General features: G+C 39.9%; 213 protein-coding genes, 2 tRNA genes and 1 pseudogene (1 of these 216 cut by a window edge). 106 read left to right on the top strand and 110 right to left on the bottom strand.

Features of this window, described 5'->3' with window-relative positions:
• The first annotated feature begins 200 nt into the window (after positions 1-200).
• The 16 genes from BST97_RS05540 to BST97_RS05630 all read left to right on the top strand — a co-directional run bounded on the left by BST97_RS05540 (position 201) and on the right by BST97_RS05630 (position 15,912).
• Complete coding sequence (locus tag BST97_RS05540; RefSeq protein WP_157111478.1) at positions 201-587, top strand: hypothetical protein; 387 nt, start codon at positions 201-203, stop codon at positions 585-587.
• A 47-nt stretch (positions 588-634) separates the two neighbouring features.
• Positions 635-823, top strand: a complete 189-nt coding sequence (locus BST97_RS05545) for a hypothetical protein (RefSeq protein WP_085766295.1) — start codon at positions 635-637, stop codon at positions 821-823.
• A gap of 542 nt (positions 824-1,365) precedes the next feature.
• Positions 1,366-3,288, top strand: a complete 1,923-nt coding sequence (locus BST97_RS05550) for an ATP-binding protein (protein WP_085766296.1) — start codon at positions 1,366-1,368, stop codon at positions 3,286-3,288.
• Between the two features lie 169 nt (positions 3,289-3,457).
• A complete protein-coding gene (locus BST97_RS05555) occupies positions 3,458-3,646 on the top strand; it encodes a hypothetical protein (RefSeq protein WP_085768172.1) in 189 nt (62 codons plus the stop codon).
• Between the two features lie 10 nt (positions 3,647-3,656).
• Positions 3,657-4,244, top strand: a complete 588-nt coding sequence (locus tag BST97_RS05560; RefSeq protein ID WP_085766297.1) for a hypothetical protein — start codon at positions 3,657-3,659, stop codon at positions 4,242-4,244.
• Positions 4,245-4,956: 712 nt separating this feature from the next.
• Complete coding sequence (locus BST97_RS05570; protein ID WP_085766299.1) at positions 4,957-5,280, top strand: helix-turn-helix domain-containing protein; 324 nt, start codon at positions 4,957-4,959, stop codon at positions 5,278-5,280.
• 5 nt (positions 5,281-5,285) lie between these two features.
• Positions 5,286-5,579: a hypothetical protein gene (locus BST97_RS05575; protein WP_085766300.1), complete on the top strand. Its 294-nt coding sequence runs from the start codon at positions 5,286-5,288 to the stop codon at positions 5,577-5,579.
• A gap of 55 nt (positions 5,580-5,634) precedes the next feature.
• Complete coding sequence (locus BST97_RS05580) at positions 5,635-8,997, top strand: restriction endonuclease subunit S (protein ID WP_085766301.1); 3,363 nt, start codon at positions 5,635-5,637, stop codon at positions 8,995-8,997.
• 655 nt (positions 8,998-9,652) lie between these two features.
• Positions 9,653-9,931, top strand: coding sequence for a hypothetical protein (locus BST97_RS05585; protein ID WP_085766302.1), 279 nt, complete (start codon positions 9,653-9,655; stop codon positions 9,929-9,931).
• Between the two features lie 459 nt (positions 9,932-10,390).
• The gene (locus tag BST97_RS05595; RefSeq protein ID WP_009780324.1) at positions 10,391-11,116 is read left to right on the top strand and encodes a superoxide dismutase; all 726 of its coding nucleotides are present in this window, start codon (positions 10,391-10,393) and stop codon (positions 11,114-11,116) included.
• Positions 11,117-11,291: 175 nt separating this feature from the next.
• Entirely contained in the window at positions 11,292-11,858 is a 567-nt protein-coding gene (locus tag BST97_RS05600; RefSeq protein WP_085766304.1) for a DUF305 domain-containing protein, read from the top strand.
• Between the two features lie 163 nt (positions 11,859-12,021).
• Positions 12,022-13,467 (top strand): DUF3883 domain-containing protein, encoded by a 1,446-nt coding sequence (locus BST97_RS05605; protein WP_085766305.1) that lies wholly within the window; start codon positions 12,022-12,024, stop codon positions 13,465-13,467.
• Between the two features lie 294 nt (positions 13,468-13,761).
• Entirely contained in the window at positions 13,762-14,136 is a 375-nt protein-coding gene (locus tag BST97_RS05610; RefSeq protein WP_085766306.1) for an ArsR/SmtB family transcription factor, read from the top strand.
• The gene (merTP, locus tag BST97_RS05615) at positions 14,133-14,732 is read left to right on the top strand and encodes a mercuric transport protein MerTP (RefSeq protein ID WP_085766307.1); all 600 of its coding nucleotides are present in this window, start codon (positions 14,133-14,135) and stop codon (positions 14,730-14,732) included. The genes BST97_RS05610 and merTP overlap by 4 nt, the downstream gene beginning before the upstream one ends.
• Positions 14,732-14,938 carry a GDCCVxC domain-containing (seleno)protein gene (locus BST97_RS05620; protein WP_085766308.1) on the top strand — a complete coding sequence of 69 codons (207 nt, stop codon included), beginning with the start codon at positions 14,732-14,734 and terminating at the stop codon, positions 14,936-14,938. The genes merTP and BST97_RS05620 overlap by 1 nt, the downstream gene beginning before the upstream one ends.
• A 464-nt stretch (positions 14,939-15,402) precedes the next feature.
• Positions 15,403-15,912 carry a hypothetical protein gene (locus BST97_RS05630; RefSeq protein WP_157111480.1) on the top strand — a complete coding sequence of 170 codons (510 nt, stop codon included), beginning with the start codon at positions 15,403-15,405 and terminating at the stop codon, positions 15,910-15,912.
• A gap of 545 nt (positions 15,913-16,457) precedes the next feature.
• Here the strand turns inward: BST97_RS05630 and BST97_RS16080 are convergent.
• Positions 16,458-16,650, bottom strand: a pseudogene (locus BST97_RS16080) (hypothetical protein); the annotation flags it as partial.
• A gap of 27 nt (positions 16,651-16,677) precedes the next feature.
• Entirely contained in the window at positions 16,678-17,694 is a 1,017-nt protein-coding gene (locus BST97_RS05635; protein ID WP_085766311.1) for a hypothetical protein, read from the bottom strand.
• Between the two features lie 286 nt (positions 17,695-17,980).
• Here BST97_RS05635 and udk point away from each other — a divergent pair, with 286 nt between their 5' ends.
• The 5 genes from udk (at position 17,981) to scpA (ending at position 23,358) form a co-directional block, all read left to right on the top strand.
• Positions 17,981-18,589: a uridine kinase gene (gene udk / locus BST97_RS05645; protein ID WP_085766313.1), complete on the top strand. Its 609-nt coding sequence runs from the start codon at positions 17,981-17,983 to the stop codon at positions 18,587-18,589.
• A 19-nt stretch (positions 18,590-18,608) separates the two neighbouring features.
• Entirely contained in the window at positions 18,609-18,944 is a 336-nt protein-coding gene (locus tag BST97_RS05650) for a septum formation initiator (RefSeq protein WP_085766314.1), read from the top strand.
• A complete protein-coding gene (locus tag BST97_RS05655) occupies positions 18,937-20,364 on the top strand; it encodes a methylmalonyl-CoA mutase subunit beta (RefSeq protein WP_085766315.1) in 1,428 nt (475 codons plus the stop codon). The genes BST97_RS05650 and BST97_RS05655 overlap by 8 nt, the downstream gene beginning before the upstream one ends.
• A gap of 225 nt (positions 20,365-20,589) precedes the next feature.
• Complete coding sequence (locus BST97_RS05660) at positions 20,590-20,910, top strand: GIY-YIG nuclease family protein (RefSeq protein WP_245833669.1); 321 nt, start codon at positions 20,590-20,592, stop codon at positions 20,908-20,910.
• Positions 20,911-21,231: 321 nt separating this feature from the next.
• Entirely contained in the window at positions 21,232-23,358 is a 2,127-nt protein-coding gene (gene scpA / locus BST97_RS05665; RefSeq protein WP_085766317.1) for a methylmalonyl-CoA mutase, read from the top strand.
• Positions 23,359-23,498: 140 nt separating this feature from the next.
• On the opposite strand, the gene BST97_RS05670 is transcribed toward scpA, so the two are convergent.
• Positions 23,499-24,683: a BamA/TamA family outer membrane protein gene (locus tag BST97_RS05670; protein WP_317043464.1), complete on the bottom strand. Its 1,185-nt coding sequence runs from the start codon at positions 24,681-24,683 to the stop codon at positions 23,499-23,501.
• A gap of 212 nt (positions 24,684-24,895) precedes the next feature.
• Between BST97_RS05670 and BST97_RS05675 the strand changes: the two genes are divergently transcribed.
• Together BST97_RS05675 and BST97_RS05680 are read left to right on the top strand one after the other, a co-directional pair.
• Positions 24,896-25,879 (top strand): DUF4198 domain-containing protein, encoded by a 984-nt coding sequence (locus tag BST97_RS05675; protein WP_085766318.1) that lies wholly within the window; start codon positions 24,896-24,898, stop codon positions 25,877-25,879.
• Position 25,880: 1 nt separating this feature from the next.
• Positions 25,881-26,558, top strand: coding sequence for a HupE/UreJ family protein (locus BST97_RS05680; protein WP_085766319.1), 678 nt, complete (start codon positions 25,881-25,883; stop codon positions 26,556-26,558).
• Positions 26,559-26,729: 171 nt separating this feature from the next.
• Here the strand turns inward: BST97_RS05680 and BST97_RS05685 are convergent, their stop codons facing one another.
• The 4 genes from BST97_RS05685 to BST97_RS05700 form a co-directional block, all read right to left on the bottom strand.
• Positions 26,730-26,996, bottom strand: coding sequence for a transposase (locus BST97_RS05685; RefSeq protein ID WP_169711533.1), 267 nt, complete (start codon positions 26,994-26,996; stop codon positions 26,730-26,732).
• A gap of 493 nt (positions 26,997-27,489) precedes the next feature.
• A complete protein-coding gene (locus BST97_RS05690) occupies positions 27,490-27,741 on the bottom strand; it encodes a glutaredoxin family protein (protein ID WP_169711534.1) in 252 nt (83 codons plus the stop codon).
• Positions 27,728-28,921 carry a cation:proton antiporter gene (locus BST97_RS05695; protein WP_085766322.1) on the bottom strand — a complete coding sequence of 398 codons (1,194 nt, stop codon included), beginning with the start codon at positions 28,919-28,921 and terminating at the stop codon, positions 27,728-27,730. Before BST97_RS05695 ends, BST97_RS05690 begins: the two co-directional genes overlap by 14 nt.
• Before the next feature lie 3 nt (positions 28,922-28,924).
• Positions 28,925-29,218, bottom strand: coding sequence for an N-acetyltransferase (locus tag BST97_RS05700; RefSeq protein ID WP_085766323.1), 294 nt, complete (start codon positions 29,216-29,218; stop codon positions 28,925-28,927).
• A 740-nt stretch (positions 29,219-29,958) separates the two neighbouring features.
• Between BST97_RS05700 and BST97_RS05705 the strand changes: the two genes are divergently transcribed.
• The gene (locus tag BST97_RS05705; protein WP_085766324.1) at positions 29,959-30,273 is read left to right on the top strand and encodes a hypothetical protein; all 315 of its coding nucleotides are present in this window, start codon (positions 29,959-29,961) and stop codon (positions 30,271-30,273) included.
• Between the two features lie 72 nt (positions 30,274-30,345).
• Here the strand turns inward: BST97_RS05705 and BST97_RS05710 are convergent, their stop codons facing one another.
• Both BST97_RS05710 and BST97_RS05715 read right to left on the bottom strand, forming a co-directional pair.
• On the bottom strand, positions 30,346-32,748 hold the full coding sequence (locus BST97_RS05710; RefSeq protein WP_085766325.1) for a glycoside hydrolase family 31 protein: 2,403 nt from the start codon (positions 32,746-32,748) through the stop codon (positions 30,346-30,348).
• A gap of 330 nt (positions 32,749-33,078) precedes the next feature.
• Positions 33,079-33,534, bottom strand: a complete 456-nt coding sequence (locus BST97_RS05715) for a DUF4136 domain-containing protein (RefSeq protein ID WP_085766326.1) — start codon at positions 33,532-33,534, stop codon at positions 33,079-33,081.
• Positions 33,535-33,787: 253 nt separating this feature from the next.
• Here BST97_RS05715 and BST97_RS05720 point away from each other — a divergent pair, with 253 nt between their 5' ends.
• Positions 33,788-35,131, top strand: a complete 1,344-nt coding sequence (locus BST97_RS05720; RefSeq protein ID WP_085766327.1) for a vanadium-dependent haloperoxidase — start codon at positions 33,788-33,790, stop codon at positions 35,129-35,131.
• Positions 35,132-35,222: 91 nt separating this feature from the next.
• Here the strand turns inward: BST97_RS05720 and glgB are convergent, their stop codons facing one another.
• From glgB to BST97_RS05735, 3 genes are all read right to left on the bottom strand, one after another.
• A complete protein-coding gene (glgB, locus tag BST97_RS05725) occupies positions 35,223-37,118 on the bottom strand; it encodes a 1,4-alpha-glucan branching protein GlgB (RefSeq protein ID WP_085766328.1) in 1,896 nt (631 codons plus the stop codon).
• A gap of 276 nt (positions 37,119-37,394) precedes the next feature.
• Positions 37,395-39,017 carry a maltokinase N-terminal cap-like domain-containing protein gene (locus BST97_RS05730; protein ID WP_085766329.1) on the bottom strand — a complete coding sequence of 541 codons (1,623 nt, stop codon included), beginning with the start codon at positions 39,015-39,017 and terminating at the stop codon, positions 37,395-37,397.
• A 281-nt stretch (positions 39,018-39,298) separates the two neighbouring features.
• Positions 39,299-41,230, bottom strand: coding sequence for an alpha-1,4-glucan--maltose-1-phosphate maltosyltransferase (locus BST97_RS05735; protein WP_085766330.1), 1,932 nt, complete (start codon positions 41,228-41,230; stop codon positions 39,299-39,301).
• A 393-nt stretch (positions 41,231-41,623) separates the two neighbouring features.
• On the opposite strand from BST97_RS05735, the gene BST97_RS05740 reads away from it, so the two are divergent.
• The 4 genes from BST97_RS05740 to BST97_RS05755 all read left to right on the top strand — a co-directional run bounded on the left by BST97_RS05740 (position 41,624) and on the right by BST97_RS05755 (position 52,939).
• A complete protein-coding gene (locus tag BST97_RS05740) occupies positions 41,624-43,618 on the top strand; it encodes a tetratricopeptide repeat-containing sensor histidine kinase (RefSeq protein WP_169711536.1) in 1,995 nt (664 codons plus the stop codon).
• Positions 43,611-44,240: a response regulator gene (locus BST97_RS05745; RefSeq protein WP_085766332.1), complete on the top strand. Its 630-nt coding sequence runs from the start codon at positions 43,611-43,613 to the stop codon at positions 44,238-44,240. Before BST97_RS05740 ends, BST97_RS05745 begins: the two co-directional genes overlap by 8 nt.
• A gap of 68 nt (positions 44,241-44,308) precedes the next feature.
• Positions 44,309-45,073, top strand: coding sequence for a hypothetical protein (locus BST97_RS05750; RefSeq protein ID WP_085766333.1), 765 nt, complete (start codon positions 44,309-44,311; stop codon positions 45,071-45,073).
• 180 nt (positions 45,074-45,253) lie between these two features.
• Entirely contained in the window at positions 45,254-52,939 is a 7,686-nt protein-coding gene (locus BST97_RS05755) for a LamG-like jellyroll fold domain-containing protein (RefSeq protein ID WP_085766334.1), read from the top strand.
• A gap of 87 nt (positions 52,940-53,026) precedes the next feature.
• Here the strand turns inward: BST97_RS05755 and BST97_RS05760 are convergent, their stop codons facing one another.
• Both BST97_RS05760 and BST97_RS05765 read right to left on the bottom strand, forming a co-directional pair.
• Positions 53,027-53,788: a LytR/AlgR family response regulator transcription factor gene (locus BST97_RS05760; protein WP_085766335.1), complete on the bottom strand. Its 762-nt coding sequence runs from the start codon at positions 53,786-53,788 to the stop codon at positions 53,027-53,029.
• Position 53,789: 1 nt separating this feature from the next.
• The gene (locus BST97_RS05765; protein WP_157111484.1) at positions 53,790-55,703 is read right to left on the bottom strand and encodes a histidine kinase dimerization/phosphoacceptor domain -containing protein; all 1,914 of its coding nucleotides are present in this window, start codon (positions 55,701-55,703) and stop codon (positions 53,790-53,792) included.
• Positions 55,704-55,918: 215 nt separating this feature from the next.
• Here BST97_RS05765 and BST97_RS05770 point away from each other — a divergent pair, with 215 nt between their 5' ends.
• Positions 55,919-59,617, top strand: coding sequence for a T9SS type A sorting domain-containing protein (locus BST97_RS05770; RefSeq protein WP_085766337.1), 3,699 nt, complete (start codon positions 55,919-55,921; stop codon positions 59,615-59,617).
• 94 nt (positions 59,618-59,711) lie between these two features.
• Here BST97_RS05770 and BST97_RS05775 read toward each other — a convergent pair whose 3' ends face one another.
• The 16 genes from BST97_RS05775 to BST97_RS05845 all read right to left on the bottom strand — a co-directional run bounded on the left by BST97_RS05775 (position 59,712) and on the right by BST97_RS05845 (position 77,041).
• Entirely contained in the window at positions 59,712-60,326 is a 615-nt protein-coding gene (locus BST97_RS05775; RefSeq protein ID WP_085766338.1) for a fumarylacetoacetate hydrolase family protein, read from the bottom strand.
• 174 nt (positions 60,327-60,500) lie between these two features.
• Positions 60,501-61,973 (bottom strand): IMP dehydrogenase, encoded by a 1,473-nt coding sequence (gene guaB / locus BST97_RS05780; RefSeq protein WP_085766339.1) that lies wholly within the window; start codon positions 61,971-61,973, stop codon positions 60,501-60,503.
• 255 nt (positions 61,974-62,228) lie between these two features.
• Positions 62,229-62,390, bottom strand: coding sequence for a hypothetical protein (locus BST97_RS15750; protein WP_157111486.1), 162 nt, complete (start codon positions 62,388-62,390; stop codon positions 62,229-62,231).
• Between the two features lie 269 nt (positions 62,391-62,659).
• Entirely contained in the window at positions 62,660-63,115 is a 456-nt protein-coding gene (locus BST97_RS05785; RefSeq protein ID WP_085766340.1) for a class I SAM-dependent methyltransferase, read from the bottom strand.
• A 19-nt stretch (positions 63,116-63,134) separates the two neighbouring features.
• Complete coding sequence (locus BST97_RS05790) at positions 63,135-64,559, bottom strand: hypothetical protein (protein ID WP_085766341.1); 1,425 nt, start codon at positions 64,557-64,559, stop codon at positions 63,135-63,137.
• A gap of 85 nt (positions 64,560-64,644) precedes the next feature.
• Positions 64,645-65,643, bottom strand: coding sequence for a hypothetical protein (locus BST97_RS05795; protein WP_085766342.1), 999 nt, complete (start codon positions 65,641-65,643; stop codon positions 64,645-64,647).
• A gap of 102 nt (positions 65,644-65,745) precedes the next feature.
• Positions 65,746-67,137: a hypothetical protein gene (locus tag BST97_RS05800; RefSeq protein ID WP_085766343.1), complete on the bottom strand. Its 1,392-nt coding sequence runs from the start codon at positions 67,135-67,137 to the stop codon at positions 65,746-65,748.
• Between the two features lie 89 nt (positions 67,138-67,226).
• Positions 67,227-69,602 carry a hypothetical protein gene (locus BST97_RS05805; RefSeq protein ID WP_085766344.1) on the bottom strand — a complete coding sequence of 792 codons (2,376 nt, stop codon included), beginning with the start codon at positions 69,600-69,602 and terminating at the stop codon, positions 67,227-67,229.
• A 9-nt stretch (positions 69,603-69,611) separates the two neighbouring features.
• On the bottom strand, positions 69,612-71,372 hold the full coding sequence (locus BST97_RS05810; RefSeq protein ID WP_157111488.1) for a C1 family peptidase: 1,761 nt from the start codon (positions 71,370-71,372) through the stop codon (positions 69,612-69,614).
• Between the two features lie 12 nt (positions 71,373-71,384).
• On the bottom strand, positions 71,385-72,305 hold the full coding sequence (locus BST97_RS05815; protein ID WP_085766345.1) for a hypothetical protein: 921 nt from the start codon (positions 72,303-72,305) through the stop codon (positions 71,385-71,387).
• A 3-nt stretch (positions 72,306-72,308) separates the two neighbouring features.
• Complete coding sequence (locus tag BST97_RS05820) at positions 72,309-73,046, bottom strand: hypothetical protein (RefSeq protein WP_157111490.1); 738 nt, start codon at positions 73,044-73,046, stop codon at positions 72,309-72,311.
• Between the two features lie 30 nt (positions 73,047-73,076).
• Positions 73,077-74,075, bottom strand: coding sequence for a hypothetical protein (locus BST97_RS05825; RefSeq protein WP_085766347.1), 999 nt, complete (start codon positions 74,073-74,075; stop codon positions 73,077-73,079).
• A 22-nt stretch (positions 74,076-74,097) separates the two neighbouring features.
• Positions 74,098-74,739 carry a hypothetical protein gene (locus tag BST97_RS05830; RefSeq protein WP_157111492.1) on the bottom strand — a complete coding sequence of 214 codons (642 nt, stop codon included), beginning with the start codon at positions 74,737-74,739 and terminating at the stop codon, positions 74,098-74,100.
• A 102-nt stretch (positions 74,740-74,841) separates the two neighbouring features.
• Positions 74,842-75,177 carry a hypothetical protein gene (locus BST97_RS05835; protein ID WP_085766349.1) on the bottom strand — a complete coding sequence of 112 codons (336 nt, stop codon included), beginning with the start codon at positions 75,175-75,177 and terminating at the stop codon, positions 74,842-74,844.
• Positions 75,178-75,183: 6 nt separating this feature from the next.
• On the bottom strand, positions 75,184-76,128 hold the full coding sequence (locus BST97_RS05840) for a hypothetical protein (protein ID WP_085766350.1): 945 nt from the start codon (positions 76,126-76,128) through the stop codon (positions 75,184-75,186).
• Between the two features lie 4 nt (positions 76,129-76,132).
• Positions 76,133-77,041, bottom strand: a complete 909-nt coding sequence (locus BST97_RS05845) for a hypothetical protein (RefSeq protein ID WP_157111494.1) — start codon at positions 77,039-77,041, stop codon at positions 76,133-76,135.
• A gap of 461 nt (positions 77,042-77,502) precedes the next feature.
• Here BST97_RS05845 and BST97_RS05850 point away from each other — a divergent pair, with 461 nt between their 5' ends.
• The 8 genes from BST97_RS05850 to BST97_RS05885 all read left to right on the top strand — a co-directional run bounded on the left by BST97_RS05850 (position 77,503) and on the right by BST97_RS05885 (position 86,870).
• Positions 77,503-78,156 (top strand): flavin reductase family protein, encoded by a 654-nt coding sequence (locus BST97_RS05850; RefSeq protein WP_085766352.1) that lies wholly within the window; start codon positions 77,503-77,505, stop codon positions 78,154-78,156.
• Positions 78,153-78,308 carry a DUF2256 domain-containing protein gene (locus tag BST97_RS05855; protein WP_085766353.1) on the top strand — a complete coding sequence of 52 codons (156 nt, stop codon included), beginning with the start codon at positions 78,153-78,155 and terminating at the stop codon, positions 78,306-78,308. Before BST97_RS05850 ends, BST97_RS05855 begins: the two co-directional genes overlap by 4 nt.
• 55 nt (positions 78,309-78,363) lie before the next feature.
• The gene (locus BST97_RS05860) at positions 78,364-79,680 is read left to right on the top strand and encodes a DASH family cryptochrome (RefSeq protein ID WP_169711537.1); all 1,317 of its coding nucleotides are present in this window, start codon (positions 78,364-78,366) and stop codon (positions 79,678-79,680) included.
• Positions 79,681-79,858: 178 nt separating this feature from the next.
• Positions 79,859-82,756 (top strand): T9SS type B sorting domain-containing protein, encoded by a 2,898-nt coding sequence (locus BST97_RS05865; RefSeq protein WP_157111496.1) that lies wholly within the window; start codon positions 79,859-79,861, stop codon positions 82,754-82,756.
• A gap of 101 nt (positions 82,757-82,857) precedes the next feature.
• Entirely contained in the window at positions 82,858-84,858 is a 2,001-nt protein-coding gene (gene uvrB, locus BST97_RS05870) for an excinuclease ABC subunit UvrB (RefSeq protein WP_085766355.1), read from the top strand.
• Between the two features lie 191 nt (positions 84,859-85,049).
• A complete protein-coding gene (locus BST97_RS05875; protein ID WP_085766356.1) occupies positions 85,050-85,976 on the top strand; it encodes a septum formation inhibitor Maf in 927 nt (308 codons plus the stop codon).
• A gap of 2 nt (positions 85,977-85,978) precedes the next feature.
• Positions 85,979-86,560 (top strand): mechanosensitive ion channel family protein, encoded by a 582-nt coding sequence (locus tag BST97_RS05880; protein ID WP_085766357.1) that lies wholly within the window; start codon positions 85,979-85,981, stop codon positions 86,558-86,560.
• Complete coding sequence (locus tag BST97_RS05885; RefSeq protein ID WP_085766358.1) at positions 86,538-86,870, top strand: translation initiation factor; 333 nt, start codon at positions 86,538-86,540, stop codon at positions 86,868-86,870. The genes BST97_RS05880 and BST97_RS05885 overlap by 23 nt, the downstream gene beginning before the upstream one ends.
• Here BST97_RS05885 and BST97_RS15755 read toward each other — a convergent pair.
• The 3 genes from BST97_RS15755 to BST97_RS05895 are packed head-to-tail and all read right to left on the bottom strand — an operon-like array spanning position 86,829 to position 87,654.
• Positions 86,829-87,140: a hypothetical protein gene (locus BST97_RS15755; RefSeq protein WP_157111498.1), complete on the bottom strand. Its 312-nt coding sequence runs from the start codon at positions 87,138-87,140 to the stop codon at positions 86,829-86,831. The two genes, BST97_RS05885 and BST97_RS15755, sit on opposite strands and share 42 nt — an antisense overlap.
• A 36-nt stretch (positions 87,141-87,176) precedes the next feature.
• Positions 87,177-87,464 (bottom strand): 4a-hydroxytetrahydrobiopterin dehydratase, encoded by a 288-nt coding sequence (locus BST97_RS05890; protein ID WP_085766359.1) that lies wholly within the window; start codon positions 87,462-87,464, stop codon positions 87,177-87,179.
• Between the two features lies 1 nt (position 87,465).
• The gene (locus tag BST97_RS05895) at positions 87,466-87,654 is read right to left on the bottom strand and encodes a CsbD family protein (RefSeq protein WP_085766360.1); all 189 of its coding nucleotides are present in this window, start codon (positions 87,652-87,654) and stop codon (positions 87,466-87,468) included.
• Between the two features lie 115 nt (positions 87,655-87,769).
• Between BST97_RS05895 and BST97_RS05900 the strand changes: the two genes are divergently transcribed.
• The 6 genes from BST97_RS05900 (at position 87,770) to BST97_RS05925 (ending at position 91,791) form a co-directional block, all read left to right on the top strand.
• On the top strand, positions 87,770-88,510 hold the full coding sequence (locus BST97_RS05900) for an outer membrane beta-barrel protein (RefSeq protein WP_085766361.1): 741 nt from the start codon (positions 87,770-87,772) through the stop codon (positions 88,508-88,510).
• 94 nt (positions 88,511-88,604) lie between these two features.
• A complete protein-coding gene (locus BST97_RS05905; protein WP_085766362.1) occupies positions 88,605-89,195 on the top strand; it encodes a DUF6642 family protein in 591 nt (196 codons plus the stop codon).
• A 219-nt stretch (positions 89,196-89,414) separates the two neighbouring features.
• Entirely contained in the window at positions 89,415-89,918 is a 504-nt protein-coding gene (locus BST97_RS05910; RefSeq protein ID WP_085766363.1) for an RNA polymerase sigma factor, read from the top strand.
• A 1-nt stretch (position 89,919) separates the two neighbouring features.
• Entirely contained in the window at positions 89,920-90,564 is a 645-nt protein-coding gene (locus BST97_RS05915) for a hypothetical protein (protein WP_085766364.1), read from the top strand.
• Between the two features lie 191 nt (positions 90,565-90,755).
• Positions 90,756-91,004: a hypothetical protein gene (locus BST97_RS05920; RefSeq protein ID WP_085766365.1), complete on the top strand. Its 249-nt coding sequence runs from the start codon at positions 90,756-90,758 to the stop codon at positions 91,002-91,004.
• A gap of 253 nt (positions 91,005-91,257) precedes the next feature.
• On the top strand, positions 91,258-91,791 hold the full coding sequence (locus tag BST97_RS05925) for a WG repeat-containing protein (RefSeq protein WP_085766366.1): 534 nt from the start codon (positions 91,258-91,260) through the stop codon (positions 91,789-91,791).
• 122 nt (positions 91,792-91,913) lie between these two features.
• Here the strand turns inward: BST97_RS05925 and BST97_RS05930 are convergent, their stop codons facing one another.
• Positions 91,914-93,110, bottom strand: a complete 1,197-nt coding sequence (locus BST97_RS05930; protein ID WP_085766367.1) for an IS256 family transposase — start codon at positions 93,108-93,110, stop codon at positions 91,914-91,916.
• Between the two features lie 276 nt (positions 93,111-93,386).
• On the opposite strand from BST97_RS05930, the gene BST97_RS05935 reads away from it, so the two are divergent.
• Positions 93,387-93,935, top strand: a complete 549-nt coding sequence (locus BST97_RS05935; protein ID WP_085766368.1) for a hypothetical protein — start codon at positions 93,387-93,389, stop codon at positions 93,933-93,935.
• A gap of 127 nt (positions 93,936-94,062) precedes the next feature.
• Positions 94,063-94,650 (top strand): pseudouridine synthase, encoded by a 588-nt coding sequence (locus tag BST97_RS05940; RefSeq protein WP_262497064.1) that lies wholly within the window; start codon positions 94,063-94,065, stop codon positions 94,648-94,650.
• Here the strand turns inward: BST97_RS05940 and BST97_RS05945 are convergent.
• The 3 genes from BST97_RS05945 to panB form a co-directional block, all read right to left on the bottom strand.
• The gene (locus BST97_RS05945) at positions 94,641-95,252 is read right to left on the bottom strand and encodes a hypothetical protein (RefSeq protein ID WP_085766370.1); all 612 of its coding nucleotides are present in this window, start codon (positions 95,250-95,252) and stop codon (positions 94,641-94,643) included. The genes BST97_RS05940 and BST97_RS05945 overlap by 10 nt on opposite strands.
• Before the next feature lie 227 nt (positions 95,253-95,479).
• Positions 95,480-96,802, bottom strand: a complete 1,323-nt coding sequence (gene murA, locus BST97_RS05950) for a UDP-N-acetylglucosamine 1-carboxyvinyltransferase (protein ID WP_085766371.1) — start codon at positions 96,800-96,802, stop codon at positions 95,480-95,482.
• A gap of 155 nt (positions 96,803-96,957) precedes the next feature.
• Complete coding sequence (panB, locus tag BST97_RS05955) at positions 96,958-97,776, bottom strand: 3-methyl-2-oxobutanoate hydroxymethyltransferase (RefSeq protein WP_085766372.1); 819 nt, start codon at positions 97,774-97,776, stop codon at positions 96,958-96,960.
• A 54-nt stretch (positions 97,777-97,830) separates the two neighbouring features.
• Here panB and BST97_RS05960 point away from each other — a divergent pair, with 54 nt between their 5' ends.
• Entirely contained in the window at positions 97,831-98,295 is a 465-nt protein-coding gene (locus BST97_RS05960; RefSeq protein ID WP_085766373.1) for a hypothetical protein, read from the top strand.
• Between the two features lie 3 nt (positions 98,296-98,298).
• Here the strand turns inward: BST97_RS05960 and BST97_RS05965 are convergent, their stop codons facing one another.
• The 13 genes from BST97_RS05965 to BST97_RS06025 form a co-directional block, all read right to left on the bottom strand.
• Positions 98,299-99,114, bottom strand: coding sequence for a prohibitin family protein (locus BST97_RS05965; protein ID WP_085766374.1), 816 nt, complete (start codon positions 99,112-99,114; stop codon positions 98,299-98,301).
• 5 nt (positions 99,115-99,119) lie between these two features.
• Positions 99,120-101,135: a hypothetical protein gene (locus tag BST97_RS05970; RefSeq protein WP_085766375.1), complete on the bottom strand. Its 2,016-nt coding sequence runs from the start codon at positions 101,133-101,135 to the stop codon at positions 99,120-99,122.
• 10 nt (positions 101,136-101,145) lie between these two features.
• The gene (gene fabG, locus BST97_RS05975) at positions 101,146-101,892 is read right to left on the bottom strand and encodes a 3-oxoacyl-[acyl-carrier-protein] reductase (RefSeq protein ID WP_085766376.1); all 747 of its coding nucleotides are present in this window, start codon (positions 101,890-101,892) and stop codon (positions 101,146-101,148) included.
• Positions 101,892-102,428 (bottom strand): hypothetical protein, encoded by a 537-nt coding sequence (locus tag BST97_RS05980; RefSeq protein ID WP_085766377.1) that lies wholly within the window; start codon positions 102,426-102,428, stop codon positions 101,892-101,894. Before BST97_RS05980 ends, fabG begins: the two co-directional genes overlap by 1 nt.
• A gap of 33 nt (positions 102,429-102,461) precedes the next feature.
• On the bottom strand, positions 102,462-103,334 hold the full coding sequence (gene sucD / locus BST97_RS05985) for a succinate--CoA ligase subunit alpha (protein WP_085766378.1): 873 nt from the start codon (positions 103,332-103,334) through the stop codon (positions 102,462-102,464).
• A 25-nt stretch (positions 103,335-103,359) separates the two neighbouring features.
• Positions 103,360-103,734 (bottom strand): nuclear transport factor 2 family protein, encoded by a 375-nt coding sequence (locus BST97_RS05990; protein WP_085766379.1) that lies wholly within the window; start codon positions 103,732-103,734, stop codon positions 103,360-103,362.
• Between the two features lie 77 nt (positions 103,735-103,811).
• Complete coding sequence (locus tag BST97_RS05995; RefSeq protein ID WP_085766380.1) at positions 103,812-104,756, bottom strand: UDP-3-O-(3-hydroxymyristoyl)glucosamine N-acyltransferase; 945 nt, start codon at positions 104,754-104,756, stop codon at positions 103,812-103,814.
• Between the two features lie 2 nt (positions 104,757-104,758).
• The gene (locus BST97_RS06000; protein WP_085766381.1) at positions 104,759-105,538 is read right to left on the bottom strand and encodes a class I SAM-dependent methyltransferase; all 780 of its coding nucleotides are present in this window, start codon (positions 105,536-105,538) and stop codon (positions 104,759-104,761) included.
• Complete coding sequence (gene efp / locus BST97_RS06005) at positions 105,538-106,104, bottom strand: elongation factor P (RefSeq protein ID WP_085766382.1); 567 nt, start codon at positions 106,102-106,104, stop codon at positions 105,538-105,540. Before efp ends, BST97_RS06000 begins: the two co-directional genes overlap by 1 nt.
• A 12-nt stretch (positions 106,105-106,116) precedes the next feature.
• Positions 106,117-106,902 (bottom strand): acyl-ACP--UDP-N-acetylglucosamine O-acyltransferase, encoded by a 786-nt coding sequence (gene lpxA / locus BST97_RS06010; protein ID WP_085766383.1) that lies wholly within the window; start codon positions 106,900-106,902, stop codon positions 106,117-106,119.
• Positions 106,899-108,302, bottom strand: a complete 1,404-nt coding sequence (locus BST97_RS06015) for a bifunctional UDP-3-O-[3-hydroxymyristoyl] N-acetylglucosamine deacetylase/3-hydroxyacyl-ACP dehydratase (protein WP_085766384.1) — start codon at positions 108,300-108,302, stop codon at positions 106,899-106,901. Before BST97_RS06015 ends, lpxA begins: the two co-directional genes overlap by 4 nt.
• A complete protein-coding gene (gene lpxD / locus BST97_RS06020) occupies positions 108,299-109,318 on the bottom strand; it encodes a UDP-3-O-(3-hydroxymyristoyl)glucosamine N-acyltransferase (protein ID WP_085766385.1) in 1,020 nt (339 codons plus the stop codon). The genes BST97_RS06015 and lpxD overlap by 4 nt, the downstream gene beginning before the upstream one ends.
• Positions 109,319-109,341: 23 nt before the next feature.
• Positions 109,342-110,565, bottom strand: a complete 1,224-nt coding sequence (locus BST97_RS06025) for an HD domain-containing protein (protein WP_085766386.1) — start codon at positions 110,563-110,565, stop codon at positions 109,342-109,344.
• A gap of 30 nt (positions 110,566-110,595) precedes the next feature.
• Here BST97_RS06025 and porX point away from each other — a divergent pair, with 30 nt between their 5' ends.
• The 4 genes from porX to BST97_RS06045 all read left to right on the top strand — a co-directional run bounded on the left by porX (position 110,596) and on the right by BST97_RS06045 (position 114,220).
• A complete protein-coding gene (porX, locus tag BST97_RS06030; RefSeq protein WP_085766387.1) occupies positions 110,596-112,146 on the top strand; it encodes a T9SS response regulator signal transducer PorX in 1,551 nt (516 codons plus the stop codon).
• A gap of 1 nt (position 112,147) precedes the next feature.
• Entirely contained in the window at positions 112,148-112,549 is a 402-nt protein-coding gene (tsaE, locus tag BST97_RS06035) for a tRNA (adenosine(37)-N6)-threonylcarbamoyltransferase complex ATPase subunit type 1 TsaE (protein ID WP_085766388.1), read from the top strand.
• A gap of 81 nt (positions 112,550-112,630) precedes the next feature.
• A complete protein-coding gene (locus BST97_RS06040; RefSeq protein WP_085766389.1) occupies positions 112,631-113,830 on the top strand; it encodes an alanine dehydrogenase in 1,200 nt (399 codons plus the stop codon).
• An 18-nt stretch (positions 113,831-113,848) separates the two neighbouring features.
• Complete coding sequence (locus BST97_RS06045) at positions 113,849-114,220, top strand: hypothetical protein (protein ID WP_085766390.1); 372 nt, start codon at positions 113,849-113,851, stop codon at positions 114,218-114,220.
• 137 nt (positions 114,221-114,357) lie between these two features.
• Here the strand turns inward: BST97_RS06045 and BST97_RS06050 are convergent, their stop codons facing one another.
• A complete protein-coding gene (locus BST97_RS06050) occupies positions 114,358-115,527 on the bottom strand; it encodes a proline dehydrogenase family protein (RefSeq protein WP_085766391.1) in 1,170 nt (389 codons plus the stop codon).
• Positions 115,528-115,651: 124 nt separating this feature from the next.
• Here BST97_RS06050 and aroB point away from each other — a divergent pair, with 124 nt between their 5' ends.
• From aroB to BST97_RS16385, 10 genes are all read left to right on the top strand, one after another.
• A complete protein-coding gene (gene aroB, locus BST97_RS06055; protein WP_085766392.1) occupies positions 115,652-116,716 on the top strand; it encodes a 3-dehydroquinate synthase in 1,065 nt (354 codons plus the stop codon).
• Between the two features lie 95 nt (positions 116,717-116,811).
• The gene (locus tag BST97_RS06060) at positions 116,812-117,138 is read left to right on the top strand and encodes a hypothetical protein (RefSeq protein WP_085766393.1); all 327 of its coding nucleotides are present in this window, start codon (positions 116,812-116,814) and stop codon (positions 117,136-117,138) included.
• 105 nt (positions 117,139-117,243) lie between these two features.
• Entirely contained in the window at positions 117,244-117,531 is a 288-nt protein-coding gene (locus BST97_RS15760; RefSeq protein ID WP_157111500.1) for a hypothetical protein, read from the top strand.
• Between the two features lie 11 nt (positions 117,532-117,542).
• Complete coding sequence (locus BST97_RS06065; RefSeq protein WP_211277472.1) at positions 117,543-117,791, top strand: DUF1801 domain-containing protein; 249 nt, start codon at positions 117,543-117,545, stop codon at positions 117,789-117,791.
• Between the two features lie 248 nt (positions 117,792-118,039).
• Positions 118,040-118,390: a helix-turn-helix domain-containing protein gene (locus BST97_RS06070; protein ID WP_085766395.1), complete on the top strand. Its 351-nt coding sequence runs from the start codon at positions 118,040-118,042 to the stop codon at positions 118,388-118,390.
• A complete protein-coding gene (locus BST97_RS06075) occupies positions 118,390-119,691 on the top strand; it encodes a type II toxin-antitoxin system HipA family toxin (RefSeq protein WP_085766396.1) in 1,302 nt (433 codons plus the stop codon). The genes BST97_RS06070 and BST97_RS06075 overlap by 1 nt, the downstream gene beginning before the upstream one ends.
• Before the next feature lie 90 nt (positions 119,692-119,781).
• A complete protein-coding gene (locus BST97_RS06080) occupies positions 119,782-120,576 on the top strand; it encodes a TlpA family protein disulfide reductase (protein WP_085766397.1) in 795 nt (264 codons plus the stop codon).
• 9 nt (positions 120,577-120,585) lie between these two features.
• Complete coding sequence (locus BST97_RS06085; protein WP_085766398.1) at positions 120,586-121,365, top strand: Fpg/Nei family DNA glycosylase; 780 nt, start codon at positions 120,586-120,588, stop codon at positions 121,363-121,365.
• A 43-nt stretch (positions 121,366-121,408) separates the two neighbouring features.
• Positions 121,409-121,576, top strand: a complete 168-nt coding sequence (locus BST97_RS15765) for a hypothetical protein (RefSeq protein WP_157111502.1) — start codon at positions 121,409-121,411, stop codon at positions 121,574-121,576.
• A gap of 17 nt (positions 121,577-121,593) precedes the next feature.
• The gene (locus tag BST97_RS16385) at positions 121,594-121,704 is read left to right on the top strand and encodes a DUF3140 domain-containing protein (protein ID WP_407668584.1); all 111 of its coding nucleotides are present in this window, start codon (positions 121,594-121,596) and stop codon (positions 121,702-121,704) included.
• Between the two features lie 153 nt (positions 121,705-121,857).
• On the opposite strand, the gene BST97_RS06095 is transcribed toward BST97_RS16385, so the two are convergent.
• The 3 genes from BST97_RS06095 to BST97_RS06105 form a co-directional block, all read right to left on the bottom strand.
• Entirely contained in the window at positions 121,858-122,694 is an 837-nt protein-coding gene (locus tag BST97_RS06095) for a DMT family transporter (protein ID WP_085766400.1), read from the bottom strand.
• A 76-nt stretch (positions 122,695-122,770) separates the two neighbouring features.
• Complete coding sequence (ftsY, locus tag BST97_RS06100; protein WP_085766401.1) at positions 122,771-123,730, bottom strand: signal recognition particle-docking protein FtsY; 960 nt, start codon at positions 123,728-123,730, stop codon at positions 122,771-122,773.
• Positions 123,731-123,787: 57 nt separating this feature from the next.
• Entirely contained in the window at positions 123,788-124,420 is a 633-nt protein-coding gene (locus tag BST97_RS06105; protein ID WP_085766402.1) for an NAD(P)H-dependent oxidoreductase, read from the bottom strand.
• Positions 124,421-124,566: 146 nt separating this feature from the next.
• On the opposite strand from BST97_RS06105, the gene BST97_RS06110 reads away from it, so the two are divergent.
• From BST97_RS06110 to BST97_RS06120, 3 genes are all read left to right on the top strand, one after another.
• Entirely contained in the window at positions 124,567-125,223 is a 657-nt protein-coding gene (locus tag BST97_RS06110) for a SanA/YdcF family protein (RefSeq protein ID WP_085766403.1), read from the top strand.
• Between the two features lie 161 nt (positions 125,224-125,384).
• Positions 125,385-126,230 (top strand): transketolase, encoded by an 846-nt coding sequence (locus BST97_RS06115; RefSeq protein ID WP_085766404.1) that lies wholly within the window; start codon positions 125,385-125,387, stop codon positions 126,228-126,230.
• Between the two features lie 19 nt (positions 126,231-126,249).
• The gene (locus BST97_RS06120; protein WP_085768176.1) at positions 126,250-127,203 is read left to right on the top strand and encodes a transketolase family protein; all 954 of its coding nucleotides are present in this window, start codon (positions 126,250-126,252) and stop codon (positions 127,201-127,203) included.
• A gap of 78 nt (positions 127,204-127,281) precedes the next feature.
• Here BST97_RS06120 and BST97_RS06125 read toward each other — a convergent pair whose 3' ends face one another.
• A complete protein-coding gene (locus BST97_RS06125) occupies positions 127,282-132,141 on the bottom strand; it encodes a T9SS type B sorting domain-containing protein (protein WP_085766405.1) in 4,860 nt (1,619 codons plus the stop codon).
• A gap of 140 nt (positions 132,142-132,281) precedes the next feature.
• Between BST97_RS06125 and folE the strand changes: the two genes are divergently transcribed.
• The 5 genes from folE to BST97_RS06155 all read left to right on the top strand — a co-directional run bounded on the left by folE (position 132,282) and on the right by BST97_RS06155 (position 137,288).
• Entirely contained in the window at positions 132,282-132,953 is a 672-nt protein-coding gene (gene folE / locus BST97_RS06130; RefSeq protein WP_085766406.1) for a GTP cyclohydrolase I FolE, read from the top strand.
• Positions 132,954-133,045: 92 nt separating this feature from the next.
• Positions 133,046-134,533: a cysteine--tRNA ligase gene (cysS, locus tag BST97_RS06135; protein WP_085766407.1), complete on the top strand. Its 1,488-nt coding sequence runs from the start codon at positions 133,046-133,048 to the stop codon at positions 134,531-134,533.
• 255 nt (positions 134,534-134,788) lie between these two features.
• Positions 134,789-135,010: a membrane protein insertion efficiency factor YidD gene (gene yidD / locus BST97_RS06145; RefSeq protein WP_085766409.1), complete on the top strand. Its 222-nt coding sequence runs from the start codon at positions 134,789-134,791 to the stop codon at positions 135,008-135,010.
• A 281-nt stretch (positions 135,011-135,291) separates the two neighbouring features.
• The gene (locus BST97_RS06150; RefSeq protein ID WP_085766410.1) at positions 135,292-136,761 is read left to right on the top strand and encodes a sodium:solute symporter; all 1,470 of its coding nucleotides are present in this window, start codon (positions 135,292-135,294) and stop codon (positions 136,759-136,761) included.
• 38 nt (positions 136,762-136,799) lie between these two features.
• Entirely contained in the window at positions 136,800-137,288 is a 489-nt protein-coding gene (locus BST97_RS06155; RefSeq protein WP_085766411.1) for a hypothetical protein, read from the top strand.
• An 11-nt stretch (positions 137,289-137,299) separates the two neighbouring features.
• Here the strand turns inward: BST97_RS06155 and BST97_RS06160 are convergent, their stop codons facing one another.
• The 5 genes from BST97_RS06160 to pheT form a co-directional block, all read right to left on the bottom strand.
• The gene (locus BST97_RS06160) at positions 137,300-137,740 is read right to left on the bottom strand and encodes a M23 family metallopeptidase (RefSeq protein ID WP_211277473.1); all 441 of its coding nucleotides are present in this window, start codon (positions 137,738-137,740) and stop codon (positions 137,300-137,302) included.
• Positions 137,741-137,820: 80 nt separating this feature from the next.
• Positions 137,821-138,015, bottom strand: a complete 195-nt coding sequence (locus BST97_RS06165; RefSeq protein ID WP_085766413.1) for a hypothetical protein — start codon at positions 138,013-138,015, stop codon at positions 137,821-137,823.
• The gene (locus tag BST97_RS06170) at positions 138,005-138,208 is read right to left on the bottom strand and encodes a hypothetical protein (protein WP_085766414.1); all 204 of its coding nucleotides are present in this window, start codon (positions 138,206-138,208) and stop codon (positions 138,005-138,007) included. Before BST97_RS06170 ends, BST97_RS06165 begins: the two co-directional genes overlap by 11 nt.
• Before the next feature lie 92 nt (positions 138,209-138,300).
• Positions 138,301-139,020: a hypothetical protein gene (locus tag BST97_RS06175; RefSeq protein ID WP_085766415.1), complete on the bottom strand. Its 720-nt coding sequence runs from the start codon at positions 139,018-139,020 to the stop codon at positions 138,301-138,303.
• Positions 139,021-139,126: 106 nt separating this feature from the next.
• Complete coding sequence (gene pheT / locus BST97_RS06180; RefSeq protein ID WP_085766416.1) at positions 139,127-141,547, bottom strand: phenylalanine--tRNA ligase subunit beta; 2,421 nt, start codon at positions 141,545-141,547, stop codon at positions 139,127-139,129.
• A gap of 368 nt (positions 141,548-141,915) precedes the next feature.
• Here pheT and BST97_RS06185 point away from each other — a divergent pair, with 368 nt between their 5' ends.
• From BST97_RS06185 to BST97_RS06205, 5 genes are all read left to right on the top strand, one after another.
• Positions 141,916-142,596 carry an SIR2 family NAD-dependent protein deacylase gene (locus BST97_RS06185; protein ID WP_085766417.1) on the top strand — a complete coding sequence of 227 codons (681 nt, stop codon included), beginning with the start codon at positions 141,916-141,918 and terminating at the stop codon, positions 142,594-142,596.
• Positions 142,596-143,171, top strand: coding sequence for an adenylosuccinate lyase (locus BST97_RS06190; RefSeq protein ID WP_085766418.1), 576 nt, complete (start codon positions 142,596-142,598; stop codon positions 143,169-143,171). The genes BST97_RS06185 and BST97_RS06190 overlap by 1 nt, the downstream gene beginning before the upstream one ends.
• Before the next feature lie 64 nt (positions 143,172-143,235).
• Positions 143,236-144,576, top strand: a complete 1,341-nt coding sequence (purB, locus tag BST97_RS06195; RefSeq protein ID WP_085766419.1) for an adenylosuccinate lyase — start codon at positions 143,236-143,238, stop codon at positions 144,574-144,576.
• Between the two features lie 79 nt (positions 144,577-144,655).
• On the top strand, positions 144,656-144,811 hold the full coding sequence (locus BST97_RS06200; RefSeq protein ID WP_085766420.1) for a YqaE/Pmp3 family membrane protein: 156 nt from the start codon (positions 144,656-144,658) through the stop codon (positions 144,809-144,811).
• A 94-nt stretch (positions 144,812-144,905) separates the two neighbouring features.
• Positions 144,906-145,073 (top strand): YqaE/Pmp3 family membrane protein, encoded by a 168-nt coding sequence (locus BST97_RS06205; protein WP_085766421.1) that lies wholly within the window; start codon positions 144,906-144,908, stop codon positions 145,071-145,073.
• Here the strand turns inward: BST97_RS06205 and mazG are convergent.
• The 8 genes from mazG to BST97_RS06245 all read right to left on the bottom strand — a co-directional run bounded on the left by mazG (position 145,070) and on the right by BST97_RS06245 (position 155,404).
• On the bottom strand, positions 145,070-145,849 hold the full coding sequence (mazG, locus tag BST97_RS06210; protein ID WP_085766422.1) for a nucleoside triphosphate pyrophosphohydrolase: 780 nt from the start codon (positions 145,847-145,849) through the stop codon (positions 145,070-145,072). The genes BST97_RS06205 and mazG overlap by 4 nt on opposite strands.
• A 58-nt stretch (positions 145,850-145,907) precedes the next feature.
• Entirely contained in the window at positions 145,908-147,131 is a 1,224-nt protein-coding gene (manA, locus tag BST97_RS06215) for a mannose-6-phosphate isomerase, class I (protein ID WP_085766423.1), read from the bottom strand.
• 235 nt (positions 147,132-147,366) lie between these two features.
• Positions 147,367-147,441: transfer RNA gene (locus tag BST97_RS06220), tRNA-Pro, on the bottom strand.
• Between the two features lie 40 nt (positions 147,442-147,481).
• Positions 147,482-147,565 (bottom strand) — tRNA-Ser (locus tag BST97_RS06225).
• 175 nt (positions 147,566-147,740) lie between these two features.
• Positions 147,741-149,279 (bottom strand): replicative DNA helicase, encoded by a 1,539-nt coding sequence (dnaB, locus tag BST97_RS06230; RefSeq protein WP_085766424.1) that lies wholly within the window; start codon positions 149,277-149,279, stop codon positions 147,741-147,743.
• Between the two features lie 246 nt (positions 149,280-149,525).
• The gene (locus BST97_RS06235; RefSeq protein ID WP_085766425.1) at positions 149,526-150,479 is read right to left on the bottom strand and encodes an acetyl-CoA carboxylase carboxyltransferase subunit alpha; all 954 of its coding nucleotides are present in this window, start codon (positions 150,477-150,479) and stop codon (positions 149,526-149,528) included.
• A gap of 155 nt (positions 150,480-150,634) precedes the next feature.
• Positions 150,635-152,374 carry a TonB-dependent receptor gene (locus BST97_RS06240; protein WP_085766426.1) on the bottom strand — a complete coding sequence of 580 codons (1,740 nt, stop codon included), beginning with the start codon at positions 152,372-152,374 and terminating at the stop codon, positions 150,635-150,637.
• A 12-nt stretch (positions 152,375-152,386) separates the two neighbouring features.
• Positions 152,387-155,404, bottom strand: coding sequence for a tetratricopeptide repeat protein (locus BST97_RS06245; protein ID WP_085766427.1), 3,018 nt, complete (start codon positions 155,402-155,404; stop codon positions 152,387-152,389).
• A gap of 382 nt (positions 155,405-155,786) precedes the next feature.
• Between BST97_RS06245 and BST97_RS06250 the strand changes: the two genes are divergently transcribed.
• The 3 genes from BST97_RS06250 to BST97_RS06260 all read left to right on the top strand — a co-directional run bounded on the left by BST97_RS06250 (position 155,787) and on the right by BST97_RS06260 (position 158,516).
• Positions 155,787-156,731, top strand: a complete 945-nt coding sequence (locus BST97_RS06250) for a glycosyltransferase family 2 protein (RefSeq protein WP_085766428.1) — start codon at positions 155,787-155,789, stop codon at positions 156,729-156,731.
• Positions 156,732-156,926: 195 nt separating this feature from the next.
• On the top strand, positions 156,927-157,610 hold the full coding sequence (locus tag BST97_RS06255) for a cell division ATP-binding protein FtsE (protein ID WP_085766429.1): 684 nt from the start codon (positions 156,927-156,929) through the stop codon (positions 157,608-157,610).
• A 9-nt stretch (positions 157,611-157,619) separates the two neighbouring features.
• On the top strand, positions 157,620-158,516 hold the full coding sequence (locus BST97_RS06260; protein WP_085766430.1) for a glycosyltransferase family 2 protein: 897 nt from the start codon (positions 157,620-157,622) through the stop codon (positions 158,514-158,516).
• Between the two features lie 3 nt (positions 158,517-158,519).
• Here BST97_RS06260 and BST97_RS06265 read toward each other — a convergent pair whose 3' ends face one another.
• Both BST97_RS06265 and BST97_RS06270 read right to left on the bottom strand, forming a co-directional pair.
• Positions 158,520-158,918 (bottom strand): sugar 3,4-ketoisomerase, encoded by a 399-nt coding sequence (locus BST97_RS06265; protein ID WP_085766431.1) that lies wholly within the window; start codon positions 158,916-158,918, stop codon positions 158,520-158,522.
• Positions 158,919-158,934: 16 nt separating this feature from the next.
• Entirely contained in the window at positions 158,935-159,780 is an 846-nt protein-coding gene (locus tag BST97_RS06270; protein WP_085766432.1) for a glycosyltransferase family 2 protein, read from the bottom strand.
• Positions 159,781-159,826: 46 nt separating this feature from the next.
• On the opposite strand from BST97_RS06270, the gene BST97_RS06275 reads away from it, so the two are divergent.
• A complete protein-coding gene (locus tag BST97_RS06275) occupies positions 159,827-160,966 on the top strand; it encodes a glycosyltransferase (RefSeq protein ID WP_085766433.1) in 1,140 nt (379 codons plus the stop codon).
• Positions 160,967-160,994: 28 nt separating this feature from the next.
• Here BST97_RS06275 and BST97_RS06280 read toward each other — a convergent pair whose 3' ends face one another.
• The 6 genes from BST97_RS06280 to BST97_RS06305 form a co-directional block, all read right to left on the bottom strand.
• Positions 160,995-161,783, bottom strand: coding sequence for an FkbM family methyltransferase (locus tag BST97_RS06280; protein ID WP_085766434.1), 789 nt, complete (start codon positions 161,781-161,783; stop codon positions 160,995-160,997).
• Between the two features lie 11 nt (positions 161,784-161,794).
• Complete coding sequence (locus BST97_RS06285; RefSeq protein ID WP_085766435.1) at positions 161,795-162,079, bottom strand: hypothetical protein; 285 nt, start codon at positions 162,077-162,079, stop codon at positions 161,795-161,797.
• 11 nt (positions 162,080-162,090) lie between these two features.
• Positions 162,091-162,912 carry an ABC transporter substrate-binding protein gene (locus BST97_RS06290; RefSeq protein WP_085766436.1) on the bottom strand — a complete coding sequence of 274 codons (822 nt, stop codon included), beginning with the start codon at positions 162,910-162,912 and terminating at the stop codon, positions 162,091-162,093.
• Positions 162,912-163,064, bottom strand: a complete 153-nt coding sequence (locus BST97_RS06295; protein ID WP_085766437.1) for an SsrA-binding protein — start codon at positions 163,062-163,064, stop codon at positions 162,912-162,914. Before BST97_RS06295 ends, BST97_RS06290 begins: the two co-directional genes overlap by 1 nt.
• Positions 163,065-163,329: 265 nt before the next feature.
• Positions 163,330-165,627: a M56 family metallopeptidase gene (locus BST97_RS06300; RefSeq protein ID WP_085766438.1), complete on the bottom strand. Its 2,298-nt coding sequence runs from the start codon at positions 165,625-165,627 to the stop codon at positions 163,330-163,332.
• A 2-nt stretch (positions 165,628-165,629) separates the two neighbouring features.
• Entirely contained in the window at positions 165,630-165,989 is a 360-nt protein-coding gene (locus tag BST97_RS06305; protein WP_085766439.1) for a BlaI/MecI/CopY family transcriptional regulator, read from the bottom strand.
• A gap of 165 nt (positions 165,990-166,154) precedes the next feature.
• On the opposite strand from BST97_RS06305, the gene BST97_RS06310 reads away from it, so the two are divergent.
• The 5 genes from BST97_RS06310 (at position 166,155) to BST97_RS06330 (ending at position 169,019) form a co-directional block, all read left to right on the top strand.
• Positions 166,155-166,631, top strand: coding sequence for a hypothetical protein (locus BST97_RS06310; protein ID WP_085766440.1), 477 nt, complete (start codon positions 166,155-166,157; stop codon positions 166,629-166,631).
• Positions 166,621-166,830, top strand: coding sequence for a helix-turn-helix transcriptional regulator (locus BST97_RS06315; protein WP_085766441.1), 210 nt, complete (start codon positions 166,621-166,623; stop codon positions 166,828-166,830). Before BST97_RS06310 ends, BST97_RS06315 begins: the two co-directional genes overlap by 11 nt.
• A 389-nt stretch (positions 166,831-167,219) precedes the next feature.
• Entirely contained in the window at positions 167,220-167,897 is a 678-nt protein-coding gene (gene trmD, locus BST97_RS06320) for a tRNA (guanosine(37)-N1)-methyltransferase TrmD (RefSeq protein WP_085766442.1), read from the top strand.
• Between the two features lie 67 nt (positions 167,898-167,964).
• Positions 167,965-168,780, top strand: a complete 816-nt coding sequence (locus tag BST97_RS06325) for a 2,3,4,5-tetrahydropyridine-2,6-dicarboxylate N-succinyltransferase (protein WP_085766443.1) — start codon at positions 167,965-167,967, stop codon at positions 168,778-168,780.
• Positions 168,780-169,019 (top strand): glycosyltransferase family 9 protein, encoded by a 240-nt coding sequence (locus BST97_RS06330; protein ID WP_157111504.1) that lies wholly within the window; start codon positions 168,780-168,782, stop codon positions 169,017-169,019. Before BST97_RS06325 ends, BST97_RS06330 begins: the two co-directional genes overlap by 1 nt.
• Positions 169,020-169,118: 99 nt before the next feature.
• Here the strand turns inward: BST97_RS06330 and BST97_RS06335 are convergent, their stop codons facing one another.
• Positions 169,119-169,952, bottom strand: a complete 834-nt coding sequence (locus BST97_RS06335; protein ID WP_085766445.1) for a glycosyltransferase family 2 protein — start codon at positions 169,950-169,952, stop codon at positions 169,119-169,121.
• A gap of 99 nt (positions 169,953-170,051) precedes the next feature.
• On the opposite strand from BST97_RS06335, the gene BST97_RS06340 reads away from it, so the two are divergent.
• The 3 genes from BST97_RS06340 to BST97_RS06350 all read left to right on the top strand — a co-directional run bounded on the left by BST97_RS06340 (position 170,052) and on the right by BST97_RS06350 (position 172,974).
• On the top strand, positions 170,052-170,816 hold the full coding sequence (locus BST97_RS06340) for a glycosyltransferase family 2 protein (protein WP_085766446.1): 765 nt from the start codon (positions 170,052-170,054) through the stop codon (positions 170,814-170,816).
• Between the two features lie 87 nt (positions 170,817-170,903).
• Complete coding sequence (locus BST97_RS06345) at positions 170,904-171,965, top strand: glycosyltransferase family 9 protein (RefSeq protein ID WP_169711539.1); 1,062 nt, start codon at positions 170,904-170,906, stop codon at positions 171,963-171,965.
• A 4-nt stretch (positions 171,966-171,969) separates the two neighbouring features.
• Complete coding sequence (locus BST97_RS06350) at positions 171,970-172,974, top strand: glycosyltransferase family 2 protein (protein ID WP_085766448.1); 1,005 nt, start codon at positions 171,970-171,972, stop codon at positions 172,972-172,974.
• Between the two features lie 7 nt (positions 172,975-172,981).
• On the opposite strand, the gene BST97_RS06355 is transcribed toward BST97_RS06350, so the two are convergent.
• Positions 172,982-173,764 carry a lipopolysaccharide kinase InaA family protein gene (locus tag BST97_RS06355; protein ID WP_085766449.1) on the bottom strand — a complete coding sequence of 261 codons (783 nt, stop codon included), beginning with the start codon at positions 173,762-173,764 and terminating at the stop codon, positions 172,982-172,984.
• A 226-nt stretch (positions 173,765-173,990) separates the two neighbouring features.
• Positions 173,991-174,776: a glycosyltransferase family 2 protein gene (locus BST97_RS06360; protein WP_085766450.1), complete on the bottom strand. Its 786-nt coding sequence runs from the start codon at positions 174,774-174,776 to the stop codon at positions 173,991-173,993.
• A gap of 64 nt (positions 174,777-174,840) precedes the next feature.
• On the opposite strand from BST97_RS06360, the gene BST97_RS06365 reads away from it, so the two are divergent.
• The 5 genes from BST97_RS06365 (at position 174,841) to pepT (ending at position 180,003) form a co-directional block, all read left to right on the top strand.
• Entirely contained in the window at positions 174,841-175,980 is a 1,140-nt protein-coding gene (locus tag BST97_RS06365) for a hypothetical protein (RefSeq protein WP_085766451.1), read from the top strand.
• Between the two features lie 56 nt (positions 175,981-176,036).
• Positions 176,037-176,681, top strand: a complete 645-nt coding sequence (locus BST97_RS06370) for an L-threonylcarbamoyladenylate synthase (RefSeq protein ID WP_085766452.1) — start codon at positions 176,037-176,039, stop codon at positions 176,679-176,681.
• Positions 176,681-178,111, top strand: coding sequence for a CCA tRNA nucleotidyltransferase (locus tag BST97_RS06375; protein ID WP_085766453.1), 1,431 nt, complete (start codon positions 176,681-176,683; stop codon positions 178,109-178,111). The genes BST97_RS06370 and BST97_RS06375 overlap by 1 nt, the downstream gene beginning before the upstream one ends.
• A 75-nt stretch (positions 178,112-178,186) precedes the next feature.
• A complete protein-coding gene (locus BST97_RS06380) occupies positions 178,187-178,624 on the top strand; it encodes a hypothetical protein (RefSeq protein WP_085766454.1) in 438 nt (145 codons plus the stop codon).
• A gap of 146 nt (positions 178,625-178,770) precedes the next feature.
• A complete protein-coding gene (gene pepT / locus BST97_RS06385; RefSeq protein ID WP_085766455.1) occupies positions 178,771-180,003 on the top strand; it encodes a peptidase T in 1,233 nt (410 codons plus the stop codon).
• Between the two features lie 25 nt (positions 180,004-180,028).
• Here the strand turns inward: pepT and BST97_RS06390 are convergent, their stop codons facing one another.
• Genes BST97_RS06390 through BST97_RS06400 form a run of 3 tightly spaced genes read right to left on the bottom strand, consistent with a single transcriptional unit; the run spans position 180,029 to position 182,898 of the window.
• Positions 180,029-180,925: a hypothetical protein gene (locus tag BST97_RS06390; protein WP_085766456.1), complete on the bottom strand. Its 897-nt coding sequence runs from the start codon at positions 180,923-180,925 to the stop codon at positions 180,029-180,031.
• On the bottom strand, positions 180,925-182,358 hold the full coding sequence (locus BST97_RS06395) for an MBOAT family O-acyltransferase (protein ID WP_085766457.1): 1,434 nt from the start codon (positions 182,356-182,358) through the stop codon (positions 180,925-180,927). The genes BST97_RS06390 and BST97_RS06395 overlap by 1 nt, the downstream gene beginning before the upstream one ends.
• A gap of 39 nt (positions 182,359-182,397) precedes the next feature.
• Positions 182,398-182,898, bottom strand: coding sequence for a DUF4442 domain-containing protein (locus BST97_RS06400; protein WP_085766458.1), 501 nt, complete (start codon positions 182,896-182,898; stop codon positions 182,398-182,400).
• Positions 182,899-183,059: 161 nt separating this feature from the next.
• Here BST97_RS06400 and BST97_RS06405 point away from each other — a divergent pair, with 161 nt between their 5' ends.
• The 4 genes from BST97_RS06405 to BST97_RS06420 all read left to right on the top strand — a co-directional run bounded on the left by BST97_RS06405 (position 183,060) and on the right by BST97_RS06420 (position 186,669).
• Complete coding sequence (locus BST97_RS06405) at positions 183,060-183,599, top strand: DUF4870 domain-containing protein (RefSeq protein ID WP_085766459.1); 540 nt, start codon at positions 183,060-183,062, stop codon at positions 183,597-183,599.
• Positions 183,596-183,937 carry a PadR family transcriptional regulator gene (locus tag BST97_RS06410; RefSeq protein WP_085766460.1) on the top strand — a complete coding sequence of 114 codons (342 nt, stop codon included), beginning with the start codon at positions 183,596-183,598 and terminating at the stop codon, positions 183,935-183,937. The genes BST97_RS06405 and BST97_RS06410 overlap by 4 nt, the downstream gene beginning before the upstream one ends.
• Positions 183,934-185,616: a PspC domain-containing protein gene (locus tag BST97_RS06415; protein ID WP_085766461.1), complete on the top strand. Its 1,683-nt coding sequence runs from the start codon at positions 183,934-183,936 to the stop codon at positions 185,614-185,616. Before BST97_RS06410 ends, BST97_RS06415 begins: the two co-directional genes overlap by 4 nt.
• A 222-nt stretch (positions 185,617-185,838) precedes the next feature.
• Positions 185,839-186,669: a GIN domain-containing protein gene (locus BST97_RS06420; protein ID WP_085766462.1), complete on the top strand. Its 831-nt coding sequence runs from the start codon at positions 185,839-185,841 to the stop codon at positions 186,667-186,669.
• Positions 186,670-186,797: 128 nt separating this feature from the next.
• Here the strand turns inward: BST97_RS06420 and tnpA are convergent, their stop codons facing one another.
• On the bottom strand, positions 186,798-187,235 hold the full coding sequence (gene tnpA / locus BST97_RS06425; protein ID WP_085765753.1) for an IS200/IS605 family transposase: 438 nt from the start codon (positions 187,233-187,235) through the stop codon (positions 186,798-186,800).
• A gap of 92 nt (positions 187,236-187,327) precedes the next feature.
• Complete coding sequence (gene trxB, locus BST97_RS06430; protein WP_085766463.1) at positions 187,328-188,314, bottom strand: thioredoxin-disulfide reductase; 987 nt, start codon at positions 188,312-188,314, stop codon at positions 187,328-187,330.
• Positions 188,315-188,482: 168 nt separating this feature from the next.
• Here trxB and BST97_RS06435 point away from each other — a divergent pair, with 168 nt between their 5' ends.
• From BST97_RS06435 to BST97_RS06455, 5 genes are all read left to right on the top strand, one after another.
• Positions 188,483-189,031 (top strand): cupin domain-containing protein, encoded by a 549-nt coding sequence (locus BST97_RS06435; protein ID WP_085766464.1) that lies wholly within the window; start codon positions 188,483-188,485, stop codon positions 189,029-189,031.
• Positions 189,032-189,312: 281 nt separating this feature from the next.
• Positions 189,313-190,833 carry a Na+/H+ antiporter NhaC gene (nhaC, locus tag BST97_RS06440; RefSeq protein ID WP_085766465.1) on the top strand — a complete coding sequence of 507 codons (1,521 nt, stop codon included), beginning with the start codon at positions 189,313-189,315 and terminating at the stop codon, positions 190,831-190,833.
• Positions 190,834-191,023: 190 nt separating this feature from the next.
• Complete coding sequence (locus tag BST97_RS06445; protein WP_085766466.1) at positions 191,024-191,659, top strand: peroxiredoxin; 636 nt, start codon at positions 191,024-191,026, stop codon at positions 191,657-191,659.
• An 87-nt stretch (positions 191,660-191,746) separates the two neighbouring features.
• The gene (locus tag BST97_RS06450) at positions 191,747-192,058 is read left to right on the top strand and encodes a thioredoxin family protein (RefSeq protein WP_085766467.1); all 312 of its coding nucleotides are present in this window, start codon (positions 191,747-191,749) and stop codon (positions 192,056-192,058) included.
• On the top strand, positions 192,039-192,287 hold the full coding sequence (locus tag BST97_RS06455) for a DUF6952 family protein (protein WP_085766468.1): 249 nt from the start codon (positions 192,039-192,041) through the stop codon (positions 192,285-192,287). The genes BST97_RS06450 and BST97_RS06455 overlap by 20 nt, the downstream gene beginning before the upstream one ends.
• A gap of 489 nt (positions 192,288-192,776) precedes the next feature.
• On the opposite strand, the gene yidC is transcribed toward BST97_RS06455, so the two are convergent.
• The 9 genes from yidC to fahA form a co-directional block, all read right to left on the bottom strand.
• Positions 192,777-194,609 carry a membrane protein insertase YidC gene (gene yidC, locus BST97_RS06460; RefSeq protein ID WP_085766469.1) on the bottom strand — a complete coding sequence of 611 codons (1,833 nt, stop codon included), beginning with the start codon at positions 194,607-194,609 and terminating at the stop codon, positions 192,777-192,779.
• An 86-nt stretch (positions 194,610-194,695) separates the two neighbouring features.
• Positions 194,696-196,318 carry a CTP synthase gene (locus tag BST97_RS06465; RefSeq protein WP_085766470.1) on the bottom strand — a complete coding sequence of 541 codons (1,623 nt, stop codon included), beginning with the start codon at positions 196,316-196,318 and terminating at the stop codon, positions 194,696-194,698.
• Positions 196,319-196,414: 96 nt separating this feature from the next.
• A complete protein-coding gene (locus BST97_RS06470; RefSeq protein ID WP_085766471.1) occupies positions 196,415-196,945 on the bottom strand; it encodes a DUF922 domain-containing protein in 531 nt (176 codons plus the stop codon).
• On the bottom strand, positions 196,945-197,346 hold the full coding sequence (locus BST97_RS06475) for an OsmC family protein (protein ID WP_085766472.1): 402 nt from the start codon (positions 197,344-197,346) through the stop codon (positions 196,945-196,947). Before BST97_RS06475 ends, BST97_RS06470 begins: the two co-directional genes overlap by 1 nt.
• Positions 197,347-199,338 carry an amino acid ABC transporter substrate-binding protein gene (locus tag BST97_RS06480; protein WP_085766473.1) on the bottom strand — a complete coding sequence of 664 codons (1,992 nt, stop codon included), beginning with the start codon at positions 199,336-199,338 and terminating at the stop codon, positions 197,347-197,349. It abuts the gene before it with no gap.
• Position 199,339: 1 nt separating this feature from the next.
• Entirely contained in the window at positions 199,340-200,875 is a 1,536-nt protein-coding gene (gene guaA, locus BST97_RS06485) for a glutamine-hydrolyzing GMP synthase (RefSeq protein ID WP_085766474.1), read from the bottom strand.
• A 101-nt stretch (positions 200,876-200,976) separates the two neighbouring features.
• A complete protein-coding gene (locus BST97_RS06490; RefSeq protein WP_085766475.1) occupies positions 200,977-201,414 on the bottom strand; it encodes a PH domain-containing protein in 438 nt (145 codons plus the stop codon).
• Between the two features lie 6 nt (positions 201,415-201,420).
• Positions 201,421-203,022, bottom strand: a complete 1,602-nt coding sequence (bshC, locus tag BST97_RS06495; RefSeq protein ID WP_085766476.1) for a bacillithiol biosynthesis cysteine-adding enzyme BshC — start codon at positions 203,020-203,022, stop codon at positions 201,421-201,423.
• A gap of 146 nt (positions 203,023-203,168) precedes the next feature.
• Complete coding sequence (gene fahA, locus BST97_RS06500; protein WP_085766477.1) at positions 203,169-204,458, bottom strand: fumarylacetoacetase; 1,290 nt, start codon at positions 204,456-204,458, stop codon at positions 203,169-203,171.
• 105 nt (positions 204,459-204,563) lie between these two features.
• Here fahA and glyA point away from each other — a divergent pair, with 105 nt between their 5' ends.
• The 3 genes from glyA (at position 204,564) to BST97_RS06515 (ending at position 207,350) form a co-directional block, all read left to right on the top strand.
• Positions 204,564-205,832: a serine hydroxymethyltransferase gene (gene glyA / locus BST97_RS06505; RefSeq protein WP_085766478.1), complete on the top strand. Its 1,269-nt coding sequence runs from the start codon at positions 204,564-204,566 to the stop codon at positions 205,830-205,832.
• Between the two features lie 3 nt (positions 205,833-205,835).
• On the top strand, positions 205,836-206,288 hold the full coding sequence (locus BST97_RS06510) for a hypothetical protein (protein WP_085766479.1): 453 nt from the start codon (positions 205,836-205,838) through the stop codon (positions 206,286-206,288).
• A 105-nt stretch (positions 206,289-206,393) separates the two neighbouring features.
• On the top strand, positions 206,394-207,350 hold the full coding sequence (locus BST97_RS06515; RefSeq protein WP_157111506.1) for a Fic family protein: 957 nt from the start codon (positions 206,394-206,396) through the stop codon (positions 207,348-207,350).
• A 77-nt stretch (positions 207,351-207,427) separates the two neighbouring features.
• On the opposite strand, the gene BST97_RS06520 is transcribed toward BST97_RS06515, so the two are convergent.
• The 4 genes from BST97_RS06520 to BST97_RS06535 form a co-directional block, all read right to left on the bottom strand.
• The gene (locus BST97_RS06520) at positions 207,428-208,765 is read right to left on the bottom strand and encodes a dihydrolipoamide acetyltransferase family protein (RefSeq protein ID WP_085766480.1); all 1,338 of its coding nucleotides are present in this window, start codon (positions 208,763-208,765) and stop codon (positions 207,428-207,430) included.
• A 129-nt stretch (positions 208,766-208,894) separates the two neighbouring features.
• Positions 208,895-210,028, bottom strand: coding sequence for a glycosyltransferase family 2 protein (locus BST97_RS06525; protein WP_085766481.1), 1,134 nt, complete (start codon positions 210,026-210,028; stop codon positions 208,895-208,897).
• A gap of 3 nt (positions 210,029-210,031) precedes the next feature.
• On the bottom strand, positions 210,032-210,649 hold the full coding sequence (recR, locus tag BST97_RS06530; protein ID WP_085766482.1) for a recombination mediator RecR: 618 nt from the start codon (positions 210,647-210,649) through the stop codon (positions 210,032-210,034).
• A gap of 141 nt (positions 210,650-210,790) precedes the next feature.
• Complete coding sequence (locus BST97_RS06535; protein ID WP_085766483.1) at positions 210,791-211,759, bottom strand: NAD(P)H-dependent flavin oxidoreductase; 969 nt, start codon at positions 211,757-211,759, stop codon at positions 210,791-210,793.
• Positions 211,760-211,941: 182 nt separating this feature from the next.
• On the opposite strand from BST97_RS06535, the gene BST97_RS06540 reads away from it, so the two are divergent.
• Both BST97_RS06540 and BST97_RS06545 read left to right on the top strand, forming a co-directional pair.
• Positions 211,942-214,305, top strand: a complete 2,364-nt coding sequence (locus BST97_RS06540) for a TonB-dependent receptor (protein WP_085766484.1) — start codon at positions 211,942-211,944, stop codon at positions 214,303-214,305.
• Between the two features lie 4 nt (positions 214,306-214,309).
• Positions 214,310-215,125 carry a DUF4249 domain-containing protein gene (locus BST97_RS06545; protein WP_085766485.1) on the top strand — a complete coding sequence of 272 codons (816 nt, stop codon included), beginning with the start codon at positions 214,310-214,312 and terminating at the stop codon, positions 215,123-215,125.
• Between the two features lie 33 nt (positions 215,126-215,158).
• Here BST97_RS06545 and BST97_RS06550 read toward each other — a convergent pair whose 3' ends face one another.
• The 13 genes from BST97_RS06550 to BST97_RS06615 all read right to left on the bottom strand — a co-directional run bounded on the left by BST97_RS06550 (position 215,159) and on the right by BST97_RS06615 (position 230,324).
• Positions 215,159-216,742, bottom strand: coding sequence for an amidase family protein (locus BST97_RS06550; RefSeq protein WP_085766486.1), 1,584 nt, complete (start codon positions 216,740-216,742; stop codon positions 215,159-215,161).
• A gap of 234 nt (positions 216,743-216,976) precedes the next feature.
• Positions 216,977-217,552: an XAC2610-related protein gene (locus BST97_RS06555; RefSeq protein ID WP_157111508.1), complete on the bottom strand. Its 576-nt coding sequence runs from the start codon at positions 217,550-217,552 to the stop codon at positions 216,977-216,979.
• A 279-nt stretch (positions 217,553-217,831) separates the two neighbouring features.
• Positions 217,832-219,139, bottom strand: coding sequence for a 30S ribosomal protein S12 methylthiotransferase RimO (gene rimO / locus BST97_RS06560; protein WP_085766488.1), 1,308 nt, complete (start codon positions 219,137-219,139; stop codon positions 217,832-217,834).
• Between the two features lie 113 nt (positions 219,140-219,252).
• Entirely contained in the window at positions 219,253-220,116 is an 864-nt protein-coding gene (locus BST97_RS06565) for a hydroxymethylglutaryl-CoA lyase (protein ID WP_085766489.1), read from the bottom strand.
• An 80-nt stretch (positions 220,117-220,196) separates the two neighbouring features.
• Entirely contained in the window at positions 220,197-221,021 is an 825-nt protein-coding gene (locus BST97_RS06570; RefSeq protein WP_085766490.1) for an MORN repeat-containing protein, read from the bottom strand.
• A gap of 2 nt (positions 221,022-221,023) precedes the next feature.
• The gene (locus tag BST97_RS06575) at positions 221,024-221,836 is read right to left on the bottom strand and encodes a DUF2490 domain-containing protein (protein ID WP_085766491.1); all 813 of its coding nucleotides are present in this window, start codon (positions 221,834-221,836) and stop codon (positions 221,024-221,026) included.
• Between the two features lie 6 nt (positions 221,837-221,842).
• Positions 221,843-223,729: a hypothetical protein gene (locus BST97_RS06580; RefSeq protein ID WP_085766492.1), complete on the bottom strand. Its 1,887-nt coding sequence runs from the start codon at positions 223,727-223,729 to the stop codon at positions 221,843-221,845.
• 491 nt (positions 223,730-224,220) lie between these two features.
• Positions 224,221-224,406, bottom strand: a complete 186-nt coding sequence (locus tag BST97_RS06590) for a hypothetical protein (protein ID WP_085766493.1) — start codon at positions 224,404-224,406, stop codon at positions 224,221-224,223.
• Between the two features lie 318 nt (positions 224,407-224,724).
• Entirely contained in the window at positions 224,725-226,023 is a 1,299-nt protein-coding gene (locus tag BST97_RS06595) for an acetyl-CoA hydrolase/transferase family protein (RefSeq protein WP_085766494.1), read from the bottom strand.
• 173 nt (positions 226,024-226,196) lie between these two features.
• The gene (locus tag BST97_RS06600) at positions 226,197-227,270 is read right to left on the bottom strand and encodes a hypothetical protein (RefSeq protein WP_085766495.1); all 1,074 of its coding nucleotides are present in this window, start codon (positions 227,268-227,270) and stop codon (positions 226,197-226,199) included.
• A 10-nt stretch (positions 227,271-227,280) separates the two neighbouring features.
• Positions 227,281-228,666, bottom strand: coding sequence for a hypothetical protein (locus BST97_RS06605; RefSeq protein WP_085766496.1), 1,386 nt, complete (start codon positions 228,664-228,666; stop codon positions 227,281-227,283).
• Positions 228,656-229,213 carry an RNA polymerase sigma factor gene (locus tag BST97_RS06610; RefSeq protein ID WP_085766497.1) on the bottom strand — a complete coding sequence of 186 codons (558 nt, stop codon included), beginning with the start codon at positions 229,211-229,213 and terminating at the stop codon, positions 228,656-228,658. Before BST97_RS06610 ends, BST97_RS06605 begins: the two co-directional genes overlap by 11 nt.
• Before the next feature lie 214 nt (positions 229,214-229,427).
• Positions 229,428-230,324, bottom strand: a complete 897-nt coding sequence (locus BST97_RS06615; protein WP_085766498.1) for an AraC family transcriptional regulator — start codon at positions 230,322-230,324, stop codon at positions 229,428-229,430.
• 219 nt (positions 230,325-230,543) lie between these two features.
• On the opposite strand from BST97_RS06615, the gene BST97_RS06620 reads away from it, so the two are divergent.
• A protein-coding gene (locus BST97_RS06620; RefSeq protein WP_085766499.1) for an aldehyde dehydrogenase family protein crosses the window boundary here: on the top strand, positions 230,544-230,686 show its start. The gene runs 1,381 nt beyond the window's last position; only the first 143 of its 1,524 coding nucleotides appear in the window; its start codon is at positions 230,544-230,546; the stop codon falls past the right edge of the window.

Here is a 230,686-nt window from a genome sequence, read left to right on the forward strand (position 1 = left end):
TAAGTAATTGCTTGTTCTCGCCTACTTCTGAAAATCCTCGCGGATTTTCAGTTTGGTGTGTACTTGCAAAATTAAGTGCTAAACCACGCAACTACTCATAGCCAAGGCCGTTGTACAACATACCCGAAATGAACAAACTGCTGACAATTTCACTACTGATTTTCTTATTTCTGTCCTGTAAAAACGACAAGAAATCTGAATTGGAATTTTATGCAGAAAATCAAACTTCATTTTTCGATTTGAGAAATGGAGACTGGACAAAAAACTCGTGGATTAGAAAACCTGAAAATCTAAAAATGGTTCACGAATCGTTTAAAAATTTTGGGTATGGAAAACTTGAGAATCTGATTTCAAAAAGCAAAAGTCATTTCCTAATCGAAGGAATTTATATAAAACGGAATTTCGAGAATTTAATAGACAGTTTGGAATTGACCTATAACAAACCTGAAATACAAACAAAATATTACGCTGAATTTTGGAATCGCAGAAAAGCGGAGAAAAATGATTCAATAATTTATGAAATCATTCGAGAATTCAACTCAATGAAAATGAACAAAAACAACAGAATAATGAAAACCAATTTGTAAATGACACATTATTTGACCTTTTAAAAATTGAGTTTGATATCGACAATTTGAATTCTGAAAAAGCAAAATCAAACTTTTATAAATTAAAAAAATACGGACTTCATCAATCTGCTCACAACTTGCTTTATGAACGAGCAGAATATTCCCAATTGGATCTAAACCGAAAAAAATTAAACCAAGAATTAACAGAAACAACGGAATTTGAACAACCCTGGCTTATTGATAATGAAAAATAAAGTACGTTGTACAACACCGTATAACAACAATTGCGGCTTTGTGTCCTGCGGACACAACCGCGCAGGCATAAAAGTCGGGAATTTTAGCTATCTTAGTTCTCAAACAATCCGCAACTGATTGTTATACAAGACCGTTGTCGGTGATTGCCCAAGGGACATGTTGCTCCGCCATGAAATCATCCATCCGAGACAAAAGTCCCCACAATCCACCGAGCGGTGGCACAACCAAGAACCAGATGACCATCAACCAATTTCAAGGCTCCCACAACATTCAATCACCGACAACGCCCACCGCGTGAAAATGCCCAATAAACAAACCAGCCACCTGGGGAAAACCATACCGGTGAGCGCACCACCGACAACAAGGCATAAAGCGAATGTGGCATTTTCAAAAGCTCTCTGTGTGGCGGCCAGAATCCAAAACTATTGCCTACTTTTAGAGGCAACAAACCGATTCCACCGATAACGCGAACCAGCCGAAAACGCCACACTCGCTTTATGCGGTGGGCGTTGTAAACAAGCGCTAACCAAATCCATCTAAAATGAAATTGAATAAAGTAAAACTCAAAAACTTTAGAGGTTATTCAAAAGAAACGGAAATTCTGATTGAAGATTTAAACGTTCTAATTGGTCGAAATGACGTAGGAAAATCTTCAATTCTAGAGGCCTTAGATATATTCTTTAATGGTAAACCAGATAAAAATGATTTATCAATTGATCACGATAATTCCCAAGTTGAGATTACTTGTATTTTTAATGATATTCCAGAATCACTAATTTTAGATGACACCGTAAAGACTTCCCTAAAGGATGAGTTCCTCCTAAACAAAGAAGGAAATCTTGAAATTAAAAAGAAATTTCCCATATCTCGAACAGGAAGTGTGTCAGAAGAAAGTGTCATTATCTGTGAACATCCAGATAATCCAAAACTTGAAGATTTACTTTCGAAAAAAAGAACAACTTTAAAGTTATTTTTTGAAGAACTAAAAATTGATGATAAAGGTGTCAATCGAACGAAAAGTAAGGAAATTAGGAAAGCAATAAGACAACATTTTTATGAAGATGAAATTCAAACTGAGACCAAGGAAATAAAAATTGACGGAAAACTGGATAACGAAGATAACAAAAAGAAAATATGGACTAACTTAAAAAAATACCTACCATTATTCTCGTTGTTCTTCGTTGATAAACCTCTAAATGATCAGGATTCTGACATACAAGATCCAATGAAAGAAATTATAAAAGAGGTTTTAAAACGTGACGAAATTCAACCTCTATTGGATACATTAAAAAATGCTGTTCAGGATGCTTCTACAGCAATGGCAGATGAAACAATTGAAAAATTAAACGAATTAGATTCCGAATTAGCTGAGACTTTAAAGTCTAACTTTCCAAAAGAACCTACCTGGAACTCAATATTTAAATTAACATTAGAAGATAATCGCGGCGTCCCCCTAAATAAAAGAGGAAGCGGGATGAGAAGACTAGTCTTATTAAGTTTTTTTAGAGCACAGATTGAGAAAAGAAGAACAGCTAATGCTCCAAATATAATCTATGCTCTAGAGGAACCCGAAACATCTCAACATCCAGATTTTCAAATTATGATAGTTAATGCATTGAAGGAATTATCAGAAACCGAAAATGCTCAAGTACTTTTCACTACTCATAATTCAAATCTTGCTAAGGAAATTTCAAAATCATCATTACGATATATTTATAAAGACGAGCAAGGTGAAAATCAGGTTGAAAATGGTACAAATGATGATGGAACTGATAATGAAAATATAATTGATAGAATTATAGAAACACTTGGAGCACTACCAGACCCAAAAAATAAAGTCCAGTGTTTAATTTTCGTAGAAGGTGAAAATGATATTAATGGTTTAATAAATTATAGTAAACTACTTAACGCTCACGATAGTGAAATTCTAAATTTAGAAAACAATGAAAAAATAGCATTTATTCCTACTGGAGGTTCACAATTGAAATACTACATTGAAAAAAAGTATCTAGATGGTTTAATTCAAGCTCAAGTTCATATTTACGATTCGGATGTTGCGTATTATATTCAAAGTATAAAAGACTTAAATGCAGAAGGAAATCCTAATAAAGTCGGATATAACACAAGTAAATTGGAATTAGAAAATTTTCTACATCCAGATGCGATTAATGAATGCTACAAAGAATTAAATATTCCAATAGAAATAACGGAAGTATTAGATAGAGAAGATGTTCCGAAAAAAGTTGCAAAGGCTGTACACAATACAAATGGTGATACTGAATGGGAGAAAATGCATCCTGACAAAGCAAAATTAGCTGAAAAGCAAAAGAAAAAATTATCTAAAGCCAAACGCCAGCTTAATAATTTAGCAATAGAAAAAATGACAATTGAAAGATTAAAAGAAAGAGACGGTTTCGACGAAATAAAAGATTGGCTAAATAAAATCAAAACATTTTTAAATTAAATTCAATAAACGCCAGTTTACAACACCGTATAACAACAATTGCGGCTTTGTGTTCTACGGACACAACCGCACAAGCATAAAAGTCGGTAATTTTAGCTATCTTAGTTTTTAAACAATCCGCAACTGATTGTTATACAAGACCGTTGTAAAACATTTAAAACCAAATAAAATGCAAAAAGTAATCACAGTAACGACACATACAAATATCATCGATAAAGATGATAAATTCACCGAAAAAGAATATACTAAACTAAATGAATATTTAGAAGACGGATATGAGGTTAAGCAAGTAGTACCTGTAGTCACTAATTCAGATTCAAGTTATATGTATTCAATTACATTCGTATTAGAAAAGTAAAATTGGAATAATGGAAGTAGTAAATATAATTCTGACAGTTATTTTAGTCGTAGTAACTTCGATATACACCTTCATTACATATAAAACTCTTCTTTCTTATAAGAATCCAATTTTGTTCCTACGAACTTCATTGATAGATACTAAACACGAATGGGATAAATATTTAATGAGAGATTTAGACCCAGTACAGGAGCAAATTCGTGGACTTTCCAAAATTACAATTGACAAAAAAATTAAATTTAAACTTGTAAATAACGGAACAAGTCCAGCATATGATATAGTGATGAAATATGAAATTCAGACTTTTAAAAATGATATAACTTTCGGAATTGACGAAGCCGACGTGAAAGACTACAAAGCTGTTCAATATAAGAAATCAATAAGAGAGGTAAATTTCAACTATTTAGCACCTAAAGAAGAAATTGATATAGATATTGTTTTTACATCTAACTTTCCTAAAATCGAAATAATTGTAACCGAGTTAAAATCTAAAGAAGTTTCAAGTATAAAAAAACCGACAACAATTTTTGTGTATAACAATAATGAACATTGTGAAATTGGAGATTCAATTGACTACAGAAATATGGTTGGAGTATAAAAACGTTTTACAACAATATATAACAACAATTGCGGCTTTTTGTCCTGCGGACACAACCGCGCAATCATTAAAGTCGGGAATTTTAGCTATTTTATTTTCTAAATAACTCGCAACTGATTGTTATACAAGACCGTTGTCGGTGATTGCCCAAGGGACATGTTGCTCCGCCATGAAATCATCCATCCGAGACAAAAGTCCCCACAATCCACCGAGCGGTGGCACAACCAAGAACCAGATGACCATCAACCAATTTCAAGGCTCCCACAACATTCAATCACCGACAACGCCCACCGCGTGAAAATGCCCAATAAACAAACCAGCCACCTGGGGAAAACCATACCGGTGAGCGCACCACCGACAACAAGGCATAAAGCGAATGTGGCATTTTCAAAAGCTCTCTGTGTGGCGGCCAGAATCCAAAACTATTGCCTACTTTTAGAGGCAACAAACCGATTCCACCGATAACGCGAACCAGCCGAAAACGCCACACTCGCTTTATGCGGTGGGCGTTGTACACAAGCTGAATCCAGCCGCACAGTCAAGCACATTTCATTTTTTTCGTGCCTCAAAAAATAAAAAGAGCTTGCCTTTTCCCAACGCTGATAATAAGTTTTATGAAGATGATTTTTATATGTCAAAAAAATTGTTTATAGACGTAGAAATATATAACTTTGCCAAAATTGGGTAAAACAATAAAAAGTATAATAAACTAATGGCAAGTTTCGGAAACTACATAAAAACTCACCGAGAAGAAAAAGGCTGGAGTCAGACTGAATTCGGAGCGAAAGTCAAAATTAATACACCTGCTGTTAGTAAAATTGAGAATGACCATAAAAAATTTCCAGTTGGCAAATTAAAATTACTCGCCCAATTATTTGAACTAGATTACAACCAAGTTAAAGACTTGTATTTTGCAGACAAATTTGCAAAAGAAGCTTTTGAATATAAATGTTCTGATAAAATTTTTAAAGTTGCAGAAGACCAATCAACTTATATCAAAGCAATAAACGCAAAACAAGGAAAATTAAAATTCTAATCGAGATGGATACAAAAAAACTCATACAAGTATTAGGATTTATACCTAAAGAAAATACTTCTGGAATTTTTCATAAAAACTATAACGGATATTCTATTGAAATTGATTTTGAAAAACAACAATTTGATTTCGGAAGTAAAATAATTGGAGGAAGAACAACAACTCAAAATTTTTCACAAACTGAAAATTGGGTTGTTTTAGAATGTATAGACAGATTACTAGAAAAAGGTTATAAACCAGAAAATATAATCTTAGAAAAAAATACACAGTCGGACACGGAGCAAGCGGTGGTTGGCTAGATATTCTTGTTACTCGTAAAGATGGCTCTGCCTATTTAATGATAGAATGTAAGACTTGGGGAAAGAATTTGAAAAAGAGTTTAAAAAAACCGAAACAAATGGCGGTCAGTTAATGACCTATTTTCAACAAGACAAGTCTGCTGATATTTTGATGCTATATGCTTCTAAACTGGACAAAAATAAAATTCAATTTAAAAATGAAATCATAAAAATTGAGGAACATTACAGACAAGCTGGAAATGTAGAAGATGTTTATGATAGATGGAATAAAGTAACGAATACTAACGGAATATTTGACGATTGGGTAAAACCTTATTTGTTTGAAAGTAAGAAACTAACCAAAAAGGATTTAAAACCGTTAAACGAAGAAGATAGCAAAAAAATATTTCACGAATTTTTATCTATTCTTAGAAAACATTCTGTTTCAGACAAACCAAACGCATTTAATAAGATTTTTAATCTTTTTCTCGCTAAAATATTTGATGAAAAAAAGAGGGATGACAAGGAACTTGATTTTCAATGGAAAGAACATAAAGACAATGCAGTTGATTTTCAAATCAGACTTATAAACCTATACAAATCTGGGATGTATGACTTTTTGAAAAAAGAAGTTAGAGGAATTTCGGATGATATGTTTAGTTATAAAACTCAAAAAGAATTAGAAGAAAAAAAGAAACATATTTTACTATTCAATAAGGTTTACGACATAAAAGATGTTTTTGATGAAGAAACTTTTGAGGATAATCAAAAAGTATTAAAAGAAGTAGTTCAATTACTTCAAAAGTTTCAAATTCGTTATCCTAGAAAACAACAACATTTAAGTGATTTCTTTGAACGTCTTTTAACAACTGGTTTAAAACAAGAAGCTGGTCAGTTTTTTACGCCACCACCAATTACACGTTTCATAGTTCGCTCATTACCTATTTCTCAATACATAAAGAAACAGTTAAACCAATCAATTCCGGAACTTCCTGCTGTAATTGATTATAGTGTTGGTAGTGGTCACTTCTTAACCGAAGTAATGGAAGAATACCAACGTGTTATTGAAAATGACATTGATACCTCAAAGTTAGAAACTGATGATGCCGAAACAAACGTAAATGCTTGGAGAATTAACAAATACGACTGGGCAAGTAAATATGTGTATGGTATAGAAAAAGATTATCGTTTAGTAAAAGTTGCAAAAGTTGGTTGTTATTTTTACGGAGATGGTTTAGCACAAGTTATTCACGGAGATGGTTTGGATAGTTTTAAACATTCCAAAAGTTACAGAGGACTTTTAAAGAAAAATGCAGAAAAACCTCAATTTTCGTTTATTGTTTCTAATCCGCCATATTCTGTAAGTTCTTTTAAAGGTGATTTGAAAAACGCTTCTGCTAATCAGGATTTTAAATTGTTTGACAGCCTAAGCGATAGAAGTTCTGAAATAGAATGTTTGTTTATTGAACGAACTAAACAATTACTAAAAACAGACGGAATTGCAGCCATAATATTACCAAGTTCTATTTTAAGTAATTCGGGTTTGTATTCACAAGCAAGAGAGATTATTTTAAAAGCTTTTGATATTATAGCCATTACAGAACTAGGCTCTGGTACTTTTATGGCAACTGGCACAAATACGGTTACTTTATTTTTAAAACGTAGAGAAGATACAATTGCTGAACAAGTAGAAAAATCTTTAGCTACATTCTTTACTAATCTTAAAGACATTACCATAAACGGTATTGAAAAACCAATAGAGAAATATGTATCTCACGTTTGGGAAAACATTTCTTTTCAAGACTATAAAACTTTATTGAACAAAAAACCGAATGAAGCTATAAAGCAACACGAAATATTTAATGAGTACAACAAAAAGATAAAAGCCAAGAGCGAAGAAGGTAGATGGAGTAAAATACTAGAAATAGAAAAAGACAAATTACTTTATTTTATTCTAACATATAATCAAAAAGTTGTTTTAGTTAAAACAGGACAAAAAGCAAAAGAAAAACAGTTTCTAGGTTATGATTTTAGTAATCGCAGAGGAAATGAAGGTATGCACCCAATAAAGCGTAGCAAAACCATTGATGAATGCACACGGCTTTATGATATGAAAAGTTTCACTAACGAAAATAAAGCTAGCACCTATATTTATAGAGCATTTACAGAAAGTAAGTTCGATTTAGAAATTCCCGAAACGCTTCAAAAAAATGTAAGCTATCAAAACTTAATTGATATGCTAACATTTGACCGAGCAGATTTTGAACAAAATATTTCGCTTTCGGTTAAAAAAAAAGTAAAAATTCAGACTAAGTGGAATGTGTTCCCACTCAAAGAATTTGTTAATCTTCAAAATGGTTTTGCTTTCAAAAGTGCTGATTATGTTGAAAGTTCAACCGTTTTGAATTTTAGACAAGCAAATATTAGACTAAAAGGAGTATTAGATTTAGATTATAAAAAAACTTTTTTACCTGATAACTTTTCAGAAAAGTACAAAGATTTCATTTTAAAAGACGGAGATATTGTTATTGCAATGACTGATATGAATAGTGATTTAAATCTACTTGCAATTCCCACTATTTTTAAAAACACAAGCAAAACTACTTTTCTTTTGAACCAAAGGGTTGGTAAGTTTATTAATTTCAAACTTGATAAAATTATCCCTAGCTATCTAAATAGTATTTTAAAATCTGAAATTAGCAGAACTCAACTTAGAAACTTAGGTTTTGGAAGTGTTCAATTTAATTTATCTAAAACAGATTTACTTAATTTTAAAATACCACTTCCACCGTTAAATATTCAACAAAAAATAGTTGATGAAATTGAGGTTTTAGAAAAGCAAGAGCAAGATTTGCAAAATAAAATACTAAGGCATAAAGAACACATTAATACTTCTTTAGAAACTTTGTTTAATAAATCGACTAAATCTGTACGATTAAGCGACACAGATATTTTTGAAACTAAAATTGGAAAAAGAGTTTTAAAAAGTGAAATAAGTAATCAAGGTAAATATCCAGTTTATAGTGCTAATGTTTTTCAACCTTTTGGATTTATAGATAAAGAATTTTTAACCGATTTTTCAACTTCTTCGGTAGTTTGGGGAATAGATGGTGATTGGATGGTAAATGTAATTCCTGCGAATAAACCATTTTACCCAACCGACCATTGTGGTTATTTAAGAATTAATCAACCAATAGCAAAAGCTAGATATATTGCATATTGTTTAGACAAAGAAGGACAGCAAATTGGATTTTCGAGAACAAAAAGAGCTTCAATAGATAGAATCGAAGGAATTAAAATTCCACTTCCTACAATGGCAGAACAGGAAAAAGTTGATATTGAAATTGAAAAGTTAGAGAAAGAAATTACGGAATTTGAAAAACAAATAGCTGAAATTCCAAAACAGAAAGAAACGATATTGAAAAAGTATTTGGAATAAAGCCAACGCAAGTTCAAGCACATTTAAAGTTTGCTCGTGCCTCACAAATTTAAAAGAGCTTTCACGCCAACGCTGATTGACAAACTTAATGGAAAAAAGCCAGTGTACAACAATGTATAAAAATAATAGCGGTTTAATCGCTAAAACGAAAGTAAGTAAATATAAAAAAGGTCAGTGTTTAATCGAAAAGTTAGTGCGTGAAAATCCGCTACTATTCTTATACTAGACCGTTGTCGGTGATTGCCCAAGGGACATGTTGCTCCGCCATGAAATCATCCATCCGAGACAAAGGTCCCCACAATCCAACGAGCGGTGGCACAACCAATAACCAGATGTGCATCAACCAATTTCAAGGCTCCCACAACATTCAATCACCGACAACGCCCACCGCGTGAAAATGCCCAATAAACAAACCAGCCACCTGGGGAAAACCATACCGGTGAGCGCACCACCGACAACAGGGCATAAAGCGAATGTGGCATTTTCAAAAGCTCTCTGTGTGGCGGCCAGAATCCAAAACTATTGCCTACTTTTAGAGGCAACAAACCAATACCACCGATAACGCGAACCAGCCGAAAACGCCACACTCGCTTTATGCGGTGGGCGTTGTGCTTAATGCTGAAAAAAGAACTTTAAGGAACAATTTTGGAAAAAAATGAAAAAATGGATTTTTAAAATATTAGGTTTAGTAATCGGAATTGTTTTGCTTTTAGGATTCTACAGCAATTCTTCGTCTTTTATTGAAAAACAAGACTGGAAATATGCTGAAGGAACTAATATTGGAGATTGGTTATCAAAAAACTCTTTTAAAATCAAGGACGGAATAATTGAGACAAGTCAAGGAAAAGCGAAAATTGTCTTCTGCTATGGACAAGAATTGATTATAGAGAATTTAAAAACTAAAGAAAGAGGATTTTATATAAACAAAAGCTGAATTAAATGATTTTACTTTTTATTCTCGGAATTTCTTTAATTCAATTTGGATTGTATTACTTGAATACAAAATACAAAACCAAACTACCGAATTTAATAATTCTATTGACTTTGCTAATCTGCTATTTTTTTGTTTTTCCTAAATTCTTTTACCCAGAACCAAGAACAGACGGAATTAACTGCGGAATGCCAATTCTCGGAATAACACTCGGATTTTGGATTTTTGGAACAATAGCTGGAATTGCGACACATATAATTTGGACAATAAAAAATAAAAAAGCACATAAGCACAACAATGTATAACCGCAATTACGGCGGATTCGACTACGTCCGAATCCACTCGGAATTGCTAACGCCAGTTCTTAACCGAAAATTATTAACTTTAAAACCGTAACTGACGGTTATACGAGACCGTTGGCAGTAATGTGGAAAAACGAGATAAATTGAAAAAAGTATAAATATGGACAGAAAAGAATTTTTAAGAAACACGGCAATTTTAGGTGGAGCGACAATCCTACCAATGAACAACGTTTTTTCACAAAATGTAACGGAAAACGGAATTGACAGATTAGTGGACAGTAATGGAAATTTCATTCAAAAATCACTTCCATACAATAAAACTTTTTTGGAGCCACATATGGATGAAGAAACCTTACATCTGCACTTTGAATTTCATCACGGTGGAGCAGTAAAAGGGGCAAACACAGATTTGATTAAAATTAAGGAACATCTAAAATCGGGCGATTTAGACCAAGTGGATTTGTGGACCCGAAAGTTAGCTTACCACTTTTCAAGCCACGTGCTTCATTCCATCTTTTGGACGAACTTAACGAATAAAAAAACTGAACCCAAAACTGAACTCTTAAAACAGATAGAAAAGGATTTCGGTTCATTTGACAAACTGAAAAGCTATATCGGGAAAATATCAAAAACTGTAGAAGGAAGCGGTTGGGGTATTTTGGGTTACCAACCTTATTCGGATAGCTTGACATTGTTACAATGCGAAAATCATCAAAAATTAACACAATGGGGAGTTGTTCCGATTTTGGTGATTGATGTTTGGGAACACGCCTATTATTTGAAATACAAAAATAAAAGAGCCGATTTTGTTGATACAGTTCTTGAAATTATCAATTGGGACAATGTAGCTGACCGATTTATGACAGCAAAACGACTGACAAAATAAACACTACTGCCAACAATGGCTATAAGTAATTGCTTGTTCTCGCCTACTTCTGAAAATCCTCACGGATTTTCAGTTTGGTGTGTACTTGCAAAGTTAAGTGCTAAACCACGCAACTACTCATAGCCGAAACAGTTAGCTGCAAGCTGAATAAAAAATAACTCAAAACTTAAACAAAATGGAAAACGAACATAACAGTAAAAAGAAATACGGGAAATTTTTTGCAATGATTGCGACTTCAATGATTGCAATGTTTTTTTTAATGTACACTCATTCTTATCAAATAATCGACCACTTTTGGTTTAGTGAAACTCGATTATTTATGACCATTATTATGGGTGGCTCAATGATAATCATTATGCTTCTCTATATGCTTAATATGTATAAGAGTAAAAAAGCTAACACTGCAATATTTGGATTGGGAGCTTTGATGATAATTGGAGCAATTTGGTTGGTAAGGAGTCAGGTAACTGTAACTGATACCGATTATATGGAAGGAATGATTCCACATCATTCAATTGCGATATTGACGAGCGAAAGAGCAAAAATAAAAGACGTTAGAGTTCGAAAACTTGCAGACGACATTATTAAAGCTCAACGCAAAGAAATTATGGAAATGGAATGGTTGATTAAAGACATTAAAGAGAACGGAATTGTCGAAACTGAGTTAGAGAAAGAAGAGAGACCAGTTCCAAATTTTAAAGGAAAGTTAGACCAAGAAACAAAAGATATTGAAATTGAATAAAAAAGCCAGCAGCTAACAATGTATATAAAAAATAGGCGAGATAGTAATAAACTCAAGGGCTTTGGCTCGTATCAAAGTTTGTGCGTAACTGAAAGGTTGGAGCTTCAAAAACGCCTACTTTTCATATACTAACCGTTAGGCACAAGCTGAACAAAAATCACGAATGAACCAAGAAATTAGAAAATACCTAATAGACCAATGTGTTTTAGGACAACCAATCTACTATGAAGACGTAGCCAAAAAACTGAATTTGAATTTAGCACTTGACAAGGACAGAAGTGTTCTCAGCAAAACATTGGGCGAAATTTCAGCTTACGAATACGAAAATGGAAGACCTCTAATTAGTTCGATAGCGATTTACAAAACTGCAAATGACCACGGCAACGGCTTTTACAATTTGTGTGAAGAACTTGGAATAGGAAAAGCAACCAAATTAAAGAGAGACTATTTTGGTTTTACCGCTCTTGAAAACTCAAAAAAGTTTTGGAATAATGAGTTTAACTACCAGCAATTTTATGACTTAAAAACACCAGTTTATAACTCACAAGACAACCCTTTTATCAATATTGACGAAATAGAATTTTTCAGAAAATGGGTCAATAAAGTTTATGATAAATCCAACAATGACCATTATTTTGCAAAAGAATATCTTTTAGAAACTGTTTGGTCTAAAACCAAATTTTGGTCTGAAGAGATAATTAAAAGACTTGATAATTACGAGACTTCAAATAAAAGAATGTGGAGTAAACGTGATTGGGAAGATGGAAAAAGAGTTTCAACGTTCAAGCCATACACTTGGGCAAGAATTTTCAAAAAAGGACATAAATCAAAGGACATTTTTTTTACTGTTGGTATTGACCCATTGCAACACGCTTTAGTTTATAAATTAGATTATTATCACGAAGGAGATTCAAAATTATCAGTAGAACAAAAAGAATTATGCAAAAAATACATTCCTGAAAGTTTAAAATGGAACGAGATAAACGAAACGGAACTTAACGAGTGGAATTGGGAAACTCTTATTAAAGAAATGGTAGAATTTATTTCTTCCAATTCTCACCACTATGACCAAGTCGTTAAAATGGTTTGGGGTAGTGAAGATTTAAACTCTGTTTTTACCAACAACTTGACCTTACGCGATTTTCCCAATGGCGGATTTTCAGAACTACCAAAATTAAATCCTTCTTTCAAAGGAGCAGATATTGACTTCGATAAAAAAAGGAAAGATGATAAAGAGCTTGGAGATTTTGGCGAAGAATTGGTTTTAGATTATGAAAAAAACAAACTCAAAGAAAAAGGACTAAATGACTTCATTGACAAAGTGAAAATCGCTAAAGATGGAGAAGGATATGATATTCTCTCATTTGATGAAAACGGTAACGAGATTTGCATTGAAGTAAAAACAACAAAAGGTAATGAGAAAACACCGTTTTATTTAAGCCAAAATGAAAAGTTATTCTTCGAAAAAAACTTTAATAAGTATATGATATATCGACTATACAATTATGATTTGGATAATAATTATGCGGACTTTTTCATAATCAAGGATTTCGATAAAGAACTTCTTTTTCAACCAACTGAATTTAAGGTTTACTTGAAAAAACAATAAAGCCAGTGCCTAACATTGTATAAAAATAATAGCGGTTTAATCGCTTAAACGAAAATGAAATATATAAATCAAGCGACAGTAACAAACCGAAAAGTAAGTGCATAAAAAACCGCTACTATTCTTATACGTTACCGTTACCCACAAGCTGAAAACCAACCGCATATTTTAGCACTTTCGGTTTTTTCCGACACACAAATCCAACGCTTAAAACCAAAAGAGCTAAAATTTTCCCAACGCCTGAAAATTATGTATTTTAGTATTTGCTTAAATAAGAAATAACCGTAACTTTGTTTTATGGAAAATAATTCTTGCATAAGACAACAAGCCGATATTGAACAAATAAATCGTTGCAAAGACACAGTTTCGGAATTAATCGAATCGTTCGACTATTTGGCGAACGGACTTTCATTAGTCGGAAATAACGTTCGACTGAAAATACTTTACCTACTCTTTCAGGAAAAAAGACTTTGTGTTTGTGATTTAAGCGACATTCTCGGAATGAACATTTCTGCTATTTCTCAACATTTGAGAAAAATGAAAGACCGAAACCTATTACAAACAGAAAGAGATGCTCAAACGATTTTTTATTCACTTACGGCTGAATACGAAAAAATGCTAAACCCATTTTTTGAGATACTTGATAAAAACAAAATTTTAGAAACGATATGAAAAGTGAAAACAAATTAATCGGTGCAGGTTTGTTAATGGCAATTACAGCTTCTTTATGTTGTATTACACCAGTTTTGGCTCTTATCGCAGGAACAAGTGGAATTGTTTCAACATTTTCTTGGATAGAACCTTTTAGACCATATTTAATTGGACTGACAATTTTAGTTCTTGGCTTTGCTTGGTATCAAAAACTTAAACCTCAAAAAGAAATAGACTGTGATTGTGAGACGGACGAAAAACCAAAATTTATTCAATCAAAAAAGTTTTTAGGTATTGTAACAGTATTTGCAATTGTAATGTTGGCTTTCCCATATTATTCTGGAATTTTTTACCCAAACACAGAAAAACAAATAATTGTAGTTGACAAATCGGACATTAAAACAACGGAATTTAAAATCAGCGGAATGACTTGTGCCAGTTGCGAAGAACACGTCAATCACGAAGTAAACAAACTCAACGGAATTGTAAACTCAAAAGCGTCTTATGAAAATGGAAATGCAATCGTTGAATTTGACAAAACCAAAACCAATGAAACGGAAATTGAGAAAGCAATTAACTCAACAGGTTATAAAGTAACCGACAAAAAAGAAAATTAATGGAAACTATATTAAAATCTGAAATAACTTGTCCAAACTGCGGACATAAAAAAGTGGAAGATATGCCAACAAACGCTTGTCAATTTTTCTACGAATGCGAAAATTGTAAAAAGGTTTTAAAACCAAAAGAGGGAGATTGTTGTGTTTATTGTTCTTATGGAACAGTAGCTTGTCCACCAATTCAAGAAAATAAAAGTTGTTGTTAAAAAGCCAACGCTAAAAGCCATACACATTTGCAATTCGCTTCAGCCGAAACACAAGCCAAAAATTGCAAAAGAGTATGTCTTTGCCAACGCTGAAAACCAAGCTGAACGGAATAAAGCCAGTGGGTAACAACGTATATAAAAAATAGCGGTTTAGGTGCTAAATCGAAATGAATTTTATAAATTTAAGGTCTGTGTTTAACCGAAAAGTTCGTGCAAAAAATCCGCTACTTTTCATATACAAACCCGTTATGTGCAAGCAAGAAACCAACTATGTCAAGAACGAGAAGAAACGAATTTAGAGGAAGCAAATATTGGGTTCTAGCGAATTCGAGAATTATGTATGACTTTAAATTTGACCCAATTAAAGCATACTTGGAAAGCACCCAAGGAATGATTTTCAACAAGAAAAGGAACTTAACGAAAAATATCACGCTTGGAATAAAGAACACTCGAATAATCCTGAAATGCCAGACGCATTTGATATTTACGAAATGGAAATTATGAATAGTTCGGAATTTCCGAACATTCTTAACCAATCAATTTATCTGACAATTTACTCAACCTTTGAAAATGAATTTTTTAAACTTTGTGAATGGTGCCAAAAAGCGGAAAGTTTAAAAATTGGACCTAAAGATATTAATGGACAAGGTTATATTGGTCAATGCAGAAAATATATAACAAATGTTTTGGACGTGAGCCTAGACAGTTTAAATGACGAATGGACTGAAATTAAAAAATATCAATTGATTAGAAATTCCATAGCGCATAACAACGGAATAATAAAATCACCAAAAAATGATATACTTAAATTTATTGAAAGTTCGAACGGGATATCATTTGATACAGAAAAATCACAGGTAAAAATGGAATCAATTGACTTTTTAAAAACTTTGATAGACAAACTAACTAATTTTCTATCTGAAACAGCTGAAAGAATAATAGAAGAAAAAATGCCAGCACATAACAATGTATAACAACAATTACGGCTTTGTGTCCTGCGGACACAACCGCGCAAGCATAAAAGTCGGTAATTTTAGCTATCTTAGTTTTTAATTAATCCGTAACTGATTGTTATACAAGACCGTTAGCTAAAATACGAAACAAAATCAGAGAGTTTAATTGCAAATTCTGTTTTTGCTCGAGTTTTATTTCAAATCTGAAACTAAACGTTTAATGGAAAACTCACTCAATTCGCAAAGCAGAAACGGATTAAATTGACTAAAAATCTTTGCGCGGAGAAATTAAAAATTAAAGAAAAAAATTAGAACTCGATGGACTTAAACTTACTCGGTTCGATAAATTGGAATGGATAAATCTTTGCGGATAAAATTTTCTTAGCACTACTCTATTTTTAAAATCTTTGCGGAGAAAAAGTAAAATTAAAATTCGTTTTCAAAAAAATATTAAAGTTCGGCTGATTAAAACGCTCAGAAACGATAAAGTGGAATCGACAATCCTTACGCAAAAGTACTTTAGCTAACAAAGAACTGAGGTAAAAACAACTCTTTTTAGCACTTTTTTATTTGATCACACTACAATGATTCGGGTCATAAGGCAATCCTGATTTGACTATTGAAAAAGCCTGTTTCAGCAGCTTGTTGCATACGGCGATCAACGCCAGTTTCTTGCTAGTTGTCTTCCTCTCGCTTTGCTCGTCGGAGACAGAGGTCCACCAAACGTTCATACAAAGCCCTGCAGGCAGTATTGAACCTACATGACCCGCTATGAAGTATTCAAACTCACCCCACCCTAGTCCCCAAAACCAAATTCAGGACTGGCGTTTTCTCGATTACAATCCGGTCGCCAGATTTGACCTCATCGTAAGCTGATTTATCAATGGAAAAAGCGCCTGCTTGGGTACTGACCAAGTAAGAAGTTGCCGTTCTATTGCCTGAAGTCGTTGTTTTATCGGTTACGGTGGTGGTGATTTCTTCCTTAACGTGATCTCTTTTGATACTTTGGTATTTGAGATACCATCGCAACAACGAGATCGCATTCCAAACTATGATAATAGGCACGGGAAAAAACAACAGCAACAATCCCCACCAGCCTTGAACGATAAATGAAAACGCTATTAGCAGTGGCACGGCAATAAATAAAAGTTTGGTACGTAGCTTTTTCAACCAAATCTTCCTTAGCACCTCCTCGTCTTGAGGCGTCAGGTTTGTTTTGATGACCTTATCAGGAATCGAAGATCTCAAAGAATCAACATCCACATCAGGTTGTGCTTCAGTAGCTTTTTGCACCGTCTGTAAATTGAGAATAAGCTTACTTTTAGGTGCAATTTCTAACTTTACGAGATCGCCAGTAGCTACTTGCGCATATTTTGAGTGACTCACTGCGAACTCCTTTCCAGCTATCTTGAGGTAGTAAGTAATCGTGGCTTTAGTTCTCGTGCCTCCACCAGATCTTCTTCCTGCACCTCCACTTGACGTGGTGGTTTTTTGTATGTCTTTACGCTTATCTTCTAGAATCCCTTCATAGACATGCTTCACACCGGTGCGCAAATCGGCGGCTTTTCTGATCAGGAGGTACGTACACACACTTATGATCAACCCCATAAAGAAGAGGATCATGTAATCAAACATCTCCCACTCGCCGGTAAGCACCGTCCTGCCTACCACCCAGCTAAAAATAAAATAGATAAATATCCCAAACATAACGGGCACAGCCACAATCCCTATCATGCCCCTGGTAATCTTCTTGCGATCATCAGCGCTTATGGTGATCTCACTATAAATCGGTTCTGTTTTCATGGTATAAAATTCGATAAAAGCAGGGCAATCTGAAATGGGGCAAATGGCTTATTTTAGGCTGTAGGCGGTAGGCAAGTTATTCAATTTACAATGGCTGTATCTTGTAACTTAGGTTTTGATTTTGGCTTTGGTTTTGGTTTTGATTTTGATTTTGATTTCGGTTTTGATTTTAATTTTGATTTTGATTTTAAACCATCTCGCTTTCGCGAAAGCGTAACAAAAAAAAGCTGCTATCTAGGCTTTGAACCTCTTTTAAAATCCTGCTACCTTTGCCAAAAATCTAGACATGCTCATCATAGGAATCGCTGGAGGAACGGGAAGTGGTAAAACTACAGTGGTAGATCAAGTGGCTCACGAGTTTCCAGATCACGAGGTAACCGTTATTTCACAAGATTCTTACTACAAGGATACCAGTGAACTCACTTATGAGGAACGTGTAAAAATCAACTTTGATCATCCAGAATCCATAGATTTTGACTTGCTCGAGCAGCATCTACTAGACCTTAAAAATGGTAAAAGCATCGATCAACCGGTCTATTCTTTTGTGGAGCACAACCGTACTGGGGAAACCATAAAAACGGCTCCGAGTAAAGTGATTATCGTGGAGGGAATTTTGATCCTGACCATGCCTCGCATCAGGAGATTATTTGATATTAAGGTTTATATAGATTGTGACAGCGATGAGCGCCTCATCAGGAGGCTCAAAAGAGACATCGCAGACCGTGGGCGAGACCTTGATGAAGTTCTAGATCGCTACCAGACTACCTTAAAACCTATGCACCAGCAATTTATAGAGCCCACTAAAGCTTATGCCGATGTCATAATACCTACCAATAGATTCAATACGGTGGGTGTTAAAATCTTGCGCTCCATCATCGATCAGAAGCTAGCTTAAATCCGTATTTTTAGGGATCATGAAATGGTCAGAACTTAAAAGGAAAAAGGGATTTAGAATACTGACTAACAAGTATCTAGTTATTCTTGTAGTTTTTGCTATATGGATATTTTTCCTGGACGGCAGTGCCTGGCTTACCTCCCATCGAGAGATTGATAAACAAATCGCTGAACAAGAGGAAGCCATACGCTATTATCGTGAAGGGATCGCCAGAGACAGTGCAAAACTCAAACAACTGCGCAGCGCAGAGGGACTGGAGACTTTTGCCCGTGAGCGTTACTTTATGAAACGTACAGAAGAAGAGGTCTTCATCATAGAATTTGAAGACAGCCTAAAACAAAAAGAGAATGAGTAAGAGATTATTTGAAGATTTTGAAGGAGTCAGTGAGGCGCAATGGAAACAAAAAATCCAGTACGACCTCAAAGGCGCCGACTATAACGACACCCTCATCTCCACCACGCCAGACGGCATCCACATCAAGCCGTTCTATCACAGTGAGTCGTCAGAGGCGCACGAGATTCCTTTCACTGCTACTCAAACTGGCGACTGGTACGTATCTCAAAAAATCTACGCCTACAGTGCAGAAACCGCTAATCTCAAAGCTAAAAATGCCCTTAAAAGAGGTGCTGAAGGTGTTGTACTGGTTATCCCAAACCCTGAAATTGACGCCGAAGTTTTACTTAAGAGTTTGCCAGAAGTTGGCATTCAGATTCATCTGGAATTTTTTGATCTGGAGTACATCGAGAACCTGAACAAGCTCGCTCTCAAAGCATACATTCACATAGATCCCATTCATCGGCTGGCGAGCACGGGAAATTGGTTTGCTTCAAGAGAAAAAGATCTCAAATCACTTATTGACTACCTAAAAATCTCTGACGGATATTTTTCAAACATTACCGTGAATACCAATGTGTATCAGCAAGCTGGTGCCACGACCGTTCAGGAACTTGGATATTTTCTTGCGCATCTCAACGAGTATTTAAATGTACTGGAGCAGGCTGAAGAAATTACAGATTTCACTACCACTCGCTTCGACTTCGCTCAGCGACCGAATCACAGCGACCACGGGAAAGCAAAAAGAATCAATCTAGACACAACGACTGGCAGCGATTACTTTATGGAAATCGCAAAATACCGCGCCTACCGCGTGCTTACCAAATCACTGGGTAATGAATACGGCATTGAAAATCTCGAGTGCTACATATCCGCCAGTCCTAGCATGAGAAATAAAACCCTTCTTGATTATAATGTCAATATGTTGCGCACTACTACGGAATGTATGAGTGCAGTTTTGGGAGGCGCAGACACCGTTTACAACTTACCGTATGATGCCTTTTTCAATAAGCCTAATGAATTTGGGGAGCGTATTTCCAGAAATCAATTGCTGGTTTTAAAGGAAGAAGCCTATTTCAATAATGTAGGAAACGCAGCAGAAGGATCTTATTACATCGAGACCCTCACGCAGCAACTGGTAGAAAAGGCACTGGAACTCTTTAAACAATTAGAGTCAGCCGGTGGATTGATTTCCTCTTTACATGAAGGCAGCATACAGCGCAAGATCAAAGAAAGCGCAGATCGTGAGCAGCAAGCTTTGAAGCACGGCGATAAAGTGCTCGTGGGAGCCACAAAATATCCCAATGCTGATCAGCCGCTACTAAAAGAGTATGAAATATTGCCTTTCGTAAAGATTGAGCCTAGAAAGACCTTAATCGAACCTATTGTACAGAAAAGGTTGATGGAGGAAAAGGAGAAGGAAGAAATGAGAAAATTATAGCACGCCCTTCGAGTGCCTCAGGGCTCGAATCTGAAATGTAACCGAGGGCTGAGGTCCTCGAAGCCCGATCTAGAGAACTGAAATCACGCCCTTCGAGTGCCTCAGGGCTCGAGTCAGAAACGCAACTGAGGGCTGAGGTACTCGAAGCCCGATGTAATATACTAGAATCATGCCCTTCGAGTGCCTCAGGGCTCGTAATGAAAAAACAATGAGAGTCTGGCTTACATGAAGCCTAAGAGTAAAATTAAATTGCAAATGCCGATAGGCTATATGTACATACTAGAGTGCGGAAATGGCACCTACTACACCGGTAGCACTATTGATTTGGAAAAAAGAATAGAAGAGCATAAAATTGGTCAAGGAGCGAATCATACTAAAAAACATGGAGTTGATAAATTGGTTTACTATGAAGAGTATCCTAGAATAGATCTTGCATTCAACCGAGAAAAGCAAGTTCAAAAATGGCGCAGAGAAAAGAAGGAAGCCTTAATTTTGGGCAAGCATCAAAATTTGCCTGAACTGGCGAAGGCTTATAGAGACTTGTAAATCGCCCTTCGAGTGCCTCAGGGCTCGAATCGGAAATGTAACCGAGGGCTGAGGCTCTCGAAGCCTGGCGTAGAGTGCTGAAATTACGCCCTTCGAGTGCCTCAGGGCTCGGGTCAGAAACGCAACCGAGGGCTGAGGCTCCCGAAGCCCTGCGTAGAGTGCTGAAATCACACCCTTCGAGTACATCAGGGCTCGAGTCAGGAACGCAACTGAGGGCTGAGGGCGCAGCGGCTCGAAGCCTGACTTTGAAAACTGAGGGCTTGGGTGAATCTTGAGCAATATTAAAAGCTCAAGAAGCCTGACATTAAAATTGAGTATTGAATGAAAAGAAAAAATATATCCAACATAAAAGCTGATTACGCATTCTCAAAACAAGAGGTCAAGTCAAGTAAGTTTGAGACTTCAGAGGGAATTCATATCAAGAAGAAGTACACTCAAGAAGATGTACAAGATTTGGAACACCTTGATTTTGCAGCAGGAATAGCACCTAATTTGCGTGGCCCTTATTCGACCATGTATGTTCGTCGCCCTTGGACGGTACGTCAATACGCTGGTTTTTCAAGTGCAACGGAATCCAATGCATTTTATAAACGTAATCTAGCGGCAGGTCAAAAAGGCCTTTCGGTTGCATTTGATTTAGCCACACACAGAGGTTATGACAGTGATCACGAGCGCGTAGTGGGTGATGTAGGTAAAGCTGGTGTGGCAATAGACAGTGTGGAGGACATGAAGATTTTATTTGACTCCATCCCGCTGGATAAGATGTCGGTTTCCATGACCATGAATGGGGCGGTTTTACCAATTATGGCTTTTTACATCGTCGCGGCACAAGAGCAAGGAGTGGATACTCAGGCGTTAAGCGGTACCATTCAAAATGACATCCTCAAGGAATTTATGGTGCGCAATACGTATATCTATCCGCCGCAGCCTAGCATGAGGATCATCTCTGATATTTTTGAATACACGAGCAAGAATATGCCGCGATTCAACTCCATCTCCATATCGGGTTACCACATGTATGAAGCTGGTGCTACCAGTGATATCGAGCTCGCCTACACGCTTGCAGACGGTCTGGAGTATGTACGAAAAGGGCTCGCAGCAGGCATGGATATCGATACCTTTGCTCCTCGCCTCTCCTTTTTCTGGGCGATCGGTATGAACCATTTTATGGAGATTGCTAAGATGCGTGCAGCGCGCATGCTTTGGGCAAAAATGATCAAACAGTTTAATCCAAAAAATCCAAAATCACTCGCTCTAAGAACTCATTGTCAGACTTCTGGATGGTCACTAACCGAGCAAGACCCGTTCAATAATGTGGCCCGCACGGCAATTGAGGCATCGGCGGCGGCGTTTGGTGGGACGCAAAGTCTGCACACAAATGCCTTGGATGAAGCCATCGCGTTGCCGACTGACTTTTCGGCGCGTATTGCGAGAAACACACAATTGTTTCTGCAAGAAGAAACGGGCATTACAAAAACTGTTGATCCCTGGGCTGGAAGTTATTACGTCGAGAGTCTGACCGATCAAATCGCTTACAAAGCATGGGGATTAATTGAAGAGGTAGAAGAACTCGGCGGTATGACCAAAGCCATTGAAGCAGGAATTCCTAAAATGCGTATTGAGGAGGCCGCTGCCAAAAAGCAGGCCCGCATCGATTCTGGCGTGGACACGATTATAGGCGTGAATAAATACCCGAGTCCCGATGAGGATCTGATCGATACTCTAGAAGTTGACAACGCTGCGGTGCGTGAAGAACAGATTCAGCGTCTTAAGGAAATCAAGAATACCCGAGATAATGATAAGGTGAAAACCGCTTTAGAAAATCTCACCCGAGCTGCTCAAAATAAAGATCAAAATTTGCTTGAGCTAGCCGTGATTGCTGCTAAAGAACGTGCTACATTAGGCGAGATTTCAGATGCGTTGGAAAAAGAATTCGGGCGTTATCGAGCCGAGATCAAGAGCGTTCAAGGCGTTTATAAAAAGGAGATTATGGATGATTCCGCTTTCGCGAAAGCGCAACAACTAGCCGACAATTTTGCTAAAGGAGAAGGCCGCAGACCACGCATCATGATCGCAAAAATGGGTCAGGACGGGCATGACCGAGGCGCCAAAGTCGTCGCCACAGGCTATGCCGATGTGGGATTTGATGTAGACATAGGCCCTTTATTCCAGACGCCGAAAGAAGCCGCAAAACAAGCCGTGGAAAATGACGTGCACGTGCTGGGAATATCCTCACTGGCGGCGGGACACAAGACGCTGGTGCCACAAGTAATGGCAGAATTGAAAAATTACGGTCGCGAGGACATAATGATCATCGTAGGCGGTGTCATACCTAGAAAAGACTATGAATTCTTGTTCAACGAGGGCGTTGCTGCCGTTTTTGGACCTGGTACGAAGATCAGTGAGGCTGCGATTGATATTTTGACTTTATTGGGTGCTGAGAATTAATTTGTTTTAAAAAAGTGGTTTAGATTAATTTTTTGTCATGATGCTACCATGCCTTGTCGTGGGCAAGTCTAGTCAATTTCGTCGGAATGTTCTCAAAAGCTGCAAAGCGGCCGTTGGAAAGCGAGAACAGTACACTCTTTTTAAAACGCCTCTGCGATACTCAAATAAAGGTTATTAGTACCCTGACCGAATCCCCAGTCCAACCTTAAGTTTAGGTTTTCTGACTTATCGAGCATCCATCTCAGTCCCACGCCGTAGTTAGGCTTGATGGTTTCAAATTGCGCCTGGTCAATATTGCGATACACGTCACCAGCTCCAAGAAAAGCCACGGCGCCCCAGCGACTGTCACCAAAACGTTTTCTGTATTCAACCTGAGCGGCAAGAAGGTCTCTGTCTATGAATCGCCCCTCTTGATAACCCCTCATGATCTCACTACTTCCGAAAAAGGAGTATTCAGAAAGCGGCTGGTCACCTCTCACTGCGCGACCTACAAATTGAAAAGCAAGAACATCATGATTTCTGGGTGATAGATCTAGATAGTGGCGCAGATCTACACGGGTTAGATTGAATTTATTTGTTCCTCCCAAAGCTTCAAAATACTCTCCATGGGTAAATTCAAGATACCAACCCTCAGATGCGTTTAGAATGATATCGCGACTATCATAAAGTGCAGCAACCTCTGCTCCTGCTGATGTCGAACCGTCAAAACCATCTACAGCGTCAGTTTCTACCGCGCCTCCCTCTACTGTATCGACACCATAAATAGTATTATATCGCACACCAGCCCCTATAAAGAGGTAGCGGGTGAACATTTGTTTCAAGAAGATGGGTTCAAATAAAAATTGGGTGTAATCGTATCGCTCTTCACGACTATCAGGTGTATTGTTCCCTATCCCATAATATTTTAAAGGATAATTCTGAAACAGGATGTTCCCTTCAATAACCCATTTCTCTTGATTAGTAAAAATCTCAAATCCAGAATAGAGAAAAAACTGACTGTTAAGTGTATATTGAGCGGTAATGGGCATGTTTGAGACACGAGTCTCTTCACCGCTACCATTAAATTTAAATAGGTATTTTGCTCCTACTCCTAGACCAAAATTAGTTTCAGGTGAATAGCTCACAACGGGCGCGGCAATGAATTTTTGTAAATAGATGGTAGAGTCGCGTTCTGCCGCTTTTAGGTTGGGGTAAAAAGTAAAAAACTCTTTGAGGTCTTTTATGAATTTACTGTCCTCTTCCTGCTCCTGAGCTTGCCCATTAAAAGGCAAAACTATAAATATTATTAAGACGAGCAGACGAAGTGAAATGGTTTGATTTCTCAATCTTGAATATTTTGGTGCAAAATAGTTTAAGCCCTACAAGCTCAATGGTACTTTATGAAACTTTTTAAAAAGTCTTGATAGAAATTAGAGCCTATTAGCACCAAGCAATCTAAAAACACAGCAATTTCTTAAAAAAATCTAAACAGCCAGAACTTATGGATTTAGTGAAGTATTATTGAAAATTAGGCAGTAATTCAATCGCTGGTTTGCTTATGAAAAAATACTTTTTACTCTTTCTCGTCATTGCGTTATGCAGTCACGATATGTTCTTAAAATTTGACGACTATTTTCTAAATGCTGATTCTCAAGCCACGCTACAGCTTTTTAATGGAACCTTTGATAAAAGTGATAACGTCATAGATCGTGACCGTATGCTGGACGCATCTATGGTTGCTCACGGTCGAAGAATAGTAATTGATTCCAGTCAATGGTACGATAAGGAGACCACAACCTTTCTTGATTTCAAAACTGGCGATCCAGGAACCTATGTTTTAGGCGTAAGTACCGCACCGCGCAACATTGAAATGACAGCTGATAAATTCAATGATTATCTAGAACACGATGGAGTTGTGGATATGTTGCTTTCGCGAAAGCGTAACAATCAACTGGATCAAGATGTTAATGAGAAGTATTCCAAACATGTAAAAACTATTTTTCAGGTAGGCGATCAACTTACCAACGATTGGAAAACGGAACTGGGTTATCCCATAGAATTTGTACCTCTTGAAAATCCTTATGATCTGCATGCGGGACATGAGATGCGTGTAAAACTGCTACTTAGCGGTGAGCCACTGGCAAATCAGTTGGTTCTAATCGGTCATGAGGTAATGGATAAAACCCATACACACGACGGTTCCACACACTCGCATGAAGATGCAGAACAAGGGCATACTCATGAGGGCCAGCTCGAGTTGCGCACAGATTCTAACGGTATACTGAACTTTGACATTACAGAATCTGGGGTATGGCACTTGAGAACCATTCACATGACTGAAGTAGAAGATGTGGAACTTACACACGAGTCCAACTGGGCTACACTAACCTTCCAGATAGGTGATGGTCATGAGCATGATGACGACTCGCACTCTCATGATGATGCTCACTCTCATGAACCTGAGTTTCCTACCACGCTTTTTTTAATTATCAGTCTGCTGGTTGTTTTAGGACTATTCCTGTTTTTCAAGTTCAAAAAGTAAGATGAGACCAGTTCCAAGAATTTTTTTTATTCTAATCATATTGATATTACCATCACTTTCATGGGCGCATGATGTGACCAGTGCAGATCAGGAAATCCTGAATAATGGAGATTTATGGGCTTACATCTATGTAGGTGCGACACACATGCTCACAGGTTATGATCATTTATTGTTTCTGGCAGGTGTTATTTTCTTCTTGAAAGATTTCTGGGACATTCTGAAATTCATTACAGCATTTACTCTGGGACACTGCATTACCCTGATCGCGGCAACATATTTAGGCTTTTCGGTAAATGAGTATTTTATTGATGCCTTCATCGCACTGAGCGTTTTTTATAAAGGATTTGAAAATCTCAAAGGTTTTAAACGCATTTTCAAATCAAAAGCTCCCAATTTGTTATTTATGGTTTTCGGTTTTGGATTGATTCATGGTTTGGGGCTCTCGGCACGATTACAGTCCTTTGAGATGGGGCAGGATCAATTTCTACTGAAGATTTTGAGTTTCAACCTGGGAGTAGAATTAGGTCAGGTACTTGCCTTGATCCCGATCATCTTCTTGATACGTTTCTGGCAGAAGTTTAATTCTTACAAAGCGTTTTATAAAGCCGCTAATGTTTATTTAATGCTCGCTGGAGTGGCGCTATTTATATGGCAGGTTTACTTGGCTATTAGCTCCTAAATTTTGGTTCTTGATTCTTGGTTGGATCTTGGCTCTTGATTCTTGGTTCTTAATTCATGGTTCTTGGATCTTGAATCTTGGATCTTGAATCTTGAATCTTGGATCTTGAATTAGAAACTTTTGATGTTACCGACTCAAAATGCATCTGTTTTTAGTTAAAATCGGAAGATCCTAGAACTTTTTTGACAGGATGTCTTTTAGCATCTTGTTATCTAAACTCACATCAGCGTACATCTGTTTGAGTTTTTTGTTTTCTTCTGCAAACTCTTTAAGACGTTTTAGCTCTTGACGATCCATTCCACCGTACTTCTTTAGCCAGTAGTAAAATGTACTCTTGTCAATACCTAGTTCTCTGGACAGATCACCTACCGATCTACCTTGTACATTTTCTTTGAACACCTTGATGATCTGGCTCTTCGTAAACTTGCTTTTCTTCACAATGACAGTTGTTGTTTAAAATTAGAATATTCTAATTATCTACTGCCCTATTTTTAGGAAGCCAACGTTTTTGAGGAAGGCTATAAATTAGTTTACACAAACCATGGCCATAATTATGATATCGGTTCAGGCGGTGGGAATAGGTTTCAAATCCAGAAATTAGAGCTTTCTCTGTTAGTTGATATCAAGGGGCCTATCAGACTGCTAGTAGGCCTGTCCATTCAGTATGACGTTAATACCAATTTTGATATTGATTTTTTTGAAGAAGCAAAAGTTGACGGATTCGGCACCAATGGACGGGTGGGTCTAGGCGTTAAACTGAAAATGAACGGTGTAGATATGAGATATGAATTTAGTTTATCAAATTCAAACGTCGCTTATAAAACTCGGGTTATTGGCGATATGATTAATAGAATAGACTTTGATCTAACACCTAGTCAGTTAATTCTTTCAGTTGCGTATAGGTTTGAAATTTGATGATAGATTGCAAATACTACTCCCCTATCCCATGTTGTTTTAAAAACTCGTTCAATTCTTTGAAATTGGGATTTTTTAGGAATTGTTCTCCATACTTAACCGTTGGAAATTTGAGCTTACCATCATAAAGCGCGCGCACGCGATCAGCTGCGGCTTCATCTTTTTCCACATTAAAATCTTTAAAAATGATCCATTTGGACTGCATATAATTGCGCAGGGCAGATGATTTTGTGCACCAGTCCGTACCGTAAAGTTCAAGTTGTGGCATCGCTGTTTTTGTATAGGAATTTGACGAGAGCGGGCTGGATTTTTTCTGCATTGCTTACGATAAATGGAGTGAGCGACATTAAGATGATCGATACTGCAAGAAATATCTGGTAGTTCTCCTGGCTGATCAGGTCGTACTGCAGTCCACTTTGAGCGAGCACAAAGCTAAATTCACCGATTTGAGCGATGGAAAAACCAACTGCAATTGCCGTTTTCCATGAAAGTTTCATAAACCGCACTGCGATGAGTCCTGCCGCTGCTTTCACCACAAAAGTGAAGATGGCCCAGAACAAAATATACCCGAAATCTGTCAAGAAGATACGGAAGTCCAGCAGCATGCCCATCGAGATAAAAAAGAAACTCATAAAAACATACCGGAACGGCAAAAAGCACGAAATCGCCATGTGGCTGTAACTCGTTTCAGAAATAATCAGTCCAGCAATAAATGCACCGAGTGCTAGTGACAATCCTAGTTGCTCTGTCAAGAGCGCTATTCCCGTCACGATAAAAACCGTGGCAATAAGAAACACTTCCTGACTCTGGATCTTCATCACGGTCTTTAAGAAAAATGGGATCACATAGCGCGCCAAAACGTAGGCAATACCTCCCATCAAAACCAATTTCCCCAGCAGCAAGCCTAGCGCAATTAGTGGATCATCACCAGCACCCGCAAGAATGGGTGTGAACAGCATAAACGGTACGATCATAATATCCTGAAACAATAACACGGCGAGGATGAACTTGCCGTGCGCCGTAGCGATCTTGTTGCGGTCCTGGAGCACCTTGATGACTATGGCCGTGCTACTCAGGGCATACAAAAATCCCCAGAAAACGCTTTCTTCCACCGTGGGACGCATAAGCACAAAAATGAGGAGGGCAGTCAGAATGATCGTGATAAAGACCTGCGCGCTACCACCACCCAAAACATATTTTTTTATCTTTTTAAGGTTTTCAAAACTGAATTCTAGTCCTACCGTAAACAATAGGAGGATAATTCCTATCTCTGCGTAGACATCCACCTCACTCATGTCGGCAAAATAGTCGCTGGTATTGGGACTCAACAAGATTCCCGTAATCAGGTAGCCTATCACGTATTGGATCCTAAGCAGCTTACAAATGATAATCACCGCAGTCGCGACACCAAATATTGCGCAGATATTAATAAGAATATGATGCTGCATATTTTAGGTTTTGGGAGTTTGCAGCACATCGTGCCATTCGGTTTTACGTTGCATAAGGGCTCGTGCAAAAGGGCATTGCGGAATTATCTTTACCTCGTTGCGTCTTGCGAGATCCACGATCAGTTCCAGCAGGCGCAGTCCCAGCATGGGATTAGTATTGTTATCGGCAATGATCGTATGTTCAATCACGATATTTTCCCTCTCGTCGAGCACGTAGGTCATCGTACCCATGCGCTCTCGAGATTCCTTGGCCAGTGCGTACCCCTTTTTTTCCTGTTCCCGCAGTAAAATTTGCATAAAGAAGGTTTCGGTGGGGTAAATCTAGTAAAAACAGCATCTATGTGCCTAGAATTGATTGGACAAGTTCAGAGCAGGTTCTTAGGAGAATTGCTCATAGAGTTTACGCTTTCGCGAAAGCGGAATACCAAAACATATCTTATAAAGGAAAAAACCTAGACTACATATATCTATACCTTGATCACATATCAATGAACCTCAACGAACAACTGAAATTTTGCAGCAATTTAAAACTGGAACTACGACTTTGAAGAGGACTTGTTTACTCTTTAACTAATGCCTAATTAGAGTTTGAAAACAGCTTTCCCCATTTCCAACAGGATGTGAATGCCGGCGCCGGGAAACGCGATAGAGAATTAATGAGCGAGCGCATGAAGAAAGGCAGTGACACCTCAGTCCCCACTTGGCGTATCTTATAAAACGTCGTGATCGTGATCTTTGCGGCGGTGTGAATAGGTGGCAGACTTGTTAAACATGCAAAAGAGGAAAAAAGGCAAGAAGAGCAGATGGAATATATCAATAAGATAATCCGCCAACAAACGGCAGAATCAAAAACAAGAGCGAAAGAAATGAATAGTCTTTCCAAAAACGAGATCAGGAGTTTAGGGGGTCAACATCCAGATTTCTTTAAAATTTTATTTCTGATTAAGCGTCTATTGAAATCACTGTTGGTTTATACAGCTTTCCCTCATTTCAGATTGAAGAATCTGCTCCTGGTTGCCTAAGCCAACAATTTTTAAGTGACTTCTGAGAAATATGAAACTCAATCGGCAGTAAACCCTGCGCAGAGCTGGCAAAGCCGTCAATATGGCTCACATAGTAACTTCCCGTTATTGCCTTTTTCAGGAGCTAGAATTTTGAACCTTGATGACCAGAGTAATGATGGAAACAAGAGTTTTAATTTCACCTATCCGTTCATGTCCTTCCAGCGTCATCGTCATACAGAAGTTATTAAGAGCGGTGATTATACCTACTTTGTAACCATCAGCGCCAGACGGGACGATTACAGGAAACTGGAAAAGTATTTAAATTACTATTTGAAGAAAAGGGAGTGAAGGCACCGGACATAAATTCTAAAAACCTCAAGATTTATGACAGCTTGAGGTTTCTAGTTTGTTTTGAGAATTTTACTTTCCAACAATGTGCAACTCATTGAAGTTTTTATCTACATACATGGTTTGTGAAGCAATGTCATAACGCAATTCATCCAGATCCATCTTCACGTTATCAACCTCGACAAAATCAATTTCAAAAGGCAAGCCGATGAAATTAAATCGTACTGTTTCATACTCGGTAATGAACTTACCATCTTTGAATTGAGAGATTACGATCTCTTTCTCTTTACCTTTAAAAGAGAGGTTGCGTAAACTGTACCTACCTTTTTTATAATCGTAACCATCGTTTGCATCTTCATAGATGATGCTTTTTTCTGATCCAAGCTTGAAATAGGTGTCCAGCGTCAAAAACTCGATGTTTTTCTCTCCTACATACTGCTGCACAGGGTATCGAGGAATAATGGAACCGGATTTCACAAACAGTGGAATCTCATCGATATCAGCATCTACCCATTCCTCTCGACCGCCGTTTACAATTTTACGTGTCCAGTAGTTATACCACTCCCCTCTCGGGATGTACATCCTACGACCTTTGGCATTAGGTTCTTGAACTGGACAGACAAGGATCTTATCACCAAATAAGAACTCGTCGTTGCGGTAATGAGTTTGTGAATCTTCCTGATCATAAACAAATAGAGATTTGAGCATCGGGATGCCCTCCTCTGCATATTGCCAGAACATGGTATATAGATAGGGCAGCAGTTTGTATCGCAATTCTACAAACTTGCGGGTAATGTTTGTGACATTTTCATCAAAGGTCCAAGGCTCTTGATCGCCGTGGTCACCGCTAGAATGCACTCTACAAAATGGATGAAAAACGCCTAGAGCTATCCATCTAGCAAAAAGCTCACCCGTAGGCTGCTCTGCAAAACCGCCTATGTCTGAGCCGGCAAAACCCATCCCAGAAAGAGACATGCGCTGTGCTTGGATATTGGCAATACTTAAGTGTTCCCAAGTTGCCACATTATCGCCAAACCAGCTAGAGGTATAACGTTGTGTCCCTGAATATGCTGATCTTGTGATAACAAACGGCCTTTTGGGATAGATGTATTTTTTTACACCTTCATAGGTTGCGCGCGCCATTTGAGCTCCATAAATGTTGTGGGCTTTTCTATGCGAGCAGGGATGCCCATCAAAATCATGGCGCACATCATCTGGAAAAGTCTTGTTAGGCACTTCCATCACCGCTGGCTCGTTCATATCGTTCCATATTCCGGAGAGCTTATTATCTGCAATAAGACCTTTGAAAAGTCCAGCCCACCACTCGCGTACCTCAGGATTTGTATAATCTGGGAAGTAGCACTGTCCCGGCCATACCTTGCCTTTCATAAAAGGACCATCTGCACGTTTACAGAAATAGTCTTTTTCCATGGCCTCTTTATAGACACTATATTCTGGATCTACTTTGATACCTGGATCGATGATCGCAATGGTTTTAAACCCATCCGCTTTTAGGTCGGCAATCATTTGAGTGGGATTGGGAAACTTCTCGTTATCCCAAGTAAAACACCTAAATCCATCCATATAATCAATATCCAGATAGATCGCATCGCAGGGAATTTGCAACTCGCGGAATTTGGCTGCAATCTCCTTCACATTACTTTCTGGATAATACGACCATTTACACTGGTGGTAGCCCAGCGCCCAAAGCGGTGGCATCTCAGGTTTACCGGTAAGCTCTGTATAAGCACTTACCACACTTTCAACCTGTGGACCATAAATAAAATAATAATCCATATTACCTCCATGAGCCCAGAAACTCGTTACATGATGGCGCTCTTGTGCAAAGTCAAAAAAGCTGCGGAATGTATTGTCAAAGAAGATACCGTAAGCCACCTTGTTTTGAAGACCTATATAAAACGGAATGTTTTTATAAAGTGGATCAGTATGTTTTCCAAAAGCATATTGATCGGTTCCCCAAAGCTCAAAGCGCTTGGCACGCATATTATTATCGGCTGGTTTATCGCCTAGACCATAATAGCTCTCTCCCGGTTGAGCTTTTTTAGACATTTTAACCACCTCGCCTCCATTCTCGTAACTTTCTTCAAAATGAAAACCGAGTTCATCCTCGCAAATAATTTTTCCATTTAGGTCAAATATGCGAGATCTTAAATCAGATTTATTGATCTTACAAACCACTTTTGACGTTGTGATCTGGTAAAAGGAATGGTGTTCTTCAACTTCAAGTTTGTTGTAACCACGGTTAGTATCTTCATCTACAGCATAAGAAAAATCGGGCATCATGGTCCCGCCAGTCCCGTAAGTAAATCGTAAAACGCTGTCTCTAAAGACCTGTAATCGCAAGATCACACCATTATCTGAATGAAAATGAATGGTATCTACCACATGATCATATCCCGTCACCTTCCCTGGGAACTGATTTCCCGACCTACTTACTTCTGTATTGGTAATCATAAAACAATGAATTTCTTATAGTTAGCAACTTTATGCTGCCCTTATAAAGCTCGCGTAAAGTAAAAAAAATCAGATCAAATCCTAGAAACTGGTGCGATTACTTACGCTAGCGTTATCGTAGGTTTTAATCTGATTTTAAAAAGGAATAGCTGGTTGGAAAGTTTGTGGGTGGTTACGCTTTCGCGAAAGCGGAAACGTTAAAAATCTTACCTATCAGAAACAAATTATTTAATTGGATACTCATCAAAAATGGCGTTAACTAATTGTGTCATGGTTTGAGTGGTGCCACTATCGTAAATACTGGTGTTGCTTAACCCCTTCCACACGGTCTCATTTGAAGCGCTCGACCAGTTGAACGTTAATGGTCCCTTCTTTATAATTGTAAGTATCTGTATTATATCTCACAACAGTTGGGACTGTATTATTTCCTTGGTAATAAAAATTGTTGTAGTATGATTTGACTCGCAAGCCTGACCGATTATATGCTCCATAACGTGCATAGACTGGATCAGTATCAGTCTCTGTGTTTTCATACTCCTTTGTGCTGACCAGAATTAATAAATCGGGATCTGAGCGATCTAAACGATATCCCGCGTCCATCATGCGTTCATTAATCTTCTGTATCACAAGTGTATTGACTTTATCATTTTGAGATTGATCGGGCATATGAATGGCTGCATTAGGCAAATAGGAAAAAGTGCTGTACTTATTGAGGTTGTCACCGGTAGGTTTTATAGCAGGATATGAAATAACGACATCGACAAAAATTTGAAAGATTTCATATATTTTATTTCAAAGTATCGATGAACGGTTATGTTTTTTTTAGTAAGGACATCATTAAATTAAAATCTACGAGATGCTAAGGCTTTCTTTCTATATCTAAGGATCAGAAGGATATTTTATTGTAAATTGATATTCTCTTGAGTTGCCGTTGATATGGTACTACTTCCCTAATCGCTGGGAAGTAGTCGACTGACACTTCTTTTAACAATATTTTAAAGTATTATTGTAGCTATAAATTCAACTTCAAAAGAAGATCATGAACAAGTTTCACTCTAGAATCCTTTTAGGAATTTTTGCTTTACTAATTATTCAATCTTGTAGTGATGATGATGATATTAGCATCCCAGAACCTGAAACAGCTGAGGCCTATGATGCTGAGGTCGTTACAGAATGGTATGACCTCATCGCAACACTCACCACTGAAACCGTAGGTTACACACCACCAGTGGCAGCTCGTGCCTTTGGCTACACGGGTGTCGCTCTTTATGAATCTGTGCAATATGGTATGCCAGATCATGCCTCATTATCTGGAAAAATTACAGATTTTGACCCGGTAATGTCTAACGTTGAAGGAAAAGAAATCTATTGGCCACTTGTTGCTAATGCGACACTTGCCGAAATGGTCAAGTATTTTTACAACAACGCTACATCTGAAAGGTATCAAGCCGTACTTGATCTAGAAACACGATTTAATGATCAGTTCAGGCCGTTGATTTCTGCACAAGCTTTTGAAAATTCAATTGCGTTATCCAGAGATGTGACCAGTGAGGTGATTGCCTATTCCCTGACAGATGGTGGCCACAATGCCCAGTTTAGAAACTTCCCTACAGATTATTCGCCGCCGGTAGGTCCGGGATTGTGGGTTCCTACGGCGCCTAGCTTTACACCCGCGCTGCAACCTTACTGGGGATCAAACAGACCCTTTCTAGAGGCAAATATTGAAAGTACTCAACCAGCTGATCCACCAGCCTACTCAACAGATTCAAGCAGTGTTTGTTACATGAGAGCAATGGAGGTTTATGAGACAGTAAATAATGCGACCGATGAAGAAATCATCATCGCCCAGTTCTGGTCAGACGATCCAGTAACCACGGCAACTCCTCCTGGTCATTCCATTTCTATTTTGAATCAATTACTAAGAGAAAACAACGCGAGCCTAGCTGAAGCTGCAGAAGCTTTTGGAAAACTAGGCATGGGAATTTCTGATGCGTTTGTCTCTTGCTGGAAAACTAAATATGAAACAAATTACCTACGCCCTATAACTTACATTCAAGATAATATAGACGCCTCGTGGATGCCTATTCTTCAGACTCCACCATTCCCAGAATACACTTCAGGACACTCTGTTCAGTCAGGAGCACTTGCAGAAATCATGACTGATATGTTTGGTGAGAATTATCAGTTCACAGACCACACTCATGAAAACCGCATTGATATCGATGGAACGCCGCGATCATACAGCGATTTCTATGAAATGGCAAACGAGGCAGCGCTCTCCCGTCTTTACGGTGGTATTCACTATGACGAGGCTATCTTTTTAGGTCTGGAGCAAGGTTATGCCATAGGACGTAACATAAATGCGCTGGATTTGAGGAATTAGACTCACATTACATAATTCTCAAAGCTCCTGAATTATTATTTCAGGAGCTTTTTAGTTTTTTACGCTTTCGCGAAAGCGAATACAATTCACTTCACCCGTAGATCAAAACCCCTAGCGGCGGTAAATTCAACTCTACACTCTGTTCTCGATTGTTCCATGGTTCTGATTGGGGTGTAAAGGACTTTTTGACCTTATAACCAGAGCCGTTGTATTTCTCATCATCACTATTCAGAAGCAACCGCATCTTTTTATTAGAAGGTAATCCTATGCGGTAATTTTCACGAGGAACCGGCGTCATGTTGCAAACAATTACGAGATGGCTGTCGCCTCCTTTTCTCACATAGCTTATTACAGAGTTCTGGTGATCGTCGTGCGAGATCCATTCAAATCCATCTGCTGTGAATTGATTTTGGGTTAAAGCTTCTCTTTTAGTATAAAGCTTGTTGAGATCAGCTATAAGATTTTGAATTCCTTGATGCGGTTCATAATCAGTTAAATGCCAGTCTAAACTGCCATTGAATTTCCATTCTTCGTGCTGGCCAAATTCACTTCCCATCATCAGGAGATTCCCTCCTGGATGGGTAAACATATAACTGTATAACAATCTCAAATTAGCAAAACGTTGCCAATCGTCTCCAGGCATGCGGCCTAAAATGGATTTTTTGCCATAAACCACCTCATCGTGGGAAAGTGGTAACATGAAATTTTCCGTGAAGGCATACGTCATAGAAAAGGTTAGGTCGTTTTGATGGTGGGTTCTGTAAATGGGTTCTTTTTTGAAGTATTCTAAGGTATCGTGCATCCAGCCCATCATCCACTTCATTCCAAAACCTAAACCGCCCATCGAAGTAGGACGTGTAACCATCGGGAAACTGGTACTTTCTTCAGCAATGGTTTGCACGTCAGGGTAATTTGCATAAACGGCCTCATTCATTTCACGTAAAAATGACATGGCCTCAAGATTCTCCCTACCACCTAATTCATTAGGCTCCCATTCCCCTTCATTACGTGAATAGTCAAGAAAAAGCATGCTGGCTACCGCATCAACACGTATTCCATCGATATGATATTTATCCAACCAAAACAGTGCATTACTGATCAAAAAACTTTTGACTTCATTGCGTCCGTAGTTAAATATAAGAGATTTCCAGTCGGGATGATAACCCTTTCTACGATCTGGATGCTCGTATAAATGTGAGCCATCAAAGAACCCCAAACCGTGAGCATCTTCTGGAAAATGGGACGGCACCCAGTCCAGAATTACACCTATACCTGCATTATGAAATGCATCAACAAGCTGAGCAAACTCTTCTGGATAGCCGAATCTTGATGTAGGCGCATAATAACCGGTTAATTGATATCCCCAACTTGGGTCATAGGGATATTCCATGATCGGCATGAATTCTACGTGCGTGAAGTTCATTTTCTTAACGTAGGGAACTAAATCTTCTGCAAGTTCCAGATAACTCAAGCTGCGATCTTCCTCTATCTTACGTTTCCAGCTACCTAGATGCACCTCATAAACTGAAAATGCAGAATCAAGAGCGTTATTTTTAGAACGCGATTGCATCCACTTTTTATCCTTCCATTCAGGCTGATAATCCCAGACTACGCTAGCCGTTTTGGGAGGATGCTCACATCTTCGGGCATAAGGATCCGCTTTTTCTGTTTTGATATCATTATTGCTGCTGTGGATTTTGTATTTATAGGTAGTACCCTGCTCCAATCCAGGAATGAATCCTTCCCAAATCCCACTGCTGTCCCAGCGCACCTCTAATGGGTGCTGACCTTCCACCCAATAATTGAAATCTCCAATAACTGAGACGGCTTTTGCGCTAGGTGCCCAAACTGCAAAATAGGTTCCTTTCACTCCGTCTATTTCAATAACGTGTGATCCAAATTTCTCGTAGAGCCGGTAATGCTTACCAGCTTTGAAAAGATTGATATCAAAATCTGTAAACAGTGAGTGGGATTGTACGTTAGGCATGTGATGTTGTTAGTCTATGAGTATTTGAGTTTGTGAGTATTTGAGTTTGTGAGTGTTTGAGTCTATCAGTCCAGACATAGTTTAAGGGTGAGTTTCTTTATTTTATTCTTTTTTCTTTTTCTTTTACCTATGGCCATGGGTGTTATGATTTCATGGTCGATGAGCATTTTGACTACGCTCTATGACAACGTAGTCGAAGCGCTCAAAGACTACTATTATAGATAAGGACTTTAACTATTCATAATTCTGCATTCTAAATTCTGAATTTTTCATTCTTTATACTTTCTCCTGCTCATAGTTCATAATACTATGGATGCCACGTAAAGGAATGATCGCCCAGCTGGGACGAGAATTAAATTCGTAGCCCAATTCATATATCGCTTTTTCCAGCAAGCAGAATTGCAAAAGAAAGTTCACTTCTTTTTGATAACCAATATTCAAATTATGATTATGGATGTGGTGTAAATAAGTATCTAAAAAAATGGAAATGAAGTATTTATACAACAATTCTCCAGCGGCGTACAGATCCTCCTTTGAAAGGGGCATTTCGTCTTGTATTTCAAAAATCGTTGCATAAATCGCATAATGAAAGCTACGGAACATGCCCGCGAGATCCTTTTGTGGCATTTGCTTCACCTTACGATCACGTATCGTGCTTTCTGGCTCACCCTCAAAATCCAATAGATAAAAATCATGACCGTCCAGCAGCACCTGACCCAGATGGTAATCACCGTGAACCCTAATGCGCTCCCCTTTCATACGGTGCCAGTCAAATTCAATAAACCGAGCTCTGATATCATTTTTGCGCTCTAGAAGTTCCTGTGCCAGCTCTAGCGACTCGCCTTTGAGTTTGTGCAAATTATTTTCTACTGTATTGAGTCGGTTTTGAAACATGTACAGCAGTCGGTTCTTGAGCCACACGTTGTAATCGCCGTTATATTTAGCTGCGGTGAATTTTAGGTCGTTGCGCTCTGCTCCTATCGCCACGTGAAACTGTGCGGTTCTCAAAGCAAGGGTGCGTATTTTCTTTAATAATTCCAGACCCGTCCAATCGATGATTTCAAGCGGGATATCATTGAGCTTGATGCGCTCAAACAGCTTGATATCTGGCAGGGATTTTATGTTGATACGCTTTCGCGAAAGCGTATCAAAAACAGTCCTTAATTCACCCAGCATCCATTCCCAGCCATCGCCTTGATTAGGTACTAATTTTTGCATGAGTGCCAGGGTAACATCGTGCTTCTTGACGATATTGAGATTGATCGACCCCATGTAAGTGGGTGATCGATCAAAGCTGGTTTGCTCTGTCAAATACCTACATATTTGATAGTCTGGATTGGTACTGCTATAAATCCTACGGAAAAACTTGACGATATAATCATCATTGAAGATAATGCTGGTATTGCTTTGCTCTGCGCCTAAAAACCTACTGGAACGATACTCTGTTTCCATAAGTCCCTCGCCAGCATGAAAGGCAATCGTACCCAAACCTTCAACAGGCTCAGACTCAATAATTTTTTCAAAAAGGACTTTTCTAAATGAGTCTAAAAAAAGTGCATCGACTAAATAACCGCTGGTATTGCCCAGTTTTATGGGCGCAATCAAACCGTTTCCTGCAACCTCCTTCTCTTCCACAAAACCTAGTGGCAAAAAATAATGCTGGTAGAAGGCTTCTTTAAAATTAACCTCCAGCAGCAAGCCATAAAAATGGTCGCCTTTGTGTGCGATCGTAAAAAACTCGCTGATTTCAAGATACTTCATCGTGCTGCTCTTGCCACCATACCAGCGCTGATCGATAATATAATGTTCTAAAACATCATCAGTAAGTTGTTTTTTGAACGCATCGTCATTGAGAAGTTCTTCCCATGATTTGGGATTTGAAAGCGTATTCTTAGGCATGGTTTCAATCAACAATTAGATCTAATAATCATAGGGTGTTGCAATACAAGGTTTGAAGATATGTAATTTACTTTACATATAAATTCCTAATTTCAAAAAGAAAGCTGCCTGCATTGCTGAATTCGTAAAAAGTTCAGGACAATAGTAAAATACCGAGGAGTTCTCTCAAGCAGTTCTAGCTAAAAGACATGCCAACACGGATAGTTGGCATGTCAACTTCTAAAATTCGGCACCAACATGCCAAGTTTTGGTCTTAGCATGTTTAGAAATTATCGCATTGTCTATTTCACCTCAAAAACATGTACTGGTAGAGCGTGATGTAATTTCACATAGTTGTGCGTTCCACCCCACTGATAGCTATTACCTGTAATCAAATCGTGTACCGTATAACCATCATTTTCAGAACGATGCATCTGGGCTAAAGGCATGGTCAACCAAGCTTCTTGATCGTAATGTGGATCGAGGCTTATCGCCACGATCACTTCACTGGTACGATCATCATTCCATTTGTAAAAGGTGAGTACCTGATCATTTTCATTATGAATGAATTCAATATTGCGAGTTTGCTGGAGTGCCTCATGTTCATGACGTGCCTCATTGATCTTTGATATCATCATGGTGAGCTTGTTGCGCAACTCCCAATCGTAGTTGGCAATCTGGAACTTTTCAGAATCTAGGTATTCTTCCTTACCAGGCAAAGCACTTGAGATCATCTGTTCAAATACAGGTCCGTAAATACCGATGCTGGAGCTCAAAGTTGCTGCTAGCGCGTAACGCTGCAAGTGGATATTTTCATTTCCACCTTGCAGAATCCATGGATTGATATCTGGAGTATTGGGCCAGAAATTAGGCTGCATATATTCTGCCTGTTCAGTTTTTGTGAGTTCGTTCAAGTATTCAGTCAGCTCGTGTTTATTGTTACGCCAGGTGAAATAGGTGTACGACTGCTGAAAACCTACTTTGGCGAGCTGGTGCATGACTTTAGGCTTGGTAAATGCCTCGGATAAGAATATCACGTCATTGTGTTTTTTCTTGACTTCAGAAATCAAATATTCCCAAAACAAGAAAGGTTTGGTATGTGGATTATCTACTCTGAACACCTTGATGTCAAATTCTTCCACCCAGTACAACGCGACTCTGAGCAATTCTTTCCAGAGGTTTTTCCAATCCTTGGTATCAAAATAGATGGGAAGAATATCTTGATATTTTTTTGGCGGATTCTCAGCGTATTGCACCGTTCCATCTGGCCGCCACTTGAACCATTGTTTGTGTTCCTTGACCCAGGGGTGATCAGGAGCAGCTTGTAAAGCGTAATCCATCGCCACCTCGATGCCCATAGACTTAGCCTCTTGAACCAGTTTTTTAAAATCTTTTTCTGAACCTAGATCAGGATGCAAGGACATATGTCCGCCATTTTTACTCCCTATTCCCCAGCACGAGCCTACATCGCCATCGTGCGCGGTTGTGGTATTATTTTTCCCTTTGCGATTCACATCACCGATCGGGTGAACAGGCGGAAAGTACAATGTATCAAAGCCCATTTCCTTGACGTAGGGAAGTTTATCGATGCAATCTTTAAAAGTTCCGTGCTCGTAATTTTTCCCAGCACTACGTGGAAAGAATTCATACCAGGTAGAGAAACGCGCTTTTTTGCGATCCACTTCACACAACAGGGTATCACCAACCGTTTTGCGCAGTGGAACTGGATACTTGACAAAAAGATCGTACAGTTTATCAGAAACCGCGGCTTCAACTGCGGTATCATAAGCGCTCTCTTCTTGGAACTGATCCTCAAGATCCTTGAGATATTTCTTTTCTGATTTGTTAGCTTTTTTGGCGATTTGCTCTAGGTAAGCCACACCTTCCAGCAGTTCACTCTTTACCTGCTGACCGTCTTCAATCTTTCGTTTGATACCGTGCTGCCAGTTGAGCGCATCGTCTATCCAGCCGCAAACACGGTAAGAATAAGCGCCTAATTTCTCAACTTGGAAACTTGCGGTCCAGTGATCGTTATGACCTACTTGCATGCGCACTTCTTGCCATTTACGGGCTTTTTCATGCTTGTATTGCAGTGCTGCCTGCACAATATCGTGGCCATCGCCTATAATTGTGGCTCCCACGGCAACGGTCTCATCTAGTACTCTCTTTATATTATAGCGTCCACCTTCTATTTTTGGCGTAACAGATTCTATGATGACTCTTTCTTGATTCATGTTTATTTGGTTTGGCTCAAAAGTATGAAAACCAGTGTTTCCCAAAAATGAAATCTACGAAAGCGATGTAGCGTGATCCTTTTGTGACGGGTATTTTGTGATCTCGCTTTCGCGAAAGCGGAACTACTTCTCTACTCTAATCAAATAATAGTATAAGTCATTATGCAATAGCTATAAAACTGGTAGTTTGAGCATGAAATATCTTTTAGGATTGTTACGATAATACCATTGATAACTCTTGGCAGGTCAAGCGTTAAAAGAATAAGTTAGTACATGCCTCTTATCGAAAAACCCCACATTGTAGCTGTATTCTTTCTAGCTCATTGCGTTATAAATTTAAATATTCTATTAATTTGTTGTAGAAATAATTGACTAATGAAAAATGTTTTTTGCGTGTTAAGTCTATTACTGACTTTTCTTACACTGCATGCGCAAGATCACCCACTGCAATCTCAAATAGATAGTCTTAACCTAAAAATCGAAAGTCAGAAGGGAGCCCAGCAACTGCAGGCTATCAAGCAGTTAGCAAAAATATACAGTGATCCCGTAAACCCTAAACTCGATAGCCTTACCCTACGCGGCTTGCAAATTGCTCGTGAATTAGGAGATATGAATACCGCAGCGAGTATGGCAACAAAGCAAATCGCATTCAAATTCAGAATCTTAAACCGTCCTGAACTGGCCGTACCCACGTTTGAAGATTTTTATCCTCAATTGGTCAAAGTAAGTAATGACTCCACAAAAGCGCAATTTCTATTAGAAAGTGCCCATTTATTTGCATTTTCTCCCATGCCTGAAAAATCACTGGATTTGTCAAATGAGGGGTTGGAAATTGATGGTGCTACTATTTTCCAAAAAGGCTCATTTCATCACGCTAAAGCACTGGCTTTATCGAACTCAGGACAATTTGCTATTGCTTCAGATCAGGCTCAGAAAGCATTAAAATTGTTTGATGACGAGCACATCACAGAAAAAATCGAGATTAGAGGACTGTTGAGCACACTCTATTCACGTATCGGGTTGAACGATCTTGCCATTGAAGAAAATAATGCGGCAATCAAGATGGCTCGCGAACTGGATAATCCCAGACTCCTATTAAGTTTTTATTTCAACCAAGCGACAAATTATCTTCATAAAAATGATCATTCAAACCGGATTGAATCCCTTAAAAAATCGCTATATCATGCTCGCAGATTGCCAGACCCCAGTATCATCGAGCCGCGTATCCTGGGCGCGACCATCCATGCCCACTTAGATGCAGATCAATTAGAAACGGCACTGCGGTACCACGACACCTTGCAATCACGCCCACCCTTTTACATAGAAGGTCCTAATGCTGGAGGCTATCAGTTGGTTTTAGGTAAGTTCGCTTTCGCGAAAGCGGACTATCAAACAGCTATAGAAAAGTTTGAAAAAGCACGACCTGCTATAATGAGCAGCCCAGATTACTACGATAAAATAGAATTTTTAACGGCGCTGAAAAAAATTTACAAAGCTGCAGGAAAGTATAGAAACCAGGCGGTAGTTGCTGATGAATTAGCTACAATCAAAGATTCCATATTAAATGTGCAACGTACCCAAGGATTAACTTTTTATCAAACCAAATATGAGCAGTCAAAAAGAGACGCCACTATTGCAGCACAACGTGATGAAATTAGTTATCTGGATGCGCAGAAGAGAATTCGGGATCTGTGGCTATTGCTGGGAGCGGTGGGACTGATTACGATTTTTGGAATCGTTTTTTTCATAAGACACCGTAAAACCCAGAAAGAAAAACAAAAGTTACAGCGCGCTTTTACACAAGACTTAATCCAGTCCATTGAGTCTGAGCGCCGTCGCATTTCCAGTCAGTTACATGATAGTGTAGGTCAATCTTTATTGGTTCTTAAAAATAATATGAAACAGGATGGAAATCAAAAAGATGTGGCGCTTATGGAGCAAACCATCGATGAGGTGCGCAATATGTCTCATAAAATGCATCCTTATCAATTTGGTGAGTTGGGGCTTATGGCGTCGATAGATCAACTGGTTGCCCAACTCAATGAAAGCTCAAACATATTTTACACATTTGAAGATCAGACTAATGGGACAACGGTAGACCCAGATCGCGGCATCTTGATGTACAGAATGTTGCAGGAATCCTTGCAAAATGTTGAAAAACACAGCCATGCCGCAGCATGTAAGGTTACCGCTACAACAATGGGACAAACTCTATCCATTACGGTTACTGATAATGGGAATGGATTTGATGTTGCTGCAGCCGGTATGAAAACCTTGGGACTGCAAACCCTGGAAGAACGTGCCACGATGATAGGCGCACAATTAACAATAGACAGCGAGTTGAACAAGGGAACCACGGTAACCATCAAAGCCCCTCATCATGTCTGATTCTAAAACAACGATTGTACTGGCAGATGATCACCCACTCATTCTGGAAGGGTTAAAAACCTATTTTTCCAGTACAAATTATGAGGTGGTTGCAACGGCAAGCGATGGCCAGACAGCGTACAACTTAATCTTACAGCACAATCCTGATTTTGCGGTGCTCGATGTTGAAATGCCTAAGCTCACCGGAATTGAAATTGCCCAAACCATTAAAGAAAAGAATATTTGTGTACATGTGGTGCTGCTCACCCTACTTAAAAGATCAACAATAGTTGATATGGTAGGAGATAGTATAGAGGGTTATCTGCTCAAAGATGATGCTATAGAGGAGTTGCCCAAATGCTTAGAATCAATCGCATCTGGACATACTTATACAAGTGAAAAGTTGCGATCCACCATTTTCAATCGCAGTAGCGCTGATTATGAACAATTGACCAGCAGTGAAAAAAAGATCCTGAGACTTCTATCCCAAAACTTAAGCAGCGCACAGATTGCTGATAGGCTATTCTTATCCAAAAGAACGATTGAAAAACACCGTAGTAACATCATTAAAAAACTTAAGTTAGATTCCAGACAAAACGCTCTGCTACTCTGGCTCAAGGATCATCCCGAAGCTATTGAGTAGTAGGTCTACTTATTTCCTTAAATAGGAATTGGCGATAGTTTTATGCCGTAGAAATCCCCTATTTAAAATTGACTGCAGTAACTGCTATTTTTCCTCCAGATTTACACTTTGTTGATCAGGTATTTCAAGTTTCTGTAACACCTGGATCAAAATTGAAGTTGTTACCCAGTGGAAATACATATATCATCGCAATAGAAGGCTGTGGAGCAAGAATATTTGATTCATGGCTCACTGGTATAATTGCGATTCCGCCATCAGATGCAATGATCTGTATTGAAACGGTAGATCAAACAAAATTACTTATCGCAAAATGTCATGGACTTACGGCTTTTAATATAAGTCAGGCGCTTGGAGCCGACCACAAAAATCCTTTTACGGTAGTGTCCCAAAAGTTTATAAAAGAATATCCATCAAAAAAAATTGAAGATTCCTTTTACAAGATACTATCAGGTTTAAAAATACCAGAACACACACCAGATTTGTACATAATTCTTAAGTATATAGAACGTCTTAGGGGAAAAGTTTCAATTAATGAAATCATAGATCGTTATTGTATTTCAACCCGTAAACTGCAAGTTGCGTTCAACGCCTATCTATTCACATCAGTCAGTTTGTACATTAGAAAAGTGGCTTATTATTACTCGATGATTGATCTAATCAAGGGTGCAGACATATCTTCTACTATTGGTGGACACGGTTTTAATAATGAAACGCAATTCTGGAAGACTGCTGCGGGAATCAATCAGGATTTTGTATCACATAGCAAAATCTTTCTTACCCAACTTAGTGAAGAATTAATAATCATTCAGGACGATGGCTGTGTATACGCTTAATTTATCTATCTGACCTGAATAAGCTGGCTTGAAGACGAAGTCGTAGGTCTACGTATTTCATAGGCTGACCTCTCAATTTAATTTTACTCAGAATCTAATGATCAGTAATATTTTAATACTGGTATGTAAGTATTTAGAACAGCAGACAAGGGAGCCTCAACAAATTTTAAGAATTTAATTATGAAAACACGATTACTAAGTTTAATGACTTGTTTAATTGCTTATATAGCAATGGCACAGGTTGATGTAAGAACGCAAAACATAAGCGTGGATCTAGATGCGACGGGAAATGCTTCAATTACCGCGCAAGATATTGATAATGGGTCAGTAAGTGTTACGGGAATGGATTATGTGAACGGGCCAGAAATAAATATAGTAGGTAGTGGTGGTGGAGAAATTGCTTTTGGTTCTGGCTTTGCGACTTCTAGCAGTAACGGTCTTCCTCTTTCAATTGCTGCCTCTCACAGCAGTTTCCAGACCAGTCCTGCATTTGATGGCGTCAAGGTAAGAGTTGGAGACTACATATATTTGAGATGTACCTTAAATAATGGATCGCGTCCTTCTAACGAGATTTTAGGTTTCAATAACGGATCGGGAAGGGTGACTTGGGGAGGTTCGACAACTGGAACTTTTGCAAATCGCAGTCAATATTTAATAGAGCAAGATGGCAAAACACAAGGAGATCTCATCGACTTCTCTTTGCCATTTAGCATGCGACTTTTAGTCAACTCTAGATATTTGGGTCAATCAGGTAGTGTATTTGATGATTTTGCTACACCGCAACCCTTAACTATTGATCTTGTTTCTGGCGATCCGGGTTTTGAGGACGCGACTTCAGGTTTGTCCTTAAGTTTAGATCAAACCACTTTTGATTGTGAAGAGATTGAAGGACAAGATCAACGTGCGCTTAATTTCCAATCAGGTGCGCAGGGAATTAGTTTAGGCAATGTATCAGATTTTTTGGGTTCATTTACTACAGAGATGTGGATCAATACCAATATGCCTAATCAAATGCTTATGGCTAAATGGCGAACGGGTTCTTATGGCAGGTTCCACTGGTATATACAGAGTGATGGAAAAATTAGAATAGCCACTAACAGACCACCTTTTGACAGTACAGTAATTCCATCTTCAACCACAAACGTGGCAGATGGGCAGTGGCACCATATTGCTTGTGTTTATGAATATGACAACTCGACAAGTTTAGGTGTCTTAAAAATATACGTCGATGGCACTCTGGAAGATACCAGTAATCCAGTCGACATAAGTCCGAGCGCAAACGGTCAGATCCTTCAAATAGGTACAGAAGAAAATCCGAGCCCTACCGTACCAAACTTCACAAGTGGGTTGATGGATGACATAAGGATATGGGAGACCGCCAGAACAGCCGCTCAAATAAATGAAGGGATCTACGCACCAGTAAACCCCACTACGGAAGGTTTGATCTCCTATTATTCATTTGACGGTACTAGTAATCAATTAGAAGACCTTACAGGAAATCAATTACCCATAAGCATCAACAACACAAATATCACCCAAACTCTCACAGCAGGATCTCCAGTTGCTCAAGGAATCTTAGTTACACTAACCGGAACAGACAGCGCCAGCAACTCAGCCACAGGAAACGTATTTGTAAATGTGGTGGATAATACTTCCCCTATCTTAACATGCCCATCAGACATAAACGTTGAGGCAACCTCGACTAGCGGTGAGACGGTTAAATTCGATTTTCCGACCGTAAGCGATAATTGTGAGACAGGTGGAGTAGCGATAAATGCACTAGAAACTCTTGCACCAGATGGAATGTCGTTCTTGGATACCTACAATGGTAGTGCTTACTTTATTTCTGATGCAGCAGACACTGGGGTTAATAATTTCGCTTTCGCGAAAGCGCAAGGCTACAACCTCATCACTATTAATGATGCAGATGAAGAATCATTTCTGACAGGAGCGCTCACGGCAGCAGGTGCAAACAACATACTAATCGGTTACAACGATATAGACAATGAAGGAACCTTTGTATGGCAAGATGGTTCTAATTCAACCTACACAAACTGGCGCAGCAATGAGCCGAACAATTCTGGTGATGAAGATTATACTCAACTAGTCGTGTTATCAGGAGCTTGGGGCTGGAATGATACCAGTGCAAATTCAGCGATAAAATTTGTAGTAGAAATCCCTTTATCGGGAATTATGCAACCAACCAATACAACTGCCATAGGAACCTTTGAAGGACATACCTATTTTATATCAAATAATAGTGCTTCAGCCTCACAAGCTTTTAACAATGCTGCTCAAGCAGGTTACTCATTAGCAAGCATTTCAAGCGTAGAAGAAAATCAGTTTTTACAATCATATTTAAACTCCAATGGAATTTCAGATGTTCACATAGGATTAAATGATTTGGGTACTGAAGGCGTTTATGCGTGGCAAAATGGTGAAACTTTTTCTTATTCAAATTGGGCTAGCGGAAACCCCAGCAATTCAGGAGGTGCTGAAGATTACGGTGAATTACAAACGAATGGTGAATGGAATGATATCCCAGCGTCATTATCCCAGCGTTACATCATTGAGGTGCCATCTCAACTCATTCAGACCGCAGGGTTTGAAAGCGGTATCTTACAGACCGCAGGGAATTATACAAACTCATTCAATTATTACGCCCAAGATAGTAGCGTTCAAACTTGTTCATTTAACGTGACCATTGCGCCGCAATCCTTCCCTATCTTAAGCAATGTAACCATTGCATCTAACAATAGTGGTAATAGCACGATTGCAAAGGCAAATGATAGAATTATTATTAATGCAGTTGCCAGTGAAGAATTAAATAATATAGCTGTAACCATTGCTGGGCAAACTGCTAACGTATCCAGAACACCTAATACCTTGAATTATAGTTTTGACATTTCTGTGCCTAGAATTCAAGATGCAAACCTTTCCAGTTTGCCTAATGGCATTGCAACATTCACAATCGATTTTGAAGATCAGGTAGGAAATACCGGTACTCAAGTGACCACTACGACAAATGGCTCACAGGTCACCATCAATCGAACACCCCCCACAGCCATTGCTCAAGATGTGGAATTATGCCCAGATTCTTCAGGTAACTATAATCTGACCGCAGCCGCTGTAGACGATGGATCAAACGATGTGGATGGTGGCGTTAATTTAACCATAGGCACTTCTTTGACAACTAATAGACCTTCCATTTCATACAATCAAACTCATATAAATGAAGGAAGTGTTTATTTTGACGGGAATAACAAACGTATCTCTACCACAGTCACCGGTATACCTACTGGAAATGCTGCGAGAACCATTGAATTTTGGATGAAACCAGAAAATACAGGTGGTAATCAATTTGTTGTCAACTATGGTGCAAATTCTCCTACAAGATTCTTTGGTGTGTTACTGCAAACAAATGGAGATATGATATTAGGATTTAATGGCTCAGGTAGGTTTATCAGGATTAGTGGAATCGTATCTTATAATTTATGGTCACATTATGCGATAAGTTATGACAATAGAAACTTTAAAATCTATAAAAATGGAAACCTCATAACCGATACTAACATTGGTTTTGACCTAAATACAGCCTCATCAGACCTCTTCTTAGGTAACAATTTAGGCAACACTAATGCTGATTTTAGAGGCAATTTATCAGAATTAAGACTTTACGACTATGCAAAAACGGGTACACAGGTTCTATCAGAATACAATAGTTACTCCGCTGGAAATGAGCCTGGCTTAATCTATTACAACAAATTAAATGAAGGAACCGGCGGCGCCATCAACGATGGACGTTTCAATACAGCAGGGAATCTAGCTGTAGGTGGTGGTGGCAGTGAACCCGTATGGTCCACAGATTATCCTGATGCTAGTTTTCAAAATGAGATAGGTACTTACCATACTGTTCTTGCTGTAACAGATTCAAATGGAAATCGAGCTACTGATGAAGCAATAGTTATTTTAAAGGATGATATACCTATTGCAAGAAGCCAGGATGTAACTGTCGTACTGGACGCATCGGGCAATGCGGTTATAACAACCGCCATGGCAGATGATGGAACAATCTCCTGTAGCGGTCATACGCTCAGTTTGACTAATGATACCTTTACCTGTATCGACCTGGAACGTCGTGCGTCAGGGTCCGTGAATTTTGAATATCAAAGTGCTGTTGTCAATCATTCTAACCTTCCTACCGGTAATGCACCACGCACTGCGATGATGTGGGTGAAGCCTAACAATGCCAGTGTTTTCAACAGTAACCGGACTTTCTTCATGTGGTATGGAGATGGAGCATTAAATCGACTATTTACCTTTGGGGCTTTAAACGGAAAGCTGCAGGCAGACATGTATGCAAACAACCTTGACACTAACGCATCCATTCCCCCTGGTCAGTGGTCTCATGTCGCTATAACGCATGATGGCACTACGTTCAAATTATTTCTCAATGGGGAACAAGTGGGTGAAAAAGCGAGCACAATTAACACCACTGTAAACTCTGGAAATTCTGTAGGTATAGCAGGTAGAAGTATCAGCACAGATAATCGTTTTAGAGGTAAAATGGCAGATGTGGTCATGCTGGACTACGCTATCGATCCAAATGAACTTAAGTCGTTCTACTTAAATCGTATAGACCCAAATCAATCTGGATTAGTGATGTACTATCCGCTCAACGAGCAAACGAGTGCTCAAGATCTTTCCTCTCCATCTGGTGATGCGATCACATTGGGAATTCCTGCTGCTAGGAATGACAAAGCTCCATCAGCAGACAGCCCTACTCTACTCGACGCAGGACCCTATAGCACATTAATTGCTACCTCAACCACAGATGCGACTAAGAAATCAAGCGATACCTTTCTAGTGGCACTGTCAGAGAGCGAATTGCCAGTTATTACCCTTGTGGGTGATCAAAATATTGTACTTCCAGTTAATGGTTCTTATATAGAGCAAGGTGCCACGGCTACTGACAACTGTGGGCTGGATGCAGCTGGAGTTGTGATAGGAGGCGACACGGTAGACACCAGTACAAACGGTACATATATCGTTACTTATAACGTACAGGATACTTCAGGCAATGCAGCTGCTCAAGTTACACGCACCGTCGTCGTAGATGGCATACCTCCTGGTGTGGTAGATGCTTCAATAAGTAGTGATAATAGTACAAGTTCCGCTTTCGCGAAAGCGGGAGATCAAATAACCCTCACTTTTACCACGAGTGAAGAGGTACTAACACCTGTTGTTCAAATCGCTGGGCGCACGGCTACGGTAAATGCTACTAGAAACAGTAATGAGTATAAGGCGCAAATTTTAATACCTGGTGTTAATAGCGCGAGCATGACTTCCCTACCTGACGGTTTGTTGAACTTTACCATTGGTCTTACAGATCTAGTGGGTAATGATTCCACAGGTATCACCGGTATCACAGACGGCAGTAGCGTAACTCTAGACCGCACCACACCCGTAGTTACCACCCAAAATGCAACCATTACTCTAGATGCAAATGGGGATGCCTCTATTACTCAAGCAGATGTCGTAGATACGATCGTAGAGACAAATCCCGACTCCGTAATCATCTCTCAAACTACATTTACCTGTGCAGATACAGGCATTCAAGCTGTTTTGATAACCGCTACAGATCAGGCTGGGAACACTGCTGTACAAAATGCGCTGGTAAACGTAGACGATGCTATCGCACCCGTGTTATCACTCAATGGGGCTGCAACGATTACGATACAGCGCGGTGTCACTTTTATAGACCCTGGAGTAACCGTGACCGATAACTGTAGCTCATCGATCACACCGATAGTAGGTGGAGATACAGTAAATATTAATGCAACGGGCTCCTATTTAGTTACCTACAATGCAACAGATCTAGCAGGCAATGCAGCCACAGAGATTACACGCACCGTCGAGGTGACTAACGGTGACTTTATCTATGATAACGGTTCATGGACACCTAATGATCCCACGCTTGCTAGTAATCCCTCAACCTTTGTGGATAACATTATTATAAGGGAGAGTACGACCTTAAGTTCTGTGATCAGAACACATGACCTAAGCGTGGAAACTGGAGCTACCCTTACTCTAAGCAGTGGCAGTAGGCTCATCATTGATAATATCGTAACCGCTCAAGCCATAAATGGTCCAGAAGCAACCATTTTAGCCTATGGTCAGTCATCCCAACCTTGGACGTTGAACAATACCGTTATTGGAACGCTAGAACTTGCAAATGCGACCTTGAATCTAGATGGGGACATAAGAATAACTGACAAGATATTTAACGATGATACAGTCAGTAATTCCGTTCTCAACATTGCTGGCTCAAGTTTGATCTTTACCAGTAGTGAAACAGGAACGGCCGTGATAGATGGTGCTAATTTGACTATAAACGGCGTCGTAAAAACTGAAAATTATTTTGCAGATAGAAGGGCTTTCCGTTTTGTTACGCCATCTGTGCAATCTACTACATCCATTTACGACAACTGGCAAGAAAGCGGTGCTGAGACAAGTGGTTTCGGTACAGATATTACTGGCGGTTCCCTCTCAAACGGTTTTGATCAGTCAGGTTCTGGTAACCCGTCCATGTTCAGCTGGAATAACAGCTCGCAACAATGGCAAGCTCAAGCCAGCACAAACGCCCCTACTGATTTGCTCGTGCCAGGAACCCCATACCGATTGATGGTAAGAGGAGATCGTAGAATTGATTTAAGTAATAATTCAAGCCAGTCCAGTACCACTTTAAGAGCGGAGGGAACCTTATTGAATTCCACTTATTCATTGCCTAACCCTGCTACAACACTCAATGAATATATGATGTTGCCTAACCCATATCAGTCAGAGCTTCCGCTTGGGGCTATGATGAGACAGCAATTTAATGGTAGTAATACCTTATTGAGTGCAATGGGCGACAGTTTTTACTACATCTGGGATCCTATAGTAAATACACGTGGGGCATATCGCACCTATAGTCGTCAACTGGATCAACTGATTGGACCTAGTTCATCTGATTCAAGATTTGAGCAAGGTGTTTTGAAACCAGGACAAGTAGCCTTTGTCGTGGCATCAGGAGTACCTAGTGGCAGCATTTCAATACCCAAATGGAATAATGCAATTATACCACCTCCTGTATCGATTCTAAATCAAAATCCTTCTGAGCTCAGGTTAGAACTATTTGAGGAAACCGATTATCAAAACAATAATGGTTCTTTAGATCAATTACTTGTGCAGTTCTCAGCAACTGGGAATAATTCATTTGATCATCTGGACGCACTTAAGTTTGCTAATCTTGACGAGACGCTTAGCAGGTTTTTGACCAGTACAGGTGGATATCTTGTAATTGAAGACAGAAACTTGCCTCAAGCTGGAGAAGAATTAGAGCTGTCATTGACTAATCTGCGCCACAGCAACTATGTTTTTGAGTCACAACCGCTCAACCTGTTGATGAGTCAGGCCTATCTTGTAGATACTTTTGCTGGCAACCGTATCGCACTGGATAATTCACAGATCACAACTTATTCTTTTACCGTAGATCAGAATGATGTCAATTCACAAGCAAGTAACCGTTTCCGTATAGAATTTGAGGACGTGACATTGAGTGTGGATGATCCCGCTTTCGCGAAAGCGCAAATATCCCTCTACCCTAACCCTGCGATTGATGGCTACTTTAATCTGGACTTTATGGGAATCGAGGGTGAGAAGACTGTTCAGGTAGTCGATCTTCAGGGAAGACTGGTGGAAAGCTACCGCACTACAGAAACACAGTTGTTCAAAATAAATACCGAAAACATGGCCGCTGGAGTCTATCTGGTTGAGGTAGATGGAGGTATTGGCACCGCCAGTTTCAAAGTAGTGGTTGAGTAATTGAACCAAACTAAAACGTGAAATCCCGATCTCAAATTAGATCGGGATTTTTTTTCATTAGTTCTTTAACTGATATAATCGAATTACTTACGTTTTCTGTTTTTCCTTAGCCCTATGAACAGATATTTTGAGATTGACCTCCTTTCTATAGTTAGCAGATAATGGTACTGAGTGTTTGGCTATAAGAATCTCATCCTGATTAAGAGAATTAATTTGATTTAAGTTAACAATATATCTCCTATGGCACTGTATAAAGTGGTCTGGTAAACTGAACCGATCGTAAACTTCGTTCAATTTCATTCTTTGCTTGATAACCATATGGTTGCATTGGATAAACACGTAATTTTTATCTGAGTAGATAAATTGGATGCTTGAGTGTTCCACTTTAATCATCTCACGATCGTGTTTGATAAAAAAGTTGCTTCCAGATTCATTTTGGTCATATCCCGGACGATTCTTAGCAGATTCTTTACCTCTAGCATGTGCTAATTCAATAGTTGTTATCAACGTGGGCTTATTAAATGGCTTCATGAGGTAACCATCTGGAACTACTTCTTTGATTTGAGAAAGAACATGGTCATTCCCCATAGCTGTCAGAAAAATAATTTTGATATGCGGGTAGTCAGCTCGCAGTTTTTTTGCTAGCCACAACCCATTCTTGCTTCCTTTTAAATTATAATCTAAAAGAAAGATATCAGGTTGACTTTCATTTAGGTCGGCAAGTGCTTTTTCTGCTGTGGCAGCACCGCCCATAAATGAGAATCCAGCATTGATTAATATGCTGCTCAATGCGGCTCGAGTCATGGCGAGATCCTCGACTACGTACACCTTAATTTTACCTTTTTCCATATCAATCCTTAAATGTAAACTCGATACCAAACCCAGCGGTATCTTCAAACTGGGGAACACTCTCCATTTCTTCCACAAAAAGTTTGATCAGCGTGATTCCCATACCTTCGTGACTTTCATGAGCGACTCTTGACGCGACGGCAGTTCCTGAATCCTTGTACCTGAAATGATAAGAATTACTTTTCCTTTCTAAACTGATCATAATGTTGAGATCTGGATCTCTGGCATGCTTAAAACTATTGACTACAAGCTCATTAACCAAAAGTCCTAAAGGTGATAAGCGTTCCGTACTTATTTCTAGTGGCTCGATATTAAAATTGAATTTTACGTCTTCGCGTCCATTGGATCGAGCAATATGATCAATTAACTTTTGTAGGTAAGGTGCGGCGTTTACTTTGCCAGAACCCTCAACATCATAAAGCATATGGTGAATCAGAGCCATGCTTGTGAGGTACTCTTGTGATTCTTGTAATACCTCCATCCCGTCTGCGCTCATCACTTTATGCTGTTTCATTTCCAGCAATCCAGATATCATTTGCAGATTATTTTTAACGCGGTGGTGGGTTTCTTGAAGAAGCAATTCCTTCTCCTTTAGGTTTTTTTTCAGCATCTGGCGCTGTTTGCTTATTTTTTTCTTGTCCTTGTTTGCTTTGAAAAACTGAATCCCGATAATGGTGAGGAGAACTGCCAGTACTCCCATGACTATCCACTGCAGGGTTACTGCCTTTCGGTTTTCTTCCAGTTCCTTTGTTTTTGTACTCAGCGTTTTACTGATTTGATCATAGTCAAACTCAGCCGTAGCTTCAACCAGTAGTCTACTGGTAATGACCTGTTGTAGACTGTCTTTGAGTTTTTCCGCTTTCGCGAAAGCGAGATAACCATTCTCTTTATCACCTTTTAAGTAATACATTTTCCCTAGAAGGCTCGAGATGTCTGCCCGATCTTTAGCATCAGGATAGCTTTCTTCCCACTTCTTTGCCAGACCCAGATATTTTTGAAGACTGTCCACGTTTCCATCAAAAAGATACAGCTGGCTGAGGTTGATGTAAGACTGCCGCGTGATGCGAGGTTCTTTAATCTCTTTGCTGGACTTGATCTCAGCCAGAAAAATTTCTTTCACTTCTGGCGAGCTCATGTTTTCCATATTGAGGCTAGCCAGATTAGACTGCACTACATTATAAAAGTGTTTTCTATATGGTAGAGGGTCGCTCTCACTCGCACGATGATCTTTCTCCAGGATTTCAATAGATTTTCTATAGAACTCCATGGCCTTGAGCGTATCTCCCTGTCGCTCATATGTTAGAGCGATATTATTGAACATACTTGCAACTCTAAAATCATTTCCTTTGCGCAGTAGTTCCTCGCTTTGCAATGTAAAATATCGGCGTGCCTCTTCATAATCCTGGAGCTGGTAATAGATCATCGCCAGGTCATGATAATAGGTGTACCCTAAAGGCCGTATAAGATTATCAAATTTTTGATCCAGCTCAATCACGAGGGGCATGATCTCAAGCTGTTTTCTAAACATCCCCAGTCGCTCATAAGCTTTTGATAGAGCAACACTGGTATAGACTGAAGCTTCTAGTTCAATAAAGTCTATTTCTCTCAGAAGCCTCTCACCTATTTGCACAACTTTCTCACTATCTAGCTGATTGTCGTAATAACTTAAAAGATAGAACTGGGATAGTAATTTTTGCTCTCTACTGCAATTTTCAGAACAATATTTTTCAACTTTCTCAAAATATACGTGATAGCTTGCAGGCCACAATTCTCGAGACCTGCCCTCTTTAAAAATTTCTTCAAAAAAGAAAGCGGCTTGCTGGAAGTCCTCCACATTTGTGGATGGTGGTGATTTTAAGGGCTGCGATTGAAAACTCAAAAACACCAGAAAAAATAACGCACGGAATTTTCGCAAAAAGCTTGGTATAGTTTCAATCAATATTCTAAATTATCTAAGGTTTATCTTCCAATTTTAATGCTGGCTTAAATCTACCATTTATATAATTCATAAGTTTTCTGATTCCATACTTCCCAGAAAAACGCCACTACTTCCCAAGTTTAGGCTGTTTAGTGTGGAAGGTCGGTGTTTATCCATTTATAAAATAGATTTATAAGTAAATAGGATCAAAAATGAAATCTATATTACGCTCATCCACCTCTCGCTTACTGTTTATCTTATTTTTTATGGTGATAGGCGAGTATGCTTTTTCATCAGTCGGGAGCAAAGATTTTTTATATCCAAACATTACTGAGAAGTGTTCAGATTTAATTTTATCTAAGAGTCCTATCAATATAAATGAAGACTTTGAGAGTGAAAATCTGAATGGTACAAGTGATTATTGCGAAGCATTTATTTGTAATTTATCTTCTTCATGGACAAATCTCAACAATGGGAATGATGATGATATAGATTGGCGAGTAAATAATGATGCAACAAAATCCACGACCACAAGGGCAAATTTTGGTTTTTCTGAAGGTACAACTGTTGGTAAATACTTTGCTTTAGAAGCTAGTAACTGTTCTGATTCAGACGGTATGTTAGAGAGTGACAGGATTTCACTGGATACATATTGTGATAATAAAGTCATAAATTCTAGTTCCATCTCCCAACCAAGTATTTTAACTCGAGATTTGACAGTCCAGCTTGACAATTCTGGGAATTACTCTTTGACCACCGCCGAGGTTGATAATGGTAGCACCCCTAGTTCAGGTTGTTCAGGTTTAGAACTTTCTTTTGGTGGATCAGGACCTTCAGGGAGTTTATCAACACCGACTTTTACCGACAATGGTCAAAGAGGAATTATGTTTGATGTAGAATTCATAAATGGGGCTATTATTACATCATTTGACGTTCCACTTTATCCAGGCACTACTGCTGACTATGAGATTTATTATCGCGTGGGAGGATATCAAGGTTTTGAATCAACCGCTGGAGACTGGACCTTAATTGGCTCTGCAACTGATGTAACATCTTTAGGGACAAATATGTTAACGCCTTTACCAATAGATATAGATCTTAATTTCAACGCAGGTCAAACAGTCGGTTTTTATATAACCAACACTATAGGAGGAGGTATTCAATACAAGGAAGGCCCTAGCTCTGGATCGACAGAAATTGCAAGCGATTTCAATTTAGTTGTAACTGGAGGTGTAGGCAAGGCTTATCCATTTGGTCTAACCTATCCTAATCGTCATTTTGTTGGTACGATTAATTATGGAGGAACTTCTATACTAGACTTTGATTGTTCTGACATTGGAACCCAAACTGTTACTTTAAGCGGAGAAGACAGCTGCGGGAATGTAGGTAGTAATACATCAACGATAACTGTACTGGCACCAGATGCTCCTGATCTCGATGCCTTAAACAATGTTGTTGCAAATTGTTCTTATACCTTGCCAGCAATTACTGGCACTGGATTAAGCGGGAACCAGGTGTATTCAGAGTTCTCAAATGGTAATGGTTTCAACCTCAGCGCTGGAACCGTCTTGAACGAATCTGACTTTAGTAGTTACCCTATCACCTTATATATCTATGATGAGGTCTGCGGGATCAGCGATGAAGAAAGTTTCCAACTCACTATCATATCTCAAACCCCTGATATCACCCCATTATCCCATCAAACTGCTTCAGGATCTTTTATCCTCCCAGTGATCTCAGGTAACAACCTTTCAGGAAATGAAGCGTATTATACTGATGTAAGTGGTGGTGGAATTCAATATAATGCTGGTGATGCCATTTGCATCACAGATTTTTCAAGCTACCCTGTTACTCTCTACATTTATGACTCAAATGGTAGTTGTAGCGATCAAGAGTCTTTCAGTCTTAACATTAACCCAAAACCTATTTCAGTAGAATATATCTACAACGGCTCCTGGTCTCCCAATGCACCAGATAGTTCCACTAACCCCTCTACCAGTTCTGACAAAATTACTATTCAAAGCGGATCTCCATCGCTTTCAAGCGTTATAGCTCTTGATGTTCAAGTTGATGCTAGTGCGACGCTTACTGGTCTCACGGGCAGCACCTTGAGTGTAGAACGAGATTTAATAGTAAATGGCATACTGGACTATCAGGAAGCTACCGTATTCAAGGCGGGCTGTTCAAATGCTGACTGGAATATGGGTCAGTCTGAAATAGGCACACTTGAAGCTGGTGCAGACATTGACAAGATCACGCTTTCGGGTGTAACAAATATCTATTACAGACTTACGTCACAAAATAACGATCGTACCGAAATTGCGTTCAATAGTGCAAACACAAACCTGACCCTAAATAGCAGTTCTAGCAATACAGCAGTCATTGATTACGCCAAAATTGACTTTGAAAACGGCACAGATTATAGCCTAACGCCAAAACTTACCGTAGAACGCTGGTTCAGTGGAGTGCGCAAGTTCAGACTAGTCTCCTCGCCCGTTTCAACAAATCATTTTTATGCTGGTGAATCAGACACGAGTGGTACTTCGATCTTTGACAATTGGCAGGAAGGTGGTCGTAATCTTGGCGATGCAGGTTATGAATCCGGTTTTGGAACGCACATAACGGGTCCTGGTGGAGCGGCAAATGGATTTGACACCACTCAATCAAATAACCTGAGTATTTACGGCTACGAAAATCTAAATAACAGCTGGGTTGCAGTGAATTCAACCCATGCTTCAACTGATCAGATCAAGGCGGGAACAACTTATCGCTTGATGATACGAGGTGATAGAGAGATCGATCTAACTGATAATTCTTCAGCCGGGCGATCTACCATCTTAAGAACAGAAGGTGAAGTGTTCGTTTGGGATAGAGAATTTGACATCACAGGTACTACGGGCAGCTTTAACCTTATAGGAAATCCCTACCAGGCGGTATTTGACATACGCGCCCAAGCTACTGACCCCACTGATGGGTTAGATGTCGCAGGGTTAAACACAAATAAAATGTGGATTGTAGATCCCAGCGTGACGCCTGCTGGCAGCAACTATGTGAGTTGGGACAATGTTCTGGGAGCGACCTTAGGAAGTTTTAATGGATATATGCAACCTGGACAAGCAGTTTTCTTTGAGGGAAGTGGTAATGGTGATACCACGGCTACTCTTAGGCGTGAATACGCCATGACCAGCGCACCACTTACTGGAGTATACTCAACTGGCGGACCACACGTGATGAGGATCAAGCTGCAGGATGCTGCCGGGACAGACCTTGATGGGACCATCATAGGGTTTAATCCCTCTTTCAGCAATGTGGTGGATAATGATGACTCCGTTAAGTTCCTGAGCAGCACCTTTAATATCGCCCGTAATGATGGCGGCAGCTATCTGGCTATCGAGCGTCGTGAGTTGCCAGTAGATGGTGAGATATTGCCATTACACCTGAGTGTGGATGTAGATGGCAGCTATCAGGTTTTGATTGCTCCAGTAGACATTCCTGATATGAACGCCTATATAGCTGACGCCCTTACAGGAACAAGAATTCTTGTGGATTCTGTTCAAGAGACCATGCTTTCCTTTGTCGTTTCGGCGCGAGATACTATAGGTCTAGATCAGAGGTTTACCGTAGAGTTTGAAGATGTGACTTTGAGTGTGGATGATCCCGCTTTCGCGAAAGCGGAACTCCTACTCTACCCCAACCCAGCAACTGACGGCTGGTTTAATCTAGACTTTGCAGGAATTGAGGGCAGCAAGACCGTGAAGGTGGTTGACCTACCGGGAAGGCTTGTGGAAAGCTATAAGACCGAGGAGTCCAGACTATTCAAAATCGATACGGCAGACATGGCGGCCGGCGTCTACATCGTAGAGGTGGAAGGCAGCACAGGCGCAGCAAGCTTTAAGGTTGTGGTAGAATAATCTGAAAGGTCATTAATCAATAGGAATCCCGATCTCAAATGAAATCGGGAATTTTATGTCTACCCTAGATTTTATGGGAAACAAAGAGATTGTTCTATTTCACACGAATATTGAACATCTCTCGACCCGCCAACTCACCTCTGAGCACATCATTCTCCTGGACGCGTGAAACACCTGCTGGTGTTCCCGTATAAATGAGGTCGCCAATCTTCAGGGTAAAATATTGTGAGACGTATTCTATTATAGAATTGATATCCCACAACATGTGTGAAGTGTTTCCGTTCTGTTGCAGCTGGTCATTTTTGAAGAGCTTGAATTCCAAATTATTTAAGTCGCCTAGTTCTTCTTTTTTAATAAAGTCTCGTGAGATTACCGCAGCACCGTCAAATGATTTAGCTTTTTCCCAAGGCAATCCTTTTTCCTTACACTTTTGCTGCACATCCCTCGCGGTAAAATCGATTCCAAGACCAATTTCATCGTAATACTTGTGAGCAAACTTTTTGTCAATATGCTTCCCGATGCGATTGATGCGCACCACCACCTCCACCTCATGATGTATGTCATCACTAAAAGCCGGAATGAAAAACGGTTGCTTATTTAGCAATATGGCCGTGTCTGGCTTTAAAAACACAACAGGTTCAATGGGCCGTTCATTTGCTAGTTCAGCGATATGCTCTGTGTAATTGCGACCTATGCAGATTATTTTCATGAATTAGGTTTAAGTAGAAGTCTAAGCTGAAGTATAAGATTCGATTTAAGTTGCAGATGATTCAGTTTCCGGTTGTGTGGATGCAAATCTCCGTTTAATTGAAATGGTAGAGTTAATTAAAAATTGAATTTCAATTTAAGCTTAAGTTTAAACTTATACTTGCGCTTAAACTTATCATCGACTGTAATTAGGTGCCTCTTTAGTAATAGTCACATTATGAGGATGGCTCTCATGCATACCGGCAGTGGTGATCTTTACAAATTGACCATTTTCTTTAAGAGATTCAATGTCTTTTGCACCACAATAACCCATTCCAGCACGTAAACCGCCTATGAACTGGGTCATACTTTCATTTAAATCTCCTTTATATGGGACTCGGCCCACAATCCCTTCTGGTACTAGCTTCTTAATGTCGTCCTCAACATCTTGGAAATAGCGGTCTTTTGAACCGTGCTGCATCGCTTCTACAGATCCCATTCCTCGATAGGATTTAAATTTACGGCCATCATAGATAATGGTCTCGCCAGGTGATTCAGTTGTTCCAGCTAGGAGTGATCCCAGCATTACACAATCAGCTCCCGCAGCGATAGCTTTAGGAATATCACCAGTGTAGCGTATACCACCGTCAGCAATTACAGGAACTCCTGTGCCCTTTAAAGCTTGAGCAGCTTCCATTACCGCACTCAATTGCGGGAATCCAACTCCGGCAACCACTCGAGTAGTACATATAGAACCAGGACCTATACCTACCTTTACGGCATCTGCACCGGCATCTGCAAGATACTTTGCTGCTGCTGCAGTGGCTACATTCCCTACGACAACTTCCAGCTCAGGGTATTTTTCTTTCACACGCTTGAGTACTTCCACCACACCCTTTGTGTGTCCATGGGCTGTATCAATGACTACAGCGTCAACTCCTGCATCAACAAGGGCGCCTGCACGTTCTACAGCATCTCCAGTAACACCTATGGCAGCTGCCACACGCAGTCTACCATATTGATCCTTATTTGCATTAGGCTTAAGAGTAAGCTTGGTTATGTCTCTAAACGTGATTAAACCTACCAGTTTGTTTTGATCATCGACGACGAGTAGCTTCTCAATTTTGTGCTCTTGGAGTATGGATTCTGCATCTTGAAGAGAGGTTCCAGCCTTTGCGGTGACTAGCTTTTCTGATGTCATTACCTCTGTTACAGGTCTGTCATCATTTTTCTCAAATCTCAAGTCACGATTAGTTACGATTCCCTTTATAAAACCTTCATCGTCTGTTATAGGGATCCCACCTATGCTGTGCTCTGCCATACTAGTTTTAGCATCTTTTACAGTTGCGTTTTGTTTGAGTGTAACTGGATCTAGAATCATACCGCTTTCAGCTCTTTTTACACGGCGCACTTTTTGAGCTTGAGCCTCAATGCTCATGTTCTTATGCAAGATTCCTATACCGCCTTCCTGCGCCATCGCTATAGCCATACGGCTTTCCGTCACCGTATCCATCGCAGCAGAAATTACTGGAGCATTGAGCGTTATATTGCGAGTAAATTTAGTTTTAATACTTACTTCTCTAGGTAGAACCTCGCTGTAAGCTGGGACAAGAAGGACGTCATCGTAGGTAAGTCCTTCGCCTAAAAACTTTGATGTGTGGGAAACCATGCAATAAGAATTTATTGCACGCAAATATACGTTATTTCACAGTAGCAATCGGTACGGACATAAGACCACTTCGCTCATTGACAAAAGACTATCGACCGATTTTCAGACAGCAGTTTAGAACGATGCAAAATATATCGACAACATAAAAAATGAAGACTTTTCAGTAGCTCAAGTTGATTTACTACTTGAGACCACTATCTAGAAACTGCGATTAAATTAATCCAACTCAAGTTTTTCCTAATGAAAACTGCTTTATTAAAATAAATTGTCAGTCGCCCATTTGACAAAATCTTTGTTATAGCTAACTTTTATATCGTGAGGCGGAATAGTCCTTACCTCAATAGTAGAATCGACTCCATCATTGCCTAACACTATTTGAGCAAATTCATTAGCAGACATGTTTTTTTCCTCTTTCATTTGAAATAGTGGTTGTTTTCAGTTCCCTCTTATTGCCTTGATGTCAAAGACAGTAGGATACTTTTATTCTTTCAAATAGAAAAGATCGTCTTCTTTCTTAATCATTTCAGGAAATATATCGGGAAAGATATGATTCGGCCCTCACCATACTTTGCCGTTGTAACTGGTGTCCGATAAATATAGGATCTTTTGGAGATATTCATACATCCACGCGATGGGATGGAATTCTACCATAGAAAAGATTCCACTCTTTTTCAGACGCTCAGCAATCATTTTTGCCGTGGCTTTAGGTCTGGTAACCAGCCTATCACACCATAACTGGTAAAAATGATATCGAATTGCTCTAGGACATTTTGTAAAGTTTCAAGAACATTACAGCAGACAAAATCTGCAGGGATATTTAATGATGCAGAAAGCTCGTTTTCCTTGTTAATAGCGACATCTATTATGTCCACTCCAGTTACCTCGGCACCACCGGCAGCCCAGCTCAAACTATCTTGTCCAAAATGGTATTGCAGGTGCAAGAGTGATTTGCCCTTTACGTTTGGAAACGCGTTTAACTCGTAGGAGTTTAAGGAATTTCTCGCCCCTTTGACGCCGCTCAGGGCAGCTTTCGCGAAAGCGTCACCATCATAGAACATACTACCCGCGTGCACTGGAGTTTTGCTATTCCAGGTTTGCTTATTGACCTCAAAGAATTTGTCATAATCAATGACCAAATTCATTGTTTTAGGTAGTAAAGATTCATTTAGACATGTCCTCCTTCAACGTATTGTTTTCAAATACGCCCGCTTGGAAATTAGATCCCTGTGCCAGATATCCCAAACCATTCAGTCCCTTGCTATTATAGTTAGCTAGGACGTAATAATTCTGGTTGCGACCTGCATAAAAGATGGGTCCGGTCTTATCAAAATAGGCTGCGGCAATGTCGTACATGCCTACCTCAACCATCACTCCCTGTGGTTTTCCATCTTTGTAGAAAGCATAGGACTTAGTCATATAGTTAGGCGTTTTTCTTTGTTGGAATCCATCTGGACAAGCGTCAGTGGTACAGATTTGATAATCATTAAGGGCGGTTGTCAGGTCATATGACTTAGATAGTTTTCCATTTTTATAAATTCCTGCTTCAACGGGAATTTTATCTAAGATTTTGATACCATAACCATCTAACTTACCATTTTTAAAATGACCCACGGTATAAGCTTCAGATTGAGTGAGGTCTTTAATGAAGCCAGGTCCGTTCAATAGTCCTTTAGAGAAATTCCCAGCTTGTTTTACTCCATAACCTTGAAACTGTCCTGGACCTTCTAGTTTTCCGTCTTTATAAAACCCCTGCGATCTTCCCAAATCATTTGTGTACCCATTCCATTTTAATGATTGATCATCAAGAGACCATTGTAGTTCAATCTGGTTCATGGGATCTGCGCTCATAGTTCCATCTGTATAGTGGTATCGCTTAACATCCTTAAACTCATTATCCATGAAACGTGAAGCAGTAACTCTCCCCTTGCTATCTCGTATATGTTCATAGCTATAGGCGGTAGGTTTTGAATTCTGGCTGCTGTATTCATAAAACGTTTGCTCGCCAAAATCATTATATCGCTTAATCATTTCACCACCGTAAGTACTGGTTGAAGTCATTACGAGTTCATCGCCATCGATCTTATAACTGTAAAAGTTATTACCCATTTTAATTACCCTTCCTACCTCATCATATTCATAGATTGTTTCCTTATCAGCCACCATATTATAGACGCCCCTTCTTACAGGCTTGCTTTTGAATACAGTTTTAGAGACAAGATTTCCCTTATCGTCGTAGGCATAAGTTTCTTGAATCTCCTTACCATCTCGATCTACATCCCGTATTTCTGTTATAAGACCTTTGCCGTTTCTAAATATTTTGAGCTGATCAGCATAATTTTTATTGACACCGGGTTCAAAGACTTTTTCTACATTCCCTTTATCATCATAAAAAATGGTATACCTCAACTTGCCTTGCTGCCAGAAGTGGTCGATTGCCTTTACCTTTCCCGCATCTTCAGCAGGAAGTGATAATGCACGTTCATAGGGCTGAGGATTAACGGGAGCAAAAGTTTTGAGGTCTACTTTTTTTTGAGCGGATACCATGGTAACCACACCAAAAAGAAACAAGAAAAATAACCTTTTCATATCAAATGATTTAGGAAATAAAATTGCGTCAATCGTAAAATATCGGCAATACGACAGTTAGCGTATTTCTCCTGCCTGAACCGCTTCATTTCTTGATCTTAGGCACGCGCCTTTGAAACAGTATATCAAATTCAGTGCTTCCACTGGTAGTGCTATCTGGGTAATAAAGTTTGCGGAAAATAAAGCGATCATCGAGTTTCCCGAAATTCTTGAAGGTTTTATGTCTTTTTGTCCAGTCGTTTGTACGCGCATCAGTGCTGGTGCTGTACTGCTCGATCATGATCTCATCTTTTGCCAGCTCACGTCTTACTCTGAAGAGCTCGTCTTGCGAAATCTCGACTGCTTTTCTCAAGATTTTTACCGTCTCATATCCCGATTTAGAACTGCGTATTTTGTAAAATCCAGTAAAATCCAAAACGTGTATAAGAGGTCGATCCTTTGTTAAGCGGGCAAATGGCTTACCCTCATGATAATATACCGTGTATAATTTAGTCATTTTGCCGTCTGGCGCATAGGTTTCTTCAGTCACGCTTATGAGACGGTTATCTATGCCTCCATAATAGAAAAATGCCATAATTTTATCACCTTTCTTAGGTGTCAATACAGCCTCGACCAGTAGATCGTCTTCATATTCAAAAGTGGTTGTGTAATTTGTATAATGCCCTGTAGCGGTTTCCTTAATGATTCTACCCTGCGTATCATGTTCAAATCTAATTAGGGCATCAAATCCTCCCGCGCTGGTTTTGCGCACGATGCTGTCCAGTCGCTTACCCGTATAGAAAAATTCATCAAAAGTCTCTGATGCATAACTCCCAAAAATCTGGCGGTAATCCTGAAACTTGAGACCATCTTCATTATAGTTAAGAACCTCCAGCATCGCAGGTTCATAACCTGTGCTATCTGCTTTGTAAGTCGCAGTCTGTACACGATAGACTTCATTATTTGAAGGTGCGTCTTCTTGAGTTATTGCTGGCAAACCTATGTGTTGCAGGTCTGCAGGAATTTGCGCGACTAGAGGGCCGGATAGGAATATCGCTTTCGCGAAAGCGAAACTCAAAACAAGGGTAAGAACTTTTTTATTCATTTTTAATCAATTTCAGGATCTGACCAGCGCCTGATCATATTACTTCATCATGTAAATGCTACGCAATCAATAGAGTCTTATCCGTGGATAATTTTTTTATTACTATTTAGGGTAAGACTGACCTTTGTAGAAATCACCAGTGATGATCTGCATGGGTTTTGCGTTGTCAGTCGGTACATAAGTGTATTTAGGAATCTTGTTTTTAACTATAACCACCTCTCCAGTATCTGCACTTTTGAACTCATAACCAAATTTGTTTTTTATCTGTGTACCTTCTGCAATGATAATCCACTGTTGAACTGCGGTGTCTGCATAAAGAATGAATGGAGCGTTGATCACTTCTGGTTCAATGATAGCGCCTTCTACTGGAGTCACATCTTTTTTGATGCGATAGTATGTAGCTTTATCCTTTGAATAATACAGCCAGTGATTATTATCCTCAAAAAGCTTCAAATCAGTATTTCCATAAACGGAGTACAAGGCACGGTTTCCATAAAATATTTGAATTTTACCTTGTTTCCATTTAAATAATACCGGCGTGTTTTCTCTGAATAATTCAAGTGGCAACAACTGATTATTAGGCAACCCATTGGGCATGAAATTCCTTTTGATATAATAATTACCGTCGTATGGAAAATGAACGATGACATCATCACCATTTACAATAAATCCCGTATTGTATTCTTTCTTATTCAGATAGAACTGTGGAGATTTTCCAGGTATTCGTTTTATGGTAAGTAGGTCTGCTTTAAGCTCATCGTGGTAGAAAACATTTTTGAGCATGTAATAGCTGGGTTGCTTTCCTTTTTCTGCTTCTGCGATATAAGTCCCGCGATCATCCCGCACGGCATAGTATGTCTTGTCATAGCTATCTGTACGCCATTTGATCATACCATTTTCAAAGGATTTTACTTCTATGGCACTTTTATCCTGTTTATCTGGCCACGTTGTGGTCATGGTCACCACGAGTTCTTTTCCCTTTTTATCGTAGCTATAAACGGTTTTCTTTTTACCTTCTAACACTTCTTGAGACAATCTACCCTGCCTATCGTACATATAGGTGTGAGTCCCAAAGAAATCCTTTGCTGTAGCTATCTGGCCTTTACTGTCATAGGTATAGGTATTAGGAGATGAAGGTTTCCCATCTATATAGCTGGTAACTTTTAAGATTCTGTCCTTTTCATCGAGATCGACTATATAGGAATTGTCAAGCGCAGCATCTTCAGGCGATTGATTGATAAAGTCCTTGATGGTTTTACCGCCGTCATGGACGGTTAGACCTTGTTCATTATATTTATTTTTATCAGCAATAGCGATTCCTTTTGCATACTCGTGCCATTTTACAAACTGACCCGTTGCAGTAGGATTTAACGGTGCGATCTCTATGTCAACTGCAGGCTTCAACATTACATCTTGCGCAACCACCTTAGTCAAGGTCAACATGATCGAGATGAGTAATATTCTGGATGCGATAACTGGGACTTTTGTGTTCATTCTAATTAAAGGCTAGCGAGGTAACAACTTCAATTCAAAAATCACCTAAACTGCGTCAAATTGAAATAAGGCAGTTGACCTAATTTGTACTATTTCTTGACTTTGTATTTCTTAAGTTCCTCTCTACTGCGGGTCCTGATTGCAGAACGCTTCTCAGAGTTAATTTTTGAGATCAGCATCGTAGCGATATCGCTGGGCACTAGCATCATGAACTCATAACCCTCTTCAAAATCATGATCATATAATTCATTGAATATATCAAGGTAGTACTGATCTATTTCTTGTTGAGTTTTTCCATCGGCTTTGAAAGACTCTATTTCCTTAGCAAAAAGAGGTCTCGCTTTATAAGAGCCCAATGATCTCATTTCAACGTACTTTTGAGCTTCTTTACTCAACTTGGAGGTTGTTCCGGTTTTTAAGCTCAGAGATGATGTTTGTTTCTGCCCAGGAAGTGATAAAGTATAGAGGTTATCATTTTTTAGCTTGTCGTAATCAGGAAGCTCGTAGCTTAATTTCCCGTTCAAGAATATCTGGGCTGTACCATTACTAGTTTTTTTCCAAGTGAATGCATTTGAACTAAGGTATCCCGTAGGAGATAATAGAGAGATTCCCTTTGCGCTTTTATAGACAAAGTATTCACCCTTTATCAAGGGTGCGGCAAGAAAACCACTATAGCCAGGTTTTTCTTTATCTACATAAATAAATGCATTGAATTTGTTGAGATATACCATCCATTTTCCTGGAGCACCTTTGAAAATTTTATAGTCCTCTTTTAGTAATGACTTACCGTAATTATAGAAGTATTTAAGAGCTCCTTCTCGATATTCAACTAGTAATTCGCCATTCTTTGCTGCAATTTTTGCCTCAATTTTTTTGTTATAAGGCAAGTCCTTTAAGTTTTTGATTACAAAATCAGTGTTGCCATAACCACCTAACACATCTTTTCCTTTTGGTGTCAAATTGAAATAATCTGGGGAGGCTAGACTCTCGTCTCCTTGAAAGAAATAAAATTCATTTTCTCCTCTACGTTCTATAAAAACAGGTTGCCCCTCTTGATAAGCGGCAAACTTTTTTTGTGCGACAGCATTAGGGTTATTTTCTATCAGAGGTTCTCCAGCATACAGCCGCGCATAGTCAAGCAAACCATCTGTGATTGCATCATAGTTGGGTAAGATGAGCCACGGTTTACCATCATAAACGAGTACCTTATCTCCGTTTTCAGTAAATTTTGACTTACCCAGCTTTTTGTAGTCGATACTTACCGCATTTTTCATGACGATATAGGTCTCTTTGACCCTATCCCGGCCAAACAAATATGTATCTCCTTCTCTCTTTTCAGGAATTAGAAATCCATTGTTTGAATTGCGGAAATCCTTCACCAGATAGGAGGTATTTGTCACGGTATCATGGGCAACATAACTATTACCAAAAAGATTACTATTCTTTTTCAAACTTCTACCCTTCTCAAAAGGTTTGAAAAACTTTTCAGTATTGTAAACCACTGCGGTCTCTCCTTTGACACGCAACTGCGCTATTCCCGTGGCGCCGTCATCATCCTTATCTTTATAGCCTGTGGGACTGTGATAATAATGGTTAATTTGAGGTATAAAAAATATTACTCCATCTCCAGTATCCCTAGCTCCAGAGCTTATGGTTCGCAATTCCCTTTTTCCTATAGTGGGATAAGCAATGGTTAGTGATTTTTGTGGTATGAGCCTACGTTTGATGAAATTAATGGTTGATTGTGATTTTAATTTTTCAAAATCAGAGTAGTACATAATTGATTTAGGTCTCGTCTCACTGTATTGTTGTTCAAAATCTTTTGTGAGCCAATTTCCCTTCTCGTCAAAAGTGTATTCATATTTAATAAGTCCACGCCAGCTAGAACGCTCCAGCTCCAGACTGTCTTCGTACAAAATATAATAATCAGTTTCCTTACCCTCTGGATCTATATATTTTATATCTACCCGCAAAATTCCAGCGTTTATGCTATAGGAGTAAGTGGTGATTCCTACATTGCCTGTCTCTTTCTTTCTTGCTTTTTTTTTAGAAAGCCTTCCCTCACGATCGTACTCATACTGGTAGACCCAAAACTCATTGTCCTCAAGAATTAGTCTGCTTTTCTTGTCATAATTGTAAAACGAGGGTTTTGAATTTGGGTCATAGGTATAAAAGTTGATTTCGACGATTAAACCATTCTCACTACGCTCATAAATACCTTTATTTTTGATAGCCTCTTGCTCATCGGTATAAACATTATCATCAATAGGCACACCATTTCTATCATATTTGGTATACTCATACTGATAAATGTCTCCCTTTAGATTTGAGTTTTGCTTGTAATCACTGTATGGTCCCGATGGATTTAAAGGGGCAACTGCTCTGTCTATGAGAAGCTGAGCCTGTAGAGGTTCCGCTTTCGCGAAAGCGAGAACTATAAAGATATAAACCACAAGATCCTTCATCAACCGTATCTATAGATTACTCCACTTCCCTCCCGGCAGTTTAATCGCCATAAAGATTTTATTGTTGAATTGCCACACTTTTGCTTTAAACGGAACTTCCTCTTTGAGCAGGGTCAATTCCCTATTTGTAGAACTTACCCGGTAAACATCAGACTTAAAATTCTTGAAGTTCTCGTTGAAATAATTGATCGCTTTTTGCTCAGTATCAAAAACCAACTCAACTTCCTCCAGCACTCGATCCGTATGACTGCTGAATTTAAATTGCGCATACTGAAAGGGCGCATCCTTATAAAGTACCGCATGGTTAGTCTGTCCAGCGACGGTGTTGAAATCAACCTTACTCTCTTGAATAGCTCGGTGAAAGTCTATGGGACTCACATTGAACCCCATGTTCTTCCCATCAAAAACAAAAAGCTCATTGAATACTGAGCCTTCCATTTGCGGCGGATTGATTTGATGAGCATTTTCAAGATCTCGCGTTTTATACTGTCCTACTCCAGCTGTAATCGCGCGATAGTAGCGTAAGGTCTCAACGCCGTTCTCTCCCGTGATTTTTACATTCACATTGATATGACCACTATTGAGTAAAAAATCCGGAGGCATCAATTGATCCTCAAAAGGTTTGAATCCCAAGAGTTTTTGCAAATCATCTTCAAATGTGACGGTTCTGGTCATTAATTCTTGATTGCGCGAATCATACACCCTAAACTCTGCTTGCTGGATTTTTACCGGATCAAAAGATTGATCCAGCGTCAAATAAAACTGTGGTTGAGCTTTCTCATCTAGAAAAAGACTGCTTTTCAAATCGATGCGTGAATCTGATTTAAGATCACTGTATTTTTCTGGGTAGAGAATATTGGCCTCTGCAAAAAACAAGGCTTCTCGCGCCATAATTTTATGCGCGGCATAAGAAATGTAGCCGTACCCATTATCGCCCCAATCGGTTCCCCATGAGTTCTTGAAGATAAACCCCTTATCATTAAAACCTACTATGGTCACCACATGACCGCTGTAATTTTGACGTGTGCGGCCATCTTCCATTTTAGTCGTAGGTTCGATCAGGTAGAACGGAACTTTACCACTAAAGATGTCTGCCGTAAGGTCGCCTTCATAGGTATTGTAAACATCTATATAACGCTTGTTACCGTCTGGGAGCTTCACTCCTATCGTAGGCAACAAAGGATTGCCGGCAGAGATCTTTGCCCGCGACCAGGCTGGCGCATGAACATAGGTATAATGCACGGCAATACTGGGAACGCCTGCAGTGAGTAATCTTTTGATCTCGTCAATATCGTGAGCCACCGTTTTATCATAATAGATAAAATCCTTCTCTAAAATTCCGTGGCTGGCAAACTGCTGGAACTGGTATAAACCTATGCTTCCTATCTGTGCGCCTTTGATCAATCTGGTAAAATCGTTAATATCGCTTTCCCACTCAAGCGGTTCTCCATTATAAGGCATGACCTCTTCACTGATCACACCATAAGTAGCCAATGGTTTTTTGTAACTGCTCAAAAACGCGCCTTCCTCATAGGTCGCGCCGGGCTGGCTGTGCTTGAGTGCTGCATAAAGATATTGCTCACTGACATCTGCCGGCATGGCAGGCACGGTTTCTAAAGCTGCTGCCACCCCAAAGGCCGTGCAGGTCCCTCGCATTCCCTGGTTTTTGACTGGTGTTTGCACGTGGCGGTAATCAACGCCTTGGGCATTTGAGAATTCAGCTTTCGCGAAAGCGAGAACAACACAAAATATGGGAACTAATTTTTTCATAATCATGGATGTCTATTTCTCGATGGACTGCAAGGTTTTCTTATCAAGCGTCGTATTGCCAGAGGTACTACCGTCTGCATAGATGATCTTTCTTAGATAATATCTTCTCACGGTCTGATCGTGTTTAGGCTTGTAAATTATAGCCGTCCAGTCGTCCATTTGGTTGGTTATGGTTTTTGAGAAAGGATATTCCTTTTCGCTTTCACTCATTTGCGCATCGACAAACTTGTTAAAGGCATCGGGATCGTTTGCTGCCATTTCAAAAAGATCATTCCATTTCTTACCTGTCTTTTTCAGATTAAAAAACACCTCATGATTAGTAAATGGAATGTGATAGGCGGTGGCGTAGTCGTTGTCATCATTTTGCACAGCAACCAGTTGATCACTTACATACAGATAGGAGCGCTTATCATGCTTTGAATATACAGTGTACGCACTGCCTTTGTGTTTGTAAGAGTCGGTGCGATCTGGATAGGCAGGGTCAGTTACGGATGATAACTTGTCGTTTTGATAATAAAGCCTGTATCTGGGCACCTCTGTAAAATCACCTTTTTCGTTTCTTTTGTACTTCTGTTCCGTTATGCCAAATTTTGAGCCGTCTGATTCACTGACCAGTTTGCCGTTCTCATACTTAAACATTTTTACGGTTTGTAAATATTGATTGGCCTCAAGACTTTTTTCAAGATTACCATCGCTGTTGAATACATAAGCCATGGCGTCCAGTGGCACGATGCTATCGGCATTCACCACTTTGTAAACTACAAGCTCGATTTGTTTGGGCATTTTGGAAACATCATACTGCTTCCATGAGGTGTTTGTCCAGCTCATGGGCTTTTTCTTGCCGTCCATTAGGACATCGAGTGGTTGTTGAGAGTACGCTTTCGCGAAAGCGAGAACAAATAAAATCAGAAAACCGTTTTGTAAGTACTTCATAACTTAGAAATAAATGATTTCACGGGTCACCTCACCGCCAAAGCGCTCGTCACTGTAGGAAATCCAGTTACCATATTTGTCATATTTGACATTTGACATCGATTTTTGTCCCAAAACATCATGATAAACATTTTGATAAGCACCATTACTATAATAATAGGTTGCTCGTCTAGTACTATCTTCTTTATCTGACTGCTCGACTTGAAGGTCATCAGTTTCTCCAAAATAGCGATAGTCGATCGTGTTCTGAAATTTATCGTCCCAATAACTTGTCTTTTCAATTACCCGATTTTGATCATCATACTTGAAAATGACCTTTTCTGAATAGTCGGTACCATTGTATATAATCTCTGTGAGATTATTGTTGCTATCGTATTTGTATTCTTTAAAAGCACCATCTTCATAGGTAGTCTTAACAATGTTACCATTTTGTACAAGATGATGTCTATTTCCGTTTTTAGTCTTGACGATGATTTCATTTTCAGCGTATTCCATTTTTAAGGGTTCGTACTCAGAGTCATCTGAAACCAATTTACCCTTTTCGTCAAATATGACGGTATTCACATCTGTTCCGTCATCAGTAGTTGTAGTGGTCACTGTTTTCATTACTGGTCCAGCAAGACCGTAATCTTGACTGAGATAATTAAACACCGTAGGGTTTAAAGGTGCATTAGGGTTGCGCATGTTTTGAGCCTGTGCGCTGCCGCAAAAAAGTATTAGAAGGAATAAATGCTTGATCATGAGGAATTAATTTAAAGATTAAATTGTTGATTAATACTGCCTCACGCCGTTCACAAGCCGCATTTTCTTGACCTTCATCAAAGACATGTTTGCATCATAACTCTTGAGCGATAGTTTCTTGCCTACATTACCTTCTACAAGTTGCTCTTGAGCCTTGAAAACGGTGTGGTATTGTTTTTTCAAAGGGTTATAAATCAAAAGGTAATCGCCTATCTTGACTGCTTTGAGTGGTATTCCTGCCACACTCGATTCTAGGACGTATTTCCCGTAGCTTCCAGGAGCCACCGTCACAATTACATTCCCAAAATCATTCGGATCCACTTGATCGTAGTAATAGATGGTACGCTCATCATCAAAATATTTACTTCCATTTTTATAGCGTTTGATCCAATTATACTCCTTATCAAATTCATAAGTGAAAGTGTCCTTACCCTGCCCTACTTCTTCTGACGACCTAATCAATCCCTCTCGGTATTCCTTGATATAGTGATTGACAAGAACGCCGTCTTTGTTAGTCTCCTTTTTATCTACTACAAGTGCTTTACCCTTATTTGTGTAAGTATATATGGTAGTGTATTCAAAGGTGTCGCTTGAATAGACATCTTTAATAATACGACCGCGATCATCGTAAGTATAGACCGTCTTTTTGTTGCTCGGAGTAGACTCCCAGGAGAGCATATTCCCATTTGAATCGTATGTATAGACTTTGGTTTCAGGTTTCCCAGCAGTATACGAAATTTCTGTAATGATGCGCCCTTGATCGTCACGATCTACGACAGTTGCATTATACTCTGCAGCAACGTCTCTTCCTACGGTTACAATGGCTGTATTAATTAAATTACCTTCTTGATCATACCACTTATCACCTACGGTTATGACTTTACCATATGGGACACCCTGTCTATCGATACGCTGTATTTGATCTGGAGTAAAAGGATTTTCAGGCGCATTACGCCAGTCATAGGATTTAGTTTGAGCGGTCACTGCGACCTGCCAGAGAATTAAACTTAGAAGAATATAATTTTTCATAACAAATAATTGAATTATCAGACTACTGAATTGAGAAATCAATTGTACTCACCACCATTGCGGTACAAGCATTTCTATAAAAATCGTCGTGGGATTTTACGTTTGAATCTGGGTGGGCTCGTTGTACTACTGCAAGACCGCGGCTGGCAGTATCGCTGGGTGCCATAAGCGTATTGCGAACAAGATATTTTGTTGGATTATCACTTTTCGCTTCAGATTTCTCGATTACCACTGCGTCTGCCACCCAATACTCTTTTCCCGCAATAGTCTTTTTGCTTTCCTTGACATCCTGGACCTCATACATGAATTCCAGTATTCCCGTTGTGTTTTTGAGAATGTCCTTCATCATCTTATCCTTATTATCTGCGTTCATTCCAGTAGCGCTCCAGCTGTTGAGGCGTACCTCTTCTATTACTTGATCTCCATCGCGCTGGGCAAATTTTGCATAAGTGCCATATCCCTTACCGTCCTCTGGTAACTCGTGAGGTACATTGCTGTAATAAGAAAGTGTGAAATTGAGAGGTTCTAAGCCATACTTATTTGTGTAGGCCTCATCTATTATTAAGGTCTTTTCCTCGCCACAACCTTCCACAGTAACTTTTTGTGATTTATCAGTACAGGATGCTGCGATCAACAGACAGATCATAGGTATAATTATTCTCATTTCTTAAAAGGTATAAAGTTGAACATTAATTACTACCAAAATTGCCTTATTCTATTAAAATCTGGAATAAGGCAATTGACCTAGATTGTTCTCTAAATGAATTCAGCTATAGAAAAATGCCAGACTAACTAAGTTCAGGATAACAGTCAGCCCTATAACAATGGAAAAGACCTTTGCGGGTCGTCCCCATCCATATTTGTTTATCGTGTAGATCGTGAGCACTAATCCTATTAGAAATGCCGGTAGACTCAACCACAATGCTATTAAGTAAAACCACATCCAGCTAGTACAAAGTGCCCAGACGACTGCGATAGATGTTATAATTCTAATGAGATATTGAGTCCATGTCTTACCCATACGATCAAGAACAATAACAAATATTGTAACTGCGATAGCAGCGCCATAAATCCATAAAATCATTAAAGTGAACTGATCCATTTTCTGTCAATAAAGTGAAGTGGGTAGAGAGCTTAGCCAATTTTTATCAAAATCTGTAGATCCAACCTCTGTCCCATCTGTAAAGTAGATTTTTCTGAAGGTGTACTCCTTATTTAATTCTTCAGTATAAGAACGAGAAAGTCTGTAAGATCTAGTCCAGTCTGTATAGTTGTCAAATTTATCCAAACGTATCTTCTCAAAGCCTTGGGCAAGGTATTCTACACTTTCCATCGGATCAGGAATTATCGCATCAAGACCTGAACTGTCAGTCAATTTCTTATCTATATATGAGATCCACGCATTGGGATCAATACCCTCTTTGTAAAATTGCTGATTAAACACATTTATGCGTATGTGTTTTTTGGCTTTATGTATTTCTGCATACAGCTTGTAATCGTAGTAATATCTAATGATTTCTGTATGTTTATTGCCAGTGATATAGCCTGTAGCCGAAAAAATCTGCTTATACCACCCTTTATGGTATTCATATCGAGTGTTGTCTTTATTGATAATTTGGTCCTCGCTATAATACTCCAAAAGGTTATCGCGATAATGGATTTTTTTCTTCCGGATAAAACGGAACTTACCATCAGGACTTTTTTCATATTTAATGACCTGACCATTCCCCCTCGTTAAAGATACTAAGCCGTTTTCGTCGTACTCATAACTAGTTGAGGAAGTACGTGGCCTGTCAGAATAATAGTAGGTTCGTATTTCTTTCTGCAAAAAAGCATCGTCGTTAAAAATGAAAGATGCTTTTTCTTTAATAACGATATTTCCATCTTTAAGCACATAAGTCCTACTCCCGATGGAGTCTACAGACTTGCTTACTTCCCAAAATTTAAGATCATATTTAGGCAATGCACCCATCTCACTCTGCAACACTAGATCAGCATCTTGAGCCAGTACAGTTCCACAGATTAATAGGAATATGAACTTGAGGTTTCTCATACACCTAATTGCGCAATGATTGTAACTCATTCCTGTATTTTTTGTAAGCAGCTGCATCATAAGTAAGATTCAGTTTCTCTGCGATTTTCTCTGGTGTCCATTCATCACCAGTGACTGTCCCGTCTTCATAAGTAATCTCCCGGTGAGTTGCATAATAATGACCACTTTTAGTCTTATCCACTCGTAGAACCCAGTTGCCACGCTCGTCATATTCATAACTCAAATCACGAGCAACTCCATATTTTCCTGTCGTTTTTAGATCGTCGCCATGATCGTTCACGGTTATGGTTCTAGATAGTTCTTCCTTTCCATTTTTAATATTGTATTGGGTTGTTTCGCTTTCGCGAAAGCGAGACATCAACGACATCACGGGCTCACCAGTCTTATGCATATAGAATTCTTCTCGTTCTAGATCTCGTCCATCATAACTATATCTAGTTGTCCACTGTTTTATCCCTTCTCTTGAAAATGATTTCTCAACCAGCTTGTTGTCTTCATCATAAACAAGATCCATCACGCCTGAAAGACTGAAAGCCTGAATCATGCGATCTTGACCGTCATACAGCAGACTGTCTTTATACTGAAGGCTGCCGTTGCGGTAATAGGTGTAGACTTGTGGCAATCTATCATTTGAATCCCACAAAGAGTTCGTCTCCATGTACTGATAGCGACCGCCATTTAATTTTTCTTCTCTGAGATTTTCAAGATACCCCTCTTTAAAAACATAATAAGAGGTTGCAAATCGGTTGAGTTTTGATTTGTCTTGATACGAGTTGTACTCAGTGTTCTCAACCGTGAGCACGCCATTATTCTTCAACCCATACTTCTGTAATAAATAGGGAATCTGATCGCCTTTAGCAAGTTGAGTGTATTCAATCTGGCAGCAGGTTTCCTCGCAACTTAATAGAAACAAAACAGCAATTAGAGTAAAAAATTTGCTCGATTTAATCATGGATATAAGCTTTATCCAAATTTAAATTCATCTCATTCTTCCTTCAATAGGGCATTTGGCGTATAATGTCATCTCGATAGAATCATATCTTCAATTGAAGCCCGATGAACTCATTGTATTCGAGACATGCCATGATTTCCTCTTTGCATGTTTCATTGTAATTCCTTTCAATTATTTTTTTTCCTGATCCCATTCTAGTCCTTCACTCCGCATCAAGACATCCCATTACGGATAGTCGTCGTGTCAGCTACTAAAAATTTTTCAATTTACATATGCCAAGTATTTCTTTTGGCAGTTCTAAAGTAAGAAGGTGCTTCAACTGCTAACTGACCAACTAATCCAGCCATTTGGCAAAAATTTAAAAGGGATCCTCGTTCCATAGCATCTGTTTTGTTTTAGTTTTGAGGAATTACATTAAACAAATGAAACATTTTACGATCGGCGATATAGCTGAAATGGAGCGCATCTATAGAGGGAATCTGATCAATAGTATTACAGGATTCAAAAGCGCTAATCTACTGGCTACTCGATCTAAAGATGGAGTGGATAATGTCGCCATTTTCAGCAGTGTGACTCATCTAGGGAGCAATCCTGCTATATTCAGTTTTGTGCAGCGCCCTTTAGGTCACGGTGCAGGTCATACGTATCAAAATCTCAAAGAAACTGGGCACATCACGCTGAATCATCTCAATATGGATCTAGTCGCAAGAGCACACCAGAGTAGCGCAAAATATGATCCTGAAGTTTCTGAGTTTGAAGAATTGAATATTGAAAAAGAAATCCGCGATGGGTTCAATGCTCCCTTTGTCAAAGGTGCTGCAATTCAAGTAGGCGCTGAATATGAAAGCGAATACTATCTGAAAGAGAACAAATGCATCTTAGTCATCTGTCGCATCACGGATATTTTTATGAACGACGGTTTGCAACTAGACGATGGATTTGTGAATCTGGAACGCGCGGGAACGGTTACGATTAATGGTTTAGATGCTTACGCGAAAGCAAACATAAAAGAGCGGTGGAGTTATGCTCAAGTAGGCGAAGACCTTCACACACTACCGCACGAAATCCAACGATGAAAACCAAGAAGAATACTTCATTCCGCAACCCTCATAATTTGCCGACCAAAACCTGTGCGAGCTGCGGTCGCGAATTCACCTGGCGCAAAAAGTGGGAAAAGGATTGGGAGAATGTGAAGTATTGCAGTAAACAATGTAGAATTCAGAATTAGGAATTATGAATCGTGTCATTCTCAATTCTGAATTCATAATTCAAAAATGAAAATCATGAACCTAGTCTGGTTTAGAAACGATTTAAGAACAAAAGATAATCACAGTTTAAAAAAGGCTTGTGATGCAGATAGTCCTGTTATGGGAGTCTACTTTTTTGACCCTCGGTTTTATGAAAGTAGAGATTTTAATCTCGATGTGGACATTGATTTACCCTTCACTAGGACTGGAAAATATCGTGCGCAATTCATTATAGAAAGTGTAGCCGATCTTAGAAGACAACTTCAAGAACACAACATACCGCTTCTCGTATTTCATGATAAACCAGCAAAGGTTCTTCCTGATTTAGTTAAAGAGCACGACATCAAAAACATCTTCCTTCAGAAAGAATGGACTAAAGATGAAATGGATCAAGAAAAAGATCTCGGAGTCGAACTGGATAAACTGGATGATAAACCCAAAGGACACCGCACCTACGATCAGTTCTTGTACCATCCGTACGATATTCCTTTCGAGAGTTTTCAAAAGATCCCGAAAGTTTTCACTGAGTTCCGTAAAAAATGTGAGAAACAAGCTCAGGTGCGAGAACTAGTATCTATTGAAGCTTATAAACAAGACAAATTGAGTGTTCACAAAACTGAGATTCCCAGCCTGGAAGATTTAGGCTTGGAATCTTTTGAAATAGATAAACGCTCGGCTTTTCCTTGGGAAGGTGGCAGCAAGTCAGCTTGGAACAGATTACAACATTATTTTTGGGAGACCAAGCAACTTCAAGACTACAAGAAAACCCGTAATGGTTTAATAGGTACGGACTATAGCAGCAAGTTCAGCGCGTGGCTGGCACAGGGTTGCATTAGCGCTCGTGAGATCTATCATGAAGTAAAAAAGTATGAAAAAGAGATCAAAAAAAATCAAGACACCTATTGGCTGGTTTTTGAGTTGATCTGGCGCGACTTCTTTAAGTATGTTTCGCTTAAACATAAGGAAAAAATCTTCAATCTGGGCGGAATCCTGCAAAAGGAATACGATTGGAATTCAAGCCATCGAGAGCTTGAAAAATGGATCAACGGTGAGACCCATGAAGATTTTGTGAATGCTAATATGAAAGAAATCGCCGCAACCGGTTTCATGAGCAACCGCGGTAGGCAGAATGTCGCGAGCTACTGGTCCATGCACCGCAAGCAAGACTGGAGACTGGGCGCGGCCTATTTTGAACACATTCTTATCGATTACGACGTGCATTCCAATTATGGCAACTGGATGTACAACAGTGGCGTGGGGAATGATCCACGCAACCGCACATTTAATATTCAGTCACAGGCTGACCGTTACGATAGCGATCATGAGTATCGTGATCTGTGGCTGGAAAATTAAGCAATAATTAATGTTGTAGGTTACGCTTTCGCGAAAGCGTAAATAACTTACTCAGTACATAGCTAAATTGTATTTTTATACAGTGAAGCACTTTCTCACTTTAGTAATACTGATATGTAGCCTTCTATGCCAGAGCCAAAACCAAAACAACTGGTGGTTCTTTGGGCAAAATGCGGGTTTGAATTTCACGGGAAATTCAGTTTTACCCGTCACCGGTCAGCTAGTCACCTTTGAAGGAAGTGCAGCAATTTCAGATATATGTGGTGATTTATTGTTTTATACGGATGGTTCTGAAGTGTACGATCGTAATGGCATCATTATGCCTAACGGCTCAGATTTGCTAGGAGATCCTTCAAGTACACAATCTGCGATAATTGTCCCACAACCTCAAAATCCAAACATCTACTATGTTTTCACGGTAGGAAGATCGCGTACCTTGATAGGTTTGAATTATTCAGTCGTAGACATGACGCTCAACAACGGTAACGGCGATGTAATACCCAGCCAGAAAAATATCAATCTTTTAAGCAACTGTGCCGAAAAAGTTTTTGCTACTCAGCACGCAAATGGCACGGATGCTTGGATCGTTGCCTATGGTGAAAGCATTCCAGATACAGAGATTTACGATCGGTTTCACGCTTTTAAATTAACTCCTAACGGTTTAGATGTAAACGCTGTTGTAGAAACGAGCAGCGTAGGCACCAGAGTTAGTTTTGATGCTCGTGGATACTTGAGAATCTCAAAAAATGGCGATCAGATCGTTATGACCACCCCTGGAATAGTAGATACTAATAATCCTAGTTTTGCTGGCCGTGGAGCATGGCTACTTAATTTTAACAATGCCACGGGAACGGTGTCTGGCCCGCAAAGACTTCAGTTCACCAATGGACTCTATGCTTATGGCTGTGAGTTTTCAGGTGATGGAAGTAAGATTTACTTGGATCTCAACACAGCTGATGGAGGTATTCAACAATCTAATAATGGAGGTGTGGGCGAACGCACTCTACTACAATACGATCTCAATCAGCCAAACTTCGCCTCAACGCCTGTCACTATTTTTCAAACTTCTCCTATAGATCCTACAGACGATCTAGCGCGCGGAGCCTTGCAGCGTGGCCCTAATGATAAAATTTATTACCCTAGAGGAGAAACACCGTGGCTTAGTGTGATTAATGATCCTAATGCAGCTGGAACTAGTTGCAATTTTGTGGAGCTGGGTCAGCAGTTATTACCTGGTACTTTAGCTACAGAAGGTCTCCCTCCCTTTTACAATTTTGAATTTGAGCCCAATCTCAGAGTCGGTATAGGTTGTAGTGGTCTCCCCACTCAATTCTTTGCCGATCCCATAGGTCAGTGTGCAAATTCTCAAGTCTCATGGGATTTTGGAGATCCTGGCTCTGTGAATAATAGCTCTAACGAGGTCGATCCTATACACATTTATGAAAATGCTGGAACTTATACGGTTACTTTACATATTGATACGCCTTTTCAAAACTATGTGGTGACCCGTGTTATACAGATTCCTCAAGCTCCAAGTACTAACCCAATTGAACCTAAATTCTATTGTGATGACTCTACTGATACGGGAGTCATTCCAATTAATTTAGATGAGATATATCAAGAAGTTCTAGGTAATCAAAGCTCAAATGTTTTTGAGGCCAGCATACACAGCACCCGAGAAAATGCTGAACAAGAGCAAAATGCAATTGTCAGTTCAGATACGGTAAGTTCAGGAACTTATTTTGCTCGAGTGGATCGACAGGATGGAGCAAGCTGTTTTGAAATTCAATCTTTTGAAATTGAAATTATTCCATTTATTCAAGTGGAACCTATCGAGGATCAACTGCTTTGTGACGGTACAGAAAATGATGGTGTAGAAATTTTTGACTTACTGGTAATCGCTGAACAAAGCCTGATCGATATAGATGAGAGTGTACTGGACATAACTTTTTACGATGATCTATTGAACGCACAGAATGGAGTTGCTGGAATCAGTTTACCGTATGAAAATCAGCAACGGCGCGAAGAAATTTTTGTGCGGTATGAATATAAGACCCAGCCTACTTGTCCCGTATTTCAAAACTTTTTCATCGAGGTTAATGCTTTTCCAGAAATCCCTTTTCTAGAAACCTATTTGATTTGTGATGACTCGAGCGATGATGGCGTAGAAGCTTTTGATCTGAACTTCTTTTTTGCAGATCAAGTGCAAGCAGAAAATTCCGAACCCATGAACATTAGCTTCCACGCAAATGAGGAAGAAGCTATTAATGACGAACTTCCGTTGACCAACCCCTATTTCAATGAAGAGCTCACCGAACGATTATGGATGCGGGTTGAAAATAGTGCCAACTCAGAATGTGCCTTAATAGAACCTATAGATATTGAAGTGGGCATTCTTCCACGAGTCACTCAACAGAACATGGTTGTGAAATGTCCAGAAGATCGAGTGATTCTAACAGCCATTTCTGGTTACGACCAGTATTTATGGAGCACCGGTGCTGATGTTGCCTCTATCGAAGTAACGAATTTTGGAAGCTATACCGTTGAAGTCACTGATTTTAATGGTTGCAGCAATTCGGCAACGATCGAGGTAGTGCCTTTTGATGAAATTGAGATTACAGAAATAGAAGTCACTCAGTTCAGAGTAAACCAAAACAGTATAGAAGTGAGCGTGCGCAACGGCGGCCCGTGGACCTACAGCCTGGATAATTTTGTATATCAAGAAAGTCCTCTGTTTGAGAATCTGGTACCGGGAACCTACACCATTTACGTGAGAGGAGAAAATGCCTGCGACACCGCAACCGAGACCGCAACCATTGTGGGAGCAAAACCCTTCTTCACGCCTAACGATGATGGGTTCAACGACTACTGGCAGGTGACTGAGATCGACTCCATACCAGAGGCGCGCGTGTTTGTATTTGACCGTTTTGGTAAGTTGCTCAAACAGTTGGACCCACTGGGACCCGGTTGGGACGGGAATTTTAACGGCAACGCCATGCCCAGTACAGATTATTGGTACCTCGTGGAGCTACCGGACGGGCAGAATTTCAAGGGACATTTTACACTCAAGAGGTAGGCGGTGTTTTTTCCTCTGGATCTTAGCTATAAAGTAGCAGGTGGCTCTTTTTAACGACGCTTTCGCGAAAGCGGAATTATCCAAACACTATTTTTGCAACTATGGATTTTAAGATCGTATCTGACTTTGAGCCCACTGGTGATCAACCGCAGGCCATTGACAAAATCGCTAGCGGAATTGAGGCTGGAGAACGCTATCAAACCTTGCTGGGGGTTACCGGTAGTGGGAAGACTTTTACCGCAGCAAATGTGGTGGAACGGGTGCAGCGACCTACGCTGGTGCTCTGTCACAATAAAACGCTCGCGGCTCAGCTTTATAACGAGTTCAAGACTTTTTTTCCAGATAATGCGGTCGAGTATTTTGTATCCTACTACGATTACTATCAGCCAGAGGCTTTTATTCCAACAAGCGGAACTTACATTGAGAAAGACCTCTCGATCAATGAGGAAATTGAGAAACTGCGTTTAAGTACAACCTCTTCCCTACTCTCGGGTCGCCGGGACATTATTGTGGTGGCATCTGTAAGTTGCTTATACGGTATCGGGAATCCAGTAGAATTTCAGAAGAATGTGATACGCGTGCAACGCGATCAGGTTATTGCACGTACCGATTTACTCCAGAAGTTGGTACAATCACTTTATTCCAGAACCACAGCTGAGTTTAATAGAGGTAATTTCAGGATCAAGGGTGATACGCTAGATGTGTTCCCGAGTTATGCAGATACGGCATTCAGAATCCACTTCTTTGGCGACGAGATTGAAGAAATAGAACGCTTTAATCCTACCGACGGTAAAGTAATCGAGCGGTTTGAACAGATCACCATCTATCCGGCAAACATGTTTGTGACCTCGCCCAATGTGTTGAATAACGCCATTCACAGCATTGAGATCGACCTTGGGAAACAGGTAGAATATTTTAAAGAAATAGGGAAACCTCTAGAGGCTAAAAGACTTCAAGAACGTACGGAATTTGACTTAGAAATGATTCGTGAGCTGGGTTATTGTTCTGGAATTGAGAACTATTCACGTTATCTAGATGGTCGGGAACCGGGTACGAGACCGTTCTGTTTACTAGATTATTTCCCAGAGGATTACTTGATGATCATCGACGAGAGCCACGTGAGCGTTCCTCAAGTAGGTGCGATGTACGGCGGTGACCGTTCCAGAAAAGAAAATCTGGTGGATTATGGTTTTAGGCTTCCCGCCGCAATGGATAACAGACCTTTGAAATTTGAAGAGTTTGAAGCCCTTCAAAATCAGGTTTTATACGTTAGCGCCACTCCAGCCGATTATGAATTGGTTAAAAGCGAAGGTATTTACGTTGAACAAATCATTCGCCCAACGGGTCTGTTAGATCCGATTATTGAAGTGCGTCCCAGCCAAAATCAGATTGACGATCTCGTGGAAGAGATCAGAAAACGAGAAGAACTGGATGAACGTGTTTTAGTGACCACCCTTACCAAGCGCATGGCCGAGGAACTTACCAAATACCTGACTCGTATTAACGTACGCTGTCGCTACATCCATAGTGATGTAGATACTTTGGAACGTGTGGAAATCATGTCTGATTTGCGTCGAGGCCTTTTTGATGTCTTGATAGGAGTCAATTTATTGAGAGAAGGTCTGGATCTTCCAGAAGTTTCACTAGTAGCCATACTCGATGCCGATAAAGAAGGGTTTTTAAGAAACAATCGATCGCTTACCCAAACTATAGGACGTGCTGCTCGTAATGTCAATGGACTTGCCGTGCTTTATGCAGACAAGATTACCGAGAGCATGCAAAAAACCATTGATGAAACTGAGTATCGCCGCTCGAAGCAAATGGCTTACAACAAAGAACATGGCTTAGAACCTCGAGCAATCAAGAAAACACTAGAATCTGCGCTCTACCGCAAAAATGCTGCGACTTACGCCATTGAGGAAACTCTTACCCTCAAAGCCGCTGAAGAAGAAGCAGAATACCTCAGCAAAGCTCAGATTGAGCAAAAAATTAGGGATACTCGCAAGAAAATGGAAAAAGCGGCCAAAGATCTCGACTTTATGGAAGCTGCAAAACTGCGCGATCAAATCAAAATGCTTCAGGAGAAAGTGAAAGCGGTGTGAGTTTGAGTTTGTGAGTAGTGAGTAGTGAGTAGTGAGTAGTGAGTTTAGAAATTTGAGATTTCTAGCTTATTGCAAACAGCATATAGCTTATAGCGTAAAGCGCTACGCGCGAAACTCACAGCTCCAATGTTTGACAATTTTTTCACATCATTGCTTTCATAAAAATTACCTTTGTACAAAGCTTTAAAAGCATGAAGAAATTAGGTTTAATCATATTTTCTGCACTATTTCTCTGGTCGTGTAATCAGTCGATGGAAAATCAAACTGAGGATACAGCAACGCCAAAAGAACTCGAAACGGAGAGCACGATAGCAAAAGACAGAAAGCTCACTGCAGAATTCTCTGATTACTGGTATCAAAGCAAAGCAGAAATTTCAAGCTATGAGCTCAGTCAGGCACGTTATGGAGAAATGCGTGAAGGCACTGCGATCTTGATTTTCGTGACCGAGCCATTTGACAGAAATGAATTGATCAAATCTGATATTCCCAGCGAGTCAGATGTACGAGTATTGAAGCTCAATGCTACTCGTGATTTTGTAACGGGTATTTATCCTTACAAGATTATGAGCAGTACATTTTTGCCGCTGGATACACAAGAACATGCTTTAAAGGCTGTAGGAAGTATTCAAGAATGGTGTGGGCTCACCTTTCAACAGTTGACACGTGATAATGATAGTTATGATGTGGAACTGCACTCCTACTTCCAGAAAGAAGGAAATAAAAATTTCAAAATCGACTTTCAGATGTTAGAGAATGAGATCCCTTTGAGACTGAGGTTAGGTCCTAAAGAGATGCCCACGGGAGCTATTCAAGTTATTCCATCTATTGAATTCTTAAGGTTGAAGCACGTAGAAACAAAACCCTATGAGGCTATAGCAAAATTGAGTGAACTCCCAGATGGATATTTATACAGCGTTAAATATCCTGAACTGGAAAGGACCATAGCCTTTAAAACAGAAAAACAATTTCCTTTCAAAATACTGAACTGGATGGATCGGTATAATGACGGTGGTACACCTCAGGTTTCTACAGGCTCTCTTAAAAAAACCATTATGACCGACTACTGGAACCAAAACAAACTTGAAAATACAGTCTTGAGAGATAGCTTGGGACTCTGATAATGAAAGAATTTTTTATTCAGATAGAATTTCTACTTAGTGTAGGACTTATAATCACTACGGCCATTGCTCATAGATTGATTATATGGAGTGCGACAAAACTTTCAAAAAAAGTTTCGCGATCAGAACTTCGCAAACAGTATGTGAGTCGTTATGTGGGGTATGTAATCTGGACCATGTGCGCGATTGCGCTAGTTTTGGTCTGGGGATTTAGAAATGAAGGTTTTTGGGTAGCCTTAGGTTCAACGTTTGCCGTGGTAGGTGTGGCTTTATTTGCATCTTGGAGTATTCTAAGTAACATTACGGCAAGCTTTATTTTATATTTTACATTCCCCTTTAAGATAGGCGATCGCATACGTATTCATGATAAAGATCTACCCGTTACAGCGACTATTCAAGACATTAAAGGCTTCTACACTATTCTAATCACTGTAGAAGATGAGATTATAACTTACCCTAACAACTTATTGCTGCAAAAAGGAGTTTCTATATTGAAACCCAATCAAGAATCTATATTTGACAGAGTTCTTGAAACTCATGAAATTGACAAAACCCTAGTAGATGGACCTGAGCGATCAACTTAAAAATTTATTTCCAGATCACGACTTTAAGGAGGAGAATGAGCCTCAAGAAGAGAGTCAAGACCAACTGTGGCTTCAAGACGATCCGCTGTTATGCAAGTTTGAGAAACGCAAGGGAAAAGTGAATACCATCATCGATGGCTACACCGGTGCAACCGAAGATTTTAAACAGTTGGCCAAAGAACTCAAAACCACTTTAGGTGTAGGCGGTAGTTTTAAAAACGACACCATCATCATTCAAGGTGACTATAGAGATAGAATCATGGAGATTTTAAAAGATAAAGGATTCAAAGTGAAGCGTGTAGGTGGGTAATCTTGCGTGGCGCTGTAGGCTGTAGGCTGTAGGCTGTGGGCTGTAGGCTGTAGGCTGTAGGCTGTAGGCTGTAGGCTGTAGGCTGTAGGCTGTAGGCTGTAGGCTGTAGGCTGTAGGCTGTAGGCTGTAGGCTGTAGGCTGTAGGCTGTAGGCTGTAGGCTGTAGGCTGTAGGCTGTAGGCTGTAGGCTGTAGGCTGTAGGCTGTAGGCTGTAGGCTGTAGGCTGTAGGCTGTAGGCTGTAGGCTGTTTATAAAAAATCCCGAAATTCAAATGAATTTCGGGATTTTAGTTTGTAAGTAAAGAGTTTTACTCGTCTCCTACGATATGTTCTATAGCACGGGCAAGTTGAAAATCCTTTTCTGTTAGACCGCCGGCATCATGCGTGCTCAGTGTAATTTCCAGGGTATTGTACACATTATGCCAGTCTGGATGGTGTTCCATCTTCTCAGCTTCCAGCGCGATACGAGTCATTACTGAAAACGCATCCATGAAGTTGTCAAATTCAAATGTTGTGTGAATGGCATCTTCGTAATGATCCCAACCAGGCACACTTGCGAGCTCTTTGTCGAGCTGATCGTCATTTAATTTTTCCATATTACTTGTCTCCGCTTAGGGTATTCTTAATTTTTCTTTTGGCTTCTCCCAGTCCTTCTTTTACTTTACCTTCGACCTGATCTGCCTTACCTTCGCTTTCTAGGGATTTGTCGTTAGTCGCTTTTCCAGCTTCCTCTTTTACTTTTCCTTTTGCCTGATCCCATTTTCCTTCTAATTCTTTGTCGCTCATAATTTTTTGATTTTATATAAATGTAAGCACGCTTTCGCGAAAGCGAACATAAGAAAAACATAATTCTAGAAACTAGCTCCCATATTTAAACCTATTTTAATGCTATTTTTAAACTATGATAAGAAATAAATTGATTCTAGGGCTGGGACTGTTGTTCACCTTATGGGGTAGCGCACAAGACAATCTCGATAACGAGGGGGCTCCTTTGCACGTGCGAGAGGTACCACGATACAATTTATCTGTTGGATTTGGCGTATCACAACCTCTAGGGGAATTCAAAGATGTGGCTGGTGCTGGTTTAAATATAGGAGTGTCCTACGACTATTACTTTAATAAAAACCTAGCATTGAGCACTGGTTTCAATCATGCGTATAATGAGTTCAGAGCAAACGATCGAGAGACTAATGAAAATGCAGATGTACGCGAGGTGGCAAATTATCAAAAAGCCAGTTTTAGCCTAGGTCCACTGCTGACTTTAAGGGATAACAGGTTTCAATTTGACGCCTACGGCAGGCTGGGTTACAGTTTTCTAAACACTGATCCCAAGCAAGCTATTATCCCAGTAGCACAGCCTCTTATAGGTCAATTTCCTGAGTTCAACTTTTATCAACCTGAAGAAAGTAAGGACGGATCCATGTACATGGAGCTGGGCCTGCGGTTCAATTACTATTTCAGAAAGCAAGTTCAGTTATTCTTCAACCCTGCGTTAGCAAGCACCTTTGGTGAGCCTGTAGCCTTTACAAGAGGTTCAGAATCCTATGGGGTAAATATGACAAATTTGCATTTTAATATTGGAGTTAAAATCGCCTTAGGTAAAGAGTACAGCAACGGCGAGAAGCGAGTGGATGAGCAGTAAAATACTTCTTGAAGTCTTTATAAATTTCTATCATTTAAGTATTTTTTTTTATGCTCGGTTCAATACCTATTTTCTAGCATTTCACTACCGTTTAATGGCAACACCCTACCCCACCCTATCTGCAAATGTTGATCAATTCATCTATTGTCTTGAGGTAGTTCCAGACTTAGAAAAAGTTGAAACTACTCCAGTTGTTCAAATTCTGGAAGATATTGCTTTGAAACAAAATGTCTCCAGCATCTATAAAACTTGCGATACTATAGAAGGGTTGCAGGAAAGCCTGGATGCGTTACTTTATGATGACCATAATTTTGAGGATTATGAAATTATCTATCTGGTATTTCCGGGAGAGGCAAATAGCATTTTGATCAATGGCTATTATTATAGTATTGAAGAAATTGCAGAATTATTTGAGGGCAAAATGGAAGGTAAGATCATCCACTTTGCCAACAAAAAAACACTGGATCTCACCGATGAAGAATCACAGTATTTTCTCGATATTACTGGTGCCAGAGCAATTTCAGGCTATGGCGCTCTATCTGAAAGCATGACCAGTGCGTACACGATTGATCGAGTCTTTTTCAGTCTATTTTATGAGAATGATGACCTGCGTGAAGTGGTTGAGCGTATGTTTTACAAGCATTATGATTTATGCAAACTGCTCGACTTTAGGCTCTACTATTAGGCTACAGAGTTCCAAACCATGCATTGGGGCGTCGAGAGTTTATAGATTTCTTCATTTTATAAAACCTTATTTTTAAGGTGAAATCAGCTCCTTTGCTAGTGATCACCTACATTCTGCTCGATATCATACATAATCAGTTGGATTTATTTTCAAAAAAAAAATGCGATAAATGTGACAAATCGATTTTCGTAGCGAATAATGAGGTAAACAGAATTTAGTTTGAAGGACAAGGAAAAAATATATCTATTGGTTCTTGAGGATTACAAAGGGATTATTTATAAGGTAGCTAACACTTACTGCTTTGATCAATCTGATAGAGATGACCTGATTCAGGAAATCACCATACAGATCTGGACGTCCATTGAAAGGTATAGCGGTCAATACAAATGGTCAACTTGGATCTACAGAATTGCTTTGAATACCTCCATCTCATTTTACAGGAAAAATAAAAGACGCAAGGACAAGACGGTTGATTTTAACCCGATCGTGGAAATCGCTGGTATGGATCAACAAAATCAGGAAGATGAAAATTTACAATTGCTAAGAAAATTTATCAAAGAACTGAAAGAAATAGATCGAGCGCTAATCCTTTTGCACCTAGAGGGTTTAGAAAGCAAAGAAATCGCAGGTATTCTCAACACATCTCAAACTAACGTTACAACCAAAACTTCTCGAATAAAAAAGAAACTCAAACAGAAATTCATCGACTTTAAAAACAAATAACATGGAAAACATAGAATTACAGAACATCTGGAAATCACATGATCAAAAACTTGAAGACATGCTGGCAATCAATAAGGAAATCGCAGTCAGTGTTTCAAAACTTAAGCTTGATAAACAGATAAATAGGTTATACCTACCTAAATGGACCGCTTTAATCATAGGAATACCTTACACGGCAATTTTAATTGTAATTACTTTTATTGCTTTTACCGCAGAGGCTTACTTGGTAACATTAGGGTTTGGAGCGATCGCTCTAATAATGACAACAATTCTTTTTGCTTACGTCTACCAATTGTATCTCATAGGAAAAATCAAAAGAGATGAGGGCGTACTGTCTACTCAAAAAACGCTATCGCAGCTTAGGATCTCAAGTTCTAAGAGTCTCCATAGGGCAATTTTTCAATTGCCATTTTGGTCTATATGCTGGATCAGTATCGATGGATTAGTAGAGAATCCAGTTGTCTATGGGGGAGTTAACTTGATAGTATTCATGGCCCTGAGTTATCTATCTTATTGGATTTACAAAAAACTCAATAACGTTAACGGCAGCTCTAGGATTCGGGAATTTTTCTACTCTGGCAATGAATGGGATCCTATTTTCAAGTCAGCAGAAATACTGGATCAAATCAAGGAGTATCAGAAATAAGGTCTAAAGACTAATCCAGCTCGTGTAAAGAAAAGGGCTTCTCCCTTGTAAATATCAACTTTCCAAAGGGCGCTTTTTTAACTAAATTCCTATTTTAGACACCAGAAATAGATAGCAACTTTAAAGCGATCCAGCTAAAATGCCACTTGCGCTTTATGTGGTGGGCTATTTACAACCTATAACACGCGTAAATGAAAAATTTATTGAACTTTTACATGGTGATTTTAGTACCACTCGGAATTATTTTTTTGCTCAATAAAGCTGACTTCATAAACGGAACTTTATTAGTCGGAATATTGCTCTTTTATGCATTAGTCTACAGGACTTATACTGATGGAAAAAGACTTGCGGATAAAAAAATTATTCAGAAAAAAGACATTTGGAAAATGATACTTCCAGGAAAGCGGTTTGAGCATTTCAGAGAATTATACCTCAAGTAAAAGATCAAAATTTGCCAGAAAGGCTATCTTATTAGAATTAAAGTTAAATCCATCTATTTTTCATCTTATCTATTCTGCTCTATAACGCATCTGATATTCCTTTCCCTGCGCTCGTCGGAAGCGAATACCTCTCTGTGTGGCCACCGAATTTCAAAACTATTACCTACTTTTAAGTCTAGAAATAATACCAACAATAACGCGACTCAGCAAGAACGCCGCTCGCTCTTAAGGCGTTTGACGTTCAACATTTTAAATGAAGATATTCTTATTACTAATACTAAACTTGTTGATAGTAACTAGTTGTCAGTCGGGTAAATCGGAATGGCATCTGATTAAAAACTTTGACCAAGTTTCCAAACACGAACCTTTTGGATACAAGTCTGGATACATAAACCAAATAGGAGATACTGTAATTCCGTTAGATAAGTATGTTAGATGTTTTACGGACACTGCTATTTATTACGCAATAGTTTATGATAAAAAACAAGGTCTTATCGGAATAGATTTGAATGAAAAAAAATTGTTCAATGCAGTATGGGACGGAGAAGGTTCAGTAATAAAAGAATCAGAAGGAATGATATTAATTGAAGAGAATGGGAAATTTGGTTTTGCTAATTATAAAGGTAAAACAATAATTGAACCCAGATTTGAATATGCTGAAAGTTTCCGGAACGGAAAAGCTAGAGTTTCAAAGGGTAATATCACAAGGAATAACGCCCTTGAAAAGCTAGAGATAAATAACTGGTATTTTATAGATAAAAATGGGAATGAAATAATAGAAAACTGAGGAATAAACTGAGGTAAAAACCGACGGTTTTTAAACTCTATAGCATGAGATAAATTTTATTAAGGGACACTATCCCTTAAAGTGTGTAAGTTAAAAAAGCTTGGGTTTGACTTTAAATTAGTTTATAGTTGAACCCTTTCTTTATAAATAGTCAGGAACTGATTGAGCACTATACCCCAGTTTCTGATGGGCATTGACCATTTTTTTGTGGCTTCCCTTACGGCCAAATATACAGATTTCATTACTGCGTCATCAGTTGGGAAGGATAATTTGTTCTTGGTGTACTTTCTGATTTTTCCATTAAGGTTTTCTATTAAGTTGGTGGTGTAGATGATCTTCCTGATCTCTAAAGGGAACTCAAAGAAAACGGTAAGGTCTTCCCAGTTGTCGTACCAGCTTTTAACGGCATAAGAGTACTTGTCGTTCCATTTATCGGCAAAGTCCTTAAGAGCAGCCTGGGCAGCTTGTTTTGTTGGAGCGTTGTAGATTTGCTTCATATCTGCGGTAAAAGCTTTTTTATCTTTCCATACTACATATCTACAGGCATTTCTGATTTGGTGAACCACGCAGATTTGAGTTTTGGACTCTGGAAAAACGTTTTTAATAGTCTCTGTAAAACCATTAAGGTTGTCCGTAGCGGTAATTAAGAGATCTTCTACGCCACGAGCTCTCATATCAGTAAGTACGCTCATCCAGAAGGCGGCAGACTCATTTTTGCCCAGCCATAGACCCAACACCTCTTTTTTACCATCTCTACGTAGTCCTACAGCTATGTAAACAGTTTTGTTGATAACCTTAGAGTTCTCACGTACTTTGAATACGATACCGTCCATCCAGACGATTAAGTATACTGGTTCCAATGGCCTGTTCTGCCAGGCGACTATATCATTGGTTATACGGTCTGTAATGCGAGATATGGTAGTTGTCGATATGTCAAAGTTATAAACCTCTCTTATCTGCTCTTCGATATCGCTATTGCTCATTCCTTTAGCGTATAGAGATACGATGACATTTTCAATACCATCTACCATGCTGGTACGTTTTGGAACAAGCATCGGATCAAAGGAGGCGTCTCGATCCCTTGGAACTTTTATCTCTGACTCTCCAAAGCCAGTTTTTACCTTTTTAGTACCGTATCCATTACGCTTATTTGTTGTTGGGCTTTTTTCGTGTTTAGAATAATCTAAATGAGCGTCCAACTCGCCTTCTAGCATCTTCTCAATACCTCGCTTTTGAAGTTGCTTTAAAAAATCATTGAGCTCATCTCCTGTTTTGAACTGCTTTAAAAAATCATCGTTGAATAAATCTTCTTTGTTCATCTGTGTAAAATTTAAAATTAAAATAAAATAGGCTTGGGTCATGACCCAAGCCTATTTTAACTACTTACACAGTTTGTGAGATACGACCTATTAAGGATTCATTTAGTACTTTATCCACACTCGTCAGTAGCTATAAGCTTTCTGCGCGACAATCAAAATTCAAAACAATAATTTACTTTCAAAGACCAAAAACCAATAATATAAATTGCGCAATCTAGCGAAAATGCAACTCCCGCTTCATACTCTGAGCATACTGAATGATAAAAAGCTATGAGGATGATATCTATTTTAATAGGAATAACCGGTGTAATTATTCTGGCTTACTCAATCTGGATTCTAATTAAATCAAGAAACAATGAATGTGTAAATCAATTCACCTTCAACTCTGAGATCAATGAAATTCAACTCCACTCAACTGGGCTATACTCAATTTGTATCTTGGGAGCTAGTTTTGTGAACGATCAAGGGAAGTTTGACGCTGAATTAAAATCAGACAGCGGTAATCTGATAGAACTGAATAAACCTATATTTAAATATCGCTTTCGGAAAAAGGGAATCCTTGGATTGGAGTATTACCAATTTGAAATAAGTAAAAGTGGAAAATACTTTTTGAGTTTCAAGAATCAAAATGAGTTAGTTGCTAAGCATTCGATGTTAATTTCTAAAAGAATCTTTCAGAAACGGATTAATCCCAATAGTCTGAAAGTACTAGTCAAAGAAACAATATCGACAAGAGATAGAATGATCTCAATAGTAGGCTTAGTTATCGGGATAAACGCAGTTATTTGGGGGATTTTAGCTGGATTTTTAAAAATCTTTGAATAAAACTATTAAGATCAAAGTAGTTAATAACCCACCCTTGAAAACTACAAAGACACGCTTCAAAAATATTTTCGTGATTCCCTATTTCAATCCCGATCTTAGCAAAAAATTTTAAAGCAAAAAAATCCGCTTGTCTAAGTTCCAAAAACACTACCACTTTCTCATCTATAAACCTTATAGAATGCTCAGTCAGTTTACTTCAAACGATGAGAAGCAACTGCGTAAAAAGAGGTTTCTGGGTGAGTTGTATGATTTTCCTGAAGGCGTAATGGCTGTCGGCAGGCTGGATGAAAATTCTGAAGGATTGCTACTCATTACTACTGATGGACAATGGAGCAATCACGTGAATAAATCTGGGGAATTTGAAAAGGAATATTATGCTCAACTGGACGGGATCCCTGATGAAGAGATTCTAGAACAATTAAGAAGCGGCGTTAAAATAGGACTCAACGGTAAGAAATATTTAACGCAACCAGCCAAGGTCGCACGTATAGATTCACCTGAACTACCTGCCACCCTACAGCGCATACGCAATGATAGGCATGGTCCCACTTCATGGATTTCCATCACCATTACTGAGGGAAAATACCGTCAAGTGCGCAAAATGTGCAGCGCCGTGGGACTACCTGTTCTGCGATTAGCGCGTGTAAGAATAGGAGATTATAAACTAGATATGCTAATGGGAACTACAGTGATGGAAGTTGAACCTTATTCCTGAAGGACGACAAGAAGCGCCTTTACACCAGCGCTCAAATTCCAGACATTTTGCTGAATCACATTTCCTTTTTTATCCATGACTTTGAATTCTGCTGTGTTAGGGCCGCTCTCACCTTGATTCAATGCCTCGATTTCCAATTTATTAAAGCCAGGTTTCAACTCTATGTTGACACTTTGAAAAGCGTTGCGTAGATAAATCTCCTCAACCAGAATTTTATCATCTTGCCATATGCGCACCAGATCACCATCTTCATACTGGTGATCACGACAGACCAGTTTCAAAATCATCTCACCGGTGCGTAACTCACCCAGAAATGTATCACTTTTAAAGCCCGGCATCATGGGACGGTCTTTTTTAAACTTCTGTTTTTTAAATTGGATACCCGGGTCCACAAGATCAGTCTCTTGTCTCATGCTGATCATAGGCTTCGTGCTGGGTCTGCGATAGATTTTAGTTTCCTTCTTCTCTGGGAACAGCAAAGAGCCGCCAGATTCCGTTTCTGGAACTGGTTCTATCTTACGTGATGAGCTTTCAGGAATTTCCTCTTGAGCATAGGAGAACGCACAAGCAAGAACAAAAAAGAATGTAAACAGTCGTTTCATACCTAAAGCTTATCAAATACTTTGCCTTTGTCGCAAACAGTTGCTACAAAATAACAAATAATCAATCAATTAGCAATAGATAAGACTGTTAGTCTTTGTTAACGGCAGCCACTTTCCTGTGGAGGTCGGGCTTTTATTAGTTACGCTTTCGCGTCGTGCCGTCGGCAAGCCTATGGCGACCGAGGGAAAGCGAGACCCCCAACAACACTCTTAACATCAAAAAACACCTAGGACTTATCGTTGCCCAATCTAGTAATTTTTGCCCCTATTCTCCTTAAACGAGTATCTATATTTTGATAACCACGGTCGATCTGTTCAATGTTGTGGATGGTACTCGTTCCCTTTGCACTCAAAGCAGCGATTAACAACGAGATTCCCGCCCTGATATCCGGGCTGGTCATGGTGGTCGCCTTGAGTTTAGACTTGAAATCATGTCCTATCACACTCGCGCGATGCGGGTCACATAAAATAATTTTTGCACCCATATCGATGAGCTTATCGACAAAGAAAAGACGGCTTTCAAACATCTTTTGATGAATAAGCACGCTTCCTCGCGCCTGAGTCGCCACTACGAGAACGATACTCAAAAGATCTGGCGTAAAGCCCGGCCATGGAGCATCTGCAATAGTTAATATAGAACCGTCTATGTAGTTCTGGATCTCGTAACCGTCATTGTGTGCTGGTATGAATATATCGTCACCCTGGCGTTCTATGGTGATCCCCAGTTTTCTGAAAGTTGCAGGAATCACGCCCAGCTCGTCATATTTTACATTTTTGATCGTAATCTCGCTGCGTGTCATGGCGGCAAGACCTATCCAGCTCCCGATCTCGATCATATCGGGTAAAATGGTATGGGTAGTTCCTTTAAGTTTTTTGACGCCTTCGATCTTAAGAAGGTTGGATCCTATGCCGTCTATTTTGGCACCCATTCTTACCAGCATATTACACAATTGCTGTAGATAAGGCTCGCAGGCTGCGTTGTAAATAGTGGTTGCCCCTTTTGCGAGAACTGCAGCCATAACGATGTTTGCTGTACCCGTAACCGAGGCCTCATCAAGTAACATGTAAGCACCATTGAGCTCATCTGCTTCTACACCATAGAAATACTCCTCTCTGTTGTATCTGAATTTTGCACCAAGTTTAATGAATCCTTCAAAGTGAGTATCTAGCCTACGACGACCTATTTTATCGCCGCCCGGTCTTGGGATATAACCTTTACCAAAACGTGCCAAAAGCGGTCCTACTAACATAATACTACCACGTAAGCCACGACCTAGTGTTTTGTATTCTTCTGATTGCAGAAAATCTAGATCAACTTTGTCTGCTTGAAACGTGTAGGATTCTGGACCGTTTTTAGTCACTTTCACGCCAAGATGATTCAGCAAGTCGATGAGCTTATTGACATCAATAATGTCTGGAACGTTATTGATCTCTACCGGTTGATCGGTAAGCAACACGGCACAAAGTATTTGTAAGGCTTCGTTTTTAGCTCCTTGAGGTTGAATATCACCTTTAAGTTGGTGTCCTCCTTCTATGATAAAAGTTCCCATATTTCGGTTTTCTCTGGAACCTAAAAATAGGAAACTACAACAGCTCTCACGCGGTATTGAGCCAATTGTTTACACAGAATATTAACAGTTTTCAAGGAAAACCGAGACAGCAAATAATTGAATAAATAAATGGAGTCAAATGCTTCAAGCAGTTCTTAATACTGCTCTTCATCATTTGGGAAATCAACTGACTTCACATCTTTGACATACTGACCTACTGCATTGCCCATATCTTCATAAAGATTTAGATACCTTCTTAAGAATCTAGGGTTGAATTCATGAGTCATCCCAAACATGTCATGAGATACCAGTACCTGGCCATCTACCCCACTACCAGCACCTATTCCTATAACAGGAATGGTAAGTTGCTCAGCTACCTTTTGAGCTAAAGCTGCTGGTACTTTTTCTAGAACTAAGGCAAAACAACCCCAGCGCTCGAGTGCTTGTGCATCTTCAATCAGTTTCTCAGCCTCTGCTTCTTCTTTTGCGCGCACCGTGTATGTACCAAATTTGTAGATCGACTGCGGTGTAAGTCCCAGATGTCCCATTACGGGAATACCAGCGTGGAGAATACGTTTGATCGATTCCTTTACCTCACGGCCGCCTTCTAGTTTAACACTGTGCCCACCACTTTCCTTCATGATACGTATCGCGCTGCGTAAAGCCTCTTTGGGATCACTTTGATAACTTCCAAAAGGCAGATCCACCACCACTAGAGCACGTTCCACACCTCGCACTACACTACTTGCGTGATAGATCATTTGATCTAGGGTAATCGGTAAGGTCGTTTCATGCCCTGCCATCACGTTACTTGCACTATCTCCCACAAGTAATACATCGATCCCGGCGCTATCTATAATTTTTGCCATCGTGTAATCATAAGCCGTGAGCATGGAAATCTTCTCACCATGCGACTTCATTTCAGTCAGGGATTTAACGGTAATACGCTTGTATTGCTTTTTGGCAACGGACATAATTGTGATTTAAAAAGTAAAAATACTAATATTACAGATGCAACCCATACGATTATGAAAAAGCATCTATTAACTGTAATTTTTATGGTTCTCGCTTTCGCGAAAGCGTACCCTCAACAAACCGATAAACCAATTTCTCAAATCACAGATCCTAAGGAAATCGTGCAAGAATTCTTTGAAAAATTCCACGAGCAAGACACGACCAGTCTAAAGACTATGTTCTTGCCAGAAGCCCAGCTCCATAGCTTGCTCAAGAGAGGTAATCAGTTAAAACCCAGTCACGATAATATTAATAGTTTCCTGAAAGGTATCGCCTCTATTCCAGAAACGGTAAAATTTGAGGAACAGCTGGGCGAGCTGCAGGTGCTTAAAACTGTAAATACCGCCACGGTAAGCATGCCCTACACCTTTATGGTGAATGGACAAAAATCACATAGCGGTACTAATATTTTTGTAATGTTGCGCACCCGAGAAGGCTGGAAGATTTCTTCCATCGCAGACTCACGCGTTTACAACTAGGTTTTACTGATTGCCTAGGATAATAGGTAGTCCACCATTTTCACCGCCTCCCACAACAATAACTTTGCTATTAGGGCTTTCGGCAAGTTTAAGGGTGGCTTCTATTCCTTTTTCGGTCAAAATCTTGTCAGTTAGGGAAGCGCTTAGAATTTGGTTTGCAACTGCTTTACCTTCTGCATCGATTTTTTGACGCTCGGCCTCTTTGCTGGCTTTAGTCAATCTAAATTCATACTCTAGCGCTTCTTGCTCTTGCTTGAGTTTACGCTCAATAGCTTCCTTAATTTTAGGCGGCAGCGTAACATCTTTTACAAGTACTCGATTCACTTGGACGTATTGGCTTTCCAACTCTTTGCGCGCTTCTTCAAGAATCTCACTTTGAATCACGTCACGCTTACTAGAATACAATTGTTCAGGAGTGTAGCGGCCCACAACGCTACGTGCCGCGGCACTAATTGCTGGCTCCAAGATATTATCTTCATAATTGATTCCCTTTTCTTGATACAAGTAGGGCAATCTATCATATTCTGGCTGGTACCACACGGTAGCATCTACAGTTACTTCGAGACCGTTTACGGAAAGAACACGCATCTTATCACTTTTAGACAACTGTCTCACAGGGAAAATGATCATGTCATTCCACGGCGCGATGATGTGAAACCCTTCTCCGTACGTAGCATCTTTTTCAACACCTTCACCAAAAGGCTTGAACAGAACTCCTGCCTGTCCAGCTTCTATGACTACTGAACTTTTAAAAATTACGATCAAAACGATGACCAACGCAACTATCGCAAAAATTGCTGCTTTACTTAACTTTTCCATTTTACTTAAATTAATCCGTTATATTTTCTTAAAAACCACTCAGCTCCTAGCAATAAGCCGAGCAGAATCATAAGGTATTCAAAATCGATAAGCCCGAGATAGGCAAATTTCTTCCTTTCTATAGGTCGTGCTATCTGATCACTACTTAAGGCATCAATCACTTTATCTAAATCGCCTTGATAATAAACATTCTGAGACCCTACCAGTTTTTCAAAACCTTGAGCGTAAGCTGTAGTGGTGGTTTGTTCAGGGTTAAAATCCATTACCTCAAAAAAGCCAGTTCTTGTCAGATTCTCATTCTGTACACTAACCGTATATTTGTAAGAGCCCGCATCAAGACCAGCCAGGTCCACCTGAAAAAGAGATCCCGCCAGAACAAAAGGTCTTGTAAATGTAGAGTCGTTCTCTTCCATGACAATTTTAAGATCCAGAACTGCGTTATTATCAAATTGATAATTCTTATCTAGATAATTCGCTTCGATTTTAATGACGTTTGTCTGTTCAAAGATAGCCGGCGCGTCCACAGTTAATCTATTACGCAACTGATTGCTGGCGAGGTATTGAATTTGTCCATTGACAAGATCGTCAAAATCCTCAAAGTTTTTATTCTCAAGATAAGCTTGTGACCTCCATCGCCACAAACCGTTTAAGGCACTTACGGCAATTCTACGGCTTCCCGATTCATAAGTAAACCAGAAAGGTTGATCTGTTTCAATTCCAGATATTTTTTTATAAACGAGAACGTCAACCGGCGTATTAAAACTCCAGCTGCCATAAGGAGTTTCTACTGGTGGGTAATCGCCATAATCAAATTCTTCAAGATTGAAGTTAGAATAACTGAAATTGATTAACGGCTGAACTTCATCAGTCTCAATGTTTTCTTCGATATTGATTTCTGGCAAGCTCTGGTTTAAAATATCCAGCCTAGAATTCTTTCCTAAAATGAACCATGCATTTAGTCCAGATTCATTAAGCCGATCTATTCTAGAAGAAAAAGCCGAATCTACCCCATAAAGGATTACAAGGTTATAAGCATTGTAATCAGCTTCCTGAGAACCGAATAAGATTTCAGCAGATCGCTGTGGATTGGATTGGATAGCCTTTTTCAAGGCTCCGAGATCTGGATGCGGAGCGCTGGCGTGAATGAGAATTTTGGCTTGCTCATCAATAACTTCTACTGCAAAAGATCTGGAGTTATTTTCCTTATTCTTCTCGTTATCCAAAGGAGTGACTTGAGCCCTCATGGATTTGAGTCCTACTGATGTACTTTTCAATTCAAAATTGATGATTTCAGAATCTGAATTTGCACCAAAACTTAGATCTTGAGAATATAAGATTTCATTCCCTTCAGAAACCGTGAATCGTGAACGTACGGGATCTTCTCCAGAATAGTTTACGATAGCTTCAACTGGAAATTCATTATTGAGGTAAGAATACCGATTTAAATTGATCTGCGTTATTTCAAGATCAGCATATCTTGTGGTATCACCATAGACTATCGGGTAGAGTTTTGTGTTAGTTGGTAGATTAAGATACTCATAACTAGTTCCACTATTTTGAATTCCATCACTAAGAACTACGATCGCCTTTTGATCATCTTTATAAAGGTTGAGAATTTCAGATAGGGCATTTTGTAAATCGCTTTGTTTACCCCTTAAGGTTAAAGAGTTGGCGGGTTTAAGATATGAATCAAAGGAAAAAGGATTCACATCAAATCGCTCGCTGAGGTCATTATTAGCAATCAGATCTCGGAAATCTTGCTTTAAATTATCAGTTTGTGAAAGATATTCTACCGATTCAGAATCGTCAGCTAAGATAATAAGCTTAGGCAATTCTGTTTCATATTCTGTTGACCTGAATACTGGTAATAGAAGTAGTAATAGAATGGTCAGAACCGTAAAGAATCTTAAAACTCCGAAGCCCCAGGAGGTAGTTTTATTTTTAGAAAAAAATGAACCGTATTGAAAGAAAGCTATGAAAGCAGCCACAAGAGCGGCAATGAGTATCCACAATACGGTCATTAATCAATATTTAGGTAAGCATTCCGCCATCCACGTGGAGGGTCTGCCCAGTCACATAAGCTGAAAGATCGCTCGCCAAGAAAACACATGCGTTTGCCACGTCTTCAGGAGTTCCACCACGTTTCAATGGTATAGCATTCCTCCAACCTTGAACTGTTTCTTCATTTAAAGCTCCTGTCATTTCCGTTTCAATAAATCCTGGAGCAATACTATTACATCTTATGTTGCGTGAGCCCAATTCCAATGCTACAGATTTACTGAAACCTATGATACCGGCCTTAGAAGCCGCATAATTAGTTTGTCCAGCATTCCCTTTAATTCCAACTACGCTACTCATATTGATGATGCTACCCTTACGTTGCTTGAGCATGGTGCGTTGAACAGCTTTAGTCATGTTAAAGACTGACTTTAGATTGATCTCAATGACTTTGTCAAAATCATCCTCTGACAAGCGCATTAACAAATTATCTTTTGTTACACCCGCGTTATTGATCAACACATCAATGGATTCAAAATGTTCGAGGACCTGACTCACAAAATTATGCGCATCGTCATAATCGGCAGCATTACTTTTAAACGCCTTAGCCTTCACGCCCATAGCAGATATTTGCTTTTCTAGCTCAAGGGCTGGACCTTCAGAACTGGCATATGTAAAGGCAACATTTGCTCCATGTTCTGCAAACACCTGCACAATACCTTTTCCTATCCCGCGACTTCCACCGGTGATAATTACGTTTTTACCTTCTAAAAGTTTCATTAAGGATTTATTTTTTCTGCGTATTCCACTTTGAGCAATCCTTCTCTTTCAAACCAATCAGTAAAGCCCATGTATTTTGTACGAGAACCTTTGATGGCATAGGTATCAATTTCACCCAGATTTTTACGCATTTGAAAAGCTGCCGCCACAATATTGCTGCGAGTCTTCTTGAAATCAGAGGGGTCTAGTTTCATTATTGCAATGGCATGATTTGTCATATCATCATAAGACAAAGGAGTCTGAGTAGCCTTCAACCTTGAGGTAATAAAATTTTGCCATTTATTTTTTCCTCCAGCACGTTTCTTATACTTGCGCTTTTGTCGAGGTATTTCGGCAGTCTCTGAATTATCAGCAGAGGTAAAAGTCTGCGTAGTTAAAGCATCAGCGTTAGAGGTGATCGATTTAGTATCGACGTCGTTTAAGTCATCCAGTACTTGTTTAAGCTCTTTGAGCTTCTTTAGAGTACGGGTATACTCTTCTTGATAATGCAATTTCATTTTAACTGCAGTATCCATGTTTAGGGTTATTTGATTCATAATTATAAAATTAAAGGTACTGGATAAGGGGGGTTACCCTAGCACCTCTGCTACTTTCTTACCAATTTCAGCTGGAGAATCCACTACATGGATGCCACACTCTTTCATGATAGCCTTTTTTGCCTGCGCAGTGTCTTCTGCACCTCCTACAATTGCACCAGCATGTCCCATAGTACGACCGGCTGGAGCGGTTTCACCAGCTATAAAACCAATCACTGGTTTTTTATTACCGGTTTCTTTAATCCATCGAGCAGCATCAGCTTCTAGCTGTCCACCTATCTCTCCGATCATTACAATTGCATCTGTTTCAGGATCATTCATAAATAATTCAACCGCTTCTTTAGTGGTGGTACCTATGATAGGATCTCCTCCTATACCAATAGCAGTTGAAATTCCATGACCTTGTTTTACCACTTGATCAGAAGCCTCGTAAGTGAGTGTTCCTGATTTAGAAACGATACCTATTTTACCTTTTTTAAATACAAAACCAGGCATGATACCCACTTTTGCTTCTTCTGGTGTAATTACTCCAGGACAGTTAGGTCCTACTAATCTACAATCTTTATCTTTAATATAATCTGCTGCCTTTACCATATCAGCTACGGGAATACCCTCAGTTATAGTTATAATAACTTTGATCCCTGCATCAGCGGCCTCTTTGATAGCATCAGCAGCAAAAGCGGGCGGTACAAAAATGATCGTAACATCAGCATTTGCTTTTTCAACAGCTTCTTGAACAGTATTAAACACTGGCTTGCCCAAATGTTCTTGACCACCTTTTCCTGGCGTTACACCTCCTACTATATTAGTTCCATAATCAATCATTTGCCCGGCGTGAAATGTACCTTCACTACCGGTGAAACCTTGAACAATAATTCTAGAATCCTTGTTTACTAAAACGCTCATTTAATTTATTTTAATTTTTCTGAATTTAATATTGACTTGGATGACTGGTTTGATGTATTTCAACAATTTTTTCATCATCCAATTTAAAAATAGATATAAAATATCCTACTGGAACTTCCTCATTAGGGTTTTCAATAGTTTTCACAAATACAGTGAAGCGAGCAGCAACTTCATTCTTATCACTGATCATGTGGGAAATTTCACACCTCATACTGTCGTAAAAACTTGCGGTAGATTGACTCAATCTATGATAATCATTATAGTCATATTCACGATAACCGCTGCTGGCGTGCCAGAAGACTTTCAACTCCTTGTGGAAAAAATCTTGAAACAGATTTCTATTAACAAAAACGTCTGAGTCCAAAAACTTTTTGACGATTTTTTTTGCCTTTACTGACATTTAAAAAATTTTGATAAAATTAATCAGTTTGCAAAGTACAGACAAGCCTTTAATGACTTCTTTTTATGGATTATAAGCTAATCTTTTGCAAAATCATCCAATCTCTTTATCAGCTCAGGAATTTTACGAATGCTTGCGATCTCTTTATACTTTGAACGGAAATCATCTGCAGGTATCCCAAAGTAGCTTTTATCGCCCTCAAGAGACTTACTCACACCAGCCTTAGCTGATATAACGGCTCTGTCTCCTATTGTGATTCCGCTTGTGATCCCTACTTGTCCCCATATGGTCACATCATCTCCTACTACAACACATCCAGCTATTCCAGTTTGGCTAGCAATGAGAACCCGCTGGCCTAGAACGGTATCATGACCTATTTGAACTTGATTATCTAACTTTGAACCTTTACCTATGATAGTATCCCCTGTAACTCCCCTATCAATGGTACAATTGACTCCCAGATCTACTTCATCCTCAAGAACTACTCTACCTCCACTAAGTAGGCGATCATATCCTGATTCTCTTTTCTTGTAATAAAATGCGTTTCCGCCCAAAACCGTACCTGACTGTACAATAACGTTATTGCCGATTATACAATCATCACCCACGACTACATTGGCGTGAATAATACTATTTGCTCCTATTTTGACATTGTTACCTATCACTGCATTAGGATGAACAATTGCCGATTTGTGGATGGAATTTTTAGAGAGTTCCGCTTTCGCGAAAGCGGTAAAAGGTTTAAAATAACTCGTTAATTTATTAAAATCGCGAAAAGGATCATCAGAGATCAGCAAAGCCTTTCCCTCGGGACACTCTACCTTCTTATTGATCAAAACTACGGTAGCTGCACTTTCCAAAGCTTTATCGTAGTACTTAGGATGATCCACAAATACGATATCACCAGGTGTGACCACGTGAATTTCATTCATTCCCAGTACTGGAAAATCAGAGGCTCCTACAAAATCACAACTAATAATAGTCGCAATTTCTTTTAAGGTATGTGGTTTAGGGAATTTCAATTTTATTTTTTCTCACCGTAAATTATAGTACGAGCAAAGAGTGGATGTAGGAAGTCAATTTTAGAGATACTGACATCGAGTTTATGACCTAGTTTATTCAACCAATTGTCATAATTTTTATCGCCGTAAATCTTTAGAGATGCAAAACCTGTGAACACACTGAAAAAATCAAAAAAGTAATGATCAAAAGTGAACTTTGACCTTATAAATTTAAAATCTTTAGTTACTAAAGCATGCTCATCTGGTGTGCGCTCTTTTGGATTCAATTTTCTCCAAAGTTTGTACAATGGGTTCATGTTCAACGGTTCGAGAAAAATAATCTTACCTCCAGGCTTCAACACTCTATGAATATGGCCTACTGACATTTCAATATCTAGATGATGTAAAATCGCGCCACCGTATACAACATCAAAAGTCTCGTCAGGAAATGTGAGATTGTTTGCGTCCATGAGATGAAATTCTACTGGGTAGGATACGTTAGGAGCGTAATCTTTACCAGTTTGTAATTCCTTCTCGCTGATATTGATACAAGTCAATTTCTTAGGCACAGCTCTATCCTTTATCCAAGAAATCCAGCTGTGAGAACCTATTTCAAGGATATTCTTATTATGAAAAGTATCCTTAATTAATTGATCAAAAATCTTCTTCTCACGCTGATATGAATAGTAAAACGCATGCCTTCTTAGTTTGCGTATTCTAGTGCGATCCAGAGAACCTTCATTATGAATTTTTGCCTCAAGGGCAACAATTTCTTCTAGGGTTCTTTCTTTCTTCTTTGCCATTATTGCTTCATCCTTTCTTGATAAGCACCTTTTTCAGTATCTATCCTAATGATATCCCCTTCATTAATGAATAAAGGAACGTTAACTCTTGCACCTGTCTCGACTGTTGCAGGTTTAGTGGCATTAGTAGCTGTATTACCTTTTACTCCAGGTTCAGTAGCAGTTACTTCAAGAACTACGTACTGGGGCATATCTACAGAAAGAGGAGAATTATCTTCAGTGTTTATTTGAATGCTCACAACTTCGCCCTCTTTCATCAAGTCTGGCGCATCTAAAGAGGATTCTGGAAGTGTGATTTGCTCATAATTCTCTTGATTCATGAAATGATATAAATCGCCTTCTTTATACAAATACTGAAAAGAATGAGTCTCTACTCGTATATCTTCAATCTTATGACCGGCAGAAAATGTATTATCTATAACCTTACCAGTTGTAACTGATTTCAACTTAGTTCTAACAAAAGCAGGACCCTTACCTGGTTTTACATGAAGGAATTCAATAATTTTAAATATATCGTGGTTGTATCTTATACATAACCCTTTTCTGATATCACTTGTACTAGCCATTTTTTCTATTTCTTAATTGCTACCGATGTATCCTCTCATGATACCTCGTTTTGAGTTTTTAATGAATAATAAGATCTCGTCTCTTTCTGGAGTAGCGCTCATTTCAGCTTCGATTATATCCACCGCTTGAGAGACATTATAATTTTTTTGATATAGGATTCTGAAGATATCTTGAATCTCCCTGATCTTCTCAAGTTCAAATCCACGACGTCGCAATCCCACTGAGTTAATACCTACATAGCTCAAAGGTTCACGACCGGCTTTTACAAAGGGCGGTACATCTTTACGAACCAATGAACCTCCAGTAACAAAAGAATGGGCGCCTATTTGACAAAACTGTTGAACAGCCGCCATACCAGCAAGAACAACGTGATCACCCACCGTTATATGACCTGCTAAAGTGCTATTGTTTGAAAATATACAATGGTCACCTATGATACAATCATGAGCAATGTGACAATAAGCCATAATCCAGCAGTTTTTGCCGATTACCGTTTTTTTACGATCACTGGTTCCACGGTTGATCGTAACACATTCTCTTATTGTGGTATTATCGCCAATGATGGTCACCGTATCCTCATCTTCAAATTTTTTATCTTGTGGAATAGCACTTATTACCGCTCCAGGAAAAATATTTACATTTTTCCCGATACGAGCACCTTCCATAATTGTCACATTTGAACCGATCCATGTACCTTCTCCTATTACTACATCGTTATGTATCGTAGTGAATGGTTCGATCACTACATTTTTAGCGATTTTTGCTCCAGGATGTACGTATGCTAATGGTTGATTCATTCTTTAACTTTTGAAATTTGAGCCATAAGTTCTGCCTCAGCACACAATGTACCATTTGCATATGCGTATGCCTGCATATGGGCGATACCTCTTCTTATAGGGCTAATTAAATCACATTTAAATATGAGCATATCACCTGGAACAACTTTTCTTTTAAATTTGACATTATCCATTTTCATGAAGAATGTTAAGTAATTCTCTGGGTCGGGAACTGTACTCAATACTAAAATACCACCCGTTTGCGCCATCGCTTCAACAATTAACACTCCTGGCATTACTGGCTGACCTGGGAAATGACCTACGAAAAAAGGCTCGTTCATTGTGACTCCTTTAGAGCCAATTACTGTTTTTTCATTCAGCTCATGGATTTTATCCACGAGAAGGAATGGTGGCCTATGAGGGAGAACATCCATTATCTTGCAAACGTCCATAAGTGGAGGCTTTGCAGCATCTACAACTGGCACGTTATCCCTAATCTCCTTTTTAATGATCTTACTCACTTTTTTAGCAAACTGGGTATTCACAAAATGTCCTGGTTTTGTGGCGATCACTTTTCCTCTTAATCTATATCCTATAAGTGCTAAGTCACCCACCACATCTAGCAGCTTATGACGAGCAGCCTCGTTAGGATAATGCAACGTCAAATTATCCAGAATACCATTTGGTTTAATGGTTATGTTGTCTTTATTGAATGCTTTTTTAAGACTTTCCGTTGTTTTTTCAGAAAGCTCTTTGTCTACATAGACGATCGCATTATTGAGATCTCCACCCTTAATCAAGCCATGCTCTAAGAGCATTTCTATTTCATGAAGAAAACTAAAGGTTCTGGCATCTGCGATTTCATCTTTAAAATCACTCAGGTTTTCCAGCGTTGCATTTTGAGTCCCTAAAACTTTTGTCCCAAAGTCTACCATCGTAGTAACCTGATACTTGTCGCTAGGCATAATCATGACCTCACTACCTGATTCTTCATCACGGTATGATATAACCTCTTTAACTACAAACTCTGTGCGTAACGCGTCTAGTTCCTTAATACCAGCTTTAGAGATAGCCTCAATAAAATATTTTGAGGAACCATCCATAATAGGTGGCTCACTACTATCGATCTCTATGAGACAATTGTCAATTTCTAATCCGACTAGGGCGGCGAGAACGTGCTCACAGGTATTGATTTGCACACCATTCTTGTCTAAAGTAGTGCCTCTCTTTGTATCTGTCACAAAGCCCGCTTGAGCTTCAACGACAGGCTCACCTTCTAAGTCAATTCTCTTAAAAGCGTAGCCATGTTCAGCAGGCGCTGGTTTAAATACAAGCTTCACCTCTTGACCTGTGTGAAGTCCCACTCCAGAAAGCGACACCTCATTCTCAATGGTAGTTTGTTTGAATTCTTCTACTATCATGAATGTTTTTTCTCTAAATCAGTTAAGCGTTTTTCCAGTTTTGGAAGATTTTTAAAATACACATAGGATCTATTATAATCACCTATGTTGAAGGCAGGAGACCCTTGAATTGCACTTCCATCTTTTATATTACTTCCTATACCGCTTTGCGCTTGGATTCCAACTTTATCCCCAACCTTAAGGTGACCTGCGATCCCCACTTGACCGCCTATGCGGCAAAATTTACCGACTTTGCTACTACCTGCGATGCCCGTTTGGGCTGCAATGGCGGTATGTTTATCAATCTCTACGTTGTGACCTATTTGAATCTGGTTATCTAATTTAACACCGTCCTTAATTACAGTACTACCCATAGTCGCGCGATCGATAGTCGTTAGAGCCCCTATGTTCACGTCATTTCCAATGATTACATTTCCTATTTGAGGTATTTTGTCGTAACTGCCATCTTCTTGAGGTATATACCCAAAACCATCTGCTCCTATGATACTGCCAGCCTCAATGACCACACGGTCACCGATTATGCAGTCAGGCATGATCTTAACACCAGCTTGAATGACAACATCATTTCCTAGGGTCACATTATCTCCCACATAGGCTTGCGGGTAAATTTTCACCCGATTACCCAATTTGACATTACTACCCACGTAAGCAAATGCTCCAAGATAGAGAGACTCACCATACTCAGCTGTATCATGAATAAAACTTTGAGGCTCGATTCCTTCTTTGCGGGAACGCACCTCATTCACCATCTTTAAAATTTGAGTGAAGCTTGCATAAGCATCATCTACTCTAATGAGCGTACAGTCGAGCTTTTCCTCTGATTTGAATTGATCATCTACGATTACCGCAGTGGCACCTGTGGTACTGATGTGATGGAAGTATTTAGGATTTGAAAGAAAACATAGACTACCCTTTTCTGCTTCCTCAATTTTAGATAAAGTAAATACCTCCTCTTCAGGATTTCCTTCCACTTTTCCATTCAAGGCTTCTGCAATTTGACCTACGCTAAATTTCATGCGAGCAAAAGTACTAATTTATATCAATCCCTAATTTTGGGAAAGCAGCAGTAGTATTTTGTTACAGAATTTGCTAGCGCCTTGAAACTTTCCTCTTTTCCTGCTTTGATCAATTCGGTAAGTTTTCCTGATTTGGAAAGGATTTTTATGGGTTTCGCTTTCGCGTAAGCGGAATTAGTAACCTGCCCAGTAAACACAAAGTAGCTACTCTCATGATCACTTATACCGTATTGCTGCTGAAGTTTCTGCTTTTTCTTTTCCACTTTTTCAGGACTGGTCTGTTTCTTGGTGAACTTAATTTTCAGGAGCTCTCTTTCAAGAATCATTTTAGACAATTCGCTCAAAACAAAGTCTTTGTGATTGCGATTCATTTTAAGTGCCATAATGACATCGGAATCATCAAGAAGTGCAAACCGATCCAAAACTCGAGCATTTTTGAAATCTAGATTTCTGCTGGTAAGAAAAAATTTGAGCGTATCTGGCAACGACACGGAGATTCCCTGAGCAATTAATTCCAATGCTCTTTGAATAAAGGATTGCAACAGATGTTCTGCTCCTATTCCCGTTTTGTGTAAGTACACTTGCCAGTACATAAGCCTGCGGCCCGAGAGAAAATTCTCGACGCTGTACAGCCCTTTTTCTTCAACGACAAGTTGATCATCAATCACATTGAGCATCGCAATTAGTCGCTGGCTGTTAATATTACCTTCGGCCACGCCGGTATAAAAACTGTCGCGCTTGAGATAATCCATACGATCTATATCAAGCTGACTGGAGATAAGCTCCAGCATAAATGGGCGGTGGTATTTCCCCTTGAAGATTTGAATCGCCATGGTTAAACTTCCGTTAAACTCAAGGTTGAGCGCCTCCATAAAACTTAGTGAAATCTCCTCGTGGGAAACGTCCTTAACGATCCTATTTTCAAGTGCATGGGAGAACGGGCCGTGACCTATGTCATGTAACAAAATGGCTTTGTAAAGCGCATCTTCCTCAGCATCAGAAATTGCAACCCTTTTTGAGCGAAGCACTTGGACTGCTTTTTGCATAAGATGCAAACATCCCAAGGCGTGATGAAAACGGGTGTGATGAGCTCCAGGATAAACGAGATAACTCAATCCCATTTGTGTGATGCGACGCAATCGCTGAAAGTACGGATGCTCGATGAGTTGATAAATCTCCTCACTGGGCACGGAAATAAATCCGTAAATGGGATCGTTTAAAATTTTAAGTTTGTTATGCTTTTTCAACAGAGCGCGGTTTAATACAAAGATACTTATATGGCAGAGATCAGATTATTGTGGGTAGATGATGAGGTGGACCTTCTGAAACCACACATCATGTTTTTAGAAAAGAAAGGATATACCATCGATACTTGTATAAGTGGGTCTGAAGCACTAGAAAAAATTGACGAAGTCAACTACGACCTGGTCTTGATGGATGAAAACATGCCGGGACTCACTGGACTTGAAACGCTTCATGAAATTAAGGAAAAGCAGGCAACGCTCCCGGTAATCATGATTACCAAAAGTGAGGAAGAATATATAATGGACGAAGCCATAGGTTCTAAAATTGCAGATTACCTCATCAAACCGGTCAATCCCAACCAAATTCTGCTTTCGCTCAAAAAGAACTTGGATCACTCCAAATTAGTCAATGCAAAAACCTTAAGCGATTACCAGCGGGAATTCCGTAAAATCGCCATGGACTTAAGCATGGTCAACTCTTATGAAGAATGGGTGCAATTGTATCAACGCCTACTATATTGGGAACTGGAGCTCGAGGATATAGATGATACCGGTATGCTCGAGATTTTAAAGGCTCAAAAATCAGAGGCAAATCAGCAGTTCAGTAAATTCATCGATAAGAATTATGTAGACTGGTTTGAAGAAGGGGCTGATTCTCCCATTATGAGTCACCAGCTATTCCGCAAGAAGGTCATGCCTCACCTTAAGGAGAAACAACCTGTTCTTTTTGTTGTAATCGATAATCTGAGATACGATCAATTCAAAGTCTTTGAGAGCATTATCAACAATCACTACAAGAAAAATGAAGAGCTAACCTATAGCTCGATTTTGCCCACCGCGACTCAATATGCTCGTAATGCTATTTTCTCAGGCCTGATGCCTGAAGATATGAAAAAGAGACATCCTAATTTATGGCTGGATGATACGGATGAAGGGGGTAAAAACATGCATGAAGACGAGTTCCTAACGGCTCAATTGCAGAGGTTAAGATTGAACATCAAACACCAGTATCATAAAATTACAAGTGAAAGTAAAGGCCGCAAACTGGCCGAAAATTTCAAATCACAAAAAGACAACGATCTTACGGTAGTAGTCTACAACTTTGTGGACATGTTATCGCATTCCAAAACAGAAATGGAAGTCATTAAAGACCTCGCAAGCACAGATAAATCCTATCGCTCGCTTACTTTGAGTTGGTTTAAGAATTCGCCACTTTTGGAAATCATTCAGCGTGCTCAAGAATTGGGGTTCAAACTGATTCTAACTACTGATCATGGTACCATTAACGTGACCACGCCCAGCAAGGTGATCGGAGATAAAAACACCAGTTTGAACTTGAGATACAAAACCGGTCGCAGCCTTACCTATGAGGACAAAGAGGTTGTCGCCGCAACAGATCCGTCGACCATCAAGTTACCTAAGATTAATATGAGCAGCAGCTTCATCTTTGCAAAAGGTGATTATTTCTTTGCCTACCCTAACAATTACAATCACTACGTGAGCTACTACCGCAACACCTACCAGCATGGTGGAGTTTCCCTTGAAGAGATGTTGATCCCTTTTGCAGTTTTTGATCCACGATAATATGGAAATGAATTACGCTTTAAGCGAAATTGATAACGTATCTGAAACCATTCTAAAAAATCGGGTTCACGATACAATTATCTTCAAGGCGCCCATTGGAGCGGGAAAAACTACCTTAATTAAGACTCTTTGTAAAGAACTGGGTGTCGAGGGAGAAATCTCCTCTCCTACGTTTAGTTTGGTTAATGAGCATCAAGGTAAATCTGAAGATATTTTGCATTTTGACTTGTACCGTATGGAGTCCAAAGAAGAGTTGTACGGTATAGGCATGGAAGATTACCTGGATCGAAAGGCGTTGAAATTGATCGAGTGGCCAGAACTTGCCATGGATTTGCTGGATCAACATCATGTCGTAGAGATTGAAATAGTTGACGCTGATCGTAGAAGGCTCGTTTTCGCTTAAAGCGAAAACAAAATTATTTCAAGCCTCTGCATACGTTCATTTTTCTTACATTTAAATCTGGTAACTAACCCGACCTGATTTATGATGTCTCTTTCCTCACCATTTACAAAAGATGAGCTCATTCCTCAAGAAGAACGTCTTGAGATAATGAGAGACAAGCAAGATCTTTTTATAGGTATTCCAAAAGAAACCCAGCATCAAGAAAAAAGAGTCTGCCTCACTCCAGACGCTGTCGCCGCACTCACTGCACACGGGCATCGCATTATTGTTGAAAAGGGAGCTGGTGAAGGCAGTAGCTTTACAGATGAACAATATAACGAAGCAGGCGCAGAACTAACCAGCGATACCGCAAAGGTTTTTTCTTGCCAAATGATCCTCAAGGTAGCACCGCCTTCTCTGGAAGAAATCAAACTGATCAAACCTCAAACGGTTTTAATTTCTACTGTCCAGCTGAAGACTCGGAACAAGGAATACTTTACCCAACTTTCAAAAAAGAAAATTACCGCTCTAGGCTTTGAATTTATCGTTGATGATGAAGGAAGGTTTTCGGCAGTGAATGCTCTGAGCGAGATTTCTGGTATCGCTTCTGTTTTAATCGCATCTGAACTCTTGTCGTCTGGAAAAAATAGAACTGGTCAGTTATTTGGGAATATTACGGGAGTCCCTCCTATTGAGGTTGTGATTTTAGGTGCTGGAACGGTTGGGGAATTTGCCGCCAGAACCGCTTTGGGACTTGGTGCGAGTGTGCGCGTTTTTGATAACAGCATTTCAAAACTGAGGAATTTACAAACGCGCGTGAGCCAGCAACTGTACACCTCTACGATTCAACCTAAATATTTACTCAAAGCTCTGATGCGCTGTGATGTTGCCATTGGTGCGCTTGCAGGCGAAAACCGTGCTCCAGTCGTTGTCTCTCAAACTATGGTTGAGAATATGAAAGAAGGCAGCGTGATCATCGACGTGAGTATCGATATGGGAGGCTGTTTTGAAACTAGTGAAATTACCAGCCACGACAAACCTACCTTCACAAAACTGGGAGTGACCCATTACTGCGTACCTAATTTACCCAGTCGATATTCTAAAACAGCTTCTATATCCTTGAGCAATATGTTCACGCCCTACCTTTTGAAAATTGCTGAGGAAGGAGGCATCGAGCATGCGATACGTATGGATAAAGGTCTCAAGTGCGGAGTTTATTTATACCATGGCATCCTAACAAATAAATCTATAGGGCAATGGTTTGACATACCTAGCAGCGACGTAAATTTGCTGATCTTTTAAAAGTCAAAGAGATTCAGGATGAAATTCGGACAGCGATTAGGTTATTATATGGGAGGTTTTGCGATAGGATTGGTATTCCTTGCTTTTTTCCTAACTGGTAAACGCACGCAATGCACCTGGCTGCCCGAAGATCGTGTGCTTTCTGATTTCCAGAGAAAATCTGTTAGACTATCTCCAGAAGTACGCGAAATGCTCAAAAACCAAGAACTCGATACTTTGAGCATTCAAATGATCCTTAAGTACGGTGACGTGGATTTCTCAAAATCCCATACAGACACCATGCCCTGCAAATTTTACCACGTATCTGGTAGACAAGAACTTAAAAATACCGCCCTATGGGTGCAAAATTGCGATCGGTTTTTGAGGGTTGAGGAGGTTTTGAAAAAGTAATTTTTGGTTACACCCCAAACGCATTTCGACGCCGCTCAATGCATCGTCTCAAGGGGCTATGATTTCAAAAATCTCTTGAAATTTGTTTTTGTTTTCGACTTCAACTTCAAGTTCGACTTCAACTTCAAATTCAAGTTCTAAATCCCCCTCCTCTTCATTTCCTGTTTGATCAAGGCTAGCTCCCGTCCTACCTGACCGGCGACTGAGGTATTTTCTTGCGCCCTTCTAATCAAATAGGGCATTACATCTTTAATAGGACCAAAAGGCAATATTTTAAATGTGTTGTGTCCCAATGCAGCCAGATTGAAAGTAAGGTTATCACTCATTCCATAAAGCTGCCCGAACCAAACATCTGGCGTTTTTGGATCAATGTCACGCTCTTTAAGTACTTGCATCGCAGCGAGCGTGCTTTCTTCATTATGCGTGCCTATACAGAGTTTGATACGATCCAGACGGTCGAGTATAAAATGCATGACCGCATTGAACATATCGTCGGTAGCTTGTTTGTTTTTACAAATCGGGCTGGGATAACGCATCTTTTCAGCGCGTTCCCGCTCCTTTTCCATATACGCACCGCGCACGATTTTGGCACCTATCAGATAATCATTTTCAGTTGCATCTTTGTAAAGCTTTTTCACATATTCCAGCCTATCGTGGCGATAGCACTGAATAGTATTGTAGACGTATGCCTGCTCTTTATTGTATTTAGACATCATCTCCTGGATCAGCTCGTCTGCCGCATCTTGCATCCAGGACTCTTCACCATCAAAGAGCAGCGCGATATCACTATCAGCTGCGGTTTTACAAAGAAGGTCAACTCTATTATAGATACGTCCCCACTCTAGTTGCTCATCTTCTGTAAGCCTCTCTTTTGAAGACACCTTTTGCCAAAGCTCAAACCTACCTATTCCTGTAGGCTTCACTACCTCAAAGGGTAAGGCATTATGCTCACTTGCCCCATGAATAAGGGTAAGCTTCTTACCTACAACGTTGTCAAAGTCGGCCTCATCCTCTTTTCCCTCTACGCTATAATCGAGTATGGAACTCACTCCCTTTTCATACATTTTTCCAACTAAAGGCATGCACTCCTCATCAGTCGTGCCCCCACAAAACTGCTCAAAAATCGTATTCTTGATCAGTTTATTAACAGGCAACCTAAGTTTGAGCGCCGCCATTGTTGCCTTTGAACCAAAATTCACCAACCAGGGTTTTCCCATCATCGTAAAAATGAAGTGAGACTTTCTCAACTCTGCATCAGACTTGAGTGAAAAGGCGTTTTCAGTATTATTAAAGGGGTTTTCTGCCATGCTACAAATATATTACGCAAAGGATTGAGAATAATGAGGTACTGCCTACTTTTGACGAGCACGATTAGGTCGTGAGAGATGGAAAATAATTACGCTTTCGCGAAAGCGTAACACCTTATAAATCATGGATAGCATAATTACCTCAAACAGTACCACGCACTTTGATGAAAGGGCTTATCAAGAACTGAATACATATATAGCTGACAAAGCACCCAGCGTGATTTTTTTGCTCGTGGACAGCAACACTATGGAGCATTGCTACCCGCATTTTATGCCTATGCTAGAAACCAGTGCACGTATTGAGGTGATCGAGATAGATGCTGGTGAAGAATTTAAAAATATCGAGACCTGTAGTGGGGTCTGGGCAGCCATGATTGAGCTGGGCTGTGATAGGCAAAGCTTGATGATCAATCTGGGTGGTGGAGTAGTCACTGATCTGGGCGGCTTTGTAGCCTCTACCATTAAGAGAGGAATCGATTTTATACATATCCCAACTACGGTGCTAGGAATGGTTGACGCCGCCATAGGAGGCAAAAATGGTGTGGATCTAGGTCATCTCAAAAATCAGGTAGGGGTGATCCAGCCGCCAGTAATGACACTCATTGACACTAACTTTTTACAAACGCTGCCTAAAAAGCATTTGCGTAATGGTAGTATAGAAATGTTTAAACACGGTCTTATAGCAGATCGAGATTACTGGCAAAAAATGCTGTTAATCAATAGTCAATATTATACAGATCGATTTGATTCCCTCATCCATGGCTCCGTTGAGATCAAAAGTGGTATTGTGCAGGATGATCCCACTGAAAAAGGTGCTCGTAAAGCACTCAATTATGGGCATACCATAGGACATGCTATCGAGTCTTATTGTCTAAGTAGTGATAAACATGTGAATTTATTACATGGTGAGGCTATAGCCATAGGCATTTATCTAGAGAGTTTTTTGAGTACAAAACATTCTGGGTTATCGAGGGCTGAATTTGAGGAGATAGAAAACTGGTATCAACCTTTAGAACTATCGGCTTCATTTAGTGATTCTGAAGTAGATGAAATGATTGATATTATGAGCCATGATAAGAAAAACGTGAACGGACAAATACGTTTTGTACTGCTAGAAAAAATTGGAACTTTCAAAACCGATGTTCACCTTCAAGCGCAGCAAATCAAAAAAGCTTTTGAGTTACTATAACATTATGATTGTCAGGATCAGGTAAAATTATTTTGATCAGATTGTATTTTATGTTTTAAAATCTATAATTTCGGTATTAAAGAAAATTGCAAAACATGAGAAACGTTATAGTTGATTACAAGAAATTAACCCCAGAAGTTCTTCAACTCCTTGTAGAGAAATACCCTGATGGTTATGGAGATGATGATATCATTTCCTTCAAAAACCATAAATACGAAACTATTGAAGCTGTTGAAGTTACCACAGCAGACACAAAGTACTTAGTCAAAATATCAAAACGCCTAAGCATGCAAATGGACGCTTTTGATGAAGATGATTATTCTGAAAAAGAGATGGATGACCCAGATGCACTACCTGAAATCTCTCTAGAGAAAGCAGAGCAAGTAGGTGGCGGAACTGACGATAGTGGTGAAGAAGAGTGAACCTTGCCTCAAATCTTGAATCGCTATTGAAAACATGATCTAATCAACCTATAATGATCTTAACAACACTCTATTCTTCATGCAAAAAAAACGCTCAAGTTAAAATTGAGTACAATTACTAGAGGAGAACTTCATAAAGAAATGGGTGATCAAATCACTATCACCTGTAATTCTTGCGCGACCGTGAATCGTAAATATATTAATCGCATAAGTGCTGATGTGGACAACCGCATAATACTTGCAGGTATTTCTGCTGGAATAATCATTAGTGCCTTATCGGTATTTCATTTTAGTTTTATTGCAACCCTGTTACTATGCATTCCGATCATTGTGTGTATAATAGAAATGAGTAAATCGCATGCATTCAAATCCTATCGCATAAGACGGTCTTAAAAAACTACATATTGAAAGCAAAGGTCACCAACGTATTTGAGTACATTGAGCTCCACCCTAAGTGGAAAGAACATCTATCTCTGATTTGTGAGCAGATAAAAAAACATCCTTTTGAAGAGCATATTAAGTGGGGAGCTCCCTGTTTCACGTACAATGGAACTAATCTAGTGGGTCTGGCTGGTTTCAAGAACCATTGTGCGATTTGGTTTCATAAGGGCAGCCTGCTCTCTGATCCTAAAGATTTTCTCGGAAATGCTTAACCAGGTAAAGCTAAGCTTCTGCGCCAATGGAGATTTTCACAACCAGAGAATCAGTCCTTAGCTATTTCAAATATTGATATTGGATATTTGAACTCTCTTCTTAAATAAACCATCCAAATGGGGCGCAAATAGCATGACTTAATACGCATTAAACCACTATTGGTGATTTAATGCGCTTTATATCATTCAATAAATCAAATTTATAATATGTATTATATTTGATGCATTAAGCAGAAAAATATGCATTTATGCGTAATCCATCATACATAAATTTATACGCTCTTACAGATGAAAAGATTCTATCACTTATTTGCGAGTTTATTAGAAAGAGTAGAATTGATCAACAATATTCACAGCAGGAGCTTTCTGAGCGCGCGGGAATAAGTCGCAGTACACTAAGTTTGATAGAACGTGGCACGTCGCCTACGTTAGAAACTCTGATCAAGATATTGAGAGCTTTAGATCGACTGGAAACTCTTTCTGAACTGAGGTATGAGAAAGTGGTGAGTCCTTTGAAAGTCGCTGAAGAAGATATTCAGGAGCGCTATAGAGTTAGAAAAAAGAAAGGCACAGATGATCCTTTAAAAAGCGACTGGTAATGAAGACGGCATACATTAGATTATGGGGAGAACGTATTGCAGCTGTAAGCTGGGATGATGATCGCCAGCTAGCAAATTTTGAATACACTCCTGAATTTGTGGAGCGAGGGATCGAGGTCGCGCCCCTTACCATGCCATTGCAAAAAAACAGGATCTATCAATTCCCCCAATTGCGCGCAAAAAACACGCAGCTTGACACCTTCAAAGGGTTACCGGGACTTCTTGCAGATGTATTACCTGATCGATACGGTAATCGCTTGATCAAGTCATGGCTCGCTCAGCAAGGGAGACCAGAAAACGACATGAATCCAGTGGAAACCTTATGTTTTATAGGTCAGCGTGGTATGGGAGCTCTGGAATTTGAACCCAGCACTCATAGAAAACAGGATCTTTTTGATGTCTCTGTGGATCATTTGGTCAACATTGCCGCTCAAATGCTACGTGAGCGCGCCTCTTTTTCTGAAAACATCAACCACGAGACTGAGGAGGCAGTGAAGAGGATTTTGACACTGGGAACTTCAGCTGGTGGAGCTCGTTCAAAAGCAATTATCGCTTACAACCCATCTACCGGCGAGGTAAAATCTGGACAGACTGACGTACCTGCAGGATTTTATCATTATCTCATAAAACTAGATGGTGTAGATGCTGCACAATTTGGAACCAGTAAGGGATATGGTCGTGTAGAAATAGCCTATTACCTTATGGCAAAAGACTGTGGCATAAATATGATGCCTTCTCAACTTCTGGAAGAAAACGGAAGAGCACATTTCATGACGCAACGATTTGATCGAGAGGCAAACAACACAAAACATCACATGCAAACCTTGTGTGCCATAAATCATTACGATTATAATCTAGTAGGTGAATATAGCTACGAGCAGCTTTTTCAAACCATGCGTCTTTTGCGACTACCGTACCCAGATGCAGAGGAAATGTTCAGAAGAATGGTTTTTAATGTACTTGCTAGAAATTGTGACGATCACACCAAGAATTTTTCATTCCTTTTAAAACAAAGAGGCCGCTGGGAATTGAGTCCCGCTTACGATATTTGCTTTGCTTATGACCCTAAAAGTATTTGGGTAAGTAAACACTCTCTAAGCATCAATGGCAAAAGAGAAAACTTTATTAAGGAAGATATGCTGAAAGTGGCTAAGTCCATGAACATTAAAAAACCTGAGCTAATCTTAAGCTCTATCAAAAATGTAGTTATGGAGTGGCGATCTTACGCACAAAAATGTCAAGTTCAACCTGACCTGACCGATCATATCCAGCAACACATTGAGGAGATCCAGCTGGCATGATTTTTTCTACAAGGTGGCATGGGCAGTTATGAGATGATCTACAGATATTCTAATTACATTGCCTTACCTTTATAAATCTAAATTTGCTACATGAACATCTTGAAAACCCTCATCGCCATCTTTTTATTTCTTGCAGGAGGTCTATCTATTGCACAAAGCGATGGCAATGATTCAGAAAAAATCACTGATACTGAGTTAAGTAAACTCACGAAGCTCTCTGAGGAACAAATGGGTAGCGGCAAGTATCAGATTAAGATTCAAAATGTAAAGTTCTACGGCATGCAAAGACAATTGCTCTCTCAAAATGAGCTTGTGTCAAAGCTGGCTAGTGGCGATTATGGAGCTGATGCTTATGCAAATGAAGAAGGAGTCGTCGTTGTCGCTTTGCTTAGAAAGAGTACACCAGAAGAGCGAGCTATGATGAAACAGCAAAGGGAACAGGCTCAAATGCAAGACCCTTCCAGTCTAGTAGGAAGCGATGCAAAACCTTTTGAGCTGGAAGATCTTGAGGGCAATAAATACTCTATGGACGAGCTCAAAGGGAAAGTAGTGGTTATCAATTTTTGGTTTATTGGCTGTCCTCCATGTAGAAAAGAAATTCCTGAGTTGAATGAATTAGTAGAAGAGAATGAAGATGAAGAAGTAGTATTTCTAGGTGTAGCAACAGACCGTCATAAGCAACTTACCTCATTTTTATCTAAAACAGAATTCAATTACAATATTATTGCTGAAGGTCGACGCTTTGCTGCCGCTTATAATGTTACAGCCTACCCTACGCATATCGTTATCGGTAAAGATGCAAAAGTGAGTTACGCGGCGGCAGGTTTTGGTCCGGGAAGTATTGATGTTTTAAAGTCTGCCATTGAGGAAGAATTAGAAAAGTAATCCTCTCTCATGCCTGAATTACCAGAAGTACACGGTTACCAGCAATATATCAATGCTACCATTCTCCATAAAAAGATTGTAGCGATGGACTGTAGGGATGATCGTTTGCTTAAAATGACCTTACCTACCTTCAAGAAACATTTGATCGGTGAAGAATTTACAGGAACTGAACGTATAGGTAAGTACTTGTTTCTGAAAACTTCGGGAGATCGGGTGCTGGTCATGCATTTCGGGATGACGGGTCGCCCCAATTATTTTCATGATGTGGACGATCGCCCCAAATTCGGTCATATCATGCTTGCGTTTGAGAATGATTATCATTTTGCTTTTGAGAATAAAAGGAAGTTCGGCTGGTGGGATCTTACAGAAAATATTGAAGATTACCGGGAAAAGCACGATTTAAGCAAAGATGCTAGAGAACTGACTCTAGAAGATTTCCAGACTAGTATAAATGGTCGCAAAACGAGCATCAAAAACATTCTCATGAATCAGAGTATCTGTGCTGGTATAGGCAACTGGATGGCAGATGATATTCTATATCAAGCCAAGATACATCCAGAAAATAAAGTAAACGAGTTGTCTCCTGATGAAATTGAATTGGTTTTTAAAAAAATGCATCACGTTATTGAGACCGCGATAGAGCTTGAGGCCCATTATTCACATTTCCCTGAGGAGTTCATGATCCACCGTCGCAAGGAAGGAGCCGATTGTTTTCACACGTCAGGAAAAATCAAGAAGATAAAAGTAGGTGGTCGCTCCACATACTTCAGCCCCAAGTGGCAGTCTTAACACTGACATTTAACTTCCCGACTTTTGATAAGATTTTCATGGTGTGTCATTATTACGCTTTCGCGAAAGCGTAAACCACATCAACATCTCGTTAATTAATGCCACTCTAACAGTGGGTATGATTCCCGAGCAAATCTTTAAAATAAAAGTGGCTGATTACGACATGGAAGAAATCTGGAACGAGTTTCAAGAGAAGCAAAATATGACCTAAAGCGAGCTGAAAACTGGCTGGAAACAGACGAATCCAAGGCTGCAGGTCAGGAAATTGATGGTGACGAGACCGTAGACCATAACGCTGGAAAACAACTTGTTCAAATTTTAGATAAATACCAAGAGTAATTTCACAGATGTTAACTGGGACAAGATCAATGAGACCGCGGGCGGTTATCACAAGAAGATCCATCCACTACAAAAGCCGAACGATGACGTAGAAAATAGTACATGGTATCACGCTCTTAAGAACTGGGGTCCCGATGCAATGAAGTAATTCTATCAATTTGTAGATCGTTGCAGACGGTTTTTTTTGTTCAAGTAAAGGGTATTGAGTATTATTCCGGTTAGCACGAGAAAAACGCCAAGTATTGCGATTACACCGTATTCCTCTGAAAAGAAAGTCACGCCCAGCAGCAGGGTAAAGAGAACTTCTAAATATTTGAATGGGGCAACCTTTTTTGGAGATGCTCCCTGGAAGGCCATCGTCATGAAAATTTGCCCTAGCAAACCTACAATCACCAAACACAAAATAATCAACAGTTCAGTGAAGCTTGGGGACACCCATTGAAACAGGCATGCAATTCCACAACTCACAGTTCCCACCAGCATGAAGTAATTAATAATCACTAGTGGATGATCGCGATTACCGATTTTTGATATTGAAACAAACACAACTGACAGACTTAATGCTGAAAGAATAGCAATTAAAGTTCCTAGAATACTTATCTGGGCATGATAAAATTCAATAAGTGCCACGCCTAAAAATGCCATAGCAAAATAAAGCCATTGCTTCACGGCAACTTTTTGCCGTAGCCAGAAGATGGCAAGAACCGCAGCAAAAACGGGTGATAAATATCTTATGACTGTAGCGATCCCTAGATTGAGAAATTTCAAAGAGTAAAAAAATAGGAACAAAGAAATCGTTCCAAAAACACCCCTTATCAACATAAGTTTGCGCTCATTCCCAATCAAGTTGATGTTCTTGTGCTTTAAATAAAGTGATATAAAGATCAGAGTTATAAGAGATCTAATGAATATCAATTGAAAAGCACTAAATCCTTCCAGGTATTTGACAAGCGCATTCATTACAGAAAGCATTATCGAGCTCAACCCCATGAGATAATAAGCTCGAGATGTGCTACTGAAAATTGGAAAGTTCTTAATGGTAGTTAGTATATAAGTAAGTTAAGCTCTAGACCCTATTGAAGAAACTGTCCACAAACTCAACTTTATTGAAAACCTGTAGATCATCCATCCCCTCTCCTACACCTATATAGCGCACGGGAATTTGAAACTGGTCTGAAATACCTATCACGACGCCACCTTTTGCTGTGCCATCAAGTTTAGTAATCGCTAGGCTACTCACGTCTGTAACTGCGGTAAATTGTTTGGCCTGCTCAAAAGCGTTCTGTCCAGTGGAGCCATCGAGGACCAACATCACATCGTGAGGCGCATCTGGTAGTACCTTTTGCATCACTCGTTTAATTTTACCCAACTCATTCATTAGGTTAACCTTGTTATGCAATCTTCCAGCAGTATCGAGAAGAACCACATCAGCATTATGGGCTACCGCGCTTTGAAGCGTGTCAAAGGCAACACTCGCAGGATCACTTCCCATAGCTTGTTTGACAATATCTACCCCTACTCTTTTCGCCCAAATGTCCAACTGGTCTACAGCAGCAGCACGGAATGTATCTCCAGCTCCGAGAACGACTTTTTTACCTTTTTGTTTGAATTGATGTGCGAGTTTACCGATCGTGGTTGTTTTGCCTACCCCATTAACCCCTACGACCATAATTACATAAGGACCTTCAGTTTCGGGAATGGTGAAATCTGTGGCGTTTCCATGATTGACTTCACTCATCAATCCGGCAATTTCCTCACGAAGGATTTTATTGAGTTCAGAAGTACCTAGATACTTATCTCGAGCTACACGCTCCTCAATACGATCAATGATTTTAATAGTTGTGGCTACACCTACATCGCTGGAAACCAACACGTCTTCTAAGTCATCCAGAACGTCATCATCTACTTTATCCTTACCGGCGACGGCTTTTCCTAACTTGTCAAAAAAAGAAGATTTAGACTTTTCTAAGCCTTTGTCTAGGGTCTCTTTCTTTTCTTTATTGAATATCTTCTTAAAAAAACTCATGATCGATTCTAAAGATGCAAAAATAAGTAAGTTCTTGAGCTCAGTATAGTTTAGCGATCAGTAGTTTAGTACAGATTCTGAAATATGTTTGCGAACTTTTTTTTGAGTGGACATGAAGTCGTCCTCTGCCCTATAACCTACAGGGAGCAATAATACACTTTTGAGACCCTGACCAGCAAGATTAAGCAACTGATCTATCTTTTCTGGTTCAAAGCCTTCCATGGGACAGGAATCAATTCTCTCAGCAGCGCAAACCGCAAGTAAATTCCCTAAAATCAAGTATGCCTGATTCCTCGCCCAGTTCTCTATTTCTAGAACTGTTTTGTTAGAAAAAGAATCCACTAGAAATTCTTCAAATGGTTTGAGGATCTCATTTTGAGTATTCCTGACTTGTTTTACGAGCTTGAAATAATTCTGGATGTAGGCAGCATCTACTTCTTGAACACAAATTACTAATACTGCTGAACAGTCAGCCACCTGTCGCTGACCATAGCTGGCAGCAACCATGCTATTTTGCACGTCGCGATCTCGCACTACCATCATTTTACAAGGTTGTAAACCATAAGAAGTAGCTGTGAGATTGAAACATTCTGACAGCAAATCGATGTGCTGCTGATCTAGTCTTTTATCTGGATCAAACTTTTTTGTTGCATATCTCCATTTAAGATCTTCAAGAATTTTATTTTCCATGAATTGTATTACTGAATTGAAACAATTTTGACTTTCAAAATTATGGAAATACCCTCTGCATAAACCTTTATTAAAATAGCTTATCCTTATAATTGCATCAAAAAAGTAGCGTTATCTATAGATGACGCTATAGCCTCAACTAGGAAATGAAAAGATTGTTGAACATTTTGGTTTTTGTTCTTATTGCAGGAGTATTAACGATCCTTGGTCTACAATTTCATGTAAATAGATTTGCTCGTGGTCTCATGCACTCAAAGATAGACAGTATTCAGCCCGTTTATACTGGAATTGTATTGGGAGCTAGCGTTAGACCCGACAAAAGTCTCTCTCCTATTCTTCAAGATCGAGTTGACGCTGCGCTGAATGCCTACAAAGCGGGTAAATTTCAGCGATTCTTGTTAAGCGGTGATCATGGATCCAGAAACTATGATGAGGTAAACGCCATGAAGGACTACCTTAACAATAAAGGTGTGGCAGACTCAGTCATATTTTTAGACCATGCTGGTTTTGACACCTATGACTCGATGTTCAGGGCAAAAAAAGTATTTGAAGTAAATGATGCGGTCATCTTCACGCAAAAGTTCCATCTCCCTAGAGCGGTCTATCTTGCAAACCACCTAGGGCTTGAAGCTCAAGGGTTTGAAGCAGATATGCGGGAATACTCAGCAAACAATAGCTTGAAAAGACGCGAGTGGCTGGCAAATATCAAAGCTTGGTTCGAATTGAATATAGAGAAACAACCTACATACAGCGGTGACATTATTTCCATTACAGGTCCCAGCGCTAAATCTCACGACAAATAGCGAAGTACAAAGAGTAAGCTGCTAACAGCATTCAGCCTGTAGCCTAAAGCAAAATCTAATATGTTCACAAACCTTTTAAATAAGTTAATAAAAAGAGAGGAGTAATTTGGCACACCGCTGTAGGTAGCCATAACTTTACGGCAGCTTTAAAACTTACTTAAATGGCTGATATACAGCAATTAAAAGACATGGTCACGCAAGTAAGGCGTGACATTGTACGACAAGTGCATGCAGTAAACAGTGGGCATCCAGGAGGATCCCTAGGCTGTGCAGAATTTCTTGTGACGCTCTACTGCGAGTTTATGGACCACGACCCCAGTTTTAACATGGACGGAAAAAATGAAGATCTATTCTTTCTATCAAATGGTCACATCTCACCAGTAATTTATAGTGTGTTAGCGAGAAATGGTTACTTCCCAGTAGAAGAATTAGCAACCTTTAGAAAGCTCGACTCTCGTTTGCAGGGCCACCCCACTACTCACGAGGGACTTCCTGGAATACGTATCGCGAGCGGATCTCTAGGGCAAGGCATGAGCGTTGCCATAGGTGCTGCCCTTGCAAAAAAACTTAATGATGATGACAAAACTATTTTCTCACTACACGGAGATGGTGAGTTGCAAGAAGGTCAGATCTGGGAATCTGTGATGTATGCGGCTGCAAATAATGTGGACAATTTGATTTGCACGATTGATGTTAACGGCCAGCAGATTGATGGCAGTACAGATCAAGTCCTTGATTTGGGCAATCTTCAGGCAAAATTTGAAGCCTTCGGCTGGAACGTTTTAAGGATCAAAGATGGTAACAACGTTGAGGCGATTATTGAAGGGATGCGTGAGGCGATCTCGCTTTCGCGAAAGCGTAAACCTATATGCATACTACTGCATACAGAAATGGGGAATGGAGTAGATTTTATGATGGGATCTCACAAATGGCATGGTGTAGCTCCAAATGATGAGCAACTTGAAGAGGCACTCGCTCAGAATCCAGAAACTCTAGGTGACTACTAATCCCAAAAGCTTAAAAACGATGAAAGAATATACAAATTCAGGAAATAAGGATACGAGATCTGGTTTTGGTGCGGGACTGACCGAGCTGGGAAAGAAAAATGAAAATGTTGTGGCGCTGTGTGCAGATCTCACGGGATCGCTTAAAATGAATGACTTTGCGGCAAATCATCCAGAGCGTTTTTTCCAAGTAGGAATCGCTGAGGCCAATATGATGGGAATCGCAGCAGGTCTTACTATAGGTGGTAAAATTCCATTTACGGGAACTTTTGCAAACTTCTCTACGGGAAGAGTTTATGATCAGATCAGACAGAGCATCGCCTATTCAGACAAAAATGTAAAAATCTGTGCATCGCATTCCGGGCTTACTCTAGGTGAAGATGGTGCGACACACCAGATTCTTGAGGATATAGGCCTTATGAAAATGTTGCCAGGAATGACGGTTATCAATACCTGCGATTATAACCAGACCAAGAATGCAACGCTTGCTATTGCTGATTACGAAGGGCCTGTTTATCTAAGATTTGGGCGACCTAAAGTTGCTAACTTCACTCCTGAAAATGATGATTTTCAAATCGGTAAGGGTGTACAATTACAAGAAGGAAATGATGTAACGATCGTTGCGACTGGACACCTAGTGTGGGAAGCGCTTGAAGCTGCAAAACAACTTCACGAAGCTGGAATTTCAGCAAATGTAATTAACATCCACACCATCAAACCCCTTGATGAGGAAATCATTATCAAGTCTGTTCAAAAGACGGGCTGCATCGTAACCGCCGAAGAACACAACTACCTAGGTGGTCTGGGAGAAAGCGTTGCCCGCACTCTTGCACAGCACTTACCTACTCCGCAAGAATTTGTGGCTACTCAAGATACTTTTGGTGAGAGTGGTACTCCAGAGCAGCTCTTGGAGAAATATGGTCTCAACGCTGAGAATATAGTCAAAATGAGTAAACAAGTCATCACTAGAAAATAGTTGTTATAGACTTTTATGGAATCAAAAAGGGCTTTTCCAAAATGGAAAAGCCCTTTTTGATTTACCTAATGTTTAAAATTATCGCTTCATAGCAAAGTGTCCTCTTGCCTCGGCGGTTCTGCCATCGACTTCATAATTTATCACAAACCAGTAATCTGTACTAGGCAATTGCTCACCGTTGAAAGTTCCATCCCAACCTGGTCCAGAAGGATCGATATTGGCAATGAGTTTACCATAACGGTCAAAGATATTTAAGGTCGTTCCTGGTAAGAGATCACCCCCTACAATGTTCCAGGTATCGTGATACCCATCATCGTTTGGCGTAAAGAAATCTGGGTAGCCAAAAACAAATATCTCCTCAACGATCTCTCCGCAACCACTGCGTTCAGCAACAGTTACCGTATGCGGACCAGGCTGTACATCTTCCCACAAGCCAGTATAGATATAAGGACCATCATCAAGTCTGAACCAGTATTCATCTGGACCTTGGGCGGTTGCAATCACATTGTGTGTAAGATCAAAAGGGGTCGTTGTCACCTGTATATCATAAATTTCTGGGACTCCTCTTTCGCGCACAAAGGTGGTTTCACTTTGTTGACATTGCGTCATGATATCAGTAACGAGAACTGAATAATCACCTTCTTCTGTAGCATTGTAAATTGAACTCGTTGCGCCAGCAATAATATTCCCGCTTAGACTCCATTCAAAAGTATAATCTGTGTTGTTCAGACCTGTATCAAGTGGAACTGGTCCATTTATTAGGCTTCCATCTACATCTACACAGAGTCGATACTCGTCATCCAGTATAGGAGCTGGTAGCTCATTAAACACCAGATCTACGGTAGTGAAGCTTGCACATTCGGTATTATCTGCATCAACTCTTATCACAATAGTCTGATCACGATCAAACTCGTAAGAAGTAGCGTTTAATGCATTTACCATAAGATCCGCATCATCTTGATTTGCGTAAAAGCTTAAGGTAGATCCCGGAGTATTATTTGTCACCTGTCCCGTAACCTGTGTTAAATCAACTGTTGCCGTACCGTTTCCTGTATCACATTCGTCATCTAGGGGCATGGGTATTATAGCTATAGGCGCATCTACCGTTCTAATGAAAAAGCTACCTACATTCAAACATGAAGTATCCGTATTGCGAACTTGATAAAAAATCTCTTGTGGATTACCCATGTTTTGATGGTTGCTTTCATCAAGCGGGTCAGTTCCGTCTTCAGCATCTTGCCTATCCTGATAATACGTAACCACAATATTATTGCGTCCATTGATGATGTCATCTGTGTTTTCGCTTAAAGCGAAAACCGCCTCTTGATTACCACTAGGATCACACTCGACAAGTTCTTGAGGATTACCAAGACCTGGAATCGAAATCACTCGTATCTCAAAAGATGTTACGCTGGCACAACCCGTATCTGTGTTCTCCACTCTTACGAATATTTCTTCGTTTTGATTAGGATTTGCATTTGGATAATTATCTGGAAGTGTCGTTCCAGTTCCATTGAGAGCAGCATTACGGTCACTATAATAGGAAATAGCCAAATTAGGCGCAGATACATTCTGGGTGATGAGTGTATTATTTTGCGTCAAATCAAATACTTCAATACCATCTTCAGATAAATCATCGCAAAGCTCAATCGCTGGTGCGGTTGTCAGCTCTGGTAATTCATTAAATATGAGCGATATCGTAGTAAAGCTGAAACACTCTGAATTATCGTCGTCAACTCTCGCAATTAAGGTGGTATCACCGGAAAATTCAAAAGAAGCACCCAATGCATCAGTCAGGTTATCAGCATCGTTCTGATTTTCATAAATTGTTAAGGTCACGTCTGGTTGCCCTCCAGTGATATTCAATTCCAAAGTCGGGTCTGATAGGTTAACTGTTGCAACTCCATTTTCATCAGCGCAGGCTTCTATGTCACTAGGTTGATTTGCTGTAGGTGCTCCAACCGTAATGACATCAAACTGACCAACATTGAAAACCGTTCCATTTGTAGCCTGCACTCTATAAAATACCGTTTGTGGAGTTGAGCTGGCGGGGTAGCTCTGATCGTCTAGATCATCTATTCCAGCTTCAGCATTTTGAAATGAATCATGGTAGGTTATTAAAACATCATTTCGACCGTCTTCTATTCTTGAGGTATTTTCTGATAGAGTAAAAATGGTTTGTGCTTGCGTCAGGTCTCCACATTCACTTAAGTCTATTGGTACACCTAGATCTGGTAAAGGGTTTACGATAACATCAAATTCTGTAATACTATAACAACCTGTAATTGTGTTTTCCACCCTCACGTATATCGTATCGCTTAAATTTATATTCTGATAAGTTGTTGGATTTTGAATTTCGGGAGTTCCTACTTCTGCGGCATTTCGCGAAGCATGGTATGTAAAGGAATAGTTAAAACTTGAAAGGTTTGCTGCTATGGCCACTTCATTATCAGTTAAATTGAATATCTCAACATTATCACCTGAAAGATCATCGTCTTCAATTAGGTCTGGAGCAGTTGCAAGATCAGGTAATTCGAATGGAACAACATCAAATGAGTTAAGTGTATAACAAGTAGGGTTGATTTGGCTTTCAATTCTTACATGAATAGTTTCTATCGACGAGACCTCATAATCCATAAATGGCAAGGGATCTCGGTCATTCATCGCATCATCCAGACTATCGTGATAAGTGATTGTAAAATCTGATGGTGAACTTCCATTTAAAACTGCTACATCTTGATCTTCAAGATCAAAACTTACTGGAGTGCCATCTGGGTTTTGACATTGCTCTAAATCATCCAAAATACGAGAAGTAACAGAAGGTGTTACCGATATCTCAAAAGAATCAGTGGCCGCACAAGCAGTATTTACTGTACTTTCAAATCTTACGAAAATCTCAACAGTGCCACTTGCCTGATCATATATAAATAAATCTGACCGTTCACTGGCTCCAGTATCAGCATCATTTTGATTATCATGAATGGTAATTGAGATATCTGAGCTACCTGTTAATCCTGCAGAAGTTCTAATATAATCTTCTAGGTTATACCCAACCAGCGCCTCACACACTTCTAGATCAGCTACTTGAATATCGCCTACGTCGAAAATATTAATTTCAATAGGCTGAACATCAGCACAACCCGCATTTTGATCAAATACCGCTGCATAGATGATTTGCGTAGTTGACGGTACAGGATAATTGTCTGCATTAGTTAATGCGTTGCGCTGATCAAATGCATTTTCCTCGGTCAAATAATAGGATACCGTGTGGGTGGCAGGATCTAAGGCTGCTAGAAGAGCAGTATCATTTTGAGTCAAATCAATACTGGTAGTGGTTGAATTGGAGCAGAATGTATAATTGTTTGGAGTACCAGTAGGTATTTCAGGTTCGACATTTACACATACCGTTCTGAAATATTCGCAACCAAAACTATCAATGAGTTCATAGGTATAACACGTTTGTCCAGTAACATCAGGCCTTACCGTTATCGTCTCTCCATTAATTTCTTCTATTGTAGGATCTGGTAACCATCTCGTACTGGCCACACTTGGTTGAAACGAAATTTCTGGAGGCAAAACACCTGGAGCAAATTCTATTCCCCACTCAAAAATATAACCATTGTCACTTGGTAAGAAATCCGTCACTGTAATACACCAGTCACCATTTAGTGTACTTCCTACTAATCCTACAAAGCTGTCTTCTGGAAAATAATCACCAGGCGGTATTGAAACCCCTCCACCTGTCGCATTTGCCGTTGCTCCTAGAGTTCTTGTTGCTGAACCGCTCTCAGTAAAATTATACCGGTATCCAATTCCAGGATTTAAGTTCGAATCATCATCGATGGGTTCTCCAAAAAACGTCCCCCCACCTGTTCTGGCAAAGAGGAAAATGTTTTGTCCACTAGGAGAAGTGATTTCTATATCGAGATCGCTCGTCCAGCTATGTTCGATTACTGCAAAAATTCCGGCAATATCACTTGCATCTGTTAAAATTGCCCCATTCGGAAAACCATCAACGGTAACACAAGTTCTGTATGAAACTCCTACACCATCTGGCAGAAAAGTAGTCCCTGCCACGGGCGGAGCAATATCCACTGTAAAATCAGTAGTGGCAACTTGACCTATTAAATTAGTGGATTCTCCAAAACATAAATTGCTTTCCTCTGCTCTTGTACCGGTAAAATCAGGGTCAGTACTAACTTGAACAATCACATCATTTTCAACTCGATCAAAGCAACCTTGATTGTCCGTAGCTGTAAATTGAACATAATAAACTCCAGGTTGTGAATAAGTTTCAGATTGATTTGGCCCAACAACCTCCCCATTACCATTACCTAGGTCAAAGGTATAAACTGCACCAGAAGCATCATCGCTAAAAACAGCAGAACCATTAAAGTCTACCGTATCACCTTGACAAATCCTAACAATTCCATCACCATCCATTGGCGGGTTAGTCACCACGGTTGGAGATATGGCTTGACATGGATTAAAACAACTACGTCGTCCGAAAAAACCTCTAGCAGTACCTGATCCGTTCGAAGTAAATGTCAAAGTTAGACAACCGGTAGGTGTAGCATTAGTTGCCTGCAGTAATCCTGGAGCGGCATCTCCAGCAGTTCCTGTAAATAATACAGGAGCCGAAGTACTATCACCATCATAAATCGTCAACACATCCCCTGCAGCTAGATCTAAGGTCTGAATATCGAGTTGTATCTGATCTGTGGAAATGTCTGGACAAAAAGTTGCAAGGCTGTTTTCATTATTGCCATAGTTACCAGAACGGCCTCCAGAATCTGCTACTGATATTACAGCACATCCATTAAATCGATAACCATTACCTCCATTATCATCACCAGGCACCACTATCTGCGCTGTTTGGGAAAATAACATAAAGGAACTGATCAAAAGTAAAAAAGTAAGTATTTGGGAATTACGCATACTCTAAAGGAATTAATTAAAAGCCACTATAAAACTAACAACTTATTAAATAAGAATCTAATATAAGCATTTTCACATAACTAAGTCATGTGCATTGTAACTTTGCGTCTTACTTAGAAGTTTACGGTAGATTGCATTTTATGAAAGTAGAAGATTTTCTGGAAGATATAGACAACCACGACCACATGTCAAGTAATGAGGAGACGCCTCTGAGAGAGGATGCCTTCAAACTTTCTGACGATGAAAAAATTGCCTCTATACAAGACGATGTTTTCAACATACTCCAGACCTTAGGTATGGATATGACAGACGACAGTCTTAAAGGCACGCCTAAAAGGGTGGCAAAAATGTTTGTCAACGAGATCTTCGGTGGTTTGCGGCCTGATAAAAAGCCTAGCGCCAGCACCTTTGACAACAAATATAAGTATGGCGAGATGTTGGTAGAAAAGAACATCGTACTCTACTCTACCTGTGAACATCACCTGCTTCCCATCGTGGGACGCGCCCATGTTGCCTACATCTCAAATGGCAATGTGGTAGGTCTTTCTAAAATGAACCGCATTGTAGATTATTACGCAAAACGCCCGCAGGTTCAAGAACGCCTTAACATTCAGATCGTGCGTGAGTTACAAAACGTTTTGAATACAGAAGATGTTGCCTGTGTGATCGACGCAAAACACTTGTGTGTCAACAGCCGCGGGATACGAGACATCGACAGCAGCACGGTGACGGGAGAGTTCGGCGGTGCTTTCAAAAATCTGGAGACTAAAAGAGAGTTTCTGGATTACATCAAGATGGATACGCGATTCTAGAATCGGTTTAAGTAAGTTTTTAGTTGTTCCGCTTTCGCGAAAGCGAGAACAAATCCATTATTTTTACCCAACTACAACACAATTTACTGATCATGAGTCTTTACAAAAGCAATGAACTGAAACTGTACAATTCCATGACTTCTGAGAAGGAGGTTTTTAACTCCATCCTTGATGGCAGAGTGGGAATGTATGTTTGTGGACCTACTGTTTACAGCAACGTACACTTAGGGAATTGCCGCACGTTCATAAGTTTTGACATGATCTATAGATACCTGAGACATCTAGGCTACAAAGTGCGTTACGTACGCAATATTACTGACGCGGGCCACCTTACGGACGATGCTGATCAGGGCGAGGACAAAATCTCAAAAAAAGCACGTCTCGAGCAAATTGAACCCATGGAAGTCGTGCAGCGCTACACGCTGGATTTTCATAAAGTGATGCAGCAATTCAACTCTTTGCCTCCCAGCATAGAGCCTACCGCTACGGGACACATCGTTGAGCAGATCAAGATTATCGAAGATATTCTGGAAAAAGGATTTGCTTATGTGGTGGACGGCTCGGTTTATTTTGATGTCAAGAAATTCAATGATGATCATCAATATGGAAAGTTGAGCGGTCGCAATCTGGAAGATATGATTGCAAATACCCGCGAGCTTGCCGGACAGAGCGAGAAGAAGAATCCGCAGGATTTTGCGTTGTGGAAAAAAGCCAGTCCTGAGCACATCATGCGCTGGCCTAGTCCGTGGGGTGATGGTTTCCCGGGATGGCACCTCGAGTGTACGGTAATGAGTTCTAAGTATCTGGGCGAGCAGTTTGACATACATGGTGGTGGAATGGATTTAAAATTCCCTCACCACGAGTGTGAGATTGCTCAAGGCGAGGCAGCTCATGGTTGCAGTCCAGTTAATTATTGGCTACACGCTAACATGCTGACACTCAACGGTCAGAAAATGTCAAAATCGACTGGAAACAGCATTCTCCCAGCTGAGTTATTCTCTGGCGACAATGACTTTATGGAAAAACCCTTTGCGCCCAGCGTGATCCGTTTTTTCATGATGCAGGCACATTATCGATCTATTCTTGATTTCAGCAATGATGCACTTGTGGGAGCTGAAAAAGGCTTCAACCGCCTGATTGATGCATTAGAAATCATTGAAGATCTACCAGTATCAGACAATAGCTCTGTGGATGTGAAAGCCTGGAAAGCCAAGTGCTACGCGGCAATGAATGATGATTTTAATACGCCTATTCTCATTGCTGAACTTTTTGACATGATTAAATCGATTCATGCTATAAAAGATGGTAAAGCACAAATTTCAAAACAAGATAAAGACGATTTAGTGTCTACGTTTCACGCATTCTTCTATGATGTTTTGGGATTGCAAACTGCCTCCTCAGAATCTAACAATGCCGATTCTGAAGCTTTGAATGCCGCCATGCAACTCATCATCGATTTGAGAGCAAACGCGCGAGCAGATCGTGACTTTGCCACGAGCGATAAAATAAGGGATGATCTTGCTAAAGCCGGTATCCAGCTCAAAGACGGTGTGGACGGCACGACCTACTCTGTAAAATAATTAGAAAAGGGTAATCATGGAATTTATTTTTCTATTGTTTACCCTTTTGTTTTTCTGGACGATTCTCTGTCTCTGGAATCTATTATTGATTCCGTGGTTTGTTAAATACAATATCAAAATTTGGACGAGCATGTTTGGGCCTACCGACCGAATTACTTGGATAAGTGAGCGTAGGGTAAAAATCACTCGGTGGATTCAGTTCTTCTATTGGTTTGGTGGAGCATTAATCACTGTAGGTCTAATTTCTGAAGTGCTATGAAGAGCCTTCTGATCTATCCGTTCATCCTTCTGATCAGGTTTTATCAAAACTTCATATCGCCCTTCACTCCCAGCTCGTGCCGCTACTCTCCTACTTGTTCTACGTATAGCCTACAAGCTTTGAAAAAACACGGTTTGAAAAAAGGTGGCTGGCTGGCGATCAAACGTATTTCCAGTTGTCATCCTTGGGGTGGCAAGGGTTATGATCCGGTTCCTTGAAATGGTAAGTAAATGACTAAGCTTAAGTTTAAGTTTAAGTTTAAGTTTGAGTTTAAAATAGTACTCGATATTGAGGAAATGAAAATCGCGCTTTGACAAGCTTAGCGTGACACGTTGATGTTTTTGACTTGGATATTCTAGTTCAAGTTCGATTTCAACTTTGAATTCATACAAAGCGCTAACACCCACAAACCCCCTCGAGGGGGCTTACCTATAAATTCACCTTCGAGTTCAAATTCCAGTTTCCTCGCATCGTTTATTTTCGCTGAAAAATTAAGTCTGTGAGTTCTGAACAAATTCTTATCACCATAGCCGTTTATTTTGTGGTATTGATTGCCATTTCTTTTATCGTCGGCAGAAAAGGTGATAGCGCCACATTTTTCAGGGGCAACCGTTCTTCTCCCTGGTATCTTGTGGCATTTGGAATGATAGGCGCATCGCTCAGCGGAGTCACCTTTATCTCAGTTCCAGGAGCGGTCGAGCAAGGTGCGATGGGCTATTTTCAGGTGGTGCTGGGATATATTTTGGGGTATCTGGTCATAGGGACTGTTTTGCTTCCCCTTTATTACCGCATGAATCTTACCTCCATTTATTCTTATCTTGAAACGCGATATGGAGCACCGGCGCAATACACGGGATCAGCATTTTTTATTCTTTCTCGCGTAGTTGGTGCCAGTTTTAGATTGTATCTGGTCGCTGGAGTTTTGCAAGAATTCGTATTTGATGAAATGGGGATTGAGTTTTGGCAGACCGTTTCGCTTACCGTTTTGCTAATCTGGCTCTACACCTTTAAATCGGGTATTAAAACTATAGTGTGGACTGATACGCTTCAAACGCTTTTTATGTTGATCGCTGTGGGTGTGGCGATTTATTTTGTGAGCGATAGTTTAGGGCTAGATGGTATAGGCTCAACTATCAGTTTTATAGCCGATAGTGACCTATCTCAAATCTTTTTTACAGAAAACTGGCGTGCAGATTCCCATGTAGTGAAGCAGTTTTTATCAGGGGCATTTATTGCGATCGTCATGACGGGATTGGATCAAGACATGATGCAGAAGAATCTCACCTGCCGTAGCTTAAAAGAGTCGCAGAAAAACATGTTTTGGTTCACCATCGTGCTCACTTTTGTCAACCTGGTTTTCTTGGGAATGGGTGTTTTGTTGACCGCTTTCGCGAAAGCAGAAAACATTCAAGCCACAAAAGATGCTCTATTCCCTACGATAGCTTTAGACAGCGGTCTGGGTCTGGGATTGGGATTGTTCTTTATGCTGGGATTGATCGCTGCGGCCTATTCCAGCGCAGATAGTGCGCTCACTTCATTAACGACATCGTTCTCTGTGGACATTTTGAACCTAGAACGAAAATTTCAGGAAAAGCAGCAAAAATGGATCAGGAAGCTCGTACACGTAGGATTTTCTCTCGCGTTGATTGGTGTGATTGTGGCCTTCAAGTATTTGATCAACGACGATAGCGTTATCCTAAAACTCTTTGTATTTGCAGGTTACACCTACGGACCACTTTTGGGAATGTTCTCATTTGGGATTTTAACCAAATTGCAAACGCCCAAATGGGCACCAGCAGTGGTTTCCATCGCTGCGCCATTTCTAGCTTTCGGAGTAAGCTATTTTAGTGAATTGTGGTTTGAGTTTGAATTCGGATTTTTCATTCTGATCTTGAATGGTGCGATTGCATTCTTGGGGTTGCTGTTGAGTTCGATGATCAATTTCAATCGACATAATATTGAGGTATGATAATTGTTTAAAGTGTGTTGATATCAACACTTCTTATCATGCTTTCCTACTTATATCAGACAGTTTTACTCCTATTGAGTTTGTCAATATGTACCTGTCCACCTCCACCAAGATACTGGCAGAAAACAACTTTAGAAGAATATGATTACAGCGACAATGTAGTTTTGGTTGAAGTTCTCACAGTTTGTCCAGAAGAATTTTATTTCGAAGCAAGAATTCAAAAATCCTATAAAGGCAATTTAGAAGTAAATGATCTAATCCACGGACAATTTAATGTGTGCGATAATTACATCCACAGAACTGGGGAATGGTTGTTCTTTGGTCAAGGGTTAGCAGATCAAAACTTTTTAACACTCAATGATTGTGAAATCTCGAACAGCTTAGAAAACCCGTTTTTGAGGTTCTATGATCCTGAAATCTCTTTTAAAGATCATAACGTGAAGCATTTTCGACAACGTCAACAACAATACAACAGGCAGATTATTGATAAACAAATTGATTATCTAGAATCCCTATCGTGCGAATAGATATTAAGACTTTAATCTTCAGCTTCCAAAAACTCAATAGGATTTAGGTAAAACGCTTTGCGCCAGCCTTGTGAATCATCGTCGATTTGCCAGAAATACGGCAATGGCGTCATTATGGAATAGTGAAGATGGGGCGGCTTTCCCTTTGCGTTTCCTGAATCTCCTACCGTACCTATTTGCTCGCTGTTTTCAATCAAGCTCAAGGAAGAAGTCTCAATGGAATCGAGGTGCGCGTAATAATGAAAACGCCATTTGGGGCCCAGCACAACCACGATGTTCCCACCCATTTTAATGGTACCAGTATAGAGAACGATGCCATTTGTGGAAGAGTTGACCGGCGTTCCCTTTTGTGCAAAAATATCTACACCTTTGTGCGTACCCGATTTTCCCCACGGGTAATACCAGAAACTCTCAGGGTGATAATCTGCCGCGGTGGCTCCTTGCACGGGCATTCTCAGATTTTGGGGAATAAAAAATCCCACTAAAATGATAGTGAGTATGACTAAGTTTATTTTGTAGCGCTTTTTCACTTTTAGGTGTTACGCTTTCGCGAAAGCGTCACTAATTGATATATCCCTAATAATACCAGTCCTATCGCTAGAACCCACTGATAGGTAGGCAATTCACTTTCCAGTACAAATTTCTCATAGAGCTCATACCCGCCTATTCCTATAAATACGAGGGAAAGGAAAATGGTGTAATTGGTTTTGGCTTGATTATTTGCCATTGCGATTCATCACTAAAGACGCCAGAACAAAAAGACCATAACCCAAAAATGCAAAAGATAGGATCAAGCGCCAAGTGGGCATCTCCTCGCCTACGATAAAGTGGTTGTACAATCTGTAGGAACCAAATCCTACGAAGACAATACCAAAAATAAGTCCGAGGATAGGATTGCGACGTCTAGGATTGCTTGCCATGGAGTTTAATTTATGGCAAGATAAGCCTACTGCCACTATAAACAAAAACCGCTGGACATTGGCAGCAGTTCATCAAACTATCAAAAAATAAACTATGCGTTGAAATATTTTGAATTCCAGATGGCCTTGTTAAAATTCTTACCTGCCGCAAAGGAATAATACAATACCATACTGGCTATGGACTTGAAGGTAAAAAAGAATATGAGCACAAATTGGACTCCCGTGAGATCTTTAGAAAATAGTCCATTGGGCACTAAATAAGCTGCTAACAGACTTACTAAAATGGTCGTGAAAATCAGGTTCTCAAAACTCTTGAAACTCCATGCCCACAATTTCCTAAACGGTTTCAAATCGTTACCCCATTTATGGATTAAATAGAAATAACCATTACCTATAGGCGCAAATAACAACGGGTCATCTGCATCTTCTAGCTTGAACATTTTTGACGGAGCCACAATTTTGAAACCGCGCATGGTAATATCGTGCTCCTTTTCCATGTTTTTGATCTTATTCAAGGCTTCAAAAGGGATGTCGTTCTTGAAATATTTGGTATCTAGAAACCTCAACCTATAGTCTACACAAATCTCACGTATTTGATCAACGTGATAAATACGGTCAGTCTCCAGCAGATCAAAATTGAAATGATTGCGTGGCGTAGGGTGCTGCGGATTCTTCATGCGCACCATGATCTCATCTACCTTGCGATCTTCATCTTTAAGAATAGCTTCCACCTGTTTCAAGATATCAGCTTCCTGAACCTGTTTATTACGTACTTTGTTGAGTTGTTCTTCTATATTGGTGCGACCTAACATATCGTGTAGTTTAGCTTTGGAGCGTTAAATAAAAAATCCCTTAAGCACTATGTCGTAAGGGATTTAAAATTATAACAAAATGTTTGAAAAAAGGTACGGGCAACCACTACCTCAATTGAGCTCCGGTTTGTTTTTCAAGCTGTGACTGGATTTTCTGGATGCTTTTATCGATCTGTTTGTCGGTCAGCGTTTTGTTCTGGTCTTGTAGTTCAAAACTCAAGGCATAGGATTTTTTACCCTTAGGCAGCTCTTTACCTTCATAAACATCAAAGAGGTTGACATTTTTAAGAAGTTTCTTTTCTGCTTGAAAAGCGATATTCTTCATTTCATTAAACGTCACACCATCATCTACTAAAAGAGCGAGATCACGATTTACCGTCGGGAACTTGGAAATTTCTTCAAGCGGTTGATAATTTATATCAATTACCTTTAACACCTCATCCCAGTAAATACACGCGTAAAATACCGGATTGGTAACATCAAAATGCTTAGCAATTCTTGAATCAACCAGCCCGAGTTCTGCAATAGTCGATTTACTGCTCAAACTTAAACCTTGAGAGAACAACTGGTTTTTAGAAGCTTTTGCCTTGAGCTCACTAATTCCTAAACGTTCCAAAACCGCGGTCACCATTCCTTTCAAGTAAAAGAAATCTGCCGAAGCATCTGAACTGTTCCAATGTCCAGCATCCAGATCACCAGTAGTAATAATGCTCAACTGTTTCTGCTCAGAGAATTCCCCATTGAAATTGTTGTACACATTACCAAACTCAAACAATCGCAAATCTCCTTGTTTTCGGTTCAAGTTATAAGCAACAGCTTCAAGACCTCCATAAAGTAAGGTTTGTCTCATTACCGCAAGGTCACTACTCAATGGATTTAACATGCTTACCACATGATCCTTGTTAAGTTGCTCAGAGAGTTCTTGATATTTTTCTGCCGTAAGGCTGTTGGCCATCATCTCGTTGAAGCCTTGACCTACCAAAAGTTGAGCGGTAATATTTTGTAACCTATTATTTTCAGACTTTAAAGAAGTTGCGACCGTAGCATTAAGTTTAGATGGTATTTCTATGCGGTCGTAACCATAAACGCGTAAAATCTCTTCGATCACATCAGCTGGACGGGTGACATCATTGCGATAAGAAGGTATGGTAAGTCCTAATCCACTCTCGGTGACGTTATTTACATTAATGTCGAGGGATCTCAAAATGCTCTTGATCTCTTCTCTCGGAATTTCTTGACCAATCAGAGAATCTACTTTTTCAAAAGGTAGAAACACCTGGATATCTTCAATTTTAACCGGATAAATATCCATGATATCTTGGGTAATTTCTCCACCAGCCAATTCTTTGACGAGTAGCGCTGCACGCTTCAATGCATATTCAGTAATCGAAGGGTCGATACCTCGCTCAAATCTGAAAGAAGCATCAGTATTTAATCCGTGACGCTTGGCCGTTTTGCGCACACTCACGGGATTGAAATAAGCACTTTCTAAAAATACCGTTGTAGTATGATCTTTCACACCACTATTCAAACCGCCATAAACACCTGCAATACATAACGGTTTCTCTGCATCGCAGATCATGAGGTCTTCTTCATGCAACTCGCGCTCCTCGCCATCTAGGGTGACAAACTTGGTGCCTTGAGGCATGGTCTTCACGACGATCTTGCCACCTTGAATCGTACTTACATCAAATGCATGTAACGGCTGTCCCAGCTCGTGCATCACATAGTTGGTGATGTCCACTATGTTATTTTTGGGAGTTAGACCTATCGCTTTCAGTCTATTTTTGAGCCAGTCTGGGGACTCGGTAACTTTGCATCCAGTTAGGGTAACGCCACAGTATCGTGGTGCAAGCACTGGATTCTCAACCTCAATATCTATTTTAAGCGATCTACTATCTACATGAAAAGCACTTACCGAGGGTGTGATGAATTCCATAAGCTGGTCGCCCACGGCAAGTCCAGCTCTCAAATCACGTGCGACACCCATATGAGACATCGCATCGGCGCGATTAGGCGTGAGACCTATTTCTATGACATGGTCCTTCTCGATTTTAAAGATCTCAGCAAGTGGCGTTCCCACTTCTAGATCATCTTCCAGCACCATGATACCAGCGTGGGATTTACCTAGACCTAGCTCGTCTTCGGCACAGATCATCCCATGGCTTTCCTCGCCTCTTATCTTTCCTTTTTTGATTTTCCACGGCTCGCCTTTATCATCATAAAGCGTTGTTCCTATGGTAGCAACCGGCACTTTTTGACCAGCAGCAACATTAGGCGCACCACAAACGATCTGCACGACTTCATTCCCCAGATCAACTTTGGTCAGCTTCAGTTTATCTGCGTTGGGATGCTTTACACACTCCTTCACGTGACCTACTACAATACCTTCTAGCGACCCTTTTATACTCTCAAAAGGAGTTATCCCTTCCACCTCTAGACCTAGTGCCGTGAGTAGCGCTGAGTGGGATTCCAGATCGTCTGAAATATTTAAAAACTGCTTGAGCCAGTTGTAGGAAATCTTCATGAGTACGGGTTCTTTTCAAGGGCGGTAAAGATAGTGTTGTGTACGCTTTCGCGAAAGCGAGAAAACCACAGATAATATCAGAAATGATTATGCATTATTCAAGCTTACGAGCCAAGAGCCAAGAGCCAAGAGCCAAGAGCCAAGAGCCAAGAGCCAAGAGCCAAGAGCCAAGAGCCAAGAGCCAAGAGCTAAGAGCTAAGAGCTAAGAGCTAAGAGCTAAGAGCTAAATTTCAAAAAAGTGCTTTAAATTCAAATCATGAAATTGAAAAGTTGATTTTATCCCCTCACAATCCTCAAGACTCAAAGCGCGTAGAACATCGCTCACCGCTATCCCAAAGATTCTTACTTTTAAACCAAAGAAAAACTCGATGAAGAATTTAGTTGTGCTGACTGGTGCCGGAGTGAGCGCCGAAAGTGGCGTGAATACGTTTAGAGACGCGGGCGGTCTCTGGGAAGGACATGATGTGATGGAGGTGGCTTCACCACAAGGATTTGCACGTAATCCAGAACTGGTTTTGGACTTTTATAATAAGCGTAGGGCGCAACTTAAAGAAGTTGAGCCTAACGAAGCACATTACTGCATCGCTGGCCTGGAGCGTAATTTCAATGTGTATATCATCACTCAAAACGTGGACGATCTTCATGAAAGAGCCGGATCTTCTAGGGTTTTACACCTGCACGGCGAGTTGCTGAAAGCACGTTCCTCAAAAACGGATGACCATGTTATTGAGCACCGCGATGATATTTCCATGGGCGATAAAGCCGCTGATGGTTCACAATTGCGACCGCATATCGTGTGGTTTGGCGAGGAAGTTCCCATGATGGATCGTGCCGTTGAAATCGTTCAACAAGCCGATATTCTGATGATTGTAGGCACATCACTGCAAGTGTATCCTGCCGCGGGACTTCGCAATTTTATTGCTTCACATGTACATACCTACTTGATCGATCCAGCTCCAGCGGTCAGTTCAAACGATCGACTAACGGTTATTTCCAAAAAAGCCACGCAAGGTGTGCGTGAGGTTGCAGACCTGATTACTCAGTTTTAATGTCGCCAGAAGATCTACATCAGCAGCTCAAAGCACTCAAGGCGTACAAAAAAGAGCGGGTGCGACTGGGTAAAGCAGCCGTTGAAGGAAATCTGCTACCCGATCTGATTAAATTGTGTAAGGCATCGAGTAAAGTGTCGCACCAAGCTTGCTGGTGTCTAGAGCAATCGTTTTTGCTTTTTGAAAAAGATTGCTATCCACACCTGTGTGATATTGCTAGACTATACGAGCAACCTATTGACAGCTCAGGAATGCGATCCCTCACTAAGATTGCCAGTATTTGTTGCAAAAAGTTTTACAGCCCACGACCAAATCAGATCAAATCATTTCTTAACGAGCGAGATCGAGCTGCCATGGTAGAAGGATGTTTCAGGACTTTGCTGGAACATGAGGGTAAAACTGCCAACCAGGCATTTGCTACACGGGCGCTTTTTGAATTGGGTAAAGAATTTGAATGGGTTCATGAAGCGCTCTTAGAGCAAATTGAACGAATCATGAGTCAAAATCCGCAGAGTGGATATCGAGCTGTGGCGAAAGAAGTATCCCAGAAAATTCAGCAACTCAAGAATCGATAAACGCTATTTCCTCAAGCCATTTAGCACTTAAAATCGTATCATTGTAGGCTTTAAAGAAAGAGCCATGCCCAGTACTTTACAAGCCATATCTCCCATAGACGGCAGATACAGAAACAAAGTAGATACACTTGCAAATTACTTCTCCGAGTTTGCCTTAATAAAGTACCGTGTACTGGTTGAAGTGGAGTACTTTCTAGCCTTGAGCGAAAGCGGTATTGAGCAGCTACAACCACTCTCTGAACAACAGCAGCGAATTTTTAGAGATTTATACAAGGATTTCACCGAGATTGATGCCCAGCGTATCAAAGATATTGAGAAAGTCACCAATCATGATGTAAAGGCTGTAGAGTATTTTATCAAGGAAAAGATTGATGCCTTAGATTTAGATGTAAATAAAGAATTCATCCATTTTGGTCTCACTTCGCAGGACATCAATAACACGGCGATCCCGCTTTCCCTAAAAGAAGCGTTGAGCGAAGTGTACATTCCAGAACTAGAGAAGCTTATTGCTCAAATTGAGGATTTGGCAAATGACTGGAAAGACATCCCCATGCTGGCACGCACCCATGGGCAACCTGCCTCTCCTACCCGATTGGGAAAGGAATTTCAGGTGTTCGTCACCCGACTGAAAAAACAGCTTGAAGTTTTAAAACGGGTTGATCACTCAGCTAAATTTGGTGGAGCAACGGGTAATTACAACGCGCATCACGTGGCCTATCCAGCAATCGACTGGAAAGCTTTTGGGACGCGCTTTGTGGAAGAGAAACTAGGACTCAATCACAGTTTTCCCACCACTCAAATTGAACACTATGATGATATGGCGTCGCTTTTTGATGCACTTAAAAGAATCAACACCATCATCATAGATCTGGATCGAGACATTTGGACTTATATTTCCATGGATTATTTCAAGCAAAAAATCAAAAAAGGAGAAATCGGTTCCAGCGCGATGCCGCACAAGGTCAACCCCATTGACTTTGAAAATTCTGAAGGGAATCTCGGGATTGCCAATGCCTTGCTCGAACACCTTTCTGCAAAGCTCCCAGTATCACGATTGCAAAGAGACCTGACAGATTCAACTGTGTTGCGCAACGTGGGCATGCCGTTAGCTCATGGACTGATCGCCTTCAAAGCGACTCAAAACGGACTTTCAAAGCTATTATTAAATGAGAGCAAACTTCAGGAAGATCTAGAAAACAACTGGGCGGTAGTAGCCGAAGCCATTCAAACCATTTTGCGACGTGAAGCTTATCCTAATCCTTATGAAGCACTCAAAGAGCTTACACGCAAAAACACAAAAATCACTCAGCCCAGTATCGCAGATTTCATAGATACATTAGAAGTTTCTGATGATTTGAAAAAACAAATGAAAGCGATCACTCCCTCAAATTTCACGGGTATCTGAAACGTTAAGCATCTGACAATTGATTGTAGTTTAAGAAATGTCCTACACCTCTTAAGGTAAATTAGCCCAAAAAACTATTATGGGCTTAATTACTATTTTACTGAACATTTTTCTTCCTCCATTGAGTGTTGCTTTGAACAAAGGCATAGGAATGGATTTATTGATCAACATCCTACTTACTATCCTTGGTGTTATTCCTGGAATCATCCACGCCTTTTACGTAACCAGTAGATAAAATAACAAGCGGAATTCTGAATTAATAAGTAATTTTAGAATTCCGCTAACATTTTGAGCTAAATAATCAGCTAATTTTATCAAAAAGGTAAAAGATGAAGAGAATTACTATTATTTTGAACATTCTGGCTCCTCCTTTAAGCATTGCTCGTAAAAAAGGAATCACGAGTGATGTAGGTGTGAACATTCTATTGACGCTGTTATTTATTGTCCCTGGAATATTACACGCATTTTACATTAATTCACCTGCCCGATATTATTAAAGCTTTTTAGCTTCATTCCAATAAACGTCGAGTTCTTCAAGGGACAATTCATTAATAGTATTCCCAGATTTTTTTACAGCATTTTCTAAATAGCTAAAACGCTTAATAAACTTTTTGTTAGTTCGCTCTAGAGCATCTTCTGCATTTAGACCTAAATGCTTGCCATAATTCACGAGAGAAAAAAGTACATCTCCATATTCTGCCTCCATAGCATCTTTATTGCCTCTAAGGACTTCCTCTTCTAACTCCTGAAGTTCTTCTTCTAGCTTTTCTTTGACCTGTTCTGGTCGTTCCCAATCAAACCCCACTCCAGCGACTTTATCCTGTATGCGTTTACTTTTCACTAAAGCTGGTAAAGAGGCTGGAACGCCATCAAGAACACCCTTTTTACCCTTACCTTCCTTTAGTTTTATGGCTTCCCAGTTTGCTTTAACATCTTCCTCGTTAGCGACTTCTACATCGCCATAAATATGTGGATGACGATGAATCAATTTTTCACAGATACCATGAGCCACGCTCGCCATGTCAAAGTCTCCCGTTTCTGATCCTATTTTGGAATAGAAAACTATGTGTAATAGCAAATCACCCAGCTCATTGGCAATTTCTTTCTTGTCACCTTCCAGAATAGCATCCCCCAACTCATAAGTTTCCTCAATTGTAAGATGTCTCAACGATTCCAGCGTCTGCTTCCGATCCCACGGGCATTTCTCCCGCAACTCATCCATGATATCGAGCAACCTATTAAATGCTGCTAATTGTTCTTCTCGTGCGCTCATATTATCGTATTAGTTTTAAAGTTCTCGCTTTCGCGAAAGCGTAACCAACTAATTTATTCTACAAAGGACAGCTGGCCTTAAAAATTAAACTGTTCTCTTGGGCTAAGATCTCATAAGAGCATCCAGCAATCGTAAAGAAAGCTTCACCCTTAGAAAGATTCAAATAGTCATCAGCGTTAACCTGAATAGCTCCTTCCAAAACAAAATGGATTTCAAGAGAACTAGATTTGACCGCAAACCTTTCATTCTTCTCAAGTTCAATTTTACTCAATTGAAAATCCTCAACAGGAGTTTGATAGACTGTTTCGTGATTATCATTTAAAATATCACCTTCAAAAACATTGGGAATCGTCTCACAGAATTTCACCTGACTGAGCAACTCCGGAATATCCATGTGTTTTGAAGTCAATCCAGCTCGCAGTACATTATCAGAATTTGCCATGAGCTCGATGTTCTGACCTTGAAGATATGCATGTGGGACACCTGCGTCTTGAAAAATTGCTTGCCCTTTCTTCAAGTGAACCAGATTGAGAAAGAAAATAGAATAAATACCCTTATCTATTTTATCTGGTGAACAAAATGACCTGAAGGCTTTTACCGCCCAGTATTCTGGTTGATTTTTTGATAGCTTCCCAGCATCAAAATCTGACTCGAGCTCTTCTAGCAAAGGCTTCAAAGTTTTAAGAGTAGCTTCATCATCTTCCAGCATCACCGCGCAATAAAGTCCTTCATAACCATCTTTCTCAAATACGGACATTAGATGATGCAACTCTGGGTATCCTAAAAGGATTTCCTTAATTTTTTCCGATGATTTAAAGCCATGCAACAACCAGAAATCGCTCAGTGCCACCATAATCTCTGGTTTATGATTATCGTCTTTATAATTACGATGAGCAGCATCACGAGGAATTCCCAGCGCCTCTTCTCGTGCAAAACCTTCTTCTGCTTGAGGTTTGGAAGGGTGTACTTGAATGGAGAGCATATTTTTTACATCAAGCACCTTAAATAAATACGGCAATCGATGGAAACGTTTATAAACTCGAGCTCCAAGAATCGTTTTTGGATCAGTATTAATAAAATCTACTAGTTTATTCTCGTTCACCTTTAAGGTAGATGACGCATTAGGGTGCGCGCCCAGCCAGTATTCAGCTACAGGCTCATCCGTAACTTTTTGACCTAGTAGTGATGGGATAAATACATTTCCACCCCATTTATAATCTTGGAGCTTTCCTACCAGTTTGTAAACAGATTTATTAGGAAGATTCTTATTGATCTCAGACATGAATTGGGATACATCTAAGCTGGCAAATTTAAGGCAGAAGGATTAGAATAACTTTGAAAGCTTGATGGTTATCAAAGTCAAAAATTTTAAAAAGCCAGAACTCAAAAAAACGATCCTTCACTAAAAAGCCGTGCCGCCAGCCGCGAGCGAGCTTACCGACGTGAGTCGGGAATCTGAAGCTGTCATTTTTAGGCATAAAAAAAAGCCTGAACAAATAAAATGTTCAGGCTTCAAGTCGGGGTGGCAGGATTCGAACCTGCGACCTCCTGCTCCCAAAGCAGGCGCGATGACCGGGCTACGCTACACCCCGAGTTGCAGCTTTAAAGGCTTCAACTGCAAAATCTTATCTGCGGAGAGACCGGGACTCGAACCCGGGCAGCGCTTGCACGCTGACAGATTAGCAATCTGCTCCGTTACCACTCCGGCACCTCTCCTAATATTTTTAAAGAACTTGCTCCTATTTCTAAAAGCGGTTGCAAAGATACATCTATAATCGGTTTGCGCAAATTATATAGACGTGAGATTTGATATTTTTTTGAGCCTTTTTCAGCATCTCAAATCTACTTATTCCACCTACTTCATAATCAGTAGAATAGTTAATCTCGCTGATTAAAACGGCATATCATCATCTGGAATGCCGAATGCATCGCCTGGCGAAGCTGTTTTACCTGCACCAAATGGATCAGGCTTGTTTGTATCATCATTTGCGGCATTCATTTTTGAACCAAACTCGTCTGGCTGGAAATAGTCGTCGAGATTATCAAACTTACCGAACTGACCCAAGAACTTCAACCTGATAGCGTCTGTAGCACCGTTACGGTGTTTTGCCACGATAAACTCGGCTTGATCCTTTGTGGGTGAGCGATCATCATCATCCCACTCCTCCATATTGTAATATTCTGGTCTATAAATGAAAGATACAATATCTGCATCTTGCTCAATCGCTCCAGATTCCCTTAAGTCAGAAAGTAGAGGGCGTTTTGAACCACCACGAGATTCAACTGCACGTGATAACTGCGATAGGGCAATGACTGGAACATCAAGTTCCTTAGCGAGTGCCTTTAAATTTCGTGAAATGGTGGAGATTTCCTGTTCACGGTTCCCATTTTTGTTTCCGGTATTTGCGGTCATCAACTGCAAATAATCAATCATAATGAGTTTGATACCATACTGTGAAGCAAGTCTTCTACATTTTGCGCGTAAGTCAAAAATGGAGAGTGACGGCGTATCATCAATGAAAATAGGAGCTTGCTCTAAGTCTTTCACCTTCACGTTGAGTTGTTCCCACTCAAACGGCTCCAGTTTACCAGTTCTAAGTTTTTCTGAACTCAAACCTGTTTCTGAAGATATCAAACGAGTAATCAGCTGCACAGAACTCATCTCTAAAGAGAAAAAGGCAACCGGAGTGTTACTACCCACAGCAATATTTCTCGCCATACTTAATGTAAAGGCCGTTTTACCCATACCAGGACGTGCAGCAATAATGATCAAGTCACTCGGCTGCCAGCCACTGGTTAAGCGATCCAGATCTGTAAAACCAGTTGGGATACCACTTAGTCCATCACGGTTTGCAATTTCCTCGATACGCTCCTTTGCCTGACGCACGAGATCCATGGCGGTCTCCGTACTCTTTCTGATATTTCCCTGAGTGACCTCATAAAGCTTAGACTCTGCCTTATCTAAAAGGTCAAAAACATCTGTTGCTTCATCGTAGGAATCATTAATGATCTCAGTAGAGATTTTGATCAAACTTCTCTGGATGAATTTTTGCAAAATAATGCGCGCATGAAACTCAATGTGCGCTGTGGAACTTACCAGTTGTGAAAGCTGAACCAGATAGTGATCCCCTCCTATTGCATCTAGTTTTTTATCCTTACGTAACTGAGCACTCACTGTAAGCAAATCGACAGGACTACCCGATTTAAATAAGGTATCAATGGATTCAAAAATAGACTGATGAGCTTTATGGTAAAATGCCTCTGGAGTCAGGAGGTCGATTACCTCATCCACACCCTTACCATCGATCATCAATGCGCCCAGCACAACCTTCTCAAGATCCAGCGCCTGTGGCGGCACCTTACCTTTTTCTAAGGTAACTACTGAGGTATTTTTTGAGTAAGATTGAGTGAGTTCCTTTACATTTTCCATAGTGTGCAAATGTAGTGGTTATGAAAGATGACGCTTTCGCGAAAGCGTAACAATTCAACAGATTTACCGATAAAATCGGTTCACAAAATGTTGAAAAGTTTCCATGAATTTTTTCTTACATGTTAGATCGCTAGAACTCATGGGAAAATCGATTTTTAGAAGTTTTTAAGAAGGTTGATAAGTTTTCAACGCACAAAAAAACCGCTTACAATAATAAGCGGTTGTATCTATTTTTAAAGCTTTATTTTAAGCTTTGAAAACACCCATTTTTGAGTATTTATTCATGCGCTGTTCAACAAGTTCCTGGGCTGACAAATCCTTCAACGACTCAAAATGCTTAGTTATCGATTCTGCAACTGATTTATAAACGGCCTCACGATCTTTATGCGCCCCACCTTCTGGTTCTTTAATGATTTCATCAACCAACTTGAGCTTTTTCATATCAGTAGAGGTCAATTTAAGCGCAGATGCAGCTTCCTCTTTATGCTCCCAACTTCTCCAAAGGATAGAAGAACAAGATTCTGGCGAGATGACAGAATACCAAGTATTTTCAAGCATGACTACCTTATCGCCTACACCTATTCCCAGCGCACCACCGCTGGCTCCTTCGCCTATGATCATCACGATTATAGGGACTTTAAGACGCGTCATTTCTAAAATGTTGCGGGCTATAGCCTCTCCCTGACCGCGCTCCTCTGCCTCAAGACCTGGATAAGCACCCGGAGTGTCGATAAGCGCTACAACCGGTATTCCAAATTTTTCAGCGCTCTTCATCAAGCGTAATGCCTTGCGATAACCTTCTGGATTTGCCATACCAAAATTGCGGTACTGGCGCGTTTTTGTATTGTAACCCTTTTGCTGGCCAATAAACATATAACTCTGTTCGCCTATCTTCCCTAAGCCACCTATCATGGCTTTATCATCCTTAACATTGCGGTCTCCATGTAGTTCTAACCAGGTATCACCGCATATCGCTTTTATATAGTCTAGCGTATATGGACGACTAGGATGACGAGACATCTGAACGCGCTGCCATGGGGTAAGATTAGAATAAATCTCCTTACGTTTTGCCTTCAGCTTCTTTTCAATCTGTTTTATGGTAGAGTTTACATTTACCTCACTTTCAACACCTAGCTCAATCGTTTGCAGGTATTTTTCTTCTAATTCCTTTATAGGGAGTTCAAAATCTAGGTATTCCATTTAGGTCAACTTCTCATTTAGGGGAAAACAAATATAATAAAGCTTATAAGGTTCTATGGTATTTAAATAGCAAAGCAATACATGTGATCGATGTTTTCTGTCAGGTTCAACTTGTATTTTGAATATCTCGCTTTCGCGGAAGCGGAACAAATAACCTAAAAATCAAATTTATAAACAGCTCCACCCATCACTTGCAAGTTCTGGACTGGGTAACCTTGATACAACTGATAGTTACCTCCTGTAAGATTATTACCTCTCAAGAATGCCGAAAGTTTAGGATTGATCTTGTAGCTCACATCTAAGTTCAAATCAACAAATGAGTTCAGATTCTCTACTCCTGATCCAAAACGGTAGGCCTCACGCTCGCCTACAAAGTAGAGGGTTGATCCTATGTTCCACTTTTCATTAATTTCATAATTTGCTATCAAATCACCTTTAAACTCTGGTAGATTTGAAGCTACATTTTCAAATGCATCCCCATTTTCTACATCGTAGTTGAGATAAGTTCCTTGAAGAGTGATATCTAGACCACTACCGCTGCTGTAGGTCAATGCACCGCCTAAGCTCAAAGTATTCAAATCAGCATACCGGTTGTAAAATACATTTCCAGATTCCCATGGCTCCGGATTATCGACTGCGATTCTGATTCCGGTATCGGTTACATAAAGATTTCGGTTTTTTTCAATCTTGTAGCCTCCATACAATCGATAGCCAAATTGATTAGTCAACATTCCCTTGATTCCTAGCTGTGCATCAAGCTGGCGGTCAGTAGGCGCAACAAGTACGGCAGGTGCTAGGAATATATTATCTTCTGTAAAAGATGCTAAGCTGTTCAGATCCAGCCCACCACCTATAATCGTATATGCGTTGATGAAATTCTCCACCAAAATGTAGCTGGCATTTATGTCTGGATATACTTTAAACTCACCTTCAGAATTCTCGATATCCTGAATATAATTCAATCGCGCACCGAGCTCTGCTTTGTACATGTCGCCATAAAGATTGATGCTTGGGTTCAAACCAGCGTTGAAATAACTATAATTTTCTGGTACTTCATCAAGAATTCCTTGGGTACCAAATGATCCCGAGAGGTATTCTAGCTCACCATTAAACTTTACCTCAGTCTCCATGATCTCAAACATCAATTGTGGTCTCGCTTCCACTAAGAATTCAGAAGCATCCTCACCAGAACTAATTCCACTCACTTGCACTTCAATCTTCTCAAAAACCTGATCGAAAAATTCAGCACGACCGCCTAGACCGTAGTTGATATAGCTCAAACCTACATCGCTATCCTCTGTTAACGGATTGAGAGCATCTTCAAAATCTCCATACCAGTTTGCCGTACGATAGCGACCACCACCAGTCACACCCCAATTCATATTTCTGGACCTAGAACCGTAGCTTAAATCTAGTGCGGTGTCCGAAAAACCATTATCTGCCTCAACTTCATCAATGCTTCCTTGGGAAGAGTCATGATTAAAGAACACACCAAAATCCTGATCACGGTCGATCTCAAAATTACCTGCAAATTCTCCGAGCACGTTCACATAATTCCCTAAGCCCAGTCGAGCGTAGTTATCATAATACTTAGCTCGCTGTCTTGGACGTAATCTATTCAGACCAGGCTTTGTAGGTGTAAAAGTACTTGCCACAGGAATCGAAAAAATCCTATAGGTCACAGGTTTCTTTTTGACCTTTGTGGTATCGTTGATTTGTGGTACGCTGTTTACTTTAAACGCATCACTGATGGTAGGATCATAGGCTTTTACTACGGTGATCGTCCCACCATTTAAGCGATCTTCTTCTTCCTGCTCTTCTGTCTTTTGAGCGTATCCTAGGGAAACAAAGCCTGATACAAGGACCGCTAACCAAAATTTATTATCGATTTTCATAAAATGCTTTGTTTAGTTTTTTGGAGAAATGGAACTGTTAGTCTTTGCTTCTTCAGCTCGTATTTCAGTCAATGTTTGACGAGCTTCAGCTACTACTTCTGGATATTTTGAAAAGTTTTTGATCACGGCTTCTAAGATTGTTGTTGCGTTGAGGGTCTCTCCTTTAGCTTGATAGCTTTTTGCCATCAACACAAGAGCCTTTGAACTCCAGAGCTTATAGCTTCCGTAGTTTTTTGTCAAAGAGTTCCCAGCAGATATAGCTCCATCATGATCGCCGTCTTTATTTTTAAAGTAGGCCTCATAATAAGCAGCTTCCGCCGCAAGGCTACCAGTAGCATCTGCTCTTAGGTTTTCATAAGCGGTGCGCGCAGCAGTCTCATTGCCTTGTTTCCAATTAGATCGTGCGATGATAACTTGTGCATCTGCTTTAACCTGCGTATCTGCTCCAGTAGATTCTAGAACCTTTTGAGCATAAGCTGCCGATTTATTGTAATCTTCAAGTTCGTAATATCCTTTCATCAAGTTGGATTGTGCGTAAATCACATTCTGAGGGAAATCTGCATTTTGTTCCAGTTTTAATAGAACGGGAATTGCCTTCTGATAATCTTTTGCATTCAAGTGTATTTCACTCAAGCGAGCCAATGCTGGTTCTGTAAATTCATTACGCTCTTTGCTGGCTACATATTGAAAATGCGAGACACTCTCTTGTTTACGGTCTTCAGAAAATAATGCTTGAGCCAGATAAAAGTGGGCTTTAAGTGCGTACTTTCCATTAGGAAATTGATCAAGGTAGGATTGCATACCATTAATCGTGGCCTTCATGTCGCCTCTTAAGTAAGGACGCTCTGCACTCTCGTAGGCCGTGTCATCCAGCTCGTTATCGGTAACTTCAACTCCATCGAGTGATCTCACCCAAACTGCGTAATCGTTGGTATTACCTTGGTCGATGTAAACCTGTCTCGCACTACTGATCGCTTGGGTTGCCTGCGGCGTTCCTGGATAGCGCGCTACAACAGCTTTAAAGACTTTCAGGGATTCTGCGAGTTGGTTATCATTGTATAACTGCAGACCCTTGCGCATCATCGCCTTTGAGGTATAGGAACTGTTAGGGAATTCTTGAATAAGCTGATCGTATGCAGCGATCCCTTCATTTACTCGACCCTCATTGATGAGCGTATTCCCGAGTTCATACATCACGTCATCGCGATACTTTGAGCGGCCATAATTCTGAATAAAATCCCTTAAGTCTTTGATCTTAGAATCGACCTTGTCCACAAATCCGTAAGAAATGGCTTTTTGAAAAGCGGCATAATCTGCATTATAGCCTCCCGCTTTTATGGACTTATTGTAAGCCTCCATCGCGGGATAGTATTTTTTGGTCACATAATTTGCATCCCCTATTCTTAGAAGTGCATCGTTCAACCTTGTCCTATTGGTTTCTGCGGCATCACTCTTCACGAAAGTTGTGAACGCATTAATAGAATTATCGTACTCCTTCAATTTGAAATAGGTATAACCCAAGTCATAGAAATACATATCATCTTCTTCTATAGCAACGTTGCTGGCACCTGCATTTTTAAAACTGGCCAGTGCTGCAGAAAAATCATTGATCTGATAATAACTTTCTGCCTTCCAGAACTGCGCTTTTTTCTTCAACTCCTCATCTGTACCGTAATTCAGCGTTTTATCAAGGTTTGCGATGGCTTTTTTGTAGTCGCCATTAGTATAATCTGTAAGGCCTTGATACAAAGCTACCTTTGCATAGACATTTTCATTTCCTTTGATGCGACCGTCTTCTAGCAAGGCCATGGCTTCTTCATAATTCTTTGACGAGAAGTAAGAATCGATCAAGAAAGTTCTCATTTCTTCCTTGTTCTCATTCTCAGGGTATTTTTCCAGATAGTTCAAGATTACCTGAGGCGTACTTTCATAGGGATTTCCGGTCTCGTAACTGAGCTTAGCGTAGTTGTAGTAAGCGTCTTCTTGAATTTCAGCATCAAAATCAAGTTCGCTAGCCAATTTGAATGCGTTGAGTGCATCTTCATTACGATCTAATTTGATATAACTCTGTCCTAAATGATAATAGGCATTTTGAGCCGTTGCGTTTTCTCCATCGATGATTTTGTTGAAGGTCTCGATTGCTTTCTCAAAATCATTGGTTTTATAGTATGCATATCCTAGCTGGTAATAATCGTTATTATTCCATTTACCACGAGTTCCTTCATATTGCTCTAAAAAAGGCATGGCCTCAGCATACTTTTCTTGATTAAACAGCGACTGCCCTATGATACGATTGAGTTGTGATTTCTCATTACGATTGGATTTAGGCAACTGTTCTTGAGCGAGACTGATCGCCTTATCAAAGTTCCCCAATTTATAATTGAGATCTGCCTGATAATAAGAGAGCTTTTGATCTTCTTCTGGCGAGGCATCCACTTGATCAAAAAGGTCGCTTGCTTCCTGCAGCTCGTCACCTTCATAGGCGATGTAACCGAGGTAATATTTGGCTTTTGCGCCATACTCTTCCGTATCACTCACGCGGTTAAGGAAAGGCTTTGCTTCATCATATTTTTTGGCCTGTACCAGAGTGTAACCAGTGTTGAAGTTGTAACGGTTCATTTGCTTTCGCGAAAGCGTGCTCTTATCTACCTTAGTATACCATTTTGAAGCCTGTCGATATTTACCATTATCAAAGTAGTAGTCTGCCACGTCTATGATTGCAGAGTTGCGTTTTGTTGAAGCGGGATATTGCTCGACAAATTTCTCGATCAGCGCATCTGCATTACGCTGATTGAGTCTTACCGCACAGTTTGCTATATAATAGGAAGCATTTCCTTTAATGATCTCGTCATCAGTTTCTGTGCGCACTTCTTCAAAAAGCCGTTGTGCAGCAGTGTACTGATCCTCTTGATATAAGTCGAGAGCCTGGTTGTAAGCGGCCAGCTGGTCTGTGTAGACCTTAGACTGCTGACCATTTACAAGCGCGATGCCGCTCAGGGACAAGGCTATAGCGATAAATAGTTTTCTCATGGGCGTAAATGTCTTAGCTTGGGTAAAATTAGAATCTTACCTAGGGATAACGACGTAATGGCTGTTTAATTATTCATAATGTTTTACACAGCAAAGGCTAACTTTTTTCCTACAAGGTAGCTTCGGCTCCGCTCAGCCACCTTGGCCTCAGTTCGACTCCATGGTTATTGAGCGAAGTCGAAATGCTCAGCCATCTTTGTGCGAATTGAATTTGCTTTGTTCAATTCTTTTGAGCAATGACTAACTTTGAACCAGTTCTGTAAGGCAACTTCGACTCCGTGGTCGTTGAGCGAAGTCGAAATGCTCAGACCCTTAAAAGAAATGAGTTTTACAGAGTTTTTTCTTTTGAGCTATATCTAAATTTGAAAGTTCAAAATCGATTATGCCCCACACTCCATTTTTCTCTGTAGCTATTGCCGTTTATAATAAGGAGAAATACATTGTGGAAACAATGGAAAGCGTGCTTGCGCAAGATTTTGACGATTTTGAGGTAGTTGTTGTAGATGATGGGAGTACTGATCGCAGCATGGAACTAATCAAAAACATGAAAAATGATCGTATTAGAATTTTCACTCAAGAAAACCAAGGAGCGTCCGCAGCGCGGAACCATGCTATAGCAAAATGTTCTGGAAAATATATTGCCCTGATCGATGCCGATGATCTATGGACACAGCATCACCTGTCAGACATCAAAGAGTTGATTCAGACTTTTCCCGAGGCGCAACTTTTTGCGACTCATTATGAGGTGATGTACACGCCTCACTATAAAGTGGAAGCTAACTATTCAGTTGAAATTAGTAAAAGAACTGTTATGATTGATGATTACTTTGCGGGAAGTATGCAGCGATCACTGATCACATCATCATCAGTTGCATTTACGCGAGAGGCTTTTGAAAAGGCAGGAAAATTTGCTCCAGATATTAAAAGCGGTGAAGATACTGATTTGTGGATACGTCTAACCCTAGAATACCCCCTAGCTTTTCACCTTCGCAATTCAACAACCTACCGAAGTTTTGCCGAAAACAACTTAACAAGCCAACTGCTCGTTGAAGAAAGCTCAAAATTACTCAATAAGTACAAAGAGCAAGAGCAAAGCAATCCATCACTTCAAAAATTCATGAACATGAATAGGTTTGCGGTGGCTATTTATGCAAAGCTGGGTAGTAATGACAAAATCTTCCGTTTAATTCTACCAGAAATAAGCAAGGAGGATCTCAACTTCACGCAACGGTTACTACTCAAGATGCCGTCTAAGATGCTGATTTTGATGAAGAAGTGGCAGTTGTGGTTGAACAGCAAACGGATTTATCTAACCGCATGGGATTAAGGAATCAAAACGCTACCACTTATCTGTACTTACTCGAGAAAGCTCGCAACTCCCTAAAGAGTCACATCATATTTAAAACTATACTTTGTAATAAGAAAAGATGTTTTCTGAGATATAGCTGATTTATATTAATCAAAAAATCAGCATCTTTGTTTCCTTGCGTGTTTTTTGCAAGAATAAATTTTATGCTTAACTATGCCTGAGACCGTACTAGATCTTAATGGAGTTGATATTTTTCAGCGAGACAATCTCATTCTCAAAAATGTGGATCTTCAAATTGAGAAAGGAGAATTTGTCTACCTCATCGGTAAGACGGGAAGCGGTAAGAGTAGCCTTATGAAAACGCTGTATGGGGACATTCCACTCAAAAAAGGTAAAGGTTCCATAGTAGATTTTGATTTGGCCCGCTTGCGCGAAAGAGAGATCCCTCACCTGCGTCGTAAACTGGGAATCGTCTTTCAAGACTTCAAACTTTTACCCGATCGTACCGTTCAGGACAATCTAAAATTTGTACTCAAAGCTACCGGCTGGAAGGACAAAAAGCAGATGCAGGCTCGCATGGATGAAGTGCTCGATAAAGTAGGCATGAAAACCAAAGGCTTCAAATATCCTCACGAACTCTCGGGTGGCGAGCAACAACGTGTCGCCATTGCACGGGCTCTCTTAAATGAACCTGAACTCATTATTGCAGACGAGCCCACCGGTAATCTTGACCCACAAACTAGTGTGGAGGTGATGGAAGTATTACAAACCATCAATAAAAATGGCAATACCATCCTTATGGCAACCCATGATTATGCACTCATTCTCAAATACCCATCCAAAACACTGAAATGTGACGATGGTGAAATTTTTGAGGTGGTTCAACGGGCGGTTTAATGTTGTTTCATGATAAGCATTTGCATACCATGTTATAATGACAATCCATCACACTTGGTAGAAAGTCTTATGAAGCAAATGGACTCTGTCCAAGAGTTTACTGAAATCATCATATATGATGATGCATCGCAACAGGTGTTTGAAGATATCCCACATCCTAAAATAAGAATTTTACGCGGTGAGGAGAATATAGGTGATTATGCAGCTAGGAAGTTATTAGCAAATAAATCAAGCAATAGATATATTCTTTTTCTTGACGCTGATTTAGGTATGGCAAAAAATGATTTTTTGAAGGTTTACGCTGAAGCTTGCCATACCAACTACGATGTGATCTATGGAGGTATATGTTATTGTCAGGATAAACCTGAAAAATCTCAAATCCTTCGGTGGAAATATGGAAAAAGCCGCGAGGAGAAAAAAAATATTCCTCGCGAAAAGCTTTACGAGTGCTTTGTTTCAGCCTCATTTTTAGTAGATAAAGAATTTTTCCTGTCTATTACTGAAAATCAACTACCTAACATTTACGGATCAGATCTTTATCTAGCTGCCCAATTCAAGCGCGAGAAAGCAAGTATCAATTTTATTCATAACCCTATATGCCATAAAGGGTTAGAAACAAGTATAGAGTTTTTAGCAAAATCTAAAACCGCAGTTTTAGCTACTTATATATTGATGAAAGATGAGGTAATACCACACGATCATAGACCGATTCAAAGAGCTTACCTTTTATTAAAGAAAATGAAGTCGACTTTAATAATATCTAAAACAATTAGTTACTTAGAAAAATATCTCACTAGGAATCTTTTATCCCGTGAGCCACGTTTACTGTTTTTAGATATGATTAAATTAAATGAGTATATCAAACTTGCTAGAAGCAAACCTGAGAATTCATTAATCAAACAGTAAAATCTAACCTGCCTGAACGATTTTCTCAAATTCCTCTTTTTCCCTAATATAATCTTCCTCCTCAAATTCATGAGAGGCTAGAACTAGACAAACCGCTCCGCTTGAGAAATCAGTCAGTTCCCGCCATATCATGCGCGGAATTAATAGGCCTTTGCCTGGCTTGTTGAGATTGACTGTTCTAGTTTTTTTACCATCATCGAGTGCGACGGTAAAACTTCCAGAAACAGCAATCAATAGCTCCTGACATTCCTTATGCGCGTGACCGCCACGGTAAGAGTCGCTTGGAACATCGTACAGGTAATACACCCTATTAACTTTAAAAGGAATTGTTTCTTTTTCAATCACCCCCAAGTTACCTCTGGGATCTGCAATTTTGGGAATATCTATGAGTTGGATTTCCATAAAATCAAATATAAGATCATTTCTTTTGTTGAATACGGTGTCCCTCAAATCCCGACCAGTAATCATTTGCACCGCGTTGAAAAACATTATGCTTATCAAATAATTCTTTCAATCCATTTACCATTCCCTTGCGCCACAAAAAAAACGTGTATTTATAATTTAAATAAGTGGCTTTCAAAATGCCTTGCCTTGCAGCTAACGCTCCACGGGCGTAGATCAACCGGTCAGAACTGGCTTCATCACTACTGGTAGTCGGATCATGAATCACGATTTCCTCAGGAACAAATCGCACTTTCAAGTCACGTTGAAGAGCTTCTTCAAAAAAAACATAGTTCTCACTATCTTGAAATTGCGCACCCAACCCAAACCGTAAATCAAAATCCAAATTCACACCTTTAACCAAATCTATTTTACACGTAATTTCAGGAGACAGTACATTTTTCAATAATTTCTTTCCCAAAATTTTAGACACTTTAGGATATTTCCAAAAAGGCTTGCCATCATTTCGTCGCCTGGTTTGGAAGGTCAAAATGGCTTCATCATAGGTTGTATGAGATGCTGCGATTCTATCTGTTGCACCCTCAACCACTTCACAATCATCGTCCAGAATCCAGATCAAAGGTTTGCTGGCGTATTTAAAAGCCATGTTTCTGCTGCGACTCAAGCCAAAATTAATATCGTTAAGTACTCTGATATTCTCTTGGTTGCTTTCCAACTTAAAATTTCTGGATTGATTGATAATTAGGATATTTTCCACAATCTGATTCAGGGGCTTATTAAAAATGGCCTTTAAAAAAGATAGGTCCTGCCGCTCCATGGTAGCTATAAGAATTTCTACATCATCTTTAGTATAACGTGGCAAGGCAGTATCTTTAGCTCAAATATACTAACTTCATCCTCACCCTTTCATGCGCATTTTGCTAGTAGGAGAATATAGCGGTTTTCATAACGCGCTCAAACACGGTTTAGAAACACTGGGGCACGAGGTAACGATCGTGGGCGATGGTGATGGATTCAAGAATTACCCTGTTGACATTAAACTTTATGACTCTGATTTTGAAAAAAGCTGGTTCAAGCAGAAATTTAGAAATCTGATCAAGAGATTCACTAAAAAGGATTTACGTGATGCAGTGGTGTTATCTCGCTTTCGCGAAAGCGAAAACCTCCTAAAAGATCACGACGTCGTACAATTCATAAATTCAAATGCGTTCAATACAGAAGCCACCACGGAGCGGAAAATGATTGATTTTCTCTTAGAAAACAATTCAAAAAGCCTACTAGTAGCATGTGGCGATGATACAGATTATGTGCGTTACTTGGTAAATGATCATGAGGGATACAGCATTTTAGACCCTTATAAAAACGAGGTAGTGCCTAAAGCTGGTGAGATGTACACCTTGAGATATCTCAAGAAGGAATATGCAGCAAATTATGAACTGATCAAAGCTCAAAGCTCAGCGGTGGTTCCCAGCAATACAGATTATCGCATGCCACTAGTAAACGACCCTAAAGCTACCCCTATTATACCGGCTCCCGTACAAACTCACAGATTAAAACTAGAGCAGAATGAGGATTTGAGTACCATAAAAATTTTTATGGGGATCAATAGGCACAATTACTGGAAAAAGGGAATCAATTATTTTAAGGAGGCACTTAAGGTCATTCAAAAAAAATATGGCGGTAGAGTTGCAATCAAAATAGCCGAAAACCTCCCTTATGCTGAATATATAAAAAGCTATAAAGAATGCCATATATTTTTAGATCAGGTCTTGTGCTATGATCAGGGCTACAATGCTCTTGAAGCGATGGCGATGGGTAAAGTTGTTTTTGCCGGAGCAAGTAATTTATACCTGGAAGCACATGGTTTGAATGAAATCCCGGCAATAGACGCAAAACCTGATGTCGATTATCTAATAGATAAAATATCAGAACTCATAGATCAACCTGAATTAATTCTTGAAATAGGGAAAAAAGCTCGGAAACATGTATTGGAATATCATGGTTGCAAGAGAATTGCTCAGAAATACGAGAAGATTTATTTATCGTAAATATTTTTTACGAAGATCTGAGACCGTCTCATTCCATTTTAAATAAAAAAGATGGATAGCCCTTTAGGCTTTCTGCACTTTTCATTTCATCTATAGATACCTTTTGCAATTTTTGATCATAACACGATGTGTAAAATGATAAGTCCTCTATAAGCCTATTGATTTTTTGTTCCACGGTATTTTCGGGAATGAATGTGGGATGAATACTCAACCATAAAACAGGTTGATGTTTTTTTAGATAATCAACCATATCGTGGATCAAATCAAACTCGGCTCCCTCGACATCTATCTTGATCATTTTGATTGCATCTAGATTACAGTAGGCTCTAATGCGGTCCCAAGTCATGACCATTGCTTTAAAAATTTCTTTGCCCGAGTGATCAGTGACCATGCTGGTCATGGTATCTCCCAGCTTTTCGCCAGCACTGGACATGGTGGTTGTCCCATTAAAATGACCTACCGCGATATTAAAAGCATGAATGTTTGTTGCTTTATTGAGCCTAATGTTCTTAGTGAGATTATTGAAAGCTACCGGATCTGGCTCAAAACAAAATACCTCGGCACATTTTCTGGATGCATAAAGAGCTGTAGGTCCGGCCCAAGCTCCTATATCCACATAAATATCTCCCGCTTCTAAATTTTCTTTCAAATAAATGAAGGTTTCTGGTTCCCAATCACCATTATTAACGTTTTTCCAATACCCGATATCACTGGTCTCAACATGAAATTTTTCTCCATGAACCTTGAATGGGTAACCTCCCCTTAAATTATAGATGGCTTTACGTAAACCGCGTGCTTTTTTCTTTAGAAATTCCATAAGCGATGGACTTACTTATTCTTCCATTGGATATCAATCCCGGGAAAGTCTGTAGCAGCATCTTCTTTTGCCTGACCGGGAATCATAAATTCCTTTTCCATGACGATGTCAAGATCATCGTTGAAATAAAATAACATCGTTTCCTCTCCGGCATAGTCACAAATGGCTAATGCGTGAATTTCTAAAGTGGTTAAGAATTCATCCTTCACCTCCTGTGGAGTGGCAAATTCATGATAGTGAAGCACTTTTGCTCCATTGAAATAATCAAAGTCTTCCAGGTATATTTGATCTGCCATTGTAGTTCAGGTTAGTTGATTTGTGCTCGTAATTCATCAAGATAGTCAGTGGTTTTAAGTAAACGAGAGCCATACCATGAGAACATCTCACCATCGACTACTAAAATCTTGGGATCCACATTAGGTTTTACGGGATGCATGGGCGGCGCAAGTCTAAATGCTTCTTCAAACCGTTGTTTATGCTCTTCTTTAAACGGATAAGGTTCAGAGGATAAGAAAATCAAATCTGGTTGCAGCTTAATGATCTCTTCCATGGTTAGTTCAGGGTACCGACCTTTATCGGCTGCAGCGTTCACTAATCCAGATCTAGATATAATATCGTTTATGAAGGTGTTTTCTCCCACGACCATAAAAGGATCTTGCCAGATTAAATACAATACCTTCTTCTGATCCAATTTTGAAAAATTATTGAAGGACATTTTTAGCTTTCGCGAAAGCGATTTTGCCTTAAAACTGGTGCCAGTTAATACACCTAAATCGTTAATCATCTCTGCCGCCTGATCTAAATCATTCACATCAGAAACGTAAACGGGTGCAATCTGATCGCACATTTCAACAATCTCTGGGGTATTCTCTTCTTTGTTACAGATGATCAAATCAGGCTGAAGCTCATAAAGCCGCTCGGCGACCACCTTTTTTGTACCTCCTACCACGGTAATTTCATCAGTCAGTCCCGAAGGATGGATGCAGAATCGAGTAATTCCCACCAGCCGATCTTTAAGACCTAGGTCTACGAGCAATTCCGTTTGTGACGGTACTAGAGATATGATACGTTGAGGCAATTCAGCTAGTTCCACGATGCGGTCCAGCTGATCAGTTATTTTACAAAACATTAATCCAAGGCGTTTTTTGTGACCCACAAGCGATAGCCAAAAACTGCCATTTGCAGCTTGCTGGCTTTAGTCAGATCAACTTGCTTTTTTGAATAGCTGGGCAGTAAAGCCTTGTTGATCTTTGCGAGGGTTTTGAAAAGTTTTTTCTTCACCTACCAAAGGTAAGGATTGCCTTATGAAGATTAGTTAATTCTTATTCAAAACGTTATATGCGATGTGCTGTAGGCTTTAAGCAATAAGCGGTATGTGGTATGTGGTATGTGGTATGTGGTATGTGGTATAAAAATCTATAATCAATTTGACTAGCTCATAGCGCAGTGAGCTGGGAGCAAAATGGCAAATCCTTTCAAGTTTTCAAATTGGAATTCATTGAGCTCATAGCGCAACGCTCAAAGCTCAGAGCGCTTTACCCTCAGACTATATCGATCTGGACGTCATCACTGGTTTGCGACCGTCTTTGTAATAGGTAAATGTTAAAGACTGAATCTCGTTGTCGGCTTTGATTGTGTAGGTGCTTCCCTCAAAGTCGACTTTAAGCTTAATCAATCTACCATCACGTTCACGATAGGTTCTAATATCCAGTTCATAACCTTGATCTTCAATTTCTTTTGCATACACCTCTAGCATCTCACGACTGAAATCCATCAAAAAATCAGAGCGTTTTATCGATTGGTCTTTTTTATACTTAGCTTTTGGCTCATCAAAAATGATGTATTGAGAACCTGATCCATAATCACGGACTTTATCCATCTCTAGCAGCTTTCCATCGTAGTCGATAATTACTACTCCATTCTCAGCTTTTTCACCGTATTTGATTATCGCATCGTCATTATTCAACACAGAAACAGATTTTATCTTATTTTCATCTAGTTTGCTCATCATGTCAGCAGAATAGGTTTTGCCATTGATGATTGCAATAGGCTGAGCTCGATTGTACAATGGTTGTGCATCTGTATGATAAGCGATGATATCGGTCGAGCCATCTGCTCTTTTAAAGGTGAATTCTGGAATCTTGATACTGTCTATCTGTTTACGAATCTTGGCAAGCTTGAGACTATCGGAAAACTGTAACTTTAGTTCGCTCAAATCCATAGAAATTTTCATGCTATCCAATTTCGACTTTAGATTTTCTAGATCGATGCCCTCCATTTGAAAATTTATGTCCATCATTAAGGAGTCCAGATCTATTGCGGCAAGAGAAAAAGCTTTCATGGTCGAGTCCATGTTAATCTGAGCTGACCTTCCTTGAGCCGCGGCAAGTTTGACTTGAGCTTCTGCAAGTTTTTCATGTAGTTTGGCGTCTTTCATAACGATATAAGCATCTTGAATTTGTTCATTTGCAGCACCATATGCTTGAATGTTTGAGCAGTTACCTACCTCCCATTCTACCTTATCATCATTCTTCTTTCTTACGATGCAGACAGCGCTGATACCGTTTGAGGTGTCGTGATCATGTTTTGAAGTAAAGCCTTTGCCATCATCTAGCGTAAACTTGAGGTGCACGAGTTTCCCGTTTTTGTATTTTGCTTTTTTCAGATCCATGGACACGCCCAGTTCTTCCAGCCTTTTGACTTTGTCATCCAGTTGCTCGCGATCCGTATCTTGAGTGATTTTGATGATGAGAATTTCATCTTGAAGATCACGCTGACTTGAATTCCGACCATTCAAATCTGATGAGCCAGATACTGGTTCTTTCGGGATCTCTGAAAGGTTTTCTTCTTTCTTATCATCTGAAAGAACATCAACTAATTCAGTTTTGTTTGAATTTAGACTTGCACGGTTTTCGGGCGTCATTATTTCAGGATTGTCTGACTTTAAATACTCGACTTTTTCTACTACGTTAAAGCTGTAGAGAAAAACAATAATCACTGGTAAAATCAAGGCATATTTATACGCGTGCCAGCGTGCTGAAGTTTCTTTTTGTAACATGATGATTCTTTTTTTAATGGAGGGTGTGAAAAAGTTATTGGCTAGCGCGGGTTGCGGCTGACTGGCGAGAACGCTCAACAGCGTGCGCTCATAGCTGATGCTACTGGTGTTTGCTGCTTTTGCCTCGGCGTCTGCAATGAATTCCAGATTTTCGGTGATCTGTCGCTTGATCCACCACGCCAGCGGATTGAACCAAAACACCGCTCGATAGAGATTAGAAATTATCACATCGAGAGAATGCCATTGTCTAGCGTGGACTTTCTCGTGATCGATGATCAAATCAAATTCTGGGGTTTTCTTCTCATGTTTAGAATGACAGATGTAGTGGAAAAAGCTGAATGGAGTTAGCTTTCGCGAAAGCGAGACCAAGAAAAACTGCCCAATTCTTACCTTCTCTCCAGATCTGATCAAGCGTGCCAGTGAGGTGAGCTCTATCGCAATTTTACCGAGGAAGAATAGTCCGATAGCGGCATAGAGACAATAGAACAAAGTTGTGAAGTCAAAACCTGTTTCTAGAATGGGACTGACCTCTGGTCTTTGCTCCAGCACGTAAGCCGTAGGTGTGTAAAGTGTTGTAGGGATCGTTTCAACGGGCATCGGTGCGCTTACATAAACGGTTTGTGTGATCTCAATGAGTGGAAAAATGATACTGGCAACCAGGCCGAATAGCAAGAAAAACCGATTGGCTTGAAAGAAGGTCAATCTTCTCAAAAGGAAATGATAGATAAAAACGAAAACGGCGAGTACTGCGGCACTTTTAAGTAGGTATGTGGCTAATTCTTCCATGGCTAGTCATCTTTTGATTCTATCATTTCCAGTATGTCCCGTAGCTCTTTGGCACTGATTTTTTCTTCTTTGGCAAAAAAGGAAACCATATTCTTGTAGCTGTTGTTGAAATAGCTGGTAAGCACATTATTCACAAAGGCGGTGCGGTAATTCTCCTTTTTAACAATGGGGAAATAACGGTGGGTTTTACCAAATGCCTCGTAACCCACATAGCCCTTATCTTCCAGTTTGCGCACAACGGTGGAAATGGTATTGTAATGGTTTTTACCTTCAAGTTCTGGAACGATTTCTTTGACAAAAGCCTTCTCAAGCTTCCAGAGTACTTGCATGACCTCTTCTTCTTTTTGGGTGAGCTTTTCCATCTCCTTTAATTTGATAGTTCAAACATATAACTATAAATCTAGTTTTCAAACTATTTTTATAGTTATTCAACTATTTTTTACGTTAAGGTATGCTAATTAAGTTTGAAAGTCTATTTTACTTTACTATTTGTAAAGTTTAATTTACATTTGGTTAAATTTTTGATCATGACTTCTAAATTTCTATTTGCTCATCAACATCGGCTTTGGTCGTCCTTGCTATTCATTATTAGCTTCTTAGCTTTGATTTTTGTGGATTTTTACGACTTCAGACCTGAAATTTTTGATGTTGTTGTTTTTTCTCCTTTTGAAAAAGATCACATGTTTAGTGATATTACCGGTAACTACTGGCAGGGCAATAATGTTCTCGATGAAATTCTAACGATAATTGCTATCGTGTCGGGATTGATATGGGCATTTTCTAAAGAACGCATAGAAGACGAAATGATCTCTGAACTCAGAAAGCAATCCCTGATTTTATCAGTTTACATTAACTATGGATTCTATATACTTGCGACGATTTTCGTTTATGGAATGGATTTCCTAAAAGTTTTAATGCTTAATGTTTTTACCGTTTTGATATTTTTCCTCATCATATTCAACTGGAAAAAATACCAACTCAAAAAATCCAGTGATGAAGAATAAGATCAAGGTCTATCGCGCGATGAACAACATGACTCAGCAGGATCTGGCAGACAAAATTCAAGTAAGCCGTCAAACGATTAACAGTATCGAAAAGGGAAAATACGTCCCCTCTACTCTACTGGCGCTAAAAATGGCCTCAATTTTTAAGGCAGGTGTTATGGATATTTTTGAGATTGAGGAGAGTGATTGGGGGAAATGAAATTGAAATTGAAGTTGAAAAGTGTAGAAAGTTCTATACATGTGTCAATTTGAAGGACGTGATTTTATAAATAGGACTTCTGATCTTTATGTTGTGATTGATAACCTATTCGTGCATGTAACCCACAACTGGTAATTTTCAACTAATCGTCGAAACCCTTTCCCCTGACCCTATAGGGTAGGTTTTCTATTATCCTGATTGAATTCAGCAAGGCACATTCAAAGCTGCTCCCTTTGGGGCTTGGGAATTTGGTGTAAGCTTTATGCTTTATAGCTGTTCCGTGTCCAATTCGACGAATTGAGTGCTTGCAACTCACAACTATCAACTTGCAACTGGCAACTGCATCCTGCTACTGCCTACTGTCAAACGAAAACCGCTAACTTTGCCCCATGCGCATAGATATTATCACGTTACTTCCAGAGTTAATCAAAAGTCCATTTGAGGCTTCTATCCTTAAAAGAGGAATCGAAAAAGGAATTGTAGAAGTTCACATGCATGACTTGAGGCATTATGGACTCAACAAGTATAACCAGGTAGACGATTATCAATATGGCGGTGGTGCTGGAATGGTTATGATGATTGAACCTATAGATCGATTGATTCAGGACCTAAAAGCAGAAAGAGATTATGACGAAGTCATATATATGACTCCAGATGGCGAAACTTTGAATCAGGGAATAGCAAATCAGCTTTCACTTAAAGAGAACCTCATCATTTTATGCGGCCATTATAAAGGAGTTGATCAGCGTGTGCGTGACCTTTTTGTTACCAAAGAAATTTCCATAGGCGACTATGTGCTTTCTGGCGGTGAATTGGGTGCTGCCGTTCTGTGTGATGCTGTCATCCGCTTGATCCCTGGAGTTATTTCTGATGAGACTAGTGCGTTAACAGACAGTCATCAAGATGGATTACTCGCCCCACCAGTCTACACCAGACCCGCAGAATACAAAGGACTTAAAGTTCCAGAGATCCTGCTGAGCGGACATGCTGGTAGAATAGAAGAATGGCGTGAGGAACAAGCTTTTGAGCGAACTAAAAAACGCAGACCAGATATGTTAAAAGACTGATCGGTTTTTCCATTATTCGCAAATCGGTAGCTAACAAAATTGCCCCTATCTTTGTGCAAAAAGTCACATGGACCAGTTAATTAACGTCATAGAAGATGCTTGGGAAGATCGTTCCCAATTACAGAATAAAGTCACCCAAACCGCCATTAGAGAAGTAGTGGACATGCTCGATCGTGGTACTATACGCGTTGCAGAACCTACCGAAAATGAATGGAAAGTCAATGAGTGGGTAAAAAAAGCTGTTGTTCTATACTTCCCCATCCAGAAAATGGAAACCATCGAGTGTGGGCCTTTGGAATTCCATGATAAAATTCCACTCAAGAAAGATTATGCTACTAAGGGTATACGCGTCGTTCCTCACGCTGTAGCACGGCACGGTGCTTACATTTCAAGCGGTGTGATCATGATGCCTAGTTACGTTAACATAGGCGCCTATGTAGATGAGGGAACTATGGTTGACACCTGGGCTACTGTAGGTAGCTGCGCACAGATAGGCAAGAATGTTCATTTAAGTGGTGGTGTAGGAATAGGTGGCGTGCTAGAACCTCTTCAAGCTGCGCCTGTGATTATTGAAGATAATGCCTTTATAGGTTCGCGATGCATCGTGGTAGAAGGTGTACGAGTGGAGAAGGAAGCTGTTCTGGGCGCTAACGTAGTCCTTACTTCCAGCACAAAGATCATAGATGTAACTGGCGATGAGCCCAAAGAGTACAAAGGTCGCATACCTGCCAGAAGTGTCGTAATTCCAGGCTCCATGCCCAAGAAATTTGCAGCTGGGACTTATAATGTACCATGCGCCCTTATCATAGGCACGCGTAAAGAAAGTACCAATAAGAAAACATCGCTCAACGATGCGCTGAGGGAATACGATGTGGCCGTATAGTGAGGGTATTACTAATTCAATATCAAATGCTGGGCGATGTGCTTACCAGTACCATAATTGCCCAGCAACTTAAAATTACCTTTCCTGAATCTGAGGTACATTACCTATTATCTTCAAGAACAGAAGCCGTGGTTAAAAACTATCCTGCTATAGATCAATTTATTAAGGTGACAAAACAGGAATTTAACAGTTTGCCTGCGGTGTTCTCGCTTTCGCGAAAGCGTAATCTTTATGAATGATGTACGAAATTTAAACCTAGTTCAGTCCTATGCACTGCGGCTATAAAGCATTTAGATATAATAAGAGGGAATCTAAAGCCTAAAGATCAGGTGATGTATTTAAGAGTTTTTTTGTTTTCTGATCCCGTAAGGTGTATAATCTGAATTTTCTTTGCGGGTAGATTTTCTTATCGCCTTATTTTTATTTATCGATTCTTCATTTTTGTATCCACGGGCATGGTCAAGATGTAAACAAATTGCGCTATAACGTATTTGCTTCGACTTCAATCCTTTGTTAAATAATCGTTCACCTAGTTCTCTATCCTGACCACCATATTGCATGCGCTCATCAAAACCATTTACGGCTTTCAAATCATTGAGCCAGCCGCTGCTGTTGTGTCCATTCCAGCTGGCATTTGTAGGAGTGAGATTCTCCATTACTTTTGCGGTTACAAATCCAGAAGTAAGCTTTTGGTTTTTGTAAGAGGCGGGTAAACCTTTAGCTTTGAGCCATTCCAAATCAAAGCATCGCTGCGTAAGAATGTCATCTTTTGTTATCGCCTTTGAGATGTCAAGAGGGAGTTTGTAATATCCTCCTGAGAGAAAAAATCCAGGCTCTCTCCTCTCGTAATGAATTTGAAGAAAATCTTCACGTGCGATACAATCACCATCACTCATAACCACATAATCCGAATTACAAGCGAGGATCGCTTTATTGAGAATGCGGCTTTTTTGGAACCCATCATCTTCATGCCATACATGTATTATAGGTCGTGTGCTTGACTTCTGAAAATTTTTGATGAAGTTCTTTGTTTCTTCTCCAGAGCCATCGTCAGCAATGATGATTTCAAAATCCCTAAAGATTTGCTGCTCATAGCTCCATAAGGTTTTCTCAAGCCATTCAACAGAGTTATAAGTACTTATGATTACTGAAATCGTAGGGTTTTCTGTCATCGAAGAATTAAATGTATGATTTACGACAAATTTAAGTATAACTATTTGTAATATATCGCAAGGTTTTATTTTTGCGCCCCATGCCTTTAAGCATTTTTCATGTCTAAACTAGCTTTATCTGCCATTATTCCAGCTTATAATGAAGCGCATAACATTGTAGATGTGTTGAAGTCAGTTGACTTTTGCGATGAGATCATTCTGGTGGATAGTAACAGTACAGACAATACTGTCGAGCTAGCAAAACCCCATATTACGAAATTACTCACGAGAGAATATGAGCATAGCGCCTCGCAAAAGAACTGGGCTATTCCCCAAGCAAAACATGAGTGGATACTCCTCGTAGATGCTGACGAGCGCGTGACCCCTGCACTTAAAGAAGAGATTTTTAAAATCTTTCCTACACTGGATGAAAGTGAACATGTAGGATACTGGATGGGCAGGCGCAACTTTTTTATGGGGAAACAAGTACGCTATAGCGGCTGGAAAAATGACAAGGTGATCAGGCTGTTCATGAAAAGTAAGTGCAGGTATGTAGATAAACATGTACACTCTGAAATTAAAGCTGATGGTAGCGTAGGATGGCTTGAAAACAAATTGTTACATTATAAGTATGTAAGTATAGACCATCATGTGATTAAATTACAACGCTATGCAGACCTGCAAGCTCGAGACTTTGATAAAAAGGTGGGTAAGATTACGGCGTTTCATGTAGTATTGAAACCATTTTGGGGGTTTTTCAAACACTACGTGCTACAAAAAGGCTTCCTAGACGGTTTTGTGGGATTCACTATTGCCTACTTGCGCAGCTACGGTATTTTTATGAGATATGTCAAATTATGGTTATACCGTCGTAATTTAAATTGAACTATTGATTTTGATTGTTTTTTACCTTAATGCGATTAAAATTATTTTATATTAACTTTTGCTTTAAAGGCCTATAAATTCAAACCCTTGAAAGTCCTAATCATACAGAATAAAAGAATAGGTGATGTTTTACTTACTTCTGTACTAGCTGAAAATATTAAAAAAAATTATCCGGACAGTATCGTTCATTTTTTCTGTTATGACTATACTGTTCCAGTCATCAGATACAATATTTTCATAGATCAAATAATTTCGGTAGATGCACAATCACTTAAAAAGATTCCAGTCTTACTTAAGTATTGTAGAAAGGTGAAAAGAGAGAATTATGATTTGATTTTAGACCCATATGCTAAATTCCAGAGCAAGTTGATGTGTTATTTATCTGGTGCAACTAAAACTGCTGGTTTCATTAGAAAAGTGAAGAAAACCTCTTTTCAACCCTACACGATTAAGGTTCCTTATAAATCCAGTTCAACAATGGATTGCGGAAAAACGCTCGATGATCGAGTCAGTCTTTGCGATGCAGCTTTACCTTTAAAAACCAAGATTTATCAACCGAAGATCTATCTTGAAGAATTAGAGCAGCCTCAGAATAAAACAGAAACAAAACCTATTATAATCATTGGTGTTTTAGGTAGTACGCCCAGCAAGTCACTACCTAAAGAAACAATGGCTGATATCATTAACCGAACTATCAAAAGCTTCCCGGACCATCAGATCGTTTTCAACTACGCACCTCATCAAAAGCAAGAAGCAGCTGAAATCTATGACCTTATCGAGAATAAAAAGGCAGTCAATGAGGATGCCTACGAACCAGATTTAGATAAATTCCTTCATCTTCTAAAAGAAGCTGACGTATTAGTATCTAATGAGGGTGGTGCTGTTCACATGGCTAAAGCTCTAGAGGTTCCCACTTTTACCATCTTCTCACCCTTTATAGATAAGGCCACATGGAATAGCTTTGAAAATTTACCGATTCATACCTCTATACACCTTAGGGATCAGCGGCCTGATCTTTATCAAAATGTAGACAGGAAATCTATGAAGAAGATAGAAAGTGAGCCTATTCATTATTACCGTCAATTAGATGCAAATATGATCTGGCACAAACTAGGCCCGTACTTAAATCTAATTTTAAAACAAGATTGAGTTTATGCCCAAACTCGCTGTAATTATACCGACTCTCAACGAAGAGAGCTACATACTGGAAGCGCTAGAGTCGGTTGAGTTTGCTGATGAGATCATCTTAATCGATTCATTTAGTTCAGATCGCACGGTAGAATTAGCAGAACCCTTTGTCACAAAGGTAATTCAAAGAAAATTTGATAATTTTTCTGATCAAAAAAATGCTGCACTAGATCAGACTCAAGCAGACTGGGTCTTTTTTCTAGATGCTGATGAGCGCGTTACCCCTGAGCTCAAAAAATCCATTCTCAAGGCTATAGAATCTGAAGAGCACAATGGTTACAAGGTAGAGTTTGTTCACCATTACATGGATCGTTTTCTCTACCATCATACGGACAAAACTATACGTCTCATACGAAATACAGGATATAGATTTGAAGGTGAAGTTCACGAGCACTTTGTTATTGAAGGGCAAACTCCTCTCTTAAAAGGTTTTATCAACCATTATACCTACAAAGGCTTTGATTCCTATCTACAAAAAAAAATGCTTTATGGTAATTTTCAGGCACAACAAGTCCTGCGCAAAAAGAAGTCCAACAATCTTTTTTTATGTTTAGTCAAACCAAATTTCAGATTTATTAAAAGTGTCATTTTTAAGAATGGTTATAAAGACGGTTTCCCAGCTATCGTGGTAGGTCAAATTAATGGTTATGGAGTCTTTCAGCGATTGATCAAATCACGTATTCTACAAGAAAAATCGCCTATCGAGACTTATAAAGATTTGGTTGAATTCAACTCATTTCTGGATTCCTATCATCAAGATTGTCGCAAACGCGCATTAAATAATCATGTATCAAAGACAAAGGGAGGTTTTGCCCTAAAACTTTCCAGCATGGCTGTTTTCTTTAAACAATATTTCTTAAAACTTAAAATACTTAAAGGTGCAGAAGGCCTTGTAGAAGCTTATTTAGCAGGAAACGCTATTTTTATATATGGTGTTTATCAGTGGCTAGAAAGTAAAAATCTCAAATGAGCCAGTATTAAATCTTAGGTTTCTTTCCTATTAGGATTTTGAAGCGATTTTTCCACCTTCTCTTTCTGTAAAAAGATTTTTGGAATTGGTCCACATGACTCATAATTTGCTCTACGGTCTCTTCTGGATCCCAGCCCATAATACGAGCATATTCTCTCCCCATAATCTCGTGCATGGATCGATAGGGTGTTAATCGATAAAAGTTTTTGATACGGTCTTCCTTAGTCAGAGTGAAGAATTTCATCCGGTTCAGATCTACTAAATAAAAATAGTAATTATCCCCTACTTTTTTTATGAGCGTATTTCCCGGCGAGTGGTCTTCAAAATAAATTCCTGCTTCGTGCATGCCATGCATAAAATGCGTGAATTCTTTCAAAATTTTCACCCTGTTCTCCATTCCCTCATCATGAATAATCTCTCTGAATGTGAAATCATGGTCCTGATAGCGGCTTATATAAAAACTTTGTCCCAGTAAACCATTAGAATAATTTTCTATAAAAGCTATGGGTTCTGGAGTACCTATCCCTTGCTCCATGAGGTAGCTTGCATTTTCAAAAGATCGTTTTGCCTTTGATTTTCTTATAGTCCTGTAAACGATCGAATTGAGTAAATGAGGCGTTCTAAATCGTTTGATGTTTATGACATCATCTTGTACCTGAAAGTTTTTGACCGTATTGCGTTGTTCATGAATTACAGAACCCTTCTCTTCAAAGGAAAGAATAGAATTTTCAATGAGTTCTTTTTTGTCCTGCCAATTGGGGCTTAAAACAAAGAGGCGGTCTTTCGACATTCTTATTATTGCTAGAAGTTCAAAAATACAAGAACTTTAGGTACCGATTCAATAATTCTCACCCGGTCATCAAGACTTGATCCTTAAACAGTGTGATGTTTTTATGATTTTTCGCTTTCGCGAAAGCGAGATAAAATAAATACAACTTATCCATTAACGATCTTATCTTCCATTAAATATTGAATAAAGTCAAATCTCAGGTACATCATTGATTTTAAGCGCTTAGCTATAAGTATTTTGCAACTCCATTTTCTATCCAGCTTATGTTTTCATTGCGGGTTTTTTCTTCTAGTCTTATGTTTGCTTCAACACCGCTTTTATCTTGTTCTTTATGCCACAGGTGAAAAACAATGGCTGCAAATTTCAATCGCTTTCCAGAGACTCCACTATTGAGCATTCTTAAAATCAATTCTGAATCTTCCTTGCCCCAGCCTTCAATATCCTCGTTATAACCATTTACATTCAAAAAATCTTTTCTCCAATAACTCAAATTACACCCACGTATTTTTTTAGATAAAAACTGTTCTGCCTTATTCATGGTGGATAGTACTGGGAGATGAAGCGCTCTCATTCGCTTTTTGATTCCCTGACTAAACACATTGAGATTGTATTGTTGGCTTTCTAAAATCTTATCAGCGAGTTCCTTCTGAATGTTTACGCGGCTACCGTGGAGATAAGTATTTGCAGCACTATGTCTTAAATGGTCATCAACAAAACTATGGTGCAGAATGCAGTCGCCATCACTTTGAATGATGTAGTCTGCATCACATTGGGCAATAGCTTTATTCAAAATAGCAGATCTTCTGAAACCTCTATCTTCATGCCATACATGCTTTACATTCAAGTCAGATTTAGACTTAAATTGCTCAATCACCTCTAGAGTTTCCTTGCCAGAGCCATCATCTGCAATAATTACTTGATCAGGTAGCTTAGTAAGCCTTTCTATACTTTTAAGTTGAATGCTCAGAGCCTCAGGCCAGTTATAGGTAGTCACTACGAGTGCAGATGTCATTGAAATTATTTTAAAAGCATAAAAGTAGTACCTTGCTCATTAAATTTAGAGAAAAGAGGGTTTTATGACGAGTAGATTTCAGATCGGATTTATTTATCTTGAAGAAACCCATCATCTTTATCACTTTCTGAGCGTTGCAGTAGCTCTGTCTAAAAATCATGATAGCCATATTATTACCCATGAGTATGAGAATGGTCTTATAGATAAACTTCTTGAGCTTTATCCCGATCATGCTGTAAAAATCCATTACTGGAAAACTAAGGCTTTCAGACGCTTCACAGACCTTCTTAAATCTAGGAAGTTGCCCAGAAAAGGATTCTGGTATAAAAAGAATGCATCAAAATTGCTGAATAACTATGACGCTCTAGTGTTTTCTGATTATCACCATCATGTTCTTAAAAAGCTAAGGAAGGGAGACAAACCTTACCTTATAAAGATATCTCATGGTATTCTAGGTAGAAATTATGCTGTAAAAAAAGATCTACTTGATTTTGATTTTCATGTATTCATCGGAGAAAACATGAATGCGAGATTGAAAAGTGAAGGTTTTGAAGTGAATCATACCGTTGCAGGTCTAGCAAAATTAGATGTAGTCACAAAGTTGAGCCATGAACACATTTTCAAAAATGGCAAGAAAACCGTGATCTATACTCCGCATTTTTCGCAACCTCACAGCAGCTGGCACCTTTATGGATTAAAAATACTGGATTTTTTTGCGAGTCAAAGCGAGTACAATCTCATTTTTGCTCCCCATGTGAATCTCTTCAATAAAGTTGGTTCAGAAACGGAGACTAGTTTTACGAACAATTACACAAAGTTTGAGAACATTCATATCGATCTGGGAAGTAGGAAAAGTGTTGAGATGGCGTATATCAATGAGGCAGACATTTATTTGGGTGACGCTTCCAGCCAGGTTTTAGAATTCATTCTTAAGCCTAGACCGTGTATATTTTTTGATGCACAGGGACTAGATTACCCATTAGAGGAATTTGAATTTTGGAAATTAGGACAAATTATAAAATCTGTTGAAGATCTAGAAAAAGCACTGAACGAGGCCGAAGAAGACTTCAAGCCTAAAAAAGAATTACAAAACCTAACAAATTCTAGCAATGTCTTTACCGAACCCACTACGACCGTATCTGAACGTTATGCTATAGCTATTGAGAAGTTTCTAGTTTCTAGAAAAACCCAAGATGCTTTATAGGATTCGTTTGCAAGTGAAGAAGGATTTCTATTTTTACACGCTCAAATTTTACCGCGATGAAAAACAGCGATAGACACAAAAACCGCCGGGACCAGGTGCGCGGTAGAAAACCTAAAAATCTAGAGCCTAAAATTGAACTTCCTCTGGAAGATATCAATAATGCCGTTAGTGCTCTTAAAAAAGGTGGAACTTTAATCTATCCTACGGATACAATATATGGACTGGGTTGCGATGCCTACAACTATGAGGCGGTAGAAAAAATATATGCCCTTAAAGAAAGAGACAAATCAAAATCGTTGATTGTCTTAGTGGACAGCTTTAATATGCTGGAATCCATTATCGATGACATTCCAGATATGGCTTGGGAAGTTTTGAAAGTGAATAAAAAGCCACTTACAATTATCTATGATAAACCTAAAAACGTAGCCGAAAACGTGGTGGCAGGCGATGGCTCTCTCGCAGTACGAGTCACTAACGATCCTCTGTGCCGCAGCATGATTAGAAAGTTGAAGCGACCCCTGGTTTCTACGAGTGCCAATTTGAGTGGAGACTCCTCACCTATTGAGTTTTCAGATATATCTCAAGAACTAATCGATCGAGTAGATCATGTGCTTAACCTACCGCTGGTTCACAAGACCATCAAAGCGAGCACGATCATGAAAATTTCAAACAATGGTGTTTTCAAGATTATACGTAAGTAATGGATCAAAATCTTAAATTTCCTCAAGCCCTAGCGCTGCCTATTTTTCAAACCATCTCAGAAGCTGCTGACAGCCTTGAGCTGAACTCTTATGTCATAGGCGGATTTGTGCGTGATTTTTTCCTCCAGCGTGGTAATGTAGAAGATATTGATGTGGTTGCCGTAGGGAGTGGTATTGAACTTGCAAAAAAAGTCAGCCGTCTACTGGACACTAATTCTAAAGTGACCATCTTCAAAAATTATGGTACTGCCATGATAAAGCACGGCGATACAGAACTTGAATTTGTAGGCGCTCGCAAAGAAAGTTATAATGAGAATAGCCGCAATCCTCAAGTCGAGGAAGGCACTTTGAAGGACGATCAAGAACGCAGGGACTTTACCATAAACGCACTTGCGCTTTGCTTAAATGAGTCGAGATTTGGTGAGCTTCTGGATCCTTTTGGCGGTATACAAGATCTGGAAGATAAAATAATACGCACTCCACTTGATCCAGATGTTACTTTCAGTGACGATCCGCTTAGGATGTTGCGCGCCATAAGGTTTGCTACCCAACTGGATTTCAAGATTGATCAAAACACTTACGACGGCATCAAGAACAATGCATCGCGAGTTGATATCTTATCACGTGAGCGTATCGTGGCAGAGCTCCACAAGATCATGTTGAGTGAAAAACCCAGTAAGGGTTTCATTTTATTAGAGAAAACAGGTCTCTTAAAAAGATTCTTACCAGAACTTACTGCCCTTAAAGGGATTGATGAGATTGAAGGAGAAACACATAAAGATAATTTTTACCACACCCTAGAGGTAGTTGATAATATCTCCAGAAATACGGATGATTTATGGTTGCGCTGGGCTGCTTTGCTGCACGACATAGGTAAAGCACCCACAAAAAAATTCCAAAAAGGTACGGGTTGGACCTTTCACGGTCATGAGTTCAAGGGTTCAAAAATGGTTTTTCACTTGTTCAAGCGGTTGAAGATGCCCCTCAACGATAAGATGAAATATGTTCAGTTACTGGTAAGAATGTCGTCTCGTCCCATAGCAGTAATCGATGAGTCGGCTACTGACAGTGCGGTAAGAAGGCTTATTCATGATGCAGGTGAACACCTAGACGATTTGATGACCCTTTGCGAGGCAGATATCACTACAAAAAATCCGAAGCGTTTCAAGAAATACCTCAACAACTTTAAAAAAGTCCGTAGAAAGGTTGAAGAGGTAGAAGAACGAGATCACGTGCGTAATTTTCAACCGCCGGTAACTGGTAAAGAAATTATGAAGACCTTTAACTTGAAGCCTTGCCGCGAGATAGGAATGATCAAATCTTACATCAAAGAATCTATTCTAGATGGAGTAATCCCAAACGAGCACGACGCCGCAAGGTTACTCATGATTGAAAAAGGTAAGGAATTAGGTCTTGAACCGAAGCACTGATTCCCTACTGGAACTATAAAATCTTTAACGATTTTGTAAAATTTCTAAAGTAACTTTAAGCCAAATTTTGTGGTTATGAGAAAGGTGATCTGTTTACTTTTAGTTATTGTTTCGAGTACTATTTCAATTGCCCAAAGCCTTCAAACTACCACAACTGATTTTCTCAGTGAGTGCAGGATCGACTTTCAGCCCAGCACGACTACCCTGGATCTGGAACTGCTGACCAAGCAATTTTTAAGTAATTGCTCGACTAATTTTGAGGTGGACAAAGTTGTCGAAACATCAAAGTTTGATCAAAAATTATTGAAATACAATCCGCAGGCTTATGCGTTTGACTTCAGGCCCACGATTCAGAATGTTTTTGACACTCCCACTTTTCAACTAGGTAATTACAATGAGTTTGAACAACAGTTTAGATTTTCAAATCCCGCCTTTTTCGAAGCAAATAACAATACTGTTTTGAGCTCTGGTTATCAATCCTTTATCTGTCCCACGGGAGGCATCAATTTCTAATAATTCAGTCTTAGCATCAATTTCAGGTGATGACTTATTATGTAGAAAATTGACCTCTTGATCTTTTCATAAATCGGTTATAATTAAAGGTGTTACGCTTTCGCGAAAGCGAGATCAAATCCTATCTTTATCCCTAAAACAGGCGCATGAACAAACAAGAGATCATCGATCGATTTATCAGTTACATTTCAATAGATACCGAAAGTGATCCAGCCAGCTCCACAACTCCAAGTACGGAAAAGCAATGGGATCTAGCCAATAAACTTTTTCAGGAACTCAAGAATATGGGAATGAGCGATGTATCCATAGATGATAATGCTTACATCATGGCTACATTACCATCAAATGTAGATCATCAAGTGCCTGTTATAGGTTTTATTTCGCATTTTGACACCACTCCTGATTACACGGGTAAAGACATCAAACCGCAGATTATAGAAAATTATGATGGTGGAGACATACCTCTAAAAGGATCAGATCTGGTGCTCTCTCCAGATTACTTTGAAGATCTCAAAAATTATGTGGGACAGACCCTGATCACCACTGATGGTACAACGCTACTCGCAGCAGATGATAAAGCTGGCATTACAGAGATCATGACGGCCATGAAATATCTGATCGATCATCCCGAGATCAAGCACGGAACGATCAAAGTGGGCTTCACTCCCGACGAGGAAATAGGTCGTGGAGCTCATAAGTTTGATGTAGAGAAATTTGGCGCAGACTGGGCCTATACCATGGACGGCAGCCAGATAGGTGAGCTGGAATATGAAAACTTTAATGCTGCGGGAGCCATGGTTACTTTTTACGGTAAAATCGTGCATCCTGGATATGCCAAAGGCAAGATGATCAACAGCATGTACGTGGCTCAAGAATTTATAGATTCACTCCCGCGACTGGAAACCCCAGAACATACTGAGCGTTATCAAGGCTTCTTCCATCTATATGAAATGCAGGGAAGTGTTGAGAAAAGTGTTTTAAAGTACATCATACGCGATCATGACAAGGAACATTTTGAGGCACGCAAGGAAGCGATGCAGCGCATGGTTGCTGATCTTAATGAGCAATATGATCGACAGGCTGTAACTATTGACATAGAAGATCAATATTTCAATATGAAAGAAAAGGTGGAGCCAGTAATGCACATCGTGGATCTTGCAGAAAAAGCGATGCAACAAGTAGGAATCACGCCTATTATCAAACCCATAAGAGGAGGAACAGACGGTTCACAGCTGAGTTATATGGGACTGCCTTGCCCGAACATTTTTGCAGGTGGTCATAATTTTCATGGACCTTATGAATATGTTCCAGTGGAAAGTATGATGAAAGCAACGGAGGTTATCGTTAAGATCGCTGAGCTTGCGGCTGTAGAACAATAGAACTTTTACGAAGCTGCTTAGAGTACTATTTTAGCTTTAATTCTTGAATAAAATATTCGGTCGCCTTCTGGCGGCCGATTTTGTTTACGTGTATAACATCGTAAAATAATTCTTCTTGATTCAACAGTATTCCTGAATGGTTAATTACTTTGAAGTTTGATTCATTATCACCAATCACAATCTCTCGATCTGCATAGGGAGCGATGTAAATGATCAATTCCATGTTTTGCTCTTGACATATCTTTTGAATGGCATCAAGAATAGGATTTGAAAATCTAGCTGAAACGGTTTCAATTTTTTCCTGCTTTTTGATGCTTCTATTCGTAGGGTAGGAATAGTTGCCGAACCCATCAAATTTATTGCGCTTTTTAGGCTGTGCCACTGCCATCAATGATGGAGCAATAAGTTCTAGGTTATAATAAGAATAACTGAGCATGGGCAGGTATCCAGATCTTGAAAGGGGCTTTACAGTTCCTTCCTCGTAACTCTCATAATGAGTGCGCACATAATCTTTATAACCATAAGCTGCAAAACGGTAATCATTATTTCCTAAAGTAGAATCGATTTTTATGAAGTTTGATTGATCAAGGGTTAGAACGACCTTTTTAGAACGAAACCCTGAAGCAGCAAAATGCTTAAGCATCAAAAGATGACTTTTGAGGTCGGTATCATCCATTGAAATATTCAATCCAGAGGTGTTCAACTCTTCATCAATTTGCTGGGAATCAAGGGTCGTTAATCCCCTACTCGAACCTAAAATCACATAATCAAAAACTTGCCCTTCCTGAAAATTTGAGGTTAGGAAGTAGGGCTTGTAAAATGAAGAGTTGCGTAACGAGAACATTAAACCAAAACAAATGAGATTGCTTATAAGAATTAAGGCAACCAAATAAATACCACACTTTATTAAAAATTTCTTCATCAGAACTGGAAATATATAAAGCTAGCGTGATCTTTAAATGCGCCTAGAAAACAAATGGCTAAAGCAACTAGAAGTAGATATCTAGGCTTGATACGAACTTCACGAAGATTTTTCTTATTGAAATAAAATTCTACTGCCATCATGCAAAGAATTGCAGTAAAAGAAATTACAGAAAGTAGTATAAGCCTACCGGTAGAAGTGAAATAGCTTGAAGAACCAGCTGGATCAAATATCATTGTGATATAAGACCATGCATCAGTAATGGATGGACTCCTGAAAAAGATCCACGCAAAACAAACGAAGGTAAATATGGCCAGCCAGCTTGCGAACCCAGATAAGTTTTTAAATGTTCTACTCGCTTGATGACTAATTTCTTTTGATTTTCTTGTAACAAACATTGGTATGTAAAGTAATCCGTGAATGAAGCCCCATGCGATAAAAGTCCAGTTAGCGCCATGCCAGAAACCACTTACCACAAAAACGATAAAAATATTACGTAAGGCAGCCATTTGAGAGCCTCTGCTACCTCCTAATGGAATGTACAAGTAATCTCGGAACCAGGTGGATAAAGAAATATGCCATCGTTTCCAGAATTCGCTAATCCCTTTTGATAAATATGGAAATCTAAAGTTAGTCATTAAATCAAATCCAAATAGCCTTCCCGTACCTATCGCTATATCAGAATAACCACTGAAATCACCGTAAATCTGAAAAGCAAATAACAACATTCCAACAATTAAACTTGCTGAAGTCTGGCTTTCATAATCAGAAAAAATACCGTTGACCAACACTGCAGCATTATCGGCAATTACCATTTTTTTGAAAAATCCCCAAACAATTAGCTGAACTCCTGAAACTGCCCTTTTATAATCAAATTGTCTTTTGGTCAGAAATTGAGGCAGCAAATGTGAAGCTCTTTCAATAGGTCCAGCGACCAATTGCGGGAAAAAACTAACAAATGTGAAAAATGCGAGAACATTCTTGGTAGGTTCTAATTGCCTCCTGTAGATATCTATAGTATAACTTAACGTCTGAAAAGTATAAAAGCTTATCCCTACTGGAAGGATAATAGCTAGGCGATCTGGATTGATCTCAGAACCAAATAGAGTAAAAGCTTCAACAAAACTGTCTATGAAGAAATTGTAGTACTTGAAAAAACCTAGAAATCCTAGATTGACAATAAGACTTACAAACAGTAAAATCTTTCTTTTTACTAGAATCTTTTCTTTGTGGATGAGTAACCCCAGTGTATAGTCCACTAAAGAACTGAATATGATTAAAGAAAGAAATCTCCAGTCCCACCAACCGTAAAACACGTAGCTGGCTAGAAGCAATAGTGTGTTTTGAAAACTAATGTGTGACTTTGAAAGCAACCAGAATGCAGCAAATACAACTGGAAGAAAAACCGCAAATTCAATGGAATTGAATAACATTCAAATAAATTGAAAAGCAAATATAGTATGGAATGACACTTAAATTGCCGCTGAAGCTCTGAGTAGAGTCTTTTCTTGTTTAGGAGATTTTAATTTTAGAGACCATTTGAAACTAAAACGACTCACCTCTTCTCCTACTTGATTGCGACCTATACTGTCGACCCATATGACTTGAGGTTCTTCAGTCTCCATCATTGTTTTGATAGCTTGTTTTATTGCAAGTCCTTGACAGCATGAAAACTTGATCTTACCCGTTGCCTTTTTACTAAAAGCAGACTTATTTTCTACTACTAGCATGGATAATCTTATATCATACCGCTGAACGTAATACATAATCAACGCACCCGTTGTCAACTCGGCAGCCATGGATTGGACTGCAAAGTATAAACTTTTAAAAGGATTTTTATTAAACCAGTTGTGCGTCACTTGGACTTCACATTTTTCACCATATATATTGGTACACCTTACACCACTCCACCAGGCACTGGGTAGATTTAGAAAGGTAAATGCGTTGACTTTTCTGGGAGTGAGTTTACTCAAAATTAAAATTGGGGTAACGTCTCTGCAATATAATAGCCAATTACAAATGCATAGACAAAACTCTATGGATCAGATCAAATTTTCGATTAAATGCAAATTATAGTACTTTGTATTGCATAATACCTTTTTTTAGATATATATTTGCAATAGAAATTACTGTTATGAAAAATAATGACCTCAAAAATCATCGGCACATTGCCACGTTTGTACACTTACTGTCATTTGGAAAATGGATCTTCCCTTTAGGCAATTTTGTTTTACCCATTATCTTATGGACTGTAAACTCTAAGAAATCAGAATTTATAGACTTTAATGGTAAAGAAGTTATCAATTTTCAATTGAGTATTACGCTTTACACCGTAATCCTAGCCCTAGTAGGTGGTGGTGTCATTATGGGAACCATGATTTCTGGTGGCCCTTTATTTTGGGAAAGCCTGGATGACGGCACTTTTCTATTCAGCGAGGATGCCGGAATTTTTTCTACCATTATGGCCAGCGGATTGATTTGTGGAACCGCCATTTTGATCTTAACTATCCTCGATGTCGTTTGCACCATTAAGGCGGCTGTTCATGCAAATGAAGGAAAAGAATACTACTACCCTATCACTATTAGATTCATAAGTCATGATGATATCGCACCCGCTAGTGATGAATCAGATTCTTACTATAAAGAAGAATCAACTAAAAATGAAAGCATATGAAAATTGAAAACACCAAAGCCCAAATGAGAAAGGGCGTTCTGGAATATTGCATACTTTCTATACTCGATAATGATGATGCATATGTAGCCGAAATTCTGGACACCCTAAAGGATGCTAAAATGCTCGTAGTAGAAGGTACTATTTACCCATTGCTCACGAGACTTAAAAATGCTGGTTTGCTGAATTATCGCTGGGAAGAGAGTACCAGTGGACCTCCTAGGAAATATTATGGACTGACAGAAACGGGCAGGGTTTTTCTGAAAGAACTTACCCGGACCTGGGCAGATCTTAAAAACGCAGTAAATATTGTTACCACTCCAAAAAACGCACAGTCATGAACAAGACCATTAATATTAATTTAGCAGGGCTGTTCTTCCACATAGATGAAGATGCCTACAATAGACTACAGAAATATCTAGCCTCGGTAAAAAAATCCTTTTCAGGAACTCAGGGTGCCGATGAAATTATGAGGGATATAGAATCTCGTGTTGCTGAACTCTTTCTAGAAAAAAGAAAGAATGAGCAGCAAGTAATCAGCATCCAGCACGTAGAAGAAGTGATTGAAATCATGGGACAACCTGAAGATTATGAAGTGGATGAAGATATCTTTGAAGAGCAGCCTAGAGCACGCCGTAATAGAGGTCAATTTCAAGGCAAGCAACTCTTCCGGGATACCGCAAATGGTTATGTAGGAGGTGTCTGTGCAGGTCTGGGACACTATATTAATCTAGATGCAATATGGGTGAGACTCATTTGGGTATTTCTTTTTATCTCTAGCGTAGGCTGGTTAATACCCATCTATATCCTTTTATGGATTTTAGTCCCAGATGCCGTAACTAAGATTGAACGCCTCAAAATGATGGGTAAAGAGGTAAATATCTCTAATTTAGGAAATACTTCAGAGGGAAATTTTGATCAGGTGGCTGACGAGCAGACCAGCGCCAGTCACCACATTGTAGGTCAAAAGGGAAAAAGAGGCTCAGTCAGATTCTTTGGATTGCTGGGAAGGTTCTTCAAGAATATTTTCAAGATACTTTTTAAAATCATTGGGCTTTTAGTTTTCTTGGCTAGCACGATAGGTTTGATATCCATCATAGTGAGCTTATTCACTGTAGCGTTTATTGATGTGGATGGGCAGAACCTGATCCATTTCTTTGACATTGTAATCCCATGGGAAAACGTAACCTGGCTATTGTTTCTTGCGATTATTCTTGCTACGTGCATTCCACTTTTGGTTTTGGCAATTTTAGGCTTGAAAATGCTGGTGCGAAATATGAAATCCATTGGTACACCAGCTAAAATCATTCTTGTGATTTTGTGGGTAGCCAGTATTATTTTCTTAAGTATAACTATAGGTCGAGTTGCTGCTAATCAGGCTTTTGAAGCAAAGATTCCAGATGTTGAGCGATTTGAGGTTGATGAGAATCTATTTGAACTGAATTTGCAATCCCTTGAGGAATTGGATAACGCAGTATACGTGAATTCTCACAATTTCGACATGGTAGAATATAATGGTACCATCGCTTTGAGAAACCGTAATCTTAGAGTAGCGCTCGCCAGTACAAAAGACAGCGTAGCCAGAGTAGTCTTGACTCACAGCGCGAGAGGAGGCTCCTATGAGAAGGCAAAAGAAAACGCCTCACAGCTAGTTTATGAATATAATGTGGAACAAAATAGGTTTACCGCTCCTGAATATGTGATCATACCTAAGGGTTACGGGTTCTTCCAGCAAGAAACACAAGTAGTTATTTATTTGCCCGAAGGAACGACTTTCAAGCTCAATCGCAAATTTTATGATAGGTATAGAAGCTGGTTAAACGACGATACGATTAGAATACCTCATGGCTGGGACCACCACTATATAATGGAAAAGAATGAAGCAATCTGTTTGGATTGTGAGGACATTGAAGAACCTTCCAAAGCCCAAGATCCTATTGATGAAGTATTGCAGGAAGAAGCTGATTCCATCCAGAATGACTTTAATGAAAATCAATGGAAATACGAAGAAGAAAATTGAGTAGGATTAAAATTTGAGTTGTTTTAATCTTGAAGCCGTTTCTGTTGAGGGGAACGGCTTCTTTTATTTCTGGATAGCTTGTGCTGTTTACGCTTTCGCGAAAGCGAGAACTAAATTGTCATCACCTTTTTAAACTACTTGTTAAACCATTCAACAAATTATATGTTTTCTTTATACCCTCAATAAGGTAAGATGCTCTATTTTTCCTAAAAATCTAATTCCATGAAGAAATTTATATTTCATACTCTAGCAGTACTTTTACTTACCTCTTGCGGCTCAACAGCTCAGGACATGAAAGTAAAAGGTAATAGAGAACCTACTACAGAAATCACCATTGTTAAACCATTCAACACACTTGAAGTAGATGATGATTTTAAAGTAAAACTTGTTCCGGGATCACAGCCGGAGGTAGAATTGATCACTGATTCCAATCTACACGAGCACATTGAATTCAATTCTATTGGGAGTAAACTCACCATCAACTCCACTGCGAGAATTCGTTCCAAGCGTAAAATGGAATTTAGGATCACTTACAGTCCTGACCTGCATACGATCATAGTCAAGGATGACGCAGAAGTTTCTACCGTAACAAAAGGAAATTTCCCTATTCTCGATCTACAAGTACAAGACAAGGCTAGTGCTTACATCACCGCAACGGTGCAACAGTTGAAACTTCATACTACTGGTGATTCAAAGTCAGAATTGAATCTGACCGGTAATAAAGCAAATATTCAAATAACAGACAATGCAGATGTCAAAGCATTGATCACTTACCAACAGGCTAATCTATTTTTGAGGGATCGTGTGGATGCTCGCATCGAGGGTGATGTAGATCGAGGCAAAATCACGATAACTGACAAGGCATTTATCGAAGCTAAGAACCTAGTATATGAGGAGCTTACCGTGGTAGCTGGAAACAATTCTAAGGCTGAAGTTAATGCTAAGAAGACTCTAACTATAGAAGCAGACAAAGATGCCGATATATCCGTTTTCAACAAGCCAGATATCATCTTGACCAAATTTGAAGGAGAAGCTGTTTTGAGAAAGAAATAAAGTATTTTCTTACAAATCAAAATCCCGCTAGTTGCAAAAACTTCTAGTGGGATTTTTTTTGTCAAACTAAACCACCCTGCACTCAAGTGCAGGGGTTTTTGACACAGGACTGAAAGTCCTTGCTCTGACTACTCCAATATGAAGTTGGAATTATCGTTGTCATTCTCCTTGCGGTGGTGTTCCAGATAGTTGTTGACCATTTCATCCGTTATGTTGCCACTGCTCCATGCTCCGTAGCCGGTTGCCCAAAAGTGGTTCCCCCAATAACGCTTCTTCAATTTTGGAAACTCCTGTTGCAGCTTCCGTGATGACCGACCCTTAAGGTTTTTTACTAAAATACTGATTGGCAACTTTGGCGGGTACTCAACATGCATATGGACGTGATCTGAGCTGACCACACCCTTCAGTATCGCTACACTTTCAGATTCACAGATCTGTATCAAGAGAGCACGACAGCGAATCTTGATGTCGCCCTCCAAAACCTTATACCTATATTTCGTTGACCATACTATATGACAGGTGAGACGAGTTACAGTATGCGAGCCTTTTCTCTGTGCTGATCCCATAATGACCAATGTATAGATTTTTTCGCATAACTAAAGTACTGCAATGAAATTGCAGGGTTTTATACCCTGTCCTGAGACCAATAAAACTAAGATTATTCAACGTAATAATCACCAGCAGTCATTTCCTCAACCACTCCTATGTCAGCTAGGTAACGTTCTGCATCCAGGGCTGCCATGCAACCTGTCCCAGCAGCGGTAATCGCCTGTCTATAGATTTTATCTTGTACGTCGCCACTAGCAAAAACTCCTGGAATATTCGTCTTGGTAGAACCAGATTCGGTGTGGATATAACCATCACCTCCCATATCGATCTGTCCTTTGAATATATCTGTGTTGGGTTTATGACCTATCGCGATGAATAGTCCAGTAATTTCAATTTCAGTTGTATCGCCAGTCTCGTTATTTACAATGCGTAAACCTTCAACAACTTGGTCGCCCAAAACTTCATCAACCTCACTATTGTACATCACTTTAATATTCTCGAGGCTGTTGACTCTGTGCTGCATAGCCTTTGAAGCTCTCATATAATCTTTACGCACGAGCATCGTAACACTCTTACAGATTTTTGCGAGGTAGGAAGCTTCTTCAGCAGCGGTATCACCGGCTCCTACAATAGCTACATCTTGATTCTTATAAAAGAAACCATCACAAACGGCACAAGCACTCACTCCTCCACCTCTAAGGCGCTGCTCACTAGGCAGACCCAGATATTTTGCTGATGCACCCGTTGAGATAATCACGGTATTAGCCTCGATCTTGGTTTTTCCATCGACCGTGGCTTTGTGAATACCACCTTTTTCTTTGGCAAACTCCACTTCAGTAATCATCCCTATACGCACATCAGTACCGAAACGTTCTGCCTGCTTCTGCAGATCTTGCATCATTCTAGGACCATCGATACCTTCTGGATAACCTGGGAAGTTATCGACCTCGGTAGTTGTGGTTAACTGGCCTCCGGGCTCCATACCTGTATATACTACAGGCTTCATATCTGCGCGGGCAGCATAGATGGCAGCGGTATAACCTGCTGGTCCACTACCTATTATTAAACACTTGATTCTTTCTATCTGTTCAGACATATTACTATGTTTTGTTCTTTATTTCTATTGCGTTAATATCTCGCTTTCGCGAAAGCGATAACTAATAATGTAAAGTTAGTCAGCAGTTCTGTAAGCCAGCCGAATTTTAGATCACAATTTATTATTTACTTATTAAACAATCACATGAGCGCACGATACTTTTGAAAAGTGCAACGTATTTACCTTAATCCGATTACTAAGGAGAAAGCAACCATCTTGAGAACATCTCAAGAAACAAATGGTGCTTATACTCTAATCGAAGTTGAACTTCAACCTGGTGGTGGCAATCCCATACATTATCACAAACACTTCACCGAGCATTTTTTCCCAAAACAGGGAGAACTAGGCGTTCATTTTAAAGGTCGAGAGCTTTTGTTGAATCCCGGCGAAGATTTTAAGGTCCCAATCGTTGACCTTCACCGATTCTACAACCCGACCGATCATGCCATTATTTTTCAGGCAAGATTAGAACCCGGTCAGCCTGGATTTGAGAAATTCATGGCAGTGCTGTTTGGTCTCGTAAGCGATGGTAAAACTTTTACTTCAAATCAAATCCCATATAATCCGCTCTATGCGGCGCTGCTATTAAAGTGGGGCGACACCCACGTGGATAGCCTTGCATTCAAAACTCTGAGCCCACTGATCAATCTGGCAGTCGTTATTGCTAAATGGCTGGATATTGATAAAGCACTAGAAAAACGATATGTAAGAGATTGAAGGTTTTAACGCTTCCACTTCGACTCCGCTCAGGGACCGCGCGAAAGCGAAATGATCAACCTTCACTTGAATCAAAATCTTGGAGTTTGAAGTTTGGAATTTGGAATTTGAAATTTGGAATTCTAAACAAACGATCGAATCCATGTAAAACCGAAACTGCAAATCAAAACCAACGCACGCAATTGAAATTCACATAGCACTAACACAATCTACAACTGCTCCCTCTATCGCTTGCATCTACCTTAACAATATCGTAACATTACGGTCAACTTTAAAAGTCCATGAAAAGCCAAAACATCAACAACGAAGACGAGAAAATTATTGAGAACAATAAACTAAGCATAGGCGAAGCTCTTATTCCTGTAATCGCATTAGTTGGGATGCTGGCTTTCAATGTATTGGGTGTGTATGGCGATGATGCTTTGAGTGGTTCTAATCAATTTGTTCTTCTACTAGGAGCGGCTGTGGCTGGAATTGTAGGCTATTTCAATAAAGTCAGCTATAAAACCATGGTAGAGGAAGTGTCTCAAAATATAAAATCTACAACGGGTGCGATTTTGATCCTTTTAATGGTAGGGGCGCTTGCAGGAACCTGGCTAGTAAGCGGTATCATTCCCACTATGATTTATTATGGATTGGATATTCTGAATCCCACTATCTTCTTGGCAGCTTGCGTCATCATTTGTGCGGTAATATCAGTTGCTACAGGAAGCAGCTGGACGACTAGTGCGACCGTAGGTATTGCCCTTATAGGTATCGCCGGAGCGTTAGGCATTGATGCTGGAATGACGGCTGGTGCCGTATTGAGTGGTTCTTATTTTGGCGATAAACTCAGTCCTATGAGTGATACTACTAATCTTGCACCAGCAATGGCAGGAACTGATTTGTTCACCCATATAAAGTACATGAGCTACACCACGGTCCCGACCATTGTTGTAACTCTTATCGTGTTTGTCATTATAGGTTTTGTTTCTGGAGGGGAAGGTGTCGCCGACGTAACTCAATATCAAGAGGCGATTGATGGGACATTTAATACCAGCCCCCTACTTTTTGTAGTTCCTATTTTAGTAATAGCGATGATCATTAAAAAAGTTTCGCCGCTTATCGCTTTGCTCTTGGGAACTTTACTAGCTGGAATCGCGGCCTTGATTTTTCAACCCGACTTGGTTCTTGCCGTAAGTGGACTTGAGGAGTGGAACGGAGTATCAGCTTACAAGGGAATCATGAATGCCATCACGGTGGACGTAGCCATCGACCCAGTCACAGAAAATACAGCGATTGCCGAAAAACTAGGTGGCCTTTTTGAATCTGGCGGTATGGAAGGAATGCTAGGCACGATCTGGTTGATTATATGTGCTATGGTTTTTGGTGGCGTGATGGATGCGATAGGCGCATTGGCAGCGATCAGTCGAGCACTGTTGAACATCTTTCATTCGGTTTTTGGGTTGTTTACCAGTACCGTGATCAGCTGTCTGGCTATCAATGTGACGGCAAGTGATCAGTATTTAGCGCTTGTAGTTCCTGGTAAAATGTACGCAGATGCCTACCGCAAGAAAGGTCTCGCTCCAGAAAACCTTTCCCGTACGCTAGAGGATTCAGGTACCGTAACTTCTGTTTTGATACCTTGGAACACCTGTGGGGCTTATCAAAGTACAACTCTAGGAGTTTCAGTTGCTGATTATGCCTTGTTTGCGATCTTCAACTGGCTCTCTCCTTTTATGACCTTGGTTTTTGCGGCCTTTAATATCAAGATTAGACAATTGAAGGATAAGTATTCAGGAAAAACTGAGGTTGTGGCTTAACCACAATGCCACGTTGCCGGTGAGAATATTTGTGCAATTTTGATCACTGAGCCAGGCAATCACTTAAATTGATTGATGTTTCATTTTTCAATAATCAAAACTTATAGTTGCATCTAAATAGATCATTGAGATTGTTCCGCTTTCGCGAAAGCGAGACTTATTTTTGTGGCATAATTAAAAACGATATAACATGGCTATAGTAGGAAGACAATTTCCAAATCTAGATGTAGATGCAATGAATGAAATGGGAGATACATTCAAGTTGAATGTTCTCGAAGAAGCAAAAAACAAGAATAAGAAAGTGCTTCTTTTTTGGTATCCAAAAGATTTCACATTTGTATGCCCAACTGAATTACATGCGTTCCAAGATGCTCTAGAGGAATTTGAAAAAAGAAACGTGATGGTGATAGGTGCTTCATGTGACACTCCAGAAGTTCACTTTGCATGGTTGAATACCCCAAAGGACGATGGAGGAATTGAAGGCGTAACCTACCCTATTCTTGCAGATACTAACCGTAATCTAGCTGGAACCCTAGATATTCTGGATGTTGAAGTTGAGTACAACGATGAGCTTGAGGACCATATCCTTACTGGTGATAATGTAACTTTCCGTGCGACTTATTTGATCGATGAAGAAGGAACGGTTTTCCATGAAGGAATCAACCACATGCCAGTAGGTAGAAATGTGAACGAGTTTCTACGCATGATCGACGCTTATACTCACGTACAGAAAAACGGTGAGGTTTGTCCCGCAAACTGGGAAGAAGGGAAGGATGCGATGAAGGCAGACCGTAAAGCAACGGCTGAGTACCTATCTAAAAACTAAGAGTAATTAACACTCCTATTAATAAAGCAGCGTACATCTATTTCAAGATAGCTGCGCTGCTTTTTTAATTCAAATAAAACCGAAGCTATGAAAACATTAGATCAAGATAACCTACAAGAAATCGTTGCAGAAAACGAGGTTGTTGTAGTACAGTATATGGCTAGCTGGTGCGGAAATTGCCGCGTAATGAAGCCTAAATTTAAAAAGCTTGCCAGTGAAAATGAAAACGCTGTTTTTGTTTTTGCTGATGCAGAGAAGTATCCAGAGTCACGAAAACTCGCCACGGTAGATAACCTACCTACGTTTGCTACTTTTAAAAATGGAAGTTTTGTAAACCAAGTACAAACTAACAAATTTGAAAACCTTAAAGATCTAGTAAATGAAGTTACCAGTAATTAGACACCTTCAAAAAGGAGCTACAGAAGAGCAGCTTGAAGCTACACTTGAAGTTTTGGAACACTTTACAGAACACAGATCTGTAACTGATGAAGAAATGGACGTGGTAGGCGAGCTGATCACCAATATTTGTGGCGCTCTAGAAGTGCACTCAAATATGAAAGAAGGTATGAGCAGCGTTGAAGCTGCAAATGCTTTTGCCCAGAAAGTGATGGGTTCCATTGATAAATAATCGAATTCAAATCTATTGACAAAAAAAACGGGCTTAGAGCCTGTTTTTTTTTGGACTATTTAGGATAACATAGGTTTGTATCTCTTCTATATAAGTAAGGGCAGAATTAATTCTGCCCTTACTCAATACTTAAATTTTCATTGAGGCTATTCCTTTACTTAGAGTTTTCTGAACTGATTCCTACACTTGATTGGCTAACTCTCTGGAACAAACCTTCTAATAGTTACGCTAGTAAAACATTTCACTTTTTCTTCCTTACCTTTTTAATTATAAAGTAAATAGCTAGAAAAATGCCAACCAAAATCAAAATCGGTAGCACCTTACCAAACATATCCCACTTTATAACCTACATCATAGGGATCTTGAAGTAGCAACATAAAAATGAACATAAGATCTAATTTTATCAAAGTTATTTTCATGGAGGTAAAACCCATAATTTAATTTAGGACAGTATGGACAGAATTGATTCTGCCCTTACGTGATCATAACCTACTTCTTTCTCTTCTGCTGCTCTTCCTGTGCAGCTTGTGCCTGCTCCATGATCTGTTGCATCTTGCTGGCAAACTTCCCTTTCTTCTTTTTGGGTTTTGCTTTTGCCTTTTCAATTTTAGCAAGAACCTTATCCTTGTCTATGATTACATACTTGATAACTAACATAAGGCCTATGGTGATTAAGTTAGATACAAAGTAATACAGTGATAATCCACTCGCATAGTTGTTGAAGAAAACAAGCATGAAAAGCGGAGACAGGTACATGATGAACTTCATGTTAGGCATACCCGGTTGCTGCGTAGCCTGCATACTCTGACCAGTCGTCATTTGCATATAGAAGAATATAGAAATAGACGCCAAAATCGGGAACAAGCTCACGTGATCACCATAGAACGGAATCGTAAACGGTAAACTAAAAACCTCATCGTAGCTGGAAAGATCGTCTGCCCATAAGAAGCTTTTTTGTCGTAGTTCAAAGGCGGTTGGGAAAAACTTGAACAACGCAAAGAATACCGGCATCTGCAATAAGGCCGGCAAGCAACCCGATAAAGGGCTGGCTCCTGCCTCACTCTGCACGCGCATGGTTTCTTGCTGCTTTTTCATGGCGTTGTCCTTGTACTTTTCGGCAATTTTGTTCAGTTCAGGGCGCAGGATTTTCATTTTCGCCTGTGTCAAATAACTTTTATAGAGTACTGGTGAAAGTACTAGCCTTACCAATATCGTCAATAAAATAATCCCAATTCCATAAGAAATCCCGAGGTAATTATCATCAGTCAAGAACTTGAAAGCCGGCCTGATCGCATACTCGTTAATCACTCCAAAAATTCCCCAACCTAGATCAACCACCTCATCGAGGTTACGATTGTATCCATCTAGAATGTCATAATCTGTAGGACCGAAGTACCAGTCCATATTATATGCCAGCTCTCCACCGCTGTACTCAAGTTGAGCGACTGTACTAAATTCCTTGGTAAATTCATTTTGCTCCTCATCAATGGACTCGATATTGCGAGATTTCATTACCGCACTTGAGAATGGCGTGTCTGTAAGCAAAATACTTGAAAAGAAGTGCTCTTTGTAAGCAACATAAGTCACATCAGTCGCGTCTTCTTCTGCGGTTTCTCCCTGTCCTGTATAGTCATCGCTACCACCGTCATATTCAAATTTAATCTCTGTGTAGCGGTTTTCATTGGTCATACTTTTTGACCTCCTATACCCCACCAGATCCCATTGCAGCTCTGCTGTTTCAGAGGTGTCAAAAACCTGAGCCATCCCTACAGATCTGATGTTGAAATCCATCATATAATCTTCTGGCTGCAGCTCATAACGGAACTCCAGATATTGGTTTGCGCCTTGCTCGTATCGCATGGTCAGCACTTTGTTCTCACCATTCTCAGAAGTAGAAGGTGTAAAAATGAGATTCTTGGTATTTAAGATGCGGCCATCCTGAGTCTGGAACTTCAGGTTGAGCATGTGATCCTTACCACGTACGAGGTATACCGGCAAACTATCGTAAGTCTTGTAATTCTTGAGTAATGCCTCGGTAATCAGCGCACCTTTTGTACTGATTTTAAAATCCACCAGTTTGTTATTGAACTCAAGGACTTCCTCTGTTGGAGTGTTACTGGCTACTTTTAGTGAATCTGGAACCACAGCCGTGCTGTCAGAACCTATCTCAAAAGGGTCAGTACCCGTTATATCTTCAGTAGAAACTACATCTTCCTCCTCGGGAACTACATCGGTTTGATTATTCAGGAACATATACATGAGAATCCCAAAAATCAGGGTCATTCCCAGCATCGTTTTCCAGTCCGTTTTCTTTTCTTCCATAATTTACCCTTTCGGGATTTGTAATTGATTAAATGGCTTTGATAACATCTCGCTTTCGCGAAAGCGTAAACACTAAAAGCTTCTTTCTAATTATTTATTTTCTGTGCTTTATAAGTCGCTGCAGCAGCTACAAATGAAGTGAATAGCGGGTGTGGATTTGCCACCGTACTTTTATATTCTGGATGGTATTGCACGCCTATGAACCAAGGATGATCCTCAATCTCAACGATTTCCACCAGTCCAGATTTAGGGTTGACACCCGTAGTCTTGAGAGCACCTTTTTCAAGTTGCTCGCGATACTCGTTGTTATATTCATATCTATGGCGATGACGTTCAGAAATTAAATCCTTACCATAGATTTCCTTGACTTTACCGCCCAGCAACTCACAATCCCAAGCGCCCAGACGCATAGTGCCGCCCATATCTAGAATGTTCTTCTGATCTTCCATGAGCGAGATCACCGGATCTGGGGTTTCTGCATTCATTTCAACAGAATTGGACTCTTTAATTCCCAAAACGTTACGGGAATATTCAATCACGGCCATTTGCATACCGAGACAAATACCGAAAAATGGCAGTTTGTTTTCTCGAGCATAACGCACCGCATCGATCTTTCCTTCAATACCACGCTCACCAAAACCTGGCGCAACGAGCAAGCCGTCTAGATGAGAAAGCTTTTTCTCTACGTTCTCAAGCTCAAGATACTCGCTGTGAATGGACTCAATTTTCACCTTGATCTCGTTTGCGGCACCAGCGTGAATAAATGCCTCAAGTATGGATTTGTAAGAATCTTGCAACTCCACGTATTTACCTATCAAACCAATGGTGACTTGGCTTTTTGGGTTTTTGTGACGCTGGACAAATTCATTCCAGCTTTTCAAATTAGGTTGCTGGTCCACATCCATTTTAAGGCGCTTGATAACTACACGATCCAGACCTTCCAGCAACATCTTGTTAGGAACGTCATATATCGTCTCAACGTCTATAGATTGAATAACGGCCTCTTGCTTCACGTTACAGAAACGTGCTAGTTTAGTACGTATCTCGTCAGTGATCTCATGCTCGGTACGACACACCAGAATATCTGCCTGTACCCCACTCTCCATGAGTGTTTTGACACTGTGTTGCGTGGGCTTAGTCTTTAATTCTCCAGCGGCGCTTAAAAAAGGAATCAATGTCAAGTGAATAACCAAAGAATTATCTTCACCCAGTTCCCATTGCAACTGTCGCACACTTTCTATATAAGGTAACGACTCAATATCTCCTACGGTACCACCTATCTCTGTAATCACCACATCATAATCACCAGATTTACCGAGCATCTGAATGCGTCGCTTTATTTCATCTGTGATATGGGGAATTACCTGAACGGTTTTTCCTAAAAACTCGCCACGGCGTTCCTTATCGATAACACTTTGATAGATACGACCAGTGGTTACGTTATTAGCTTGCGAAGTATTTACATTCAAAAAACGCTCATAATGACCTAGATCCAGATCAGTTTCAGCACCATCTTCTGTTACGTAACACTCACCATGCTCATAAGGGTTGAGGGTTCCAGGATCAACATTGATATAAGGATCGAGCTTCTGAATCGTGACACTCAATCCTCTAGCTTGAAGCAGTTTAGCAAGAGAGGCGGCAATTATTCCCTTTCCTAAGGAAGAGGTTACACCACCTGTAACAAAAATGTATTTTGCGTGTGCCATAAACTGCTTTTTATGATTTTAAAAACAGCTGCAAAAGTACGGATAATGGGATAAAAATCTGAATTTCTTGAAGCTAAGTAATATGCTAGATCACGCTTACATTTCTACCTTCAGCAGTTCTTCAGCAATGTAAATCTCCCAGCGCTGTTGCTCTTCTTTCTTTAAGCCGTGACCGGTTTCTAGATCGTACCTTGATTGCATGGCTTCCCGATCTTTTTCAAACTTTCTAAAGATGAAATCTATCTCTTTATTGATATTTTTGACCGGTCTATATCTTCTGAAAGCTGCTCTTAATTTCAATACATGAAGGTGGGTGATATCCCAGTGCAACTGCTCGTGCTTTAAAAGTGACCTACTATTCTCCCTGAGATCTCTTTTCCAACTCAACTCAGGGTAAAAAGCACTTTCAACTTCAACGCTAAAATCAACAACTCTTCCTTCAGAAGTTCTTGTTTGAATTGCATAAGACATCCCTGAGTTAACTGCCGCCGCTCTATCTAGAGCACCTGCCGGTTCTCCTCTGAAATCTTCCCAAGATAGAACTGGGTGTTCTTCATAGGTCCATGATATACTCGGTTCTGCTGTATTTATAAGTAAGGCAACTATTAGAACCGAGATTACTCGCATTAAGACCAGTTGAAATTGATATCTAGCTTAATTTCTGGATGAAGACTATTGCGTACGGGACAGGTCTGAGCCACTCTCTCTAAGATAAGTCTAGCGCGCTGATCAGCGTTCCCGTTCATATTGAGCGTCACTTTGATCTCTGAAATACGCCTCGGATCAGAAGCCATTACCTTAGTTACAGCAGCTACAGAATCTTCCATTTCTATATCCATCTCGCGTGCTTTGATCCCCATTACTGTAAGCATACAACTGGCAAGCGCGGTAGCGACGTGGTCTGTGGGAGAAAATGAAGCTCCCTTGCCATTATTATCGACTGGTGCATCTGTAATCGCTGTTTCAGAACTTTGGCTGTGAACACATTCACAACGTAAATCACCTTTATATACTACTGTAGACGTCATTTATCTCGTTTTAAGTGGAGTAATCTCAATCTCTTTTATGCTTAAATCTTTTTGATACTGGAGCATAAAGACTGCTTCATTATAATAACCTTTGAAAAGTTGTTTGCTATAATCAAACTTGCTCTCGACCATTTTAGTTAAGCCATACTTCTTAAGAGAATCAAAGAAGTCACCGGTGCTCGCCTGTCTCAAAATCACATCAAAGCCCACATCAAAACCTCTAGCTACATATTTATTAGGCAGCATACCATACTTTTCCCGATAGTCTCTAACAAAAGGATTGTCATCTATCGCATCCTTATAAAATTGCGGGAATGTGTAATTTAGGCTAGCCAATCTACCGTTAGGCAAATCCATGTCATCATAAGCATCCATTCCAAACATCGTGATGTTGTGAGTATCTGTTTTTGCAGAATAGGTTGTTACGGCATCAGTTATAAATCCAACTTGATCAACCGCAAGGATCACTATATTTTCTTTAACCGGATCTAATTCCTTGAGGTAGTTGACCTTGTAGATGTAATTTTTCTTTTCATTAGGAATTAACACCTTGGCATCAGGAAACAAAGCGCTGAATTCAGATCTCAACTGGGGCTTTTTATTATCGGTCACGATGATGACGTTTTTGCCTTTTGCATAGATTTTTAGGAACTGCTTCATTCTAAGCTTAAGTAGATCATCGCTGGGTCGCGTTTGAACTAGGTTTCTATAAAGCTCCACATCTGTATTAGTGAGTGGTGATATTACCGGTATACGGTCAGATCTTAATTCTTTTGCCACCTGCAGCACATTTTTTGAAAATAATGGACCTATCACCCCTGTATAGTTTTCAAATTTATTTTCTAACAAGATACTCCTCACCGCACTTTCACTCCTTTCCGTATCATAAACGTCGTATGTTACCTGTAGCCCTATGCTCATTGCACTATCTCGTGCCATCATCAAACCTATCAAGAAATCTGTAGCAATTCTTGAAGTTGCATCTGTTTTGAGATGCTCCTCCATATCTAACTCATCATTTATCTTGTCTAGAGAAAGTGGCAACATGACCGCAAATCGTTGAGGCTCGTAACTGGTGATACTATCAACCAGTTTGGCAATTTTGTAGTTAGCCTCATAAATTTGGAGTGTATCAATAAGATTACTGTTGGGAATTTTGAGAACCATCCCTGCCTTGAGTCCGTCTTTTAATTCAGGGTTGAGACTAATCAGTGAGTCCTCAGAGATCCCAGACATTCTCTTTAAAGAATACATCCCCATTTTATGTGGAACCTCAAACTCAACCAGTTCGGGTCTCACCTCATCCAAAATATCAATATTATCAGCCAGTAAATCGATGGCCTGCTCTGTCTTAGAACCAGAAATCTCCAGATCCAATTCTTTTTTAGGCACATTGATCAGCATATCTGGCTTCAACTGCTCCACATCTGGATTCATCTCTTTGAGTTGCTCTACGGTAATGCCGTTCTTTTTTGCCACTCTGTAATAGCCTTCGCTCGCCTTTACCCGGTATTTTCCGATAGCGGCAAGTTGTTCTTCCGTTTGATTAAGATCGTTCGGTAAACCTAGAATAGGTTCATTTTCCGGTTCGTCATGAAATACTGGGATTTGAATGCGATCACCTTTTTTCAATGTTTCAGCATAGAGTCTCTTGTTTGCTTCTTTGATATCCAGAACGGTGATACCATATTCTTTAGAAATACTGTAAAGCGTTTCTTTCCTACGTACTTTATACTTTTTATACTCCTTGACTCTTTTTTGAGTCAACACTTTAGCATCAGCCGGTATGAGCAACGAGGCTCCCGCCCTCACGCCAGATTTTGCATCGGGATTGAGTGCCAGCAATTCCTTTTCGGAGATGCTGTACTTTTTAGCAATAGTTCCCAGTGTCTCTCCACTAGTTACGGTGTGCTGTTTATAGTTTTGGGCTGTAAGGGTTTCCGCTTTCGCGAAAGCGAGAACCAAAAAAAACACCCAGATAAAATTTTTCATATTATTCCCATTCTATGGTTGCAGGCGGCTTAGAACTGATGTCGTAAACCACGCGATTTACGCCTTTTACCTTATTAATGATCTCGTTACTGGTGGCTTGCAAAAATTCATAGGGTAAATTCACCCAATCAGCGGTCATACCATCCGTACTTTCTACAGCCCGCAAGGCTACGCATTTTTCATAGGTGCGTTCATCGCCCATGACGCCCACGCTATTCACCGGTAAAAGCATGGCTCCAGCCTGCCAAACGCGATCATAAAGCTCCCATTTTTTCAAGTTATTGATAAAAATAGCATCTACTTCCTGCAACATTTTCACTTTCTCTAACGTGACATCACCTAAGATTCGTATGGCCAGTCCAGGACCCGGAAAAGGATGCCTTCCCAGAATATCCTCTGGCATATTCATGGACCTTCCCACTCTTCTCACCTCATCTTTGAACAAAGCTTTGAGTGGCTCTACCACTTTGAGCTTCATGAAATCTGGCAAACCACCCACATTATGGTGCGATTTTATGGTCGCGCTGGGCCCACCCGTTGCAGAAACACTCTCGATAACATCAGGATAAATAGTACCCTGTGCCAAAAATTCTGCTCCGTCTACAGCGGTTGCCTCATCATCAAAAACCTCGATAAAAGTGCGGCCTATGGCTTTACGCTTTTTCTCAGGATCAGCCTCGTCTTTGAGGGCTTCCATAAACCGTGCCGTGGCATCAACTCCTTTTACATTGAGTCCCATACCCTCGTACTGATCAAGCACTTGAGGAAATTCATCCTTACGCAGCAGACCGTTATTTACAAAAATGCAATACAGATTCCTACCTATCGCCTGGTGTAATAACATAGCTGCAACGCTACTATCCACACCACCACTAAGTCCTAAAATCACTTTCCCATCGCCTATCTTTTCTTGAAGGGCCTCAACGGTTTCTTCTATAAAGCTAGTCGGTGTCCAGTCCGGTTTTACACCCGCAATGCGGATCAGGAAATTCTCAAGCAACTGCTTACCATCAGTAGAATGGTAAACTTCTGGGTGGAACTGTATGGCAAAGGTTTCTTCGTCCTTTATTTTAAAGGCAGCATTGAGGACGTCTGCGGTACTCGCGATACGCTCAGCTCCTTCTGGAAGTTCTTTTATGGTATCGCTGTGCGACATCCAGACTTGAGTATTTTCATTGATCTTTTCAAAAAGCGCCTCCTCAGCCTTGATCACGGTGAGATGCGCACGACCGTACTCTCTAATATTTGAAGGAGCGACTTCCCCTCCATTATAATGGGCCAAATATTGTGCACCATAGCAAATTCCCAAGATAGGTTTAGTACCTCTTATGGATTTCAGGTCTATATGAAAAGCCTCTTCAGACCTTACAGACATAGGGCTACCAGATAATATAACCGCCTTATAGTCTTCCAGATCGTCTAACGAAGTATGATAGGGTTTGATTTCTGAATAGATGTTGAGTTCCCGTACACGTCTAGCGATAAGTTGCGTGTATTGTGAACCAAAGTCGAGTATTAAAACCTTGTCGTGTTGCATGCGCAAATTTACTTTTTTAGCAATGAAGATGCGATAGAAATCAGTTGCTTTATGAATACGATTTCAACAGAATATTCATCTATAATTTCATGGCTCTGCCTCTATTCTTTATGTCTTGTGACTACGATAGCTTTGTTTCTTTTGAGCAGCTTGTCCACAAATCGCTGGTTATTATCTGGACTTATGTAGATCTCGCTAAATTTCTCATATCGCACGATTATTCCATTTCTGGCGGTAGCGGGCTTCAAGCCTACCCACATAGTCTTTCCCACTACCACTTCATGAATATCTGAAATAGCAATTGCACCTTTTATAGGGCCTGATCGGTATTTCATTTCATTTTCAGTGATCTCGTAAGAAGTCCCCATGGCAATCCATAGAAGCAAACCCAACACGAGTAACAACGCAAATGCAGGAACCAGCATCTCCCTATTTAAGCTGGGAGCGTTCCAGAAATTGATAAAAATCAAAACTGCCAAAACACCTATTACTAGGAACAATACATAAAGAAGCGCGTCTTTTCTACTGCGAAATTTCATGGATCCTCAATCAATTTTGATTACTGTGAACCTTAAATCCAATGGATCCAGACCTTCTAAAATCTTATCGATAAGATCGCTCCCGTAGTTTTGATAGAAATAGGAAAAGTTTGTCACACGTTCCTGCAAGCCGCCACTGGGCAACCATTCTTTCTGTAGTTTCAACGATCGCTCAATTTCATCTGCGAGTTTGCGTTTTTGGGCTTTCAGTAACCGCTTTTCAAGGTGTTCCAGGCCATTGATTTGTTTTTGTTCTTGAGCAGCAACAGCTGTTTTGAACGATTTTTCGGTTTTTTCGGCTAGATCGTAGAGATCGGCAAATTGATTTTTGAGATGTCGTTTTTGAGGTTCAAAATCAATATTGATATGACTGATTTGTCGCGTGACCTGTTCCTCAAGTTCAAACTCTTCCTGAAACAAATCTGCGGGTTGTAGTTTTAATCGGGATAGCTTGTCCAATTCTTTACTCGTGGCGAGGTGCGCAGAGTTACGTAAAAGCAATATGGGAAAAGTCACTTTACTGGCTTCGAAAAAAGACTTCAGCTCCAGCCAGTACGCCATCTCACCGCCGCCTCCTATATAACATAAATTCGGCAAAATTATTTCCTGATAGAGTGGCCTAAGAATTACATTGGGCGAGAATCGTTCAGGGTGATCGTGGAGCTCTTTGAGCAGTTCCGCTTTCGCGAAAGCGAGATCCACACCATCTACAAAGTACTTTTCATCTTTAAAAATGATACGACCACGATGCTCATCTGTCAGGTAAAACAAATTGATCTCCCGCGGATTCACCTGCACTTTATATTCTGGCGGAAACGCATCGATCGTCTCATTTACTCTCTCAAAAGCCAGATTATCCAGCAAATCTTGTTCAAAATGACCTATCGCGTGCTGTTTCAATCGGGCATCATCTGCATCGAGAACCACCAATCCTTCCTGACCGAATAGCTCGTGAGCTATATATCGCGTGGCATCAGCTAAATTTTTATGACTGAGATAAGCGTTTTTGAATAGATTCTTAAGCTGCTTTGCGTGTTCATGATTCCCCAGCAAGGTCTCAAAACTGTCATACACTTTATCCAGTCCAGAATTATCAAGACGTCCTACTGCACCGCCGGCTTCACGATCGTAGACAATTTTACGGTCGCCAAAATTGAAGTATTGAACCTCTTCAAAATCATGATCTTCAGTCGCCATCCAAAAGATGGGCACAAAATTCCTATCAGGATAAGCCTCCTTTAATTTTTTGCACAAATTGATGGTTGAAGCAATCTTATACAAGAAATATAAAGGACCGGTAAAAAGATTGAGCTGGTGACCCGTAGTTATAGTAAACGTATTGTCACTACTGAGTAGGTTTATATTACTGGCAACATGTTCATTCTCCGGCAAACTTTGATACTGATCTCTTAAGACTTCAACAAGAGATGCTCTTTTAGGAGGAGCTTCTTTCCATTCAGCTTGTTTTTCCTGAATTTGAGCTTCAAAATTATGCAAGGTGGGAAACCTATGATAAAATGGTCGCACCTCATCCTTTCGGTCGAGATAGTCCTTGATGATATTGGAATAGAATCTGAGGTCCTGATATGGAATTTTTAGATTATCCATACACCTCTGCTTTACAATCACATTCCGAATCTGTCATGAATCAACTACGATTTACTTTTTAGTAAAGGATTTTGAAGATTCCCGCTTTCCCTCGGTCGCCATAGGCTTGCCGAAGGCGCAGCGCGAAAGCGGGATTCAAAAAAGTCCTATTTAGATTTAGGTTTATAAACTGGCAACACTTTAGTTTCTACTTCACCAAATCCTATTCTTACTTCATTCCTACCACAATAGCCACGCATGGTTACCGTATCGTGGTCTTGAATAAACTTACGTTCTGTACCGTCGTTAAGCTTCACCGGCTTCGTTCCCTTCCAGCTTAATTCCAGCATGGAACCGTAACTATCTGGCGTGGGACCTGAAATCGTACCACTACCCATCATGTCCCCACTGTTCACAGGACAACCGTTGACCGTATGATGCGCCAGCTGCTGGGAAATATCCCAGTACATGTGTTTGAAATTGGATTTACAAACCGTGGTAGGACGACCTCCCTCTGGAGTAATATCGACTTCCAGATGAATATCAAAAGTAGATTTACCTTTTGATTTTAGGTAGTCCAGAACAGGTTTCTCTTTTTTGGGAGCTTCGGTTCTGAAGGGTTCCAATGCATCTAAGGTAACAATCCACGGTGATATGGAACTCGCAAAATTCTTCCCTAAAAATGGACCTAGGGGCACATATTCCCATTTCTGAATATCACGGGCGCTCCAGTCATTGAATAACACCATACCGAAGATGTAATCTTCAGCTTTATCTACAGCAATGGGCTGACCTAGATTATTTGCATCTGTAGTAATAAAAGCCATTTCCAGCTCAAAATCGAGGAGCTTGCTGGGTCCGTAAACTGGCGCGTCTGCATCAGCTGGCATCGTTTGACCTTGAGGCCGGTGTATGGGAATACCGCTGGGAACTATGGAACTACTGCGTCCATGATAGGCCACCGGCATGTGCAACCAGTTAGGCAGCAAAGCATTATCAGGATCACGGAACATGGTTCCCACGTTAGTCGCGTGTTCCTTGCTGCTGTAAAAATCAGTATAATCACCTATTAGGACAGGAAGCTGCATTTCCACCTCATCCATCGCAAATATGATGCGATCGCGGTGCTCCTTATTATCTCTGAGTTCCGGATTTTCTTTATCAAAAATATCACCTATACGATTGCGAACGAGTCTCCACGTCTTCTTACCATCAGATATAAAATCATTCAAGGTGTCTTGCATGAACATATCGTCAGTAAGTGGTACGCTATCAAAATAGCCCAACTCTTGAAGAGCTCCTAAATCTATAGCGTAGTCCCCTATCCTCGTACCTATCGTAATGACATTGTCTCTAGTTAAAAACACCCCAAATGGAATATTCTGAACAGGAAAGTGGGAGTCTGCACTATAACCTATCCATGATTTGCGTTTCGGATCGTTAGCAGTAATTGACATAATTTGATTTTCTGTTAAAAAGTCTCATTCAAATATATCAATAGTAAGGTGGACAATGCGATTAACAACTTACTTTTGTGTCCTAAATATTTCACAACACCGCCCATGGATCAAGAAATTTTTGACCTGATCAATCAGGAGAAGCAACGCCAGACTAATGGTATAGAACTCATTGCAAGTGAAAACTACGTAAGTGAAGACGTGCTTAACGCTGTAGGCTCCATACTCACAAACAAATATGCCGAAGGGTATCCTGGAAAACGTTACTATGGAGGTTGTGAAGTGGTCGATGAAATAGAAAACATTGCCATAGAGCGAGCTAAAGAACTTTTCAATGCGGAATATGTGAATGTTCAGCCGCACTCCGGCAGTCAGGCAAACACAGCGGTTTTTCATGCTTGTATGAATCCGGGTGATAAGATTTTAGGTTTTGACCTTTCTCATGGTGGCCACTTGACGCACGGTTCACCAGTGAATTTTTCTGGAAAGTTGTACAAAACCTCTTTTTACGGCGTAGAAAAAGAAACGGGTTTACTCGATTACAATAAGATTGAAAAAATCGCTGAGGAAGAACAACCTCAAATGATTATCGCGGGAGCCTCGGCTTACAGTCGTGAGATTGACTATAAACGCTTTCGCGAAATAGCGGACAAAGTAGGCGCTTTACTCCTAGCAGATATCGCCCATCCAGCCGGACTTATCGCAAAAGGTATCTTACAAGATGCCGTACCTCATGCACATATTTGTACTACGACCACCCATAAAACCTTGAGAGGTCCACGCGGCGGACTGATCATTATGGGAAAAGACTTTGAAAACCCATTTGGCCAAAAACTCAAGTCTGGTAAATTAAAGAAGATGTCTACGCTACTCAACAGCGCAGTCTTTCCAGGAAATCAAGGAGGGCCGTTGATGCACGTGATAGCTGGAAAGGCGGTCGCTTTCGCGGAAGCGTTAACAGACGAATTTCTTCACTACACGGTTCAAACCCGCCAGAATGCAAAAGCTATGGCAGCCGCATTTGTGGAAAAAGGCTACCAAATCATCTCTGGCGGAACAGACAACCACAGCATGCTGATCGACCTACGCAATAAAGGAATAACCGGTAAGCAGGCTGAAGAGGCGCTCGGTGAAATAGATGTAACCGTGAATAAAAACATGGTTCCTTTTGATACAGAATCACCCTTTGTTACCAGCGGTATACGCATAGGAACACCCGCAATTACCACGAGAGGTCTTAATGAAGACGACATGAAGTGGATCGTTAAAGTGATCGATGAGTGTTTGATGAACATGGAAGATGAAGACAAACTAGCTGCACTGAAATCTCAGGTCATGGAGAAGATGAGCGGATATCCCATGTTTAAGATGTAAGTTTTGAAATCTGGGATTGAGATAACAGAATCAAAATTAGTTTTTACCGCCTTCCCTTCCAAAATTACTGGACTAGGTAAGTTTTGTAAATCTTTTGACTGTCTACTTGATGATATAAAGTTCATCGCTCTAAGCCCCAGACTAGTTTTAGATGACGAATGTCTTTTCATTCTTATAGTTGACTGGTCCAAGAATATTTATATTCTCAATGATCATGTATTAAAAACAGAAGGACTTAGCGATTTAGAATCGAATTTTGGTCTAGAGCCAATTCTAGAAACGTGGGAAAAGTTTTCTTATGATGATCATTATGGGAAAGTCGATAAGATTATTTATCCTTCAAATCATTATTGGAAAAATCTATTCAAATCCGACTGGAAACTACGCGTAAGACAATTATATGTGCCTATTAAACCAAAATCTTTTTTGGGAAATCTAGACTTTATCAAAATCTAAAAATGAGTTAGCTATTTTGTACGTATAGATTAGAGCCATTTAAATAGGTACTAAAACTCACAAGTATCGGAAAGCTATTATATTTTATTTACCGATATTTGCGTTGTGAAAAAATGGAATGATATATCGGTAAGTGAGGAAAACAGTCAACGCCTTTCTAGACTAGAAGCAAAGAAGGAGCGTCTTGATCAATTGCGCCCTTTCCCCAGCGCTGTAGTGAACAACATCAGGGAAAGTCTTGATATAGAATGGATCCATAGTTCCAACAGTATTGAAGGGAACACGCTGACACTGAAAGAAACTCAAATGGTGATTCAGGATGGAATAACCGTTTCTGGAAAAACGCTTAGGGAACATTTTGAAGCAGTGAACCACAAAGATGCTATTGAATACATCGAGCAACTTATTTCACCTAACTACACTCTTAGAGAAAGGGATGTCTTGAATGTTCACGAGTTAATCATGGATAAGATTGATAAGGAATTTGCAGGTAGGCTCAGAAATGCTGGAGTACGCATAAGCGGTGCGCAATTTCTACCGCCTAACGCTCGTAAAGTTCCAGACCTTTTGGAAGAATTAATTGACTGGGTTGCAAATTCTCAAGACTTTCATCCAATAGTTCAGGCTGCCATTTTTCATCATCGATTCGTTTACATTCATCCATTTTTTGATGGGAATGGTAGAACCGTGAGACTCTTGTTTAATCTCTTGCTTATGAAAGAAGGTTATCCACCCGGTATTATTCTGGCTTCAGATCGAAAGAGATATTACAAAGCACTTAAAGATGCTGATCAGGGGAATTTAGATAAGCTTTTAGAATTGACATTACAAGCTGTTACTAGGTCTACAGATATCTACTTAAATAATCTCGAAGACATTGCGGGTGATTTTGCACCCATTTCTGACATTGTTAAAGAGCCAGCTATTCCTTACGGTCAAGAATATGTAAGCCTACTAGCTCGCAAAGGGCAAATCGACGCTTATAAAGAAGGTAGGGTTTGGTTTACTTCTAAAGATGCCATAACAAAGTATCTAAAATCAAAAGGAAAGCTCAAGAACTGAATTGATCCTAATCCTAAAAACAAAATGCCCGTCTCACAACTGAAACGGGCATTTTTGAATCTTGAAATTGGTGACCTCTAAATAGTTCTGTCCGGATCAAATCCTTCTAGTAACTGCGCCACACGCTGAACAAACTGTCCGCCCAACGCTCCGTTCACTACTCTGTGATCATAGCTATGTGACAAGAACATTTTCATACGTATACCGATGAAATCACCATCTGGAGTTTCTACAACTGCTGGCACTTTTCTAATCGCTCCAAGTGCCAAAATTGCCACCTGCGGCTGATTGATGATAGGCGTACCCATGATCGATCCAAAAGTTCCTACATTAGTTACCGTGTACGTTCCTCCTTGAGTGTCGTCTGGTTTCAATTTTCCAGTTCTGGCTCTATTTGCAAGATCATTTACTGATTTTGCCATACCTACCAGATTCAACTGATCAGCATTCTTAATTACCGGAACGATTAGGTTACCGTCTGGCAAGGCAGCAGCCATACCTAGATTGATATTTTTTCGCTTGATGATCTTGTCTCCGTCTACTGAAATGTTGATCATAGGAAATTCCTTGATCGCCTGAGCAACTGCTTCCATAAAGATAGGAGTGAATGTCAAATTTTCCCCTTCACGTTGTTTGAAAGCATCTTTGTTTTTCTTTCTCCAGTTCCAGATATTGGTTACGTCACATTCAATAAAACTCTGAACGTGTGCACTGGTCTGTACTGATGCTACCATGTGGTGCGAAATGAGTTTCCCCATGCGGCTCATTTCCATAATTTCATCACCTCCATTTACCGAAACGGGTGCTGCAACAGGTGCTTGCTTTGGAGCAGCACTGTGCGAAGCTGGTGCTGCCGGTGTGGATGGGTTAGATGATGTAGCAGTAACTTTTCCTGCTTTTTTATCCTCGACATAAGCTAAAATGTCATTTTTGGTAACTCGACCACCCTTACCGGTTCCGGAAATGGACTCTAACTCGTCCAAAGAAATACCTTCTTGTTTAGCTATGTTTTTTACTAAGGGTGAGTAAAATGAATCAGAATCTGCATAATTGTTGTCAGAGCTAGTGCTTGACGTAATTTCTTGTTCAATTCTCGCAGCAGCTTCTTCAACTACTTTTGGCTCACTTACCTCTGAAGTTTCGGTTGAGTCTGCATCTTCAGTTTCACCTTCACCTTCTGTCTCGATGATGGCGATGGTTTGCCCTACTTGAACAACATCATCTAACTCAAATAGCCTCTCAACAAGTTTACCATCCACCTCGCTGGGAACCTCGCTATCGACTTTATCTGTGGCAATTTCAAGAACAGGTTCATCCATCTCGATGGTGTCCCCTACTTCCTTAAGCCATGAAGTAATAGTTGCTTCTGCAACAGATTCACCCATTTTGGGCAACTTCAACTCAAATCTTGCCATAACTATTTTCTAATTCTTATTTCTTTAAGTCTGCAAAAATAATACTTCTCAATTCTGTAATTGCGGATTTTTCATCGTTAACCGCGGTTTTTAAGAATTCGTTATCAAATCTGCAATCAAATCGCTTATTCACTTCATTATTTTCACTGCTCCACGAGCATTTGCATCATCACTTCCTAGAATCGTACTCGTATTTTCTGCATAAAAACGATATTTAAACTTCCGCCTATGTTCTTTAATAAAGGTAAGTATCTCACTAAAAGAATAACTTGATGTATCAAAAATGAGTTCTGAGGAACTTTCTTCTTCAACCGATTCTAAAGAACGTGTGATTAAGTTCTCAGTGCCCTGCCATCCTGTTTCTGAAACAAAAATTTGTTTTAAGTTTTGAACCTCTTGAACTTTTTCGCTCGTTGAAGATTTTACCAGTACAAACAATTTCGCAGCAGCTTTTACCAGCCATTTCTCTAATCGGTTTCGCTTGAAATATTTATCGTAGAACAACTCCATGGCGCCATAAAATCGTTTGAGATACACCTTATCTTTTACCGTGCTTTCTCCCTTGAAATGTAAAACCGTTTGCGAGCCCAAGTAATAATTTTGAAATCCCTTTTGAAGTGCCGTGTAACTCAAATCAATATCTTCTCCATACATGAAGTAGCGATTGTCAAAACCGCCACATTCCTTATAGACATTAGCCTTACAAAACATAAACGCGCCCACCAGTATATCGACTGCGTCCTCTCTAAACTCGCCCACCTTATTAAAATAATAATTGGAATCGTTACCTAAAATCTTCTGTCGAGAGACTTCTGGTGTGGGGATGTGTCTTTTGCTTTCGGGTAGGAATGTGCCGCTACCATCCATGAGTCTTACGCCTAGAAAACCTAATTTCTTGTGGTCGTGGGATTGTGGTTGCGACGCTTTCACTTCGACTCCGCTCAGCGACCGCGCGAAAGCGAGACACTCAACAAAGACCTGCTCAGGAACTACCGTATCAGGATTTAAAATACATAGATACTCACCGCTCGCTTGCTCTACCGCAAGGTTATTCCCTTTGGAGAAACCATGGTTCTGATCAAAAGCCAGCAATTTAACTTGTGGAAAATGTTGCTTCACCAGCTCGGTACTGCCATCTTGTGAATGATTATCGGCCACGATGATTTCTGCATCGAGATCTTGAGTGGCTGCAAGAACGCTCTTGAGACACAGATTCAAGAAATGCTTAGCATTGTAATTGAGAATGATGACCGAAAGTTCCAAAATCTAATTCTTGATAGAAGATTCATAAGGTACGCGCTGAGCAATACTACGGCCTAGTGTGACCTCGTCAGCAAACTCGAGCTCGTCGCCCACGGCGATTCCCCTGGCGATCGTGGAAGTGCGTATGTCAATACCTTCCAGCTGTTTGAAAATATAGAAATTAGTGGTATCTCCCTCTATAGTAGGACTTAGCGCAAAAATTATCTCTTGAACACCATCTTTTTTTATGCGTTCGACAAGCGATCGTACTTTGAGATCCTGTGGCCCGATGCCATCCATAGGGCTGATTTTACCACCCAAAACATGATAAAGACCACGATATTGACTCGTGTTTTCAATCGCCATCACATCCCTGATATCCTCCACCACGCACACGATGGTTTCATCGCGTTTGGGACTGCTGCATATCTCACAAAGATCACCATCGCTTACGTTATGGCACTTCTTACAGAATTTCAAATCGTGTCGCATGCGGGTCAGCGCAGTCGACAGTTGATCGGTTTGCTGTTCTGGCTGGCGCATGAGATGCAATACGAAACGCAAAGCGGTACGTTTCCCTACTCCCGGCAATTGCGACATCTCATTTACAGCGTCTTCTAAGATTTTTGAAGAGAAATTCATTCAGGGATTTGAGATTTGAGATTAGAGATTAGAGGTTAGAGGTTAGAGGTTAGAGGTTAAAAAATAAACCAGTTCATCTAAGCAACCTGAGTCCAAATTTGGAATTTGGTCCCGTTAACAATCGGGATTGGAATTTGATAATCAGCTGTATTTTTTGAGAACTTCCACTTGTTGCTCAATCGCTTCCGTAAACTCATTTTTCATACGCTGAATTAATTCAGAGGCAGGGATGGAATCCTTTACAGTCGCAACTCCTTGACCGGCACTCCAGATGGTTTTCCAGGCTTTGGCCTCCGTATCCATTTCTTTCCCAAAATCTATTTTCCCTTTTGAAGCTAATTGTTCTTCTGTGATACCTGCTGCTTGTAGGCTCGCCGATAGAAAATTTGCGCTCACACCTGATATTGCTGCAGTGTACACTACATCACTTGACCCAGCATCGATGATCATCTGGCGGTATTCATCAGTTGCTTTTGACTCATTTGTATTGATGAAGCGGGTTCCTAGATAGGCAAAATCTGCTCCCATCTGGCAGGCGCTGGCCACATCTTGACCAGAACTCATCGCGCCTGAAAGTATAATCGCTCCGTCAAAAAAGCTTTTCACTTCTCTAATGAACGGCATGGGATTGAGTGTTCCAGCATGTCCACCAGCTCCGGCACAGACTAGGATCAATCCATCCACACCGGCTTCCATCGCCTTTTCTGCATGACGTTTTTTAATTACATCGTGGAAGACCAGTCCACCATAGCTGTGCACGGCGTTTACCACATCGCTTACTGCTCCCAGCGAAGTAATCACTAGCGGCACTCGATGCTTCATGCACAATTTTAAGTCGGCCTCCAGTCTGGGGTTGCTCCCGTGAACAATGAGATTAACTCCAAACGGCGCTGCCTTCTTACCTGTTTCTTTTTCCCAGGCTGACAGCTGCTCTTTGATAGTAATCAACCACTCCTCAAAACCCTCACTAGAGCGCTGGTTCAAAGCAGGGAATGTCCCGATGATTCCATTTTTACAACATTCTATGACCAGTTCCGGTCCTGAAATTAAAAACATGGGCGCCGCAATCACTGGCAAACTGAGATTTTTTGAAAGATCTTTTACAGACATATTTTAGGTTTGGGATAAAAATAAGGAACAGTTAGGTAAGATGAGGCTTACATGGCTATAATTGGCGTGCAATTACTATTTAAAATCACGTTAACAATTCCCTAACTCGCTCGTCTATAGGTTTAATTTGCAATAGGAAAGCGGCATCGCCGTTCTTGAACCATCAATCATAATATCCAGGTTTGAAGAAGTTTTATCTAGGAGTGTTTTTTTTTGTTCTCGCTTTCGCGAAAGCGTACTCTCAAAAAGCGACCCTGTCAGGAACGATCACTGAGAAAAGCACCGGCGAGACTCTACTCAATGTGAACGTGGTCTTTCCCGAAATCCCGACGGGAACGATCACAAACGAATACGGATTTTACTCCATAACAATACCAACGGGAACTTATAAAGTTCAATTTACCAGTTTAGGATATGCGCCTGTAGAGCAAACGATTGAACTTTCTGAAAACATGAAACTGGACATCGCTCTGGTTGCACAGGGTGAGGAACTGGAAGCCATCGTGATCAAAAACGATGTAGAGAAATTGGAGACCAAATCGCCACAAATGAGCGTCAACTCACTAAGCATGGAAACGATCAAAAAGATTCCTGTAGTTCTGGGCGAGACGGATCTTGTAAAAGCGCTTACTTTATTACCAGGGGTTTCTAATGCCGGTGAGGGATCATCTGGCTTCAATGTGCGTGGTGGCGCGGCAGACCAAAATCTCGTGCTGCTGGATGAGGCAACGCTTTACGGAAGCGATCACTTATTTGGTTTTTTCTCCGTCTTCAATCCAGATGCAATAAAAGATCTCAAACTTTACAAAGGTGGAATCCCAGCGCGATACGGCGGTAGGGTTTCAAGTGTACTGGATATTTATCAGCGTGATGGAAATAAACAGCGATTGTCCGGAACTGGAGGTATAGGACTCGTGGCCAGTAGATTACTTCTTGAAGGACCTATTGTAAAAGACAAAGCTTCTTTTTTAATAGGTGGGCGTAGTAGTTATGCACATTTATTTCTGCCGCTTTTTGATATCGATAATACGGCTTATTTCTACGATCTGAACGCAAAGTTGAGTTGGAATGTGGGAGAGAATGATCGACTTTATATGAGTAGTTATTTTGGGCGGGATGTATTTGAAGTTGACAATTTGTTTGGAAATAAATTTGGAAACAGTTTTGTCAATTTAAGATGGAACCATTTGTTCAACGACAAGCTCTTTGCCAATACCTCTTTGATCTTCAGCGATTATAATTATGGGCTGGAGCTGGATTTTGTCGAATTTCAATTTGACAGCGGGATAAACAACTTGAACGCTAAGTACGATCTCACTCATTTCTTAAACAACAAAGTGAAAATGCGTTATGGGCTCAATTCCATTTATTATGAATTTGACCCAGGTAAAATCGTCCCTACTACAGAAACCAGTGGAATCAACGAGCGTCAATTAATAAAAAAATATGCTTGGGAAAATGGAATCTACGTGGACGGCGAGTTTGACCTCTCCGAAAAAATCAACGTTAATGCTGGATTGCGATTGAGCACCTTCAATCGACTGGGCCAAGACTCCCAGAACATCTATGGGCCAGATGGACCCCTTTCCTACAATCAGGAATTAGAGATTTATGAAAAGAATGATCCCATAGGTACATTTTCTTCCAGTAGGAGTGAAACATTAGAGTCCTTTTTGAATCTGGAACCGCGATTTGGGATTTCTTATTCTCTTGATGACGACACCAGTATCAAAGCCAGTTACCAGCGCATCAACCAGTATATTCACTTGATTAGTAACACAAATGCGCCTACACCTTTTGACCTCTATGCTCCCAGCGGTAATTTTATAGAACCACAGCGCGGAGATCAAGTTGCTGCAGGTTTCTTCAAAAATATAGGCGACTTTTCTCTCGAAACAGAAGTGTTCTATAAAAAAGTAAACAACAGATTGGATTATATAGATGGTGCAGATCTGATCGCCAATGATGCCGTGGAACAAATATTACTTGCGGGAGAAGCTCAGGCTTACGGACTCGAGGTGCTTTTTAGAAAAAACTCGGGAAGACTGCAAGGATGGATCGCCTACACACTTTCACGTAGTGAACAAAGAACAGATGGACTGGAACCAGATGATCCCGGTATTAATAATGGCGAGTGGTACAGCTCGCCATGGGACAAAACCCACGATCTAACCATCACCTCTAGCTATGAGTGGAATAAAAAGTGGACGCTAGGAGCAAACTTCACTTTACAAACAGGTTTGCCAGTGACCTTCCCAAATGGTCAATACCAATTTGACAACCTTTTTATACCCACCTTTGAGTCGCGCAATTCCAGCAGATTGCCAGCGATTCATAGACTCGACCTCTCTGCCACTTATACTCCTAAACCTGAAAAAACCAAAGGCTGGCAGGGAAGCTGGGTTTTCAGTTTGTATAATGCTTACAACAGAAGAAATGCTGTGAGCATAAGCTTTGCCGAGAATGAAGAAACTAATAGGAACGAAGCGACGCGATTAGCCATTTTTGGGCTTGTACCTGCCGTGACCTATAACTTTAAATTTTAATACCATGAGAAAATTTGTAGGATTGCTTTTGATAACTGTTTTCATGTGGTCTTGTGAAGACGTGGTAGAATTGGATCTCAACAATGCAGACCCGAGATTAGTAATAGACGCCAGCATAGAACTTGAGGAAGATGGTACAACCGTTGCTCAAGTTCTCCTATCGCGTACAGCAGATTTTTACACCGAGGAAAATCCTTTGGTCGAGGGAGCGGTGGTTACAGTAAGCGATGACCAGGGAAATAATTATATTCTTACAGATGTTGGCTTTGGGTTATACAGTGCAGAGATCATAACTGCTGAAGATGGTGTTTCCTATACACTAAGAATTGAGGACGGAAACGATATTTATACTGCTACAGAACAACTAGTAAGAACAAGTCCGCTAATTGAAGTGGAACAAGAAATTGTAACAGGTTTTGGCGACGATGTTTTGAAACTCACCGCATTTTACAACGACCCGCCAGGACTAGGTAATTATTACCTCTTTGAATACCTAGACCCATTAAATGAGCAAGTAGATGTAGGTGATGACGAATTTCTGGATGGAAACACCTCACCCACCATTTTCTTCTTTGAAGACTTTGAGGCGGGTGACCTAGCGACTTTCAGATCAAAAGGAATCGATCAAGAATGTTATAATTTTTATAGAAAACTATTGGATCAATCTGGTGAAGGAAGTGGTGGAGGTCCCTTCTCTACCCCACCAGCTACCGTAAGAGGAAATATCATCAACTCAACAAATCCTGAAAGATATCCTTTTGGTTATTTTAGGGTAAGTGAGGTCTTCACCTTAGAATATACCATTCAACCCACGGACTGATCATGGATGGCAGAATCCTTTCTGAGTGCTACCTTATTCGTAACCTTTAGGAGGTTTTCTCGCTTTCAGCATCCTTTCAAATCCTGCAGCAATGTGATACAATTTTTTAAAACCGCTTGTATTATTCTGAATAAAAGTCATCCCATATGGCTTACCATCTTCATCGTAACCCATAGGCACCGTAATTAAATCCATAAAACCTACAGCGGCGCTGGCAGCGTCGTAGTTATTGATGCTGGCAATGACATCAAGATCTTGATCGTTTAAGTCGCTATAGAACTCTTGGGCATTTTTTAAAAGCCTAGATTTAATTTCCCTTAATTGCTCAGCTGTAGTGGTGTCCTTTTCTATATTATCAAACAGCCGCTGACCGTAGGGCATATAAGTCGTTGAATCCTTTTTATTTTCAGCAATGATGCTAGATATATCATAATCTCTGTATTGAGGATTTGCAAAATGCTTGAAATATTCAGGCAGGTCTTTTTTCATATCGGCATCCAGTAAGGTTATAAAACCATTAAGATCAATTTCTTTTTTTTCCAGCTCGACAATTTCAGCTCCAGTTCTTTTCATGGCATCAATTGCTTTGCTATACAAGTTGTTTTTTAAATATGATTTGAACACACCTATTCTACGACCTTTTAAAGTACTATCTGTTAATGGTTTGTGCTTAGATCCATAATTTATGGATATGTTGAATGCAGCTTCTGTTAAGATTAAATTGTCCTCGACATTTTTTGTCATAGGCCCTACTCGATCGAGATATTCTGAAATGGGCACAACGCCACGACTAACAAGAGATGTTCCTGGCTTGTAACCCACTACCGAGTTTTGAGAAGCGGGAGAAATAATACTACCAGCAGTTTCACTACCTAATGCCGCCACGGCAAAATTTGCTGTTACCGCTACTCCACTACCACTGCTTGAACCACCGGTATCGATAGTTTTGCGCCCATAGGGATTCAAGGTTTGCCCACCTATCGCGCTATAACCACTGGGACAATCACCACAAAAGTAATAGGCCCACTCGCTTAGGTTGGTCTTGCCTAGTATAATTGCACCATTCTCTCTTAAATTAGTGATCACTTCTGCATCAGATTCCGGCCTATTTTCTTCAAGCAACTTAGCTCCAGCAGTAGTCGGCATGCCTGCGATGTCTATATTGTCTTTAACTAGAATGGGCATTCCATAAACCGAAAAAATCACGTGATACTTTGATCGCTCAGCAACAAAATCGTGTAGCCGTTTGTCGGCCATTTTTGCTTGTTCAATACTTTGCTCATTTATCGCAATTACAGAATTCAGGGATTTTTCATTCTCACGATCGTACTTATATATGCGGTACAAATAGAATCGCGTAAGCTCCTCGTAGGTAAATGTTCCATTTAAAATCTCTTGTTGAATTTCAGGTATGGACTTTTCCATAATGTATGGTGCTAACTTTTCATAACGCTCAAAATCTTTTATTTCCTCCAGCAGTGAACCAAACACCTGAACCTTAGTTAAAAAGTGAGAATCAAGTACCTTGAATTCCCTGAACGGCTCTTGAGCACTTAAAAGACCACATGAGATTATTGCGATTAAAAGAGCATAGACTACTTGAGACTTTACGTTCATGTTCAATTAATTTTGAAGCTATGAAAATAATTAAGAATAATCATATTTGACTCGGCCAAAAGACCAACAAAATCTCTTATGATTATGACTTATCTAGATTTTATTGAAATCAAATATTTGTAAACAAAGATTGTAGACTTTTTAAAACTCTAATCCTTTTTTATCTATATCATTATTCAGATCATTATAAAAAAATTGAGATAATAATTTATAGAGTGAGACTTAGAGGGTTTTTCAATTCTCAAGAACTAATCCTGCCCCAACCCTATTGTAAATCTTAATGTTAGGGACTCCATATTCATAAGTTTTGATGACTCGACGGATCATCACGGGCGCACCGTGCTCAATCCTGAACAAATCAGTTCCTGATTTACAACAGCCTTCACGCCAGCTTGAAAAGATTTGCTTGTTATCCCTATCGATCTGTGGATGGCTTATCGTTGTAAACTCTTCTTTAAATTCATACTGACCAGTATCTGGATTAAGGATCCAGTAGTCAAATAAAGTGTTCACACCATCTGCAGCTAATTGTCTATAAACCCGTACATCATTGTAACCGTCAAAATTATAATCCTCTATAAAAATCAGCTGATCATCCGGTACGGAGATACTTACTTGATTTCTATTAGGTACAAATGAATGCTCTATCTGACCTTGTTCTAACACCTTAATCTTTGTAAGCTGACAACTAGTTCCATCACATTCCTTTTGATAGGTTACCACCGCATTGTTCTTAGTGATTGTGGCCTCCTTTTGAGCCCACAACATAGAACTGAATATTATAAATATGAATGCAGCTAAAGTTTTCATACCTTCAATATACAACGAATATCCAATAGATTTTATTAAAATTAAAGAAATTAATAGATTTTATAACTTATTTCATGAAGATTATGAAAAGATCAGTGGGTGTTCTCGCTTTCGCGAAAGCTGTTTTATATCGACTGCTTTTACAAATGTATAGGTGTTTATAACGGAACGAATTCTAAAATTTGAAAAAGATCAAATCCACAATAGTTGAATGAATCCTCAGAAAATTTATGGAGAAATATTTACAATTATTCAGAGAAAAGACTCAAGATTTTAAATTCAGCTGATCACGGGCTCACCATATAGATCAAAGTCCTCTGCGTCTGTGATCTTCACGTTGACAAATTCACCTACTGATAGGTAATGTTCAGCGGCGTCTATGAGTACCTCGTTGTCCACATCAGGACTGTCAAATTCTGTGCGGCCTACAAAGTGATTCCCACGTTTGCGGTCGATCATGACTTTATAGACATTACCTATTTTTTGTTGGTTCAACTCCCACGAGATTTGGGATTGAATTTCCATGATTTCATTAGCTCGATCCTGCTTCACCTCCTCTGGAACGTCATCTTCTAGGTTATACGCATGGGTATTTTCTTCATGTGAATAGGTAAAACATCCCAAACGCTCAAATCGCTGTTCCTTCACCCACTCTTTCAGCAACTGAAAATCTTCCTCAGTTTCTCCAGGATACCCTACGATTAATGTGGTACGTATAGCCATTTCTGGTACGCTTTCGCGAAAGCGAGACAATAACGCATTTGTCTTCTCATAGGTAGTCCCGCGACGCATGGACTTCAATAACTTAGTAGAAATATGCTGTAGTGGGATATCGATGTAGTTACAAACTTTAGGCTCTGTTTTCATCACCTCCAGAACATCCATGGGGAAACCTGTCGGGAACGCGTAATGCATCCTGATCCACTCAATGCCGTCGACCTGAGCGAGTGCTTTTAACAAATCTCCCAGTCTACGTTTCTTATAGAGATCCAGACCGTAATATGTCAAATCTTGAGCAATAAGGATCAATTCCTTAACACCGCTCGCAGCCAGTTTTTCTGCTTCTATTACGAGATTTTCGATAGGTGTACTGCGGTGCTTGCCACGCATGAGCGGTATGGCACAGAATGAACAGGGGCGATCACAACCCTCAGCGATTTTGAAATAGGCGTAATTTTTAGGCGTGGTCGTCACACGCTCGCCGATTAACTCATGTTTATAGTCAGCTCCCAGTGCTTTGAGTAGCGATGGGAGTTCAGTAGTCCCAAAGTACTGATCCACATCTGGAATTTCCTTCTGAAGATCTGGCTTATAGCGCTCTGAAAGACAACCGGAAACAAAAACCTGATCTACTTCACCCTTATTCTTACGCTCTACAAAGTCCAAGATAGTGTTGACGCTTTCTTCCTTTGCATTATCAATAAACCCACAGGTGTTGATGACAACCACATTGCCTTCTTCTTCATGTACCACATCTTTACCACTGGCCTTGAGCTGGCCCATCAGCACCTCACTGTCATAAACATTCTTAGAACAGCCTAAAGTGATTACATTGATACGGTTTTTTTTTCTTGTCTTTGTCCTCATAGCGGCTGCAAATTTACGGCTATGAAGGCTTGAAATAAAATGAGTTAGAAAAGATAATTATTCAAGAATGTGCAGGTCACAAATTTATGAGTGATATGACTTTTAAAAGGTGTCTAGTGATACTTTGTAAAGATCTTAGTAGCCTCGTTGTAACTGCTTTCAAATGACATGGCATTTACTCCTATATCTACTTTTGCGGTATTAAAATAACTCACCATTTTTTCTGTAGGCATGTTGCCAGTCAACTCATCTTTTGCCATGGGACAACCACCAAAACCCTGAATCGCACCATCAAAACGCCTACAACCTGCTTTGAAAGCTGCGTCTACTTTTTCATGCCAGGTTGTGGGAGTTGTGTGTAAATGAGCGCCAAATTCCACATTAGGATATTTAGGAATCAAATTAGAAAAGAGATAATCAATAGTTTCTGGATCGCTGGTACCTACCGTGTCCGATAAGCTCAGGATCTTCACTCCCATTCCAGCCAATTTCTCCGTCCACTCGCCTACAATTTCCACATTCCAAGGATCTCCATAAGGATTGCCAAATCCCATGGATATATACACCACCAGTTCCTTATCATTTTCCCCAGCGACATCAAGAATCTGTTTGAGCACATCAACAGATTCTGCAATGGTTTTGTGCGTATTGCGCATCTGGAAATTTTCTGAAATGGAAAAAGGAAAGCCCAAATAGTCAATCTCGGGATGTTTTACCGCATCTGTGGCACCACGCAGGTTGGCAATGATTGCGAGAAGTTTTGAATTGGTTCTTGAAAGGTCAAGTTTTGACAGCACTTCTGCTGTATCCACCATTTGCGGGATGGCCTTGGGAGAGACAAAACTGCCAAAATCAATCGTATCAAATCCACAACGCAGCAAGGACTGGATATATTGAACTTTGAGATCTGTGGGAATCATCTCTTTGATACCCTGCATCGCGTCCCGTGGACATTCTATAATTTTAACCTGCTCCATTGTCGCACAAATATAGGATTACTATAAGGTTTGCGCTAGAGTATTAAGAACTAGAATGAAACCTGAAATGAAGGGATTAATCAATCTTCTTCCACCAGATCATCCTCTTTCCAGATACCGCTGGCAAGGAGTTCTTTGGATTTATTAAAGAATTTGCCGTAGCCGTTGCGTTTGTCATTCTCCCACTCACCTACATACTTATCGCCGTTTAACCAGAAATAGCTTCCTTCACCACTGCGCATATCGTTTTCATAATTCCCGACATAATACTGACCGTCTGACCAGAAGAATTTTCCCTGACCGTGTCGCATATTATCTTTCCATTGACCTTCATACAAGCTACCCGAATCAAGGATGGCAATTCCTTCGCCATTTGCCTTCCCATTTTTAACTTGGCCTACATAATGCATCTGGTTACCTTTACTGCTCTCAAAATTCAGGTATTGACCAAAAGACCTTCTCTTTAATTCTGACTGAGCTTTTACCAGTCTCAAATTAGCTTTTTCCAGTTCAAATCGTAGACTATCGGCATCTCTCATGTCTAGATTACTGTCCTCAGAACTAGATGTAGACATAAAAGTTGACGCACTTGAGCTTTGAGCTCGTTTGCTGAGTGCTAGAAAATTTGTTGCGACCTTGCGTCTCAATTCGAGATCGAGATCAGTACTTTGATTACCAGAACCTATATTTTCATACCCTTCAGCCGCAGCTTGATAATCTCCTGCATATAGCAGAGAGTCAATTTTTTGAACTTCTTGAGTGTAGGCACTATCTGCCGCAACCGAATTTGCAACTGCCTCCTCTTCTAGTTCATCTTCTAACTGAGCATTGCGATAAGCTAAATATAGACTACTCGCAACAGCAATAAGCAATAGGACGACTCCTAAAACAGTTCTCTTTTTCATAGTTAGTCAAATAAGTGTATGGCGGGTAATTTATTCTTTACTTTTCTTATGTCAGGCGAGAAGTAGATATGCATGCGTATAGTCCAGTCCTGACCGTAGATTCCCGGATTATCTAAAGTCTGTCCAGTAGTGTACATAAGACCAGCTGCAACGGTAAGTCTTGGGTTGATGATATAACCTAAAGTAATTGTAAGTCGTAAATCTTCAAGATTACTCCCCACTACTTCTTTACCAGTTTGCATAATTAACTCAGTTTCCGGACCTAAATAAAATGCTTTAGGCTGCAAACTGGGACGATTCAACGGAATTTTGAGTCGGAACATGTACCTCCACCTATTTCTAAAAATAAAATCTGAATCGTCTGCAAAACCTCTGGTCCAGCGGTGTTCTATCCTCAGGCGGTGATACGCCATGACTGATGAAATAGGTACGGCAAACTGATACTGGTGCCAGATGCGGTATTCTGGAACAAGATTTCTACCCGTGTCGTCGCTCTCATCGGTATTGAAATTGAGACGGAGTACACCACCTAGGGCAGCATTGAACTTTTTGTTATACAACCAGCCTATCGCATGTCTGTTATAGATTTGACCCAGCTGACCCGCAAACGGCATGTCTTCAGACTCTTCAAACCTGAAATGTGTTTGAGCAATCCAGAACAACCTTTTTCCTATGCGTATGTTCCCGTATGTATTGAACCAGTATTTTGTCTTGGCATCCTTAAGCTTTGTTTCTTCTGGGAGGATGGTGGGTTCTTGCGCTTTCGCGAAAGCGACACCCAAAACAACAAACGAAATAAAAATAAAATATCTCATGTGTAATTAGAAATTAAAGGGTGTGTCTACCTGAAACAATCTCAAGACCTCAACGGGATCATCTGCCTTTCTCAATCTGCGCTCTAAGCGGTAGGTCTCTTCATCACGAAGAGCGACCAGACGCTGGTGCAAGGAGTCGAAAGCCGCGGTAAGCTCGTCAATATCATCGCACGAGTTGAGCTGGGCGACTTGCTTCAATAAATAAGGCATGGCTTTCTCATAGTAGGCTTCAGTTATCCTCTTCTTGATCTTGCCATCCATGAGGGTTGATGTGAAAGGATTGAAGATTTTGTCTTTATATAAATAATCAATCTGCTTTTGCTTCTCGGGCAGTACCGCTAGCGTATCCAGCAAAACATCTACTTTGTTAAAACATTGCTGAAGGCTTTTTGCTTGGTCAAGTTTGCTGAAGCCTTCAGGCATGTTTGCATACTCGGTAAGTCTTGAAACTAGAAACGGCTTAAGGCCCTTCATGGCATCAGATTGATTTTGATTGATTGTATTTGCTAGGCTGTCGATCTTACTGCTGAGTCTTTGAGAGTCGGCAATAAGGGCAGATTCTTCGGGCAAAAATTTAGTCCTCAACTGTTGCGCATCGATGTCGTCTTTCAACAATTCCTTAATCTTGTCCAGATTTTCCTGAACATTTTCCAGAGTGCGCAATACATCTTCAAGGGAAACTATTTCTTCGGCGGACTGATTCTCGATCAACGAGTTGGTTTCTAATTCTGGATTCTCAAAAAGTTTTTGAACAATGTTTTCTCGAGGCTCATAAGTCATGAGATCGCGCTCATAATAATTTACAAGACGTTGAGATGGGATCAAATAAGTTGAATCAATATTCTGAGTTAGGCGATACAGTCCATCAATTTGTGGATTTGAAAGTTTACGGATCGCCAGCTGTGTGTTGTTCAAGATAATATCAGAGACCTCTTTTGAATCGTAAAATGATCTAGAGATTTGATCTATGAGATTTTGTTCCTTCTTTGTTAATGGAAAGTAAGGAATACGCACCTTACCCAAATGAAGGCTTGTTTCCACATTTAACGCCTTCATAATTTCAAGGAAGCTGTTTTTAAATTCCAGATCACGATCTATCAAATCAATAATACTGCTGCGCACACTGGCGTCTTGACTTTCTTCTGTAAGTTTGATGATATCCAGATAGTGACGGTCCAAAACAGAATTTTGATAATTCTCTTTATCAGCATCAAACATGGGAATCTGTTGCACGCCGTTTTCCTGAATCACACCGATGAACCGCAGTAATCCATTTTCAAATTCCCAAGTCTCCTCATCCCGCAAACCATCTTGAGAGATAAAGGACCAGTCTCCCTGTGCAAAACCATTTCTCAACCGGCGCCCTATAACCGCTCCATCTGCAGCGTTAATACGTAAGGTTTGGATGGGAACCCCAGCATCATAGGTATTTGAAGAATCATAAATAGTATCAGTAATCTGAGATGAGGCGATGATTCTTTCTATAACTCGCCACTCGCCGTTAGGTAAACCATTCTTAAAAGATCCTGAAACTATAGATTCCTTACCGTTGAGTTCTGTCACAAAACGGTAATTCTTGAACTGTTTCTTATCAGCAAGCTCGTAATTCTCCATCTTAAGAATCCACTCTTTATCTGGTTTCCCATTTTTAAATGACCCAGTAATTTCAAGTAGTGGGATCTCATTTCCGTCACTTGTGTGGGAGGTGGCATGAAACCTGAATTTTCCGTTTTTAACGGTATCCTTTTGACTTAGATAATAATCATATTCCACGACACCAGGATTTTGCAGTAGCACTATAGAGTCAGAATAGGTTCTCTTAACTTGAGAAAAACTGTTGCTAGTAACTAGCAGAACAAAGATGAGCAGTAAGCATCTAAATTGGGTAGACATGAATCAGCATTGATTTGCAATACCGGGCAAAAGTACCTCTATTGTTAATCATACCCTATAAAGTTTTCTAAACAAATTACAGAACCGTGTCACAAGACGATGTTTTCCAAACACTTAAATGATCGAAATAAAATAGAAACAGGAAAACAGATTAACATTACATATGGATAGGAATTTTCTGTAAACTTTAATTTTACCACAAACTATAATCACATGAAAAAAATATTCCTACCACTATTTGCTCTTTTTTTGAGCATTGCCCTTTTAAGTTGTCGTGAATCCACCATGAAAAAACGGAAGACGCCATAGAGGCAGCCGCAGAAGATACTGAGGACAACCTAGAAAAAGCTGGTGAAGAAATTGAAGAACTAGGCGATGAAATCGAAGAAGAAATAGACGAAGAACGTTACGATACTGACGATAACGAGTACTAGAATACGTTGATGCAAAAAAACCTCAATCCTAAAACAGATTGAGGTTTTTTATATCGATTATTTTTCAGGTTTGTGATCCCCAGTCATTGCAAGGTCTCGATCACTTTCTATTTTCTGTTTAGTCCTATTTTTTTCAGAATCGAGCGCTTCCTTAATTTTCTTATTGAAATGCACTCCATCTCCATGCATATCTGCAGGAGTTCGATAAATAGGATTTTTTCTTTTGTCTTCCTTCTCTGACATAACTTTTTATTTAAAAATAAAGCTATTTGTTCAGTCTTTTGTTCAAATTTTTAAACATTTAGCGTTTTACTGAGAAGAATTGAAAGGCTTTAAATCAATAATCTCGCTTTCGCGAAAGCGTAACAATCCGAATTAACTCTTGTCGAATAAAATATCTAGGCTTTGATCTCGCTTTCCCTCGTTCACCATGCAGCCTTCGTAGCCACTTCGGCACAGTAGGCTAGGCATGCCGGCAGCGCAGCGCTAAGCTAAATAAGAATAGAACTACAAAACAACGTATGAAGCAATCTTCAGGACTGCATAATTTCGGTATAATTGCTACAAATAAACGCTGTTGCTACCGTAACGCTCATGTATAGCTTTGTCAATGGAATCACGATGATCAGGGTGCGCAATGGATTGTAAAAGCCTACTACGTTCCTTAAGGTTTCTCCCAAATAAATTGACTGCGCCATACTCAGTAACTACCCAGTGAACATGAGCTCTCGTGGTGGTTACTCCAGCACCCTTCTTGAGAAAAGGAACAATTTTACTATCGCCATGTCGGGTTACAGATGGTAAAGCCATAATGGGCTTACCGCCTTTAGAAAGCGCTGCACCTCTTATAAAGTCCATCTGACCTCCTACTCCACTAAACTGCAACATACCTATGGTATCTGCACACACCTGGCCGGTTAAGTCCAATTCAATAGCGCTATTGATGGCAGTAACTTTGGGATTACGTCTAATGAGTGCTGTATCATTAGTATAAGCTGCTTCCTTAAAATGCACCAGCGGATTGTCATCGATAAAATCATAAAGCTTTTGAGTGCCTACGGCAAAACAAGTAGTGATTTTGCCCACTTTGACCGCTTTATGCTCACCGGTGATCACTCCGTTTTCCACAAGAGGTAAAACGCCATCGCTAAACATCTCGGTATGGATTCCCAGACCTTTGTGATTATTAAGATTTGATAGCACGGCATTAGGAATGTTACCTATTCCCATTTGAAGTGTGGCTCCATCTTCAATAAGATTTGCGATGTGTTTTCCTATACGCGCTTCCACTTCACTCATGACTTTTGAATGACTCTCTGGCAGTAGCTCGTGATTCTCAATGGCAGCATGGATCTGTGATCTGTGAATCGTTCCATCGCCATGAGATCGAGGGACATGTTTGTTAATTTGAGCAATAACGATTTTAGCCGTTTGCACTGCTGGAAGGGTCACGTCTACGCTGGTGCCTAGACTGCAATATCCATGTTTATCTGGAGGTGAGACCTGAACAAACGCCACATCAAGTGGTAAAATGTTTTGTCTGAAAAGATGATGAATCTCACTTAAGAACACGGGAATATAGCCACCGTTTCCAGTGTTTACCGATTCACGAACGTTGCGACCTACAAAACAAGAATTAACCTTAAAAGCTTTCTTATAAGGCTCTTGCGTGTAAGGAGCTATCTTCTCGGTGTGAATAGAAATAAGCTCAACATCATTAAGTTCTTTATGTCTAGACGCTAGCGCATCGATCAAGGCGTCTGGCGTCATCGCCGCTCCCTGAATGAAAACACGGTCACCACTGCTTACATAAGCAGCAGCTTGTTCTGGAGTTGAGAGTTTGAGTGGAGTAGATGACATAAAAGCTTTTTTAAATTGATATTTACAAAGTAAGTCATCTCAGCTGTTACTTACAAAGACAACAGGTTTTGATTTTAGTTTAACGTCTGTATTGATCTCGCTTTCGCGAAAGCGCAACACAAAAAAAAGCTACCTCAAAAAGAGATAGCTTTACAGGCACATTCAAAATAACACTATTCACAATCATTTGCGATCAATGCAATGGATAGACGTTCAATTTCATTTGATTCTAGATTCAATACATTGACAAAAATTTCTTCTTCGGGCAGTGTATTGTTGTACACAGATTGATCGTCCAGCGGGTTTACCTCATTTTGAGAGTCGGCGGCACTGAGAAAATAGGACACCTCATAATCATCTTCATCGTATCTCAAAATTTCTAATATGCAACTTGTGTAGTCGCCTAAAACAAACTCTGCAACGCCAGGAGTTGCATCTAACTCACACTCCTCAAAGGTCAGGTTGAAACAGTCATCGCCATCGCTCGTGCAATACCTATTTAGTATGAGTTCATCATTTTCATTTTCAAGTACAAAGAGTTCTTGATTGTACTCGATGACCTTCCAGTTTTTATTAAGGTAATCACCTGCAGCTCCTGCGTTCAAGAAGTTGAGATTGATAAACAAATCGTCTTCTATGAATAAAGCATTCCAAGTCCCGGTAGTATTTAAGGTACCGTACTCTAAACTCGTTACACCTCTCCCATCCAGTTCAGCACCTAGAAAATCATTTGAACCTTCAAAGGTGTAACCTACTTTCCAATAACAGACTTCGCCAGCGGCAAAAATTCCATTGCAGGCAGAGACTATTTCCTCTTTTTGCTCTTCAATACAAGTGTCTATGCTTTCCTTTAGTTCCTCATTATTCGTGATATTGAGGGCTGTCCCATTTGATAGATTTGACTCTATCGGGTAGCTGATGGAAATTTCATCAGTTGGACTCAGGCTGTCTAAGAAATCGCTTAGTCCTTGATTTGAGTACAACGCTGTTAAATTAATGGCGATACCCTGACTGTCTACCGTGTAAATCCCAATAGGATAAACAAAAGAGATACAGCTTATTTGATCGTCGATGATTAAGTCACCATCACCAGGTTCACTAGCAGCCACTTTTTTTAATTGTTCAAATAGTTCAGAATCTTTCTGAACGATCTCATCTACCGCTAGTTTATTGTCGTCGAGATCCTGATTAGTACATCCATGCAAAATCAATATACTAGCGATTAATAGATAAATTGCCTTTTTCATAATTTTTGATTTAAAATTTATATTCTAGTCCCAATCTAAAATTGATCAGACTATTATCGATATCATCGTTTGTATTGTCAAATAGGTTTGCGGAATAAACGGCGTCAGCATTAATGAGTAGTTTTGACTTAATAAGTGGATAGTTAGCTCCTAAACCGGCGCCCATTCCCAAGTAGAAGTCTACACTGTCTGGTAAACTACCTACTTCTCTTTCTGTCGAGTCGCTCGAGAAAATCACCTTATGATCTGACAGGTTTCCAGTGATGGTTCCTATAGCCTGTAATCCAATCTTGGATTTAAGTAGATCATACCTCAATTCCAGCGGAATTTGTATCAGGTCATACTCTAAAGTAAGTGTATCGTAGCCTGAACTTCTCAACGTGTCAAATTCAGAATCAGTGATTCCAAAACCTATCCGATTTAAATTCCCTTGAGTCAGTTGACTTGCTGGGATATTATTCCACTTTTGTGTGACATTGAGTTTCTGTGCTCCAAACCTAAGTTGCCATTTACTGTTTTTCACTTTATAGTTTAACGTAGCTCCGTAACCGTACTGGAAGGGTTGGGACACATTCTGAGATGATCCCTGGTCTTTAAAGATATTTCCTGATTTAAGTGGAACAAAAGAGGATAATCCTGCAAATACAGTCACGCTCCAGACTTGTTCTTTTTTAGTTTTACTCAGGCTATCAGATTTTGTTTTCTTCAATTCCTTATTTAATTTCTCTTCCAGTTCCTTTGCGCGAGACAAGGAATCATTGTTCTGTGCTAGTAATTCTTCAACTGTCTCCTCTTTAGCAGCAAGAGTTTCTACTTGTTTTGAGAGTGCTAAATTTGAAGATTCTGGTTCTACTCTTTCTCCAGCTTCTCTTGAACTCTTGCCGCGGTGTGCTACGGAAGATGGATGTTTGGTTAAATTCTTAGGGTTTTGTGATCCTGCTACAGCTTCATTTTTCACCCGCTGATATACTTCACTATATTGGGTGGTGCGCTCGTTTTTGCTACGATAAGAATCTCGGGACTGTTTTGGTTGAGCGGAAGCCTTGTTAGTACCGTTATTTGAATGTTCTGTTACTTGATCTTTTTGGGGGTGATCTGAATTTGTCTCGTAGGTTTCTGAATCTTGAGGCGCAGAATAATCTTCAGTACCTACAACATTGTAATTTGAGTCTGGAACTTTGTCGCTGTCATTTTCAATAAGCGCATAGCCTAGATACCCAAGGGTAATTCCAATAAACAATAGCGCCAAACCGCCTAACCAGAAAAAGATGATAGGTCTACGCTTTTTCCTTTTTGCCGCAATAATGTTTTCCCAAACTTCAGGTCCTGGCTCGTAGCCCGGATTACGGGCAAGTCTATCTTTTATGGCCTTTCCTATTTCTTTGTTATTTGCCATAATGGTGTTTTTTTACATCTTGTTGAGTTGCTGCGGTAACCTTTTCCTTTAATATCACTTTTGCTCGGTGGAGATTTGATTTTGAGGTACCCTGAGAAATCCCTAAAAGTTCACTGATCTCATCGTGTGAGAGATCATCCAATTCATAAAGGTTGAAAACTAGCCGATACTGATTAGGTAATTCACGCACAAAACTGAGCAACTCTTGTACTGAAAGTTCAGATAACCTTGAATCCTCAATCTCAACATCTTCCAGCCTATTCTCGTTAAATAAAACTTGAAATTTACCTTGTGACTTATATCTAGAAATGGCTTTATTGATCAGAATGCGTTTCATCCAGCCCTCAAAGGTCCCAGACCCTCTATACTTTGAAATATCATTGAATACGGTAATGAATGTGTCTTGAATAATATCTTGCGCATCTTCATCAGATTTGGAATATTTGATGGCGGTGTAATAAAAATCATTTTTATACTTTTCATACAACATGGCCATCGCCTTCTGATCTCCAGAATTGATTTTCTTAATACATTTTTTGATGTCCATCTATGGCTTCCGTTGTATTAGTATGTATCAAAATAGGGAAATGGTTGCGTTAGATTTTGAAGATATTTCAATATACACGTTTAAATATTTATAGTCAAGCAATTAGAACAAAGAAAAAGGGGGCACTAGGGATTGAAATTTGAGTTGAAGTTTTTGATGATTACGCTTTCGCGAAAGCGTAACAACCTGACATAACTCGAGTAAATTAAAACACTTATGCCTTGATCTCGCCGGGATTGCGTTTGTAGTGACGCTTGAACATTCTATTGAAGTAGGAGCGGTTGTTGAATCCACAGGCCATATAAACTTCGGTGAGATCCATATCAGTCGTGCGTAATAGACTCATAGCCTTTTCTACCCGCACTTTATTAATGAATTGTGTGGGCGATAGACCCGTTTCATTTTTGAAGGTTTTATAAAAATGAGAGGAGCTCATGCAGGCCAAGCTGCTCAGTTTTTCAATGGACAAGTCGCTATTTAGATGTGTACGTATATGTTTTGAAACGTGCTCAATACGCTTGATTCCCTTGAACTTATCTTTTTCTATTTCTAGGTAATTTTCTCGATTTGCCTGCTGTAATAGTCTGATGATCAACTCCTGAATCATATTACGCACAAAAAAGTCCTTTGAGGGATGGTTTTCTGTGAATAGGAAAATAAGACGTTGCACGAGACTCTGGATGGCTTGATCGTGTTTAAAATGCCAGTGGTCAAAATCGGCTTGCCAGAGGCTGCCGTCCAGTCTACCCTGTGTTTCATTTAAATGGTGCACGACTTTACTCACCTGGTCTTTATTGAGTTCCAGCGCTAGACAACGGGTAGGAATACTCTTTTGAGCATCTGGGAAATCAATACACATCGTGCGCTCAGCCGGCATTATTACCGTTTCCCCAGGTACAAAGTCATAAGTAGACTTATCTAATCTATGCATGTGCTTGCGGCCTTCAATCATACTGGCAAGAACTAGATTATCAAAAGTCAACTGCACCTTCTGGGCTTTTTGATGTGTTTCAAAAATGTGCATGCAGGCATCATCTGTGCTATACGACGTCTGATTCTCTACAAGATCCTGGAGCTTTCTAGTCTTAAAATACGATGATGATAACAGCATAACTTTGATGATTAATTTACTAGATTCGTAACTACCACTATATATTTTTTAAAAATACCCATTCTCATAACAGTTAAATTGAGGATTTATAAATATGAGTAGTATTGTTCACACAATTGCTAGAAACGTTCATAAATCCTTAAAATTAAGCCAATAACTTTGAACATCAATCAACTATAACGATTGAATATCAAGTTTTAACATTTAAATTTTAATAGTATGAGCACGGTTCAAACAACAGCGGCGACAGCCTTAGAAAAACCACAATTTAAAAATCAGTATGATAATTTTATAGGCGGTAAATGGGTTGCTCCAGTTCAAGGAAAATATTTTGATAGCATCTCACCAGTAGATGGTTCCAG

Origin of the sequence: Nonlabens spongiae (genome assembly GCF_002117125.1) — a bacterium.
GTDB classification, from domain to species: Bacteria; Bacteroidota; Bacteroidia; order Flavobacteriales; family Flavobacteriaceae; genus Nonlabens; species Nonlabens spongiae.

What these genes read in the sequence shown, in the direction of transcription:
- fabG (WP_085766376.1), bottom strand. Translation starts at nt 101,892, where the DNA reads ATGAAACTTTTAGAAGGTAAAAACGTAATTATCACCGGTGGAAGTCGC.
- BST97_RS05925 (WP_085766366.1), top strand. Translation starts at nt 91,258, where the DNA reads ATGAAGATATTCTTATTACTAATACTAAACTTGTTGATAGTAACTAGT.
- BST97_RS06190 (WP_085766418.1), top strand. Translation starts at nt 142,596, where the DNA reads ATGTCGCCAGAAGATCTACATCAGCAGCTCAAAGCACTCAAGGCGTAC.
- BST97_RS06415 (WP_085766461.1), top strand. Translation starts at nt 183,934, where the DNA reads ATGAACAAGACCATTAATATTAATTTAGCAGGGCTGTTCTTCCACATA.
- guaA (WP_085766474.1), bottom strand. Translation starts at nt 200,875, where the DNA reads ATGCAACACGACAAGGTTTTAATACTCGACTTTGGTTCACAATACACG.
- udk (WP_085766313.1), top strand. Translation starts at nt 17,981, where the DNA reads ATGCTCATCATAGGAATCGCTGGAGGAACGGGAAGTGGTAAAACTACA.
- yidD (WP_085766409.1), top strand. Translation starts at nt 134,789, where the DNA reads ATGAAGAGCCTTCTGATCTATCCGTTCATCCTTCTGATCAGGTTTTAT.
- BST97_RS06465 (WP_085766470.1), bottom strand. Translation starts at nt 196,318, where the DNA reads ATGGCACACGCAAAATACATTTTTGTTACAGGTGGTGTAACCTCTTCC.
- scpA (WP_085766317.1), top strand. Translation starts at nt 21,232, where the DNA reads ATGAAAAGAAAAAATATATCCAACATAAAAGCTGATTACGCATTCTCA.
- BST97_RS05785 (WP_085766340.1), bottom strand. Translation starts at nt 63,115, where the DNA reads ATGAATTTGGTCATTGATTATGACAAATTCTTTGAGGTCAATAAGCAA.
- aroB (WP_085766392.1), top strand. Translation starts at nt 115,652, where the DNA reads ATGGATAGCATAATTACCTCAAACAGTACCACGCACTTTGATGAAAGG.
- BST97_RS05855 (WP_085766353.1), top strand. Translation starts at nt 78,153, where the DNA reads ATGAAAACCAAGAAGAATACTTCATTCCGCAACCCTCATAATTTGCCG.
- BST97_RS06555 (WP_157111508.1), bottom strand. Translation starts at nt 217,552, where the DNA reads ATGAAAACTTTAGCTGCATTCATATTTATAATATTCAGTTCTATGTTG.
- BST97_RS06575 (WP_085766491.1), bottom strand. Translation starts at nt 221,836, where the DNA reads ATGAGATATTTTATTTTTATTTCGTTTGTTGTTTTGGGTGTCGCTTTC.
- BST97_RS05745 (WP_085766332.1), top strand. Translation starts at nt 43,611, where the DNA reads ATGTCTGATTCTAAAACAACGATTGTACTGGCAGATGATCACCCACTC.
- yidC (WP_085766469.1), bottom strand. Translation starts at nt 194,609, where the DNA reads ATGGAAGAAAAGAAAACGGACTGGAAAACGATGCTGGGAATGACCCTG.
- BST97_RS06170 (WP_085766414.1), bottom strand. Translation starts at nt 138,208, where the DNA reads ATGGCAAGCAATCCTAGACGTCGCAATCCTATCCTCGGACTTATTTTT.
- folE (WP_085766406.1), top strand. Translation starts at nt 132,282, where the DNA reads ATGAAAGTAGAAGATTTTCTGGAAGATATAGACAACCACGACCACATG.
- BST97_RS05635 (WP_085766311.1), bottom strand. Translation starts at nt 17,694, where the DNA reads ATGAAAACAGAACCGATTTATAGTGAGATCACCATAAGCGCTGATGAT.
- BST97_RS06275 (WP_085766433.1), top strand. Translation starts at nt 159,827, where the DNA reads ATGCGCATTTTGCTAGTAGGAGAATATAGCGGTTTTCATAACGCGCTC.
- BST97_RS05730 (WP_085766329.1), bottom strand. Translation starts at nt 39,017, where the DNA reads ATGCCTAAGAATACGCTTTCAAATCCCAAATCATGGGAAGAACTTCTC.
- BST97_RS06520 (WP_085766480.1), bottom strand. Translation starts at nt 208,765, where the DNA reads ATGGCAAGATTTGAGTTGAAGTTGCCCAAAATGGGTGAATCTGTTGCA.
- BST97_RS05945 (WP_085766370.1), bottom strand. Translation starts at nt 95,252, where the DNA reads ATGAAACGACTGTTTACATTCTTTTTTGTTCTTGCTTGTGCGTTCTCC.
- BST97_RS06080 (WP_085766397.1), top strand. Translation starts at nt 119,782, where the DNA reads ATGAACATCTTGAAAACCCTCATCGCCATCTTTTTATTTCTTGCAGGA.
- BST97_RS06445 (WP_085766466.1), top strand. Translation starts at nt 191,024, where the DNA reads ATGGCTATAGTAGGAAGACAATTTCCAAATCTAGATGTAGATGCAATG.
- BST97_RS05965 (WP_085766374.1), bottom strand. Translation starts at nt 99,114, where the DNA reads ATGGAAAAGTTAAGTAAAGCAGCAATTTTTGCGATAGTTGCGTTGGTC.
- BST97_RS06615 (WP_085766498.1), bottom strand. Translation starts at nt 230,324, where the DNA reads ATGCTGTTATCATCATCGTATTTTAAGACTAGAAAGCTCCAGGATCTT.
- sucD (WP_085766378.1), bottom strand. Translation starts at nt 103,334, where the DNA reads ATGAGCGTTTTAGTAAACAAGGATTCTAGAATTATTGTTCAAGGTTTC.
- BST97_RS06590 (WP_085766493.1), bottom strand. Translation starts at nt 224,406, where the DNA reads ATGTCAGAGAAGGAAGACAAAAGAAAAAATCCTATTTATCGAACTCCT.
- BST97_RS06375 (WP_085766453.1), top strand. Translation starts at nt 176,681, where the DNA reads ATGGATCAAAATCTTAAATTTCCTCAAGCCCTAGCGCTGCCTATTTTT.
- BST97_RS05630 (WP_157111480.1), top strand. Translation starts at nt 15,403, where the DNA reads ATGCCAGACGCATTTGATATTTACGAAATGGAAATTATGAATAGTTCG.
- BST97_RS05720 (WP_085766327.1), top strand. Translation starts at nt 33,788, where the DNA reads ATGAACAAGTTTCACTCTAGAATCCTTTTAGGAATTTTTGCTTTACTA.
- lpxA (WP_085766383.1), bottom strand. Translation starts at nt 106,902, where the DNA reads ATGAATCAACCATTAGCATACGTACATCCTGGAGCAAAAATCGCTAAA.
- BST97_RS06580 (WP_085766492.1), bottom strand. Translation starts at nt 223,729, where the DNA reads ATGTCTACCCAATTTAGATGCTTACTGCTCATCTTTGTTCTGCTAGTT.
- BST97_RS05710 (WP_085766325.1), bottom strand. Translation starts at nt 32,748, where the DNA reads ATGATTACCAATACAGAAGTAAGTAGGTCGGGAAATCAGTTCCCAGGG.
- BST97_RS06265 (WP_085766431.1), bottom strand. Translation starts at nt 158,918, where the DNA reads ATGGAAATCCAACTCATAGATATTCCCAAAATTGCAGATCCCAGAGGT.
- porX (WP_085766387.1), top strand. Translation starts at nt 110,596, where the DNA reads ATGGCAGAGATCAGATTATTGTGGGTAGATGATGAGGTGGACCTTCTG.
- BST97_RS06280 (WP_085766434.1), bottom strand. Translation starts at nt 161,783, where the DNA reads ATGGAATTTCTAAAGAAAAAAGCACGCGGTTTACGTAAAGCCATCTAT.
- BST97_RS05875 (WP_085766356.1), top strand. Translation starts at nt 85,050, where the DNA reads ATGAAGAAATTAGGTTTAATCATATTTTCTGCACTATTTCTCTGGTCG.
- BST97_RS06610 (WP_085766497.1), bottom strand. Translation starts at nt 229,213, where the DNA reads ATGGACATCAAAAAATGTATTAAGAAAATCAATTCTGGAGATCAGAAG.
- nhaC (WP_085766465.1), top strand. Translation starts at nt 189,313, where the DNA reads ATGAAAAGCCAAAACATCAACAACGAAGACGAGAAAATTATTGAGAAC.
- trmD (WP_085766442.1), top strand. Translation starts at nt 167,220, where the DNA reads ATGCGCATAGATATTATCACGTTACTTCCAGAGTTAATCAAAAGTCCA.
- BST97_RS05890 (WP_085766359.1), bottom strand. Translation starts at nt 87,464, where the DNA reads ATGGAAAAATTAAATGACGATCAGCTCGACAAAGAGCTCGCAAGTGTG.
- BST97_RS06205 (WP_085766421.1), top strand. Translation starts at nt 144,906, where the DNA reads ATGAAGAGAATTACTATTATTTTGAACATTCTGGCTCCTCCTTTAAGC.
- BST97_RS05900 (WP_085766361.1), top strand. Translation starts at nt 87,770, where the DNA reads ATGATAAGAAATAAATTGATTCTAGGGCTGGGACTGTTGTTCACCTTA.
- BST97_RS05830 (WP_157111492.1), bottom strand. Translation starts at nt 74,739, where the DNA reads ATGAGAATAATTATACCTATGATCTGTCTGTTGATCGCAGCATCCTGT.
- BST97_RS06075 (WP_085766396.1), top strand. Translation starts at nt 118,390, where the DNA reads ATGAAGACGGCATACATTAGATTATGGGGAGAACGTATTGCAGCTGTA.
- BST97_RS06235 (WP_085766425.1), bottom strand. Translation starts at nt 150,479, where the DNA reads ATGGAATACCTAGATTTTGAACTCCCTATAAAGGAATTAGAAGAAAAA.
- trxB (WP_085766463.1), bottom strand. Translation starts at nt 188,314, where the DNA reads ATGTCTGAACAGATAGAAAGAATCAAGTGTTTAATAATAGGTAGTGGA.
- BST97_RS05935 (WP_085766368.1), top strand. Translation starts at nt 93,387, where the DNA reads ATGATATCTATTTTAATAGGAATAACCGGTGTAATTATTCTGGCTTAC.
- BST97_RS06535 (WP_085766483.1), bottom strand. Translation starts at nt 211,759, where the DNA reads ATGTCTGTAAAAGATCTTTCAAAAAATCTCAGTTTGCCAGTGATTGCG.
- purB (WP_085766419.1), top strand. Translation starts at nt 143,236, where the DNA reads ATGCCCAGTACTTTACAAGCCATATCTCCCATAGACGGCAGATACAGA.
- BST97_RS05655 (WP_085766315.1), top strand. Translation starts at nt 18,937, where the DNA reads ATGAGTAAGAGATTATTTGAAGATTTTGAAGGAGTCAGTGAGGCGCAA.
- BST97_RS06545 (WP_085766485.1), top strand. Translation starts at nt 214,310, where the DNA reads ATGAGAAAATTTGTAGGATTGCTTTTGATAACTGTTTTCATGTGGTCT.
- bshC (WP_085766476.1), bottom strand. Translation starts at nt 203,022, where the DNA reads ATGGATAATCTAAAAATTCCATATCAGGACCTCAGATTCTATTCCAAT.
- BST97_RS06200 (WP_085766420.1), top strand. Translation starts at nt 144,656, where the DNA reads ATGGGCTTAATTACTATTTTACTGAACATTTTTCTTCCTCCATTGAGT.
- BST97_RS05585 (WP_085766302.1), top strand. Translation starts at nt 9,653, where the DNA reads ATGAAAAAATGGATTTTTAAAATATTAGGTTTAGTAATCGGAATTGTT.
- BST97_RS06335 (WP_085766445.1), bottom strand. Translation starts at nt 169,952, where the DNA reads ATGACAGAAAACCCTACGATTTCAGTAATCATAAGTACTTATAACTCT.
- BST97_RS05895 (WP_085766360.1), bottom strand. Translation starts at nt 87,654, where the DNA reads ATGAGCGACAAAGAATTAGAAGGAAAATGGGATCAGGCAAAAGGAAAA.
- tsaE (WP_085766388.1), top strand. Translation starts at nt 112,148, where the DNA reads ATGGAAATGAATTACGCTTTAAGCGAAATTGATAACGTATCTGAAACC.
- BST97_RS05850 (WP_085766352.1), top strand. Translation starts at nt 77,503, where the DNA reads ATGAAACATTTTACGATCGGCGATATAGCTGAAATGGAGCGCATCTAT.
- BST97_RS06300 (WP_085766438.1), bottom strand. Translation starts at nt 165,627, where the DNA reads ATGGAAGAATTAGCCACATACCTACTTAAAAGTGCCGCAGTACTCGCC.
- BST97_RS05680 (WP_085766319.1), top strand. Translation starts at nt 25,881, where the DNA reads ATGAGACCAGTTCCAAGAATTTTTTTTATTCTAATCATATTGATATTA.
- BST97_RS05760 (WP_085766335.1), bottom strand. Translation starts at nt 53,788, where the DNA reads ATGGAAAAAGGTAAAATTAAGGTGTACGTAGTCGAGGATCTCGCCATG.
- BST97_RS06475 (WP_085766472.1), bottom strand. Translation starts at nt 197,346, where the DNA reads ATGACGTCTACAGTAGTATATAAAGGTGATTTACGTTGTGAATGTGTT.
- BST97_RS15750 (WP_157111486.1), bottom strand. Translation starts at nt 62,390, where the DNA reads ATGAAAGAGGAAAAAAACATGTCTGCTAATGAATTTGCTCAAATAGTG.
- BST97_RS06310 (WP_085766440.1), top strand. Translation starts at nt 166,155, where the DNA reads ATGACTTCTAAATTTCTATTTGCTCATCAACATCGGCTTTGGTCGTCC.
- BST97_RS05695 (WP_085766322.1), bottom strand. Translation starts at nt 28,921, where the DNA reads ATGCAGCATCATATTCTTATTAATATCTGCGCAATATTTGGTGTCGCG.
- BST97_RS05980 (WP_085766377.1), bottom strand. Translation starts at nt 102,428, where the DNA reads ATGAATCAAATAACCCTAAACATGGATACTGCAGTTAAAATGAAATTG.
- panB (WP_085766372.1), bottom strand. Translation starts at nt 97,776, where the DNA reads ATGTCCGTTGCCAAAAAGCAATACAAGCGTATTACCGTTAAATCCCTG.
- BST97_RS06070 (WP_085766395.1), top strand. Translation starts at nt 118,040, where the DNA reads ATGCGTAATCCATCATACATAAATTTATACGCTCTTACAGATGAAAAG.
- BST97_RS06095 (WP_085766400.1), bottom strand. Translation starts at nt 122,694, where the DNA reads ATGGGGTTGAGCTCGATAATGCTTTCTGTAATGAATGCGCTTGTCAAA.
- BST97_RS05570 (WP_085766299.1), top strand. Translation starts at nt 4,957, where the DNA reads ATGGCAAGTTTCGGAAACTACATAAAAACTCACCGAGAAGAAAAAGGC.
- BST97_RS05620 (WP_085766308.1), top strand. Translation starts at nt 14,732, where the DNA reads ATGGAAACTATATTAAAATCTGAAATAACTTGTCCAAACTGCGGACAT.
- BST97_RS06185 (WP_085766417.1), top strand. Translation starts at nt 141,916, where the DNA reads ATGAAGAATTTAGTTGTGCTGACTGGTGCCGGAGTGAGCGCCGAAAGT.
- BST97_RS06470 (WP_085766471.1), bottom strand. Translation starts at nt 196,945, where the DNA reads ATGCGAGTAATCTCGGTTCTAATAGTTGCCTTACTTATAAATACAGCA.
- BST97_RS05880 (WP_085766357.1), top strand. Translation starts at nt 85,979, where the DNA reads ATGAAAGAATTTTTTATTCAGATAGAATTTCTACTTAGTGTAGGACTT.
- glyA (WP_085766478.1), top strand. Translation starts at nt 204,564, where the DNA reads ATGGATCAAGAAATTTTTGACCTGATCAATCAGGAGAAGCAACGCCAG.
- BST97_RS05660 (WP_245833669.1), top strand. Translation starts at nt 20,590, where the DNA reads ATGAAGCCTAAGAGTAAAATTAAATTGCAAATGCCGATAGGCTATATG.
- BST97_RS05600 (WP_085766304.1), top strand. Translation starts at nt 11,292, where the DNA reads ATGGAAAACGAACATAACAGTAAAAAGAAATACGGGAAATTTTTTGCA.
- BST97_RS06305 (WP_085766439.1), bottom strand. Translation starts at nt 165,989, where the DNA reads ATGGAAAAGCTCACCCAAAAAGAAGAAGAGGTCATGCAAGTACTCTGG.
- BST97_RS05860 (WP_169711537.1), top strand. Translation starts at nt 78,364, where the DNA reads ATGAACCTAGTCTGGTTTAGAAACGATTTAAGAACAAAAGATAATCAC.
- BST97_RS06285 (WP_085766435.1), bottom strand. Translation starts at nt 162,079, where the DNA reads ATGGCAGATCAAATATACCTGGAAGACTTTGATTATTTCAATGGAGCA.
- BST97_RS06600 (WP_085766495.1), bottom strand. Translation starts at nt 227,270, where the DNA reads ATGAAAAAGGCAATTTATCTATTAATCGCTAGTATATTGATTTTGCAT.
- pheT (WP_085766416.1), bottom strand. Translation starts at nt 141,547, where the DNA reads ATGAAGATTTCCTACAACTGGCTCAAGCAGTTTTTAAATATTTCAGAC.
- BST97_RS06015 (WP_085766384.1), bottom strand. Translation starts at nt 108,302, where the DNA reads ATGATAGTAGAAGAATTCAAACAAACTACCATTGAGAATGAGGTGTCG.
- BST97_RS05990 (WP_085766379.1), bottom strand. Translation starts at nt 103,734, where the DNA reads ATGTCAGTAAAGGCAAAAAAAATCGTCAAAAAGTTTTTGGACTCAGAC.
- BST97_RS06165 (WP_085766413.1), bottom strand. Translation starts at nt 138,015, where the DNA reads ATGGCAAATAATCAAGCCAAAACCAATTACACCATTTTCCTTTCCCTC.
- mazG (WP_085766422.1), bottom strand. Translation starts at nt 145,849, where the DNA reads ATGAGCGCACGAGAAGAACAATTAGCAGCATTTAATAGGTTGCTCGAT.
- BST97_RS05905 (WP_085766362.1), top strand. Translation starts at nt 88,605, where the DNA reads ATGGCAACACCCTACCCCACCCTATCTGCAAATGTTGATCAATTCATC.
- BST97_RS06410 (WP_085766460.1), top strand. Translation starts at nt 183,596, where the DNA reads ATGAAAATTGAAAACACCAAAGCCCAAATGAGAAAGGGCGTTCTGGAA.
- BST97_RS06360 (WP_085766450.1), bottom strand. Translation starts at nt 174,776, where the DNA reads ATGACATCTGCACTCGTAGTGACTACCTATAACTGGCCTGAGGCTCTG.
- BST97_RS05840 (WP_085766350.1), bottom strand. Translation starts at nt 76,128, where the DNA reads ATGAGAAACCTCAAGTTCATATTCCTATTAATCTGTGGAACTGTACTG.
- BST97_RS06420 (WP_085766462.1), top strand. Translation starts at nt 185,839, where the DNA reads ATGAAGAAATTTATATTTCATACTCTAGCAGTACTTTTACTTACCTCT.
- BST97_RS06120 (WP_085768176.1), top strand. Translation starts at nt 126,250, where the DNA reads ATGAAAGAATATACAAATTCAGGAAATAAGGATACGAGATCTGGTTTT.
- BST97_RS05575 (WP_085766300.1), top strand. Translation starts at nt 5,286, where the DNA reads ATGGATACAAAAAAACTCATACAAGTATTAGGATTTATACCTAAAGAA.
- BST97_RS06550 (WP_085766486.1), bottom strand. Translation starts at nt 216,742, where the DNA reads ATGAACGTAAAGTCTCAAGTAGTCTATGCTCTTTTAATCGCAATAATC.
- BST97_RS06160 (WP_211277473.1), bottom strand. Translation starts at nt 137,740, where the DNA reads ATGCCCGTGCAAGGAGCCACCGCGGCAGATTATCACCCTGAGAGTTTC.
- pepT (WP_085766455.1), top strand. Translation starts at nt 178,771, where the DNA reads ATGAACAAACAAGAGATCATCGATCGATTTATCAGTTACATTTCAATA.
- BST97_RS06395 (WP_085766457.1), bottom strand. Translation starts at nt 182,358, where the DNA reads ATGTTATTCAATTCCATTGAATTTGCGGTTTTTCTTCCAGTTGTATTT.
- BST97_RS06125 (WP_085766405.1), bottom strand. Translation starts at nt 132,141, where the DNA reads ATGCGTAATTCCCAAATACTTACTTTTTTACTTTTGATCAGTTCCTTT.
- BST97_RS06595 (WP_085766494.1), bottom strand. Translation starts at nt 226,023, where the DNA reads ATGTCATCTACTCCACTCAAACTCTCAACTCCAGAACAAGCTGCTGCT.
- BST97_RS05915 (WP_085766364.1), top strand. Translation starts at nt 89,920, where the DNA reads ATGGAAAACATAGAATTACAGAACATCTGGAAATCACATGATCAAAAA.
- BST97_RS05805 (WP_085766344.1), bottom strand. Translation starts at nt 69,602, where the DNA reads ATGAAGGATCTTGTGGTTTATATCTTTATAGTTCTCGCTTTCGCGAAA.
- BST97_RS05970 (WP_085766375.1), bottom strand. Translation starts at nt 101,135, where the DNA reads ATGACCGTATTGTGGATACTCATTGCCGCTCTTGTGGCTGCTTTCATA.
- BST97_RS06370 (WP_085766452.1), top strand. Translation starts at nt 176,037, where the DNA reads ATGAAAAACAGCGATAGACACAAAAACCGCCGGGACCAGGTGCGCGGT.
- BST97_RS05795 (WP_085766342.1), bottom strand. Translation starts at nt 65,643, where the DNA reads ATGAATAAAAAAGTTCTTACCCTTGTTTTGAGTTTCGCTTTCGCGAAA.
- BST97_RS05920 (WP_085766365.1), top strand. Translation starts at nt 90,756, where the DNA reads ATGAAAAATTTATTGAACTTTTACATGGTGATTTTAGTACCACTCGGA.
- BST97_RS05560 (WP_085766297.1), top strand. Translation starts at nt 3,657, where the DNA reads ATGGAAGTAGTAAATATAATTCTGACAGTTATTTTAGTCGTAGTAACT.
- BST97_RS05650 (WP_085766314.1), top strand. Translation starts at nt 18,609, where the DNA reads ATGAAATGGTCAGAACTTAAAAGGAAAAAGGGATTTAGAATACTGACT.
- ftsY (WP_085766401.1), bottom strand. Translation starts at nt 123,730, where the DNA reads ATGAGTTTTTTTAAGAAGATATTCAATAAAGAAAAGAAAGAGACCCTA.
- BST97_RS06175 (WP_085766415.1), bottom strand. Translation starts at nt 139,020, where the DNA reads ATGTTAGGTCGCACCAATATAGAAGAACAACTCAACAAAGTACGTAAT.
- BST97_RS06325 (WP_085766443.1), top strand. Translation starts at nt 167,965, where the DNA reads ATGGACCAGTTAATTAACGTCATAGAAGATGCTTGGGAAGATCGTTCC.
- BST97_RS05930 (WP_085766367.1), bottom strand. Translation starts at nt 93,110, where the DNA reads ATGAACAAAGAAGATTTATTCAACGATGATTTTTTAAAGCAGTTCAAA.
- cysS (WP_085766407.1), top strand. Translation starts at nt 133,046, where the DNA reads ATGAGTCTTTACAAAAGCAATGAACTGAAACTGTACAATTCCATGACT.
- BST97_RS06455 (WP_085766468.1), top strand. Translation starts at nt 192,039, where the DNA reads ATGAAGTTACCAGTAATTAGACACCTTCAAAAAGGAGCTACAGAAGAG.
- BST97_RS06380 (WP_085766454.1), top strand. Translation starts at nt 178,187, where the DNA reads ATGAGAAAGGTGATCTGTTTACTTTTAGTTATTGTTTCGAGTACTATT.
- BST97_RS06105 (WP_085766402.1), bottom strand. Translation starts at nt 124,420, where the DNA reads ATGGAAAATAAAATTCTTGAAGATCTTAAATGGAGATATGCAACAAAA.
- BST97_RS06350 (WP_085766448.1), top strand. Translation starts at nt 171,970, where the DNA reads ATGCCCAAACTCGCTGTAATTATACCGACTCTCAACGAAGAGAGCTAC.
- lpxD (WP_085766385.1), bottom strand. Translation starts at nt 109,318, where the DNA reads ATGAAATTTAGCGTAGGTCAAATTGCAGAAGCCTTGAATGGAAAAGTG.
- BST97_RS05735 (WP_085766330.1), bottom strand. Translation starts at nt 41,230, where the DNA reads ATGAATCAAGAAAGAGTCATCATAGAATCTGTTACGCCAAAAATAGAA.
- efp (WP_085766382.1), bottom strand. Translation starts at nt 106,104, where the DNA reads ATGGCTAGTACAAGTGATATCAGAAAAGGGTTATGTATAAGATACAAC.
- BST97_RS06570 (WP_085766490.1), bottom strand. Translation starts at nt 221,021, where the DNA reads ATGAAAAAGAGAACTGTTTTAGGAGTCGTCCTATTGCTTATTGCTGTT.
- BST97_RS05825 (WP_085766347.1), bottom strand. Translation starts at nt 74,075, where the DNA reads ATGAAAAATTATATTCTTCTAAGTTTAATTCTCTGGCAGGTCGCAGTG.
- BST97_RS06000 (WP_085766381.1), bottom strand. Translation starts at nt 105,538, where the DNA reads ATGGCAAAGAAGAAAGAAAGAACCCTAGAAGAAATTGTTGCCCTTGAG.
- BST97_RS05815 (WP_085766345.1), bottom strand. Translation starts at nt 72,305, where the DNA reads ATGAAGTACTTACAAAACGGTTTTCTGATTTTATTTGTTCTCGCTTTC.
- BST97_RS05790 (WP_085766341.1), bottom strand. Translation starts at nt 64,559, where the DNA reads ATGAAAAGGTTATTTTTCTTGTTTCTTTTTGGTGTGGTTACCATGGTA.
- BST97_RS06060 (WP_085766393.1), top strand. Translation starts at nt 116,812, where the DNA reads ATGAGAAACGTTATAGTTGATTACAAGAAATTAACCCCAGAAGTTCTT.
- BST97_RS05555 (WP_085768172.1), top strand. Translation starts at nt 3,458, where the DNA reads ATGCAAAAAGTAATCACAGTAACGACACATACAAATATCATCGATAAA.
- BST97_RS05835 (WP_085766349.1), bottom strand. Translation starts at nt 75,177, where the DNA reads ATGGATCAGTTCACTTTAATGATTTTATGGATTTATGGCGCTGCTATC.
- glgB (WP_085766328.1), bottom strand. Translation starts at nt 37,118, where the DNA reads ATGCCTAACGTACAATCCCACTCACTGTTTACAGATTTTGATATCAAT.
- BST97_RS06085 (WP_085766398.1), top strand. Translation starts at nt 120,586, where the DNA reads ATGCCTGAATTACCAGAAGTACACGGTTACCAGCAATATATCAATGCT.
- BST97_RS06290 (WP_085766436.1), bottom strand. Translation starts at nt 162,912, where the DNA reads ATGTTTTGTAAAATAACTGATCAGCTGGACCGCATCGTGGAACTAGCT.
- BST97_RS06355 (WP_085766449.1), bottom strand. Translation starts at nt 173,764, where the DNA reads ATGTCGAAAGACCGCCTCTTTGTTTTAAGCCCCAATTGGCAGGACAAA.
- BST97_RS06365 (WP_085766451.1), top strand. Translation starts at nt 174,841, where the DNA reads ATGACGAGTAGATTTCAGATCGGATTTATTTATCTTGAAGAAACCCAT.
- BST97_RS06245 (WP_085766427.1), bottom strand. Translation starts at nt 155,404, where the DNA reads ATGAGAAAACTATTTATCGCTATAGCCTTGTCCCTGAGCGGCATCGCG.
- BST97_RS05885 (WP_085766358.1), top strand. Translation starts at nt 86,538, where the DNA reads ATGGACCTGAGCGATCAACTTAAAAATTTATTTCCAGATCACGACTTT.
- BST97_RS06050 (WP_085766391.1), bottom strand. Translation starts at nt 115,527, where the DNA reads ATGGCAGAAAACCCCTTTAATAATACTGAAAACGCCTTTTCACTCAAG.
- BST97_RS06405 (WP_085766459.1), top strand. Translation starts at nt 183,060, where the DNA reads ATGAAAAATAATGACCTCAAAAATCATCGGCACATTGCCACGTTTGTA.
- BST97_RS06480 (WP_085766473.1), bottom strand. Translation starts at nt 199,338, where the DNA reads ATGAAAAATTTTATCTGGGTGTTTTTTTTGGTTCTCGCTTTCGCGAAA.
- BST97_RS05550 (WP_085766296.1), top strand. Translation starts at nt 1,366, where the DNA reads ATGAAATTGAATAAAGTAAAACTCAAAAACTTTAGAGGTTATTCAAAA.
- BST97_RS05675 (WP_085766318.1), top strand. Translation starts at nt 24,896, where the DNA reads ATGAAAAAATACTTTTTACTCTTTCTCGTCATTGCGTTATGCAGTCAC.
- BST97_RS06040 (WP_085766389.1), top strand. Translation starts at nt 112,631, where the DNA reads ATGATGTCTCTTTCCTCACCATTTACAAAAGATGAGCTCATTCCTCAA.
- manA (WP_085766423.1), bottom strand. Translation starts at nt 147,131, where the DNA reads ATGTCTGAGATCAATAAGAATCTTCCTAATAAATCTGTTTACAAACTG.
- recR (WP_085766482.1), bottom strand. Translation starts at nt 210,649, where the DNA reads ATGAATTTCTCTTCAAAAATCTTAGAAGACGCTGTAAATGAGATGTCG.
- BST97_RS06240 (WP_085766426.1), bottom strand. Translation starts at nt 152,374, where the DNA reads ATGAAAATCGATAATAAATTTTGGTTAGCGGTCCTTGTATCAGGCTTT.
- BST97_RS06390 (WP_085766456.1), bottom strand. Translation starts at nt 180,925, where the DNA reads ATGAAGAAATTTTTAATAAAGTGTGGTATTTATTTGGTTGCCTTAATT.
- BST97_RS05775 (WP_085766338.1), bottom strand. Translation starts at nt 60,326, where the DNA reads ATGAAAATAATCTGCATAGGTCGCAATTACACAGAGCATATCGCTGAA.
- guaB (WP_085766339.1), bottom strand. Translation starts at nt 61,973, where the DNA reads ATGGTTTCCCACACATCAAAGTTTTTAGGCGAAGGACTTACCTACGAT.
- BST97_RS06155 (WP_085766411.1), top strand. Translation starts at nt 136,800, where the DNA reads ATGCTTTCCTACTTATATCAGACAGTTTTACTCCTATTGAGTTTGTCA.
- BST97_RS06045 (WP_085766390.1), top strand. Translation starts at nt 113,849, where the DNA reads ATGAAATTCGGACAGCGATTAGGTTATTATATGGGAGGTTTTGCGATA.
- BST97_RS06565 (WP_085766489.1), bottom strand. Translation starts at nt 220,116, where the DNA reads ATGGAGCAGGTTAAAATTATAGAATGTCCACGGGACGCGATGCAGGGT.
- murA (WP_085766371.1), bottom strand. Translation starts at nt 96,802, where the DNA reads ATGGGAACTTTTATCATAGAAGGAGGACACCAACTTAAAGGTGATATT.
- BST97_RS05700 (WP_085766323.1), bottom strand. Translation starts at nt 29,218, where the DNA reads ATGCAAATTTTACTGCGGGAACAGGAAAAAAAGGGGTACGCACTGGCC.
- BST97_RS05810 (WP_157111488.1), bottom strand. Translation starts at nt 71,372, where the DNA reads ATGAAAAAATTAGTTCCCATATTTTGTGTTGTTCTCGCTTTCGCGAAA.
- BST97_RS05605 (WP_085766305.1), top strand. Translation starts at nt 12,022, where the DNA reads ATGAACCAAGAAATTAGAAAATACCTAATAGACCAATGTGTTTTAGGA.
- BST97_RS05770 (WP_085766337.1), top strand. Translation starts at nt 55,919, where the DNA reads ATGAAATCTATATTACGCTCATCCACCTCTCGCTTACTGTTTATCTTA.
- BST97_RS05960 (WP_085766373.1), top strand. Translation starts at nt 97,831, where the DNA reads ATGAAAAAGCATCTATTAACTGTAATTTTTATGGTTCTCGCTTTCGCG.
- BST97_RS06250 (WP_085766428.1), top strand. Translation starts at nt 155,787, where the DNA reads ATGCCCCACACTCCATTTTTCTCTGTAGCTATTGCCGTTTATAATAAG.
- uvrB (WP_085766355.1), top strand. Translation starts at nt 82,858, where the DNA reads ATGGATTTTAAGATCGTATCTGACTTTGAGCCCACTGGTGATCAACCG.
- BST97_RS06315 (WP_085766441.1), top strand. Translation starts at nt 166,621, where the DNA reads ATGAAGAATAAGATCAAGGTCTATCGCGCGATGAACAACATGACTCAG.
- BST97_RS06340 (WP_085766446.1), top strand. Translation starts at nt 170,052, where the DNA reads ATGTCTAAACTAGCTTTATCTGCCATTATTCCAGCTTATAATGAAGCG.
- BST97_RS05755 (WP_085766334.1), top strand. Translation starts at nt 45,254, where the DNA reads ATGAAAACACGATTACTAAGTTTAATGACTTGTTTAATTGCTTATATA.
- BST97_RS05800 (WP_085766343.1), bottom strand. Translation starts at nt 67,137, where the DNA reads ATGAACACAAAAGTCCCAGTTATCGCATCCAGAATATTACTCATCTCG.
- BST97_RS05610 (WP_085766306.1), top strand. Translation starts at nt 13,762, where the DNA reads ATGGAAAATAATTCTTGCATAAGACAACAAGCCGATATTGAACAAATA.
- BST97_RS06260 (WP_085766430.1), top strand. Translation starts at nt 157,620, where the DNA reads ATGATAAGCATTTGCATACCATGTTATAATGACAATCCATCACACTTG.
- BST97_RS06115 (WP_085766404.1), top strand. Translation starts at nt 125,385, where the DNA reads ATGGCTGATATACAGCAATTAAAAGACATGGTCACGCAAGTAAGGCGT.
- BST97_RS05690 (WP_169711534.1), bottom strand. Translation starts at nt 27,741, where the DNA reads ATGCCACAACTTGAACTTTACGGTACGGACTGGTGCACAAAATCATCT.
- dnaB (WP_085766424.1), bottom strand. Translation starts at nt 149,279, where the DNA reads ATGGAAAATGTAAAGGAACTCACTCAATCTTACTCAAAAAATACCTCA.
- BST97_RS05595 (WP_009780324.1), top strand. Translation starts at nt 10,391, where the DNA reads ATGGACAGAAAAGAATTTTTAAGAAACACGGCAATTTTAGGTGGAGCG.
- rimO (WP_085766488.1), bottom strand. Translation starts at nt 219,139, where the DNA reads ATGAGGACAAAGACAAGAAAAAAAAACCGTATCAATGTAATCACTTTA.
- tnpA (WP_085765753.1), bottom strand. Translation starts at nt 187,235, where the DNA reads ATGGGATCAGCACAGAGAAAAGGCTCGCATACTGTAACTCGTCTCACC.
- merTP (WP_085766307.1), top strand. Translation starts at nt 14,133, where the DNA reads ATGAAAAGTGAAAACAAATTAATCGGTGCAGGTTTGTTAATGGCAATT.
- BST97_RS05820 (WP_157111490.1), bottom strand. Translation starts at nt 73,046, where the DNA reads ATGATCAAGCATTTATTCCTTCTAATACTTTTTTGCGGCAGCGCACAG.
- BST97_RS06110 (WP_085766403.1), top strand. Translation starts at nt 124,567, where the DNA reads ATGAAAAGATTGTTGAACATTTTGGTTTTTGTTCTTATTGCAGGAGTA.
- BST97_RS06255 (WP_085766429.1), top strand. Translation starts at nt 156,927, where the DNA reads ATGCCTGAGACCGTACTAGATCTTAATGGAGTTGATATTTTTCAGCGA.
- BST97_RS06450 (WP_085766467.1), top strand. Translation starts at nt 191,747, where the DNA reads ATGAAAACATTAGATCAAGATAACCTACAAGAAATCGTTGCAGAAAAC.
- fahA (WP_085766477.1), bottom strand. Translation starts at nt 204,458, where the DNA reads ATGTCAATTACTGCTAACGATCCGAAACGCAAATCATGGATAGGTTAT.
- BST97_RS06490 (WP_085766475.1), bottom strand. Translation starts at nt 201,414, where the DNA reads ATGAAATTTCGCAGTAGAAAAGACGCGCTTCTTTATGTATTGTTCCTA.
- BST97_RS06605 (WP_085766496.1), bottom strand. Translation starts at nt 228,666, where the DNA reads ATGGCAAATAACAAAGAAATAGGAAAGGCCATAAAAGATAGACTTGCC.